This is a genomic window from Synergistaceae bacterium DZ-S4 (genome assembly GCA_025943965.1).
Lineage (GTDB): Bacteria > Synergistota > Synergistia > Synergistales > Synergistaceae > Caenicola > Caenicola nitritireducens.
The window spans coordinates 1-213,207 of the sequence record JAPCWD010000003.1; the positions used below are offsets into that span (position 1 = coordinate 1).

Genomic DNA, 213,207 nt, shown 5'->3' on the forward strand with positions numbered 1-213,207 from the left:
TGCTCATCTTTTCCCGCTTTGCTTCACGTTCCGGATCACGATTTCTTCTCGCCATAATAAAACCTCCTGATCAGTGCTCTCTATTTTGCACCTTTCAGGAGGTTTACACAATTTGTGGGATGGTCTCATTGGCCATTGTAGTTATTGGCAACTGCCAGCAAGGCCTTTTATATGCCCCGCTCACAACTGCGTCTACGTTCTTTTCAAACTCGGCTTGTATTTGAGACTGGATATTTGCCGGCAATGCCTGATAAAATATTTGTCTTCCGTTTTTTACTCTTAAGAAATTCATAAAGCTCAATAGCATTTTCTTCTGCGCTGTCTTCAAAAGATAGATTAAGGTCATTGCCGCCATGCATATCTTCATGATCCGAAAAACGTACCTTATAAACCTTATCCTCGTCAATTAGGTCTCCATACTCATCGATGTTATGCGTGTGAGTCATTGATAAGTACTGACTGTTAGATAACCTGCTCTCCTCTTCGTCAATGACTGCAAACCCCTGTGATTCCGCTATCTCCTCAAAGAGTTTCATCTTGTCAGCAATATATTCATTGACAGCATTATTCATTATTTTCCATGCTTCATCTATGATACTTTCTTCATTGGGGTCGCATTGTTTACGGCTTTCAAAGCTGATTCGCGGGTCACATACATATCTGCGAGCATCATCTGTTTTGATCCATTCGTCTACCGGCATATCTCCAGCCAGCTCTTCGATATCATCAAGCCATTCTATATATTCCCTGAGCTTTAATTCATCCGACAAAAGCAAATCATGCTCTGCCTGAATTTCTTCCATCAAAATTGAATCATAAATCTCGCTGATCAAAGCCCACCCGTTCATCCTTACATCAACGCCATAATCTTTTTTGTCTATCTGTTTAGCCTTTTCAATGACATTATCAAGATAACCGGCATCTGCTTCTCCTCTCGCCTGAGAATACATTCCCATGGATTCGTTGTCGTTCTGCGTGAAGGATATAGGGAGCATTTCAGCGACGTCCTCCGGAGTGATCGTCTCCGTGCTTGTGCGCTTCTCGTTCCACATCCTGGCCATAGGTATGTACATCCGGCCCACATCCTGTCCATAGGTATGTACATCCGACTGGCAGCCCAGGCAGTATTGGCCGCGATCTCAGGAACACAGATGAAGAATAATTTTTTTCCTCGTATTCGATAATTTCAAACCATTTGCCGTGTATATCATTTTTCCCCAATCCTTTGTCAGGGTAAAACCAGTTGTCCTTTATGACACCACATTCTTCAATTTCCTGTCTACGAGGATAATTCCTGCTCCCCCACCACTCTGTGTATCGAACTTTGGCCCTGCGCTCTGTCTGTGCTATTTTTTCTGGAAGTCTCCAGTCTTCTATATCCGATTCAGTGATCTCACTTGCGTCTACAGAATAGAAAGAGGTTTCATTAAAATAACCTGACGTGTGGTGCCATGACGACTCATACAAGGCCAGATCCATCAGCGCTTCAAGAGGCATCTTCTCAATGACGGACAGCGATACATTTAACTCAACCTCTTCTTCTTCTAGCTGTCGTTTGATTTCCTCAATGATTTCCCTTTTTGTCCACTTTGATTTCGGTTTTTCCCCAGATTCGTATGCCTCAACGGCATTGTTACTCATAGAAAACCCGTAATATCCTGCCATATTTTTCATCCTCCTTGAAATTATCATTAAACCCCTCAAAAAAAATGTCGAGGTACCAGATAAGGATTAAATGGAATATAAAAAAATTATGATTTTCGATGGAAACTGTAAAGGGGCAGAGGGCTACTTCTCTGCCCCTTTGAAGTACTTAAATATCGTATTCGTAGCCAGTGGCGACAGGCTTTCTCCTATCCGCACTGTTGATAGTCTCTTCTGTCAGCAACCGCTGAATGTGGTGGTTAAATTTGTCATAGGCTTCAGGATGATAAGTTTTCAAAATATCAAGGTAACTGTTGATATAACCAATGTGTCTATTAATTATTTCTGCGTTTTTAAAAAAGTCGATCAAAATATCTGCATGACCCTTAAAAAACAATATATTAAGGGCTGTGACACCACGGGAGTATCTTTTGGTAAGGTCATATCCCTTACTCAATAATACTTTAATGATTCTTTGGTTACCTTTATGAGCGGCCAAATACAACAGCTTATACCTATTTTTATATGGAATATATTCATCTGCACCGATTCCAAGGAGATATCCAGTCAACTTTTCCCTGCTGTTTTCGATTGCTAAATGCAGCGGGGTCTTACCTTCCTTATCTTTGATACTAGGATCTGCGCCGTTTTGTACGAGCAGTTTCGCAAGTTTGCACTGACCGCTTTCTGCCGCCATATGCAGCGGAGTCATGCCAACCCAATTTTTCTTTTTTAAATTTGCTTTCGCATCGACAAGCAATTTCGCTATAGCAAGATTCCTGTTTTTTACAGCCGCATGCAGTGGTGTGTTTCCTTCTAAACCACCCAGTTTGTTCACTTTGGCTCCTTTCTCTAAAAGCACTTTCGTTATAGCTTTCTTGTTTAAATCAACGGCTATGAATAGTGGTGTACAGTTAAATCCTGATGCAATCTCTATTTTTGCTCGGTTCTTTACAAGCAGTTTAACTATCGCCTTATTATTGTTACAAACTGCGGTGAGCAACGGGTTATAACAATAGTAGTCCTTGATATCCGCTTTGGCTTTAGATTTTAGCAACAGTTTTACCATACGGACATCGTTATTCTTTACAGCAAGATGTAAAGGGGTATCACGATCAATTCTATCTTGTGTATTTAAATCGGCTCCGTTTTTTATTAACTGTTTAGCTATCTTTATGTTTCGCATTTTTACTGCAACATAAAGCGCTGTGCAGCCTGTCTGACTCTGTAGATTAACATCAGCACCAGCATCAAGAATCTGTTTCACAAAAGCTCCGTTTCCAGTCTCCACGGCATAGAATAATGATGGCTCACCTATACAGTTAGTGGTGTTTACTTGAAAGCCTGCTTTAATGATCATCTTAACTACTCTCTCCATTAGTCTTGAAGGAGAAATATCCTTAGAAACTGCACAATGAAGCAAAGAGGTTCCATATTCGTTGCCATAGGCGTTAACATCTGCGCCTTTCTCAATGAGATCTTTTATTTCTTCTACATCGCTCTCTTGTACCGTTTTCTCCTCACGAATCTTAAAAATCTTATCTGCCAGTTCTTCGCTTACGTTTTTCTTAGTCATAGTAGATTCCTCCACAGATTTAATTTTAGGTTCTGTTGCCATTAAGTTGAATATTTTTCATAGCATGTCAATATTTAAGTTACTTTCGTCGGTATAATTTGATATATTTTAAATAAGCTTTTATATTATTTTTATTCATCATCTCTTCACTTTTTATTATACAAAATTTAAAAACAATTAAACAAGTCCTATTAACAAATCAACTAGAATAATATTTTTAAAATCACTTTAAATAAACATATATATCATTCAATAGACTTTTAATGCATCATAGTCATATTATATAGAATTTTAAAACTGCTAAACAAGTACCCTCTATATTATTTTTTATTTATTTATTCATTTCTGTTGATTTATCTATCCAATGTCATTGTATTAAAAAATATTGCTAAACAACAAGAAATATAGCGGTTTTCAAATTCAGTTATAAATTATAAATATTCAGGCTTTTACTTTGTTTTATACTGCTATATTGCCACAAAAGCATCAAGATAAAACTATAAAACTCATACAGACAATAATAGGGATATGTCACTGAGCACCTTGCATAAGCCAGTCGTCAAGTTCATCCGCTCTGTAAAAGATCTTTCCACCTCTGCGATAATATGGCGGTGGAGTTTCTGTACCTCTTTTTGTGATTATTTTTCCCAACCGCCTCCAGCCCCTTAGTGTCCATACGCTTAATGACAAATGTTCTGCTGCCTTTTTCTCATCAAGCCATATCAATTTCTTTGCGTTTTCGTCTTTTTTTAGGTTCATTATTATTCCCCCAATTGTCTCCAAGAGCCATTCAGTACTTTTCAACATCTAGTATACGAAAACGAATATTGTTAAACAACAAAAAAACTCAAGAAAAACATGATTTTCATACAAAATACGTATTTTTACTGAGGCTTTTTTGTGAAGTTATGATTTTTGGAGTGTCAGTATGATGTGAGGTGAGTAAAATATGAGTAAAATAAAAAACGGCCCGTAGGTGAAAACCTACGAACCGTTGATATCTCTGGAGCGGAAGACGGGATTCGGACCCGCGACCCCAACCTTGGCAAGGTTGTGCTCTACCACTGAGCTACTTCCGCAATATGGTTTTGTAAGTTACTGGTGGCGGGACCCAGAATTGAACTGGGGACACACGGATTTTCAGTCCGTTGCTCTACCTACTGAGCTATCCCGCCATCTCAGTGGCGTTGAAAAAGTGGCGGAGCTGACGGGACTTGAACCCGCGACCTCCGGCGTGACAGGCCGGCGCTCTGACCAATTGAGCTACAGCTCCACTTTTTAGGTTGTATGGTGGGCGGAATAGGTTTCGAACCTACGACCCCCTGCGTGTAAGGCAGGTGCTCTCCCGCTGAGCTATCCGCCCGCACCGCGTAGTCGTACCGCATCTGCAACAACGTTAGCTATTATACCGATTTCGCCTGACATGTCAACAGGTTTGGGAATCATTTTCGCTTTCCGGTCACCTTCTGATGAAGAGTGCTTTTCCCCAGTCGGCTCCTAAACCGACCCAAATAACGGGTATCCCGGCCTCTTCCTCTATGAATTTTATAAACTCCTTCACCTGGATCGGAAGGTTCCTGAGGTCACTGCATCCCGAGAGATCTTCCCTCCATCCCTCAAATGTTCTGTATACGGGACGTGCGTTCCACATATCCCTGCCTGCCATGTCAGGGACATCTTTTTTTTCACCGCCGACATTATATGCGGTACAGACCTTAAGTTCATCTATACCCGTCAGGACATCGAGCTTAGTCAGGGCAAGGGCGTGAACTCCGTTTTCCTTTATCGCATATTTTAAGGCAGGTATGTCAAGCCAGCCCACCCGCCTCGGTTCCATCGAAACTCCGGAGAACTCCTTTCCCCTGTTCCTCATGAAGGCTGCGACAGCACTTGATTCTTCCGTTACAAAGGGGCCGCTGTCGTTTCTTGTAGAATATGCCTTGGCAACTCCTATTATCCTCATCGGCGAGTTCCACCTGAGGCCGGTACCGGCCAGTGCTGCCGCCGACAGGGAAGATATGGGCATTACGTATGGATAGGATCCTCTTTCAACATCATTTAGCGCTCCGTCGCATGCCTCGAAGAGGATGCCAAGGTTCTTTGAGACTGAGCTCGCGACTATCTCTTCAGGATCCCCAATGTATGGTATCAGCCACTCTCCGAGCCTGAGGCATTTTTTGTACAGCTCATCCGGATCAATGGGTTTTTCTCCGTAAATTTTAGTGAAGTATTCGTTCTTGACGGCGAGGACCTCTTTGATCTTGTCATGGAGGATATCCGGACGGAGAAGGTCGACAGCCCTTATTCCCATCCTCCTGTACTTGTCGGAACAGCAGTGTCCGAATCCCTGTTCCGTCATGGTCATGTTCCTGTCATGCCCGAAGATGCGGCCGTCGAGTACGTCAAGCTTCTTATGGTAGTCCAGGATGAGGTGACATGATTTGCTGATGGTCAGTCTGGCCTTAAGCACACCCGCTTCCTTGAGCATCGCTATTTCGTCCGAGACCTTTTCAAGGTCAAGCGTCACTCCACCGCATATAAGACAGTTTTTGCCGTCGTGGTGTATGCCGGTGGGGAGATAGCCGATCCTGTACTTTTCGCCGCAGGCCAGTATCGTCCGTCCGCCGTTTGATGAGCCCTGAAAACGGACGACCACGTCAGACCTGTTGGCGATGAAGTCAGCTATCCTGCCCTTGCCCTCATTGCCCCACTGCGTTCCTATGATCATGTTGGTCTCAGAACCTGTCATCATTCTTCTTCGTCCTTTTGAGCCTTTGAAAGTATTTCTGCCATTTCCGGCAGCGTGACCAGACGGACGGGAAGATCACGGTATTCCCGGTCCAGCCCTTCAAGAAAGAGGAGGGTAGCCGGCCTGAAATGACAGATCACGATCATGTCCCCTCTCTTGACCGCAGTTTTTACGATCTGGTCAAACCTCGCCCTGATCGAGTCCTTGTCCGGAGTCCCGTCGAGGAATCCCCTGTTTCTGAAAGCGGTGATCCCTGCTGCTTTGGCAGCCTCATAGGCAACGCTCTTTCCCGAAGTCCTGCTGTCCAGGAAACATAGATCCCTCTCTCTGAGGATGTCTATCACAGGGACCATTGTGTCCCAATCAGAAGTGGCAAGTGAACCTCTGTGGTTGTTTATGCCTATCGGGAAGGGGAGCGAGTCAAGTGCTTTGGACGTAACTTCCCTTATCATCTGTCGATCCATATTCTTTCCGACCAGATATTCTTTGGGGTCCTTGTCTATCTCCGCCTGCATAGGCAGGTGGAGGAGGTAGGGTATATCCGAGTCTTTTGCCACGGAAGCGGTTTCGGTCGCATACCTTGAGTAGGGAAGTATGGCCCATGTCATGGGCATGTCAAAAGATGCAATCTTTTTCGCCATGACAAGGTCGTTTCCTCCGTCATCGACCACTATTGCGAGTATGCCCCGCTTTTCGGGCTTTTCAGGTTTAGCTTTCTCTTCACGGACAGCCACATCTTCGCTTATGGCCCGGGGGACTTCTTTCTTTTCTTCCCTGATGACTGTCCCCGGTATTTCCTTAGAAACTTCCCGGTCCAGTGAAAACATCTCGGCGACTCTCGATCTCAGTTTTTCGGCAGCAACTGTGACCCTCTCTGCCCTGCTGACGACAGAGGGCGAAAATTTATCAGGATAAAGCAGACATGCCGCAAAGAGAAGCGCAAAAGAGAGGACTGCCAGCAATGCCAGTTTGAGCAGGCCTCTCATTAAGCTGTCTTTGCTTCTGTAGTGGCGACCCATTCGATCCACCTTTTCTATCTGGTGCTTTTTTTATGTGATGCAACTTCCTTACGGAGTAATGCCAGCCCTTTCTGGAGCTGCCTGTCATTTTGCTTTTCCTTCGTTATCTCCCCTTCGACCCTGACGTTGGGTTCCAGGCCCTTGTGGTCGATAACTAATCCTGAAGGAGTGGTGTAGCGCGCTATAGTTATGTATATGCCCGAATTGTCAGGCAGATTGAAGAGAGACTGCACCGATCCCTTGCCGAATGTCTTTGTCCCGACTATTGCCGCCCTTTTGTGGTCCTTGAGCGCTCCCGCGAGTATCTCTGCAGCGCTTGCACTTCCTTCGTTGACCAGTGCCACGACCGGCAGCTTTGTTGCCCTGCCTTCGGCTGCATAGAGGGTATCGTTCGCCTTGTCGAAACGTCCCTTCATCCCGACCACCACTCCTCCGTTAATAAACTGGGACGTGACGTCCACACATACGTTGAGAAGGCCTCCGGGATTGTTTCTGAGATCAAGCAAAATTCCAGCTGCCTTTTTTCTTTTTGCATACTTTATCATTGCTTCAAGCTCAATGTCGGTTTTCAGATTGAACTGGTTTATCTTTATGTATGCGATCCTGCCGCCGAGCATCTCGAGCCTGACGGTCTTTATTTTTATTATCTCCCTTATTATTTTGAACTCCAGCATCTTGTCTTGATTTTTTCGCCTTACTCCGATTTTGACAGGTTCACCAGCAGGGCCTCGCAGAAGTTTGACGACCTCATCACTTGTCATTCCTATGACGTTCTTTTCGTCGACCTTTACTATCTCATCAAGAGGCTTAAGGCCGACCCTGTCTGCTGGGGTATTCTCGATCGGCGCTATGACGATCGTCCTGCCGTCACGCGAAGTAATATATATTCCGAGCCCGCCGTATTCGCCCTCCATCTCAAGGTTCTCTTCCTCCAGTTCCTTGGGCTCGACAAAACGGGTGAACGGGTCGCCGACTGAACTTACGATCCCTTTCATAGCTCCGTAATACATTTTCGTGTCATCTATGGTACCTTTTTTATCCCCGTCGACCTGGTATGTTTCAAGGGCCAGCTTGGTCTGCTTGATTATCGCAAGCTGCTGTGGCGAGAACGGAAGACCTTTGGGCCAGTCGGCACTTATTGCCTGCGGAGTCATATATATTCCTGAGGCCACAAGAAGTCCCAATATGATGCCTAGGGCAATGTCCCTGTATTTTTTAAACATAAGACCACAAACCTTTCTTTTTGCTTTTCTTTATCCGTTACTGGAGATACCTCATCGGATTGACCGCGTCTCCGTTGACTCTGGTCTCGAAATGCAGGTGGTTGCCTGTTGCCACTCCTGTAGCCCCGACCCTGCCTATCATGCTGCCCCTGTTGACCTTTGCTCCCTCTGCACATTCTATCCTTGATAAGTGGGCGTATACGGTAGTGAGGTTCCCACCGTGGTCCAGGATCACTACATTCCCGTATCCGGACAGCCATCCGGTAAAGAGCACTTCTCCTGTATCCGCGGCCTTGACCGGGGTCCCGTTCGGCGCAGTGATATCAAGACCTGTGTGGGTAATTTTGGTTTTGAATATAGGGTGGATCCTTGTGCCGAATGTGCTGGATATAGTACCCTGGACCGGCCAGGCCAATCTTCCCCCGCGGTAGTATACTGTCTGGGGTTTTCCTGGATGCTTCTCCGCTGCAAGTTTTCTCTTCTCAGTGAGCAGACGCTTTATTGTCGCCTGAAGCTCCTTTGAGGCTCTCAGAAGTTCATTCTGCTGAGCCATGTAGAGGTCTTTGTCCTTACGCACCTTAACAAGGATGGCATTTCTCTCGTTTGCCGCGCCTTTGAGTTCCTTTGTCTGCGTCTTAAGCTCCTTGCCGTGAGATTCCAGGCTTATCTTTTGGATCTTTAACTGTTCCTGTGTTTCATTTAATTTCTGTTTTTGGAACTTAAGTTCATTTATCAGCTGCTGATCCTGCTCGGCTATCTTTCCGAGGAGATAAGAGTTTGCAAGCGCATCTTCCGCGCCCTGGGACGACAGCAGGAGGTTGAAATCAGTTATGCCCCCATACTTGTATATTGAGACTAGGCGATGTTTCAGGAGATCTTCCACCTCTGAGATCTTCTTGTTTTTGACCGATATTTCGTTCGAAAGATTCACGATATTCTGATGGACTTTTCTTATTTTAAGGGAGACAACGTTTACCTTCTGCTGGGTTATGGTTATCTTCTGGCTCAGCACCTCTATCTGCTGGGTGACCGTCTTTTCCTTTTTGGTAGTTTCTGTCAGTTTTTGCTTAGTGGAAGAGATCTGTCTTTGGATCCTCTGGTACTCTTCTTCCTGTTTCTTTATCTGCCTGTCAAGATCATCTGCCTTTTTTTCGGCTGCGTAAATCAGTCCGCCTGTAAAAAAGAGGAGGAGAGAGACAGTCATTATAAAAAAGATGATCAATGCGTTGGCGATACTTTTACAGTACGAATTCATTTTTGCCTCCCCACAGCAGGTTAAAGGGGCCTGGACGCTTTTCTTATGAATTTTTCCACGGCCATAAGGCTCGATATAAGGCTGACAGTTGCTCCGCAGCATACAAGCATAAATGCCAGTTTTCCCGTAAGCCTTGTAGATTCTATGAAAGGTATGAACGGAAGCATCTCCTTAAGTCTGGTCACGGCTGCATAGTATGTCCCGCCGAGCAGCAGGGAGGCAAAAAACGCTCCGGTAAGGCCAAGGATAAAACCCTGTATCACAAACGGCAGGGTAACATATGTGGAGGTGGCGCCTACCATCATCATTACACCTATTTCTTCCTCTCTCGAATAGACCGATATCCTTATTGTGTTAAAAAGGACCACTCCGCTTGCAGCGATGGCGACCAACAGCATTACGATCGAAAATTTTTCGACGAAACCTGATACCCTCGTAAGCTTTTCCGCAACACGGCCGGCATAAACGATATCTTCCACTTCGGGCACAGCGACCAGAATGCGTGCCGTCTCTGCTACTTCCGATGCTTTCCTTACCTTTATCTCAATGCTTTCGGGCAATGGGTTCTCGCCCAGCAGCATAACTGCCTTTGCCTGTTCTCCTATTCTGGAGCGGAGGCGCTCAAGCGCCATGTCCTTTGTGACCACCCTGGTCTCTTTGACATGAGGAAGAGCCTTCACAGCTTTTTCCACTGCATTTATATCCGCTTTTGGCTTCAGATAGGCCTGGATCGTCAGCTGATTTTCAAGCGAGCTGACGATATTCCTGACATTCAGCACAAAAAGGGTACTGGCTCCGATTATGAAAAATACGGACATAGCCGTGAATACTGTCAGCAGGCTCATGCCCCAATGACGGACAATAAGCCTCCATCCGTCCCTGCACGCATATCTAACAGCCGCCATGAAGTTCGTACCTCCCCTGCTCTTCGTCCCTGACTATCCTGCCCCTGTGTATTTCGATCACCCTGTGGCGGTACGTGTCGACGAGATATTGGTTGTGCGTCGCCATCATAACTGTCGTACCTGCCGCATTGATCCCGAGTATCAGCTGCATGATCTCATCAGCCGTATGAGTGTCAAGATTCCCTGTAGGTTCGTCAGCTATCAGGAGAGACGGCCCGTTGACGATCGCCCTCGCTATTGCAAGACGCTGCTGCTCTCCTCCCGAAAGCTGGGGAGGGTAAAGATTCCTTCTTCGCCATATACCAACAAGTTTCAGCACCTCGGAGACCCTCTCGTTGATCTCTCTCGGCGGGAGTCCCATCACTTCGAGAACGAAGGCGACGTTTTCGAATGCCGTAAGATTGGGAAGGAGAAGGAAGCTCTGGAAGACGACACCGATATCCCTCCTGAAAAGTGCCAGGTCAAACCGGTTGATCTTCCTAAGCAGGTTGCCCCCTACGCTTATCTGTCCTCTGGTGGGGACTACTTCGCGCGTAATACAACGCATGAGGGTCGTTTTACCTGACCCTGTCTCCCCTACAAGATATACAAACTCTCCCTTTTCCACCTGCAGATATATGTCTTCCAAAGCTATTATGTCCGGTTCGAAGATCTTTGTTACCCCGGAAAATTTTATTTCCATAAATTGACTACCTCCTGCGGAGCGCCCACGCCTGCGCAGCCGCGTTTACGATTTCTTTCCACGTCAGCCCGAAATATTCCCTCAGTTCTTCGGGAGCACCGCTGTGGACAAACCGGTCCTCTATCGCGACGAACTTGACCGGTACGGGGTATGTGCCCGAAAGGCACTCCGCAGTCGCGCTGCAGAGCCCTCCTATGTAGCTGTGCTCTTCAGCAACAACACAGCAGCCTGTTCTCCTCACCGATGCAAGAAGCGTCTGTTCAGGGAACGGTTTCAGACTGTAACAGTCGACTATTTCAATATCTATCCCCTGCTGGTCCAGTATGTCAGCGGCTTTAAGGGCCTGATGGCCCATTATCCCGCATGTGCATACTGTGACTGATGTTCCCTCACGCAAAAGCCTTGCCCCTCCCAGACTGAAGTCTCCGTCCCGGTCATGATCCAGCTGAGAGAGCGGGGTCTGGCCGAGTCTTATATATACGGGACCCTCTGCTTTGCGGGCCGCATCTGTTATACCTTTAACAGAATTGCTGTCAGAGGGCACTACCACACTCATGTTGGGCATCCCTCTCATAAGAGAGAGGTCCTCTGTCATGGTCCTCGAAGCGCCCTCCTCGCCGCATGAAAGACCGCCGTCAGCCACTGCTATCCTCACAGGCAGAAATGGTATGGCCAAAGACTCCCTGATCTGGGAATAACTCCTGCTGATCATTTTTGAGGAACGGCCCGCGATCCAGGGCCTCTTTCCGCTGAGGGCTATGCCGGCGGCATTGAGTATCATGTTTGGGTCCGACGGCGATGATACGAATATTTTGTCCTCGGGAAGATCGTTCAGCAGACCCAGGTCGATACCCATATCCTGGACGACAAGGGCAAAATCTTCATCCCCGGCATAAGATGCCAGATGTTCACAAAAAACATCCCACGTACAGGATCTTGTTCTGTCATCCATTTGTCTTGCCCTCCAGTTCTTCCAAAGCTCTGTCCATCGCTTCCATGCTCATTATAATTTTTGTTTTTGCGGCATCTTCGCCGGCAAAGGACAGTCCTCTGCCATTACTGACTTTCGCATAGACAGCCGCTGGTTTTCCCCTCTCGCAGCCTGCCTCTGCAAAGACTTTTTCCATCGATGCGAAGTCATTGCCGTCTGCGTCGAAAATGTCCCATCCGCATTTTTTGAGTGGATCCCTGCTCTCCCGGGGTGATCCGGAACAGCCTGATCCCCTTTTATCTTTGCAGACAGCGATGACCGTTATATTGTCAAGGCCGCATTTCGCACACATCTCAGCTTCAAGCATGAAATCAGGCCCCAGACACTCCTTTTCTTCCAAAAAACAGAAGACCCTGGATCTCAGCCCCTCTTTGCGGAGCGAGTACGCGAGTCCGGAAGCGATCGACAATTCTGTGCCGGATGTTACAAGCGGAGCATCTACACCCGGGGTCCTTCTGAAATCAGGCAGCGCCTGCAGCATGGAGCCAAGCCTCATGTAGTGCCATAGCTGTTCGCGCTCGTAATATCCCCGTCTTGCAAGGACCGCATAAAGTGCCGGAACTCCATCTTCCATGCCCAGGACGAACCTGTCCCTGTCGCCCCTTGCAGGACTCCCGGCAAGCAGGAGCATCTCTTCCCAGTAAAGATAGACAAGGATATCGGATATCAGAAGCGGCAGTTCTATCGGACCGGATCTGGCCAGTCCTGCCATCCTCACTATGTCTTTCCTTACTTCGGCGGCTATCTTTTCAAGTTCATTTATCCTTGTTCTCTCCATAGCTCTCTCCCAAAACGGCAGCAAGTCCCTCTCTGAATGATGTTGCCACTTTGTCTGCTGTCTCTTCCAGTATACATGCTTCAGGCGGCGACGAAAACTCTGCGCCGGCGGAACCGGTCATAGGTATCTCCCATTCTTTGCAGAACGAAACCACTTTGGGATCATAGGGCGCACCGCGCAGTGGGAGCCCGGCCAGAAGCGCCAGGACCAGGAAATGCAGCCTCATGCCGATCGCACAGCAACTTCTGCTGAGGATATCTTCGAATTGGGACAGTGATCTCACAACAGTAATTTGATCCAATTTTAAAGTGCCGTTGCATGCATATTTTTCGAACTCTTTAATATCTTCATCTGCAAAAGCAACTGCGGATATGCTCAGGCCTTTTTGCTCTGCAGCCTTTACAGCTGAGCTTACGGCTGACCTGGACACTTTCTCATATCCCGTGCGGAGGTTGAGCAGAAGTCTGTCGCCTCTTTCAAAATCCCTCTTTACCTTGAGTGACATAACAAGGTCCGGAGACTGTGTGCCGAAAAATCCCCAGTTGTTCAGCATCCCCAGGGAACTTCTGTTCCTTACGTTTCTGTAGAGGCACTTTCCAAATGCTTTTTTTGCAAAATAGGGACCCATCGCCGTGTTAAACGGTCCCAATGAGTGTCCGACGGCCCAGCTCTTTACAGAACAGATCCGGGCTATCTGGACCAGAGACCAGTAATAAAAGCAGGATCTGAGGCTCGTCTGGTCCTGGAACAGGCCTCCGCCGCCCAAAAGCATGGTGTTGGAATCCTTCATCGCACTGCGGATCTCGTTCAGCTTCCATCTGTCATAAGAAGCTGTCCCAAGTGTTTTTTTGGTCCCGTCGGGATCCGCGGAGAGCACAGCGATCCTCTCCCTTGGGATCCCGTTTTTTTCAAGGAGCTTTACACAGGCATCCACAAGGAGTTCGTCACCGAGGTTCCCGAAGCCGTAGTATCCGGCCAGCAGGACATCGTATTTGCGGGTCAATTCGGTATATCTCCGGACAGTTTTTTATGCAGCGGTATCATCACATAATTTAATATTGCCACTGCGGTTCCCCCCAGCAGGATACCCAGCCACCATCCGTTGAGGGTCCTGATGATGCTCAGCGAAAGCAGTGTGTGGAAGTGGCAGAAAGTGTTTACGGCCGAACTGAAAGCGAGCACCGAAACGATCCTGACGGCTTCACGGTAGCCAGGCATGTAACCTTTTCTCACTACATACCAGTAGAGCGCAAGTGCCGGATAGCCTATCAGGAACTCCTTGGTACGCGGCCTGACAAGGAGTGCCCTTTCCATGAACTCCCTGAAGGCCACTTCCCATGCAGGCACATTGGAGACATTATCGCTCCTCAGTGCCATTATCAGCATCGCAAGCATCATTATGCCGATCAGGAAGAGTTCTCCCCATATCGCGGGCCTGCCTATTATCTCAGGCAGGGATTCGGGGTGCACCTTACGCCTCAGGTCATGGACAAGGACGAGCAGAGGAGGCAGAAGAAGTGTCAGCTTCACGCCGGAAAACGGTGTAAGCCTCAGCGCCGCCATTGTCGTTCCGTAGAAAGCCGCGATAGCCAAACCTCCGGCTGTTACTATGAAAAGTCCTTTTACAGCTCCGAGCAGGGGTCTTTTGTGGCTCTCAAGTGCAGAAAGAGCCGCCTCAGCAGCGGCAGCGGCACCGCAGAGACCTCCGCATATACGGGCCATGACAGGGAATTTAAAGATACCCGCAGACACGAGCAAAGAGGCAAAGATCAAAAAAGAAAGGGTCCTGATGCTTACATTTCCCTCCCCCCCCGTATTCAGGCGCACCATGTAGAACCAGCTGCAGAAGACCAGGACTATGCCGCATGCCAGTGCTCCCGGCATGCTCTCTGCCCATACGTTCAGGTTTGAGGGCCAGCCGAAATCGTAACCGCGGGCCTTTATTGACTCTCCGGTGAACTCCAGGTCTTCCCTGAAAATTTCCATTCTGTTTCCCATGTTCAGATCATAAGGCCTGACCATGATAAGCCTCACCGAACGCTCGTGGATGGCCCTGACAAAACGCTCGGCGATCTGGAGCCTTGATATGCTCCTGGATATGACTTCATCCCGTGTGAGGCTGTGAAGCGGGATCACCATAGGGTACATCATCTTTGCAAACCCTGCAGATCCGACCTGCTTGACAAACTCCGTCTGTGAAAAGGTGATGCCCTTGCGCTTCATTACATCAGCCAGCGGCTTGTAGTCAGGATAGCCGGCCATTATCATGCCGGATGCCGTAACATTTTTTATGTCAGTATACATCGAGGTGAGATGATCAAAGGCTGCTGCAGTGGCTGAGCCGTCAGAGACCGGACAGGGACCCGGCCTGAAGAGCACGGGGATGTTGTTTTCACGGCAAAAATCAAGCCCGTAAAAATCGGGTAAAAAAGATGAAACTTTGAAGTCGGATGTGCTGCCCGGAAGTATGATCGCCGCTTCCTCAGCTCTGTATGTAATTTCAGCAGCGGGCATCTTCAGTTTGATGTAACGGTAGAGAGGCTCTAAGTATTTTGAAGATCTTTCCGTCAGGATCACTGCCCTGTCAGGAAGAATTTTTCCTGAACTGAGCCCGAACTGCTCCGCAGTCCCGTACTTGAGAGGAAGCGGGCTCATCAGCAATATCTCTTCACCGGTGAATTCAGGGACAGACAGCCCGATCACACCAAGCCCGTTTATTTCTTTCCATATCGTGTCAGCAGACCTGTCAGACTGTACCGCAAGCGTCATCAGGTCTCTGAACTCCATCACAAAAGCAACTGTCTTGTTCGACTGCTCCTCCCTAACTCTGGGGATCATCCCCAGAGTGGCCAGGAGCATTGACGCAGCCATTGCTGCGATGACTATATTCCGTGCCTTCAGATCGAACATTGACTTATCCTCCATTGCTCGGCGAGAGGCCATCCCAGGTCCCCGAACATTCTGCTCAGCCTTTGGACAGGAAGGCCTACAACATTAAAATAACAGCCCTCGATACTTTCAACGAGCAGCATACCCTTGCCCTGTATAGCGTATGCTCCTGCTTTGTCAAAACTCTCTCCGCTTTCGACGTATGAAGAGATCTCCTTATCGTCCAGCGCCCTGAAGCGCACATAGGTCTTTTCCGCTTCCACAAGTCTGCGTCCGTCCGGTGCGAAGAGCGCGACACCCGTGACCACGGCATGTATCTTTCCCTGCAGTTTTTGGATCATGCACAGGGCATCATCGCGTCCCGACGGTTTGCCCAATATCTCACCCGCCGACGTAACGACTGTGTCAGCGCCTATGACCCAGCTGTCCGGGCAACCGCCATGAACAGAAAGCGCCTTTTCATAAGCGAGCCGGCAGACCATTTCTTCGGGACTTTCTTTCGGCATTTGCGATTCTTCCGTATCAGGCACCATTACCTTTATGTTCCAGCCGAGCTCCCTGAGGAGCATTTGCCTCCTGGGGCTTCCGGAAGCCAGTATTATATCCATAGTCACCTTGAGGCGATGATGCCTGCAATAGCTCCTATAAGTGTGCCCAGGTTCATTTTGAGGGCGAAGTGGAAACCGAAGCGCAGCATTATCAGGTCTACCTGTCTGACATCGACTGAAAAATCGATGACGTTCGCAAACAGCGCAGCAGAAGCGTTAAAACGCTGAAGAAAGATCCCCAGCCAGGTACCCAGTATGAGAAACAGAAGCATTATTCCCCATCTAAGGCCGCCCGATCTTACAAGAGCCATCACCACACCCCCAAAAAAGAAATAATTACGGACAATGATCCAAGAGCAAGGCAATATATGCCGAAAAACCACCATTTTGAGGCTATGACAAGTTTTTTCAGGACAAACAGCGACACCAGACCGCTTGCAAACGCAGCCGCCGCCCCTATGTACCATCCCTGCGGAAGGGACGCATGAAAGGCATCGAGCCCCCCGACCTCTTTTGCCTGCAGAAGAGTCGCGCCAAGTATCGCAGGTATCGAAAGCAGGAACGAGAATCTGAAAACTTCTTCCCTGCTGATGCCTGCAGCGGTGCCTGCCATCATGGTCATTCCCGAACGTGAGACTCCAGGCATTACAGCAATGCCCTGGGCCAAACCCACCATCAATCCGTCAAAGGGCGACACCCTGCCAAACCCTTTTCTTATGAAACGGCTTGAGATCAGGACCAGACCGGTAAACACCAGCCCGAGGCCAACCATCAGAGAGTTCATCATCGCTTCCTCAGCAAAATCCTTTATGGCCATGCCTATTGCGCCCGTTACAATGGTGCCGATAAAGACGGCCCAGCCGACATGCCACCCGGTCCGGCCCCTCTTATCTTTGTAAAAGAGCCCCGAGACCCATTCACCAAGCAGTTTAATGATATCATTAAAAAAGAAGAGTATGGTCGCCGCCATTGTCGCGCCATGGAGGACCAGGTCGTAAGAGAGCGGAGGCATCTCAAGCCCCAGGAATATCTGGGCAAGAGCAAGATGTCCGGAGCTACTTACCGGGAGAAATTCCGTGAGGCCCTGGACCAGGCCCAAAAATACCAATCTGTAGTCCATACGGAGATACACCTCTTTGATTAGATAACTTCAAAAATTCATTAAAACCGTAAATAAGGGCATACAACTACACTCTCATACCTGCCGGGACTTATATGATCATGCCCCGCGGCTGTGCATGCTTTCAATGTCGAAGACGACCATGGCTATGTTGTGCGCGTGATCGCCCACACGTTCAAGGTTGCTTAGGATATCAATAAAGATCACACCGGCATCAGGACTGCAGCCCCCGGCATTGAGCCTGGCGATGTGCCTTGCCCGGAGCGTCTTCTCCATGTAATCTATCCTGTCTTCGAGATCAAGCACTTCCTGGGCGATCTTAGGATTTTCATCCTCCAAAGCCTGTACGCTTTTTGCGACAGCCGAGATAACGAGATCGAACATCTCCTTGCACTCTTCGAGAGCCTTGGGGGAGAACTTAAGCTTATGGTCCTGAAGGAACTGATACATTTCGACAAGGTTGGTGGCGTGGTCACCGATCCTTTCGATGTCTCCCACACCGCTGATGCATGAGTTCAGTATCATCGAAAGGTCGGGCGACAGACCAGCCTGACCAACTTCAGTTCCATACCTTACGATGTCGTGAGTTATCTCATTCACGTTTCTTTCCATCCTGTCGATCTCAGCCACAAGCTTTTCGTTGTCAGTAAGGAACATCGTTCTGCAGGACTCGATCATCCTGAGCGAGGATATGCCGAGACGTATCATCTCTTTGCGTACGGCATCCACCGCCGCAGCCCTCGAAGCCGTAATAAGCGTCGGATTGAGGAACATGGCGCCGAGCACCTTATCATTTTTATCATCAGGGATAAACTTTCTGATAAATGTAGCATACTGTGTAACAAAAGGAAGGAACATCAATGCGATTATCACGTTGAAGATGGTATGTGCGTTTGCTACCTGACGCGAAATATCGGTGGCAGTATGCTCTATCAGTGAGGTGTAGAAAGGCAGCATAGTCATTATTACCATTGTACCAAGCACTTTGATCATGACATGGGCCGCCGCTGCCTGCTTCGCGGACCTGTTGGCGCCGAGGGAGGCAAGAACGGCCGTAATTGTTGTGCCTATGTTGTCTCCAAGTATAATGGCTATCGCTGTCTGAAGAGGTACTACCCCCTGCGCAGCTATCGCCATGGTAAGACCGACTGTTGCTGAACTTGACTGAACAAGCAGTGTGATGGCGAGGCCTGAGAGGAAGGCAAGGAAGAGGTGGTCTCCAAAAATAGTGACCATCTCCGGTCTTTGCTTGAGGAATGACAGAGGTTCCTGCATCATCTCCATACCTATAAAGAGGAGACCGAACCCCACAAGCCCCACTCCGATCTGTTTATGCCTTTTCTTCTGGCAGAGGATGCAAAGCGCAGCTCCTATCATCGCACAGACATACGCCACATCGGTGATCTTGAATGCCATCAGCTGAGCGGTCACTGTGGTACCGATATTTGCCCCGAGGATGACCCCTATTGCCTGTACAAGCGTCATAAAACCAACGTCTACAAAGCTTACCACCATTACCGTCGTTGCGCTGCTGCTTTGAAGTATGCTTGTAACTGCCGTTCCGAGAAGCAGTCCCTTAAGCGGAGTCCCAGTGAGTGATCCTATAAGTTTCCTAAGCCTGTCGCCCGCAATTATCTGGAGCGATTCTCCCATGATTATTATTCCGTAGATCAGGATCCCTACCCCTGCAAAGATCTGCAGCAATGAAGTAAATGACATCATATCTCTCCTCGGATTTCAGCGGCAGGTCAAACCCGTCTGACTCTGTTATTCAACATAAGTTATAAGCGGTACTATTACCGGATAGTTGCGGGATACCTTTCCAAACACATCCCTGATCCTCTTCCGTATTTCTGCCGGCAGCATCTCGGGCTTCGCTCCCGGTGTTCTTGCAAACTGTTCCAGTCCAAGCTTTACGGCATTCTCAAGTTCTCTGAAGGTGCTCCCGTCCTCTGTGGAGAAGACGCTTCCCCTCGTTTGTATCTGTATGGGAGCCGTCGTACGGAATTTAGAGTCAAGCGTTACCGAAACCGCCACGATCCCATTTTCAGAGAGTTCCCTTCTCTCCCTGAGAATGCTGCCTTCAAATTCTCCGAGCGCTATGCCGTCGACCAGCACAGCGCCTGACTGTACCCTGCCGTCAACAGAAGCGCTTGTTCTGTTCTTGAACCTGAGCACGTCGCCGTTTTGCATAACAAATATATTCTTAGGCGCCACTCCCATGTCACGTGCCAGCTGCGCATGGCGCGCAAGATGCCTGTACTCTCCGTGCACGGGGACGAAAAACCTCGGCTTAAGCATGCTCAGCATTATCGTGAGCTCATCACGCGCAGCGTGCCCCGACACATGGATCTTATCCGCGCGTTCATATATTACCTCGCATCCGCATGCAAAGAGTCTGTTGACCGTGTGGCTGACCAGTTTTTCATTTCCCGGGATGGGTGTAGCGGATATTATGACAAGGTCTTTGGGGCCCAGCCTGACCATCCTGTGGATCCCCCTGCTCATCAGGACAAGTCCCGAGAAAGGCTCTCCCTGACTTCCTGTTGTGAGCACCACCAACCTGTTTTCAGGCATGTGGTCTGCCTCCTGCGAGGAGATGATAAGTCCTTCCGGAACATCGATATAGCCAAGGTCCATTGCAAGTTCGACGTTATTGATCATGCTCCTGCCTACAAGGACCACCTTGCGGTTGAACCTTCCGGCGGCGCTGAATACCTGCTGGGCGCGGTGAAGGTTGCTGGCGAATGTTGCTATCACTATCCGCCTGTCCTTATAGAGGCGGAAAAGACGCTCAAATGTCTGTCCCACTGTCTTCTCAGACGGGGTGATCCCCTCTTTTTCGATGTTGGTAGAGTCGGAGAGCATCAGAAGGACCCCTTCTTTGCCGAGAGAGGCGAAAGAGCTGTAATCTGTTCCGATGCCGTCTATGGGCGTAGGGTCAAGCTTGAAATCTCCGGTGTGGACTATCATCCCCATCGGTGTGTGGATGGAGAGAGCAAGTGAATCGGGTATCGAGTGGCATACGGGTATGAACTCAACTGAAAAAGCGCCGGCCTCTATTATGTCGCCCGGGCATATCTCCCTGTACTTAGGCCTGTAGTTTGTCCTCGCGTCCTGCATCTTATTCTCTATAAGGCCGGCTGTAAGCCTGGAACAGTAAAGCGGCGCATCAAGCCTCGGCAGGATGAACGGAAGTGCTCCGATGTGGTCTTCGTGCCCGTGGGTTATGAAGATACCCATAATTTTCTCTTTGTTCTCTGTAAGATACTGCACATCCGGGATAACGAAATCTATACCTAGCATGTCCTCCTCAGGAAATTTGAGGCCGCAGTCCACTACTATGATGTCGTCATTGTATCTGAAAACTGTAAGGTTCTTACCGATCTCCCCGAGTCCTCCGAGCGGGATAACGCTAAGCTCACCTCTTCCGCTGACATTCTTATTTGGTCTTTTGGTTCTTTTTTTATCAATGGGCATATAAAAACAACTCCCCCTCAGCTTACAATCGTACCACTTAATAGGACTTCGGGCTATAGGGCTTTAAATATTCTAAACACTTCAGATCGGAAGGAGAAGACCATCGACATAATACTTCGCAGCGGTACGCATCTTCACGGTGCGCATCATACAGGTGCGCATCTTCGGGTTGACAATGGGCAAATATCCGATATAATTTTCACTTGTCATGTCAATGACAGAGATTGACAGACCGGGCCATTTTGGGGTATGGTGCAACGGCAGCACGCCTGACTCTGGATCAGGTAATCTAGGTTCAAATCCTGGTACCCCAGCCATATCATAAGTGATGTGGTCCCTTCGTCTAGGGGCCTAGGACGGCGGGTTCTCAGCCCGTTAACAGGGGTTCGAATCCCCTAGGGACTGCCAAATTTAGAAGCTTGCAAAAGCAGCGAAACAGACCGGCTAATGCCGCTCTGTTTCGTTTTCATGGGCGGATTCTTCAGGCGCAGTCTGCAGCTTTTTTCTACCAAATCCGATCAATTACATACTGGACATCCCGGACATTTTAAGTATAATTCTTAAAGTAGAAACATTATAATTTACAAATGAATTAATTACTAAATTTCTGTTCTTTTTCGCAATACAAACCCGGCAGATAGACAGGTGGATCATTATGGAGAAATTCAACAACGCAGCAGGTGTCAAATGCAATGAAAACTTCAGTTACTCAAACTTTTTGAATTTTTTCCACATGATCAAAGAGTTCCTATTCATCCTCAACATGGATGGCAAAATCCTTCAGGTCAACAGAACTGTTTTGGAGAGACTGGGATACTCCGAAGAGGAGCTTTACGGAAGCTCTGTACTTCTGGTACATCCCGAAGAGAGAAGGGAAGAGGCGAGAAGATATGTAGAGGAAATGCTTGAGGGCAAACGCGAGTTCTGCCCTATTTCCCTTCTTGGCAGGGACGGAAGCAGAGTACCCGTCGAAACACGCGTCAGCCGGGGAGAATGGGACGGCAAACCTGTCCTTTTTGGCGTCTCAAAAGACATGTCGGATCTTAAGCTTTCAGAGGAAAAGTTTTCAAAGGCGTTTGAAGCAAGCGGAGCCCTGATGGCGATATCAGATGAAAAGGAAGGTGTATATATCGATGTCAACAGAACTTTTTGCGAGACCCTCGGCTATGCGAAAGAGGAAGTCATAGGAAAGTCTTCAAAGGATCTGAATCTTTTCGTTGACTACTCCGACAGAGGAAGGGTCCTTGACAACCTTGCCCGGAACGGACATGTCGGATACGCAGAAGTTTCTGTAAGGTGCAGGGACGGGAGGATACTCACAGGCTGCTTCAATGTTGAGAAGATCTATATTGCTGACAGGGCGTGTATTCTTACAACGATGAATGACCTGACTGAAATCAAAAAGATGGAGGAAGAGATACGTAAATACAATGAACAACTGGAAATACTTGTCCGTGAGGAGGTGCGTCAAAGGGATCTCGTTGACCATGAACTAAAAAATCAGGAGCACCTTACTGATCTCCTTTTTGAGCAGCCCTCTGTCGGTATCTTTTTCATGATGCTTGATAAACCTGTCTTCTGGAATGATTCCGTCGATAAGGAAAAGGTTCTTGACTATGTTTTCGAACATCAAAAAATAACGCGGGTAAATAAGGCTATGCTCGAGCAGTACCGGACGACCACCAGTGATTTTATCGGGAAAACGCCAAATTTGCTTTTTGCGCATAACATAGAGCACGGCAGGAATGTGTGGAAAGATTTTTTTGATAAGGGCTACCATGAATATGAAACAGACGAAAAACGTTTTGACGGAAGCAATATGACAGTCAAAGGTCAATATGTCTGCATTTACGACAAAAATGGCAGGATAATCGGACATTTCGGCATACAGTCCGACATAACAGAATCTAAGCAGACAGAAGAAAACCTGATCAAATACCGTAACGAACTTGTAAGAATCTCCGGACTTTACAAGATAGTCTCAGAGAACATAGGCGATATTATTTTTGTTTACAACGTAGACAAATTTAAATTTACATACATCAGCCCATCCATCTACAGTGTCTTAGGTCATTCATCCGATGATTATCTTGTAATCAGAATTGAAGATATTGTCAGCCCTGCGTATAGGAATACTGTTTATGAGTCAATCAAATCCTCTGTAAAAAAATTGGGAGAGGATCCGGAATCAGTCAAGAATCAATATTTTCAGATCAAATATATGCATAAAGACGGGCATGACGTCTGGTGTGAGACGGTCGTAAGTTTCAGGCGCAACGATGAACACGAAGTTGAAGTGCTCGGACGGATAAGGGATATCACAGAGAGTAAAAAAAATGAGGAAGAGATCGACTTTATAAGCTTCCACGACATGGAGACCGGTCTTATGAACCGTGCCGCATTGCGCAAGATGGAAATCGAATCAGATACTCAGGGCTTAGACAGCCTCTATTCGGTAATTCACCTTGATATAGATAATTTCAGTTCTGTGAAATATTACTACAACGATAAAACCCTCAACATGATCCTCAAAGAGTTTGCGAATTTGATCCAAAGCGAAACAGAGGGGAAATGCCTCCTTTTCCGTTACGGAGGAGATGAATTTATATTGTTGGTACCCTCACGTGATATTAATGTTCTGGAATCAATATCGGAAAAACTGTTTAATAAAATTTCAAAAAGAATAAAAATCGGCGATGAGGTTGTTGTCCTTTCCGTAAGCATTGGAGCGGCGGCGGCTGAAGAAAACATGCTCCTGAGCCAGACCATTAAAAATGCCTCTGCTGCCCTTTATATTTCGAAAAAAACGAAGAATACGGTAACATTTTATGAGCCTGAGATGGAACAGATCAAGAGCAGAGAGGTCATACTCCAAAACGATCTTAAACAGGCCATTGGAAGGGACCAGTTTGAACTATACTACCAACCGATCGTTAATATTGGCTCGCCCCTTATAGATCAGGCAGAGGCACTGATCAGATGGAAACACCACCGTTACGGCATGATATCTCCGCTGGATTTCATTCCCATGGCAGAGAGAAGCGGGATGATAGTACCGATCACTGAGTGGGTGGTTAATGAGGCATGCAGGCAGGCTGCTCAGTGGAGAGCAAAAGGCATCATAGATTTTACAGTTAGCATCAACATGTCGCTGGTCTACCTTGAAAAAAGAAGAGAGAGCCTTGTTGATTTTATGACGAAAACTGTAAAAGAACATGACATTTTGCCGTCAAACATCAAGATAGAGATAACGGAGAGCTCTCTGACTAATCAGCCTGATGAAGTGATCAGAACATTCGAGGAGCTTAAAAAAGAAGGATTCGAACTTGCGCTCGATGACTTCGGAACAGGTTACTCCACATTTTCTACGATGCTGGATCTGCCTCTGGACGTTGTAAAACTTGACCGTTCATTTACACTGGGCATTGAAAAGGACGAAAAGAAGCAGCGGGTCGCCGAGTCTATGATCAATATATTCAACGAAATGGGACTGGAGGTCATAGCCGAAGGTGTTGAAACAGAGGCTCAGCTAAGTTATATGAGAAAGTATGGCTGCAGGCTTATCCAAGGTTATATCTTCAGCAAACCTCTCCCGGCAGATAAGTTCTTTGACTACTTGAAGTCCGTTAAAGAGAACGGCATAGACATTTTGCAGGACAAAGATTTTGAGGTACCTGCAGAGATCAAAATAGAATGGAGATCCGGCTGCAGAAGCGGAGACCACCAGATCGACCGTCAGCACAGGGCTCTGATCTCTTCGGCAAACAGTATAATCAACCTTTTACTCAAGGATGGAAGCAGGGATACCATTCTCACTCTGCTGGAAAACCTTAACGCAGAAATATCGGATCATTTCAGATATGAAGAAGATGTGATGCTGAAAGTCGGTTTCCCTGAAAGGGAAAGGATAGCAGAAGAGCATAAGGAAATTTTAAAAAAATTTGACGCATATCTGAACGGATACAAGTGCCCCGATGAAAAGGACCGGTCATATTATTTCCTTGTTTTGTTTGAGGATATTCTCGGTCACATGATCAAATGGGACAGGAAATTCTTTTCATATACAGGAAAAACGATATAACAGGAATTAAGTAAAGCGATCCAAGGTGAATTCAGAGACATAGGGGGGATCCAATTATCAGGACTCCCCCGTTTTGATCGCCTATCTCTCTATTGAGATGTACTCCTTATCCAGGTATTCGGATACCGTTTCGATCAGTTCCTCTTCCTGCTCGGGCAGGAAGGTGAAGGGCCAGAGCGGCTGATCACCGTGGAAAATGGCGTAGATCTTTTTTCCCTTATTAAGGATGATGCGCGCATCGCTTATTTCATCCCATGAGGCCCTCTGAAGCTTCCTCTGCCCCCAGAATGAAGTTTCTTTCGTGACACCGTTCTCGTCTATGTACATCCTGCGTTCGTAGCCTGATACATATATCATCACGGCGCCTACAAAGATGGGGATGAATACGGTCTTCATCGAACCTCCGGAGATGAAGCTGCTCATTCCCATCCCTGTAAAAAGGATACCTGCCCCTGTAGAGACCAGCTTCATCCACAGAGGAAGCTTTGTTCCCGGAACGCCCTGTAAGGTTTTGGGCATGGATCTACTTGGCGGCTGCGGGAGCCGGTACTCCTCCGAGGTTTTTTAGTGCCTCTTCGTCTATGTTGACACTGAACTTTGCCTGAAGCTCCTTAAGCTCATTTTCAAGATACTGCTTCTGAAGTCCCTGGACAGCTCTTTCGGCCGATTCCTCAAAGGATAGCTGTTTTCCCGGGCGGCGTTCCGTTACCTCAATGATGTGCCATCCGTAGTCGCTCTTGACAGGTCCGACGAGTGAACCGACCGATGCTCCTTCGATCGCGGCTTCCACAGGTGCGACCATCATGCCCTTTTCTACCCAGCCGAGGTCTCCGCCGTTCTTTGCGCTGTTGGGGTCACGGCTGTATTCCGAGGCCACTTTTGCAAAATCCTTGGTCTTGTAGACTTCCAGTGCCGCATTCAGGGCGTCTCCCTCTGTCTGTGACAGGATGTGCCTTGTATGCGCACCCGGTTTCTGATAGAACTCCTCTTTATGTGTGTCATAGTAATTCCTGACGGCCTTTTCGCTCATGTCCCATTTTGATGCGTTCTGTTCAAAGTATCCCTGCATCAGTATCTGCATCGTCTGCCATTTGATCTGGAATGCGATGTCGGGGCGTGCTTCAAGTCCCTTACTCCTGGCCGCCTCCGCGAAGAGGAGTGCGTGAGCCATCTGGTTGACCAGGTCCACTCTCTCCGGAAGTGTCGACTGCGCAAGCATGAGGCCCACCATCATCTGGTTGCCTCCTGTCGTCGTGGCCATGAGATTCAGTACTTCTTTTTCGTCGAGAGTCGACGTTCCGACTGTAAGTACCGGTTTGTCGGCAGCCATGGCAGCCGAAGCGGCAACTAAGACAACAAATGAAAAGAGTGCGATCAACTTTGTGACTTTCTTGAAAGACATAACAAAAACCCCTCCTGCGATCTTCCCTGATATTTTAAAAACAGAACAAATGCTATCACAAAAAACAAAAACCCGAGAGGATAAAATTACATATCATCCTCCCGGGCTTTTTTATCTTCTCAGGTCACTTTTTTTCCGTCTCAAATTTCAGCTCACCGTCAGTGACAGAGACAGAAACTTTTTCTCCTGCTCTTACAGTCCCTTCCAGCATCAGGTTGGAAAGTGAGTCCTCCACCATTTTCTGGATAGCCCTGCGAAGCGGCCTGGCTCCGTACTGCGGGTCATACCCCTTCTCCAGCAGCAGTTTTTTGGCGTCTTCGTCCGCTTCCAGAGTTATGCCGCACTCAGAGGTCCTTGATTTCACCTCGTCGAGCATTATGTCCACTATTTTCAGGAGCTCTTCCCTGCCCAGCAGATCAAACACTATGATCTCATCCACCCTGTTCATGAACTCGGGCCTGAAGGCACTCTTCGCAGCTTCCAGAACTGTTGATTTCATCCTGGCTGTATCCATGCCCCCGGCAGAGCCTTCGGTCTCTGCGAATCCCATGCTTCTCCCCTTCATTGCCTCGCTTATTCCGATATTGCTCGTCATGATGATCACAGCGTTCCTGAAATCAGTCAGGTGTCCCTGTCCGTCGGTCAGCCTTCCGTCTTCAAGGAGCTGGAGAAGCATGTTGAATACATCGGGGTGAGCCTTTTCGATCTCGTCGAAAAGGACGACGGAGTAGGGACGGCGTCTTATCGCCTCAGTAAGTTTGCCGCCTTCCTCGTAACCTATGTATCCGGGGGGCGCTCCGATAAGCTTGGCAGCTTCGTGCCTCTCCATAAATTCACTCATGTCAAGCCTTATCATCGCATCCTCGCTTCCGAACATGAACTCGGCGAGAGACCTGGCCATCTCAGTCTTTCCTACTCCTGTCGGACCAAGGAACATAAAGCTCCCCACGGGCCGTTTGGGGTCTTTCATGCCGCTCCGTGACCTTCTGATAGCACGGGCTACCGCGTGGATCGCCTCGTCCTGACCTACCAGCCTCTGCTTTATCTCATCTTCCATCCTGAGAAGCCTGCGGCTCTCCTCTTCGGTGAGCTGGGTTACAGGGATGCCGGTCCATTCAGAGACGATCTTCGCGATGTCCTCAGCCTTAACGTCAGGGGTGAACTGGTTCCGGGACTCGGTCCAGCTCTTCCGCCATTCCGCTATGCGTGCGATCAGTTCCTTTTCCTGGTCCCTGAGATCAGCCGCCTTTTCAAACTCCTGAGAACCGACAGCCGCCTCTTTTTCCCTGCGGATATCCCCTACGCTCCTCTCCAGCGCCTTGAGGTCATCGGGGACTTCGAGCGTCAGTATCCTCGCCCTTGCGGATGCTTCGTCGATGAGGTCTATAGCCTTGTCAGGCAGGAACCTGTCTGTTATATACCTCTGAGAAAGCTTTGCGGCGGCTTCGAGCGCATCATCCGTTATCTTGACTCTGTGATGTGCCTCGTAGTTGTCCCTCAGCCCTTTCAATATCCTTACCGTGTCCTCTTCCGACGGTTCTTCCACCTGAACGGGCTGAAAACGTCTTTCAAGGGCTGCGTCCTTTTCTATGTACTTTCTGTACTCGGTTATCGTAGTCGCGCCTATCACCTGGAATTCTCCCCTTGAAAGGCTCGGCTTGATTATGTTCGCCGCGTCAACAGCTCCTTCGGCCCCTCCGGCTCCGACAAGGGTATGTATCTCGTCAATGAAGAGAATGACCTTTTTGGCTTCCCTTACCTCTTTTACGATCTTGCGCATGCGCTCTTCAAATTCGCCCCTGTACTTTGTACCGGCAACAAGATTTGCTACGTTGAGCTGCATTACCCGTTTGTCTTTCAATATCTCCGGGATCTCCCCCGAGACTATCCTCTGGGCAAGCCCCTCCGCTATGGCGGTCTTTCCCACTCCGGGCTCGCCTATCAGCACAGGGTTGTTCTTTGTCCGGCGCGAAAGTATCTGGACAACTCTCTGTATCTCTTTGTCCCTTCCTATGACCGGGTCAAGTTCCCTGTTCCTGGCCATCCCGGTGAGGTCTATCCCTATCTGGTCAAGGGTGGGAGTCCTGCTCTGCGTCCGGCCTTCAGCCCTTTGAGGCGCATCGTCGGTCTTCAGAGGGTCAAGGTCGGGGTCTGACTGGTTTCCGCTTAATATGTTCCTGATCATCATCCGGGTCCTGGGCAGATCCATGCCGTGGGATGCCAGAAGCTGTGCAGCCATCCCCTCTCCTTCCGCAAGGATGCCCAGAAGGATATGTTCGGTCCCTATGTAATTGACGCTCATCTTCCTGGCTTCCCTCATGGAAAGATCGATCACAAGCTTCGCTCTCGGGCTTGACGGAAGGTCAACAGGCTGACTTCTCGGCCTGCCGGTCCCTATCAGGCTCTCTATTTCAGCTTTCAGCACTTCGGGATGCAGGCCGTAGTTTGAAAGGATCTGTGTCACTATACCGTCAGCATCATCAAGAAGTCCCAGAAGTATATGCTCTGTTCCGACCACCTCGTGTCCAAGGCGCAAAGCCTCACTATGGGCAAGCTGGAATACTCTCTTGCCCCTTTCAGTAAAATTCTGCCACATCCGGGTCACGCATCCTTTTCTTTTTCTGTCTTGTCTTCCATATCTTTTATCTGATCTCTGATCTGTGCGGCGAGTTCGTAGTTCTCGACCCTGACCGCAGCGCACATCTCATCCTTCAGAACGGACAGCCTGTCTCTTTGCACAGCAGGGGCAACGGCCGAAGCGTTTTCGGCACGCGGGACCTTTTCTGCACATTTATTATCTTTGCGGGCAAACATTGACATTGAAATGGGTCCCCCGCAGTGAGGGCAGGCAAGTTCCGTCTCATCGTCGGAGCTGCCTCCGGCGATCGCAGGGAATATCAGATCTTTCAAAGCTTCCTGAAGATCCAGGATCCCTTCAAGCGAGAATGTCATTTTCATCATCTTTGTGGCCTCGTCAAACGGTATGACCTCTTTGGCGCACTCTCTGCAAAGACAGTCCACCACACGTCTTCCGTTTACGATCCTCATAAGATGTATCTCGGCTTTATTTACACCGCAGCGTTCGCACAGCATTTGGATCACCTCATCCGAGCGCAAGGCTCGTAAGTATTTTTTTCAGCAGCTCGGCTCTCATGAGATCCCGTCTGTAAGGCGAGACATCGAAGAGCGACCTTCCGTTTTCCTCCTGACTTCTCAGCGCTACCTCGATGATAAGGCGTTCCCTTGGGGATATGACGTCTCTGTTCTGCAGATTTACCAGGAGCTTTCTTGATTCCTGTTCTGTGATCGCATTCCCGACAAGGTCAGCGAGATGCACCACCTCTTCATCACAGTTGTTGAATGTCAGCTGGATAACTTTAATATAACCATGTCCGCCTCTCTGGCTTTCCACAAGAAACCCGTTCTCAGGGGCGAACCGGCTTCTCAGCACATAATTGATCTGACTGGGAACACACCCGAACCTTTCGGCCAGATCCTTTCTCCTGAGAGATACCTCGCCTTCTTCGTTTTCATCCAGAAGCTGAGCGATGTATTCCTCGATGATCTTTGTAAGGCTTGATGACGGCAGGGACATTCGAGTCACTCCATTTCTTTGAACTGCAGTGATTATATAATTTTGGTCAGTATAAGTCAAGAATAATGGAACAAAAGAGGCATTTTGCGCAGGGGCGATGATGTAGGGGGATCATAAAAAAAGCCCGACTGAGGCGGGCTGAAGGGGATCAAAGGAAACCTGCTCCGGTGTTTGGACAGTGAAACTCTATTTTATGCTTTCTCCGACCCTGTCTTCTTTGCCTTCGATCAGTCTCTGTATATTGCTCTTGTGCCGCCAGGCTGAAAGGGCAGCAAGAAAGAGTCCCGCCAAATAAAATGGACGCGGCATCCCGAACAGAGGCATGAGAAGGGCGGAAGTGAAGAGAGCAGCAATGGAGGCTACGCAGACATATCTTGTCGTCTTCATCACGGCATACCATACAGCTCCTCCGATCAGGGCAGGCAGAGGATCAAAGAAATCATAAAAAGCCAAAACGCCGAATGTTGTTGCTACGCCTTTGCCGCCCCTCCAGCCAAGCCACACAGGATAGTTATGGCCAAGCACGGAGCAGACGCCAGTCAGCGCGAGTATGGTATCATTATCTGTAAAGAACGAAGCCAGCAATACAGCCAAGCCGCCCTTGAGCATGTCAAAGACCGCAACAGCTATGGCCCACTTCTTCCCCAGCACCCTGCCTGTGTTGGTAGCCCCGATGTTTCCTGACCCCAGGTCGCGGATGTCCTGCCCCTTAAGCATTTTTACCGCAAGGTAGCCCGTAGGGCACGAACCTGCAAGATATCCGAAAATAAGCCAGAATACCGGCATCCGATCACCTCCCGTCAAAGCCTGTTCAAAGAGACTAAAAAAGCGCCATCCCGAATAAACGGAACGGCGCCCGACATTTTCAGAGAGCTATCTCTTGAGGGCAGTCACCACATCGTTTGTGATATCGATGCCGCCGTAGTAAACAAGGCCCTTGTTGAGCACTATTGTGATCCCCTTTGTCTTTGCGACCTTCGCTATGGTCTCGTTGATCTCCTTGAGGATCGGGTTCATCAGCTTGGCTTCTTCTTCCCTCATTTCGAGCTGGAGAGACTGTACGATGTTGGCCTTTTTCTTTTCGTCCGTTTCCTTGTCGAATGCAGCCTTCGCCGCTTCAGACTTTTTCTTTCCTATTGCGTCGATCTGCTGCTGAGCCTGCTTGAATTTAGGGAACTGCTGAAGGACTGCCATCTCATCAACGAACCCCACCTTCTCCTCTGCTGCTGAAGCGGCGGTGTATACGGAGAATATGGCAAGGACTGCAACCAATAGCACTGTCAATTTTTTCATTCGGTGAAACCTCCTGTAATTTCCTGTCTGAACACAGGGAGAATTTTATATCCTGATGCAGGTATTGTCCATAGCTTATTTTACCATTCTCCGGACGGCAGCACGTTCCCTGACAAGACATTTTTGGCCGCTTCCGATAAGATCCGGACGTCCCGCTTTCAGCAGGGCCTTTCTGACGGTCTCCGCATTTTCAGCCACCCAGTACTGCAGCAGAGCCCTCTGCATCTTCCGTTCCTCATGATCTTTCGGAACATAGACATCTTCACCGGTCAGGGGATCTGTACCCGTCCAGTACATGCATGTCGAAACCGAGCCCGGGGTGGGTGTGAAATCCTGGACCTGCTCGGGCCGCATTCCGCTGTCACGGATATACTCCGCCAGCTCCACAGCTTCATTCAGCCCGGATCCGGGATGGGAAGACATGAAGTAAGGTACCAGAAACTGCTTCATGCCAAGTTCCCTGTTTTTCTGCCTGTATGCGTCAATGAACTTTACCGTCACATTGCGGGGGACTTTCTTCATAGCCCTCAGCACAGATGGGCTCACATGCTCCGGCGCTATCTTGAGCTGTCCGCTGATGTGGTATCTGCAAAGCTCATCAAGAAAATCCGTGGTGCTGTCCTCGAGGATATAGTCGTACCTGAGGCCTGAGCGGATGAAGACCTTTTTTATTCCTGGGATCTCCCTCATCTTCCTCAGAAGGCCGATATAACGGGAATGGTCCGCCCTGAGTCTTTTGCACGGTCCGGGATAAAGACATGACTTGCCCGCACATGTACCCTTCTTTTCCTGATCGGGGCATGAGGGGATGACAAAGTTGGCTGTAGGTCCGCCGACATCATGGATATAACCTTTGAAATCCTTCATCTTTTTAAATGACCGGGCCTCTTCGATCACCGAATTATCGCTCCTGGTCTGTATGATCCTCCCCTGGTGCATCGCTATCGCACAGAAAGAGCATTCTCCGAAGCACCCCCTGTGGCTTGTGATGCTGAAACGGACTTCCTCAAGCGCCGGCACACCGCCTGCTTCATCATAGGAGGGATGGGCAGCTCTTGCATAGGGAAGGCTGTAGACCTTATCCATCTCTTTCTCGGTCATAGGCCTCGCAGGCCTGTTCTGGACAACATGCCATGCTCCCTGATCCTGTATCAGCCTGCTTCCCCTTGCGTGGTTCTGCTCGATATAGAACGTCTTGAAAGCCTTCGCGAAAACTTTCTTATCGGCCCTTACTTCTTCATATGAGGGAAGTACCAGGGCATCAGCGGCATTTGACGGATCGTGTGTCTTCCAGCATGTCCCGGGAACATCTTTTATCTCGCCCGGGTCGCGCCCCTCGGAAAGATGTCTTGCTATCTCCGTGACGGGAATTTCTCCCATTCCGAAGACCAGCAGGTCTGCCCTGCTGTCGGTCAGTATCGATCTCCTCACGTCGTCGGCCCAGCAGTCATAGTGGGCCATCCTGCGAAGGCTGGCTTCGATCCCACCGATCACCAGGGGGATATCCTTCCATTGTTCCCTTATCCTGTTGCAGTAAACTATCGTTGCCCTGTCAGGACGCATGCCGCCCCTTCCTCCGGGAGAGTAAGGGTCGGTTTTTCTCTTCTTGCCCGAAGCTGTGTAATGGTTCAGCATCGAATCAAGATTGCCCGCGGTGACCATGACGCCCAGTCGGGGACGCCCCATTTTGCTGAAATCTTCGGTGCTTCTCCAGTCAGGCTGGGCAGCTATGCCTACCCTGAACCCCATCCTTTCGAGCCATCTTGAGATGATCGCGTGGCCGAAGCTTGGGTGGTCAACGTATGCATCACCCGATACGACAAGAAAATCAAGGCTGTCCCAGCCCCGTCTTTCCATGTCCTCCCTGTTCACAGGCAAAAAACTGTCCCTGGCCTCTTTTACTTTCGGTTTATCTTTTTCCAATCTCATCTCTCCACACGTTGCAGCTTGCGGTCCCGCTGACAATTCTGATCCTCTTTGGCACTGTCCGCCTCAGTAATAGTGCCCCTTTTGGCGCGTTCCTGCTATAGTATACACTTAGGACTGCGGGAGATGAACGATATGGTGGAGGGTCTCAGCATAAATTCAACGGACTTCGAAGTCAGGCGCAGCATAAGGCGCAGGAGGATATCCATGGGATTCGACGCTGAAGCAGGAACTTTTTTTATTGCCGCCCCGGCAAAGCTCCCTCAGGCTGACATCGTCCGTACCATAATGCCGCAGTTCGGCCGCCTGATGAGCAGCTTAATTTCCGCCGCAAAACGGACCGCTCTTCCTCATAAGTATGAAGATGGTGAAAAATTTTACTACAAAGGGGTAGAATATCCTCTGAAACGCGTTCACCCGGAAAAGGAGGCATCCCTCTCTTTTCGGGAAGGTATCTTTTTCATCTCTGAAAGCACGTCGGGAAATGAGAGAAAAACATTTGAAGCATGGTACAAAAGGGCTCTTTATGACGAGATCCGCAAAATCCTTCCCGAATGGACCAGAAGGATAAAGGTCAACCCTGCAGTGGTAAACATAAAGACTGTCAGGTCTGTCTGGGGAAGCTGTTCAGCAAAGGGGAACCTGACTTTCTCAACAAGGCTGGCGCTTGTTCCTTCCGATCTCCTTGAATACGTCACTGCGCATGAACTGTGCCATCTGAGGCATATGGACCATTCGGCCTCATTCTGGGAAGAACTGTCGGTGCATATGTCAGACTGCAAAGAGAGAAGAAAAAAACTTAGAGATCAGGAATATCTGTACAAATGGTGGTAAGGGGAAAAAACAACATGACCGGGAGATGCATCGCTGAATGAAAGGACCTTTTTGCTATCCTGATAATTTCCTGCGCCTGCTTGGAACGGGGGGCGCAAGGTTCACCATGCTCAAACAGCTCAGAAAGACCGGAGGGATATGGTTCACATACGGAGGGCTCAACGGAGTCATAGATCCGGGACCGGGGTCTCTCTACCATATGTGCAGTGCGGTGCCTCCGCTCGATCCGCATGAGCTCAGGGCGATAATGCTCACCCACAGGCACCTGGACCACAGCACTGACTTGAACGTGGCCGCAGAAGCGATGACGGGAGGGGGCTTTGAAAAGCAGGGACTGGTGATACTTCCCGATGATTCTGCAGGGGGACCTAACCCCGTTCTCCTCAAATACATCGTGCAGAAGGTAGGCGGCGTCGTAATAGCTGAAGACGGGAAAAGGATCGGCCTCGGGATGGGAGTCTCGGCCGAACCTGTTATCCATATACACCACGGGGTCGACTGCTTCGGCTATATATTCCGCAAAAAGGGGCTAAGGACATGGGGCGTCATCAGCGATACGAGACCGCTCGACCATCTCGCGGAAAGATACTCCGAGTGTTCCCTGGTGACCCTGAATGTCACATTCCCGAACAAAAAACCCAGGCTCGACCACATGTCTGCCGAAGACGCGGGCGAACTGCTGCAGAAGCTCCATCCGGAAGTGGCCCTCATAACTCACATGGGGGTGATCATGATCGAAGCAGGTCCCGAGAAGTATGCGAAAATGATATCAACAGAGAAGACCAGGGTAATAGCCGGACGTGACGGAATGGTGATAGACCTGGACACGCTGAAGGCTTATGCTGAAGCGGCAGGGGCAGTGTCGTGCGATACTTTTATGCCTATAGAAGAGTGATGTAGAGCCTGCCTGATATCAGGACCGTCACCAGGAGGTTCATGCGGATGGAATATATCTCCTCCGACCACGCCCTTTCACGGTCAAAAGGCTGGGAATGCGGCGAGCTGTCAGGCAAACCCTTTCTGGGATAAGGAAAGAGAGATGGCACCCTTTCCCTGTATGCAAGGTACTGCGGCCCAAATTTGGAAGCAAGGAACTCCTCTTCGGCCGGTATGACGATAAGGCAGTAAAGCAGCAGAAAGGCCGCAGTAAAAGCCGCGACCCACATCCAGCCAAGCATAAGGGCCCAGCCAAGCCCCATTATGAAATTGCCGGCGTACAGCGGATTCCTTACCCATCTGTAAGGCCCCCAGGTAACGAGGATGGGCGCACCTATCTTTTCCGTCCTGTATTTGGGGATATAGCCGGCCGCCCAGTATCTTAGAAGCTGTCCCGAGACGACTATCAGCATTCCTCCTGCATAGCGGGCCGGTCCGAAGCTTCCGGGGAAAAAAAGCGCGGCAGCGGCAAAGAGGGCCCAGAAGAGTCCTCTGCATTTGAAGGCAATATTGCTCAATTTCTTATTTACCGGCATCTTCTAATCTCTCTGCCTCTTCCTTCATGACCTTATCGGCTCCGCCCCAGCCAAGCGACCTGATCGCCACGGCGGTACCGAGAGCTATGCCTGTATACTCCGAGATGAGCCTCCATGCCACAGCCATTACTCCCGCAAGGTTCCACGGCACGAAAAGTCCGAAGACGGCAGCTGCGCCGCCCTCCGCAGCTCCGCTGCCCCCAAGTGTCGGGACAAAGTACAGAAGGAAAAGGAGAAGCGATTCGGCAAGCATGCACTGCATGTACTCAACATGGAAACCGGCCGCCATGATCAGGCAGGGCATTATCGAAAGATAGACCCACAAATGGGCGGCTGCCGTCAGCACCGAAAGCATAAACCAGTATTTGCCGGTCGACTGGAAGAGCCTCATGTTGATGCTGTAGTTGTCTATCTCTCTGCTGGTCCAGCGGGCGGCTCCCAGAAGGAGCTTGGGTTTGAGGATCCCCAGGCGCTTCATCCTTACAAGGAAGCCGTTGCTCCATCTTTTGATCCAATGCGGCCTGAATATGCTTGCCCCTAGAAGGAAAGATGAGACCACAATAAATACCAGCACATAACCGACGAACCATTTGAGCATTGCGTGCTTCTCAATGAAATCCGCCTCTGAGAATATAGAAAACGGGATTATCAGACAAAGGAGGAAAATTACCTGAAGCGTCCTGACAAGTGTGATCGCAACTGACTTACCCACGGAGACGCCGTTCTTGTAAAGGAGATATATCTGGAAAGGACCCCCGCCGCTCTGCATTGGCGTTATCGCACTTCCGAAATAATTGATCCATACGACAGGGATCGTCTGTCTGAAAGACAGATACTCTCCTGCCGCCCTGGCAAGAAAAATAAATTTGCAGGCATCAAGGCACCAGCCCAACACTACCAAAACCACTGCAAGTGCGAGCAGGAGCGGATTTGTATTTTCAAGCACATCAAATGTGGCTGAATCGATACTGAAAAACAGGACGCCGACTATCGAAACAACTACTATAGAGATAAAGATCGAGAAACTTTTCCTTACTGTCACTGTCCATCCTCCTTTAAGAACAACGGATGAGGGATGGGAAATGCAGAACAAAAATGTTTAAAGGATACTACCACAAGTGAACTCCTTTGTCCTGCACGATGAAACGTTCAATTCATCTTAAGCTGTGTGAAAAAATCTTCAGGAAGAAGAGGCAGTCCTTCCTCCCACGCAAAGGCCGCCGCTTTGGTACGGTCATCCAGATCAAGTTTTCTCAGGATGTTGCTGACATGGTTTTTGATGGTCTTCTCCGAGAGGTACATCCTTTCCGAGATCTCTTTGTTGTTCAGTCCGTGCGAGACCCAGTAAAGCACTTCTCTTTCCCTGTGCGTAATGTCGTTCAGCGGGTCATCGTCATTATAATCATCATCAGAAGAAGCGGATTTGAGATGTTCAATGACTCCGGCGCTTATATAACGTTCTCCCCTTGCGACGCTTCGGAGTGCCGTCAGAAACTCAGCAATGTCGCAGTTCTGGCTGACAGCGCCGACAGAATCCATGCTGGCCAGAAGAGAGAGCATATCCGCGCTTCCGTCCCTCATCATAAAGACGAATCTAATATTCCTTACGTTGCGCCTTATTTCCTTCGCGGCTTCGACCATCGAAAGGTCGGGGAGGAGCTCTCCTACAACAGCAATGTCCGGCTGGATCTCAATACAGCTCCGCAGTGCATCGACACCGCTGTTCGCACCGGAAATAACGGCTGTGTCCATCTCTTTTTCGAGGATCTGCTGCAGCGATTCCACGAAAAGCCTGTTGCCGTCAGCAAGGACCAATTTGATTTTTTTCATAAAAAATCTGCTCCGTCTGTGTTAGGATAAACTGCACACCTACAATATATCCGGGGAGGTATCTCCGCTGAAAGAAGATTTTACAGAAAAATATCCCATATCGCAAAAAATCATGCGCTTTGTCGGTGAAGCCATTCGTGATTATAGCATGATAGGCCCGGGAGACAGAATAATGATCGGACTGTCCGGAGGAAAAGACAGCCTGATCCTCTCCCTCGCACTCGCGGTCCTCCGGCGAAGGAGCCCGGTAAAATTCGGCCTCAGCGCAAGTCTGATCGACCAGACAGGGGGGACGATGGAAACTGCTAAGGTGGAAGAGTTCATGGGGGAGCTTGAGATCCCGCTGACCATATTCAGCCACCCCACCTTCAGCATTATGGAAGAGAGGGACGAAAGGTCACCCTGCAGCCTCTGCGCGAACCTGCGAAGGGGAATACTTGCCGGGCAGGCGAAGGAAGCCGGCGCGAACGTGCTCGCGCTAGGACACCACAAAGACGACGCAGTCGAGACTGTGCTGCTCAACCTCTTCTACGGAGGGCGCTTCAAGTGCTGGCAGCCCAGCATGTTCATGAGCAGGACAGAGATCAGGGTGATAAGGCCCCTTGCCTATACCGAAGAGAGAAGGATAGCGCTCGAAGCGGCAAGGCTTGGACTTCCCGTGACAAGCGCCTGCTGTCCTTACAGTGAAGACTCGAAAAGGCTGTCAGCAAAAAATATTCTCAAGGAAATGGAAAAAGAGATGCCGGAGATAAAGAGCAACGTCATCCATGCACTCAAAAACGTGCTGGAAAGGGATGTATGGTGAGTCAATAAACCTGCCGCTACGCTTTTTGTTTTCTTGCCAGCCCTTTTATATCCACGAGCCTCGAACATGAGTACCGGCTGACATACTTTTCAAGTCCTCCGCTTATATCCTTCCCGGCATCGAGGTCCCTGAAGAAGGCCGTTCCGACCTCTAGGGCGGAAGCGCCCGCCAGGATCATCGCTGCGGCGTCTGACGCGGTCGTCACTCCCCCGCAGCCTATCACCGGTATGCTTACCGCTCCGCAGACCTGCCAGACAAGGCGAAGCGCCAGAGGGAAGACCGCCGGTCCCGAAAGTCCCGCGACCACACGGTCAAAGGCGGGCTTTCCGCTCTGCATGTCCATTCCCATCCCAAGCCAGGTGTTGGCAGCAACTATCGCATCCGCTCCCTCTCGCTCTATCGCACGGGCGACATCTTCAGGGCAGGGTGTCTGCGGAGTCATTTTCACCCACAGCTCCCCTTTCCAGGCCTTCCTTGCCGCACGGACGGCGATCGCCGCGCTTGAGGGGTCTATCCCCCATGCCATGCCGTCTCCGTCGACATTGGGGCATGAGATGTTCAGCTCAGCCGCCGCGATCAGACCGGTATCCTGAAGGATGCTTAACGTTTCAGCCGTCTCTTCCGCACTTTCCATCACCACATTGGCGATCACAGGCACGGGACAGTCCACTGCCAGTCCCGAATATTTCTCGACAAAGCCCTTCGCGCCGACGTTCTGGAGCCCGATGCTGTTGAGGACTCCTGCCGGAGTTTCCCAAAGCCTTATTCCCCTGTTCCCGCTTCTGGGTCTCAGGCTTATCGCCTTTGTACAGACCGCGCCTATCCCTGCAAGCCTTTCCGCCCTCCAGAAATCCTCTTCATACGGCCAGACTCCCGATGCCGGGATAACTGGGTGATCAAGCACCATCTTTCCTATATCCATCCGCAGGTCAACACTCATCGTCTGTCACCTCGTCCGCCCTGAAGAGTGACTGGTCTGCGCAAAGCCTCTTGAGTCCGTTCACCGTCTCCACCACACAGCCCATACATCCGCCGTAGCCGCATGCCATTCTCTTGTCCAGGGAAAAGAAGAGCTTATCCGGTTCGTCTGCGTAATAACTCCGCAGGGCCCTGAGGAATCCGGGAGGTCCGCATGACCATACCCTTTCGTCCTCCCCAAGCCTCTTCGGCAGGACTCTGAACATGCTCTCCCCCTCACCGAAGGAACCGTCGTCTGTAAATATCCGGACATCAGGCAATAGCTCAGACACCTTTGCCGCATATTTTTCATATCCTCTTCCCGGTATCCCAAGATAGATCCCTGCGACCATCTTAGGATGTTTTTTTGCATAATGGATAAATGTAGCTATCCCTACGCCTCCCGCTGCGATATTCACCTTACCGCCCGCCGTCGGGAGCGGGATGCCGAACAGGCCTCTCAGCCTGACTTCCCTGCCGGGATCCATCCTGAGCATCATCTCTGTCCCACGGCCTGTGACCATGTAGCAGACTGAGAGTTCGCCCTTGACGACATCAACATCCGCCACAGCGAAAGGCCTTCCGAGGAGGGGATCATTGCTCTCCGAAGGAAAGACCATCACGCCCGTTCCCGGTAATACCCTTTCCGCCAGTTCGCGGCATCTGACCGTGAGCCAACCGATCCTCTCCGAGAGCGCTTCGGATGATGCAACGGTACATTTAAAATCATCTATCTTATTGGCATGACAGGAATGATCAGGCATATGGCTTCCTCCGCAAAAATAAGTGTCGCTGATCTTTGGACAAATAAAAACTTTACCCGGTCAATTCTAACATTCTGCAAAACAATACGCCATCCCGCCTTGCGGCCATTCGTTCATTAAGGTTATAATCTGGTTTGGCATGAGTCAACAGATAATTGAACACATTTCAAAAGTGAAAGGGGTAATATGAATGGCTTATTCAGAACCTTACGAAAAGATGGACAGCAAGACACTCGATATCTCAAAAGCTATAACCAGCCTTCGCGAAGAGCTGGAAGCGGTGGACTGGTACAATCAGAGAGTCGCAACGGCTTCAAACGAAGAACTCAAACGCATAATGGCCCACAACAGGGACGAAGAGAAAGAACACGCGGCCATGCTTATAGAGTGGATCCGCCGCAACATGGATGAATGGGACAAGGAACTGAATGACTACCTCTTCACCTCGGCCCCGCTCGGAGCACACGAGGACGGCGGCGAAGCCGGTGCGGCGTCAGGCGGTCTCTCCGATCTCGGCATAGGCAAACTTTAATACATCGATCAATACATAAAGGAGGATCAATATATGGACATTCTTAAAAGATCACTGGCTCCAATTGTACCCGCTGCATGGGAAGAGATAGACGAACAGGCGGCACTTGCCCTTAAGGGAGTCCTTGCCGGAAGGAAAGCGGTAGACGTAAAGGGCCCGCTCGGCTGGAACATCGATGCGGTATCAGAGGGCACACTGTCTCTGGTAGAGGAAACACCGGTCGAAGACGTAAGCTACGGCATCCGCGAATCCCTCCCGATGGTCGAGATCAGAGTCCCCTTCACAATGTCCATGTGGGACCTTGACGACATCAGCAGGAATTCAAAGACTGTAGATTTCACCCCTGTCATCGAAGCGGCCCGCAAGGCAGCTCTTTTTGAAGACACAGCAGTATTCCAGGGACTGGAAGAGGCAGGCATCCTCGGCCTGGAACTTGAAGCCGACAATGAACCCGTTGAACTCAGGCTTGAGGACGAATGCATAGTTGCTTCAATAGTTCAGGCGATAACGACCCTCGGCAGCCGTTCGATGGCAGGCCCCTATGCACTGGTCTGCTCACTCCCGCTATGGACAAAGATCAAGACCTCCGCCAAAGGCTACCCCCTTTTCAAGAGGGTCAAGGACATTCTCGGCGAAGACGGACGCATAGTCCTCTCCCCCCAGTACGATACATGCATGCTCGTATCGATGAAGGAAGGCAACAGCGAACTGATCATCGGCCAGGACTTCTCCATCGGCTACCAGTCACACACCAACACCGATGTCACCTTCTTCATCACCGAGACCTTCACCTTCAGGGTCATCGCCCCCGAGTCGATAGTACCCTTCAAAATAGCCGAATAGCAATAACTGTAAAACATAAAAAAGGTCGGTGGGGAGATTCCGTTCCCACTGACCTTTTTTATGTACCGCAGCTTCCCGCGGATGGTTTATCCGCCTTCCCCACGATTTAAATGCTCAAGCAGTTCTCTAAGCATTGCCACAAACTCATCCTTATCTCCTGCTATCATTTCCTCGTTTTTATCCATGAGAGCCCTCTGGAGAGTGACTGCTCTCTTGTAGACCTCTGTGGCGCCTATGCTTCCGGTGCTGCTTTTCAGCTTGTGCAGCATTTCCGCAGCCTCTTCATATCTCTTTTCATCGATCGCCCTCAGGAGCTTTTTGTGAGTTTCAAGGTTTTCATTCAGGTATTCCTTAAGGACGGCCTTATAGAGTTCTTCGTTGTTGCCTAAAAGGATGAGGGCCTTTTCCCTGTCAAGAAGTGCGGGAGGGCTGACGGCCTCTGCCGCAGCACCCTTGCCGATCATTTCCTTCAGCGTATCAGAGAATTTTTCAGGGTCGAAGGGCTTGCTTATATATTGGTATATCCCGTGCTTCATGCACTCTTCCTTTACTCCCATAACAACATCCGCTGTCATTGCGACTATCGGAATATCCTTTGAGATCTCCCTGATCGCTGATGCAGCTTCATAGCCGTTCATTACGGGCATGTGGAGATCCATCAGTATCAGGTCTATCTTATCTTTGTTCTCTTTGAAGGACTCTACTCCCTCTTTTCCGTTGTCAGCGATTATCACGGTAAATCCGGCATCTTCCAGCAGGGACTTTGCTATCATCTGGTTTGTCGTGTTATCCTCCACAAGGAGTACAGTGTGAGAACTTTCTCCCGTCCATTTCGATCTCTCTTCCTCTGTCTCAGTATCCGTATCATCCCCGACCACCTTGTTTGCCACGAAAGCCCTTTCCTTGAAAATATCAAGGATACCATTGAAGAGTATCGACGGTATCACGGGCTTTCCTATTCCCAGGTCGATCCCGTTTGCGTCAAGGGCGTTAAAGAGGTCCTCCCTCATTGACGGCAGCAGCATAATTATGCGCGGCATTTTCGTTATCCTGTTCCCCTGGCGCAGCGTTTCCACAAAGCTGAACCCTTTTTTTTCTGGCGTATCGTAGTCGAGGATAAACAGGTCAAAGGGGCTTGAGTAGGGCTTATTCGCTGTCTCAAGCATTATCCCGGCACTCTCTTCCGAGGTGGTCAGTTCGCAGTGCATCCCGAGGGAGCGGAGGTAACTGTCGATAATGTTCATGTTGGAACCCGTTTTCTCAAGCACCAGAGTCTTGATGTTCCTGAAGTAGAAGGCGGACATCTCACGGGTGTGCAGCTCCTCTTTCTCCCGGTCGACCTTGAGGCTGATATTCGCAAGGAAGGTCGAACCGACTCCCTCCGTGCTGTATATCTTTATATCTCCGTCCATGCTTTCGACCAGGTTTTTGACGATCGAAAGACCCAGCCCCGTCCCTCCGAAGCGCCTGTTGATAGTCGCGTCAGCCTGTGAAAAGGGAGTAAATAGGTTGCTCATCTGTTCTTCCGACATTCCTATGCCTGTATCCGTAATGGAAAACATAAGGTGACAATCATCTTTGTCCCTGGCCGTAAGCTTGATCTCGAATGATACCTTTCCCTCTTCGGTAAATTTCGCAGCATTATTGATTAGATTGATCAGTATCTGTTCAATACGCTTGGGATCGCCGTAAAACCATGTCGGGATCCTGGGATCCTTTGATAGTTCAAAGCCTATCCCACGCTCGTCTATCTTGTACGAAACTATGTCCACAACGCTCTTCAGCAGATCGTCCATGTTGAAGGAGATGTTCTCCATCTCCATTTTGCCTGCCTCGATCTTCGAATAGTCCAGTATGTCGTTGATTATGCTCAGCATGTTGTTGGAGGCCTGAATTATCTTTTCTATATACATCTTTTTTGTAAGGGAAGTCTCGGATTTCTTCATCAGATATGCGATGCCGGTAATGGCGTTCAGCGGGGTCCTTATCTCATGCGACATCCTGGCCATGAAGCTTGACTTCACGTTGTTCGCTGACTCCGCCTCCTGCTTTGCGATCTCAAGGTCTGCCTGGATCTTTTTGCGTTTTTCGATCTCCCTTTTCAGCCTCAGTATCCAGAAGAGTGAGACCGCCCATATTGCAATGACAAAGAATGACGCCCAGAAGAGCTTTCTTAATATAGGACCATAATCAACACCGCTTTCAACGTTGATCCATTTGTCGTTGATGGCGATCCTCTGTTCCTGAGTTATAGTCGCAAGCCCCTTGTTTATTATCGAGACCAGCTCAGGCCAGTCCTTCCTTACCGCAAAGAATAGCGGCTGCTGTTTATCTGACTCAAAGGCAATGAACTTCAGGTTTGTCAGCCCTGTGGAATTGATCAGGTAGTGTGTCGTTGCCAGGTTGCCCAGAAATGCTGTTTCAGTTCCGTTTGCGACAGAAGTCAGTGCTGCTTCGACAGAGTCATAGAGGCTGAGGTTTATTTTCGGGTATGACAAAAGATATGTATGGTGTGAGCTGTGTTTCTGGACAGCAACAGTCTTGCCGTACAGGTCTTCTATGGTTTTGATGCCTTTTTCCGTATTCCTTATTACGATGACTCTTTTGAAGTGATAATACGGTTCGGAGAAGAGAAAATGCTTTTCTCTTTCGGGAGTCTTGCCTATTGCAGGAAGGACATCTATCTTCCGATCAAGGGCCATGTCATATGCCTCGGTCCATGTCAGTCCCATGGCCACTGTCATTTTGATCCCGGCAGCTTGTGAAATGAGTCCTATGTAGTCTGCCGCTATCCCCTTGTATTTGCCGTCCGAGTCAATAAATTCAAAGGGGACAAATCTGGGGTCAACGCCCAGCCGGACCTCCGGGTGTATCTTTATGAAACTGATCTCTTCAGGAGTCAGATTTAATGGAGAAGCCGCAGCGGCTCCACAAGAAAAACACGCAATGAAAATAAGGACTAAGAGCCAAAAAATCTTTTTCATTTACTGACCCTCTTTACGCGTCATATTTGACTGATATTCCGTGTATCTCTTCCAGCCTTTCCATGAAAGCGTCAACGATATCGGGATCAAAATGCCTGCCTCTCTCCTCCCTGATGCACTCCACGACCTTTGGGAAGGGCCATGCCTCTTTATATACCCGCTTAGTCATGAGAGCGTCGTAAACATCTATTATCGCCATCAGTCTGCCGGGCAGAGGAATATCCTCTCCCGAGATGCCGAGGGGGTAGCCGCTGCCATCGTATTTTTCATGGTGTGCACCGATTATCTCAAGTGCGATCTTAACAAAATAGGGAAGATCTTCTTCCTTGCAGTGTTGTTCTTTCTTCAACGCTTCAGTTCCAAAATTGACATGCTTCTTCATGATCTCAAATTCTTCCGGCGTCAGTTTGCCCGGCTTCAACAAAATATTGTCCGGTATCCCCACCTTGCCTATGTCGTGAAGGGGGGTCGTTCTGATTAGTTCAAATATATAGCCGCCTGTGAGGATATCCTTGTATTTGTCGTTTGACCTTAAGCTCTCGCAGAGGGTATTCATGATCATCTGTGTCCTTGTTGTATGCCGGAAGGATTCAATGTCCCTGGTCTCAAGCAGGCCGACCAGGGCGCGGATAGTTATGTCCGTAGCAGCTTCAGCCTCTTTTGTCCTCTCCGCGACCAGCTGATCCAGATGATGATTGTGCTTCTCTACCACTTTTTGTGCTTCCTTCAGTTTGGCATGGATGTCTATCCTTGCCCTCAGGGATTCCATGTTCACCGGTTTTCTGATGTAATCAACAGCACCCATTTTGAGCCCCTTGATCTCGTTTTCGATCTCATCGGCGTTAGTCAGGACGATAACGCGTACCCTGCTGTATTTGTCATCAGAATTTAACCGCACAAGCAGTTCAAAACCATTCATTTCGGGCATGAACAGATCAAGGATCACAAGGTCAATATCGGGGTCTTCATCTATCAGGCTAAGGGCTTCGATACCGTTGGAGGCTTCCAATACATCAAAATCAAGCAGCATATTGCTGATGATCATCCTGTCGACCGCAGAGTCGTCAACTACAAGTATCCTGGTCTTCATACAAGGCCTCCCCTTCATTGCAAAAGAATTAAAAAAAGGCTGAGCTTTACTGCTTTATAATGATAAACATATTACTCTATATTTAGGTAAAGTTAAACTATTTTTTATACTGGGAGCAAAGTTTTTTAACATTGAAAGCTGGCGGAGATAGCATCCGCGGCGAGCAATAGGCAAGCGTGGGCAAGTGTTGACGACCCAAGCGAGCAAATTCTCCAGAGACGATCCTCGCGAATTCTCCGCAGCCCAGAGGCTGCATTTCCCATAGACCCTTGATAGCCACTGCCATATCGCAATTGGGATTTAGAGCGAATGATAACGACGCAATGCGCAGTGGAGTCTTTCGAAGGCGTATATCAATACGTCGAAGGAAGGCTCCGCAAGCTTTGCTAAGTCAGCGCCGCTCTAAATCACAATTGCTCAAGCAGCTCGCGAAGCATTGTAAAGCCACAGGTCCACCTAGAAAGGGCTATTTATTAGGTATCCCCAGATACTTCTGAAACCACTTTATGTGCTTTATGATCTTTGGGGACTTATATGTCCTGCCGAGCTCATACATGCTTGTGAGGTCCAGACTTTCTAAAGCATCTTTGTCGATCCGGAGGTCTTCAAGGATGAAAGCTTGCCAGAGACTGTAGCTCTGCGGGGTGTACCTGATTATGTAGAGCTGGTCCAGCAGTGCCTTTTCGGTCGTTGCCCTGATATATCCCGGGGGGTCTTTTACAGCGTATGTGCCAATAAATACAGACGACCGGGGAACTGTGAGCCAATGGATATTTCCGTAGGGTGTCTTTAGGCTTCGGCTTCTCTTTGGCGTGACAGCTGTGACTGAAGCAACGGCATCGGGGATCAGTCCCGCTTCAAAGAGGACAAGGTTTCCCGAAACTGCGGCGGGGCCGTAGACATTGCACGCAAGATACCTAAGGGAGGGCTGCCTCGTTCGAAGAAGGGGGCCGAGACAGTACCAGCCGCGCATTACCCTTTCGATCAAGCCATCCGACATAAGTCCCTCTATCTTCTGCCATATATTTGTATAGCCCCTCTCGGCCAGCCTGCTCTGCAGCACCCATCCGGGAATCTCCGTATCCAGCCCCTTAAGCAGCTCGATATCGGTCATGCGACATCACCTCGCTCAAATAAATTCTATTTTATGTACAATAACATCTAATTATTAGAGTTTACTATACATAAAAAATATATTCAAGCGTGATGAATTACAGGAATCAAAAATTAGGATCTGTGCGCAAGGAGGTATCTTTTTGCAGAATCGACAAGCTTATCTTTTTGGAGAAGGAATAATTCCGGGGTCCACGAAGCAGAGCTCATTTTTTCAATCTCTTCAGTCATAAAGCCCTGTACGTCTCGCAGTATTTCACCCACATCAACTGATGCAGCCCTCTTTTCATACATCTCTCCCAGAAGTTCGGGCGTAAGTTTCTTGTCAGGGTCAAGGGTCCCCTTCTCCTTCAAGCGTGCCTCGAGCCAATATATGTCGAGTTCCGTATCCTTCCTCATGTACCAGAGAAAATCGTACCAGTCGCGCCCCTTGACTCGCTTGCTGCCCCATTTGCGATGAATTATCGCGTCCATTTTTCCGGCAAAGGATGAAGGCAGGGTACATAAACGTGCGGAGTAATTATATGGATAGGAACCGTAAAGGGTCTCCGTTTGTGGCATGACATCGGTCGACGGTTTTTCGACGTCTATTTTTACTCTCAGGCTCACGGACCTCTTAATTGAAAGAACAAAGCTTCCTCTTAAAACGTCTTCTCCCTCTTCCTTTATGTTTATCTTTACTTCATCAAGGCCCATATCCCCAAAAAAATGGGACATCGGTTCTTTATAGGAAGCAAGGGAAAAATCAGCACCGTGTGAGATCACAGTAAAATCAAGGTCTTCGGAAAACCTTGGCAAATTATGGAATATCCGAAGCGCTGTCCCTCCGAACATTGCGGTTTGCCTGAAAAAATCTGTCTGAACAGAAAGTCCCAACAGAATAAGGTTCTGGAACTTCTCCAGAACATCAAGCTTCTTGCCAGCTTCAATACCCTTTCTTAATTCCTCAAAAATCCTCGTCACCCCCATACCGATACATTATAAACCTATGGAGGAAGTGCGTCTTGGTCTGAAGAGGGATTGCAGCAAGGATCACACTGCGGAGAATTCGCGAGGATCGTCGCTGGAGAATTTGCCCGCTTCCCATCGCGGAGAATTGCGGCCAAAGGCCGCGAAGGTTCAAAATTCCCGTCATCCCCGTATGCCCGACCTCATCGTCATCCCGGTATGTCCGTGAGCCGGGATCCGGGTCCTGATTTTGACCTTTTCCCTCACCGTCGTCCCCCGACTCATTCACGATCGTCATTCCGGTATGGGGTTGTCGGGAGAGCCCTCGAGGGAGACGATAAAAAGACAAAAAACAATGGATCCAGGCTCGAAGGCATACCGGAAAGACGGAGGGTGGTGCATACCGGGAAGACGATGAGGTGAGGCATACGGGAATGACGGAGAGGGAACCTAGGTTCTCAGGGTCTGCGACTACTTCTCGCCGGCTATGCCGGCCCTTCTCGGCGATGAGGATCGCCACTTCGCGCGGCATCTTCATGCCGCACTTCGCCATCGTAGTAGCATTCGGAGACGACGGTGCTTTGCGTTCTTACAACCGTTTGACTACTGTTTGACAATGTTTGACGATCGTTTGACCGAATTATATATAAGAAGGAATAAAGGAAGGGGTTTTTCTAAAAGGTTTTGATCATTGTCAAAGGTTTTACCGATCTTCTAAGGTTGCCCGATTTTACAACTGCTTGCCTACTGCTTGCCCATTGCTTGCCTATTGCTTGCCGCCGGTGCTCTCCCCGGCTGCCCTTGCCCATTGCTTGCCAATTTTTTGGGGGGTTGCAGCCCTTACAACCGCTTCACTACCGCTTCACCATTGCTTCACGCGACCGTATTTGTCGCAGTTTCACCATTGTTATAAGCTGCTTGCCGCCGGAAGGATCTCCGGCATACTTCTAACTTCTATCTAAAAAAACCGGTTCCAGCTTTGCTCGGATCTTTTTTAACCTCGCGCAGACTGCCTGCTGGGTGATGTTGTTTTTTCCTGCAAGATCGCTCTGTGTCCAGCCATCCATTGCATCTCGCGCCAAAATGAATTCACCGGGTCTGAGTTTCCTTCTCAGTATCTCCAAAATTTCAAAAAGCAGCCTTCTCTCTATCTCTGAAGGATCTATGACATGATCGGCTGCGGTATCGAAATCCGCGAAATTTGTCTTTCTTCTCAGCCCCCTGAGTCTCTGGGCGGCTGTCCTGACATATCCGGGAAGTCGACTTGCTATAAAGGCCGTAAGCCAGTTTTTGTCTGTACATTTCTCATTCAGGATCAAGAGGGCAAGATAACCTTCCTGGACAAGATCTTCATATTCTGCGCCTCTGCCGGCGTAGCGTTTTGCGGTTGCCTTTACCAATGGTTCATACTTTGCGATCAACTCTTCTTTCATCATCTCGGTATTAGTATTCAACGTATTTACTTATCCTCCTATTTCTATATGAATGAAATGCCTGTTCCCGTAGCTTATCGCACGGCTGAAACCGCAGCTCAAAGCCAGATCACGAAACCTTTCCTGTTCCGATGCGGGAACCCTCACGTCCGCCGCCTGCCCGACTTTATGCAGGCTCCGCTTAACACCCCCCACTTCCCTGTTGTGAATTTCACATCTGTAACCGCTGTTTATGATCAACGGTCGCCCCCATTCATCCCTTAATTTCTGCAGTTTCAAAACGAGCAGCGGGTGCAGCAGGACAGTGTGACAGCAGGGACACTCAAACTCTTTCAGGTTGAAGTTCTCCGTAAGCTGAAAATCGTTCAACCTCATCTTTTTGACCTTTTATTATCGAAAAACTTTAAATTGAACAACACAAAAACTAGGATACTCCTGATTTTAAATAAAAGCGAATCTTTCACCTTCGGTCAATCCCCTTTCCCCTCAATAACGCTCCCAAGCCTGACTACTGCCCTTGTCAGCTCTTCAAGCCTATGATCCATCCTTATCAGCAGATAAGAGGCGACAGCGACCGAAAAACCGCTCTGGAGCACGTTTGCCATGAACTCTTCCATTTTTTTCGTTTACCCTCCTTTATTTGCTATTTGTAAATAGTCTTGCTAGTAAAAATCTTGGGAATATTCGCAATAAGTTCAGAAAAAGGCGCGCATTTCAGCGCGCCTCCCCGCCGCTTATATGATATCCACGACTGTACGGTCGATCAGCTCTGCGCCGTCAGCAGCTGCCAAAGTAACGCCAAAAGGCTGCTGAAGCATAAGTGCGTCCATTGCAGACTGCACCAGGGCTGCTCCCCCCTCCTCGGCAAGTGCCGGATCCGCGTAGTTCATGCTCACGCTGAAAGCCTTCCCTGCATCCGTAAGGAACTTAAGTTTGATAGTCTTCAAAATACCACCCTCCTTCCTCAAATCAATTTTTCATTCAGCCCTACTCTACGATAAGGCCGGTCTCATACTGCTTTGTCTCTATTACGGGATATTCGAGAAGAGACTCAAGCGCGGTTACAACTGCGTCAACGGCATCCGGAGTAATTTCATTGTCCAGAGTGTTGATGCTGACAGTCTTCTCGACCGCTTTGCCATCGACCATTCCCAGATTAAGGGACATACGGATCGACGTGGAAATAGGATTGATACTTGCCATTTTTTTTCCTCCTTTCGTGCCTGATACTATTAATAGTGCACAGGAGGGTCGAAAATAACAAACGGCATGGACAAATCTCTCAAAAAAAGTTTTTTCGGGGCCTATTTTAATGAAGAAATAGCATTTCAAGGAAGGAGGCAAATGTCCCGGGGATGAGCTTCACAACAGCATCCGCAGGACTTTATGACCGAAGAAATATCAACTTATCCAAAATCATTGTTAACCAATAACGAAATAATAAGATACAATAATACATAGAAGTGAGAACCCTGTGACTATTTATACTTATCGATATACGCTTTCGCATTAAAATTAACCCAAGTTCCAATTATTTTTTCCCCAAAAAACAATTTATCAATGGTCGCAGCACCCGAAAAACATAAAATTTCTTGACAATCAAAAATCATGGCCGAAAAGAACAAACAGCAGATGCAAATTTCTGAAAAAAGTTTTTATCTCTATAGTTCAGATTATAAATCCGTGAAAAAAGTTATGATTAACTGTATAAAGTGAACTATTGATATCGATATGGGGTAGAATTGAACGCAGAAACGATTGCTTTTTCTTATGACAAATTTCATTACAGCTTCCTTACAATATTAACTTTGCCTGTGTTTTTAATTTTGCTAAATGATACTTCTGCCTCGTTGCTAATAATCAGGCATTGGCCTGTAATAATTAAATTTAAATCAATTAATTTTAATTTGAGGTAGTCATATGGAGATATTCAACAACATTACTAAGACTGTAAAAGATGACCTCCAAGTCACGATTTCCCCTAATAGCCGCGTATCTATCGCAGCTGCTTTCTTTTCAATTTATGCTTTTCAAGAATTGAAAGAACAACTTGAAGATATTCAAGAGCTCCGTTTCATTTTCACTTCTCCAACATTTGTTACAGAAAAGGCTCCAAAAGAAAAAAGGGAATTTTACATCCCTCGCTTGGAGCGTGAAAAAAGCCTCCATGGAACTCAGTTTGAGGTAAAACTACGCAATGAGCTCACCCAGAAAGCAGTTGCAAAAGAATGCGCTGAGTGGGTTCGGAAAAAAGTTACCTTCAAATCAAACATTACAAACGAAAACATGGGCGGGTTTATGAATATTGAGCATCAAGAAAATGCAACGACCTACATGCCAATGAACGGCTTTACGACAGTTGATATTGGGTGTGAAAGAGGCAATAACACTTACAACATGGTCACAAAGCTAGAGTCCCCTCATAGCAAAGAATTTATTACACTATTTGACAGCGTTTGGAATGACAAGACAAAGTTGCAAGGGGTAACTGAAGAAGTAATCAACAACATCACAACAGCTTACAACGAAAATCCTCCCGAATTTATATATTTTGTGACACTCTACAATATTTTCAACGAATTTCTTGAAGACATATCGGAAGATGTCCTTCCCAATGAAGCAACCGGGTTCAAAGAAAGCAAGATTTGGGATATGCTCTATGATTTCCAAAAAGATGCGGCTTTAGCCATTATAAACAAACTCGAAAAATACAATGGCTGTATCCTCGCGGACAGTGTAGGACTTGGAAAAACTTTCACAGCCCTGGCGGTAATTAAATACTATGAAAACAGGAATAAATCTGTTCTTGTATTATGTCCCAAAAAACTAACAGACAATTGGAATACATTCAAAGCTAATTATGTTAATAACCCTATTGCCAAAGATAGGCTTCGTTATGATGTCCTTTATCACACAGATCTTTCAAGAAACTCCGGAAAATCTAACGGACTTGATTTAGACAGGCTAAATTGGGGAAACTACGACCTCCTTGTCATTGATGAATCACATAATTTCCGTAATGGTGGGGAGTTATCCGGAGAAGCGGGAGACAAAGAAAATCGTTATCTGCGTCTGCTTAATAAAGTAATTCGGGCAGGTGTTAAAACTAAGGTTCTAATGCTCTCCGCAACGCCGGTGAACAATCGCTTTATTGACTTAAAAAATCAGCTTGCCCTGGCATACGAAGGCAACGCTGAAATAATTAACACAAAGCTGAATACAACAAAGTCGATAGACGAAATATTCCGAACGTCACAGAAGGCTTTTAACGAGTGGAGCAAACTTTCACCCTTAGATAGAACAACTGATACGTTGCTTAAAAAATTGGACTTTGATTTTTTTGAGCTACTGGATAGTGTAACAATAGCAAGATCGAGAAAACATATTGAAAAATACTACAACATGGCTGAAGTTGGAGAATTCCCCGAACGGCTGAGGCCTATCTCTTTAAGGCCGAGCTTGACCCACCTTAATGACGCAATAAACTACAACCAAATATATGGCCAGCTAATGCTGCTGAATCTCTCAATATACACTCCTTCAAACTTTATCCACGAGAGCAAGAAACACAAATATCTGAGCGCCGCTGACATTGAGGATTCGAACCTGACACAGACAGGCCGCGAACAGGGTATAAGACGGCTAATGAGTATTAATCTTCTAAAACGTCTTGAAAGCTCTGTCCATTCATTCCAGTTAACTTTGACAAGGGTTCTAGCCTTTATCAGTCAAACAATAGATACAATAAATGAATTCGAAGAAACAGGTCATGCAAATCTGGACCTTATTGATATTAGCAACATGAGTGAGCTAGATTATGAAGAACAAAACACAGATATTTTTACAATAGGCAAGAAAATCAAGATTGATTTAGTTGACATGGATTATTTATCTTGGCGTGCTGACCTTATCAAAGACAGAGATACATTGTCTCTGCTTATTTTGATGATTAAAGAGATAACTCCGGAACACGATGAAAAACTACAGACTCTTTTCAGTACAATAATGGACAAGTTAAACAATCCGATCAATGACAACAACAGGAAAATCTTGATATTTACAGCTTTCGCGGACACTGCGATATATTTATTTGAGCATGTAAGTGCATTCGTCAAAAACAATTTTGGGTTAGATTCTGCAATGGTGACAGGTTCGATTGAAAGCAGGACTACTGTCCCTAAATTAAAAGCAGATTTCAATACTGTGCTGACATGCTTTTCTCCGATATCAAAAGAGAAGAATCTATTGATGCCCAATAGCAAAACTGAATTTGACGTTTTAATAGCGACAGACTGTATATCTGAGGGACAAAATCTGCAGGATTGCGATTATCTAATTAACTATGACATCCATTGGAACCCAGTTCGCATAATACAAAGATTTGGAAGAATTGACCGAATAGGCAGCCGAAATGATTCTATCCAGCTTGTTAACTTCTGGCCGGATCTAACTTTGGATGAGTATATAAACCTTAAGGCAAGAGTTGAAACAAGGATGAAAATATCTGTTCTCACTTCAACCGGTGACGATAACCTTTTAAGTGCCGAAGAAAAAGGCGATTTGGAATATCGCAAACAGCAACTTAAACGGTTGCAAGAAGAAGTTGTCGACATCGAAGATATGTCCGGTGGGATATCGATAATGGATCTTGGACTAAATGAATTTCGTATGGATCTTCTTGAATATATAAAGAATAACCCAGAGATTGAACGAGCGCCTTTTGGAATGCACGCTCTTGTCGGTGCTAATGAAGATACTCCGCCGGGTGTAATTTATGTGCTGAAAAATATTAACAGCGAAGTGAATATCGACAGCCAAAACCGTCTCCACCCCTTCTATATGACCTATATCACAAATGATGGAAAGGTTGTCTGTGATCATACAGAACCAAAGAAAATGCTGGATATAATGAGATTACTCTGTAAGAATAAGCAAGAACCCGAAAAGGATCTATGCATTGCCTTCAACAAAGAAACAAAAGACGGCAAGGATATGCGCCGTTTATCCGAATTGCTCAGTAAGGCAATAAACTCAATTGTAGAAGTCAAGGAAGAAAAAGACATCGACAGCTTTTTCAAAAATGGGGCACAATCATTCCTTTCCAATGAAATAAACGGATTAGATGATTTCGAACTGATCTGCTTCCTAGTGGTTAAATAACATGATACAGATACCGCTTGGGAAAACATTAAACAAAACGATACCGAAAGAAGCGTTCTTTCGAAATTTAGACATTACACCTGATATCAAAAACAAATTTGTCACTGATATCAAGAAAATAACTCTTGCTAAAAGCATTTCACCGCTAACCTGTAATCTTAGCGCAGGCGAAGAAGTTAAAGAGATCAACATCATAAATATTGAGCTGAAAAAGCAAGAAGCCGACTTAAGAGTTCTTGAAAAAATAGCAAAACAAATGCCATTTAAGATAATCTTCTCTCTGAATTACGAGGGAGAAAAGCAGGTTGTAATATTCCATAACAAACTCTTCAAAACGGGTTGGAGCAGCAATAGAACTATCCAACCGGAATTTCATGGCTTAAATCTTGATGATCTATGGAAATATCTTGTCTCTGAGGTCGGGGAATTTGAAATAAAAATAGAAGAAGAGCTTGATGAAGTCATTGAACAGAACAATCAAATAGAAAAAATCAAGAAACAAATAGCAATCCTCGAAAATAAGATCCAGCGCGAGAAGCAGTTCAACCGACAATTTGAGTTAAGTAGAGAACTTAAACGACTGAAAAAACAATTGGAGGTAATATAAAATGAGTTTAGTCATCAAAAATATGATTTTACATAATCATGCCCCTTTTGAGCATATCGAGCTAGACTTTTTTGAAAAAGGGATTTCAGTCTTAAGTGCAGTTAATGGTGGCGGTAAGACAACTATACTATCTCATATCGCTGATGCTTGGTATGAAATGGCTCGTGAGTCGTGTCCTAACGAATTTGAAGGTAAAGAAAACAAATATTATCGTATTTCTTCACCAACGTACAGTATCGAGAGTAACAAACCCCAATTAGTTTTTATCCGATTTTTTGCGGATAATAAGACCATCGACTATGTCAGCTTGCGTGGAAAAACCAACAAAAAGGATTTCGAGAGTATCGTTCCTGATGATTGCACAATAAAGTTTGATTCTCTACAAAGTGAATTAGATAAGTCAAACAATATTAAATATTGTTCTGAATCTGATAAAAAATCCATAGAACAATTATTTAAAGATAATATAATTACTTATTTGCCATCCTATAGACATGAACAGCCAGGCTATCTTAATGATCCATATAAAATATCAATTAACTATGGATTAGAACCTAATTTTTCAGGTCATTTGGTAAATTCAATAGAAATTATAAGTGATCTGCCAGGATTGGCCAATTGGTTAATGGATGTAGTATTAGACATGCGACTGTATAGCAATAATTCAAACATTCAAACTTTATTTAATAACATTAACTTAATATTTTCAAATGCTTTATCCATCAAGTCAGAAAAGGAACTATCTATCGGCATAGGTCAAAGAAATGCCGGAGCAACGCGCATTCAAGTAGTAGAACGAGATGCATCAGGGAATTGGTCTAAAACAATATATCCTTCAATTTTCAATATGTCCGCTGGTGAGAGTGCCTTAATATGCCTGTTCTGCGAAATTGTAAAGCAATTTGATAAGATACACCCAAACCAGCTTATACATCAAGCAACTGGAATTGTGCTTATTGATGAGATTGATAAGCATCTGCACATTCGTTTGCAAAAAGATGTGCTTCCTAATCTGATGCAACTTTTCCCAAATGTACAGTTCATTGTTAGCTCTCATTCGCCTTTTATTGCAATGGGCTTGACACAAAACCAGGTCACAAATCATAGAACTCGTGTAATCGATTTAGATAAGAACGGCGTTGTTGCGGACTTAGAAACAACGGATGTATTCGCCGAAGGGTATAACGCGATGATTGAGAAAAACGCGCAATACAAAGCCATGTTCGATTCCTTACAAAAACAAGTAGGATCAGCAAAATTTCAAATTGTTTCAGAGGGGCATAATTGCAGACATATAAAAAAGGCGATTAGCATATTGGATAGTTCGCTATTGGGAAAATTAGATTTCCCTTACAGCGATAAAACTGGAAAAGAACAGCTAAAACAGGCATATGAAGCGATGTTCAATTCTAATCCTATGGCAAAATATCTTTTCGTTTGGGATTGTGATTTTACAAATACTAACTTGCCAGAGAACGAACACTTTTACAAGTTCATTATAACTAAAAATGCTGAAAACACTAAGGCTACGGTGGGGATAGAGAATTTATATCCAATGGAACTCTTTACAGATAAATTTTATCCAAAAAAGAAAAAAACCAACGGATATGGTGCAATAACTGAATATGAGGAGTTTGACAAAAAAGCTTTTTTAGAAGATATCGAGGAGAATTATGAACCATCAGTTTTTCAAAAATTTAAGCCATTGATTGATAAAATCAAAGAGATTGTTACATCACAACAAGAGCCACAAGAAACTGGGGAGGAAATTACTAATGGATAAATTAAGAATGGAATCTACTGATATGACAGAGCAAAACATAGAAAAGATCGGTAGATTGTTCCCCAATGTCATCACAGAATCTAGGGGTAAGGACGGCAAACTCAAGAAGGCAATCAACTTTGATTTGCTTATGCAGTTATTATCTGCTGATGTGTTGGAAGGTGATGAGGCATACGATTTCACTTGGGTTGGAAAGAAAGCTTCGATCATTAAGGCCAACGAACCTATCCGGGAGACTCTCCGTCCATGTAAAGAGGAAAGCAAAAATTGGGACTCGACTGGCAATCTTTACATCGAGGGTGACAACCTTGATGTTTTAAAGCTTTTGCAAGAGAGCTATCTTGGAAAGATCAAGATGATTTATATCGACCCTCCTTATAACACAGGCAACGATTTTGTTTACCGAGACAATTTTACGCAAGACAAGGACGAGTACGATGAAGAGGCCGGTGTTTATGACGAGAGCGGCGATCGTTTGTTCCGAAACACTGAAAGCAATGGGAGATTTCATTCTGATTGGTGTTCTATGATGTTGCCACGCATACAACTAGCTAGAAATTTGTTAAGGGACGATGGGGCAATCTTTATAAGTATTGATGATAATGAAGTTGCTAATTTGAAAAAAATTTGTGACGAAGTATTTTCCGAAAGTAATTTTATTGGACAAATTACGGTGGTTGCTAACCCCAGAGGACGAGATTACGGTGGTGTTGCAAGAATGCACGACTATGTGATCGTATATAGAAAATCACCATCAACAGGAATTAACCTTATTGAAGATTCAAATAACGAATTTACGATGAATGATGATTTAGGTGGATTTGAATTAAGAGAATTGAGAAATAGAAATATAAAATTCAATAAAGAGAACCGTCCGAATTTATATTATCCATTTTACATTAACCCTTATGAAGAAGATAAATATAGTTTGCATCCGATATCTTTAAAAAAACAAAATGGATGGATTGAGTTGTATCCCCTGGCTTCCCAGGGTATTAATACCGTTTGGCGGTGGGGCAAACAAAAATCTGAAGCCAATTTGAATATTAATATTTGCGCTAAGCCAATGAGAAATGGCAGCTATATGATTGTTGAAAAGTATAGAGAATCAAAAATGATGGCACGCTCTGTTTGGTGGGATAAAGATACCAATACAGAAAAAGGAACTTTATTAGTAAAAGAGATAATGGACGGTAAAGTCTTTGACTATCCCAAGCCAGTTGAGATGTTGATGAGAATATGTGAAATGGGAACAAATAGTGAGGATGACGATATCGTTCTAGACTTTTTTTCAGGATCGGGAACAATGGCTCATGCAGTACTAAAACTGAATGCCAACGATGGCGGAAACAGAAAATTCGTTATGGTACAACTACAAGAAGAGTGTACAAAAGACAGCGAAGCATACAGGTCTGGTTATAAAAATATATGTGAAATAGGAAAAGAAAGAATACGTCGGGCAGGAGAAAAAATTAAAACTGATGCCGTGATATTGGAACAAGATCTTGATATTGGTTTCCGTGTATTTAAACTGGACAGTACCAACATGAAAGATGTCTATTATGCAGCAAAAGATTACTCTCAGGCGCAACTTAACGATTTAATTTCCAACATAAAAGAAGACAGAACGGACATGGATCTACTCTTTGCCTGTCTTCTTGAATGGGGATTGCCTCTCTCGTTAGCTCACAAAACAGAAAAAATAGATGGTTTTGATGTACATACAATTAATGACGGAGATCTTATGGCTTGCTTTGCTGACGAGGTAAGCGAATCAGTCATTCGTGAGATTGCCAAACGTCAACCTCTTAGAGCTGTATTCCGTGACAGTTCATTTGGAACAAGTCCAGAAAAAATTAACGTAGAAGAAATTTTCAAACTGATGTCACCCAAGACAAAAGTGAAAGTTATATAAAAACCGCAATAATTCTTGTATTTCAATATTTTTCTTAGGAGATATTATGGTATGAAATTACAGTTTAAACATCAGAAATTTCAGGCTGAAGCGGCCAAAGCTGTATGCGATGTTTTTGCGGGACAGCCGTATTCTGTCCCAAGCTATATGATCGATAAGGGGCTTATTAAAGATAAAAATGACTCCGCTCAAAAACAGGCTGACATTGGGTTTGACTTCACTGGATGGCGAAATGAACCGATTGTGCCGCAGCTTACAGATGAAATTATCCTTGAAAACATAAATAGAATTCAGCGTAAATTTCAAATTGAACCATCTCAAAAACTGGAAGGAAGATATAACCTTACAGTCGAGATGGAAACCGGTGTGGGCAAAACATATACCTATATAAAGACAATGTACGAACTTAATAAAAATTATGGTTGGAGCAAGTATATTGTAGTTGTGCCAAGTGTTGCAATACGTGAGGGCGTGTACAAGTCATTTCAGATAACACAGGAACATTTTGCGGAAGAGTATGGAAAAAAGATACGTTTCTTTATCTATAACTCTGCTCAGTTAACAGAAATTGACAGATTTGCCAGCGATAATGCAATTAACGTAATGATAATCAACTCTCAGGCTTTTAATGCAAGGGGCAAGGATGCCAGGCGCATTGACATGAGGCTGGACGAATTCAGAAGCCGCAGGCCTATAGATATTATTGCAAAGACAAATCCCATACTGATTATTGATGAACCTCAATCTGTTGAAGGCCCGGCAACGAAAGACCGCCTAACAAAGTTTATGCCACTTTTTACACTTCGTTATTCTGCTACCCATAGAAAAGACAGTGTTTACAACATGATTTACCGTCTTGATGCAATCGAGGCCTATAACAAAAAGCTTGTCAAAAAAATTGCTGTTAAAGGAATCTCGCTATCTGGCAATACTGCAAATGAGGGATATCTATATCTGGAAAGCATTAACCTGTACAAAGACAAAGGCCCCAGTGCTAATCTTGAATTTGACATAAAACATAAGAACGGAATTAACCCAAAAGTAAGAATTGTGACACCCGGATATAATCTTTTCGATCAGTCCGGAGGATTGGAAGAATATAAAGAAGGATACACGGTAACAAACATTGATGGCAGGGATAACTCTGTGTCGTTTAAAAACGGCATAAAAATCTATGCAGGAGATGTTCTTGGTAAAGTTTCAGAAAAACACCTCCGACGCATACAGATACGAGAGACTATTTTGACTCACATTGAGAGAGAACGCCAACTGTTCTACAAAGGCATAAAAGTGCTCTCCTTGTTCTTCATTGATGAGGTCGCAAAGTATAAGCAGTATGATAAGAGCAATAGTGCATATAACGGTGTTTACGCTGACGTATTCGAAGAAGAATACCGTAATATTTTGGATAATTTGCAGGTCAAACTGGGAGAAGATGAATATATCAAGTATCTAAACTCAATTCAGCCACAAGAAACACATGCAGGATATTTTTCAATAGACAAAAAGAGCAATCGGCTTGTAGACAGTAAAATCTCTGACAGAAAAGAATCAACCTCAGACGATATCGATGCCTATGACCTGATCATGAAAAATAAAGAAAGATTGCTAGATAGAAAAGAGCCTGTAAGGTTTATCTTTTCGCATTCTGCCCTTCGTGAGGGATGGGACAATCCAAATGTATTCCAGATCTGTACACTAAAACAAAGTAACGCACAAGTCCGCAAACGCCAGGAAGTTGGCCGGGGGCTACGGCTTAGTGTCAATCAGGATGGAGAACGAATGGATGCGAACTTTATTGGTGAAGATGTTCATCAAATAAATGTTCTTACCGTAGTAGCAAGCGAAAGCTATGATAATTTTGCAAAAGCACTTCAGTCAGAGCTGGCCGAGGTAGTATCTGACCGCCCAAAAATTATCAATTCTGACTTGTTTAATGGAAAAGTTATCAGGGATTTTAACGGAATTGAGCAAACAATAGATTATGCCCTGGCTCAAACCATCTACGAGGGATTAATCATAAATGGCTATGCCCGAAAGGGCATACTAACTGAAAAATATTATGACGATAAAAAATCTGGGACGTTAAGTTTTGCTGAAGAAGTCAAAGGCTTTGAAAACTCAATAATATCCATCATTGATATTATTTACGATGCAAAGGCTTGTGAGGCCGAGAATGCACGCAGCGTAAACGTTGAGTTAAAAATTGACAAAGACAAACTTGGATGTCGTGAATTTAACGAGTTGTGGAAACGCATAAACGTTAAGTCTGCGTATATTGTTGATTTTGAAACAGAAGAGCTTGTTAAAAAAGCTATTGCAGCACTTGATGAATACCTGAGAGTCTCTCAGATTTACTTTAATGTTGAAAGCGGTTCAATGGAAGAAATTAAATCTAAAGAGGAGTTAGAAGCCGGGGCGTCTTTTGTAAGACAAAAGGGCCGAAAAGAAACCTTGCATATAACAGCAAGCAGCACAATAACCTACGATCTGATTGGAAAGATTGTTGAGGGAACAGGCCTCACTAGGGCAACCGTAGCTAAAATTCTTGCCGGAATAAACACTACAGTATTTGATCAGTTCAAAAACAATCCTGAAGAATTCATCATTAAAGCATCAGATCTAATAAACGAACAAAAAGCCACCGTAATTATTCAACACATCACATACAACAAGCTTGAATCATCTTATGACATGTCTGTTTTCACAGAACCAAGCCTAAAGGGAAAGTTAGGCTACAATGCCATGCCTGCCCAAAAGCACCTTTATGATCATATTTTGTACGACTCTACCAACGAAAGAAATTTTGCAGAAAAACTGGACACTTGTGATGAAGTATCAGTTTACGTGAAGCTCCCAAGTGGTTTTTACATACAAACACCTGTTGGCAAATATAACCCTGACTGGGCTATAGCATTCCATGATGGTCATGTTAAGCATATATATTTTGTTGCCGAGACCAAAGGATCACTGTCTTCAATGGAACTAAGGAAAATTGAAGAAGCAAAGATTCAATGCGCCAAAGAACATTTCAAGGCAATAAGTACAGATAAAGTTAAGTACGAAGTCGTAGACAATTATGAAACGCTGATGAAATTGGTAATGTAGTTGATGCTGCTGTGTTTCTACTGAGTACGATGGGACAATAAGAGCCCCAATTGAAAGGAAGGATGAATATGTCTATTCCTGATTACCAATCTATTTTGCTGCCATTGCTCAAGTTAGCACAAGACGGGAAAGAGCACTCTAAGGAGTGTTTATAAATGGCACAACACATTTCAATTCGTATACCATGGAAAGATAATGGCTACAATGGTTTAGTATGTAACAAGCCTTGCTATAACAATGCTTGCTTGAGGCTTGCCAACATCGCTGAGAACCGTGACGATGAGCTAGAGCAAAAACTTTCAGGTTGTCCTATGAGTGGCCATGAACAGGAATTACCGTGCATAGCAGAGGGCGGAGCGTTTATGTCATCTCTTAGCCACAAAAAAATTAACGTTCATCCATACAAGAAAAGCAACCCCCAATCACATGGTCATTTTCTTGAAACAGAACTCATCTATCCACCTTTTTCGTTGCCAGCACGTCCATTTGGTTGGACTATGCTAAAGAAGGGCAACGAATTTAGCAATATCGTTCGTCTAACCGAAATGTAGTTGTACAATACATAAAGGATTTTTATTTAAGGAGGCGCCCCCTTTGAACGATACCATTGAAGCCTTGAACATAAAAAAATTGATTCAAGACAACAACTACGATGAAGCCCTGCGCAATGCGGAAAAAGCTTTGGACACAGCCCAAAGAGAACTTGGCGAAAATCATCCGGATCTGGTTCAATACTTGGACCTTTTAGCCGAAATTTATAAGGCGAACGGTAACCTAAGGGGCGCGAAAAAGGTTTACAAAAAAGCTCTAAGGCTTTGGATGAATGCCTTCCTTCCCAAGGATAACTATAAGTATTTCCTGGCCGATCTTTTTCCCATGTTTTTTAAATCGCCAGCTCTGCAACCGCGGTTTAAACCTGACAAGATAATAACGCTAAGGCCTGAGCTTTTGATCCACAGCGGCAGTAAAAGAGAGGCTTACGTGCATCCAGGGGACCCAAATTTATGCATAAAAGTTGACAGGCTTTGGAAAGAAGGTTACCACATTTCTCCGAGAAAGCGACTTAAAAGACTCCTAATGCCCTGGCTCATAGATTTTTGGTCTAACCGAGAAGAAGCAAGAGTCTACCGCTCTGTGGCCCTTAAAATAGGCGAAGAATTTTTCGAACACGCGCCCAGATGTTATGGCATCGTGATGACCAACCTGGGACCCGGGCTGGTCGTCGAGCGCGTTCGCGACGAGGATGGCTCATTTTCACGACCCATCGACGTTTACGTGAAAAATAACCCAGACAAGTTGAAGCACGCCCTGGACCTTTTGGAAGACCTTCACGATTTTCTAATCGAACACGACCTTGTGATATATGACTGGGCCAATCCTGCTAATTTCCTGGTGCGCAAACATTCTACCAGGGGTGATAAATTAGTCGTCGTGGATTGGAAGACAGAAGGAACAGCTGATAAAGACCTGCCATGGCGCGACATCTTTCCGGCGTTGGCCAGAAAAAAAATGACCTTTGAGTACAATTGCCTGCGCGAAGATATAACGCGTTTAGGCTCCATTGCTTAACTTTTTAAGCGCTCTCTATTGATGCCATCGCAGCGGCCTCGTTTATAAAAAGGGTGACGAACCTCATGGTTAATGAGAATAAGATGTTAAAGCTGAACGAAGCAGAAAAGACGTGGCTTGAAGAGCTTGCTTCTGCGTGGGGAGTAAAGCTCATTTTTAGGGAGTATCTGGGCGCCGATATGTTCGCCCGAATCACCATAACTTCCGAGGGAGAAGCCTGGGTGGAGATTCTTCAAAGCTTCGACCCCGAAGACTACTACGGCCAATGGGGAAACGATGACATCACGCCATCTGAACTTTTCAGGTTCCTGCTCCTTCACGAAATCGCTCACCTACAGTTAGAACACGAAAAAGAAAAGATCCCGAAACATGTGCGCACCAAAGAGGATTGGCAAGAGGTCATCCGAAAGCGGGAGACAAGAGCCGATCTATGGGCCAAAAGGCGACTCAGGGACCCTTGGCCCAGGGAAGACGAAAAAGGAAAGTGCCTAATCGGCTGCAGCGGGTGGTCTTACGAATCGTGGAACGGAAACTACTATCCACCTGACTTAAGGACTGGCGATAGGCTTTCTTATTACGCCCAAGATTTCCAAACCGTTGAAATAAACATGTCCTTTTACCGAACCCCTTTTGAAAACATGCTTCGGTCTTGGGCTAAAAAGGTTCCCCCCCGTTTTTATTTTGCCGCCAAAGGTTCAAGGAGGATAACCCATTACCGGCGCCTCAAAGGTTGCGAGGAAGAAGTGAAAAATTTCTTCGACAGATTTGCCTTGCTTCCCCAGCTTTCCTGCGTTTTGTGGCAGCTTCCGCCTTCGCTTAAATATGACGCTTCATTGCTGGACGAATTTTGCCACCTTTTGCCAAAACACAGAAGGCAAGCCATTGAATTCAGGCACCTTTCCTGGTGGGATAAGTTAGACGAGACCGCGGAAATTTTATCCAAACACGAGGTCGCCTTCGTTGGGATAAGCCGCAGGGGTTTTCCCGATGAAGCACCCGTGACGGCAGAGTCCAGCTATTTTCGCTTTCACGGATTGGGCAAAAATACTTACCTGTGGGACTACAGCGAAGAAGAACTCCTGCCTTGGGCGCAGCGCGTAAAGACGTTACTTGAAAAAGGCATCGACGTCTACGCTTACTTCAACAACGACTTCGAAGCCCTGGCGGTCAAAAATGCCAAGAAACTTTCAGAAATGGTGAAATTGCTTTAATCGGGCTAAATGGGCAAGGTCACAACTTGCCAATTAAGGGGCCAAGACGTTGCGGGAAATCAAAAAGGACAAAACGGCCCCGAACTCCTGCCAAAAGGACATTGATCCTCATTTTGGATCCTTCAATTTACCGCGACGATGAACTTATCCGTGATTTTTTCAGGGCTTACCCTTAAAAGCTCAAACATGAGCCTTATGTCAGGATCTATGAGTATGGTGCCGTGCTTAAGATTGACTATGATCAAAACAGAGAGCCTGATTTGAGGTTTAATACAAATTGGGTCCAGGATGCAAGTAACCAACGGGCTATATTTGAGAAGTTTTACAAGAAAGTGTTGCCCCAGAAGTCTCTTATCATTACTTATGCCAAGCAGGTGCCATTCATTGAGGATTCAAAACGGGTTGTAATGGGCATCGGGTTTGTAGAAAGCGTTATTCCACCGCCTGAACACAATCACAGTAATGAAGGTAACCTACGCTCTATTCTCTGGGAAACCATGATAGGCCACAGTATTCGTGACGAACGAAAAAATGGTTTCCTGCTGCCATATCGTGAAATGATGCTTTATGCTGCAGAACACCCAGATTTCGATATTCGCTCCGTGACGGTCTTTGCTGAGGAGGAATACTTTAACGAATTCTCATATGCCACTGAACACCTTTCCTATGACGCTGTTATTAGCGTTCTCCTCCAAACAATAAAGGCCCTAGGAATAGTCAAGCAATGTATTGATGGTAATTGGGATGAGTGTATAGCTTGGGCAAACGCTCGCCTTGCAGAAGTCTGGAAAGACCGAGGTGCTTTCCCCGGAGCAGGTATTATGCTTTACGTGATGGGCTTTAAGCATGGAATAATAATTGCGGAAGAAATCAAAAGTTCGTTGACAGAGGACGAGAGCTACATTGCAAAGCTCGAAAAAGCGATTCAAGAACCGAGAATGCATCTGTCTGCTGATGTTGCCGCCGGAGTTGGTAAAACTGAAAAAAACGCGTTTCTAGGATTAGATGGCGAGCGCAAATCATTGTTCTGGCTCCTTTCGCGCTTTTCGTTGACACTTGAACAGGCTCATGTCTTGTTCAACAGGGAACACGAATGTTGTGACTACAAAGGGAGAAGAAAACATAAGGATGTTCTTCTCGAATGTAGCGATTCTGAAATGCTTGTTAATCCATATGCCATCTACGAAAAAACACGGCTTATGCAACGCCAATTCCAAGTCCCATTCCGTAACGTAGACATGGCAGTATTCCCACCGCGGGAACTACGGAAACAAGATCCTCTTGGAGAACCTACAGCAGTTTCAGGTGAGAACGACGAACGAAGAATACGGGCAGTTGCCGTAAGTATTTTGGAGTTGCAAAGGCAGAACGGACATACCCTCTATCCACAGAACAAGATGATTGCTGATATAAACGAATTACCACTCGATCCAATCTGTTTCGTCACCAGCGATATTTTAAACAGCTTGACGGGGTTTTTTGAGAAAGAGTTTGTCCCAATAGAAACGGAAGATGGAAGCAAGGCGTACCAATTGAATAGCATGCTGGAGTTTGATAATGTTATACGCTCTGCAGTAAATAAACGGGTAGATTCTCCTAAAAGACATTATGTGACGGAAGATTGGGAGAAAATTGTTAACGAGGCATTCCAGGCATCTGAGCTTACCGATTCCGAGAAGCAGGCGCGGGAAGAGAAAACTGCCATACTGAAAGAACTTTCAGAAGCCCGTTTGTCTGTTCTAATAGGAGGGGCAGGTACGGGCAAAACAACCCTGCTCGCATTGCTGTGCAAATCATCACAGATTCAAGACGGCGGAGTCTTGCTCCTTGCTCCAACAGGAAAGGCCCGTGTACGAATGAGCCAAGCCATGCGCTTGCAGGGGGTTCATTTTGAAGCAAGGACAGTTGCCCAATTCCTTAACCAAAACGACCGTTTCGACTCTGTGACTATGCTATATAAGCTCTCCGATACAGACTCAAAGGATGTACCTAATACCGTCATCATTGACGAATCCTCCATGCTCACAGAGGAAATGTTCGGGGCATTGCTACAAGCATTACGAAAAAATGCTGAGCGAATCATTTTTGTTGGTGACCCCAAGCAGTTGCCGCCTATTGGCGCAGGACGACCATTTGTAGATCTTGTTAACCATCTAAGACAAAATATCCCTGTATTCCCTCGTGTTGGCAAAAGCTATGGTGAATTAACGGTCACTCGCAGACAACAAAATGCCGATGGCAGCCCGCGCTTTGATACATCGCTTGCAGAATGGTATTCGGACTCGGACATAGAGCTTGACAGCGAGATATTCGCAAAGCTGCAAGCTAACCAATGCGGGGATAACATATCTTTCAGAGAATGGGAAACAACGGAAGAACTGAAAGATCTGATCCTTCAAACCGTTGCAGAGGAAACCGGGATGGATGGTATTGATGACATAGACGGGTTTGATTTCTCATTGGGTGGTGTTGTAAACGGCGAATGGATGAACTTTGGTGCCAAACCACAGATGATTGAGGATTGGCAAATACTGTCAGCATTACGTAACGACCCAAAAATCGGCACGGCGACTATCAACCGATATATACACCAGAAATACCGCGTTGAGCCTCAGGTGAAAAGTGCTTATCGTAAGCAAATTACTAAGAACATACTTGGTACCGACGGTATTATCTATGGGGAAAAGATCATTAATACTCGCAATCAAATACTAAAGGGATACCCAGTTATAGAATGTCATAACTATGTTGCTAATGGCGAAGTAGGCATTGTTGAGAGGGTTTGGCAGAAACCAAAAGCAAAGAATAACTCACATCAAGTGAAGTTCAGCTCACAGCCAGAACATAGCTACCAATGGGCATCAAAGGTTACAGACGAAGGCAACAGTGATTTGGAGCTTGCATATGCACTTACTGTGCATAAGGCACAAGGCAGCGAGTTTGGTAAGGTTATACTAATATTAACCGAACCGTGTCGCTTGCTTTCAAAGGAATTGCTATATACGGCAATTACTCGGCAAAAAGAAAAACTCGTTGTCCTCTATAACACCAAAGCTTACCACTTGCGTAACTATTCTTTGATGGAGTTCTCCGACATCGCCCGGAGATTTACTAACCTTTTCAAAAAACCAAAAATCGTTGAATACAAGAAAAATTTCTACGAAGCTGGATTGATTCACAAGACTGCTCGTGGTGAACTTGTCCGTTCGAAATCAGAAGTCATTATTGCTGATGCTCTATTCGATAACGATATTGATTATGCCTATGAAAAAGATCTTAACCTTGGTGCAGATGGCATAAAAAGTCCAGACTTCACGATTGAGGACGCGGAGAGTGGCATCCTGTTTTATTGGGAGCATTGCGGCATGATGACGGAAGATAATTATCGCCGTCGTTGGGAGGCAAAGCGCGAAATATATGCTAAGCACGGCATTGTTGAGGGCGAAAACCTTATCGTTTCTTACGATGATGAAAACGGCGGAATAGATTCTCATGTAATTAGAAAGATCATTGATAAATATTTAAAGTAATAAATCATAAATATTGGTTGACCAATAATTAATCAGGGAGATAAATTGAGAATGGCAAAGTTTAATAAAGGGGATCATGTACAGGATATCAACGATTCAACAAAATACGGTACAGTAGAAAAGGTCTTTCCCCTTGAGGGGGGAGAGCAATATTATCAAGTCCTTTGGCCATATCCTTGCGGACTCACAAGTGTCTGGGAAGAAGATATTTCGCTATTTAACCCCGGCAGAAGCCCTGATTCCGATTTCATTTCGTCCAGTTTCTCAGGGCACGAAGATTTTTTGCGGTATATTACTGTCAACCGTCTTTCAAAAGGTCAACCAATTAAAAATACCTTATATGCCTTTAACGCTTCAAGGACCCGATTTTACCCTTATCAATTCAAACCATTAGTTAAATTTCTTGATTCAGAAAGATATAGGGTTCTTATCTGCGATGAGGTCGGACTTGGAAAAACCATAGAGGCCGGGCTCATTCTTGTCGAATTCAAAGCACGTTTTACAGCTAAAAAAATACTTATCACTTGTCCTTCTGGTCTGAGAAAAAAATGGAAAGACGAAATGAAGAACAGGTTCGATGAGGAGTTCACAATTTATAAAGCATCCGAATTTATGGAAAAGTTGGAAGAATACGAAAAGCAGCCTGAAAAAGTTAGCCTTAACGGGATTGTTTCTTTTGAAACCATAAGGTCAGATAGGATTGTTAACAGGTTAAAAGAAGTGTCAGCAGATTTTGATCTGGTTATTGTAGATGAAGCGCACCATATGCGTAATGTCGGAAGAAAACAATGGAAAGCCGGAACAGTCCTATCTCAAAATGCAACGGCGATGGTCATGTTGACAGCAACACCTGTTCAATTAGGAAGAGAAAACTTGTTTGTCTTACTTCAAATTTTGGACAATCAAGAATTCAGAGAGCAACATGCTGCTGAAGAAAGATTTAGCATAAACGAAAACATTGTAATGGCACAGAATGTCATATCACATTCCCCGCATAACGCTTTAAAAGCCTTGGATTATTTAAAGACTGCACAAGAATTCGATGTAATAAGGGAAAATCCATATTTTTCAAGAGCGCAAAAAGCTCTTGAATGTTTGAATAAAGCTGTTCTAGATAATGTAGAAATCAATAAAATTAATAAAGAGCAAATCAATGTACAAAGAGAATTGGCATCGCTCAACTTGATAAGTCATATATACACAAGGACACGTAAAAGGGATGTAAACGAGGATTTTACTAGAAGAGAGGCACACCCAATCATAATTGAATTTACCCCTATTGAAAGTGCCTTTTATTATGCTGTCACGAATTATGTTCGTTCTCTCTCTGCACGCAAGGGACAATCTCCTTTAATTGAGAAATGGGTACTTAATACACCTCAAAGAAGAATGGCATCGTCAATTCCAGCAATGGTTGAATATTACAAAAAAGAATTATTTGGCAGCGAACAAAAAGAATTCTACAGCGATATGCAAGATGACATTGATGTCGAGTTTTCTGAATTGATAAGCGAGAATGATGAGAATAATGAAGAGCCGGAAGAAATACCAACGGTTGAAGAAGCGAGAGAAAATCTTAAAAATATTCTTATGAAATGGCCTAAGAATTCGACTGATTCAAAATATGAAGCATTATCAAATGCGATAAAAACTATCAGGGACAAAGAAAAACAGGTCAAAATCGTATTGTTTTCTTTTTTCAAAGGAACATTGCACTACCTATACAGAAAGCTTTCAGAAGAAGGCATCAATTCAGTGCTGATCACCGGAGATGTCAAGGGTGAAGATCGTGTTCAAAAGATAGAAGAATTCAAAACAAATCCTAAAATAGAGGTAATGCTTTCTTCAAAAGTTGGTACGGAAGGGCTCGACTTTCAGTTCTGCCACATTCTATTTAATTATGATTTGCCCTGGAATCCAATGGAGGTTGAACAAAGGATTGGCCGACTGGATAGGATCGGTCAGGAATCAGATTTTATTGCTGTCTATCATTTTTGGATAAAGGGAACAATTGAAGAAAGAATACTAAAAAAATTATATGAACGGATTGGAATATTTGAGAAATCAATAGGAGAACTTGAGCTAATTCTTGGTGAAATTTCAAGTGACTTGGAGTATGAACTTTTCGCACGGGAATTATCTCCTGAAGAAGAGCAATCCGCACTTGACCGAAAATTGAAGGTCATAGAAGCCAGGCAGCAGGAACTTCAAGAGATTGAAAAAGATGCGGCTAGATTTATTGGAACAGATGCATTCTTCGAACAGGAAGTTGAGAAATTTAGAAGGAACAGATTGTTCATAACACCGGAACAAGTAAGGAGTTTGGTGGATCACTTCATTAGAAATGTTGTACCCCAAACAAGAATAAATTATGACAAACAGGCAGACATTGGCCGAATTTTTCCTGGCCAGGACCTAATAAAAATATTAGCAAATGAAGATTGTTTGAAGGAGATGCGCGGGTTAACTTCTACTGCAAATGGGAGAGAAATTACATTTAATAGTGAAGTTGCATTTAAATACCCGAAAATTGAATTTGTTAATTTATTACACCCTCTAATAAAAGCAATTGTTGGTTTTTACTCTAAAAATTCATTTAACTCAAGCCAATCGCATTTTATTTGTCTAACCTCAGATGAATTAGAAGAAGGATATTATTTCTTTTTTACACACATTGTCGAAGTTAGGGCAGCCCGTGATAACAACTTGTTGCAGGCTGTAATTATTAATGATTACGGAGAAGAAGCCTGTGATGCAGGTAAAGCAGAATATATTTTCGGTGAAATGCTGGAAAATGGAAAAAGCTCAATAACACCACCCCCGAGGTTTGATGCAAAAGATATGGGGTCAATATACAAAGAAGCAGAATCAATTATTCGAAAAAGAATAAGCGATATGAAAGAAAATATGCAAATAGCAAATGATGTTTTTGTTGACAGAAGGATTCAAGTAATAAATTCATTTTATACTAGAATTTTAGAGCAAAAAAATGAAAGATTAGTAAATTATGAGCAAACTCATAATCAAAATATGCAATACCTTAGGATGTTAAAGGGCGATATTAGAAACAGGGAACTTGAAAGAGAGAATGAAATCGCAAAAACAGAAAAAAGAAGAAGGGTTAGTCTTAGCTTTAAACCGTTATGTTTCGGTTGTTTGAGAATAAATAAAAATTAATGTATTGGGGGGAATAATATGGTAGTACTTATTATAAGTATAGTGCTTATTGTTATTGTTTGTACAATGGCAATGTCAATTGATAATTCTCAAAACAAAAAAATTAAGGAAACAATAGAAAAGACAGATTTTTATATTAATCCAAAAAATAATAAAGTTCAAACAAAAAGCAAATCAGAAAAAATGAAAGTAATTATTCCCAATAACAGACAAGAAGAAACAATAAAAAATGAAAATAGATCAATTAATAATGATGCAGGAGATTATTCATGGGTTGACGAACTTAAAAATGAAGATGTTCTTGTAGAATCAATAAACAAAAAAGATAATAATGATGATTATATGGAAAATTATTCTTGGATAAATGAATTAAATAATAATAAGAATAATACTCAAAATACCGGCGTTTCCGCAAAATCAATAAAGAACACGGGAGAAGAATCTGTTTTAAAAGAAAAAAAGACTATTCATGCTATTCCAAGTACCGAAAATGATTTTTTTATTAATAATGAAGAAAAAGGTAAGATAGCAGAAAAACCGGGGCAAGTGCCAGAGAAGAGACGAATATCACCCGTTGATGAAAAACCATACACAATTTATGTAGGACTTGATTTTGGAACAAGTTCGACCAAAGTTGCCTACAGGATCTCCGGAGGTGTAGAAAAAGTAATTCCTATGGAGATAAGTACAATGCCCAATATGCATTATGCTCAGCCTTCTCTAATTGCTTTTAAAAATAATAAAATATTGTTTGGTGAAGAGGCATATAAGTATTTAGAAAACAGAAATTGGGATCTTGGGATAAGGTGTGTCAAGATGCTTTTTGCTGGCTCAATCGATCCAGACTATAAGAACGTGGAATTATACGACAGATTCGTTCAGTATTGTGAGTCAAACAACATTAGTCCTCATTATATAAATCCTGCTTATTGGGTTATTGCATATCTAGTTTGGATAATAAGAATCATCAGATCTAAACTGGATAGTCAGTACAAACGTTCAATTAACCTTAATATAAATATTTGTATTCCTTTAGATACTTATGAAAAAGAAAATTTAAGGAAAGGATTTCAAAAAGCTATAAATGTGGTTGAAAAGATCGGCAGTTTGTGGAATGGAAATAATGATATTACATTAATTGAAAACATTGCTGAGCTTTGGAAAAGTACTGAAGCTGATGAAATAGAAAATTCAAAAATACATATTGTGCCTGAGGCAGTAGCTCAAATGGTATGTTACTTAAATTCCCTCGCTGCAGAAAATAAAATGCATGGAGTTATAGATTTCGGATCTGGAACAACTGATTTTTCAATTTTTAATTTACGTAGAGATTCAGACGGGGAGAGATGTGCGTACTGGCTGAATGCGGTTACTTATCCAATAGGTATGTATGATGTGGAGAAATTGATAGCAAATAATATCGATGAAAATATAGATTATAAAAATCTTAAATATGCGATCGAGCACTCGTATAGTCAAAGTAAATCAGTTCAAGAAAAAATAAAAAATTTTTTGTCAGAACTATGGAAACAATCTAGGTACGAAGTTTGGGGAGAAGCGTATGATCAAAACCCAAGGCAGGCGGATTGGGAGAAGAACAACGTAAAAATTTTTGTATGTGGGGGCGGAAGCGGACTAGAAGGTGTTAAAGATGTATTTAAAGAATCATGGTATCAGGACAAATACACTAACTGGGGGCCTTATTCAGTTGAAAGATTGACTGTGCCTGATGATTTGGTCTTTGAAGGAATTAATCATTACGACTTTCCGCGTATTGCAGTTGCATATGGATTAACTACTCCAAGACCGAAGCTACACAAATATAAACTACCTAAAGATCATGTAGTAGAAAAAAATAAGGATGACAAAAAAAATTATGATGAAGGTTATTGGGGGACTGTTTACATAGACACACATTAGTTGATAGAGCTGGGTTCCAACAAAAATCCTTTGTGTGAGGCTTAGTGTCTGTAATTGCGAGCAGATCGTAAAAGTACACAGCAGTGAGAAGAACAGAAGCGATTTGAGAGTTAAGCTCATTGTCTTTGGCACAATCTATCATTTCGCCGGTTTTGTGCATTAAGCCGGGCGAGGTACGGTGAATTCAAACATTTGCTATATAGGGAGGAAACAACATGAGTTTCAAACCAGACTACGGTTTACGCCAGTTGAATGACGGAATATCACGAAATGTCGACCAATACTTTTATGCCTTCAAGCTGTACAGCCTTACTGTCCTTGGTCGCAACCAATTCTCAACCATGGTAGAGATGCCAATTGCCGGGGAGCTGCATGCTCTTTCACTCGATTTCAATCAAAGCCAACTGAATCAGATCCTTTCCAATGCTTCGCCTCAAATCGCGTCGATCATAAGTAAAGAGTTAAAGCGCGACCCATTCACCCCACGGACAATTGACTTTGATGGAGAGGTAGTTTTTGATGTCAGAGCAAGACTTGGACAACTGCAGAAAGCTCAATATGAGAGTTTTGTTCCGCTTGTTATACAAGAAATCATCTAACTGCAGGTACCAGCGAACAAGCGGATTAATTCCTGATTGTTTGTTATAAGCTAAAAATCCCCGAAATTGCAAAAGCCTATTTTTCGTACCCCCGCTGGGAACGAAATATTTGGGGTCAGACCTACACATTTGACATAATGTCCTGTCTCCATAAAAATTGAGTCTGTTTATTGTTTGAAAAAACAGCGGTCAGGGAGGCGAAAACATGGCGAGGCCTTTAAATGCGATTGGGGGCAGACCTACATATTTGACATAGGCTACAGGCTAAAAATCCCCGAAATTACAAAAGCGCTGTCTTGTTTTAATCCTTCGAACTGCTTTCGAAAGACAGGGAAATGCTTTTGCCGGGAAATATGGGAGAGCAGGCGAGCGATTGGCAAGCGTAGGCAAGCAGTTTGTTTCTTGTAAGCTAAAAATCCCCAGAATTGCAAAATGAAAATCCCCAGTTTTGCAAACTGGAAATCCCCAGTTTTGCAAAACGGCCATTGAAAGCACGACCGAAACCCAATACCCTTTTAGTTTACATACGCTGCATAAAACTGAACACGCGATTGCGTATGATGGACACCATTCCCGGTAATAACAGCGCGCATTTTTTTGTATGGCGTTATTGTATTTATAATATTATTTGCTATACTTGTATAACAACAATAAGGAGGGATTTCTATGCTTGCAGTGAGACTGGATAAACCACTGGAGGAGCGACTTGAAAAACTTGCCAATAAAACCGGCAGGACTAAGACTTGGTATGCGCGGAAGGCAATTGAGACATATCTTGATGATATTGAAGATGCTGCGCTTGCGGCAGCTGCATATGAAGAATACATCCTTGACGGAGAGGCTTCATCTTCCCTTGAGGAAGTGAGGTCGCGCCTTGGCTTGGCAGATTGAATTTTCAAGAAAGGCAGCGAACACCATTGGGGTCAGACCTACACATTTGACAAAATGTGGATAATTGACAGAAGTTTGCTAACCTTGGAAAAATATGATTTGAATATTCTGAGGAAAACTATTAAATCAACCTCAGTGCCCGAACCATTTCGAATGCGCTTTGAGATCAGGGGGCCCGTGGCTTTGATTTTAGACTATTAGCGTATTTACAAGATCTTAAACAGAAGTCGATGGATCCCGGATTTAAGCATTCGGGGACGACGGAGAGAGGGCTTAGAACAAGACCGGACCTGGATTCCCGCTCGACGGCATACGGGCATGACGGGGATGGGTCCGGGTCTCAGGTTCTACAAATGCACCAGGGAACACCAGAGGGGTCAGACCTACACAATTGACAGATTGGCTAACTCTCTGTGATTGCAATTGGGGTCAGACCTACACATTTGACATAATGCCCTGTTTCCATATAGAGCCAGTGGGGGTCAGACCTACACAATTGACAGATTGGCTAACTCTCTGTGATTGCAATTGGGGTCAGACCTACACATTTGACATAATGCCCTGTTTCCATATAGAGCCAGTGGGGGTCAGACCTACACAATTGACAGATTGGCTAACTCTCTGGATTGCAATTGGGGTCAGACCTACACATTTGACATAATGCCCTGTTTCCATATAGAGCCAGTGGGGGTCAGACCTACACAATTGACAGATTGGCTAACTCTCTGAAAAATAGGGATTGCAATTGGGGTCAGACCTACACATTTGGGTCAAATTGGGGTCAGACCTACACATTTGACATAATAGCCTGTTTCAATAAAAATTGAGTGATTGAGTGTGTTTATTGTTTTAATGGGTCAAATTGGGGTCAGACCTACACATTTGACATAATAGCCTGTTTCAATAAAAATTGAGTGATTGAGTGTGTTTATTGTTTTAAAAAAACAGCGATCAAGGAGGCAAAAACATGGCGAGGCCTTTGCGGATAGAATATCCCGGAGCTTTTTATCATGTTACCTCAAGGGGAAATGAGCGGAAGGATATTTTCAAAAGTAACACCGATCGTGAAATGTTCCTTTCTTACCTTGCATCCGCTCAAGAAAAATACGAAGCTGTCGTTCACGCCTATTGCCTTATGTCGAACCATTATCACTTGATGATCGAGACCCCGCAGGGTAATCTCTCTCTCATAATGAAATACATCAACAGTTCCTACACCAACTTTTTTAATATCAAAAGAAAACGAACGGGACACCTTTTGCAGGGACGCTACAAAGCTATTCTGGTTGAAGCCGATGCCTACGCTACAGAGCTTTCACGCTACATCCATCTGAATCCGGCCAGAGCGGGAATGGTCAGGTCTCCGGAAGAGTATCGCTGGTCAAGTTACAGTTATTACACAGAGAGAAGTTCTCCGTCCTGGCTCAAAACAGGATTCATTCTCGGATATTTTGGCACGGACCCCACACAGTCTCGCAGGGACTACAGAAATTATGTAATAGAAAAGGTCAACGGAGGCTACATTGACCCGCTTGCAGGAGTAGTAGCTTCGACCATATTGGGGAGCGAAGATTTTGTTCGCCGCATCAAAGAGAACGAGCTTGATGGAAGGACTTTGGACAGGGATCTTCCTGCGTTGACGGAACTTAAAGAAAAAACGGATCCGAAAATGATCCAAGAGGCAGCCCTGGAAATCTTTCCGGATGACAAAAGAACTGCGCGATTTGCCGGAATATATTTATGCCACCGTTACAGCGCGGCAAAGCTGAGGGAGATCGGATGCCTTTACCGGTTGTCTGATTCCGGCGTGACTCAGGCGAGAAGAAGATTTGAAGCAGCCATGAAGGTGGACGCCCCATTGAGAAAAAAGATAGAAGAAGTCCTGGTGATCCTTGGTCTGTGAGTGTATAAGCCTTTCGATCCAGTCAGCCGTATTTTGAACCTTACAGGAGTTTTAGGAAGGTGGCTCTATGCAGCGCGCAGGCCGGCTCTATTGGATCGCGCGAGTAGCTCTAAGCCTTAGCGCCGTCGGCTCTGTCTTGCCGTGTTTCAGCAGATAAAGTATGGATAAGTATGGATAATTTTGTAATTGCTGCAGAAAATTTATCCAAAACGTATTGTCTGCAAAAATCAAGAAATCAGTCATAGGCAGGAATTACTATTGGATAAATTGTTTGTCACAAGCTAAAAATCCCCGGAATTTCAAAAGGCTTTTTTGATCCTTGGAACTGCTTTCGAAAAACAGGAAAGGCTTTTGCCGGGAAAGAATAACAGGGGCCGATGGAAGAGATCGGTCCCTGTCGTTGCAAAGGGGATCATTTGCGTATTGTCCCAAAGTCCCAATGGTAGTAAAAGCGGCCGGGGAGAGCACCGGCGGCGAGCAATAGGCAAGCGTAGGCAAGCAGTTGGCAAGCAGTAGTTAAAGGCAGGCGGAAAGTGCATCCGCGGGGGATTGCAGCCTTTGGGCTGCGGAGAAGCAGATCGCGACGTATCTCAGCAACGATGCCTTCCATTAACTTGCTTTTTCGTGTTGATTATCATTTATTTAACTTGCTTTTTCGTGCTGATTATTCTCTATCGAACTTGCCTTTTCGTGACAAAGGTGATATGGTGCGTTTATGCCAAGTAAATTCTCTGCGAGGAGTGAGACCTGTCATGACCGAGGAAAAGGATACTGTCGTCCTCAAACGAAAACTGTATGACCGTTTGTTGGAGTGGAAGAATAAGAGCAGAGGGACCAGCGCACTGATGATCAACGGTGCGAGACGAGTTGGAAAAAGCTTCCTCTGCCGGCAATTCGCTGAGAACGAGTACGAGAGTTATATAATGATCGACTTTGGGAACGCACCGGTGGAGATCCTTGATTTGTTTAAATATGACAGCTCGAATCTGGACCTCTTTTTCGCGAAGCTTTCCGCCTTCTACTCGACATTGCTCCACAAAAGGTCGTCGGTCATTATATTTGACGAGGTGCAGCAGTATCCACGAGCAAGGCAGTTGATAAAATATCTCGTGGAGGATGGAAGATATGACTATATTGAAACAGGTTCTCTTATTCGCATCAGAAAGAATGTTCAGGACATTATAATACCGTCTGAGGAGGAACATGTTGAGATGTTTCCTCTGGATCTTGAGGAGTTCCTGTGGGCGCTGGGCGACTTTGCCACGATGCCGCTTGTCAGAAGCTGCTTCAATAACAGGACTCCTTTGGGGCAGGCCCTTCATCGCAAGGTGATGAACGATTTTCGCCAATACGTTATTGTCGGAGGAATGCCGCAGGCAGTGCTGGCATATCTCCGGAACAAGGAATTTGAGTCTGTTGACGCGGTAAAGAGACAAATAATAACTTTATACCGGAATGATGTTTCAAAGTTTGCCGCCGGGTATGAGAATAAAGTCATCGCTGTTTTTGACGGTATCCCGGGACAGCTTTCAAAGAAGGAGAAAAAGTACAGGCTTTCGTCTATTTCCAAGGAGGCCCGCTTCAGGAATTTCGAGGATTCTTTCATATGGCTGCACGAGGCGATGATAGTAAATACCTCCCTGAACGCGACAGATCCGCATGTCGGCCTGGCGCTCAGCGCAGATAAAGCAACACAGAAGTGCTATATGGCCGATACCGGGCTTTTGATCACACTCGCGTTTATGGATAAGCCATTCGTGGAGAACGAGCTGTACAGGGCCGTTCTTTTTGACAGGCTGGAAATCAACGAGGGCATGATAATGGAGAACGTGGTCGCTCAAATGCTGCGAACTCGAGGCCACAAGCTCTATTTTTATTCGCGGAACGATCCAAATAACAGGGAGAACCACATGGAGATAGATTTTCTGATAACCGAAGAGAGAAAGATAGCGCCGATAGAGGTCAAATCAGGCAAATACCGCTCTCACTCCTCGCTGGACAAGTTTAGGAAAAAATTTTCCAAAAGCCTTGGCAGTTCCTATATCCTTTATACCAATGACGTAATGGTAAAGGACGGCATAGTCCATCTGCCGTTATATATGGCAATGCTGCTGTAAAGGACAGACTGCTAAGCATTTTTTAGAGGCGGCTGATCTGTAGTAGGGATCAAGGGGCAGGTTCGGGGAATTTGCATCGCTTCGCATCGCGGTGAACTCAAGATTTATGACCCAATTCAACTCGACTTGCCTTGTCGCAAATTTTCCGGGGCGGTTTGTTGCACGTTGCTGACAGCAGCGTGCATATTTTTTGTATGGCGTTATTGTATTTTTAATATTATTCGCTATACTTGTATAGCAATAATAAGGAGGGATTTCTATGCTTGCAGTGAGACTGGATAAACCACTGGAGGAGCGACTTGAAAAACTTGCCGATAAAACCGGCAGAACTAAGACTTGGTATGCGCGGAAGGCAATTGAGACATATCTTGATGATATTGAAGATGCTGCACTTGCGGCAGCTGCATATGAAGAATACATCCTTGACGGAGAGGCTTCATCTTCCCTTGAGGAAGTGAGGTCGCGCCTTGGCTTGGCAGATTGAATTTTCAAGAAAGGCAGAAAAGGAACTCTCTTCGCTTGATAAGCCTCAGGCTCTGAGGATATTAAACTATCTTGATGAACTGGCCGGCCTTGATGACCCCAGAAGAAGAGGAAAAGCCCTTGTCGCAGATCTCTCCGGGCTATGGCGCTACCGAGTAGGCGCATGGCGTATTCTATGCAGGATAGAAGACAGCCGCTTCCTTGTTTTGGTAGTGAAACTCGGACACCGAAGCTCCGTTTATGACCAAGATTAGTTTAAAGCGGAGAGTACATCCGCTGGGGAATTCAAGCTTTATGATTTGAGGGCATGGCCAATTCACCGCTGAATGGTTCTTTCAGCAAATTCTCCCGCGACTATCCTCGCGAATTCCCCGCGACCGGAGTTGTTGCAAATTTTCCGGCGGAGGAAGTTTCCGCCGGCCTTTACAACTGCTTCACCTCACCTTTGCAATAATTTCAATCGCCCACAGTGGGATATTGGTCAGCCAATCTTCCTTTTTGTAATCGGACATGGAGGTGCGAATCGCAGTTTTAGGCTTGAATTTCTCGCAATAGGTTTTCAGACTCTTGGCCTTCAAATTCTTCTCGGCCTTAACTTCAACGGGGATAACTTCTGTGCCTGTATCCAGCAAAAAGTCTATCTCAGCACTGCCGCGGTCATTCGTCCAATAGTATGTTCCAAGTTCCTTGACTGTCTTTAGCTGCTGAAGAACATACTGTTCCGTCAGAGCACCTTTGAACTCATTGAACAGCCTGTCTCCGTCAAGGAGGACTGTCTGCCCCAACCGCACCAGACAGGAGAGGAGCCCTACATCGACAAGGAAAAGTTTGAAGGCTTTCAAGTCCTCATATGCTTTTAAAGGCAGGTTAGGTTTTGTTGCACGCTGAACTTTATGGACAAGCCCGCAATCTGTCAGCCATAACATTGACATTTCGTAATCTTTTGCGCGCGCACCTTCTTTAATGAGACCATAAATAAACTTTTTGTTTTCCTTTGTAAGCTGTGACGGAATGCTGTTCCAGAGCATACGGATACGAGGCACTTCGGCGTTAGGCGCATGTTTGGAAAAGTCCTGCTCATAAGCAGTCAGGATACGCTGCTGTATATCCCGCACGCTGTTGAAATCACGATTTTCGGCAAAATTCTGTACAGCCTCCGGCATACCTCCGACATAGTAATAATGTTTGAGTAAATCTACATACTCCTGCTTAAAAGTGGTAGCCATGTCTAAGTCACCATTCTTAAGCAGATCTGCAAATTGTCCCTTCTGCATTGCCAGCATGAACTCAGTCAATGAGAGGGGGTAAAGGTCAAGGAACTCCACCTTGCCCACCGGGAACGATGTCCCGGGATGCAGTGCGACTCCAAGCAGGGAGCCGGCGCATACGATCTGATACTGTGGTGCGTTTTCGTTAAAATATTTAAGCGATGTCAGAGCTGCCGGCACTTCCTGTATTTCATCAAAAATAAGCAATGTATTTTGGGGGTCAATTTTACGTCCGTTATAAATTTCAATGCCGGTAATTATCCGGTCAATTTTCATATCTGCTGCGAACAAACCTGCCATCTGCGGGTTATTTTCAAAGTTAATGTAGACTGTATCTGTATAAGCGATATTTCCAAATTCTTTCATTAACCAGGTTTTCCCTACTTGACGTGCCCCACGTATGATGAGAGGTTTTTTGTTTTCCTTATTCTTCCATTTATGAAGATCTTCAATTGCTTTACGGTACATTTGTGATCACCTCAAAAGAGATTATAAACCATATTTACATAAATTACGACGAAAAAGTGATCAACTATTACACTTTTTACGACGATAATTTGCAGATTTGCAGTGGTGGGGTTGCCGGGGAGAGCACCGGCGGCGAGCAATTGGCAAGCGGCATTTACAATTGTGAAACTGCGACAAATATGGTCGCGTGAAGCTGTGGTGAAGCGATGGTGAAGCAATCGTAAAGGCAGGACATTTTGTCAATTGTGTGGGTCTGCCCCCCTCTGTGTTTCCCCCACCAGTTCAAATATATAGCCTAGAAATTCAAATATTATCTTGATTCGATTTATTTTGGTGTGTTTTATGACATTAGTAGTGGTTTAAGGGAAGCTGATAGTAACTAAGTCAATGCAGTGAGGCATGAATTAAAAATATTCCATGAAATATTAAATCTGTTGACAGTACTGATTTATAGGACTATTTTAAGCTGAATTCAAAGGAGGCTAAAAATATGTCCAATTTTTCTAAAAATGTGTTTTTATGTTTATGCATGTTAAGTTTTCTTTCTTTTGTTTTTGTATTTTTAGCGTACAGCCCTGCCTCAGCCTGCAGCCGTGTACTTTCGGCCAATAACGGACAGGCTGTTCTCGTGGGCCGGAATATGGACTGGCCTGAAAATATCGACAGCGCGTTCTGGTTTCTGCCGAGAGGTATCAAGCGCAGCGGGCTTGCAGGAGGGAATGCGATGGTATGGGCTGCTAAATACAGCAGTATCGTGACTGCTTCGACTGTGAAAGGCCAGTCTTTTGTTTCCGACGGACTTAACGAAAAGGGCCTTGAAGCAAACCTGCTCTGGCTCACTGAAAGTGATTACGGTGCGCGGAATGAAACTAAACCGGGCCTGTCAATAGCTTTATGGGCCCAGTATGTGCTTGACAATTATTCGACAGTCGCAGATGCTGTCCGGGATATTCAGTCCGGGCTGTACCAGATCGTTGACGTCAATATACCTATGTATATTCCGACTGTGGGGGTGACAGAAGCGCGCGCTTCTCTACACCTCGCGCTGGCTGATAGGACAGGAGATTCAGCTGTTATAGAATATTTAAACGGAAAACCAGTCATTTATCATGACCGTAAATATACGATCATGACCAACTCTCCTACATTTGATAAACAGCAGGAGAACCTCAAAAAATACAAAGGTTTCGGCGGGAAAAAACCTCTGCCCGGTACGTCCGATGCCGCTGACCGCTTCGTAAGGGCATCGTTTTATATGAAAAATACACCGCAGCCCAATAACATTCGTGAGGCAATAGCTTATATGCTGAGCGTTACAAGAAATGCGTCCCAGCCTTTTATAGTGACTTTGGACCCGAAGCATCCGTACACTGCAGCCACGATCTGGCGTACGGTAGGCGATTTGACCAACGGATATTACTATTATGAATCGACGATCAGCCCTTATCTTGTATGGGCGGATTTTGCCGAATTTGATTCCGGCGCAGGATCTCAGGCCATGAAGCTTGAACTGAGCAAAAATCCTGATTATTACGGCAATGTTTCAAAGTTTTTCCAGAAGGCGGATCCTGCGGAATTAAAAGTTCCCAAATTTTTTGACTGATAAAACACAATAGAAAAAATAATTGGGGTCAGACCTGCACAATTGACAGAAAGGTATCCATTCGAATCATTGGTATATCGGGGCTGAGCCAATGGAGACAGAGGATCTGTTTCTTCTGTCGGATCCGGTGTTATCCGGGCAAGCAGAAGGTTTAAAGAGGATGCAGAAGCCAAAGTTCAACCGAAGAAAAACTTCGAAGATATCCCTAAATTTTTGGTTTTCTTAATTATGCAGGCCTGACACCCGCTGAGCAGCTTTTAGATATTTGGGAACAGCTCAATAATCCAACTTATAAACCCCTCGAATTCGAGGATGAGTACAAGGGGGACAGTCAGACCTCCACAATTGACAGAGGTAACAGCCTGGCGGGCTCAGACGGAGAATTAATGATTATGGACCAATTCGCCGTGGCTTGAAAAACCACAGTTACCGGCGTAGCGTTTATTTGCGGCGGATAGATCGGCAGTTGGGAGCATGGCGTTGAAAAGGTCAAAAATTTAACGGGGATAGCCGGTGTTGTTTGATGCTTGGTGCTAAAGTATAATAACGATAAAGAGGTGGTTCTAATGAACACAATTTATACGATTGGATACCAAGGTGTAAATATAGATGAATTTGTAAAGTGCTTAAAGAATAACGGGATAGAGATCCTTGCCGATGTTCGCCAACGGCCATATTCACGTAAGGCCGGATTTTCTAAACAGGCTCTCAGCAGCAGGCTGTCGGAAGTTGGTATTGCATATAAGCATTTCGAAGCTTTGGGCTGCCCGGTTCAGATAAGAGATCAATATAAAGTTGATGGAGACTGGTTTGCTTACTGTAGAAGCTATAAGAAATTCTTAGACAACGAATCTGTTGCACTGGAATCACTGTCTTCATATATCAAAAGCTTTCCCTGCTCGCTCTTTTGCTTTGAAGCAGATGCAAATTTCTGTCACCGTTCATTGATAGCGAAATCGATTACCCTAAAGCACCCTGAGCTTACGGTCAGCAACTTATCTTTTGAAAAACCCACTAAAAGAGAGACCCCTGTACAGCTTCGCCTGTGCTGGTCTTAGGAGGGTAGATCAAACTCACTGCCATCCATTGATTATGGAACCGATGTTGATTGCCAAGTAGAAGATGGAGGTTTTTACTGTTCATTTCACTCTCGATCCTGTTTTTAAATTTATCTGTCCAATTAGACCCATAGTCTCGTACGCACTTACGGTATAATGCACAGACCTCCCAATCAATAAGTTTTAGTTTTACTTGTTTTTCCAGTCCATCTTCTGTCTTTACCTGCATCGAATAATAAAAATCGTATGGAATTTTTTCTAAAATTTTGATTGGTAGATTTCCCCCTTCATCAGAGAATAATGAATTGTCTGCTTGTTCAACTTGCCGCAGATTTGACAACTCTTTCTCACTCCAATGTTCCTGAGAAGCCTTCATTATTTCTAGTTTGACAGGCAATGCAGGCTTATATAAAGCCAGGCTGATCCCGGAGTCTAAGTAAGGTTCATTCCCTGTTTCTTTTTTAAAACGGTCAATCTGGGGGATACCGCCTGCCCAGGACATCCTTTCTTTCCACTTATTTTTCGTGTTAATGACATTATGAAGATTTATCCTATCAAAATATATTTTTCGGCTTTCTTTTCTGATGTCTTGTGTATTTGGATAGGTTTCCACTTCGACCCACTGCCACTTGGAAAATTGGTATTTGCCTTCGAGTCGTCTATATGGAACCGGGTATATCCTCCTCATTTCTGCACGATCTGTAATGCCTGCGATACATGAAGTTTCCCCGTATTTTGCACTTGGACTGGGGTAGGTTTTAGCAAGGATAAGAATTTTTTCTGTTCTATTTAATGAGTTTCCAGACATCGGAAGACCTTCCTTCATCAATTAGTCACTCACTCTCGCCATACAATTAAGCATACCATTAGATCCTAATACTTAAAGAAAGTTTCTGTTGGATATTGTTATAAGTGAGCTGCGATACTCAGCGCCAGAAGTGTGCTTTCTGCAAGCCTAAAATCCCCAAATTGGGGGTGCGGACAAAAACTTGGACTGGTTTAAGCTACCAAACCCAATTTTTGCCTATATTCCAGCGGGTTCATTGCGCCCAATGACATTTTAATTCTCTTTTCATTGTACCAATATAGATATTTATCCAATATATTTATAAAACCATCAAGTACTAACTCCTGACCAGTTCATATGATAAAACATTTCATTTTTGAGTCGACCAGAAAAGCAGTGGGGTCAGACCTGCACAATTGACATAAAATAATATGTTCATTCTTTTTACAGCGGGGTGAAGCTTAAGTTATTATACGACCCGTTCCTTACGCTGGATTCTGGTGTTAAACAGGCGATCAGGATATCTGAAGCGGAAATGGACGCCGAAAGTCAACTCCTAAAAATTTCTTTTAAATTTTGTCCGGGATTATAATTACGAAGAGGCAAATAAGGGTCAACCCCCAACTTCTAAAGTTGATTTATACTCTGCGTATCCGGGCAAAATAAGGAGAAGATGCTGTGAATATAAATATCAGATCTATTCTCGTTTATTTCAGGCAAATAGCGCTCATGTCGCTGTTTTTAGTTTTTTCTGCCCTTTCTTTTAGCGGAACTGCGGCCGGCAGTGTTTCATCCACGCCTGAATATGTGGCTCCGGTGGCTGAAGATTTCAGCTCTCTTCCCTGGAGTGAGTCTTTTGATAAGCTCCATTTGAAATTTTCCAGGGAGTACGGGTTTACAGAATGGAAGAAAATTGACTGGACTGCTCTTTATAAGAGGATCAAGCCGCTGGTGGAGAGGGCTGAGGCTTCCAATGATTTTACAGCTTATTATTTAGCCATGAGGGAGTATGTGAATTCTATTCCGGACGGGCATGTACGCATGTCTTCTATTCGTGATATTGATGATAAATATATCGGCGGCGGGTTTGGCTTTTCAGCCACAAAACTATCAGATGGCAGGGTGATTGCCAGCTGGGTGGATGAAACAAGCGCCGTTTATGCTCAGGGAATGCGCGCCGGTGCAGAGTTGATCGAATGGAACGGACGTCCTGTAAAAGATGTTTTAAATGAGGTCTCGACTATTTTTGGTCCAAACTCAGCTACGGCAGAGGTCTTAGCCAACCAGCAGGTGCATTATCTTACCCGCGCTCCCGTCAATACACGGCTGTCGCTCCTGTTTTCGAATATTACCGGAGGTACGGCGAAAGCGTCGGTGTCTGCTTATGACGACAAAGGGAAGTCGTTGGTCAAAACTTATCCTTCGACCGTGGTTTCGGATGGATTAAGAGACTGGATACTTGAAGTTGAAAACCCGGGAAAAAAGCCTGAGTCAATGGTTGAAAAGAGATTGCTGGAGGGGAACATCGGTTATATAAAAATCTGGGGCGAAATTGATGTTGACCTTAAAGAAACCGGGACCGCCCCTTCAACGCTTGGTCTGTTCAAATCAGCACTGGCTGAATTCAACAAATTAAAGGTCAGGGGACTGATTTTGGATATCAGGAACAATGTCGGTGGGCTGGATTCAATGTCGGCGGAAATTCTAGGCTTGTTCAGCAGGAAAAAGGTCTTATATGAATACGCGAGCTTTTATAACTTGGCCACCGGGACCTTCCAAATACTCCCTGATGATCTCTCGGATCTCAATAATCCTGACTATGCTTTATATATTGAACCGGATGAGCCGTTTTTCGGCGGTCCTGTCGCAGCACTTATCAATTCAAAGTGTGTAAGTTCGGGAGAAGGACTGGCTATGGGGATAAAGGACCTGCCAAGAGGTGAAACGGTCGGGTTTTACGGGACAAACGGTTCGTTCGGAATGGCCGGAGGAGGAGCAAAGATCCCGGGAAATATTGTTGTCCATTGGCCCTACGGGCAGTCTCTGGATAAGGACAAAGAGGTCCAGATAGACAGCCGTGACGGCATTGGAGGGGTATCTCCTTCTATCCGCACGCCGATGACATTGGAAAATGCTCTGCGGGCTGCAAGGGGAGAAGATGTTGAGTTGGAGCACGCAATAAAAGTGATCAATTCCTGCGCTGCAGAGTAAAAATTGGTGTCTGGCCTACACAATTGAAATTTGTTACAAGTTAAAAATCTCCAGAATTGCAACAGGGCTGTTTTGTTTTTTGAAACTGTTTTCGAAAGATAAGGGAAATGCTTTTGCCGGAAAAGAATAACAGGGGCCGATGGAAGAGATCGGTCCCTGTTATCAGAAAGGGGATCATTTGCGTATTATCGCAAAGTCCCAATGGTAGTAAGAGCAGCCGGGGAGAGCACCGGCGGCAAGCAATTGGCAAGCGTAGGCAAGTGGTTGGCAAGCAGTTGTTAAAGGCAGGCGGAAAGTGCATCCGCGGGGGATTGCAGCCTTTGGGCTGCGGAGAAGCAGATCGCGACGTATCTCAGCAACGATGCCTTCCATTAACTTGCTTTTTCGTGTTGATTATCATTTATTTAACTTGCTTTTTCGTGCTGATTATTCTCTATCGAACTTGCCTTTTCGTGACAAAGGTGATATGGTGCGTTTATGCCAAGTAAATTCTCTGCGAGGAGTGAGACCTGTCATGACCGAGGAAAAGGATACTGTCGTCCTCAAACGAAAACTGTATGACCGTTTGTTGGAGTGGAAGAATAAGAGCAGAGGGACCAGCGCACTGATGATCAACGGTGCGAGACGAGTTGGAAAAAGCTTCCTCTGCCGGCAATTCGCTGAGAACGAGTACGAGAGTTATATAATGATCGACTTTGGGAACGCACCGGTGGAGATCCTTGATTTGTTTAAATATGACAGCTCGAATCTGGACCTCTTTTTCGCGAAGCTTTCCGCCTTCTACTCGACATTGCTCCACAAAAGGTCGTCGGTCATTATATTTGACGAGGTGCAGCAGTATCCACGAGCAAGGCAGTTGATAAAATATCTCGTGGAGGATGGAAGATATGACTATATTGAAACAGGTTCTCTTATTCGCATCAGAAAGAATGTTCAGGACATTATAATACCGTCTGAGGAGGAACATGTTGAGATGTTTCCTCTGGATCTTGAGGAGTTCCTGTGGGCGCTGGGCGACTTTGCCACGATGCCGCTTGTCAGAAGCTGCTTCAATAACAGGACTCCTTTGGGGCAGGCCCTTCATCGCAAGGTGATGAACGATTTTCGCCAATACGTTATTGTCGGAGGAATGCCGCAGGCAGTGCTGGCATATCTCCGGAACAAGGAATTTGAGTCTGTTGACGCGGTAAAGAGACAAATAATAACTTTATACCGGAATGATGTTTCAAAGTTTGCCGCCGGGTATGAGAATAAAGTCATCGCTGTTTTTGACGGTATCCCGGGACAGCTTTCAAAGAAGGAGAAAAAGTACAGGCTTTCGTCTATTTCCAAGGAGGCCCGCTTCAGGAATTTCGAGGATTCTTTCATATGGCTGCACGAGGCGATGATAGTAAATACCTCCCTGAACGCGACAGATCCGCATGTCGGCCTGGCGCTCAGCGCAGATAAAGCAACACAGAAGTGCTATATGGCCGATACCGGGCTTTTGATCACACTCGCGTTTATGGATAAGCCATTCGTGGAGAACGAGCTGTACAGGGCCGTTCTTTTTGACAGGCTGGAAATCAACGAGGGCATGATAATGGAGAACGTGGTCGCTCAAATGCTGCGAACTCGAGGCCACAAGCTCTATTTTTATTCGCGGAACGATCCAAATAACAGGGAGAACCACATGGAGATAGATTTTCTGATAACCGAAGAGAGAAAGATAGCGCCGATAGAGGTCAAATCAGGCAAATACCGCTCTCACTCCTCGCTGGACAAGTTTAGGAAAAAATTTTCCAAGAGCCTCGGCAGTTCATATATCCTTTATACCAATGACGTAATGGTCAAGGACGGGATAGTCCATCTGCCGTTATATATGGCAATGCTGCTGTAAATGACAGGTTGGCTACTGTTTGTAGATATTTTGTTCGTGTTTTAATACAACTGTTGAGCCCATTGCTCAGCAGCCTTTAAAACTCATACCCTCTTCAGGACCGGAAGATTGATATCAAAATAGACTGAAATAATGCGTATAGAGAAGATCATTACAAGGGCCGCCTTCATTGCCGCTCTCTCTCCGATGATCGGATGCATGAACCACATGGATATTACTCCGGCAAACGCGGCCAATGCATATATGTCCCTCCGAAAAATGACAGGGACTCTCTGAGCCAGGATATCTCTCAATATTCCTCCTCCGACAGCCGTGATCACAGCGACAAAAACAAACTGGACAAAAGTATAATTCTGATTGATCGCCTTAATTCCAGCGTCAACGGCAAAAAAGCTCAGGCCGATGGCATCGAGCACAACGAGGACCCAGCTGAAATAAAAGAGTCCTGGCAATATAAAGACGAATAGAACCGACAGCATCACAAGAGCGATAGTCGTGTAACTTGAAAAAAAGACTGGCACACCGACATCCATGATGACATCCCTCAGTATCCCGCCTCCGCATGCAGCAGTGAAGGCAAGAACGGATACTCCGAAGAGATCCATCTTTTTCTGCATTGCCGTGAATGCACCGATAATGGCGAAGCTGATGACCCCGATATATTCGAGGATGCTTATTATTCCGATCTGGAAAGAGAACAACAAAAGGGCCTCCTTTTTTAAGGGCAGCCGGAAGAACACCGGCGGCGAGCAATCGGCGAGCATTTGTAAAATCAAAACCTTTAAGAAAAAACCTCTTAGGATCCCTTTATGAAAAATAACTCTGGCCAAACGCTGCGGGGACGGAAGGATATCCGTCCCCGCAGATATTTATTACTTACTTGCTGTACTGAGCGGCCTGGCTCTTCAGATAAACATCGGGCTCTGAAGGGATCTTGAAGAGCGGAATGTATCTGTCAAATCCTGTAAAGGTAAGCAGCAGCATAGATCCAACCGCGATCCATGAGAAATAGTTATGGCTGATTATGTCTCCGGCCGTCAGACCTGCCGCGAGCGGGTATACGGAAGCGCTTATGCCGAGGAAGAATCCCATATAGCAGTGCCAAGGAATGAGCTGTGAACCAAGCACTCCCATTGCATCCGAATATGTAGCATTTCTCAGTGCAAGCGTGTACATGTCCTCTTTGCTTCCCTCTACGCTTGATTCTGTCATGTTCTTGATGATGGGGCCGATAGTGACTATCTGCGCCATCTCGTCTGCAAGCGCGGCATTTCCGATAAGACATATCACGGCGTTGGAGAACATAAGGTGTCTCACCTTGCGGACCATTTTTAGGACAACGACCGCGATCGGATCGAACGCATCCATCTTTCTCATAACGCCGCCAAAAGCTCCGACCCAAAGCATCATCGCTATCGACCAGCTTCCCGCATCTGAGAAACCTGTATAGACAAGGTCAAGGAATTCAGTAACACTGGTAACTGTTCCTGCCGCAAGTCCGAAGATAAGGCAGGAGATGATCCCCGAGCCAAGACAGGTAAGTGTGCTGTAGCCCTTTACAGCCGTGCCTATGACTATTATGAGCGGTATTACCATATAAGTGGGAACTCCGCTCTGGACAAGTTTGAGCAATGTTACGGCCGACGGACGCTCTTCTTCAAGCACGGTCCAGACTTCTGACGGTATCTGTGCTATTGCGTCAGCTGCCTGGGCAGTTGTGTTCGGAAGTCCCATAAATGAGCTGACTGCATAAAAGACGACGGCTCCGACAGTAAGGCAGAGCAGGGACCATACACCCTGGTGACGCACCCTCTTGATGATCTCAACTTCCTGTATACCCGAACTGACTATCGTTGTGTCCGAGATAAGGCCGATATTGTCGCCAAAACATGAACCGCCGGCAATTGCTCCTATGGTAAGCGCAATGTTGCCCCCGACTATATGGTTAAGCCAGAGGAAGATCGGAGCGCATGCTGCGAATGTTCCCCATGACGTACCTGTAGCGGTTGAAAGGACTGCTGTAAGGAGAAGCGCAACAACAGCGATCGTCTTCGCGCTGAGTCCCGCTGCCAGCGACATGTTGATGACAGAAGCAGCTACTCCCGTACCCATAAAGCATTCCGCTACGGCATAGGCAGCCTGGAGTATCAGGAAGACAATAAGGAAGTGTTTCAGGTTGTCCAGAGCAGCGTCAAGAAGTTCGTTGAACTTGTAGCGGTCAACTGCCATCGCAACGATCACTGCGTACATGAAGGAGAGGGGAGCGGCAAGCAGGATATCCATCCCGGAAAGCATCAGTCCGGCTATTACGGCTATCGGCGTTAATTTTATCAAAGCTTTCATTTTAATTTGCCTCCTTTTTAATGAATAAAGAAATATCAGAATACACTGTATACTACACAAGAATTGCACAATACGGACTTGCAGCAGAAAGATATGTTTTTTTCTATCTCTGAGGCATCATCCTCTTTCTTGAATGTTTTGAAGAACCGTGCCTGGGGCGGTGATCATCAATAAAGTCCGGCCGTCTCTCCCCCATCGATCCTGATATCAGCGCCGGTTATGTATTTCGCGTCGTCGGAAGCAAGGAATGCATAGAGAGCTCCTATCTCTTCCGGTTCCGCATGACGCTTCATCGGGATGTCCTCGTTCACCTTTGCGAGCATCTCGGCTGTATACTCGGCCCTCTGCATCGGAGTCAGGACATATCCGGGGCAGACGCAGTTGACCCTCACGTCGGGGGCAAGCTCGAGAGCCATGCTCTTTGTGAGCAGGATGACCCCGGCCTTGGAGGCGTTGTAGTCCGTGTACCAGCGGTGCCCCTCCGTCCCGTTGGTAGAGGCGGTCATAAGGATGACCCCGCTCTTCTGCGCCTTCATCCTTCTGGCCGCTTCACGCGAACAGAGGAACATGCCGTTCAGGTTGATGTTGATGACCTTCTGCCACTGTTCATAGGAGATGTCAACGAAATCTTTCCTGATGCTTATGCCGGCATTGGATACAAGGACATCGATGCCGCCAAGCTCGCTGTCCATCTTATTAAAAACTGAGAGGACATCCTCTTCCCTGCTAACATCGCATACGCCGGAACCCGCAAATAAAGGGTTGTCTCCCATCGCTTTTGCAAGAGCATCCCTGTTGCAGTCAATAATAAAGACCTTCGCGCCTTCAGCGGCGAACCTTTGTGCCGTGGCCAGGCCGATCCCGCTCGCGGCGCCTGTCACCATTACCCTCTTGCCTTTCAGTTCATAGTACTTTCCCATCAAACGACCCCCTTTTACATTATATTTAACTTCATATATCTTGAGAAATCGGATCTTATTCCACTCTTGCCATAATCTTTTTGCCGAAGCCTGTAATTACAGGGAAGTAGCCCTTCAGTTCCTCGTCCAGTACGGGATCTCCCGTATCTGCTATAAGGGACTTTCCGAAAAGGGCAGACATCTTTGAAGCGTTGGCGATGACCATTATGTTTTCTCTTGGGATCATCCTTATTACGTCAGGGCTGAGCTGCTGGTTGCCCCTTCCGAATATATGGCCCTGTCCCCCGATGACTGTTATTACAAGATGGCGTTTTTCTTTTTCAAAACCTGAAAGTGCGCCTCTGATCTCCTTCTCTGTCATGTCTTTTCCTGCAATTGCCCTGTTTACTGCAGCATCCACTCCAAGCAGCGTGCCCTCTGCGTTAAGGTTCTCTTTTATCGAGTATGTAGTGCTTCCCGACCCTATCAGATATATTTCATCTTCGCGCATGTTTTTGATCACATAGGCTGCGATATCAAGCCTTTCCGAATCATCAGAGGACAGGCTTCCTGATTTCCTGTCCTGCATGAACTCCCTGTCATCCGGGACTTTCATATATCCATAAAGCTGTGCTCTGACTATGTTGTTTCGGAAAGCATCCTCATCAAGGTCCATTACCTCCGCAAGAACGAATCTGTTGACCTTGCCCTGAAGAATATTCTTTACCATCATGCCGGCATCCTTCGGCCTTTTGGCGTAGACGGCCGAATGTATCTTCACTCCTGCAGGTATGCCTATCACCGGAACGGTCTCTCCGACCACAGAGCATATGTCACGTGCAGTTCCGTCACCGCCTGCAAAAACTATTACTTCGGCCCCTGCTTCAAGCATGAGGGATACTGCTCTTTTAGTATCATCAGCGGTCGTTTTTTGTATGGGATCAAATACTATCTCAGGTTTTAAACCGTTTTCAGAGAGAATCTTTCCCCCCATCTCGCCCGCAGGAGCATATAAATGATGATCTGAAGCGGCTTCCCTGAATATGGCAAGAGCGGACCAAGCACGCTTTTCAGCCTCCGGGACCGCACCAAGCTCAATGGCCCGACGGAGAATATCTTCTCCGTCGATGCCTTTGAGAGCAACTTTTCCTCCCATTCCTGCAACAGGGTTGATGAGGAAGCCGATCTTCATCTTACTTGGGCTCGAAGTAACCCTTGAACTTCCTGTTGTAAGAGCGCCAGGTTATTGAATATTTCGCCGGATCGTCGAAGTAGTCGTGGTCAATGTGGTGTACCGTGCTGTCTGACGGCGCGTGTCTGACCGCTTCGGGTTCCTCGTAACACATCCTGGATATCTCTTCAAGGACTGCGCAGTAGTCGTCGATGTCCTTTTTGGAATAGGATTCGCTTGGCTCGATCGTGAAGGGTTCCGGGATGACGAACGGCTCATGGCTGGACCAGTAGTGGGTCCCGAAATCCGCTATGCAGCGCTGTACGTCCGCGGTCCCGAAACCCGTATCCTCCTTGAGTTTCTCCCAGCTGTAACGGACCTGCTCTATGCGGGAGGGATGGTTCGGGAAGCTCATCGAAGCCCCCTTTATGGCAAGGATCTTCTTCATGCAGTAGTTGTTGTTCAGGATCGCGACCCGTGAGACTTCCTCAAGGCCTTTGGCACCAAGGGTCATTATCCACGAATAGGCCTTCAGCACGACAGGAATGACGCCCCAGAAGGATTTTATCTTCCCGCATGATTTGGGCAGATCGAAGTCGAGGTAGTATCCCTTTTCAGGAGAGTACTCAACAAGCGGGACGGGCATGTAGGGACGGAGCTCTTTCCTGGCCGCCACCATCCCGGTCGCAGGGCCGCCGCATCCGTGGGGGGCCGAGAAGGTCTTGTGGAGATTGAAGAACGACATGTCAAAGTCTGCTTCCGCAGTCCTTGTGATCCCCAGCAGACCGTTCGCGTTGGCCTGGTCATAACAGCAGAGGACTCCCTTTTCATGGGCAAGTCTTGTGAACTCTTTTATCCTGACGTTGAAAATGCCGGTGTCTTCGGGGTTGGTGAAGAAGATAGCGGCCGTCCTGTCCGAAAGGGCTGCTTTGAAGGCCTCGATATCGGGATATCCATTAGAATCGGGCTGTATGATAGTCACCTTGTATCCCTTGACTATCGGTACAGCTGCGTCTGCCGGGTGTGAAAAGAGGGTAGTTATCACTTCATCGCGTTTCGCCTCTTCACCCCTGTCACGCCAGTATGCCCTAACGACCGAAGCAAGAGCCAGCACTCCGTGGGACCCGCCGCCGGGCTGGACACTGAATACGTCAAGTCCGGAGATCGACTTAAAAAGCTCTCCCGTTTTGTACATGATCTCAAGTATGCCCTGAGCTGTCTTTGCAGGCTGAAGCGGATGCATGTGCAGCATCTTGGGTGATCCGGCAAGACGTTCGTGTACCTTGGGGCTGTACTTCATCGTGCACGTTCCCTGGCCTATGTCGATGTTTCCGTCAACTCCGATATTCCCCTGCGATAGGTGGTTATAGTGCCTAACAAGCTGAAGCTGGGCGATCTCGGGAAGATTTGCCATATCCTCCCTTACCATTCCTTTGGGAAGCGTCCCAAGGACATCTTCTTTTGAAACGCAGTCGCAGCACGGCCCCGGAACAAGAACTGCACGCTGTCCGGGTTCGCTGAGTTCGTATATTATCGGTTCGTTCCACCTTGCCTGGCGGAATCTTTTCATTCTGGTCAAGCTGTCCATCAGTGGTCCCTCCTTATTCCAGTATCCCGTTCAGCGCATCCGCGACGGCCCTGATGTCTTCCATCGAAGTCTGCTCCGTAACGCAGAGAAGAGCGCATCCTTCAAGTTCCGGGAAGGACCTGCCGAGGTCATAACCGCCAAGGATGCCCTTTTCAAGAAGTTTTTCGTTTATCTCGCAAACTTTCCTGCCGGTGCCGCTGAAATCAACGACTACCTCCTGGAAGGGTGTTCCCGAGAAGCGGTCGAGTTTTATACCCCTGACCTTTCCAAGAACTTTTTTCAGGCATATCTGGCGCTGCAATACGGCCTCCCCCAGCTCTTTCATGCCCTGAGGGCCCATAGAAGCAAGATAGACGCCGGCTGCTATGCCCCAGAGGGCTGAGTGTGTGCCGACAAATTCCTTGGCGCTGTCCCTGTTTGCAAAGGAGGTACGCTCCCAAAGGACATCGCCGAAACCCCACTCGCCTTCGCTCGTGGGTGCTATCCCAAAGAGCCTCGAGGGATATTCCTCTATGATCTCGGGTTTTTCGTTCGTTGCGACAAAACCTGCGACTCCGCCCCCGTAGTTCATGTGGATGCCGAGAGGCTGGATATCACCGCAGGCTATGTCTGCCCCGTAGCGGCTCGGAGGTGTGAGCACACCGAGTGTGGAGGGCTCCACATATGCGATCATCATTGCTCCCGCCTTATGCGCCATATCAGCGATCTCCTGGGCCTTTTCCTCTATGATCCCAAAGAAATTGGGGTTCATGATGAGTACTGCCGCTGCCTTGTCCGTAAGCTTCGCCTTCAGGCTGTCGAGGCAGATGCGTCCTGTTTTCGCGTTGTAGTCAACATAGGAGATCTTCACATCCGGCTGCAGATAAGTCTCGACTACCTTAAGCACATCTGGGTTGAGGTTCCTCGGGATGAGTACCTCTTTTCTCTTAGTTATCCTTGTTGCCATCCTGAGTGCTGTGCCACATGCCTGGCTTCCGTCGTAGTTCGGGACGTTGCAGACGTCAAAATCAAGCAGCTCAGCCATCATTGACTGATATTCAAAGAGTGCGTGGAAACGGCCGTGATCCTCATAAGGCTCACCGGCATAAGCCGTCAGGAACTCGGACCTGTTGATGACCTCATCGACGACTGCCGGCACATAACGGTTGTAGCAGCCTGCTCCAAGGAAACAGCGAAGCTCTTCCGCCGTCTTGTTTTTGTTCATGATCCCGCTCACATGCCTGTAAAGACCAGCTTCGTCACCGTAAGGCTCAGGAAGCTCCATCGGCTCCTTCATCCGGACCTCTTCCGGAATATCCGCGATAAGATCCTCGATCGCTCCGACCCCGATAAACTTCAGCATCTCCTCCTGTACCTCAGGCAAAGAGTTCGGAATATACGGGTAAACCCTCTTCCCCATAAAAATTACCCCCCAAATCAAAAATATTTAAAAAATCTTCCCAATTTTTAATATTTTTTATGTTTCCCCAACCCCGCCGGTAAAACGGCGATTAGATGGGGCAGATGCGATGTGGCTGGTTGGCGCCCATACCGGAGGCGTATATCTGATACGTCGAGGATCGAACGCCAGCCTGCCACGAAGTAGATGCCCCATATATTCGCCGTTTAACCAAAACGGCGATTAGACGTGCCAGATACGAAGTGATTGGTCGGCGTTCGCACCGGAGGCGTATATCTGATACGTCGAGGATCGAACGCCGGCCGGTCACAAAGTAGATGGCGCGTATAATCGCCGTTTTAAGCTATGCCCCCGCCATCGACGACTAAGCTGGAGCCAGTCACCCATGGTGCCATATCGCTGCAAAGGAAGAAAACACACATCGCCACGTCCAAGGGTGCGCCCAGCCTGGCCATAGGCCGCTGCGCGCAATCTTCCTTATACTTTTCGTCATACACCCCGCCAAGCTGCTCGCACTCGCTCTTCAGCATCGGCGTATCTATATCCCCCGGGCAGACGCAGTTTACATTAATATTGTCGGGACCATGGTCGATAGCCATTGCCCTTGTCATGTTCCAGACTCCGCCCTTCGCAGCGCAGTAGGAGACGGCGTGGTCTCCGCCTTTGAGGGCCCATCCCGAACCGATATTTACGATCTTTCCTCCGCCGGCTTTTTTCATGTAGGGTACGACATGTTTGCTCATCAGGAATACACTCTTGAGAGTAACATTCAGCGCGAGGTCCCAGTCCGCCTCGGAAAGTGTTTCCACTGTGTGGCGGCGGGCAACACCCGCGCAGTTGACAAGTATGTCGATCCTTCCGAATTTCTCAACAACGGCGTCAACCAGAGTTTTGCAGTCGGATTCTTTTGTGACGTCGCATTTTATGAAAACGGCATTGTTGCCGGCAGAGGCTATTTCACTTTGGACACATTTTGCAAGCTCTTCGTTGATGTCAGCCATCACCACGGTTATGCCCGCATCCGCAAAAAACTTTGAGATGCCGGCGCCTATACCTGATGCAGCACCTGTGACGACTGCGGTCTTACCCTTCATATTACAGAGTTTATTGAGATCCAGCACAGAGACCACTCCTCTAATATATGAAATTTTCCTGTTATGGTATACAATGCATACATGCTTTAATTCTTTATATATGATACTCTTTTTTATGTCAAGTATTTTGCTTGCACAATAAGGTACAACTGTATATATTTGTTACCATACGGAAATCAAGTGGGGATGATCAGATGGCGAGAAGCAACACTCCCGGAAAAACATCGGCGGATCATGTGTACGAAGGCATCCGCAGGGGCATTTTTGACAAGACTCTGAGAAGCGGACAGAGGCTTCCCGAGATATCGATAGCCAAGGATTATAACGTCAGCAGGACGCCCGTCAGGGAAGCGCTGCGAAGGCTGGAGAACGAGGGGCTTGTCCAGATCGTCCCGGGATGGGGCGCTTGCCTGGCGTCCCCTACAAAACAGGAGATAATAGACACCTACGAAGTCAGGGGCAACCTTGAGGTAATGGCCATCAGAAAGGCAGCACGCCTCATCACCCCCCTTCAGATTTGTATGCTCCAGGAACAGATAGACAACGAAAGAAAAGCCTTTGAGAAAAAAGACCTTGAGCTGTACATGAACGTTAATGATGCATTCCACCTGATCATTGCCGAGTCTTCCGGCAACAGCACGCTGGCCGGATATGTAAAGAACATCCTCTCAAGGACCTATGTCCAGACGATATTCTTCGAATCATTCTTCAACTTCGCAGACAATCCAAGCCTCGAAGAGCACATCAGGCTCATGGAAGCCCTGAAGGAGCATGACGAAGCCAAATGTGTGAAATTGATGCAGGAACACATACGACTTGCGATGGAGGCGCTGAGACAGTAGGTGCGGCGGGGACATACCGCGCTGAGTAATTGCTGAGCGGTTGTAAAAGCAGCCGGCAAGGGCACCGGCGGTGAAATTGCAGTGTCTACTCTGCGGTGAATTTGCTCGCTTCGCATCGCGGAGAATTTGCCTGACTTCGTCAGGCGGAGAATTCAAGATTTATGATCTAAGGGCCAATTCACCACTGAATGGTCCATTCAGCAAATTCTCCGGCGGACGACCTCGCCGCCAGCTTTGCTAAGTTAGCGCCACGAGATGCCCCAATTGCAGTAATTGGGATCTAGAGCAAGTGATAACGACGCAACGCGCAGCGGAGCCTTCCGAAGGCGTATTGGACATACGTCGAAGGAAGGCTCCGCAAGCTTTGCTAAGTTAGCGCTGCTATAGATCCCAATTACTAGAAGGCGTCTTTACCTTTGGCAGTAATAAACGCATCGATGGGGTTGACGTTCTTCTCCTTGTGCGTCTGTCTCCATGTCTTTATCGGCATTCCCCAGATCTTGATGAATCCTACAGAGGCTGACTGGTCAAATATGTCGCCGGACGAATATGTGGCAAGGGCTTTATTGTAGACGGAGCTCTCGGACTTCATTCCGTTGACAATGCCGTTGCCCTTGTAGAACTTCATCCTCACTGTCCCGTTGACGGCCTTCTGAGTGCTGTCCATGAATGCCTGGACGGCTTCCATCAGGGGGGAGAACCAGTAGCCTTCGTATGCCATCTCCGCGAACCTCACCTCAAGTTCTTTTTTGGTCTTGAGGGTGTCCTTTGAGAGGGTGATAGTCTCGAGCTTCTTGTGGGCTTCCATCAGTGCCAGGGCCCCGGGGCACTCGTAAACTTCGCGGCTCTTGAATCCGACGAGCCTGTCTTCGACCATGTCGATCCTTCCAAACCCGGCTTTTCCGGCGGTCTTGTTCATGATGTCTATCAATTCTATGCTTCCCATCTTCTGACCGTTTATTGCTACCGGGACTCCGGCTTCGAAGGTTATCTCCACTGTTACCTCTTCGTCGGGAGCTTCCTTGGGATCTGCCGTTAGAGCGTATGCATCCTTGGGAGGTTCGTTCCAGGGATCTTCGAGAATGCCGCACTCGATCGAACGGCCCCAGAGGTTGTCATCGAGGCTGTAGGGGCTCTGACGGGTCGTCGGTACGGGTACGTTGTGCGCTTCGGCATAGTCCATCTCTTCCTCACGTGTGAAACCCCAGTCACGAACGGGGGCAAGGACTTCGATATCAGGATTGAGCGCGTTGCAGCAGACTTCTATACGGACCTGGTCCTGGCCTTTTCCTGTGCAGCCGTGAGCCACTGCGACGGCTCCCTCTTTCTCGGCACACCAGATAAGTGCCTGAGCTATCATCGGGCGCGAAAGCGCGGAGTTGAGGGGATAGACTCCCTGGTATACCGCGTTTGCCTTAAGGGCCGGCCATACGAAGGTGTCGATAAAGGCCTCACGCAGGTCGACTACATAGGCTTTCACAGCTCCCGCGGCATAGGCCTTTGCCTTTATCTCCTCAAGATTGTCAGCCTGCTGGCCAACGTTCATTGTGAGGGTCACTACGTCATAGCCCTGATCGTGGAGCCAGGGTATCGCCACTGAGGTATCAAGTCCTCCGCTGTACGCCAATACTACCTTGCCTTTTTTTTCTGCTGTCATCATTTTGAATTCCTCCCAAATATTTTACAAATTTATTTTTTGAGCACCTGTCCGCTCAAATAGACAAAAAAACTCGTCCCTCTTCCGGTTAAGGAAGAGGGACGAGTATACTTTACCCGCGGTGCCACCCTCGTTGACGCTTTGCGCCCACTTGGTTCGTTTGTTTTCGGAAAACTGCCGGACCCCTACTTGATCGTTATGATCTTTCTTCGGGCTCTGCTCTGGGGTGCGGGAACTTCGATACTACCTGCGAAAAGTGCTTTCAGCCGATGGCACTTTATCTCTGTCGCCGAGCGATCGAATCCATGGCCCCGTCATCGCATTTGTTATGCGTGATAAGGTCGATTCGTCGGGTACGTCGTGCTCGTTCGACAGCGGTATAATGCAAAGTTCCAGCCTCCTTTTCAGGATATTTTCTAAAAACTGTGTGGTATTTTATCACTTATTACCTAAATGTCAACAAAAACTATCGTTTATTTTTTATGTGTTATCGAATCATTGTTGATTTTAGTCTCTATATAAGCTTCCAGACCGGCTTCCTTGCAATCTCTCTGCGTTTCAAAACTTGTCATTTCCATGTGCACAGGTGTGACAGAAACATAATTGTTAGCCACCGCCCATACGTCGGTGCCGTCTGACATGTCGTCCTCAATGTTCCCGCCTATCCAGTAGGCCTCCCCGCCGGAAGGTGTCTTTACTGTCCTTATCTTGTCAACGTAGCGTCGGATGCCTTTCCTTGTCACGAAAACGCCCTTGATCTCCGAGAGAGGGATATTGGGAACGTTGACGTTGTACAAGATCCCCTCCGGGACAGGAGACTCTTTTGTCCAGTCAAGAAGCGCCATCAGTATCTCAGCCGCCGTTTCATTGTGCAGTTCCTTGTCTTTAGAGCTCATGACGAGCGATACGGCTATAGAGGGATAGCCGAAGATCACGCCCTCCATAGCAGCGCATACGGTACCGGAGTAGGTGAGATCGTCACCCAGGTTGGGTCCCTGGTTTATGCCTGATATGACCATGTCGGGTTCAAATCCCATTGCGTCTATGGCCATTATTACGCAGTCAGTAGGTGTTCCGTCGCAGGCCTTGGCTGTGAAATCAGCAGAGAGGAAGAGTCTGTTCACGTTCCTTATGTGCACAGGCCTGTCCATAGTCATGGCATGGCCGCAGCCGCTCCTCTCCCTGTCCGGAGCTACAAGAAGAACGTTGTGCCCCGCTTCTGTCAGGCTCTTCGCCAGCGTCTGTATTCCGATCGAATATACTCCGTCATCATTTGTAAGCAGGATATTCATTTACTTGATACCGCCTATAGTATGACATTGAGGATAAGTCTCATCAAAGGATTCATCAGGACAGGGATCACTCCAAGTATCATCAGCGCAACAATGACGAACATCCCGTACCTTTCCAATGTGTAATAGATATGCATATATTTGTAGGGAAGCATCACGTAAAGAACGCGCGACCCGTCAAGCGGGGGGATGGGCAGAAGGTTGAAGGCGGCAAGTCCCACGTTCATGTAGATCATTATCAGGATAAACTGCTGTGCGGCATAGGTCTGGAAAAGCGCAGGAAAAAGCTTTACAAGCTGTGCGCATACAAAAGCCGTAAGTATGTTTCCCGCGGCGCCCGCCAAACTCACCAGAGCCATATCCCTTCTCGGGTTCTTGAAATATCCGGGGTTGATCGGGACCGGCTTCGCCCACCCGAACCTGAAAAGCAGAAGGCAGAGCGCGCCTATGGGGTCAAGGTGATGGAGCGGGTTCAGGCTTAGCCTGCCGTCCATCTTAGCTGTCGGATCCCCGAGTTTCATAGCGGCATAGCCGTGACAAAATTCGTGAAAAGTTATAGCCCAAAGCACCGCAGGCAGGCTTAGAAGAAGTTCAGCCAGACGCGCCGTCATATTTCCGCCACCCAAAAACACCAATGATCACATCCCTATCGATCAGAAATCTCACAAAATGTATTTTATCACGACTGACAAGAGGCACTTACCGGCAAATTGCCCATATCTTCATACTTCCCAGACCCAATATACTCCTACTGTCCCGCACCCTACCGAGACTTCGGCCTCTCTGCCGTCAGCAAGCCTGTTGCTTACGCTGTACGGCTCTCCATATTTAAGTACGACGTCCTCAAGAGGCCATTTTACCCCCTTGATCGATACGCCCCTGCTTTCGCCGGTGAAGGATATCAGGGATATCGCGCCGGGGGTCCTGCTGAAACTGATCTTCAAACCTTCAGGTCCGTGCAGAAAGATCATGCCCTCTCTCTCATCGGCCATTCCAAGAGGCCTGATGTTGCCGCAGCAGTTTAGGAAAGAGACGACTGTAGACCAGAGGTGGTCAAACCTTCCGGCAAATCCCCCTGTTACAAAGAGAGCCTTTTCGCACGCCTTGTCTTTTTGGGAGAGGAGATCAAGTGCGAGCTGAAAGTCTGTAAGATCCTTGTCTTTCTCGAACTTCGAGACATCAACCCCGTTGTCGACAGCCCACTTCCACGCCTCCGGGGATGCGCTGTCTCCGTCCCCGACCAGCTTGTCCGGCAGGATACCCGCATCGAAACAGGGATCCACGCCGCTGTCCACCGCCCAAAGGTTCCCGTGGAAATCAACGGACCTCATCCACTCTGCAGCCGGCCTTCTTCCGCCAAGCACCATCATGGTGATATCCGTTCCGCACTCTGTCTCTATCATCAAGTCAGGCAGAACTATAGTTTTCAATAAAAACAACTCCCAAAAGAAGTATGACTATCCGGCAATTATACATTAACCCGTAAAAGCACAGCTGAAAATATTCTCATCACCGCTCATTCTTTGATAGAATATCATAGCCGGAGGAAACCGCAGTCAGACATAGGCTGCATGAAAGAAGAGAGAACGGATCCCCGGAATAATGATCACTGACTGAAGAGGTGTTTGGGATGAACAAAAACGAAGCATTCAATAAGACTTTTTTCAAGAAGGCACTGGCTGCGGGAATTCTTGCAGGCACAGGAGTCGCACTCTCCTTTGTCTCGATCCCTGCCGGACCTGTAAGGTGCTTCCCATTCCAGCACTCGATAAATGTGATAGCAGGAATTCTTTTGGGCCCATTTTGGGCCCTGGGCGCAGCATTCACTACGAGCCTGATCAGAAATATGATGGGGACGGGAAGCCTCTTCGCCTTCCCCGGCAGTATGTTCGGAGCTCTTGCTGTCGGTATCGCCGCCCGTTTTCTGCATGGGAGGCATAAACTGTATTCGGCAGCGGCCGAACCCTTCGGAACGGGGATCATCGGCGCGTGGGTCAGCGCAATGGTGGCGGCTCCGATAACAGGAGCGTCGGCAAGCTTTGCCTTCTTTGCCTTCTAATTTCTGGTCAGCAGCCTGCCGGGCGCCGCTATAGGCGCGGCACTGCTCTACTCGCTTGAAAAGAGGTCTGTGCTCAGGAGTTTCGAGGATATTATGATTTAGCGGACCTCTCCCTTTCGAGAAAGATATTTCCCAGTTCGCGGGCCTTGACCTCCCATTCCTCCTTCGAACCTATGTTCTCGAGGACCCAGTCCGACATCGCCATCTTTTCATCCCTTGGCATCAGCCTCCTCTCGCGCCTTTTTATCTCACCGGCATCCCATCCCCTTGATGCGTTGCGTTCAGCGCGCTTTTCCGGCGACGCCGAAACAAATACCACAAGATCCATCCATTCGGGGCGCCCGCATTCGAAAAGCAAGGGGATCTCGACAACGATCCATCCTTCGGCACCTTTTACAAACTTTTCGATCGCGGAGATAGTCGCAGGGTGCAGGAGATCTGAGACAAACTCATATTCTTCCTCTTCAGAAAATATTTTCGCAGCAATTTTTGCATTAACAGACTTCTGATCTCCGTCAAAAAAATCGCTGCCCCATCTTTCAGCTGCCTTTCTCTGAACATCAGGGTCCTTCCACATATCCCGCGCGACCCTGTCAGCATCGATGACCGTTGCCCCCATCTCTTCCCACACCCTGGCCAGGGTACTCTTACCAGCGCCAACGTCTCCTGTCAGTCCTACTGTCAGCAAAATAACCGCCTCCGGCCGTATCGTCTTTTATCTCAGTTGAGCTCGTCGGGATCTCACCGATGAACCTCGATGTCCTGTTTCTCTGCACACCTCCGAAGAGAAGTCTCGAAGCGGAACCGCTCATGAAGAGCCGTTCCATTGCCCTGGTCATGCCTACGTAACAGAGCCTCCGCTCCTCTGAGAGGTCGCTCTCCCCCTCGACCGCACGTGCGCTGGGAAAGATGCCCTCTTCCATCCCCATTATGAATACGACAGGAAACTCTAGTCCCTTTGCTGCATGAAGCGTGAGAAGGTTGACCCTGTCCTCCATATCGTCCCCTGTGTCCTGATCAGTGAAGAGGGGTATCTCTGTGAGGACCTGGACAATATCGCCGTCCTCGGGAACCAGGGAGAGTATTTCAAGAACGTTCTCCACCCTCTCCTCCCAGTCTTCAGCGTGGTTGGCCTTCAGGTACTCCTCGTAGCCCTGGGAGTAGAGCACGGTCCTTACAGCCTCGTGGACATCGGAAGAGAGTTCGAGGATCTGAAGCATATTCTTCGCCAGTTCCCGGATCCCGTTACCCGATTTCCCCTTCAGGCCCCCTCCGGTTTCTGCAATTTCCTTCCAGACAGCAGCCGCATCGATGCCGGCAGTCTTCTGAAGCTGTTCAGAGAGCAATTCGACGCTCTTCTTTCCAACGCCGCGGACCGGAACGTTAGCCACCCGGGCGAGGGATATGCTGTCTCTGGGGTTGACGGCGAGACGAAGCATCGAAAGGACATCCTTGACTTCAAGCCTTTCATAGAATGCAAGCCCCCTTATGACCCTGTACGGAATGCCCTTTTCAAGGAGTTCCTGCTCTATTGCCCGGCTGAGCGCATTCATCCTGTAAAGGACTGCCATCTCACAATACCTGTAGCCCTCGTCTCTCAGCCTCTCAATGCGGTTTGATATCCATTCGGATTCATCCCTGTCTGTACGCGACCTGTATATGTTTATTAACTCTCCCACCGGCGCTGCGGTCCACAGGTCCTTGGGATGCCTATCCGAGTTCTTCCTGATGACGCCGTTCGCGCCCTCCAGTATCTTTGCTGTGGACCTGTAGTTCTGGTCAAGGACAACGATCTTTGCTCCCCTGAAGTCATTGGCAAAGTTCATTATCATGCTCATGTCGGCCCCCCGCCACCCATATATGGACTGGTCCGGATCCCCGACCACCATTATCTTTCTTCCGGAATCGACAAGACAGCGCAAAAGGAGGTACTGGGGCCTGTTCACATCCTGGTATTCGTCGACCAGTATCCAGTCCAGACGGGAACGTTCCCGCTCGCGGACCTCCTTGTCAGTGGCGAGGATATGGAGAGGCAGGGTCATCAGGTCGTCAAAGTCCAGTGCTCCCTGCGAAAGCAAATGCTGTCTATACTTTTCATACAAAGGAAGCCATCTGGTCTGGATCGCCGGTCCCATGGTCACTGGATTCGATTCAGTCTTGACCCTTGAGATAAGTTCGATGGCCGCCCCTGCGTCCATTATTCGGGGATCTATATCAAGCTGGGTCAGTATCTTCTTTATGACGTTCCTCGTGTCTCCCCTGTCGAAGATAACAAATCTTTTCGGATAGCCCAGTTTCATAAGCGCGTCCGGATATCTGTGGAGAAAACGGAGTCCATACGCATGAAAGGTGGACACCTCCATGCCCCTGAGATCAGACCCGAGGAGTTTCTCGACCCTTGTCTTCATTTCCTTGGCGGCCTTGTTCGTAAAGGTAAGTGCAAGGATCCTCCATGGCGCGACCTTCTTTGCGCCTATCAGATAAGCTATCTTTGAAGTAAGGACGCGGGTCTTGCCGCTGCCCGCTCCGGCAAGGACAAGTTCATGTCCGTCACAGTAAACAACAGCTTCTTTTTGTTTGGGATTTAAAGAATCAATGATTTTATCAGACATATGTCTATGATCACCTTTTGTCTCTATTTACGGTTTATAAAAAAAGGGGCCTTTCGGCCCCTCTATATTACAACTAATCGCCCCTGCTGCAAAAACCTTGAACTCTGCTACAGGGTCCGCGCTGCAGTCAGCCGGAGATCACTTGGGCTCCAACAGGCCATATCCGCCTTCTTCCCTGCGGTAGACGACATTTATTCCACCGGACTGATCGTTTTTGAAAATGAAGAAACTATGTCCGAGAAGGTCCATCTGCATTGTCGCCTCAATAGGAGTCATAACTTCGACGTTGAACTTCTTCGTCTTTACTATCTCGCGCGGCATCTCTTCCTTATCAGCATATGCAGGCAAAAGTTCGGGATCTATATCAAACGAGAAATCCTGGACTTTCATCCTTGCCTTGTCTGTAAGATATCCCTTATGCCTCTTCACCTGACGTTCGATGTTCTTAAGCGCCTTGTCAAAGGCTTTCCTGAGGTCAGGCGCGTAATCCTCGCCCCTCATTACCACCCCGTTAACATTGGAGGTTATCTCGACGACATTCATCCCGCGCTTGAAGTTCAACGCAACCTGCGTGTCAATGATCCTGTCAAAGAATTTTTCGATCTTCCCGACCTTCTTTTCCATATATTCTTTGACCTCTGCCGGCAGTTCCACATTGCGCGTAAGAAAACGTACCTCCATAGCAACTCCTCCATTCGTACTGATGTGGATAAACTAATTGCTGGTGTGTCAATTGTATCACCATATCCTGCCGCCCTCAAACGACTAAATTATGTATATTTGCCTATTCGAAAATAGGCTTCATTGACTCAAAAAAAGCCTAAGGTATAATCTCAAATAAGCAGGACTATGAAAGAGGGGGAAATGTCATGAAAATGTCAAAAAGGATACTTGAGATCCAGCCGTCAGCTACTTTAAGCATCTCCGCCAAGGCAAAAACAATGAAAGCGGAAGGCAAACCCATGATATCATTCAGTCTCGGTGAACCTGACTTCAACTCTCCCGAATGTGCATCAAAGGCAGCGATCGAAGCCATCGAACGCGGTGAATCGCATTACACTCTAAACTCAGGAATACTTGAACTCCGCAAGGAGGTCTGCAACTACTACAAGAGGCGTTTCGGACTTGAATACGCCCCGGATGAAGTCCTTATCGCGCCGGGAGCAAAGCCGCTCCTCTACCAGGCCCTCCAGATGTTTGTCGATCCGGGCGACGAAGTCCTTCTTTTCTCGCCTGCCTGGGTAAGTTATGTTGAGCAGATACACCTTGCGGGAGGAAAGGAAGTAATAGTCGATACCCTCAAGACAGATCTGATCCCGACAAAGGAAGCAGTCGAAGCTGTCCTCAGCAACAAAACGGTGGGTATGATAATCAACTCCCCCTCAAACCCTTCAGGGGCGATATACAACGAAGAGACTCTGAAAATGATCGCTGACATAGCAAGAGAAAAGGATCTCTGGATCATTTTCGACGAAATTTATGAGAGGCTCGTCTACGCGTCCGCAAAACACGTCAATATACTGAACGTTGCTCCCGACCTCAGGGACAAGGTCATCCTGATCAACGGCGCAAGCAAGGCCTATGCGATGACAGGCTGGAGGATCGGCTACGCGCTCGGCCCCAAACCGCTGATAGCTAAGATGAACACACTTCAGACACACCTGACGTCAAACGCATCCTCAATAGCCCAGTGGGCAGCATGGGGAGCCGTGAAGGACGCAGATCCCGACGTTGAGAGGATGCGCGAGGCTTTCGAAGAGCGCCGCGGAGTCATCCTCGGCCTGGTCAGAGATATGCCCTATGTTAAGGTCAGGGACCCCGAGGGCGCCTTCTACATCTTTATCGATGTACGGGAGAGCCCTATCCCCGACGACATGAAGTTCTGTGAAAAGCTGCTCGAAGAGAAGTTTGTCGCCGCAGTCCCCGGAGCAGCCTTCTACGCCCCCGGTTTTGTGAGGTTCTCCTATGCCTGCTCGATGGATAATATACGCGAGGGGATGGGGCGGTTGAAAGAATTCCTACAATCTTTGTAGGCGGGCAGCAATTGCGGCATCTCGCGGCGCTGACTTAGCAACACTTGCGGACCCTCGCTTCGACGTATTGGTATACGCCTTCGCGAGGGCCCGCTGCATGTTGCGTCGTCATCATCCACGATCTGCCCCAATTGCGATATTGGGCAGGGCTATCAAGGGTCTGTGACTTTTCAAGCCCGGAGAATTTGCGAGAAATACGCTCGCGGTAAATTTACGAGAAAAACGCTCGTGGAGAATTTGTTGAATGAACCATTCAGCGGTGAATTGGCCCCTAAATCATAAATCTTGAATTCACCGCCTGACGGAGTCAGACAAATTCTCCGCGATGCGAAGCGAGCAAATTCTCCGCAGCGCAGACGCTGCAAATTCTCCGCGGTGGCAACACCGCAAATTCCCCGACCCAACAACTGCTTCACCATTGCTTCACTACAGTTTCACGCGACCGTATTTGTCGCAGTTTCACAATAGTAACTTTGAGACTGCCTCGATTTGCCGTTCCCTTATCCATTCTGCCCTGGCCTTTCCCTCTATGGCCAACGGGAGTTCGGCACGGGCCTTCTTCATCGTTTCAAGATATAACTCGCTGTTCGCGAGGAAGGGATAAGAGTCAATGGTGCCCTCGGCTTTTGTTATGGCGGCACATCCGTCTATTCCTATGGGGTGATTTTGGAGAACGGCAAGAGTGTCCACGGTAACGGCGGGGTCTTTTCCCTTTGAGGGATCGGGCAGATGCATTACGGCGAATTCAGAGCATCTGCTCCACAGGACCGGCAGCCTTACAGTCCTGTTGATCTCTTCCAAAACGCAGACGGCAGACTTCTCCGGCAGGAAGGATGAGACTGACCTGGCAAGAGAGGCAAACCTTATTTCAGCTCTTTCGCTTGCCCCTGCAGTTTTGTCCAAAATGTACATTGCTTTTTTGAATGCCTTGCCGCCATCCGGGGATCCACTTTCCCATATATGTTCAAGCGGAGGAATGACCGTCTCTATGATATCGGCTTTGGCAAGCATCAGAAAGAATACCGAGGGTTTTCCCGAATTCATCACCCTCTTCAATTCACCAAATATCCTCTCCCTCGGCTCCCTAGAAAGCTCGTGCCTGCAGCGGCGCATCCTCTCAAGGGTATGTGTCTCTATCGTGAAATCAAACTCGGCAGCCTGCCTGGCTGCCCTCAGCGCCCTTACAGGGTCTTCGCAGAAGTGTGAGGAAGTTGCCCTTATCAACCTGGCTTTAATGTCAGCCTGCCCTCCGAAGGGGTCTGTCAGCTTATCCTCTTCCGGCGACCATGCCATACTGTTTATTGTGGTATCACGCCTGAAAAGGTCCTCTTCTATGGTCACATCCGGTCCGTATTCCACAGCAAAGCCCCTGTAGCCGCTGCCTTCTTTTCTTTCAGTCCTTGCAAGGGCGACGTCGCATGAGGTTCCGTCTATGGTGAGAATAAATACGGGGAAGGAACTTCCGGTCTTTACTGCCCGGGGAAATGCTTCTGCAAACGTCCCTTCGTCAAGTCCGCAGATCACATAGTCCCTGTCGTGAGGACACGCCCCCATCAGCCTGTCGCGCACCCAGCCTCCGACGACATAGGCCTTTCCGCCGATCTCTCTGACTTTCCTGAGGAACTCCGTCTCTCTCATCATTTGAATAATATAACACAGGGAGGCATCGCCTAAGCGATGCCTCCCTGAAATATGCCAATATGCGGTTTTCTATTTTTCCATTATCTCTTTTTCTTTTTCGGCCAGCATTTCATCGACCTTTTTAATAAATGCGTCTGTCTGATCCTGGGCTTCCTTCTGGTACTTCTTCAGGTCGTCTTCCGTTATCTTGCTTTCCTTCTCCATCTTCTTAAGTGAGTCGATAACATCCCTGCGGACGTTGCGGATAGCGATCCTTGCCTCTTCAGCCGATTTATTGACTATCTTGGTCAGTTCTATTCGGCGGGCCTGAGTAAGTTCGGGCAGGTTCAGGCGTATCGTCTCACCGTCGTTCTGAGGGTTTATACCCAAAGGAGATGCCTGTATGGCTTTTTCGATGGCTTTCATCGCTGTCTTGTCCCATGGGTTGATCATGATCTGACGTGCTTCCGGAACGCTCACGGTCCCCATGTTTTTTATCGGTGTCGGATTACCGAAGTAGTCGACCCTTATGTCTTCTACAAGGGCGGGGTGTGCCCTTCCTGTCCGTATGCCCTGAAGTGTTCCCTTGAGAAACTCAAGCGTCTTTTCACTGCGGGTCTTTAGGTCCTTGATCATATTTTGAGGCACGCAGATCACTCCTTATAAGAATAATATGCCGCTTATGCAGGCATTCGATCAGTTTTAAAAACCTTCGGCACGAGACTTGCCAGGCTGAGGTCATCTGACCTGCACAATAGTATATACCAAATCTCTCTTAAATGTGTGATTTTATTGGGCGCAGCAACCATTTTTGACAGCTCAGTCTTTGGTGCCGCCGGATCAGATACCCGCTAAGACTGATCGCTTACTACAGATCCGATCTCCTGTCCCTCAATAAGGAGTTTACGCAGATTGCCTTTTTTGTTCACGTCGAATACTATTATGGGTATCCTGTTTTCCTGGCAAAGCGAGAATGCCGCTGCATCCATTACCTTGAGCTGCATCCTCAGAGCATCCATGTATGTGAGTTTGGGAAGACGCTTTGCATCTGGATACTTTTCCGGGTCCTTGTCGTATATCCCGTCAACTTTTGTAGCCTTAATAAGACATTCGGCTCCTATCTCCGAAGCCCTCAATGCAGCTGTTGTATCTGTTGAAAAGTAGGGTGAACCTGTTCCTGCGGCGAATATGACTATTCTTCCCTTTTCGAGGTGCCTTATGGCTCTCCTGCGAATAACTGTCTCTGCTACCTGCTTCATTTCTATGGCTGACTGTACCCTGGTCGGCTGTCCAAGGCGCTCAAGCGCATCCTGAAGCGCGAGCGCGTTTATGACAGTGCCAAGCATACCCATATAATCGGCCTGTGCCCTCTCGACGCTTACGGTCTGCGAGCCGCGGATTATGTTCCCGCCCCCCACTACCATGGAGATGGCGACTCCCTCCCTCGCGACCTCGACTATTTCCTCGCAAATCCCCCTGATCGCCTCGTAATCAAGTCCAAAATGCGCGTCTCCCGCAAGAATCTCTCCAGAGAGCTTAAGCAAAACACGGTTATATTTACGATCCATCAGGGCACACTCCTTATATAAATTTTTAATAATATTTCTGTTCAATGCTATAAAGTCCGGTAAAATGAAAAATGACTGCTAATATATTTGATATCTTTTGTGTTAATTCCAATTATCTGTCAAAGTTTAAAAAAAGAGCGAGGGGTTCTCCCTCGCTCTTTTATAATTGCTTAGCCTTCGATGATGAAACGGGAGAAACGGCCTACTTTAATGTTTTCTCCGATTTTGGCTATATTTTCGATAACCAGATCCTTGATCTTTCTGTCCGGATCGCGAATATATTTTTGTTCCATCAGACAGTTCTCTTCGTAATACTTATTGATGCGGCCTTCGGCAATCTTGTCGAGCATTTTTTCGGGCTTGCCCTCTTCACGGGCCTGAGCCTTGATGACTTCGGTCTCGTGCTCAACTACGCACTGAGGCACATCTTCCGGCACGATGTATGCCGGATTTGCCGCTGCGATCTGCATTGCTATCTCGTGGCCCAGGTGCTGAAATTCTTCGGTACGGGCAACAAAGTCTGTCTCACAGTTGAGTTCGACAAGCACGCCAAGCTTGGCATTGCTGTGAATGTAGCTGAAGATCATACCCTGAGCCGCACTGCGGTCAGCCTTTTTTGCCGCTTTGGCAAGCCCCTTCTCGCGAAGGTAGTCAACTGCCTTATCTATATCGCCGCAGCACTCAACGAGTGCCTTTTTACAGTCCATCATACCGACTGATGTACGTCCGCGAAGTTCAGATACAAGTCCTGCTGTAATGTCTGCCATTGTCAGTTAGCCTCCTTCCAACCTTTCTGCTCTTCGATAGCCTTTACCGCCACCTTGTCGATCTCATCGACAACGGGGTCGAGCTCTTCGGGCATTACAGGCACAACGTTTTCCTCTGCTGTCTCTTCTTCATCGTTTACTCTTTCGACCCTTGAATCCTGCCCCTGACGGCCTTCAATGAAGGCATTGGCCATAAGTCCTACTACCAGTTCTATCGCGCGGATAGCGTCGTCATTTCCGGGGATCGGATAGTCAATGACATCGGGATCGCAGTTTGTGTCTACGATAGAAATAACGGGGATGCCAAGCTTGTGGGCTTCAAGCACCGCGATCGTTTCACGGCGCGGGTCGATTACAAAGAGGGCATCGGGAATATCCTTCATATCCTTGATACCGGAAAGATATTTCTCGAGTTTGTCTTTTTCCTTACGGAGCTGGATGATCTCCTTCTTGGGGTACTTGTTGATCCTTCCGGTGTCTTCCATTTCCTGAAGCTCTACCATGCGGGTCACCCTGCGGCGTATGGTCGCAAAGTTTGTGAGAAGTCCTCCCAGCCAGCGCTGGTTGATATAGTACTGTCCTGCTTTCAGTGCCTCTTCCCTGATAGGATCCTGCGCCTGGCGCTTTGTCCCTACGAAAAGGATGCTTCCGCCAGACTTGGAGACTTCGCGAACAAAGTCGTATGCCCTCTCAAGTCCCTTGACTGTCTTCTGCAGGTCGATGATGTAGATGCCGTTGCGCTCCGTGAAGATGTATGGCTTCATCTTCGGGTTCCAGCGCCTGGTCTGATGTCCGAAATGAACACCGCACTCAAGCAGCTGTTTCATGCTTACTACTCCCATGTGTATCCCTCCTGTTTTTTCCTCCAGACGCTTCCTCCCGCAAAAAAACCCTTTTGGGCAACATTTCTGCGATCCGCGCCTGTGTGTTTTGCACCGCTCCCAAGTATATCATGGAGGCATTTATTTATGCAAGCTTCCAAAGCTTTTTAAATGTTTTTTGAGCGGTCTTCCCATGCTCCTTAACAAAGACTGCCTCGTCAGGTCAGCACTTACCCCATGGACAGGCACTGAGACAAAGACCACAGACTTTGTTTCCACAAGTCTCAAAGTTGTTTTTCAGAAGTTCCCTGCATGCTCTCCTGTCTACCCTTTCATCCACTGCCTGATCCATCTTCCATGCTATACCCCTGATAGCCCCGGCGGGACATGCCCTCTGACAGCAGGTGCAGTCCCCGCACTTCGATCTCATCGGCACTCCGCACTTAAGCGGAGCATTGCAGATAACTGTTGCAAGGCGCTGCATAGGTCCTCTGTCCGGTGTGATAAGGCAGCAACTCTTGCCTATCCAGCCAAGCCCTGCCAGATGCGCAGCGGCACGATGGCTAAAAATGCCGTGCATCCCCTCTTTTACGGCCTTGCTTGCCGGTATCGGAAAAGCTCTGAAACCTCTTGACTCAAGCCAGTCCGTTATCCTTATTGTCATTATGTCGAGGGCAATGTTCGCAACCTCGTAATACCGCGCATAAGTATCTGTCGGTCCCTTAAGGGATATTTCCCTTATCACTGAAGAAGGCATATTCAGAGCAATTGAAACGGCACAGGGGTAATCATCCAATGTTCTTCCGTAAGTTTTTCTGATCTCCTCCGCGTAGGGGCGCAGGTCGGCAAACCCAACCTTACCTGCTCCGATAGATAAGGAATATTCTCTGAGCTCGTGGCTAAGGCCATCGATATTGTCATGCATGTCGGACCCCTCCTTGATCAGCTTCATCTGTCAGACCGCATAAAAATGTTTTTTAGTTAAAGAGCATGCCTGCCAGGCCCGCAGACCGGATCGTTTCGCCTGTGAAAGTATCGATGATCTCTTTGTTTCTGACCGCATAGATCCGCCATGCCAGTTGTATCTTCGGCTCGTTTACAGATACGTTCCTGTTTCTTATGACCCTTTTCCAGCTTTGAAAGTCAGAAGGTACGGCCCCGCATTCTGCCAGTTCCTTTGCAAGGGCAGGGGATATTCTGAGTTCGAGACGCTCCTGCTCATCTGCCTCAGGAATAAAGTCCATGTCAAGGATAATTGTCTTTTCTCCGAACAAAGCAGTATTCCCGTTATAGCCGTCAATGATGACGACATGATAAAGATACCTGGGACCGCGCATGAGGCTTCTTTCCAGTATCTCGACCGGCGCAACATATACAGGTATAAATATAAGTTTATCCCCCGGCGCAGGTCTTTCTTTCATTGGCAGGTACCCGGAAGGTTGATTATCCATAGTTTTATCCTCCGTCTTTAAGCATCCAGCTTACGAAAAGAGTGCTTTCTGCAGGGGGCCCAGTGACCCCATGGCACCCAAAAGACACCGCTTACCGCTGCTTCCTTCCGGACCTGACGGGATTCACGGGCTTTCGCCGCATAGGACTGGACACCCTGCAAAAAACACTCGCTTTTCATTGTTATATGATAGCATAATCCTTGTAGATGGCGTGCCTGTCGGGATTCGAACCCGAGACCTTCAGCTCCGGAGGCTGACACTCTATCCAGCTGAGCTACAGGCACAGTTCCGGGAACAGAGGAAAGTATAGCACATAGAGAATGGAGCTGTCACGATGAATGACATTCATTATATGAGGGAAGCCCTCAAAGAAGCGGAGAAAGCCATGCAGAAGGGCGAGATCCCTGTCGGTGCTTTGTTGGTGAGGGACGGGAAGATCATCGGGCGCGGATCGAATTCAAGGTCACTTGAAGGCTCCCCGCTCGGACATGCGGAGCTGGCTGCAATGGAAGAGGCATCAGAGGCACTTAACAATTGGCGGCTCGATGACTGCACCCTCTATGTCACACTCGAACCATGTGTCATGTGCGCCGGTGCGATGGTACAGTCAAGGCTGGGGACCCTGGTCTACGGAGCTAAGGATCCTAAGGCCGGAGCTGTCGGTTCCCTTTACAACATCGTCGAAGATCCGAGAATGTACCACAGGTGTATTGTAAGGTCAGGAATATTGAAGGAGGAGTGCGCCGAATTGCTGCGCATTTTTTTCCAAATGAGGCGTTCTGAAGCACTCTGATCCATTTTGACATTCACTATGGAATAGGCTATAATGCGCTCCGTCAGTTTGTCACAGGCAATTGATACGATGCACGCGGAGAGGTGGCTGAGTGGTCGAAGGCGCTCGCCTGGAAAGTGAGTGAACGGCTTATCCCCGTTCCAAGGGTTCAAATCCCTTCCTCTCCGCCATTTTTACATCAATTTACACAGACTGTGTTTTTATCCGGAGGGGTGGCCGAGTGGTCGAAGGCGGGCGACTCGAAATCGTCTTGGCGGTGCTGAGCTGTCACGTGGGTTCAAATCCCACCCTCTCCGCCATATTTAGAATCCGTTTTCTGAAATATGGAATCATCCAATAAAAAATAAAGTTGGGAAGGCATATGATGCCGACCCAATTTTTTTTATATGATCCTTAATTTTTGCATTATCAGCTATTCTGGTCTTCCAGTTTTTTCCTGATCTGCAAGGAGGCTTCTGTTTTGCCGAGACCCCCGAATGTGCAGCGAAGTTCCAAAGGCAGTTTCAGGCCGATGTCGTACATCGCCTTTATGGTCTGATCCAACGGAATGACCTTATCGTACCCCGCCAATGCCATGTTCGCGCTGGATATGGCATTTGATCCTCCCATTATATTCTTTCCCAGGCAGGGGACCTCGACCCGATTGGCTACCGGATCACACGCAAGGCCCGTGACATTCTGCAGCGCAATGGAAGCTGCATTTATGCACTCTTCCACTGTTCCTCCCGCCATTTGGGCAACTCCTGCCGCAGCCATAGCCGAGCCTGCACCGCACTCGACCTGACAGCCGGCCACCTCTGCGGCAAAAGTTGCTGACTCAGCAATAAATATCCCTATCAGCCCTGCCGCCAGCATTCCTTTGGTGATTTCATCCTTTGAGGCTCCAATTGACCTGCCAACACCTATCAGCGTCCCGGGAAGGCATCCGCATGATCCTGCTGTCGGAGCAGCAACGATGACGCCCATGGAGCTTTTGACTTCCATAACAGCAGTTATGTATTTGATCACCGTATTGAGCAGATCACAAGGGACCAGCTTTTTCTTTCTTGCCCCCTCATCGATCTTGTACGACTGGTAACCCAGTATCCTGTCCTTATACTCAGTACCGCGAAGCCCCTCTTCAACAGCGTTCTCCATTATCGCTACCAGGTCCGACATCTTCTGAAAGACTTCTTCTTCGCTTGTATTACCTCTGTGGCTTTCATACAGCAGCGCAAATTCCCAAAGTTCCCTGCGGTCACTCTTTGACAGTTCTATCAGTTCATCGGAGGTCAGAAAGGGGACCTTGCATTCTGCACGGGAGTGAGTGGGAAGTATCGGTTCAATACAGATAATGTCAATGATGAGATCTTCTTTTTTAAGCAGCTCGATCTGATCCATAGAAGGTTTATCAGCAAATTTCAATTCAAACAAGGCACGATCATCCTTTGTGTCGATCAGTGCAAAGTCATGACCATATGCATAAGAATTGATGATCTCCATGATCTTCTCAGCACTTTTTTCAGAGCAGTCCGCGGTGATCAAAATTTCGTAAAAATCTCCTGCCATTTTTATTCCAAAACCGTCGAACTTTTGCATCTCGATCATGCCGCCGCCGACTGAGACCGCTTCCCATTCGTGGGAGTATCCGTCCCCGCTTTTTGCGGAGATCCTGTAATTGTTGGGGTGCACCGCTCCATAATCCAGGATCCGGAATTCTATCTCTATTCCTGAATTACGAGCGAGAGCTGCGTAATTTGAAACGTCAGGGTCCGTAACAGGCATACCGAGAATGCCGCTCACAAATCCCATGTCTGTCCCGTGTCCGTCATGAGATTCGGCCAATGATCCGTTCACATCAAAATCAACAACCACTTCTTTAACATCCTTATTCAGGGACTGTCTCACAATATCAGCGATCCGGGACGCCCCAGCAACATGAGAACTGGACGGGCCCCTCATTACCGGCCCGATAACATCATTGAATATGCTTGACGGAAGCTTTTCCATAAAAACCTTCCTTTCTACCAGCTGACAAAACCATTTTTCAATTTATCGTCATCTTCAACGATAAGATGGTTAAACCCGGTAATATGCACGTCACTGCACGAAACCCTCGGAATGATCGCCCTTGTACCGTTCAGATCGATCTCCTTTATAGCCGATGCCCTGAATACGCCGCCATATATACTTTTCTGATAGAAGGTTCCGCTCATGTCAATAAGTCCCCTGAAGTAACGTTGGGCCAGCCTGGTGGACGTTCCCGTCCCGCATGGAGATATGTCCGCCTGTGCGTCTCCAAAAATGCACTGACAGAGATACTCTCCCTTTTCGTTTGGTCTGTTCTGAACGAACAGCAATTGATCCATGTAATTTATTGATTTGTTGGCAGGATGCTGCACCTTTATTTTTTCATTCGCAGAAGCAAGTATTATTTTACTCAGTTTACGCAGCTCGTCCATCTTGTCCTTTGTAAGGTCCATCTTTATCGAATCGATGTCTACTATCGTAAAGAAATTTCCCCCAAACCCAACATCCACACTAATATTTCCTGCTCCGGGAACTTTTATTTCAAGATCCTTGCTATAGAGAAAAGCGGGAACGTTATCAAACGAAATGCGTTGAACATCGCCGTTTTTGATTTCAACATAAACAGTTACTATGCCACTCGGTGTTTCAAGCTTTATCACCGTTTCAGGCTCTGTCCGCTTTACCATGCCTGTCTCGACAAGCACCTTTGCCACAGATAAGGTACCTGCGCCGCACATAGGCTGATATGTGAGTGCATCAATGTAAAAGAGGCCGTAATCTGCATCTTTGGAACAAGGTTCTGTCAAAACGGCACCAACAAGGGAAAGAAATCCTCTCGGCTGGTGCATTGCACATGTCCTTATCCAGTCATAATTTGTCCTCATATATTCCATTTTATCTTCCATGGTATCCCCTTTAAGCGGAGGGATGCCGGATGTGATGACTCTTATTGGAGTACCCGTTGTGTGTGCGTCGACGGCGAAAATCGATTTTGTGTTACGCATCAAAATACCCCCACAGCCCTCTGTTTGAACGCAGGATCATATATATCGCCCTATTCCCGCTGCAACAGCTTTTTTGTAAACATTGTAAGCTATTACTATATCTAAAGTTGCAAAGCCGACCGTTTTCATAATGGTGATCTGCCGAGAGTCTGTCCTTCCTTCGACTCTCCCAAGAATGAGATCTCCAAGCTCTCCGGTTATTGATTCTTTGCTGAACTTGCCTTCAGAGATAGGTATAAGGAACTCACCTGCCTCGGACATTATAGCTTCCGTGTTGTCTATGAATATCTTGTCGGCATGAGTGACTGTATACTCATCCAGCTCACGCTTATGCGGCATAAAGACTCCAACAGCATTAATATGAGTCCCCTTTTTGATCTTTCGTCCGTCAAATACCGGATCAGAGCTTGTAGTAACAGTAGTGATTATGTCGGCGGAATCGATCGCCTCGTCTGAAGAAACCGCACCGACCAGCTTGGTATTGAACTTCTCAGCAAGAGCTGATGCTCTGTCGATAAATGATGCCGTCCATTCAGGATTGGAATCGTAAATGCGTACTTCTGATAATTTTCTCACTGTCAATAAGGCTTCAAGCTGTGACATGGCCTGACCTCCGGTCCCGAAGAGGGCGGCAGTTTCTGCGTCTTTATTTGCAAGGAGTTTTGTCGCCAGTCCTGAAACTGCTCCTGTTCGCATACGCGTAAGTTCTGTGCCGTCAAGAATTGCGTTGACTACCCCCGTTTCAGGGTCTGTCAGCAGTGTCGTTGCCGTTACGGCCGGCATCCTTTTTTGGGCGTTATCTGGGTAGGTCGATACGATCTTTATGCCTGCTGCAGGGAAGTCCTTGATAAGGGCAGGCATAAAAGATGTGATGCCATTTTTTTTAACTTCGAAATTTATACGTACGGGGACTTCCGTCCCTCCGTTGCTTTGAATAACAAAAGCCTCTTCATTTGAATTTATCGCATCTTCCATTGTGAAAACTTTTCTAATATCTTCAGCGTTTAAAACCAACATATGGAACACCTCTCTTGTTTTTAGATTTATCATAAAACATAGCTGGAGTACATCAAGATATATTATAAACATATCCCGTTTTCTAAATATATTTCCTATAGACCCCAAATCGCTCGTTTCGCAACAGAGGTCTCATTTTTCTAACACTTTTAAGAAACGCCATGTCTATCTCCACATCCATGACAGCTTCTTCAAAAAGCGGAAACTGCGCCACAATGTCGCCGTTCGGATCCACAACGTGGGAGCCTCCGAAGTAGATCGAAGCAGGCGAGGCTGCCTGATTGCAGCAGACAACATAACTTGTCTGGGAAAATGCGGTTCCCTGTGTCAGTTTTTTCCAGTTTGATAAGCATTGTTCCCCTTCTGCCCGGTCCAGAACTGTGGCTGCAGAGGGATAAAAGATAACTTCGGCCCCCAGCTTTGCTGCGAAGATCGCGTTCGTCATGTGCCACAGGTCCTCGCATACAAACATGCCTGCCTTACAGGCGGGAGCTTCAGCGACCGTCACCTCATCACCTTCGCTGAAGGTAAGGTGCTCCGTATACTGGGCGTAATTGCATAGGTTTATCTTCCTGTGCAGGCCAAGACTTCTGCCCCCGGAAAAGTATTCCAGGGCTATGTAAGGCCTCTTGCCGGGCTGCTCGAAAAGCGGATAGCTTATGAGGATATCGCACTTGCTATCTCTGGTTTTTTCCGCAATAAGAGGAAGTGCGGCGTTGACGTTCCTTTCGAGCCTTTCCGCTCCCGCCTCGGTCGATATTGCCTCTTTGATCTCATAACCGGAAAGGTAGAGCTCCGGAAGCACAAGGATCGAACTCCCTTGTTTCCCGCAATCGTCCAGCAGCGACAATGCCCTTTTCATGTTCTTTTCAACATCCAGTACAACAGGCGCGACCTGCGCCAAGGTTATCGTGAAACTCTCCATTTTTTATCACCTGATTTTTTAGAATAGGCCTATCTCACCCAAATTATACGTGCAAAATACTGATATAAAATAATGCAATATATCAGATAATTATAAGAGTGCTATATTTCATAAGTTTTTTATGATCCTCTGCAACAGCATTGCCAGAAACCCACCCATAACCATTGTTTTTTAGACGTTCATCATTGACGGATAACTCATTTTACCAAGACAAAACACAACAGGAGGAATGAAAAATGTTGAAAAACCTCTTTAGTCCTATCACCATCAAGGGGAAGACCATGAAAAACCGACTGGCGGTATCTCCGATGGTAACGAACTATTGCAACGAGGACGGAACATGTACCGAAATGTTTTCTGCATATCACGAAGCAAAAGCAAAAGGCGGCTTCGGAATGATAATCACGGAAGATTTTGCGGTCAGGCCCCGCGGGAAGGGATTCAAACACCTGCCCGGACTGTGGAATGATGAGCAGATCCCGGGATTTAAGGAATTTACGAAAAGGATCCACAAGCATGATACTGTTTTGATCGCGCAGATATACCACGCAGGCAGACAGTCAAGCAAAATGGTTCTCGGTCAGGTACCTGAGGCACCTTCGGCTATCCCATGCCCATTCAGCCCGGATATGCCGGAAGAGATGAGTATCGAGGAAATTAAGAAAATCATAACAGAATTCGGAGACTGTGCGCGAAGGGCTGAAGAAGCGGGCTTTGACGGAATAGAAGTACACGGAGCTCACGGGTATCTGATCTCCCAGTTCATGTCCTCCTATACCAACAAGCGTACCGATGAGTACGGGGGATCTCTCCAGAACCGCATCCGTTTCGCGGTGGAGGTAGTCAAAGATATCCGCTCAAAGGTCTCCAATGAGTTCATTGTCGGATACCGCATCTCTGCGGATGAATATGTTACCGGCGGCAGGAATATCGGAGACACTATGACAATAATTCCGTATCTTGAAGAAGCAGGCATTGACTATATCCATGTATCAGCAGGCGTTTACCGCTCATTTGACGACATAATCCCGTCGCAGTACCGCGGTCATTCTTGGAATACGACTGCTGCCGTAGAGGTAAAAAAGATAACCAAACTGCCTGTGATCTCTGTAGGAAGGATAAATGACCCAAGACTTGCAGAAACGATCATTGCCTCAGGGAAAGCAGATATAGTTGCGATGGGCCGTCAGTCACTTACAGATCCCGAAACACCCAATAAGGCAAAAGGGGGCCGTTTCGATGAGATCCGCAATTGTATCGCATGCCATCACGGATGCGTTAAAAACCTTCTTAACAACGTTCCGATCCAGTGCATCCTAAACCCGAACCTGGGCAGAGAAAGTGAAGTCTCTCTTGAAAAGACAGAGGCACCGAAAAATATAATGGTCATAGGCTCAGGTCCTGCCGGACTTGAGGCTGCTATCACAGCGGCCTCGCGCGGACACAGGGTAAAGGTTTTCGAGAAAAACCGCTGGGCCGGCGGCCAGTTCCGCATCGGTGCGGTGCCGCCCGGAAAGGGTGAGATGATCAACTATATCAACTGGCAGCTGAACGAACTCAGGAAACTTGGAGTCCCTGTCCTTATGGAGACGGAAGTCACGCCGGAACTTGTGAAGAAGGAAAAGCCTGATGTCATTTTCGCCGCCACGGGAGCAATACCCATCATCCCGAACATACCGGGGATAGACAGGCCAAACGTCGTAACTGCACATGATGTACTCTCAGGCAAAGTCAACACCGGGAGCCGCGTTGTTGTGGTAGGCGGAGGCTGCGTAGGAGCTGAAACAGCAAACCAGCTTGCTAATTACTTGAAGTGCGTGACCATCATCGAAATGCTGGACGCGATAGCAGGAGATGAAATAGTGGTACCTCGCTGGGATCTTCTTGAAGATCTTGATAGGAACAAGGTCAGGATCTGCACAAAGACCACGGTCGATGAGATAACAGATGCAGGAGTGAAGGTCTCAGGTGCCGTAAACGAAGTTATCCCCTGCGACACAGTAGTGCTTGCAGTAGGGGCTAAGCCTGTACTGGGCCTTGCAGATGCTCTTAAAAAAGAGGGTTATGATGTCCGCGTCATCGGGGACGCTGCAAAAGTCGGTCTGGGCGGAGAAGCTATAATGGAAGGCTTTGAGGTAGGAAGGACCATCTAAAAAATCATGTCTTTAGCTCCGAAAAGTATCACCCTTGGATCTATCAGCGTGAATTTAGCTTTCACTTTGATGCTGCCTCTCTCCGTCAGGGGGGAGACAGCATCATTATATTTAAAAAAAGATCTCAAAACGGAGGCTTCTCCTTTTGAGGTCGCAGATGTCTGATCTACAGGCTCGGGCCTATACGTGTTATGCCTGTCTCGGAATGGCCGAGGATCTCTGAAGCGGTCTGTTCGCCTGCAACTACTGAGATCAGCTTTTGGAAGAGCCTTTCACCCGCTCTTTCGAGGGATTCATCCCCCAGCGTTACCGGACTTGCGTCAAAATCAATGTTCTCCTTCATCCACGAAGCCACGTTTGGGTTGCCGGTTATCTTTATCACGGGGGCAAGGGGAGATCCCACCGGCGTTCCCCTGCCTGTGGTGAAGAGGACGACCTGAGAACCTCCGGCAACCATCCCCGTTACGGACTCGACATCGAAACCCGGAGTATCCATTATCACAAGTCCCTTCGACGACGGGATCTCGCCATAGCGTACCACCTCCGCGACTTTGGAAGTCCCGGCCTTTGCAAGGCAGCCCATTGATTTTTCTTCTATCGTGGAAAGTCCTCCCTCGATATTCCCGGGAGTAGGCTGCGTTCCCCTCAGATCAACATGCATCGAGTTCGCGCTCTCCTCCACATCCTTTACGATCTTTATCACCCTTTTCCCGACCTCGGGAGTTGCGGCACGGGCAGAGAGTATATGTTCAGCGCCTATCATTTCCGGAGTCTCGGACAATATGACCCTGGCACCGAGACTTATCAGCCTGTCTGAGACCCAGCCGACCAGGGGATTCGCGCTGATCCCGGAGGTAGCGTCGGACCCGCCACACTCAAGGGAGACTGACAGATCGCTGATGTCCGCCTCCTCTCTATCCTGTCGCATGCATTTCTCATGCATCTTTCGTACTATATCTATTCCAGCGTTAACTGCGGCCGTCGTCCCGCCGCATTCCTGTATCCTCACAAGCGCGGCGGGGCGGCCGGATGCCTGCATCTTCTCCACCATGCGTTCGGCGGATGACCCCTCGCACCCCAAGCTTACCACAAGCACTGCCGCAATATTGGGGTTCATTGCAATTCCGTCGAGAGTCCTCTGGGTCTGCTCCTTGTCTGCACCAAGCTGTCCGCACCCGCTGCTGTGGCAGAAGACCGCAGTCCCGGGAAGGGCATCGGCGATCTTCTGCGAGATATGGTTCGCACAGACAACAGATGAGAGGACAAGGACATGGTTCCGTACACCTACGCTGCCGTCAGGCCTTATGTATCCCAGGAACTTCATTTCAGATCCCCTCTCCCTCTTCCGCTGACGATATTATGGACATGCACGTGCTCACCGGGTTTTATAATTTGACTTGCATACCCGATCACTTCGCCGTACTTTATGACCTTTTCGCCCGGGCGTATCTCCTCGACCGCAGCCTTATGGCCCATTTGCAGCCCGGACGTTGTTTTGATGCCGGCAGAAACACCCTTCCCGACAAGCGCCTCGTCAGCCGTGACGTCCCTTATCACAGTGACGACATTGTCATTTATGTTCACTCTTATGCAGTTCATTTTCATCAATTTCCTCCGTTTGGCTTAAGCCGCGATCCATGCCTGAACATATTAGCATAAAGGCTGCGACATGCATCTTTAAAGCGTACATCAAATATGGCAGATATGACATTAAAGTGATAAAATCCAACTGATATCTCCAAATAGGATTTCAGCATGCTTCAGCTTTACTTGCGAGCATTTATCCGCGAAATAACAAGCGATAATAATGAGATGAGGGGATCCGGAAGATGAGATCTTTTACTGACAATTACGAAGATAATTCCACAGATGCGGGTTTTCAGTTTGTCTTTCATTGTGACAAGTGCGGGGATGGCTACAAAAGCGAATTCATAGAGTCGACTACATACCGGAAAGGCAGGGGCCTGCGAGGGCTGGTACAGGGCGTCAGCATGCTGGGCGGACTTATCGGGGGCGGCGCCGGAGATATCAGCTCTTCACTGGAGAGAGGCATCAATGCGTTGTCCGAAAGATTCGAGGGCATGTCGCCTGACTGGCATAAAGAACATCAGGCAGCTTTCGAAAAAGCAATGAACGAGGCAAGAGAACGTTTTCACCGCTGCGATTCGTGCAGCAGCTGGGTCTGTGATTCCTGTTTCAATGAAAATGAGCGTTTATGCACCGAATGTGCCCCACGGCAGGAGGTATATGCCGCAAAAGCCAGGTCGGACGCAATGAGAAGAAATATCGACGAGGCAGCCGGATCTGCCACAGTATGGAAGGACAAACTTGAGGGCAAAGCAAAAAAATGCCCGGCCTGCGGCAAACCTGCGGGAAACGGAAAATTCTGCGGACACTGCGGTGCTTCACTTGCAGAGAAAAAATGTCCTGACTGCGGCCGTGAAAATCCAAGCAGCGCCAAATTCTGCACTTACTGCGGCGCATCCATGTCCGCCGTTAAGAAGGATACTGTCTGCCCGGAATGCGGCGCAAAGACGGAACCCGGACTGCGGTTCTGCTCAGAGTGCGGACATAAACTATCATAGCTCTTGAAGCATCGATCGTCAGCTGGAAGAAAATATTAGGTGTCAGTGTATAACTTACTGCTGCTTTAAAAAGACCGCGTCTGATATCACCGGTATATTCGAAATGCCGGTTCCATACAAAAAAGAGGCTGTACGGGATCTGAAGATCCATTGCAGCCCCTTTTTAATTATCTCGCCTGAATATTCAAAAGACGACGATCATGGTCGGCGTTTTAAATTAACCAAGGGGATCAGGAAGAGTATCGCAAAAGATAATGATCCGACTGCACACCCTCCGCTTCCTCCGGTATCATAACTGACGCGGATCGGGCCGCAGAAACTGTTGAAGAGCAGGTCTCCATTTTTAAGATATTGAAGGATCGCGTAAGCGCCGTTTCCAAAGTTGGCATCTCCGAATATTGTCCGGTGGACAGTTTCACCCGTATCCCAGTCCATGCCCGTGATTTCCCAGCCGTTTTCATCGGTATAGCCGTTGACCATGGCCATTTTTCCCGCCTGGCTATGGACAGGGACCATGCTTGTGGAAGATACGTCAGACCGTGTCCATACGGATGACCATTTGTCCGTTGTCGGATCCCATTCAAATCTTTCAGCACCGTAAGATGTAGTGTAGGCGGGCCCCATAAGTGCGACCTGAAGTATCTTGTTTTTTCCGGGCAGGTCAGGATCCACGGTTTCCGGCATGTTGTTCACCACGAAGGCTCCGTATCCCGAGACCACTACTGACTGTTCGGTCTGTATCCAGTCAGGCAGCTCATCGAAACCGCAGGTGACAGGTATCTCCCCGGCAACGCGCTGACCCCCTACGGGTATCTCGTCGCGCCAGAAAGCAAGGAGCCTCATCTGCTTTCTCCCGTCAGTGATGACGACCAGCTTGTCCTCGTCGTCCCCGAATCCCATAAGAGTGGGTGTTGAACCTGACCCGTACCCAAACTTTATTATTGGAGGCAACTCAGAGGAAGCTTCATATTCGAATTCCCAGGCTCCGTCATCAGGGTCATCAGAGATCTCCGTCCCTGTCCAGACCAGTTTGCGCATTGTACCTTCGATAGGGGCGACGGTAGTAGCACTCGCGATATATATGCCGCCTTTATCGTCTACAGCCACAGAATTGCTTACGTAATCTTCATCGTCAAACCTGTAGAAATGCTTCGATGCCAGGTCAAGATCTCTGTCGATGACCGCTATCCCGTTGGAGAAAGCTACTATAAGGTGTCCGTCGTAGGTCATTGAAATACCGAAAAGACGCGTACCAACAGGGTAGTCGTCTCCCTGAATTTCTTCAATGACATTTTCGATCTCATAGCGCACCGTGATCCCCGCTGAAGGGTCATCGGGATCGGTAAGGGCAAAGCCGTAAAGATTGGCGTCATAGTGGGTATAAAGTACATTTTCGTTGTCTACGACTGAATAGGAGCCATGTCCGAACCTATCTGCGTAATCAGTTCCAAAAAGGTCAGCCAGGTATAGGTCCATCTCTTCAACGTCCATCCCAACGGCTGTGGACTTGCCAAACTCTTTGAAACTTTCACCCGGGACTGCAGGAAGACTTCCCCCTGAAGCATCTTCAAGGGCCTGGAAACTCGCAACCTCTGTCCATTTGCCATTTTTTTTATCAACATAGGCAACACGGTCGCTCCCTACCACCCACATGAAGTCCGGATCGGTCGACGCGAGTGTTATGATATTGACCGGTCCCCCATATGAGACAGGCTTGCCGGCCAGTTCCACATGATATGTTCCACGTGGTGGTCTATACAAAGTTGAATCGCTCTGTGATGAGTCAAAATGTGTAATGCTGTACAGTTCGGAAGAAAGAAACGGGTTGGGTATCGGATTGTTAAGAGATTCAGCCTTTACCGGCACCATAAGGAAAAACGAAAGCACAACAAATGTCATAATAAGAATAATGTTATATCTTTTACATTTGATAATGTTCATATTTTTACTCCCTTCTCTGAAAAATAAATAAACACGCCCCTTCCAACTTTTGACCGCAAAAACCAAGCTTTCTTGATCCAGGTGACAGCGACACATTAGATTCCTCAGGCCTTTAAAATAACCGATAAAAAGATAATCAGAAGGGCTTTTTCTTAATAAACTATCTAAATATCGGCATTAGAATTAAAAAAAGCCTTATCCCAAATTTGATTCTACATCAAACATTACAAAATTACGACCCCGGCATGTTATTTGCCGGGGTCTCAGGGGCAGGCGGGCGATAGGAAGGTATTTGCAAGGACAGCCGGAAAGAATACCGGCACATGTCAATAGGAGACCGATCAGCAGGCTAGGCGCCGGCTGTCCAGGCCAGGAATATCTCTACAGCGTCAGTGTAGGAATCAAATCCCTTGCCGGCAACGGTGGCTATGCAGGCGGAGGCCGTGAATGAGATTTTCCTGAAGTCTTCCCTGTTGTTGATATCCGAAAGGTGCACTTCTACGGCAGGCAGGTTGACAGACCTGATCGCGTCGGGGATGGCGATGCTGGTGTGTGTGTAGGCGGCCGGGTTTATTATTATCCCGTCGTACCTGCCAAGGGCTGCCTGGATGGTGTCAATGATATCACCTTCATGGTTTGACTGGAAAAAATCGACTTCGACATTCCTCGGTTTGCAGTAATCTCTCACATACTCCATCAGGTCCTCAAGGGTCTCATCACCGTAAATCTCAGGTTCCCTTATCCCCAGCATGTTAAGGTTAGGTCCGTTTATCACAAGGATCTTCATAGTTTGAGCACCTCCAGTATCTTCTTAGCCGTTTTGAGCATGTCTTTGTTCTCGACAGACATGTCGCTCCAGCTCTCGTAGAGACCCACACGCTCGCTGTATATCTGTTCCACGCCCTTGGCTTTTGTAACGGGTCTGCCTGATATTGCAAGGTCTTTAAGTTTTCTTTTTATAAATACTACTGTGCTGTTCTGCCTTATTATATCTTTATTCTCAGGCGTTGTGACGACTCCGCCCCCTGCGGCTATCACAAGCCCGCTCTCCCTGCAGAATTTCGCCAGTACCTCACTTTCCGTCTTCCTGAAATATTCCTCCCCGGAGTCAGCAAATATTTCAGGGATGCTTTTTTCCTCCCCGGCCTCTATCTCTTCGTCGATATCCACGAATCTTCTCTTCGTCAGGCCGTAAATGTACCTGCCCACGGCTGTCTTGCCGCAGCCGGGCATTCCGATCAGGACAATGTTCTTTGTCTCCCTCTCTATCTTCTCAGCTATCATGTATGAGGCCGTTTCAGGTGTATGATCCCCCGTGAAGAGTTCCGAAGCCCGCCTTGCCTGTTCTGTGAGCATGAGCAGACCTCCTCGGAACGGAATGCCAAGCCTCTCTGCCTGAAGCATAAGCGCCGTCTTCGCGGGATTGTATATCAGGTCGGCAACGAAAACGCACTCCGGGAACCGTTCAATATCTATAGGTGATATCCCATTTTTGGGATACATCCCAACAGGTGTTGCGTTTACTATGAGAGAAGCGTCTTTATGGTTTTCAAGATGGGCGTAAGTCACAGGCCCTTTGCGCGATACCGTTATAAGAGGGTCTGCTCCAAGATCGTGCAAGACTGCCTTTACGCTGCCTGATGCCCCTCCGGAACCGAGGATGAGGGCCTTTTTCCCGCGTATCTTATCCTTTATGGGTACCATCATCAAAAGGAAACCTTCGTAGTCAGTGTTATCCCCGCGGTACGACCCATCGGACATTTTGATCATCGTGTTGACGCTTCCTGTCGCCCGCGCCCTCTCAGAAAGCTCACTGCACCATTTGATGATCTCCTGCTTGTAAGGGATCGTCACGTTGAATCCGTCAAGGTCGTTGTCCCTCATGAAATCTTCCAGGGAACGGGGCGGGACTTCACAGAGCTCATATGAGTATGTGCCGAGCATCCAGTGGATAGAGGGCGAGAAGCTGTGTCCCAGTTTTTCTCCAAGAAGCCCGAACCTCTTCACTTTAAACCACCTCCGTATAGCTCCCAAGGTATTTGAGCATCTTGCTGCTCTCCTCGAACCTCACAAGCATCTGCATGAAGTTATCGGAGTATATGGATGTCGACAGGTCGAAATAGAACATGAACTCGAAGTCGCTGTTTGGCAGAGGTCTGCTCTCAAGTTTGTTTATGTTCACTCCAAGGGCGTAAAGGCCGGAAAGGGCATGGTAGAGAGAACCGGGCTTATGCGGCAGGACCGCCATTACGCTCGTTTTGTCAGCACCGGGATAGATCTCCATTTTTTTTGATATGCAGATAAACCTTGTATAGTTGCCCCCACGGTCCTGGACAGAGCTCTTCAAAGTATCAAGGCCGTAAAGTTCGGCGCAGGATGATGAAGAGAGTGCAGCAGCATCCTTTCTTCCCGACTCGGAAAGCATCTTAGCAGCAGCGGCGGTGTTGTCACATGCGGTAATTTTTACCCCGTTCATTGCTTTAAGGAAATCCGCGCACTGGGCCAGGGCCTGCTCATGTGAAAATATCTCCCTGATGTCCGCCATTGTTGTGCCTTTGTTGGCAAGAAGGCAGTGGTCCACCTTAATGCGGGTGCTCCTGACGATGCTGAAATCATACCTGATCATAAGGTCGTATATCGCGTTCACAGACCCTGCTGTGCTGTTTTCCAGCGGAAGGATGCCATAGCGGCATAGTCCCTGGTCGATCGCTGAGAATACACCGTCAAAGGTCGAAAAGTACATGATGTTAGGGGCACGGAACATCTTATCACAGGCGATTTGAGAGTAGGCTCCCTCCACACCCTGGCATGCTACCAGAGGGGCGTCCGGCAGGATCTTCGGCGTTTCAGCTATAGCGGCCGCGACCCTGTCTGACAGATCTGACCTGGTGGCACACAGCCTGTGCTGGTGTGCGCGGCCAAGTTCAAACAGGGTCAGGTAGAGTGTTCTCATGTAGGGCTGAAGTTCCGGGGACACCTCATCCATGATCGATGCCAGCTTCTCCCGCTCCCTCTCAGGGTCCCTTATCGGGAGCCCTCTTTCCTTCTTATATGCCGCAATATCAGCTGATACAGCCATGCGCTCCAGAAAAAGCGCGGTAAGTTTTTCGTCGATCTCATCTATCTTCTTCCTGTGATCCTTCAGATCCATATTTTACCCTCCCTAAAGATGTATTTTCGAACTGAGCAGTGAATCGTAGACCGCTATTGCGGCTGCGGCCTCTACGCAGGGGACTGCCCTGGGTACTATGCAGGGGTCGTGCCTGCCCTTGGTGCTCAGCCTCACGTTCTCCATTTTTGAGAAACTCACTGTATCCTGTTCCATGCTGATCGAGGGGGTCGGTTTTATCGCTGCCCGGAAAACGATCGGCATACCGCTGCTTATCCCTCCCAGTATCCCTCCGTGGTTGTTGGTGCGTGTCGTGATCTTGCCTCCACCGCAGATGAAAGGGTCGTTGTTCCTGCTTCCGGTGGACCTGCTTCCGGCGAATCCGCTCCCGAACTCAACTCCCTTGATCGCAGGAACCGCGAAGAGGACCGCGGCTATCATGTTTTCAAGACCTTCGAACATCGGTTCTCCGACCCCCGCCGGAAGACCCAGGACAGCACATTCCACAACGCCTCCGACTGAGTCTCCTGCCTGCCCTGCCGTCATTATCGCAGCCTTCATCAGATCTCCCGTTCCGCTGTCCATGACAGGGAAAGGGCCGTTCCTGACCCGTTCCAGATCCCTGGCAGATACCAATACGGGGTCAAAGGGCTCATCAAGGACCCCCGCGATCTCGGAAATGTGCGCACCAACATCTATCCCCTCCTGCCCGAGGAGCTGGATAATGATCCCCCCTGCGATACAGAGAGACGCAGTCAGCCTGCCTGAAAAATGGCCCCCTCCGGAGAAGTCGTGCGCCTCCCTGTGTTTCATGCGGGCCGTGAAGTCCGCATGCCCGGGCCTTGGTCTATCTGTAGTATCGGCATAGGCTGACGGATCTGTGTCGGTGTTCCTGATGACAGCGGCAAGGGGCGCACCGCACAGGAAGCCGTTCTTTATTCCCGAAAGTATCTCAGGAACGTCAGCTTCCCGCCTTGGAGTAGAGTATTCGTTCTGTCCCGGAGCCCTTCGGGCCATAAATTTTCCTAGCCTCTCAAGGTCTATCCTCTTTCCGGAGGGAAGCCCGTCTATCACTGTTCCTATCGCCGGAGAGTGAGACTGTCCGAATATTGAGATCCTTATGTTTTTTCCAAAGGCTGAGCTCATGGCTGCTCCTTTCTGACCTCTGCGCCCAAAGACGCGAAGTCTTCAAAAAATCCAGGGTATGATTTATTGACCGCCCCGGCCCCCTCAATCGTTATGCTGTCCTCTGACAGAAGAGAGGCAATTGCTGCCATCATCACGATACGATGATCCCCGTGGGAATCAACAGATCCTCCCGCAAGTCGCCTTCCTCCCGTGACGGAGAGGGAATCCTCCCCTTCCTCTATATCGGCACCGAGCTTCCTGAGTGTATCAGCTACGGTGAACAGCCTGTCGCTCTCCTTTACGCGAAGCCTTCCGGCGTTGGTTATCCTCGTAACTCCCTCTGCGGTACATGCCGCAAGCGCTATCGCAGGCACCAGGTCCGGGATATCACCGGCGTCGATCTCTATGCCCTTCAGTCCGGCAGCTTTCACTCTGACTGAACTGCCGCTGCATTCGACATCCGCTCCCATATCACGGAGGATCCCCGCTATAGCCGCGTCTCCCTGTGAAGAGTCCATGTTAAGCCCTCTGCATGTGACCTCCTGCCCGGAAGCCGCGGCCCCGCAGAGCCAGAAGGCTGAGTTTGACCAGTCCCCCTCGGTGACTGTCACGCCCGGCGAGGAAAATTTCTCTCCTTCAGACATCGTTATGGCATTTCCCTCTTTACGGACTTTTATCCCGAAGGACCGAAGCACATCTATCGTCATATTTATGTAGCCGGCCGACTCGACCTTATCCTTTATCTCTATTCTCTTCTCTCCCCTGATCAGCGGCATTGCCATCAGCAATCCGCTTATGAACTGTGAGCTTACGTCCCCCGGAAGGATGAATGATCCTCCTGAAAGCCTGCCGGAAAGTGTGACCTCGCTCTTTCCCATCCCCGATATCGACATGCCGTGTCCTTCCAGGTTCTCCCACATCGGCCACATCGGCCTTTCGGGAAGTCTTCCCCTCAGAAGGAAGCGTGCTCTTACACCAAGCGCCGCTGCAAGAGGGACAAGGAACCTGTAAGTCGAACCGCTCTCCCCGCAGTCCAGGAGTGCTTCAGGGGGGATCGATGCGATTGGCGTGACGATGACCGATCCGTCCAGATAATCAGCATACGCACCAAGAGAGACAAGGCAGCCCATCGTCGCCCTTATATCATCGGAAAGGTTGCTGCATACTATCTCTGTCTCCCTGTCAGCAAGTGAAGAACATATAAGCTGCCTGTGGGCGAATGACTTTGAAGCTATCGCCTGTATAGTACCGCTTATAGATGATGGAAGGAGGGTGACTTTCATTCTTTTGCGCTCCCTTTGAACGCGGCATCAAGGATCTTTTTTATATCAGCCAGGGGAAACTTCTCCAGTCTGCATCTCCCTATCTCTTCAGGAAAAACGAATGTTATCCCTTCCCCAGATCTCTTTTTGTCAGAGAGCACTACGTTTAGAAGTGCCTCTTTGCTGATATCGGTGCTGTCGGGGAGACCATGGTCCCTTACCATATCACTTATCTGTTCGGGACATTCAGGACCGCAGATCTCGAGTTCCGCCGCCGCACATGCCGCCATCACCATTCCTATTGCGACTGCTTTTCCGTGAGAGACCCCGTAGCCGCTGCATTTTTCCACCGCGTGGCCGAAGGTATGCCCGAAGTTGAGCAGCTGCCTTGGGCCGGTGTCGAATTCGTCCTCGAAGACAAGTCTGCACTTTATGTTAAGACAACGCGCAATGATTTCCTCTATCCGCTCTTTTACAGGTTTTCTGAGCATTTCAAAGAGAGGTCTGTCAGCGATCACTCCATACTTTATGATCTCCGCGCACCCTTCCCTGAAAGTATCCTCAGGCAAGGTGGACAGGAGGTCAGTATCGCAAATGACCATGTCAGGCTGATAAAATGTCCCGGCAAGGTTTTTGCCCATCTCAAGGTTGACCGCCGTCTTGCCTCCCACGGATGAGTCGACGGCTGCAAGGAGTGTCGTCGGTATATGGACAAGACCTGTTCCCCTGAGGTATGTGGCCGCGGCAAAACCTGCTATATCACCGACCAAGCCTCCGCCGAGGGCAAATACCGTGTCGGACCTTGAGAGCCTCTTTTCTGAGAGAAAACGCAGTATCCCAATATATTCGGAGGTATTTTTTGATTGTTCGCCCGCGGGGATCACGTGGGTCTGGGTCTCGAAACCTGCCCTTTCAAGGGAGGTCCTGATATGTTTTGAATGAAGCCTGTCTACGTTATGGTCAGTGATCAGGGCCGCTTTTCCGGGTTTTCTCTTCTCAGCGGCAAGTATCCCGGTATCGGCAGATATCCCGGATCCTATGTATATCGGGTACCTTTCGCTTTCTGTCTCTGCTGTGATAGTCCTCATGGCCCGTCCACCTCCTCCTTGGCTTTTTTGCCTTCCCTGAGAAGTTCCCGCAGGGCCGGGAAATCTTCAGCCTCAAGCGCATCCCTGTATTGGCCAAGGGATGCGATGATAGTGTCCAGTTCTCTCAGGAGGTTGTCCCTGTTGCAGATGAAGAGATCTGCCCACATGCCCGGATCGAGCCATGCTACACGTGTCAGGTCTTTGTAGCTTCCTGCCGATGCCCCCTTGTGTTCCCTTGCTGTAGGGCTTTTGATGTATGCGTTTGAGACTACGTGCGCAAGCTGCGATGTGAATGCTACGACAGAGTCATGCTTCTCTGCCGTCATCACATGCAGGAAACCGAAACCCAGAGGATCGAGCACTTTCTTGACCCTGTCCAGAAGCTGTATGTCATCGAACACCGGCGGAACAAGTACCATAGGAGCTCCGATGAACATGTCCCCGCTGCTGTTTGAAAAACCCGATTTATGGGTCCCCGCCATCGGATGCCCCCCCACAAATGTGAAGCCGTACTTCTCCGCAAGCCTGGACCCTTCAGCGCACACTGTGCGTTTTGTCCCGCAGCAGTCTATAACCAGAGTTTTCCTCGATATCATCTGGGCATGACTGTTGAGAAACTCGACGGTATCCTTAGGGTTTATCGCGATCAGCAGAGCATCGCACTCACCGATATTGTCTTCACCAAGCACTTCGTCCACCGCACCGTATATGCGTGCGAAGTCTACAACTGAGGGGTCCTTGTCAAAGCCCATTATAAAATGGTCTGAATTCTCTTTATAAGCCTTTGCAAGAGAGCCTCCTATAAGCCCCAGTCCGACTATGCCTATCTTCATGATCTGATCGCCTCCCTTACCCTGCTCACCTTTCTGACAAGTGAATCGAACTGGCCGGGAGTTAGAGACTGAGCCCCGTCGCAAAGCGCATGCTGCGGATCATTGTGGACTTCGATCATCAGCCCGTCCGCCCCTGCAGCAGCTGCCGCCATAGCCATCGGCTCCACAAGCCTTGAAAGCCCTGTCGCGTGGCTTGGATCTACCACCACCGGCAGATGGGTCAGTTCGTGAAGCGCCGGAACTGCCGACAGGTCCAGCGTATTTCTGGTGAAGGTCTCGTATGTCCTGATGCCACGTTCACAGAGTATTATGTTTTCATTTCCTCCTGACATTACATACTCAGCGCTCATGAGGAGTTCCTTGAGAGTGTTGGCGAGCCCCCTCTTGAGGAGGATCGGCTTCTTCGTTCTGCCCAACTCTTTCAACAGGTCAAAGTTCTGCATGTTTCGGGCACCTACCTGTATAACGTCTATATCCTCGAAGAGGTCGATATCCCTTACGTTCATTATTTCCGTGACGATCGGAAGGCCGGTTTTTTCGCGCGCCTCTAAGAGCAGATCCAGACCGTCTCCTTTAAGCCCCTGAAAGTCGTAGGGGGAGGTACGGGGTTTGAATGCGCCCCCCCTGAGCAGCGATGCGCCTGAAGCCTTCACGGACTCCGCCACCGAGAGTATCTGTTCGCGGGATTCGACCGAGCAGGGTCCGGCTATGATCTGAAAATTTCCCCCGCCGATCTTAATGCCACTGATATCCACTACTGAGTCATCGGTGTGGAATTTCCTGTTCGCATTTTTGTAGGGTTCTGTTATCCTTTTGACCGACTCGATCATATTGAGGCTTTCGACAAGGTTGATGTCAACTTTGCTCGTGTCACCGATCAGACCGATGATCGTCTTATACTGCCCCTCGGATAGGTGGACCTCCAGTCCCATCGACCTAAACCAGTCACAAAGACTGTCCCTCTGCTGGATAGTTGTTCCTTCTTTCAATATCGCGATCATTGACATCACTCCTTTTTGAAATAGAAAAGAGGCCCCCGGGTTGCGATCCCGTGCGGCCTCTTACTGTCTGTTGACTTATTATTTCAGTCCGGCGTCTCTATATGCCTTCAGTATGTGAGTTTATGCAGCACGAATCGCTTTTATTGCGTGTATAGCAATAAAAGTAATAAAAGCCTGCAAAATCAAACCCACTGAATTTAAGCATCTATTGCGCCCCTTTCACTGAAATTTCGTGTAGTTTGGCACGTTTTGTCAACTTTGTCAAGAAGCCGAAGGCGGGCGGGAAAAGCACCCGCCGGCTAGCAATTGGCAAGCAGTCGGCAAGATGGTTAAAGGCGGAGAAGTGCGGCGGAGAGATGCCGCGAGAAGTGGCGATCATATCGCCGAGAAGAGCCGGCATTGCCGGCGGGGAGGTTGTAGGACTATAAAAATCCATACCCCTAATCGTCATTCCGGTATGCACCTGAGCCGGGATCCATTGTTTATGGTTTTATGCTATTACTGTGTTTATGATCTCATCGAACCCAAGACGCTCTGGATTCCCGATTGAAGCATTCGGGAACGACGGGAGGGGGCAATTGGGGCAGATCGTGAGTGATGACGACGCAACTTGTGATGCTCCGAACCGAGGCGTATATCCATACGTTGAGGTGATGGAGCATCGCATGTTGCTAAGTCAGCGCCGCGATATGCCCCAATTGCGGCAATTGGAATTTAGAGCGAGTGATAACGACGCAACGCGCAGTGGAGCCTTCCGAAGGCGTATATTAATACGTCGAAGGAAGGCTCCGCAAGTGTTGCTAAGTTAGCGCCGCTATAAATCCCAATTGCACTATTTGCGGAAGCGGACGATGGTAACCCCATACCCTCCGTCATGAGGCCCACCTAGGTTATGCTCGATAACATACGGGGTTCTCTTACAGAGTTCCTGTACTTCTCTTCTCAATATCCCCTCGCCGCGGCCGTGGATGACCGCTACCGAATCATATCCTGCCCTGTAGGCCTGGTCAAGGTATTGCTCGACCAATGGTATCGCTTCGTCTATCGTCATGCCCCTTACCATTATCTCGCTTGGAACTCCGACCGGGCGGGAGACCTTGACCTGTACCGACGGAGCTGCCTGAGGGATCTCCTTCTCCGGAACAATGCTGAGTTTGGTCAGAGGGACCTCCACCTGTGCTGCGCCGGCCTGGACAAGGACCTTTTTGCCCCTGATCTCCAGAACAGAGGCAACGCCTTTTGTCCCGATTATCCTGACGGCATCTCCCGGTTTGAGGGTCTCCTTTTTGGCCGCCACAGACTGCTGGGTGATCTTTTTCTCTTCCCTTTCGACGACAGACTTCTCTATCTTGTGGAAGTGGCTTCTCTTCTTTTCGAGTTCGCGCCTTGCGGCCGACTCCGCCTCTGCGGATCCAAGGTTCTTGATGAGAGCCCTCGCCGATTCCTCTGCGTTTTTGACTATGCTGAGGGCTTTTTTGTCAGCCTTTGCTATAAGGGCATCCCGTTTTTCCTCGATCTCCCTGACCCTCTCCTCATAATCCTTTTTCAGTTTTTCAAGTTTCCTGAGCGAGTTCTCGACCTCGGTGCTCTCTTTTTCAAGCTTTGAACGTTTTCCGTGAAGCTCCGCAATGAGGTCTTCCATTGATATTTCCTTGCCGCTTATGGCCTGCTCAGCCCTTTTTATTACTTCACGGGGCATCCCGAGCTTGCCCGCTATGAGAAGGGCGTTGCTCCTTCCCGGGATGCCGGTGAGTATTTTGTAAGTCGGAGAGAGGGTCGCAATGTCAAACTCAACGCTCGCGGTCTCTATTGAGGCCGTTGCGAGTGCAAAGCGTTTTATCGGGTTGTGGTGGGTCGTGGCAAGGACAAGAGCTTTTTTCTCCCTTAGCCAGTCAAGGATCGCTATCCCCAGCGCGGCTCCCTCCTCCGGGTCAGTACCGGCTCCAAGTTCGTCAAGCAGGACAAGGGAATCGGATCCGACTCTGTCCAGTATCTCGGTCACATGCTTCACATGGGCGCTGAAGGTGGATAGACTCTGTTCAATGCTCTGTTCATCGCCAATATCCGCGAAGAGCTCACCGATCACACCAAGGACCGATCCCTCGGCAGCAGGTATCGGAAATCCCATCCATCCAAGGATCGCACATACACCGGCTGTCTTAAGGGCAACGGTCTTGCCGCCCGTGTTGGGTCCCGTGATAACAAGTATTCTGTATTTGTCGCCGCACCCGATGTCGATGGGCACTGCCTTATCAAAGAGAAGGGGGTGACGGGCCTTTTTGAAGCTGAATATGGCCTTCGAAGACAACTCAGGCATCGTCCACCTGTCCAGACGCTTTTTTTCCGAAAGCGCATAGAAGAGATCTATGGTGCCAATTATTTTTTCTGCATCCAGTATCCCTTTTGTCTTTTTTTGGATCCTTGAGGTCAGTTCGCGCAATATCCTCTGTTCCTCATATATCTCCGAGTTTCTGCAGGATGTGAATTCGTTGTTGAGCCTGATCATCGAGTTCGGCTCCATGTATACGCTGTTGCCGGACACAGAACGGTCTACCACGGAACCGGGGAAGATGCTAAGCGCATCGGGGCGGACAAGAAATGTATACCTCCCGTTCCTTATCGTCATGACCCTCTCCTGGAGCATCCCCGATATCGAAGGATCGTTGATAAGTGCGTGCCCTTTTCTTCGTATGGTCTCCCTAAGTTCCTTTATCTTCTCCCTGACTGTTTTGAGCTTTTCGGACGCAGAATCGTAAAGCCTTCCGTCGTCATCTATGACGGAGAGTCTTTCCAGTTCATCGGTGAAATCCCTTATATCCCTGGTCATCAATGAAAATACCGGGTATTTTTCCTTCTCCGAACCGAGTACATCTTTTAGCTTCATGGAAAGCTTGATCAGGTGACGTATCTTAAGGAGCTCTTCCCCTGTGAGGAGGCCTGTTTCGTCCGCTTCGGCAAGCATGGGTGAGACGGGGGCGAGCCCGTTCTGCCACGGCAGCTCACCCTTTCTCTCCCTGTAATCCTCTATTGACAGAAAAAGTTCGTGTCTCGTTTTGAGTTCATCGGGATTTTGGGCAGGCACCGCCGATAAGGCAGCTTCCTCGCCTATTTCGCTCCTGCAGTATTTTGATATCAGGGGGATTATCTTTTTTATCTCAAGGCTGCTGTATGATGAACTTTCTGCGATCATGAAGTTTGTTCCTGTTTCCGTAAGTTGGTTCCTATCGAAGTTCTGCCGCTGTTGGGGACATAGCCCTCAGGCCCTGATTCGCCGGTCCTGTATGGCCTAAGTATCTGCTCGAGCGTCCCCTCGGGCAGTGACCCTGCATTGGGGAGTATGTCAAAATCAAGAAGTATCTGCTTTACCTCAGGCCACTGTCTTCCCGCATAACGGATTATGTCGCTTTGGGTCATCCATGTCGGTTCGACTACGGGAGCAAGCAGAAGTCCCCCTATGAGTACGACATAGACTGCTATAAAGGTTTTGAGAAGGCCGGAGAATATGCCGAGCACCCTGTCAAAGCCGCTCAGGCTTATCGCAGAGAGAAGTCCCTTCATGACTTTGCGGATGAAGGCGACGACAAGAGCTATGATCAACCAAACAAGGATTATTGCTATGAGCTGGGACACCGATTCGTTTATGCCAAGAAAGGCATTAATGAAACCTCCAAATTTACCGGAGAACTTGAAGGAGACATAAAGAGAGCAGAAAAAACCTGCAAGGGTCAATATCTCCCCGACAAAACCCCTGAAGCAGCCGCGGATCACAAAATAGCAGCCAAGGATGATGAAAATGAAGTCTATCATGTGCCAGCCAACAAGGTTCAACTATCAGACCCGCTTTCTTTAAGCGTTTCGCTGATCGAATCGATCCTGCATTTAATGTCGTCAAGTTCATGAGAAAAAGACATAAGTGCAAGGAACAGCCTTTCCTCCTGCGAAAGCGTCGGGGGGAAGGAGCTCACCAGGTCCCGGATCGCGGTAACGATACGGACGAAGCGCTCCTCGTCGAGTGCGGTAGTAAGAGTATATCTCTGTCTCCCGACAAGGAAAGAGTATCTTCCTTCACCAAGGTTTCTGATCTCAGGCGCTTCGTCCATAGCAAAAAACTCCTTTATCCGGATTTGGCTCTATTGTGCTTCGCTCTTTCCCGCAGCCATGGAAGAGACCCTGCCAAGAAGTCCCTCCAGTTTGTGTTCGATTTCATTTTTTTCTGTATCGTATGCTGCTGATCTCTTTTGCAGGTCTTCCTGGAGCTGAAGTATCTCCAGATCTCTGTCGTCTATGACGCCTCTGAGCTCATGGGCTTCCTTTTTCAGCCTCTCGTTTTCTTTTTTCATTTCTTCTATGCCCGCTTCAAGGCCTGCTATTGCCGCTTCAAGCTTTTCAAACTGTTCTATCATACCGGCACCTCCCAATCGTTCTTCCCTTATTTTACCAGAGCTTTAGACTCCGCGGACCTCTCCGCCAAACTTCTTTGACATCTTCTTCATCATCTGCTTCGTTATCATGTCTATCTTTTCAGATGTCAGGGTACCTTCGTCAGAACCTATCCTTGTGCGGAACGATACTGATTTCTTCCCTTCTCCTGCCTGCGGGCCGCGATATTCGTCGACAAACCGCACTTCTTTCACCAGTTCGACCTTGACGGCTGTTTCGTAGATATCCGCCCATGTTACTTTTTCATCGAAAACTACCGAAAGGTCGAAATCTACGCACGGATATTCCGGAAGCCGCGAATACCTGTTCTGTCTTGATGCCAGCGGGACGAGACTTTCAACGTCGATCTCTGATATGACCGTCATGCTTCTCTTTATTCCGGCCTTGCGGGCAGATTTAAGCGAAAGAAGGCCTATGCAGCCTATCGGCTCGCCTTTATAAGTAACATTGAGCCAAAGCTTGTCGTCAGCCCACAGAGGCTTGCTTACCCTGGCAAAACCGAGAGGCTCCATATGGACCGCCCTGTGCATGTGTTCCAGTACACCTTTTGCCTCCCTGAAGAGAAGCCTGGGATCTGTTCCCACAAAGGCTCCGCCGAGATGCCTCGCTATCCCCGGAAGCTTCTCTGACGGATCGTTGATGCTGTGGTAGTCCTTATCGGCAAAGACCTGTGTAAGCTCAAAAATACGGAAACTTTCAAAATACCTGAGGTTCGTGAATACAGCCTTTATCATGCCCGGCACAAGAGTTGAACGAAGCCTGCTCTCATCGGGAGAGGGAGGTGTACTGAGACAGAGCATCTCTTCGGTATCAGCACATGATGCCTCAATATATTCGTCCTCTATCCAGGGATAGGTAAAGATCTCCTGCATGCTGCACCTGAATGCAAGGTATTCCCTGACCGCTCTCTCCATGTCGGCATTTCTCTGGTTTACCGGCTTTTCGAGAATGACCTTTGGAGGGATGAAATCAAAATTTTCGTAACCCATCAGCCTTGCGACCTCTTCAAGTATGTCGTCCGGAAGCGAGATGTCACCCGTAGACCTCCATGAGGGGGCCGTTACGTGGAGCATTCCGTCCTTCTCCTCTGTTTTGAAACCGAGGTTGTCCAGTATCCTTATAACTTCTTCCGCAGTCAGTTCCTTGCCGAGCCTTCTTGAAAGGAAGGAGAGCGGTACTTCAACTTCCGAGTTTTTAAGGGGCAGCGGATAAGAATCGACGAATCCAGCTATCTCCGAATCAGGGAAATATTCTTTGAACATATTCAAAGCTACTGATATAGCGCCATCAACACGCTGGGGTTCAACGCTCTTTTCAAAACGGGAGGAGGCTTCGGTCCGGATGTCAAATCTCTGAGCGGTACGCCTTACTCCCATTGCTGTAAAGTTGGCTATCTCCAGTATTATTTCAGTGGTATCTTCGAGGATCGAGTCCAGTTTACCTCCCATTATGCCTGCAAGGGCAACCGGATTTTTCTCATCGGCGATGACAAGGTCGGAGGTCGTCAGGTCGAGGGTCTCTCCGTCAAGCAGTTCGAGTTTCTCTCCTGCTTTTGCGGTCCTGATATGGATATTGCCCTTGATATGATTTTTGTCAAATCCGTGCGTAGGCTGTCCTGTGGCCAACATCACATAGTTCGTTATGTCAACAGGAAGGTTGATCGGTCTCATACCAACGCGCCAGATCATGCTTTTGAGTTCGAATGGGGACGGGACATTTTTGATCTTTTTGAATGTGACCGCCGCATAGCGGGGACACCTTTCAGGATCTTCTATAACTATCCCCAGATCGCCGAACTTCTCCGGCATGCCTCCGATTTCAAGGGGTTTGAGTTTTCGGTCGTAAATTGCGGCGAGTTCACGGGCCATGCCATAGTGTCCCCAAAGGTCGGGCCTGTTTGTCAGTGACTTGTTGTCTATCTCAAGTATGATGTCATTCAGCCCCAGAGCCTCCGCGACGGGACTTCCGGGTCCGGCGTCAAGAAAGGTAATGTCCATGATCTCCGCTTCGCGGAATGTCGGGAAGAGTTCTCCCAGGCCTATCTCTCCTGAGGAGCATATCATCCCGTAACTCATAATTCCCCTGAGCTTGGCCGGTTTTATCTCGACGGGATCGCCCACCCCGTGCCAGCGCACCATCGCACCAGGTTTTGCTACTACGGTAAGCTGTCCGGGTGCCAGGTTGATGCCTCCGCACACTATCGTGCTCGGCGCCATGTCCCCGACATCCACCGTGCATATCCTAAGCTTGTCAGCATCGGGGTGCGGTTCCACCGTAATTATCTTTCCAACGACAAGCCCTGCGAGGCTCTCCGAAAGGTCGGCCGCGTCCTCGACTTCAACGGTGCACATCGTAAGGTCGTAGGAGAGTTTCTCCATCGTGAGATCTTCGGGAAGGTCGACATATTTTTTTATCCAGTTTAGTGAAAGTTTCATCTTATTTATCTCCTATTTGAACTGATCGAGGAAGCGAAGGTCGGCGCTGTGGAAGAGGCGCACGTCGTCCACACCGTATCTCATCATTACGAGCCTGTCCAACCCAATGTTGATGTAAAAGCCGGACCAGACAGCCGGATCCAGGCCCGCAGCCTTCAGGACGTTCGGGTGCGGAGTGCCCCCCGGCATTACCTCGATCCACCCTACGTGCTTGCAGACTTTGCAGCCCTCTCCGCCGCATACGAGACAGCGCATATCTATTTCAAAACCAGGTTCAACAAAGGGGAAGAAGCCGACCCTCATCCTGACCTCAACGTCTCTGCCGAATATCTTGTCAAGGATAGTTTTGACAAGCACCTTGCCGGAAGCGAATGAGAAATCTTTGTCTACTATCAGAGCCTCATATTGGAAGAAGGCCCTTTCATGTCTTGCGTCGGTCGTTTCGTTCCTGTATACCCTTCCCGGATATACAAAGCGGGCAGGAGCCCCGTGTTCCTGCAGGTAGCGTACGCTGGCTCCCGTCAGGTGCGGCCTGAGGCATAGGCGCCTGGCGCCCCTCTCCTCGTCGTGCCCCTTCAGCCAGTATGTGTCCATGCTCTCACGGGCGGGGTGTTCGGGTGCAAAATTGAGGTTGTCAAAGGCATAAAGCTCACTGGTTATCTCAGGTTCCGAAAAGACCTCAAAACCCAGTGAGCGGAATGCGTCATTCAGGTCATAGCACATCTGTGTAATAGGATGAAGACCCCCGGCTGTAAAATTTACGCCGGGAAGCGTTATGTCCGCTTCACCCTCGAAACATGAGGCGCAGTTTATAAGTTCTTCGTTCCTCTGTTCGATCGCCTGGGTCAGTATCTCTTTGACCTCATTTGCCGCCTGTCCGAGAACTTTCCTCAGCTCAGGCGCAGCCTGCCCGACGCTTTTTAAGACCTCGGTCACTTCGCCCTTGCGTCCCAACAGGTTGGCCCGCACTGTCTGGAGATCCTGAGGCAGTGATGTCTCGGATATCTTATCCATACCTGCTTTCCTGAGCTTATCAAGCTTCTCAAGAAGTCCGGACTCAGCCAGCTTTTGCATTCCCTCTTCCTTCAGTTCCTCAAACACTTTCTTATTCCCCCATTGTATGCAGCTTTAAAGGATCCGGCATGTGCAATGATCATATCCCGTCCAAACTGCTTTTATTCAGTAGTCTGTCCATGTCCGACCTGTGCCCCATTACCCAAATACCGTCTGTTTCCAGGAAAGCCCTGGTCGGAGAAGGTGATTCCTGTTTGCCTTCATGTTCGATCAGTATCACGATAACTTTATAGCGCTGTGAAAATTTCAGCTCTGCGATCGTTCTCCCTATCATCTCGGGGAGCGGCCTCATCTTTCCGAAGCAGAAATCGCCTCCGTCTATCTTGGAAAATCCTGAGTACCATGGATAGACAAGATTTTCTGCTATTTTATGCCCCATATCCCACTCAGGAAATACTATCCTGTGAGCACCCACTCTGGCAAGTATCTTTGCGTGAAGCGCGGTGTTTGCTCTTGCCACTACGAGCGGAACCTGCAGGTCGACGAGGATGGATGTGCACAGTACGCTGTTCTCGAGACTCGAACCGATCGTTACTATGGCGATGTCTACCTCTTTCGCGCCGATCTTTGTCAGTGCGCTCTCGTCTGTTACATCAAGCTGCGCCGCCACATCGATCTTGTCAGACATCTCGGATACAGGTCCGGCCAGCTGATCAACGCCTATGACACTCTGCCCCAGCTCTACCAGCTTTTCGCACAGTGAACTCCCGAAACGTCCCAGTCCGACTATAAGAAAGCTCTTTTTCTCTTTGCTCATCTTTTTCCCTCCTCAGAAGGAACTTTATCCAATGGGGATGTTTACCTCAGTGTAGCGTATCTCCACTTTTTTTCCCTCTCTGATCAGTGTGGCAAAGAAAGAAAGTATACCCACCCTGCCCCAGAACATGAGGACCACGAGTACCATTTTACCAGCAACCGAGAGTTCCGGTGTAATGCCGAGGCTGAGTCCTACCGTACCTATTGCCGATACAGCTTCAAAGAGCAGTTCTTCAAACGGGAAGTCTTCGGTCATAGAAAGGATCACCGCGCCGACAAAGAAAGTAAGAACGTACAAAAATGCAAGAGCAAGAGCCCTTCTCACTGTCGAATAGCCGACCTTCCTGTGCCAGAAAACATTTTCATCTCTTCCGAGTATTTCGTTCCAAGCGGATACGGCAAGCACTCCAAGCGTGGTCGTCTTGATGCCGCCTCCCGTTGATGCCGGAGAAGCCCCTATCACCATCAGTGCTATCATCAGCACCTTGCCCAGTCCGGAAAATGAATACGGTTTGATCGTATCGAAACCGGCAGTCCTAGTGGTAACGCTTGCAAAGAAAGCGTTCAGTACCTTCGCCCGGTCCGGGAGCCCGGCAAAGCCGCGATCCCACTCTGAAACCATGAACATCAGCGCCCCAGCAGTTATCAGCCAGAAAGTAATAAATAGAACAAGTCTGGAATAATGCGATATTCTCCCTTTATTCTTAATTGCTTCAAGGCAGTTCATAAAAACGGGGAATCCGATACCTCCCAGTATTATGAGCACCATCACTGCCGATGGCACTATGACGGAAAGAGAAAAGCCGTTGAGTCCTCCCGGGACCGTTGAAAAACCGGCGTTGCAGAATGCGCTCACAGAATGGAAAACTGCATTATAGGCAGATCTCCCTGCAGGCAGCCCATGACGGGCAAATCCCCAGTAAAGGACGACTGCTCCCACAAATTCCGAAGCAAAGGTGAATTTTGCGACAGCTTTGAGAAGCCTGACAGCTCCGCTCACTCCCTCAAGACCGAAACCTCCCAGGAAGAAGATCCTGCTCTTGATGCCCATCCTTCTGCCTACCGCGATCCCAAGCATCATAACGGCAGTCATGAAGCCAAGACCTCCTGTCTGGATGAGCGCAAGCAATATAAGCTGCGATGCCATGCCCATCTGTGTGGCCGGATCAACAGTAGCGAGGCCGGTCACGCATACCGCAGACGCAGACATGAAAAGGGCGTCGGCTATCCCTATAGGCATGTTGCAGAGATACCTGCCGGAAGACCATAGCATAAGGGCTCCTGCCAGTATGACCAGCAGGAACCCTAAAACTATCACTTGCTCAACTTTATAGGAAGTATGTACCTTCAATTTACCGCACTGCGGAAACTTATGATTTCAGTGCTGACTGGGCCTTTTCAACAAGTTTCGAGAATGCAGGCATGTCGTTCACCGCAAGGTCAGCAAGCATCTTGCGGTTGATGTTGATCTCAGCCTTCTTCAGTCCGTTGATAAGCGCACTGTAGGCAATACCGTTCGCACGGGCAGCTGCGTTTATACGCATGATCCAGAGCTTCCTGAAATCACGCTTTTTGAGCTTACGCCCGGAAAAAGCGCTTGTAAGAGCATGCAGATAAGCTTCACGTGCCCTGCGGTATACGTTCTTTTTGCGTCCCCAGAATCCCTTTGTGATGCTGTATAGTTTTTTAAGTTTATTGCGGCTTGCGCTTGATCCCTTTACTCGCATTGAATGTCACTCCTCAGTATTATTTCTCGTTAAAAGAGCCCCGGCCTCATGCGTAGGGCATAACTTTCTTTATGTGAGCCTCTACCGCTGCCGGCAGGATACCCTTTTTCCTAAGTGAACGGAGCCGTTTTGAGTTCTTTGAAGAAAGAAGGTGTGAACGGCCGCTCTTCTTGAAGGTGACCTTGCCTGTACCGCTGATCTTAAAGCGCTTTTTTGTTGCGGAGTGGGTCTTCATCTTGGGCATTGCATAGTTCCTCCTCTTGCTTTTATATCTCTGTGACAGAGACGATCACGTATTGTTATTTACTGCTGCTTTCGGGCGCTGCCGGATAAATAAGCTTACTCGCCCTCAGTTGTTGCCTTAGGCTGCTTTTCCTCTTTTTTAGGGGCAGCTTCCGCTTTCTTAGGCGCGGATTCTTTCTTTGCCGGCTTATCCGCTGCGTTTTCCTTCGGAGCCGAAGGCTTCTTGACGGGTTCTGCCTGGACGGCAGGAGCTATCATTATTCTCATGTAAGCGCCTTCCATCCTCGGTTCCATCTCCATCTTCCCAAAGTCGGATATCGCATTCATGACCTTGTTAAGTACTTCTCTGCCGCGGTCAAGAAATGCCATTTCTCTTCCCCTGAAGAAGACAGAGACCTTAACACGATGACCGGCCAGAAGGAAGGTCTTTATCGCCTTTACCTTGAAATCATAGTCATGCTGGTCGATCTTGGGGCGCATCTTGATCTCTTTTACTACCTGATTTTTCTGTTTCTTGCGGGCATCCTTGTCGCGCTTCTGCTGCTGGAAACGATACTTTCCGTAATCCATTATCCTGCACACCGGCGGGGTCGCCTGGGGAGCTACCTCCACCAGGTCAAGTTCAGCCGCTTCAGCCATTGCGAGTGCTTCTTTCGTGCTTATTATGCCGCGCTTGGCGTTTTCTTCGTCGATGAGAAGAATTTCAGTTGCCCGAATGTCGGAATTCACGCGGGGCTCGTCGTCCCTGTTTGCTATGGCGTTACACCTCCTGAGTTAATATATTGCTCAAATTAAAATGAGCCCGGCACAGAACGCGCCAAGCCCATTGGAAATCTCTTCCCGGGTAGACCTGACAACTTGCAGCGTCGGCAGGCGAGAGGCGCACCCTCTGCTTGTAAACCCGTTGATATAAATCAACCTGTGTATGCTAGCACATATTCCTGCTTTTCGCAACAGTAACGATTTTTTAACGCCTTTTAACAGCTCCAAAGAAATATACTTCATGATGAAAATTGCGGATATAACTTTACTCTGTGCTTTGTATAGCCCGTTATTGTCACTATTTGATTATAATAGCAATCGACCTTATGTGTATAGCAGAAAGCAGATGACTTTCGGCCCGCTGTCTCAATATCGCATAGTGGCGGGCATGCACACTTAATAAGGAAAAAGGAGAAAATATCACATGAAAAAAGTATTTGTCCTGTTGCTTTTGACTATTATTTTATCAGTTTCACCCTCCCGCCCCGGATACGCTCCCGCTTATGGAGCAGATGCGAAAGAGGACGCTTCGTTTAAAGAAGTTTTCACACTTGGCAGCAGAGGCATTTCGGAAATTGATAATGAGCGCAAACTCATTATATTCATAAGTGATATTCATCTTGGAGCAGACGACAGCTATAGCGAAATCAATAAGAACAGGGAGCCTCTCGTAAAGTTCCTCGAACAGATCAGAAAAGCCCCAAATATCAAGGAACTGGTAATAGGGGGAGATTTGATAGATCTATGGTTTGTTCCAAGCTCAACGGAAACGTTCAAAGGAAAAACACAGAATGACTTTGTCCGCGTTGTTGCAAAAAACAATAAGTATGTGATCACCGCATTCAATAATATTATCCGCGACGGGAAGATCAAAGTGACATATATTCCGGGTAATCACGATTTAACTGTAACTGCAGAGGACATTGAGAGCATACTTCCCGGAATCCATCAACAGCGTGATGTGCAGGGACTGGGAAGCTATTCACCCGAGGGACATCCTGAAATTATAATGGAGCACGGACATCGCTATAATTTTTTCTGTGCACCTGACCCTATCTCAAACAGGGATATAGCTCCGGGTTCTATATTACCGCCCGGATATTTCTTTACAAGAATAGCCACGACCTCCGTTGTTGAAGGATTCCCAGAGGCTGCAGGCAAAATCCCGGAAGTGACCTTAATTTCCTACGGAGAAGAGCAGATATTTGCGTATATTTACTGGAAAGCCTGGTATGGATTAATGACAGATTTTCCGGTCAACGGCGGTTTTGATGAAAAGATCATAAAAACAAACATCGACGGCTTCACCGAAAACTATTCAATAAGCGATTTAATGCCCTACCAGCTGTCAGCCGGAGGATATATCAACATTAAGTTGTATAAAAAGATCCTTGGCACATGGGATGAACGACAGGCACTCAACCGGGTCTCCGTCAAAATACCGCTGAAAGAAGCCATTATGGAGGCAGGTTCCGGAACCGAAACTGATGCCCAGGCTGAAGTCCAATATTTTAAAAACCCAGATTCTGATAAGCGGATAGTTGTTTTCGGGCATACCCACGAGCCCAGGATCATTGCTTCTCAAAATCTCAGAGGACAAAAAACTATTTATGCCAATTCAGGAACATGGATCGATCAAAACCCCAAATTCCCCACGATGACTTTTGTGGTGATCACTCCGCAGGGGAACAGCTCTCTTCCTCTGTCTCTCTCCCTTTATCACTATTCACCCGACGGGACCATTACAAAAATAGATACTCGATCGCTGTAGCTGAAAAAGGTATATATTGAAACATAAAAATTGAGCCCAAAGAACAGATCCTTTGGGCTCAATTTTTATACAACAGTCGATCGGACTGGCAAATTGTCAAATCGCCGATCGAAAAAGATCTGTTTTTAAAGCGGATCGAACTCCGATTTGAGATGTTCCAGGAAGCCCTCAAAGGTCATGGATCCAAGGTCTCCCTTAGACCTTTCCCTTACCGCAACTGTGCCCTCTTCGGCCTCCCTGGCCCCTATGACCAGCATATACGGGATCTTCTGCATCTGCGCGTCGCGTATTTTCTTGCCCAGTTTCTCATCCCGCGCATCAGTCTCGACCCGGATGTCCGCATCCCTAAATTTCTTTGCAAGCTCATCGGTGTATCCGGCGAAATCCGAACTTACCTGAAGCAGCTTTACCTGCACAGGCGCCAGCCAGTAGGGGAATGCGCCGGCGTAGTTTTCTATCAGTATCCCCATGAACCTCTCGAGGCTCCCGAGGACCGTCCTGTGGAGCATGACAGGGCGGTGTTCCGCGCCGTCGCTGCCGATGTATGTCATGTCGAACTTCTCCGGCATCTGGAAGTCAAGCTGTATCGTCCCGCACTGCCAGGTTCGGCCGATGCAGTCCTCAAGGTGGAAGTCTATCTTGGGGCCGTAGAAGGCTCCGTCGCCCGGGTTCAGCTTGTAGGCAGTCCCGGTCTCTTCAAGAGCTTCCTTTAGCCTCTGCTCCGCTATATCCCAGAGATGGGGATCTCCCATGGAGTTTTCAGGCCTTGTCGAGAGCTCGACATAGTACTTGAAGCCGAAGACATCCTGATAGACATACCTGTCAAGCTCCATGATGGCCTTTATCTCATCCTTGATCTGCTCCGGGGTGCAGTAGATATGGGCGTCATCCTGGGTAAATGCCCTCACCCTCATCAGTCCGTGGAGGGCCCCCGACCTCTCATGGCGGTGTACAAAGCCCAGTTCCGCCATGCGCAGAGGAAGTTCCCTGTAACTGCGTATCGCGCTGTTGTAAACAAGTATTCCTCCGGGGCAGTTCATCGGTTTAACCGCAAACGGGGCTTCATCTATCTCTGTGAAATACATGTTCTCCTTGTAGTGATCCCAGTGGCCCGAACGCAGCCAGAGAGACCTGTCGAGGATCATCGGGGTCTTGATCTCGACATATCCGCGTTTGGTATGTTCCTTCCTCCAGAAAGAAATGAGGTTGTTCATAATGACCATTCCCTTTGGGTGGAAGAAGGGGAATCCGGGGCCTTCCGCGTGTACGCTGAAGAGGTCGAGCTCTTTTCCCAGTTTCCGGTGATCCCTCGCCTTGGCTTCTTCGACCCTGCGGAGATACTCCTTAAGCTCCTCCTCAGACCCGAATGCCGTTCCGTATATGCGGGTCAGCATTTCGTTCTTCTCATCACCGTGCCAGTACGCACCGGCAAGGGAGAGGAGTTTGAAGAACTTGCAGCATCCGGTATGCGGAACGTGGGGGCCGCGGCAGAAGTCAATGAAGTCACCCTCACGGTAGGTCGAAAGGATCTCACCCTCAAGGGCGTCGATCATTTCGACTTTCAGGTCTTCTCCAAGTTTCGAAAAAAGCTCCTTAGCCTGCTCTTTTGTGTGTTCTTCCCTGACCAGGGGGATCTTTTCCTGGGCGATCTTTCTCATTTCCGATTCGATTTTGGGAAGATCCTCGTCTGAGATGGGATCAGGGAACCTTATGTCATAGTAGAAACCGTCTTTGATCGCCGGTCCAATGCCAAACTTCGCCTCAGGCCAGAGCCGCAGGACAGCATGGGCCATTAGGTGCGCCGTTGAATGGCGCAGGAGGTCAAGTCCCTCTTCAGAATCCGGGAAGACCGGTTCCACTGCTGTATCTGAAGTGAACAGTACATCGCAGTCGACCATTTTCCCGCCGACCTTTCCTCCTATTGCTTTTTTAAGGTGCCAGACATCAAGAAGCTGACGTACAGAGGCGCTGTCTGCCTCATAAACTTTACCATCGGGTGTTGAAAAACGTGCCATTGTATCGCCTCCTAATTTGCCTGAACGGCAAATCCTGACAAAATATCTATTTTCTTCCGGTGCTCCCGAACCCTCCGGAGGACCGCTCTGTCTCATCAAGCTCCCCGGCCTTCTCAAGCTCGACCTGGGTCACTTGTGCAAATACGAGCTGAGCTATCCTGTCTCCGGGTTCTATCCTGAAATCCTCTTTGCCGTGGTTAATGAGGATCACCTTAATTTCACCGCGGTAGTCCGAGTCGATAGTTCCGGGTGAATTCAGGACCGTTACCCCATGCTTAAGAGCCAGGCCGCTCCTTGGCCTGACCTGGGCTTCGCACCCAGGCGGCATCTCAAAGTATAGCCCGGTGCCTACGCAGCCCCGCTCCCCGGCCGGTATCAGAGCAGCATCCGAAGCCCTCAGGTCCATGCCTGAAGAGCCCGGTGTGGCATAGCCTGGAAGTGTTATGCCTTCATCAGCTTTTATCCTGACTTTTACAGCTGACATTTTGAAGCCTACTTTTTACGTTCTCTTTCAAAGCGCCTGACAGGACGATGATCCGAGCCTCTGTCAGAACCGAAGTCCCTGCGCGGAGGCCTTCCGCCGTCATCGTGCCTCGGACCTCCCTCGCGCCTTGGGCCTCCCTCGCTCCTTGGGAAATGCGAGAAACGCTCTTCACGCTCTTTTTCTATTGCGGCCTGCTCTGCAAACTCGGGATCCTTCGCAAGATCATCAAGCTGATCAAGAATGCGCTTGCGGCTCAGGTTGACCCTGTGCATTTCATCAATTTCCTTGACTGTTACAAGGACCTTATCTCCTGTATTTATCGCATCCTCAAGCCTGGGGATATGATAGTTGCTGATCTCGCTTACGTGGAGGAGTCCCTCCTTGCCCGGGAGCACCTCTACAAAGACGCCGAAATTCATCATCCTTGTGGCTGTCCCGACAAATGTCTCCCCCGCCTTGACTTCGCGGACGAGATCGTTGATTATCCTGACCGCTGCCTGAGCTGAATCATCGTTGACGGCTGCAATGTATACGCGTCCGCTGTCATCCACATCTATCTTTGCTCCTGTACGCTGTACTATCGAACGGATCATCTTGCCGCCGGGGCCTATGACTTCACGGATCTTTTCCGGATCGATGTTTATCGTAATTATCTTAGGCGCTGTCGATGAAAGTTCAACGCGAGGCGCAGAGATCGTCCCATCCATGATATCGAGTATCTGGAGCCTGCCTTTTTTGGCCTGTCCCAGCGCCTGCGTCAGTATATCCCTCGTTATGCCTCCGGCCTTGTTGTCCATCTGGAGTGCAGTCACTCCGTCCCTTGTGCCTGCGACCTTGAAGTCCATGTCGCCGTAATGATCTTCCAGACCCTGTATGTCGGTCAGTATCCCGAACTTTCCGTTGTCTGCGATAAGTCCCATTGCGATCCCGGCAACTGCCTTCCTGATAGGGACGCCTGCTGCCATCATCGAGAGGCTGCCGCTGCATACGCTTGCCATCGAGCTTGAGCCGTTTGATTCAAGAATGTCGGATACCTGGCGGACCACATAGGGGAATTCCTCTTCGCTCGGGAATACGGCGCTAAGAGCTCTTTCTGCAAGTGCTCCGTGGCCGATCTCCCTGCGTCCGGGGCCGCGCATTGGTCTGACTTCACCCACAGAGTACGGCGGGAAATTGTAATGGAGGATAAACTTCTTGGGAGGCTCGTCAAGTTTCAGCCCGTCCAGGATCTGATCATCCGTGCCCATCATTCCGAGGGTCGTGACCCCCAGAGATTGTGTCTCGCCCCGTGTAAAGAGTGCCGATCCGTGGGTCATTGGGAGCACATCTGTCTCGCAGGTGATCTTCCTGAGTTCATCCATGCTCCTGCCGTCAGATCTGCGCCTGTCGTCAAGGAGGAGTTTCCTGACGCACTTCTTGACCATCTCGTCCATTTTTGCCGCTATGTAGTTCGCTGAATCCGGATGGGACTCGGAGAAATACTCTTCCGCCCTCTTCTGTGCCTCTCCTATAGCTGCGCCGCGCGGCTGCTTTTCATGGATCTGAACAGCTGCGTAAATGTCATCATAGATTTCCTTCTCCATCCATTCATCTATCTCTGTGATAACTTCAGGTGAGGGCAGCTCCGCCTTCGGCTTTCCGACCTTGGCACAGACAGCATCAATGAAGTCAACTATCTTTCTGATGGCCTCATTTGCCAGTTCCATGGCATCGACAAGAAGCTCTTCCGAAACTTCCTTCGCTCCGGCCTCTACCATAGTGACACCGCCCCTGTGTCCTGCGACTACAAGATCCATTGTGCTTCGCGGCATGTCTGTCTCATCGGGATTAACTACAAGTTCTCCATCAATGCAGCCGATGCGCACCGCCCCTATCGGACCGTCCCAGGGAATGTCTGACATGGAAAGGGCAAGCGAGGCTCCGTTTATGGCCAGGATGCTGGCCGGGTTGGCCTGGTCGACAGACATGACTGTTGCGACGACATGGACATCGTTTCGCATCCACTCAGGGAAAAGCGAGCGGATCGAGCGGTCTATCATCCTCCCGCTCAGTATAGCGGTATCGGAGGGGCGTCCCTCTCTTTTGATGAATCCTCCGGGCACTTTTCCCGCAGAATAGAACCTCTCTTCGTAGTCTACAAGGAGAGGGAAGAAGTCTAGCCCCTGCCTTGCTTTTTCCGCAAGCACTGCAGTGACCAGCACTGCAGTCCTGCCGTGCCCCGCAAGAACTGCGGCATTCGCCTGTTTTGCAAGACGCCCTGTTTCAAAGGACATGGTCTTGCCGTATAATTCCAACTCAAATATCTCTTTCATTTTTTCTTTTCCTCCCGTTTTCTGTCTTCAACTGTTGAAGAATAGCACAAAATAACAAAAATGGCGAAGGTATTCACCCTCCGCCATGCATAAGTTGCCTGTTTTTTCAGTAACTTTACCAACCTGTGATCAGTGACGCAGTCCGAGGCGCTGGATAAGCGACTGATAACGGTTGAAATCACGGTCCTTGAGATACTGAAGAAGCTTGCGGCGCTTCCCTACCATGATGAGAAGACCGCGGCGGGAGTGGAAATCCTTCTTATGGATCCTCATGTGGTCTGTAAGCTCACGGATACGCGTCGTGAGGATGGCCACCTGCACCTCTGTGGAACCGGTGTCTGCCCCGTGTACTTTGAATTCTTCGATCAGCTGCTGTTTCTTTTCCTTGTCGATCATGTCGATCACTCCTGTCTGAGCCTGTTGCGCCCGATATTCCCAAAACTCAGGCCAACGTCGCTGTGCGCCGGTCCGTGTGAAGGGCAATGGAAATAATAGCAGAGAGTATCAGATATGACAAGCCGTCCCCGAAAGATCATTATAGCCTTAAACGTTTTTGCCTATGAGTCTTTTTTGCTCTCCCGCGACTCTGCCCTCTTCTTCATCCTCTTGTTGACAGCAGAACAGTAGACTGCAGCAAGCGGATTGTGCCCCAGGACTCTGTCCTTCACAGCAAGAGGGACCACATAGGTGTGTGAGTGCTTAATGAAGAGGGCATCATGACCTACGCATAGTCCAACAACAAGGTTCAGGTCTGTATTCTTTTCTTCAAGCATCCTCGCCTGCTCTATAGGGTTGCAGCTGACCGGCCCCACCCTGTCGCTTGTCGGAGCTCCCATATCGGATTTCGGGATACCGCACACCTTGCAGCAAACTGCCTCGATATCAAAGAAATCGGAAAGGTAGTCGGCAATTTTTGCGGCCTCTTCCTGCAATCCCACACAAAAAGCTAAGCCGAGCTTTTTATATCCCATCCTTGCGGCAAACTCCACCACTTCTTCTATCCTGTTGAGGTCGCCGTAGAACTCTGACTCTACCACGGCTGCGGTCTGCATCATCATTTTTTCGTGAGGGTCCGAGTAGAGTTCGATGCTGTTTCTGACTACGCATGGCTCCTCATCCCTGCACCTTTTGTCGCCGCAAAGATCACATCTCATTAAAATATTCCTCCATATCCTTTGGCAGGGGAGCCGTGAATTCCCTGTTCTTGATGTTTTCCGGAAGTCCCTCATCGTCAGGGAATACCAGTGAATATGCGTGGAGCAGCGGCCTTTTCGCTTTTTTCACGTCACCGCCGTATTTTATGTCTCCGATTATAGGATGTCCGACTGCGGCAAAATGGACCCTCGCCTGATGGGACCTTCCTGTAACAAGTTCAGCTTCGACTCCGCTCCAGCCGTTGCCGTAGGATATGCTTCTGTATCTGGTAAGAGCCTTCTGTCCGTCCGGGTCTATCCTTACGGTGTTCGAAGAGGGATCTTTGAGGACCGGCAGGTCTATCTCTCCCGACTCCTCTGTCCTGCCCTGAACAACGGCCAGATAGATCTTCCTGATCCTTCTCTCCCTTATCAGCTCCGAGAGGTGTCTCAGAGAAAGGCCGGTAAGGGCAACTATTACGGCACCCGATGTATTCCTGTCAAGGCGCTGTACGGTGGAGGGGCGAAAGTCGCTCCTCGCCCAGGCAAGTTCTGTCAGCACCCTTGTAATGAGGGAATCGCCCCCTTTTGTGTCGGGTTGGGTGAGCAGTCCCGCAGGCTTGTTGATGATCCAGAGATATTCATCCCTGTATATCGTTTCCAAGCTGTTCCTGACCGGGATCCTGACATCCCGGTCCGCCGTCCTCTGATCGGGCATGGCGTCCTCCCATGGGACCTGGAGGAACTGTCCCTCTTCGACCCTTGTATCCGGTCTGACCTTCCGGGCATCCAGACGGACTTCCCCGGTCCGGATTGCCTTCATCACTGCCCCGAGGGGGACCCAGGGCCACATGCCCCTAAGGAGCCTGTCTATGCGTCTGCCGGACTGATCTGCCGTAACATAAAACTCTTTTGACATCGTTTTTCCTCTCTGTCGGAGTGTCCCCTGTACCTTGCCCGATCCGGAAACGGTACTGGCGCTACCTTTTCCAGAAACGGCGTCCCGTGGCTGCGTGCCACTGCGATATCGGCTGGTCGTCAGCAAGGTCTTTTACGGAGTCATTCCAGCAGAAGACCCTGAAATCGAGTTCGTCGGCCGCAGAAACTATCATGGCCTCGGGTGTGGCAGGGACAACAGGAGAACCGAACTCCCTCTGTCCGTGATGGCTCAGCAGAATATGAGCCAGCTGGAGCCTGATGGAGCTGTCAAGCTGTGCACTCTCTGCAAGTTCCACAAACATTGAATACCCTATCGCTATATGGTCAAGAACAGCCCCTTCAAGGGTCATCTCCGGGATCGAACCCATCTTGTAGGATCCGAGTTTGCCGAGGTCGTGAAGGAGTCCGCCAGCTGTTACTATGTCGACGTCTATGTCATAGCCCGATGTCCTGAATGAAAGTGCCATCGCCCTGGCACACTCGGTAACTGACAGCGTATGCTCAAGAAGTCCGTTCGCGTACGCGTGGTGGTGGCTCACAGCTGCGGGCCAGTCACGGAACTGCTTCCATGTCTCGCCTTTATATACATATCTGATGAATTCCGCCACTTCCGCACGGCAGGAGGATACGAGCTCCTCATATCTTTTCAGAAGTTCCTCCAGTGCTATCGGCGATCTCGGGAGATACTGCGAAGGGGGGAACTTCTCCTGGTCCAGCAGAGTCAGCTTGTTGAAGTTGAACTGTATCTGCCCCCTGAATTCAGTTGTTTTGCCCTCCACTCCCATCGTACAGCCGGCAACATTCCTAAGCTTCCCGTCATCCAGCCTTTTTGCCGGAGAAGAGGGGTCCAGTTCGGGATCAGACCTGTCAAACCAGACGGCATCCGACCATATCTTTGCCTCAAGCGTACCGGACTGGTCCGTCACAGCCATCTCGAAGTAGGGTTTTCCGTTTTTGTCATTTTTCTGAAAAAGCGAGGATACAACGAATATTGCCTTAAATGATGACCCAGAGGTCATTTTGCGGATATCTTGGCTGTTTTTCAGTGCAGATTGCGTTTCTGGCATATTTATCTTCCTTCCGGTGCATGTTTGCTTCGAAATTCCAATTTAATAATAGACGCTTAAGCCAACTATTGAAAGGGGCAATGCGTTGTTCGTACCGCTGATATATCATTTTTCTCAGTGACAATCTGCTTTTTTTGTGTATAATGACAATGCGGTCTCTTTCACAAGAAAGAGGCAATTATGTTATGTTAATATTTTTTGGAGGGATTTGCTATGAGTTCGGTAAACTGGAATGCAAGGCTTTCGGATATAGCCCTTAACGTCAAACCTTCACCCATCAGGGCTCTTATGAAATACACAAAGACCCCGGGCGTGATATCTTTTGCAGGAGGCAACCCCGACCCTGCTGTTTTCCCTGTTGCTGAGTTTTCTGAAGCTTCTGCGATACTGGCCCGGGAAGGCAGAGATGTCCTTCAGTACGGAGCTACAGACGGTTATGCGCCGCTTAAGGAATACATCGCAAAATGGATGGCTCCGAGGATGGGCCGTGAGACAAAACCGGAAGAGATGCTGATCACAACGGGATCACAGGAAGGGATGGACCTTCTCTGCAGCGTTCTTCTGAACGACGGTGACACAATAATAGTAGAGGGTCCCACATACCCGGGAGCGATCCATGCAATGAGAAACCGCGGAGCCCGTTTCATCTCCGTCCCGTGCGATAAAGACGGCATGTGCGTTGATCTTCTTCCCGGCATTATCGAACAGGGACGCAATGACGGACACAAAATCAAATTCATCTACACGATAGTGAACTTCCAGAACCCATCCGGATCCACCCTTTCTGAGGAGCGCAGGGCGAAGCTGCTTGATATCGCCGAGAAGTATGATCTTATAATCTTCGAGGACGACCCCTACGGACACCTGCGCTACACGGGAAACCACGTACCGACTATCTTCTCTATGGATAAAAAACAGAGCGGAAGAGTCGTCTACGCTTGCTCTTTCTCCAAGATACTGGCCCCGGGAACACGTGTGGCATGGATAGTCGGAGATCCCGAGCTTATGCAGAAACTCGTCATGATCAAGCAGGGTACGAACCTCTGCTCGAGCGTCGTAGCACAGGCACTGGTCTATGAATACTGCAGACTTGGACACCTTGACGGCTTCCTCCCCAAGATCATCGCCCACTATGCGAAGAAACGCGATGCCATGGAGGCCGGATTCAAGAAATACCTGCCGTCCAACACGATCTACAACACCCCGGAAGGCGGCTTCTTCTTCTGGCTGCAGGTCCCCGGAGTCGACTCGACAGCCCTCTTCATGAAGGCGATCGAGCATGGAGTCGCGTTCGTTACCGGTCCCTCCTTCTTCGTAGACGGTTCGGGACTTGATTTCATGCGCACCTGCTTCACATTCGCGCAGCCGGAAGAGCTCGAAGAGGGCGCAAAACGCCTCGGCGAAGCAATAAAGGCTCTTTAAATAAGCGTTCTGACAGCATAAACGGTGCGGCCTCTCTTAGGAGGCCGCTTTTTCCATGCACCGGCAATGTTAAAGCAAACGGCCGTTGATACAACGATCGAAGGAAGATTATAATGGAGAGGCAAAGGGAGGCGGGACCATGGAGGACATCATTACCGCGATGGCTACAGCGTGGGGGGAGGGCGGCATCGCCGTCGTCAGGCTTTCAGGGGAAGGTTCAGTAGATATAGCCGACAAAATATTCGCGGGAAAGAAGAGTCTGGCCGGCCTGCCTGCGCGTTTCCTGACACTGGGGAAACTTCGCTCGGCTGAAGGCGATTTTTTTGACGAGGTGCTCGCTGTAAGGTTTGACAAAGGCGCAAGCTACACGGCAGAGGAGTGCGTGGAGTTTCACTGCCACGGAGGACTCCTGCCCGCACAGAAGTGCATCGAACAACTGTGTTCTGCAGGTGCCAGGCTGGCACAGCCGGGGGAATTCACCCGCAGAGCCTTCGTAAACGGGAGGATAGATCTGCCCCAGGCTGAAGCGGTGCTCGGGATCATCCGTGCAGAGAGCGATGAAGCGCTTTACGCCTCATCAAGGACCCTTCAGGGGACCTTTGCAGAAAAGCTGAGTATACTGCTTGACAGAATGACCGGGCTTGCCGCATTTTTAGAGGTGGATCTGGATTTTCCCGAAGAGGACGATGGTTACATAGCAAGGGACGAATGCGAAAACCGCCTTGATGACCTGATCAGGGAAAGTGGGGCCATACTGGACGGCTGCCGTTCCGGACTGATCCTCCGAGAGGGCATAAGGACTGCCATAATAGGCCGGCCCAACGTTGGCAAGTCATCCTTGCTCAATGCGCTTTTAAAGGAAGAAAGGGCTATTGTCACCCCAGTTCCAGGGACTACCAGGGACAGGATCGAGGAGACCTTGATCCATAGGGGGATACCGATCAGGATCATAGACACCGCCGGCATTCGCGATACTGAAGATGAGGTAGAGTGCATCGGGGTGAACCAGTCGATAAGGTCAATGGCGGAGGCAGATCTCCGTGTCTGGGTAATAGACGCAGGCGACGATCTGACAGAGGAAGAGACGGAACTCGGCAGAAGGGTCTCTTCGATGAAACACATAATCGTACTAAACAAGAGCGACATACCACAAAAGATTTCAGCAGAACAATTAAAAAGAATTTTTCCTGACAGCAGGATCGTCTCTGTTTCGGCCCTCAGATCAGACGGCATCGAAGAGCTTAAGAACATCATAGTAAACGAAATAACCGGCGGCATAAAGGTGACGGGAGGCTACGGTGTTACCTCGAGGCAGATAGAATGCCTGTCGGCGGCCCTTTCGTCACTGAGGGAGACAAAAAAGGTCGTTGCAGAAGGGCTGGGGGACGATCTGGCAATAACATGTCTCTCGGATGCAAGATCCTCGATAGCGAAGCTTCTCGGGATCGATGTCACAGAAAACCTTCTTGACACGATATTTTCGAAGTTTTGCATTGGCAAATAGAGAGATGATATGCTTCTCTCAGGCAATAGAATAGATAAAATATTGAAGGGGGCCAATTTGCCCCCCTTCAATATTTTAAATGCTTAATTGCAGTTCAAGCGAAAACTAGTAGGCCTTCGCAAAAATGGCTTTACGGGCTCCCTCTTTTCCGGTGTAGAAGCATCTGCCTCTCTCGTCAGAGTACTCGAGCGGGTAGCATCTCGGTGTCGCGCCTGTCGCTTCCTTGATGGCCTTTTCATCCTCTTTGCTTCCCTCGAAGAATACCTCGACGAAGCCTCCCTTAGTCTCCAGGATCTCCTTGAACTCAGCCATGCCTGACGCATGGAATGTGTTCTCCTGCCTGAACTTCAGCGCCTTGTCAAAGAGGTTTTTCTGAATATCGTCAAGAAGTTCCGGGATGCGTTTTTCAAGATCTTCCCAAACAATATCGACCTTCTCTCCGGTGTCCCTGCGAACTACTTTGACCTTTCCGGCCGCATATTCCTTCTCTCCGAGCTCCAGGCGAAGCGGTACGCCCTTCTGGAGATGGAAGAAAAACCTGTCGCCCGGGCGAAGATGTTGCTGAGTGTCGACCCGGACAAAGCGTCCGCAAAGGATCTTGTTCAGCGCAGACTGGAGTTCTTTGGCCTTGGGTACTATGATCTCGTCGAATTTTGCCGCATCTGTAGAGATGGGTATAATGACAGCCTTGGTCGGAGCTACCCTCGGCGGCAGAACAAGACCGTCGTTGTCAGAGTGGGTCATGATCAGTGCGCCGATAAGGCGCATCGATACTCCCCAGCTGGTCGTATGTGCAAAGTCCATCTCTCCGTTTTTATTCTGGAACTTTATGTCGAATGCCTTCGCGAAATTCTGGCCCAGATAATGGCTCGTACCCGCCTGAAGCGCTTTTTTGTCGCTCATCATGGTCTCACATGTGTATGTGTTGTCCGCACCCGGGAACCGTTCACCCTCAGTCTTCTCTCCTGGTATGACCGGCAGTGCAAGCTCCTCCACCATTATCCTTCTGTAGACCTCGAGCATGAGCAGGGTCTCGTCTACCGCTTCTTCTTTTGTCGCATGAGCGGTATGGCCTTCCTGCCAGAGGAATTCGGAGGTCCGGAGGAAAAGCCGGGGCCTCTTCTCCCAGCGCATTACGTTGCACCACTGGTTGATCAATATTGGCAGATCACGCCAGGACTGGACCCATTTGCTGTACATATGTCCTATTACTGTTTCCGAAGTAGGCCGTATTATCAGAGGTTCTTCAAGCTCTTCTCCCCCTGCATGAGTAACGACCGCGCACTCGGGAGCAAAGCCTTCCACATGTTCCGCTTCTTTTTCCAGGAATGATTTAGGAATAAGGAGAGGGAAGGATGCATTAACATGACCGGTTTCTTTGAAAGCCTCGTCAAAATGCTTCTGGATGAGTTCCCATACTGAGTAACCGGTAGGTCGGACGACCATACAGCCGCGTACAGGCGCATAGTCAGCCAGCTCTGCGGCACGTATCACGTCAAGGTACCACTGTGAAAAATCCTGTTCTTTAGGTGTTATGTTCTTAGCCATCCGGTTACCTCCATTGTTGTTCCTTCCAGTATTATCGTCGCACAGCAGAACGCTGTGCAGGCTATTGTAACATTTATCTCTGCATTTAGAACAACTTGTCAGAAATATTTGTTTCCCTTGACAATTTACCATTTTATCGTATTCTTAAGGCGAATACTGCAGGTATTTAGCACATTACTATAGGGAGGTATTGTTCATGGCTTTAGAGTGGAAAGATGAGTTCACCGACCAGCTTTGCGACTCGATAGTGGCGATAACAGACAGAGAGGAAGCCTATCGTTTCCTGGAGGATGTGGCCACCTTTTCCGAGATAAGGGCTTTCGCACAGAGACTCCAGGTTGCAAGCCTGCTTCTGAAAGGGATGTCTTATCCCCAGATAGTACAGGCGACCGGAGCAAGCACTGCGACGATCAGCAGGGTCAAGAAGTTTGTTGAATACGGATCAGACGGATACAGGGACGTTCTCGCAAAGCTGGAAAAGACAAAAAAAGAAGAGGACAAGAAGAAGAAAAAATAACCCAAAGACCTGTTTCGGAAGTCAGCCCGCATTTTTTATCCCATTGACGTGGGAGAAAAATTGCGGGCATTATTTTATTATCGCCCATGCGGCAAGATCGTCGATATCCCTCGGAGGAGTCCTGAGTGAGGTCGGAATAAGTCTCCAAAGCCCTTTAGGGGGATGAAGCCTCCAGTATATCTCACGTCCCTTAAGCGTAGTACCGTATTCGTCGGCCGATTCGATATCACAGGCCCCATTTAGCAGCTTTATTAGGTCATCCGAAGATGTGCCGTTGCCTATATATATCTTCTCGACCGTCTTTCCCTCGACAGCCCCAAGGTCCCCTTCTTTTCTCCAACGCCCTAGCAGAGACCAGTTCCCCTCCCTCAAAGCACCTGAAAGGATGGCCTCTTGGGATTTTGGTACTATCGCAGAGAAGAGCAGCGTGCCTGATTCGGCGAAGGCCACCCCTATCTTATGACGGCCGGGATCTATACCGCACTTAATCGAAATCGCCCCTCTCAACAGATTCCCATCTGGGGTACATCCACATCCACTGGTCAGGATATTTTCTGATCCACCCGGATATAAGCTCATTGCAGTCATCTATGCTTTCCTGAAGGTCTTTCCCGTATGGTTTTCCTTCCCTGCCCTTAAGGGCGGGATTGAAATGAAGTTCGAGCTTTTCCGTCCCAAGCCACCGTACGCAATATGCAGGGACGACAGCGCAGCCAAGCTTATCTGCAAGCTTGGCCATTCCTACAGGTGTGCTTGCGGGATAACCGAGGAACGGGGAGACTATTCCTGCCTTTTTGGCATCCTGGTCGACCGGTATCGCGATGATCTCCCCTGCCTGGAGAGCTCTTATCATAGCCTTGAGATCAGAGGCCTTGCCCAGGGCCTTCATGCCCCCAGCATTTCTGAGTTCCATTATCAGATTTGTGATCCTCTCATCCCTCTGGTCTGTACCCAACCCGTTGATCTGATATCCGTTCTGAGCGCACCACGCTCCGGCATACTCCCAGTTCCCCAGGTGCGCTGTTACGATCAGCACGCCCTTGCCGGCATCATAGGCTTCGCGAAGATTTTCCTCACCGTAGACTGTCACTATCTTGTTCAGCTTTGATGGCATAACAGGCAGTCTGATGAACTCAGCCGTAGATTTCCCAAAGTTTCTGTAAGCTCCCCTTACAATGCGCATGGCCTCTTTCTCAGGGATGTTTAGTATCCTTGCGCAGCGTTTTGAGGCTTCCATTAGTTTTTTATGCGTAAAAAGCGGGATGAGCGCACCGACGCAACCGCCAAGCATGACCGCAGTTTTGTGCGGCAGGACAAGTATTGTCTTCCTGAATAAAGAAAGTACCGACCAGATAAAGGACTGCTTATTATTCATCTCTGTTACCTCTCCTGAGAAACTCTCTTTTTGTGGTTTTCTCTATATCATTATCAATATTTTACGATCAAATTGGCAATTATCGGGACAACGACAAGTATTGTGACGATCCTGCATATATTGAACAGTATCGATATAGTTGGGTCTGCGCCTATGTCTACAGCCACTATTGCAATGCCCGTCAGGCCGCCCGGGGTCGTCGCAAAGAGCGAAGTAAGGAAATCCATTTTACATATTTTGGAGAATATCCAGGCAAGACCAAGGGTAAAAGCAAGAAGCGAGAAACTGTACGCCATTGCTGCCGGAAGATATTTTGGCAGTTCGGCTATTGAGGAGAAGTCACTGCCCCTGACAAGCACATAGGCTACGAGCGCTTGTGAGATCCATGAAAGCCACTCGATCTTCTCATCAAGTCCCATGTGCATCACAGCTTTTATTATAAGCCCCACTATCAGGCCTCCGACAAGAGCCCCTGCGGGAAAACCCGATTTGTAGCCTACGGCACTGCCGCCTATTACAGCAAAAAATACCAGATAATTTGGATCCACAACCAGGCCCCCGTTCCTGCCGCCAAGTATACAATAAAAAAGCGCCCCCTAGAACAGGGAGCGCTATTCATTAAATAATTTAACTTAGTCTGCCAGAACAGCCTCTCCCTTTGTCTGTCTCAGGTAAAGGATAGCCAGGATTATTCCCGCCGTTCCGATAAGGCTCAGCATCATACTGTGATGGATGGCCGCAAGTGCACATATCGACATCACAAGGCGCTCATAAACTTTAAGCGTGCGGTAGAACCATCCTTCAAAAGCTCCCGCAAGCACTACAACACCCAGGGTCGCCGATACCACTAGTATCACCAGCTCGTAAAGGACTACGTTCTGGAGCAGTATCATTGGATTGTAGACAAACATGTAGGGCATAATGTACGAGCAGAGAGCGATCTTAGTGGCAGTGAAGCCTGTTTTTGAAGGGCTTGCTCCAGCTATGCCGGCTCCTGTGAATGCTGCAAGGCAGACCGGCGGTGTAAGGTCGGCCATGATCCCGAAATAGAAAACAAAAAGGTGCGCGGAAAGAGGAAGAACATTCATGCCAATAAGCGCTGGAGCGATTATTGTGCTGCAGACTATGTAGTTCGCTGTCGTTGGAAGTCCCATACCCAGCACAAGACATGCGACCATTGCCATTATCAAGGTAAGGAGAAGGTTGCCGCCGGAAATGTCTATTATGTTATTGGAGATGGTAAGTCCCAGTGAGGTCAGCGAAGATGTACCGACGACGAATCCAACCAGGGCACATGCAAGAGCAACGCCAAGCGCACCGCGAGCGCCTTCTTCAAGGGCTTTGATGAGGTCTTTCACTCCCATTCTGGTGTTCTGTTTTAACGAACTTACCAAAATGACAGAAACAACACCGATAAACCCTGCACGAAGGGGAGTATACTTCATCAGAAGCGTCACGATTATCACTATGACAGGAACCAGTAGATGCCCGTCGCGTCTCATTACTTCTCTGACTACCGGGAGCTGATCTGCAGGAAGTCCCTGGAAATTTTCTTTCCTCGCCCTTATGTGTACGTTAGTGAATATCGCGGTGTAATAAATAAAAGCAGGTATTATCGCAGCCGCTGCTATCGTAAGGTATGGGATGCCAAGGAATTCGCTCATTATGAACGCGCCCGCTCCCATTATAGGCGGCATGAGCTGTCCTCCGGTAGAAGCACATGCTTCGACTGCACCTGCATAGTGCGGTGGATATCCTACCCTTTTCATAAGTGGGATCGTAAATGTGCCTGTTGTTGCAACGTTCGCTACCGAAGAACCATTTATCGTACCAAGAAGTCCTGAAGCCACGACCGCAACCTTAGCGGGGCCTCCGGGGGTCCCTCCTGCTACAGCCAGAGCGAGTTCGTTGAAGAACCTTGCTCCGCCGCTCTGAGAGAGGAATGCGCCAAAGATTATGAAGACGATCACAAATGTAGCAGAGACTCCAAGGGCTAATCCAAAAATCCCTTCAGGAGTCAGGTACATGTGCTGGATGATCCTGCTCAGTGTATATCCTCTTATCTGGAACATTCCCGGAACCATATAGCCAAAATGGCAGTAAAGAAGGAACAAAATGCTCATGCATGGCAAAACGTTTCCTACTACCCTTCTGCCTGCTTCAAGGACCAATATTATTGCTGCAATGCCCAGCCATATTTCATAAGGAAGGGGCTCTGCTCCGCGCCTGGCGATATCGTTAAAAAAGAAGATTATGTATCCGATAACTCCTCCGGCTAAGGCTGCAAGTATCCAGTCGTATATCGGAGTCGATGTTTTCGATCCTTTTCTTCCTGCAGGAAAAAGAATGTAAACTGCAACGATAGCAAAGGTAAGGTGGATAGCACGCTGGATGGTGATAGGCATGGTTGCGATCCCCGCAGTGTAAAGATGGAAAAGGGACATGGCACAAAGCCATGCTGTAATGAATTTGCCCTGGAGACCTGTAAGTTTTCTGTATCTGCTTTCAGCGTCGTACTTTTCTATCAGTTCGTTTATCTTTGATTCATCCATTGACACTTCATCAAGGATACTGTGGTTTTGGCCATTTTTGGTAATATTTTCGTCGCTCATAAAGACTGCCTCCTGCTTATCAATGCTATGGGGGCACCGAAATGCCCCCACTTTATAATACTATTTTGCGCTTTGTCTACTTTACTGCTCCGATTTCCTTGTAGTACTTCAGTGATCCCTTGTGGAGGGGGACCTGGATATACTTCAGGTTCTCGGGAGACATGGAAGCAAGTCTTGTCGAAATGTTGAGGATATCCTGCTTGTGCTCGTAGAGTGCCTTCGTCATTTTGTAAGCATCTTCATCTCCGAGCTTTTCGGTTGTGATGAGGACGTTCCAGCTTGCGAGTGCCTTAACGGGCGTGGTCTGGCCTTTGTAGGTGTTTGCGGGGATATCGAATGGCAGGTAGTAGGGGAGTTCTTTTCCAAGTTTTGCAACTATGTCTGCTGGAATGTCGCGGAATTCTGCTGTGCCAAGTGTGGTGATCTCAACGACCCCGGCGATGCCAAGAGCTCCTACTGTGAGTGCTGCGTCGATGTTCTTATCGGCAAACGCTCCGGCTGTGTCGGAAAGTCCAAGGTTCTCCGGCTTGATGTCCTTGTCGGGGTCAAGTCCCGCTACCTTAAGAAGTGTGCGCACCGTTACTTCGGTTCCGCTTCCGACTGCTCCGACAGAGACCCTCTTGCCCTTAAGATCCTGGATCGATTTGATGTTGCTGCCCTTTGCGACGAGGAAGTGGATGGGTTCGGCATAAAGGGGAACAAGTCCACGGAGTTCCTTCATCGGCTTTCCTTCGAATGTGCCCTTGCCTTCATAGGCAAAGAAATAGAGGCCGTCCGCAAAAATTACTTCAGCTTCACCCTTACCAAGGAGAGCAAGGTTCTGTGCTGTTCCGCCGGTTGACTGTGCGTTTGCCTTCATTCCGGGGATCGCGCTGTTCCATACTTTTGCCATGCCTGCGCCGACCGGGTAATACGTTCCGCCTGTCGATCCTGTGCCGATGTTGATAAACGTTGCTGCTGATGCGGCTCCGGCGAATACAAGGATCATCGCCGTTACGATAAGGAATCTTGCTGTCTTTGTCATACACAAAGCACCTCCGTGATATTTTTCCGCACCTGATCATGAAATGATTTTATAAATAAAAAAAATTTTTCCCGTCAGGTACGGCTCCGCAATTCTACCAAAGAAAAATGGTTAACACAACGGCAAAAATTACATTCTCTTGTATTTCAGTGGTCCGTACCAGCAAAAACGTAATAATTGAATGTCATTATAGATTTTTCTTTGCAATCACCCCCATAAAAACCAGACAATTGAAATATTAGATTAAAACAATTCTTCAATCAAACCAGCAATAGAATTCAAATCATATTTGATAATGAAACAGGAGTTTACGACCGTGCCATGTAAAGCATATTACATACTGTCGGCAATGATAAGTTTAACGGCATCCTCAGGGCCGCTGCTGTACAAATCTCCTCCATGAGGGTCAGCCAGAACTACCAGAGGCATATCCCTTATCTCAAGCCTCCGGACAGATTCGGGACCAAGATCCTCATATGCGACCATTTCAACTGACACGACAGATCGGGCAAGGAGTACAGCTGTTCCGCCTGTCGCTCCGAAATAGACGGCCCGGTTTTTCCTTATAGCTTCGAGGACTTCCTGGTTCCTCTTCCCTTTCCCTATCATGCCTCTCAGTCCCCTTTCGAGAAGAAAGGGAGTATAAGGATCCATCCGGCCGCTTGTGGTAGGACCGATAGGTCCTATGACTTCTCCCGGGGGTGTAGGAGCCGGTCCGGCGTAAAAAATTATCTCGCCTCTGATGGGGAAAGGTTCTTTTTCTCCCGATGCGATGCTCTCGACGAGCCTTTTGTGGGCTGCGTCCCGTGCGATAAGGATGCTTCCTGAAAGGTATACGATATCTCCCGCCCTCAGTCCCATTACGTCATCTTCGGTCAGGGGTGTTTTCATGTATTTAGCATCCATTTATGAGCCTCCCCTCTATCTTTCCCTCCGCATGCCGGAGTGCATGGCAGCATATATTTACCGCTACTGGCATCCCAGCTATATGTGCAGGCAGTGTCTCAATATGTGCATCAAGGGCTGTTGTCATTCCGCCGTATCCGCCTGGACCTATGCCAAGTTCATTGACCCTCTTAAGGATCTCTTTTTCCATCTCAGCGTACTCAGGGATTTGGTGCCTGACACCTTCCGGTTTGAGCAGTGCGCGCTTCGATGCGAGTGCAACAGTTTCGAAATTGCCGCCGATGCCGATCCCAAGGACTATCGGGGGACACGGGTTGGGACCAGCGGTTTTTACAGCCTCTACCACTGACCTTATGACTCCTTCGGCGCCGTCCGCAGGCTTCAGCATATATATCCTACTCATGTTTTCGCTTCCCATACCCTTAGGACTGACTGTTATTTTAATATCCTTGCCGGATGTTATTTTCCAGTGGATGACGGCAGGTGTGTTGTCTCCGCTGTTTTCCCTTCTGAAGACAGGATCTTTGACCACGGACTTGCGAAGATATCCATCCCTGTATGCCCTGCGGATACCCTCATTTACCGCTTCCTCTATGTTTCCGTCCCTGACGCTGACGCTTTGGCCAATTTCAATAAAAACTACAGCCAGTCCGCAATCCTGACATATCGGCATATTTTTTTCTGCCGCCAGCTCCGCGTTTTCAAGGATATCCGTGAATGCCTGCCTTGCTATGGGCATCCTTTCCTTATTCAGGGCATCACGGATCAGCTTTTTTAGCCCGTCAGGAAGAAACATGTTTGCCTTGAGTGCCAGATCACTCACCAGATCAGTGACCTCACAAGCCTGCACCTCATATCTTTCGTTCATATAACTCCCCCTTTTGCAGCATCAGCACAAGACATCCCTTTACCCCGCAGAGCCAGCCTCATAAATGAGGTCATGGAATTGCGAAGTGAGTAGAAAGGCATCGGTGCTTTCAGTATTTATGAAATCCGGTTATATTATACGGCGTTTTTTCAATTCTAAATAAAGGTGTATCACAGCGGCAAGATTCAGGATAACTATCACAGCAAGGCTTGTCCTGTAGCCTTCCGGGGAAAATTGTCCATCGGCCACAGGATAAAAATCAAGAACGACCCCGATGAACCACTGGAATATGAAGGAAAAGAGAAAGATTGTAAAATTAAGAAGAGAAAGCACTCTGCCAACCTCATTGGCCTTGTAGAGTTTTCTCATTAAGGGGAAGGAGATCATCGTCATCGTTGAGAGGAACATCACGATCCCCCACAGAGCAGCAGATCCCCTTCCGTTTTCTACTGCGATGAAACCGAGTACCATAGTAAGGAGAGCTCCTGAATAGAGATACATTCTTTCCCATGAAAGGAATCCTCTCTTTTTAAAAAGATCCGCCAGTATTCCGTTAAGGAAGTATCCTGCAGCAGCACCAGTAAAGGCGTACATCATATATGTACCCGCTTCAGCCTCTCCCATCCCTGCAACGTCCCTCATCCAGGGCCCGACCCAAAGATACAAATATGCGAACATTACGCTCTGTGCTGCTGTCACCACAGGGGCTACGAACCAGAATCTGGGATCTGCAAAAAACGCGACCATCTGTCTTAGCTGTTCTGTAAATGTAGTTTTCTCACCTGATGCCTTATTTCCGTCCCTAGGGGTGACGAACCATATCGAAACAGCGGTAAGAAGTGTAAAAAGAGCAAGAAATGCAAATACGGTGCGCCACGGAAGTACACTGATCGCAAACCCGATGGGTTTAGTCGCCACCATACCTCCTATACCGCCTGTCAGGCATTCCAGGCTGTAGACAAGGGGAAGGCGTTCAGATGGCAGCCATTCTGAATATGCTTTAAAGGCAGCCATAAGGCAACCCGATAACCCTATGCCAGTAAGGGCCCTGGAAAGGATAAGTTGTCCGACGTTTTGGGAATATGCAAAGATCACGGCTCCTCCGACCGCGAAAAGCATAAAGGGCGCAAGTGTTTTTCGTGCGCCGTAACGGTCAAGCCACACTCCAAGTGGAAACTGTGCAATGCCGAAAGAGATAAGGTATACGGATGTCATAAATCCAAGATCTGAGGGAGAGAGGGAAAATGTATTCACCAATATTGGCGACATGATGGCATTGGCGCTGCCCAGCAGTACCGAGATAAAATACCCAAGCCCAAACGGGATAAAAAGTCTTAAGAAAAGCGGAGAGAGAAGAGACATTTCCTTATCCTGCAAAATCAACACTCCAGACAAAGTTCTGAAATCCTTAACATTATAACCAAAGATATCAGTATTTATCGAGTAAAGTTATGAATTTCATATATAAAATATCAAAATTATTTGATTATCGGTCACGGACGATATTCAGGCAGGTATCCTGACAGCAAGTATCCAATTACGCTGCTCGCAGAGAGAGTTCCCCGTGAGCGGAAAGCAGTTATGGGAACCCAAAAATGTTGTGAAGTCAGCGTTGCTTATTGCCATAAAATCCTGAGCGCCGGCAAGAGGCGGCGATAACGATGCAGCATGAAGAAAGAGACCGCTTGGCGTATTAAAATACGCTGAGCGGTCTCTTTCAAATGTTGTGAAGTCAGCGCTGCTTATTGCCGGCGCTCAGTTTACTTCGTAAGAAGGGTAAGCATAGCTCCTGCCGCAACTGCGGTACCAATGACTCCGGCAACGTTGGGGCCCATTGCATGCATCAGGACATAGCTTCCCGGGAATTCCTTGGATACGACCTTCTGGCATACACGTGCGGCCATCGGAACAGCAGAAACTCCCGCAGCACCTATTACCGGATTTATCTTTCCGCCGGAGACCACTTTCATGAGCTGGCCAAAGAGCACTCCACCGGCTGTACTGAAGATGAACGCAATAAGTCCCAATGCAATTATCTTAAGAGTAGCAACAGTAAGGAATGATTCAGCGCTCATTGTGGCTCCGACAGATATGCCGAGGAATATCGTAGTCGCATTGAGCACCTCGTTCTGGGCAGCAAGAGAGAGACGCTCGGTGCATCCGCATTCACGGAGCAGGTTGCCGAACATGAGCATCCCGACAAGGGGGACCGAAGCGGGAAGTACAAGTCCGCAGGAGATGGTCGAAACTATCGGGAAAAGGATGCGCTCTGTCTTTGTAACGGGACGGAGCTGTTCCATCTTAATGCCGCGATCCTTTTTCGTCGTCAGAAGCTTGATGACGGGAGGCTGGATAAGAGGCACCAGCGACATATAGCTGTATGCTGCCACAGCGACTGCTGGAAGTATGTGTTTTGCCAGCTTAGCACAGAGGTATATTGCCGTCGGGCCGTCAGCCCCGCCGATTATCCCTATGCCTGCGGCTTCCTGGATAGTAAAGCCCATGAACATGGCTCCGATGACTGCAAAGAAAACTCCGATCTGCGCAGCAGCCCCGAGCAGGAACGTTATGGGGTTCGCAAGAAGCGGTCCAAAGTCGGTCAGAGCACCTATACCCATGAATATGATGACCGGGTAGAGTTCGTGGTCAATGCCGAACTTTACGAAATAGAGGAATCCGCCCGGATCTACGATGCCGGAAAGCGGCAGGTTTACAAGCAGACATCCGAAAGCGATCGGCATAAGCAGAAGGGGTTCAAAACCCTTCGCGATAGCTAGATAGAGCAGCACAAACGACACTATAAGCATAACAAGTGTAGGCATATTAAGGGCGATAAACCCAGACTGCTCAATTACGCCTTTAAGCGCGGTCAAATAGAGATCCATTTAATTTCCCTCCCTGGAAAGTCCTGCCAAAGCAGACTAACCGATAACCAGGAGAGTATCGCCAGTATTGACAGAATCTCCTTCCTTACAGCCAAGCTGAGTGACTGTTCCTGCCGAGGGAGCATAAATTTCATTCTCCATCTTCATCGCTTCAAGGATAAGGACAAGCTGTCCTGCTGTTACGGGAGCGCCCTGGGAGACAAGGATCTTAAGCACCTTTCCGGGCATCGGTGCTTCGATCGCGCCGGCTCCGCCTGCTATCGGTGCGGGTGCTGCCGCGGGTGCAGGTACCGCAACCGGTGCGGGAGCTGCCACAGGCGCGGGTGCTGCCACGGGCGCTGCTGCGGGTACCTGAGCTGCTGCCGGTGCTCCTGCGCCCATTTCTTCTACATCTACGTCGTATGCCTTACCATTTACTGTAACCCTGTATTTGCGTGCCATCAGAGAAAAACCTCCTCAATAATTTTGTAAAAGTTATTTGTTAATCCTGAAAACCTTCTGTGTTCTGGATCCTGCCTACAAATTTCCAACCGGACCCGGCCGGAGCTTTTGCAGGAGCAAAAGAAACGACCCTCGCCGCGCTTCCGCACATAGCTGAAATAGCCGCAGATATGACTGCCAGCAGGACTCCGTCATCTTCTGCCGAAGGAGCGGCTACTGCCTGTACTGCAGCAGGAGGGGTCGGTGCCGACTGTGCTGCGGGGGCTGATGCAGTATCTTTTTTGCTTCTGTCTATAGCGTTGCATACATGCTTCATTCCCATCATTACCAGCATAAGGCCTATAATGACAATAAACACTATGCTGAAGGCAATAAAGGACATTACGAGACCGCCGCCTACACCTGTGAAATGGGAAGCAATTGAACTTTCAGTCATTCAATACGCCCCCTTAGTTGGGCAGGATGCCATGTTTGCGCTTCGGACGAAGCTCGCACTTGGATTCTGTCATAACAAGAGCCTGGTAGAGAGCGGGGCGTGTTTCCTCGGGGAGGATCACCCTGTCTACAAAACCGCGGGCTGCCGCACAGTAGGGGTTCGCAAATGCCTCTTTGTATTCCTCTATTTTCTGAGCTCTCATCGCTTCTTTATCTTCTGCCGCATCAATGTCCTTGCGGAAAATGATGTTCGCGGCGCCTTCTGCTCCCATGACCGCTATCTGAGCCTGTGGCCATGCCAGAACAACGTCTGCTCCGAGGTCTTTGCTGCACATGCCGAGGTATGATCCGCCGTAAGCCTTGCGGAGGACTATCGTGATCTTAGGGGCAGTGGCTTCGCTGTAAGCGTAAAGGAGTTTCGCTCCGTGACGGATTATGCCGCCCATTTCCTGGTTGAGTCCGGGCAGGTATCCTGGAACGTCCTCGAAGGTTACGATAGGAATGTTGAATGCATCGCAGATGCGGATATGGCGGCTTGCCTTGTCGGAAGCATCGATATCAAGGCATCCTGCCATAAACTTCGCCTGGTTTGCAATGATACCTATAGATCTTCCGCCGACCCTTGCAAAGCCTGTAACGATATTGCGCGCGTACATTTCCTGGACTTCACAGAAATCTCCGTTGTCAACGACCTTTCTGATGACGTCGCGGACATCGTATCCCTTGTTGGGATTGGTCGGGACCATCTCGCGGAGTGAGGGATCCATGCGTGCGGGATCATCGCCTGTTTCGATGAAGGGAGGTTCTTCCATGTTGTTGCTGGGCAGATAGCTGAGAACTTTCCTGGCCTGTGCGTAGCATTCAGCCTCGTCTTTGGCGAAGAAGTGAGCACACCCTGATGTGGCGTTGTGAGCCCTTGCTCCGCCGATCTGCTCCGATGTTACGTCCTCGCCGGTTACCGCCTTGATGACCTGGGGACCGGTTATGTGCATGATACCGATCTTGTCGACCATAAATACAAAGTCAGTGAGCGCCGGGCTGTAAACAGCTCCGCCTGCGCAGGGACCGGCAATTATGGAGAACTGGGGGATAACACCGCTTGCCTTTACGTTCTTGAAGAAAATGTTTCCGTATCCGGAGAGAGCATCTACCGCTTCCTGGATACGGGCTCCGCCTGAATCGTTGATGCCGATGCAGGGTGCTCCGTTGGTGAGGGCAAGATCGAGTACTTTACAGATCTTCTTTGCATGCATTTCACCAAGTGAACCGCCCATTACTGTGAAGTCCTGGCTGAATACATATACAATACGCCCGTCAATAGTACCGTACCCGGTAACTACACCGTCGCCGAGAAAGACTGTGTCCTGGAGCCCGAAGTTAACACAGCGGTGCTCTACAAACTCATCGATCTCAACAAAGCTTCCGGGGTCGAGAATTGCGTCGATCCGCTCACGTGCGGTCATCTTGCCCTTCTCGTGCTGTTTGGCAATGGCTTTTGCTCCACCGCCCTGTACGGCCTTTTCCCGCTTTTCAACGAGACTCGCGCACAGTTCGTCAATCGTCTTGTCCGCCATTACTACTAACCTCCTTGATGTTCTGAAACTTTCGGTACTTTTTAGCAAAGACTCCCGTGCTGCAGATACAGCACGGGGGTCCTTCTTAACTCAATATTAGCGTTCGCTCAGTTCGAGCAGGATGCCTCCGGTCGCCTTAGGATGGATAAAGGCGATCTTTGCACCGCCCGCGCCGAGGCGGGGCTTCTCATCGATAAGGCGAATACCTTTTTCCTTGAGCTCCGCAAGTGTTGCCTCGAGGTCATCGACCCTGATAGCCATATGGTGGATGCCTTCGCCCTTTGCTTCGATAAACTTCGCTACGGGACTTTCGGGGCTTGTGGCTTCAAGAAGTTCAACTTCAGTGTCCTTAAGGGGCAGGAATGCTGTTTTCACCTTCTGCTCAACAACTTCTTCCACTCCGTGACATTTGATGCCAAGTGTGGCTTCCCAAAGCTTGAGGGACTCATCAATGCTTTTGACCGCTATTCCTATGTGGTCGATAACTGTCGGTTTCATTTTCTACGCCTCTTTCGCTCTCTTCTCGGCGACTGCCTTTTCAAGCCAGGCGATCGTCTCTGTCGTTGGCGTGCCGGGTCCGAAGATCGCTCCGGCTCCGAATCCCAAAAGCGTGGGATAGTCTGTTTCGGGGATGACTCCGCCGCCAAAGACTATTATGTCGCTTGCGTTCTTTTCCTTGAGCAGGTCGATGATCGCCTTAAAGCAGTACTCATGGGCTCCTGAAAGTATGCTTATCCCTATTGCATCGGCATCTTCCTGGATCGCTGTGGCGACGATCTGCTCGGGTGTCTGACGAAGTCCTGTATATATTACTTCCATGCCTGCGTCCCTGAAGGCTCTGGCGACGACTTTTGCTCCGCGGTCATGGCCATCGAGTCCTGGTTTCGCAACAACTACGCGAATTTTACGGTCCATCTTTTTTTCCTCCTTATCAGCTCTTCAGAAAACCTAAAGAACCACGTTTTCCTTGTACTCGCCAAATACTTCGCGAAGAACACCGCAGATCTCGCCTTCTGTTGCATAATGGCGTACTGCATCAAGAATGAGGGGCATGAGGTTCTCTTCGCCCTGGGCGCCCTTGCGTACGGCTTCGAGGCAATCCCTGACTTTGACATTGTCCCGGTTTTCTTTCATTGCGCGAAGTTTCTTTATCTGGTTTACTCCAACGCTTGCGTCGACTTTAAGGAGTTTGCGCTCAGACATGTCTTCTTCTATCTGGAACTTGTTGACTCCGACGATGATGCGGTCTCCGGACTCGATAGACTTCTGGTACTGGTAGGCGGCATCCTGGATATTCTTCTGTGGATAGCCTTTTTCGATCGCGGTCATCATTCCGCCCATTTCGTCTATCTTGTTGATGTACTCCCAGGCTCCGTCTTCGATCTGCTTTGTGAGAGATTCGACAGCGTAGCTTCCTGCGAGAGGATCGACCGTGTTGGTTATTCCTGACTCGTATGCAACTATCTGCTGAGTACGGAGAGCGATGCGGACCGATTTGTCCGTCGGAAGGGCAAGAGCTTCGTCAAGGCTGTTGGTGTGGAGCGACTGGGTCCCTCCGCAAACCGCCGCCATCGTCTGGATACTGACGCGAACGATGTTGTTCTCAGCCTGCTGTGCCGTAAGTGTGCATCCCGCTGTTTGCGTATGGAAGCGGAGCATCTGGGCGCTCTTGTCAGTTACTCCGAAGCGTTCCTTCATGATCTTTGCCCATATCTTGCGTGCCGCGCGGAACTTGGCGACCTCTTCGAGGAAATCGTTATGCGAGTTGAAGAAGAAGGAGAGGCGTTTGCCGAACACGTTCGGATCCTGTCCCGATTTGATGGCTGCTTCAATGTATGCTATACCGTCTGCAAGGGTAAATGCGACTTCCTGTACCGCTGTTGATCCTGCTTCCCTGATGTGGTAGCCGGAAATCGAGATGGTGTTCCACTTGGGGATGTTGTTGCTGCAGAACTCAAAAATATCGGTGATCAGGCGCATCGAAGGCTTGGGAGGGAATATGTATGTTCCCCTGGCGATGTATTCCTTGAGGATGTCGTTCTGGATGGTGCCTGAAAGCTCGCACATCGGCACACCCTGCTTTTCAGCGACTGCGATGTACATAGCAAGCAGTACCGACGCAGGTGCATTGATCGTCATTGATGTTGAGACCTTGTCAAGCGGGATCTGGTCAAAGAGTATCTCTGCATCTGCAAGGCTGTCTATCGCAACTCCGACTTTGCCGCATTCTCCGACCGCCATGGGGTCGTCTGAGTCGTAACCGATCTGGGTGGGAAGGTCAAAGGCTACTGAAAGGCCTGTCGTCCCCTGGCCCAGAAGATAGCGGTAACGTCTGTTGGAATCTTCTGCTGTTGCAAAGCCGGCATACTGGCGCATCGTCCAAAAACGGCCGCGGTACATTGTTGGCTGAACTCCCCTTGTATAAGGATACTGTCCTGGAAAGCCAAGATCTTTTGAATAATCAAGGCCTTCAAGATCCTGAGGGGTATATGTCCTTTTGAGGGGGATACCTCCTCCTGTCGTGAAGTTGTCCTTCCTTTCAGGGTTTTTCGCCAATGTCTTAGCTACTGATCCTTCGTAGCACTTGCTTCCTTCTTCCACTTCCTGGAGCTGTTTTGGGTCAAACACTTACTCCGCCTCCTTATGAAACATTTCGTGACCGTTTTGGGAACTGATCACCTGCACACATGATTGGGTCGTAAAAAATCACACCGTACTATTATCAGCCAGGTTTGCGAAAATTGCAACATTTGACAGGTCATTTCAGACACATTCACCAAACCTGCAAAATATTCCTTTTCAAAAGCTTTTTTGCAAATAGACGTAATATACCTTGAAGCAAGTTCTTAAGTGAACTCTTTCACCTTCTTTTAGGCGTAAAAAAAATAATTGCACCTTCGTTTAAAAATGGCTAAATAGAAATATCAGAATAATCTTTCTTGTTTGAAAATTACTACACGGCATTTTTAGGAATTATTTTAATTAGATTTTTTTATACATTACCTTATCCTTTATGTTGCTGTATTATTAATGGACCTTAACAGACAGACAGAAAAGAAAGGCAGGTATAGAGATGCAGAAAGCGATAAAGATCACGGATAAGATATACTGGATAGGCGGCAATGACCGCGAGACAGACCTCTTTGAAGGACTGTGGACTTTGCCAAAGGGAGTTTCATACAACGCATATCTTATCAATGACGACAAGACCGCGATAATCGACACGATAAAAAGCGGCAACCTTTCGGATTACATCGAGAGGCTGACATCCGTGCTTCCCGAAGGCAGGGGAATAGACTACCTCATAGTCAACCACATGGAACCGGACCACTCAGGTTCCATAAGGATGCTTCGCCACCTCTACCCTGAGATGAAGATAGTGGGCAACAAAAAAACAGTTGAAATGATCGACGCCTTCTACAGGATAACGGAGAACATAATTGAGGTAAAGGAAGGTGACGTCCTCGACCTGGGGCACCATAAGGTGACCTTCGCAATGATACCCATGGTCCACTGGCCCGAGAGCATGGTAACCTATGACGCCACAGAGAAAGTGCTTTTTTCAACAGACGCTTTCGGAGGCTTCAGCGCACTCGAGGGCGGCATATTCGACGATGAGCTCGACATGGTCCATTATGAGTACGAGATCCTTAGATATTTCGCCAACATAGTCGGACGTTACGCCGCGCCGACTCAAAAGGCGATCGCCAAGGTCAGGGTGCTACAGCCAAAGATCATCTGTCCGGCACACGGTCCCATACACAGGACGAACCCATGGCATATAGTAGATCTTTACGACAAGTGGAGCAGGCATGAGACGGATGAGGGAGTTGTGGTCGTATACGGTTCAATGTACGGAAATACAAAATTCATGACCGATGCCATCGCACGTTCGATATCAGAAGCAGGCATAAAGGATGTCTTCGTACACGACGTTTCCAGGGACAATCTTTCATTCATGGTCGCGGACATATGGAGGTACAAGGGGCTGGTGCTCGGAAGCTGCACCTACAACACAGAGCTCTATCCGCCTATGGCGACACTTTGCAGATCACTTTCAAACAAGATGATGAAGAACAGGATACTCGGGATATGCGGTTCATACAGCTGGAGCAAGGGAGCTCTGGCAGAACTGCAGCTCTTCGCTGAACAGGGAGGGGACTGGACGCTCATTCAGCCGTCGGTGGAAGTAAAATCCTGCCCGACGGAAGAAGACCTTGACCAATGCAGGCTGCTTGGAAGGAACGTTGCTGAAGCGGTAAAAAAACAGTTCATAAAATAAAATTTTTTTAAAGGCAAAAATTAAAGGGAGCCCCCCCGAAACCTGAGTTTTGAGGGGGCTCCCTTTGTGTTTGAAACTACCGGTTCATCTCGTTGATCTCAATATCCGGTATATACTGCTTAAAAAATTTTTTGAGATCACTGACCTGGTCGCGCTCAAAAAGCACTTTCCATCCCAGCGTGTCCCTTTCCAGAAATACCATCGTTTCGCCACCCTTGTGCATCAAAGTGATGAACTTGATATCTTCCCATTTCATCACCTCTCTGTGGTGGGTGATCCAGGTGTGTGTCTCCTTGACCATCCCTATCGGGGATAAATATACAAGTTTCCGGTAATTGAGAGCAAAGAAACTCGCAAACCCCAGTATGATGTTGGGCAGGATCTTTTCTGTTACACCCTGAGAATAGTACCTCCAGAGAGTACCTCCTATTAGATAGATCCCTATTGCGGCAAAAGTCGCAGTCTTATAGTTGCTGGTGGTCCTTCCTGATCTTGAGACCAGGAGATTTTCAAGTTCCGGCAGTTTTCCCTGCAATTTAAACTGCTCTTATCTTGCTAAACCAGATCCGCAGGACCCGTTTTTCCGCCCTTGACGGGTTCTCCGTCCTTACCGCGCCAGAATATGCCTATGCCCATGTAGGTCATGATTATTGCTACGATAGGGTTAAGATAGTTGAGGAATGCGTAAGGGATATACTGAACGGTAGGAACTCCAAGAACTGTAGTATGGTATGCACCGCAAGTGTTCCATGGAATAAGAACAGAGAGAAGAGTACCAGCGTCTTCCAGCGAGCGGGACAGCATCCTTGGGTGGAGTCCTTTTTCTTCAAATGCTGAACGGAACATGGTTCCAGGCATTGCTATGGACAGATACTGGTCGCCAAGGAAGATGTCGCAGACAAAGCAGGACATTATAGTTGCTGTGATCATTCCGCCGACTGACCTGATGGGCTTCATAATAGCTTCAAGCATGACCTTGAGGAAACCGCATGTCTCCATGGCAAAACCGAATGTGAATGCGCAGATGATAAGGGAGATCGTCCAGTTCATAGACTGCAGACCGCCGCGCTCCATAAGCTTAACTATGTCGTTCGCTGCTTCCAAAGCAATATCCGGGGCGACAGTGATATTGCTCTCGGCAAGAACTTTAGCCAGAGCAGCAGCATCTTCACCAGCACCTGCTATAGAGGCTGAAACTGAGGGTGCGTAGCCGTACTGCATGATATTCAGGATTTCGCCAAATCCTGAACCATTGACCAAAGCAATGACAATAGCTACAAAGATACCAGCCCACAGGCTTGGGAGGGCGGGTTTACGCGTTGCAGAAAGCCCAATGACAACCAGGGGTGCCAGGAGGGTGATCGGGTTGATCCAGAACTCTGCTCTCATAAGTGCCTGGATAGCAGCTATCTTCGCAGTGTCAAGCTGTCCGCCTGAGTAACGGAAACCGATCACAAGCGTTATTGCAGCAACTATTATGTAAGTAGGCCCGGTGGTCCACACCATGGCTCTGATGTGCTGAAAAAGGTCAGTTCCCGCAACGGCCGGTGCCAGGTTCGTAGTATCAGAAAGCGGAGACATCTTGTCGCCGAAGTATGCTCCTGAAATGACTACGCCAGCCGTTAGAGGAGCCGGGACACCAAGACCAAGCGCGATCCCCATAAGAGCTATGCCGACAGTTCCGGACGTACCCCATGATGTACCGGTCGAGAGTGATACAACTGAGCAGATGAGCAGTGTGGCGAAAAGGAAAATTGACGGGCTTAGAATGGCCAGTCCATAATAGATCATTGTTGGGACTACTCCGCTTACGATCCAGGTCCCAATAAGCGGACCAACCGTATAAAGGATAAGACAAGCCTGCATACCTGTCATTATGCCGTCAATAATACCTTTTTCGATTGTGGCGTAATCATATTTAAGGACTACAACTCCAACCGCGATCGCAATCATTGCGCTAAGGATAAGCGCGATGTGAATATCAACTTCCCATACCAGGACACTGGCTCCAATCAGTGCAGCTGCCGACAAAAAAACTGCAAGAGTTAACGCCAGTGAAGGTTTACGAGGCTCCATAATAAGACAACTCCCCTTTCGATCATTCTGATAAGTTTAGAAACAAAAAAGCAGAAAAAAATAAAACTTGAAAAGTGATTTGATCAGCCGACCACCTCCGTCTTTTGAAATCAAAACCGTAAAAAGCGGCTTGGCATAAAGGTTAACGCAACATATGAAAAAAAGTGTTTTTGTTGCCTCTCTAAGTAATTTTACTACCTTTGCAAGTAATCTGTCTACTCTTGTATGTTCATTTAAGATATGCTTATAACATGTACGTACATATCATGCATCCTTCAGGATGCTGACGGTCTGCCGGCTTGCGCGAAAAGACAGCATGGGAGATCGTCTCATTTTTGACACTGAAGCACCTCCGAGTTCATAAAAATAAAAAGGTTACAATTATCTGCTTTTCTTGATAAGAGATGACGGCGGAGGGCTTTTGACAGTATACTTAGCAAGATGTATCATCTGCTCTTTCGCACTGAAAACATAGCATGGCCCGGAGGTCAGATCATGAAAGTCCCAATAAAGATCCTCGCAGAAGGATCGCTTTGCATAGCATTATCGGCCGCTCTTTCGTTCGTCAGGCTGTTTGCACTCCCTCAGGGAGGCTCTGTCAGCCTTGGCATGCTGCCGATACTTATATTTGCATTACGAAGAGGCGGATCCGCGGGAGTATCGGCAGGACTGGCCGTAGGGATGCTTAAGCTGTTCATGGGAGGATACGTGATACACCCGATCCAGGCATTGCTTGACTACCCTGTTGCAAATGCACTTATCGGAACCGCAGGCTTCTTCAGGGCAAACAGATATCTTGGAGCAGCCGCGGCATCGCTCATGAACCTTTTTGCTTCTGTACTGTCAGGGGTCGTCTTTTTCTCGGATTACGCACCCGAAGGGATGAATGTATGGCTCTACTCCTTTCTTTACAATGCGAGCGTTGTGATCCCGGAGGCTGTCATCTGCATAGCACTTATTTATTTGATATTGCCCAGGCTGGATAAGATAGGAAGATAGGCCTTTCCAAAATATAAAATACCGCTTTATTTCACAAAAAAGGTTGATGCTTTTCCCTTTTCAATATAGAATACGCGAATGCGGGGTATCGATTTTCCCCAAAAATTATTTTGAAACATAATTTAAGGAGGACTTCTTACAATGGCTAAAGCAGTAGTTGATCAGGATGCTTGTGTAGGTTGCGAGGCATGCGTAGGCGTTTGCCCGACATCGGCGATCAGTATGAATGACGGCAAAGCAAAGGTCGATCCGGATACATGTGTTGAGTGCGGAGCCTGTGTGGCGACCTGCCCTGTCAGCGCAATTTCCCAGTAGTAATTACATCTGAGCGGATAAAAAAACCGGAGGCGCCGGCCTCCGGTTTTTTTATTTCGCAACCTGCTTTCTAAGCCTGCAACAATGATCAAGAGGACCGCTTCCCCTGCCCAGATCAAGACCTGACTTCAACGCATCCGTAATATAATCTTTGGCTGCTCTTACGCTCTCCTCGACGCTAAGACCCTCGGCAAGCCCGCAAGCTATTGCAGATGATAAAGTGCATCCTGTTCCGTGGGTGTTTGGGTTATCTATCCTCGCCGCGAGAAACCACTTCTCTCTCTCGTCCCGCCTGACCAGCAGATCGTCAGCCTCCTCCGGGAAGTGCCCCCCCTTTATAAGGATATTCGTCCCTGTCGACCTTGTTATGATCCTGGCCGCCTCTTTCATTCCCTCCCGATCTCTTATCCTGATCCCGCTGAGGACTTCAGCCTCGGGGATGTTCGGTGTGATGATCTCTGCCAGAGGGAGAAGCATTTCTATGAGAGCATCGGCTGCATCCCGCTCAAGCAGCCTGCTTCCGCTGGTCGATACCATCACTGGGTCGACGACGATGTTTTGTGCGCCATACTCTTTCAGTTTCTCAGAGATCGTCCTTACCAGGAAAGAGTTTGAGACCATACCTATCTTGACGGCATCGGGACGTATGTCTGTAAAGACCGCGTCTATCTGCTGTGCCACAAAACCGCTCTCAACATCCGCGATCCCTGAGACCCCGGTCGTATTCTGGGCGGTAAGGGCCGTTATAACACTCATGCCGTACATACCAAACGCTGTCATTGTCTTTAGGTCTGCCTGGATGCCCGCCCCGCCGCTGCAGTCGGAACCGGCAATCGTCAATACCTTTCTGATCATCTCGATTTCTCCTTCCGCCTTATTTGTTCCCCAGCATTTTTTCAGCAAGGGCCAACAGTTTCGCTGCCGAGGCCGCGATATCATCTTTGGCAAATATGGCCGACACAACTGCTGCTCCAGCGATCCCGGAGCCCGAAAGTTCGATTATATTGTCTTCAGTAATGCCCCCTATTGCTACCACCGGTATGGAGACAGAACCGCAGATCCTTTTGAGTTCATCAAAGGACATTACTTTTGCATCTTCCTTTGTTGATGTTGAGAAGACAGCGCCCGCGCCGATGTAATCAGCTCCGCACCTTTCCGCTTCAAGAGCCGTTTCCGCTGTCGGGGCCGATACCCCGAGTATCATAGAGCTGCCGATCCTCTGTCTTGCCTCGTATGCGCCAATATCCTCCTGTCCGACATGTACGCCGTCGGCGCCTGATGCCAATGCGGCTTCGATGTCGTCGTTGATGATCAGGGGGACATTGTATTTATGAACAACAGTCCCAATTCTTTTTGCAAGGCTCACAAGCTCGTCAGATCCCATATGCTTTTCCCTGAGCTGGACCATTGTCACACCGGCCCTCACAGCCTTTTCTATTTCTTCTTCCAGGGAGCTTCCTTTGAGCCATTTTCTGTCAGTTACGGCATATAGTTTTAATGAATTTTTATCTAATCTCAATTTTTACAGCCTCCCTCATCTTTTCCGCGGTCATGTTGCTTACTTCGTCTATGATGTATGACCTGTATGTGGAAGTTCCTCCGCCTTTGCTGGTGAGCTGTTCAAAAGCCAACTCTCCGGCAACCCCGAACATCGCCGCCGCGGAAGCTGCCGCCAGTGCATGGTCTGAAGGGACTGCCGCGCAAAATGCACCTGTAACGGCAGAGAGCATGCAACCTGTGCCGCTGACTTTTGACATCATGGGATGACCGTTTTTGATCGTGTAAAGATATTTTTCCCCGGCAACTATATCTTTAGGGCCGGTAACCGTGATCACAGCGCCTGTCTTTTTTCTGAGCTTCATGATGAGGCAGATGACCTCTTTAGGCAGATGCCTGTCCAAAAGTCCCGGGTCGGACGCGTCAACTCCCCGGGTCCTTGACTCCCCTCCGGCTATAGCTGTTATCTCTGAAATATTTCCCCTGATAACGGCAAAATCTATTTCCTTTATCAGCTCCATTGCCGTTGCAGTACGCAGAGAGGAGGCACCCGCCCCGACAGGATCAAGGACCACCGGCAGTCCAAGTTCGTTTGCTCTTCTGCCCGCCTTGAACATGGAAGGTATAGTCCTGCTGTTAAGAGTGCCGATATTGATGACTAAAGCCGAGGCGATCGATACTATCTCTTCCGTCTCACGTTCATCGTCCGCCATAACAGGCGACGCCCCGCACGCCAGAAGCACATTGGCACAGTCATTTACTGTAACGTAGTTTGTTATGCAGTGTACAAGAGGAGATATCCTCCTTACCTCATCCAATATCCCTGCAAACATGCTTACCCCTCCTGTCCTTCTCTTTTAAAAAATATCGCTCTCGCTTTATCTGCCGCGAATGCCAGGGCGATAACGGCAGCCATTACGGGCAGGGTGTTTCCCAAGGGGGTCTCCATTGCCATAAACTTCCTGTATATAAGAAATCCGGACAGCCAGATCACAAAATTGGGAATACTGATGCTTTCGCTGAAATGATCTTTCTTCAGTATGAAAAAATCTGTTATCAGTATCGATATCATCGGTGCGAAGACAGATCCTATCAGGAAAAGGAAGTTTTCATACTGCTCTACCGGAGTCAGGACAGCCAGGGCAGTACCGGCTATGCAGGCGATCACAGCCGTTGTTTTGCTGCCGGGCCTGTCCGTTATGCTGCTAAAGCTCACTCCGGCTGAATAAACATCGAGGAAGGTCGTTGTCACAGTAGATATGACAATAATGAATACCGCCGCCAATCCCAGGCCCGCACCCAGCATGATCTTTGCAATATCGCTCTCTCCTGTGTATACAGAGGCCCCCAATCCTATCATATACATCCAGGTGCTGCCCGCAAAATAGACCAGAACGCTTACCAGTGAAGCCTTTCGTGGGTTCGATGCATTATGTGTGTAATCCGAGATAAGGGGCAGCCAGGAGAGAGGCATCGCTGCAGACAGCTCAACCGCACTCCCAAAATTCATTTCTCCCGTGACCGCAGCAGAAGAGTTTCCCCCGAACACAATAATGCTGAGAAGAAGGGTGAGTGAGAAAAGGCCTGCCATAGTAAATATGTTTATCTTTCCCAGGTTTTTTATTCCTATCTCTATCCATACTATTATCAGAAAGCCGATAACAACACTCCACAGGGAGGGGCTGTATGACCCTGTGTATTTTTCTGCTATCAGTGCTACAGCCCTTCCGCCTCCGATTATCATGACTGCGGTCCATCCGACAAGCTGGGTAACATTCAGCAGTGAAAAAAAGACCGAACCTCTCTGTCCGAAAGAAATTTTTACGGTCTCCATCGCGCTTTTTCCGGTTTCTGCACCTATGCGGCCTGCAAGATAGAGAGGTATGCAGCCAATAATATGCCCTATGACGACAGCCGCGGCGCCTCTCGAAAAACCAAGCGGAGCGATCAGACTCCCTGTAAGTATCTCCGCAATGGAGACCGCTGCGCCAAACCATATCAGCGCGCTTCCAAATACCGTTGCCCCTCCGTTATCCCTCATGATCTTTCCTCCCGTTCAAAAATAAAAGCGGGAAACGCCGGCTTCGCGTCTCCCGCTAAATTTTGCAATTTAGTGCGTTCCCTACGTTGGCATTATCCAAATCAGGTCCAGGGTCGAAGTCGATCACTTCCTCTCAGCCCGCCATGCAAGCTCCCCGAATATTCAGCTGTATGATGCAGGGCCATTATAGACCCTTAGGACGCCCCTATGTCAAGGGCACTCTCTCAAAGTCCTGTCATCTGCACTGTCCGTACCTCTTCCTGAGGTCCTCCGCTTCGCACCTCACCTGTTCGTCAGTGAGGACTATCCCCCCTCCTGCCGCCCTTGCAAGGATGAAAATTTTTGAAAAGACCTCAAGCATCTCGCAGCGCATCAGCGCTTCAGACAGGTCCTTGCCGGCACAGAGGGCACCGTGGTTTGAAAGAAAAACTCCCGTCCCGTCAGCAATTGCCCGTGATACGTTCTCGGCAAGCTCTTCAGTTCCTATCGGAGCATAGTCTGCAACAGGCACAGTTCCCCCGAAAAGTGCGACCTGGTTATCGGTTATCGGGAAAAGAGGCTGCCTTGAGGCCGCAATGGCGGTAGCGTAAAGAGAATGTGTATGTATGACTGCATTTATGTCTGTCCTTGACCTGTATATCCTCAGATGCAGTGATTTCTCTATCGACGGTTTCCTGGATCCTTCAAGGACCTTTCCTTCCGGGTCCAGCATCACTATATCTTCACACATCAGCCCCCGGTAATCCATCCCGCTTGGAGTGATCAGGATCCCTTTCTCTGTCCGGCAGCTGATATTCCCGCCGGTCCCCTGCACCAGACCTCTTTCAAGGATGAGGATCCCCGTTTTTATCATCTCTTTTCGAATATCTGCTTCATTTACCATACTCATCCCTCGCAAGTCTGCTCAGAACAGGAGTTATCATCAGGTTGACGACTCCCATTATAAGGAAAATGTTTATTACGGAAATATCAAGCATAAGCAGCATGGAGACAAATACCGCCGAAAGGACCATTCCGAAGGAATCTGTTATGTTAAGGCAGGCAACGACACGGGCCCTGTGTTCATCAGAGCTTCTTGACTGCATAAGCGCATACATCGGCACGCTGAATATGCCGCCCGATGCGGCAAGCATCAGAAAAGAAAATATGATCCCCCATGAACCGGGTTCTGCAATAAACTCCATGACTCCTGCCAGATGCCCCGTCTTTTGCACCGTAAGGCTGAAAAAATAGAGCAGGAGAGTTGCTGTCGTCATCCCGATACATCCGAACGGGACCAGCCTTGCGGAGATCTTTCCCTTCAGCAGTCTGTTGCAGAACGTCGAACCAAGCCCTACCCCCACCGAGAAGACAACAAGGAACAGTGTCGACACTTCTTCGTTCCCTCCCAGAATGTTCTTTGAAAATGTCGGAAACTGCGAGAGGAATACCGATCCGAGAAACCAGAACCAGCTGATGCCTAGAATGGATCTGAACACGGTCACATTCGGCCTTACATAGGATATTATTCCCATTGTCGATCTTAAAGGATTCCAGTCTATCTTCATGCATGCCACCGAGGGTCCGGCCTTTGGAATAAAAAGGCTCGAAATAAAACCGGCTACGGCAACACACACCACTCCTGCGGAAATCAACGCCCTTCCCTCGGGACGAAGTATCAGAAGCCCCCCGCAGAGAGTTCCGGTCAGGATCGCGATATAGGTCCCCGCACTCACCAGTCCGTTGCCTGCTACAAGTTCATCCTCATTAAGGTGCTGCGGAAGTATGCTGAATTTCAGAGGACCGAAAAATGCCGACTGCGCTCCCATGAAAAAGAGAAGCGCCACCAACCCCCACAGATTTAAAAATGTGAACGCAGCCGCCGTCATCACCATCAGAACGATCTCCACGAATTTGATGATCCTTATAAGGAATGATTTTTCATACTTGTCTGCCAGCTGTCCCGCTGTGGAAGAGAAGAGGAAGAAAGGGAGGATAAAGAGGCCTGCGATAGAGGTGATCAATATCTGTGCGTTCAGCCCGTATTCTTCTGCCAGCCTGAACGTGATCAGTATCACCAGGGCATTCTTGAACAGGTTGTCGTTGAATGCACCAAAAAACTGCGTGAGAAAAAGCGGCAGGAACCGTCTGACTATTAAGAGCTCAAACTGAGTCTTGATCCCGGCGTCCCCCTCAGTACATATTTTTGCTTACTGGACCTATTGTTTCTTCGCAACATCCTCAAGCGAGAGTCCCCTGGTATGTTCCGTCTTGACCCAGGTACCCTGATCCTTTGCAAGAAATGCGGCCTTGAAAATGATCGGTATCCAGGTCAGCCCGAACCAGAAGTAGGCAAATGTGTCCTTTACATACCTCAGCGTGAATTTTTTCTCATGCATCGAAGGGCCTACTATCACGCATATCAGGCAGAAGGCAATGATGAAGAATATGGGGAGCCCGAAAAAGAGCACCCAATCCACCATCGTCTGGGGCGTGCTCTCGGATACCGTGGGGAAGAGGACCATGTTGTTTATCAGGGTGTAGGCCATTCCTGCAAACATTATTATTATGCCGAGGCATGATTTGGCAGGTGCCAGCAGATAGAGGAAGAGGTCCAGGTACTGGAGCTTCCTCGTGACAAAGAAGGACCTGAGAGCATCCATCCCGTAGTGCCAGAACACCCAGTAATGTCCCTGCATCCACCTGGTGCGCTGCCTTTTTGATACCGCCATGCTCTGCGGCTTTTCGTCATATATTACCGCTGCGTCGTTCCAGTGCACCCTGCTTCCCGACAGGATGAGCCTTGTGGACATCTCAAGGTCCTCGGTCAGGCTTTCAAGGTTCCATCCTATCCTCTCAAGGGTCGCGGCCCTTATCACAAGTCCTGTTCCGCCAAGCGTGCATGAAAGGCCCCACAGTCCCCTGGCAAGCTGCCAGAACCTGTTGGAAAACCAGTAAGCCAGCGCATAAGACCTGGTAAGCCAGTTGTCGTCAGGGTTCTTAACGTCGAGTACTCCTTGTATCGCTTCAGCTTCAGGGTGCAGCTCCATATAGTTGTTCATGTTCATAAGAAAGTTGGCATCCACAAGGTTGTCCGCGTCAAACATTGCAAGAGCGTCCGCCTTTTCCATCGGCAGCTGTGTCAGGGCCCATCTTACATTCCAGGTCTTGCCGTTGCGCTCCTTGTCAAACCGCTCAAGTGCGACGGCTCCGTTGGTGCGGGCAAGATCGGCGGTATTGTCCTGACAGTTGTCGCATGAAACATAGACTGTGTAGCAGTTTTTGGGGTAATTCTGTTCGGCAAGGCTCTTGAGCAGGGGCGATATCACCTGTGCTTCGTTATGTGCTGGTATAAGCACGATGAATCTGCGATAACGCTTCGCACGCGGCATCTCTTTCTGATTCCAGAATCCTCTTATGCTTACTGCTATCTGGTATATCCCGTCGGACATCAAAAGAGCAAGGAGGGAGTACAGGACGAACTGCAGTATCCACCATCCCCACCATATAAACCAATAAATCAATTCCTGCGGATCTTCCATAAATTTCATTCCTCCTGCAAAAGAGCACAAAAAAAGGACCTCAAAGACCTGCGGTCTCTGGTGAAGGCATCAGAAACAGATACTTTACCGGTAAAGAATATCACTTATCAGATTTTTTTCCAGAATGATATCATTATAGCTCAGTCTGAGGTCTACTTCTTTAGTAATTTCATCATACTCTGAGGCATCGATCAGCTCATGTGTCCCTATCCTGGTCGCCCTTTTGACTGCGGGTTCCACAAAGACTCCGTTGATTATATAAGATCCGTTCCTGAATATTACAGGGTCAGGTCCGTTATCGAGAGAGAGATCCTTTCCAAAGCAAGTCTCGACCTTCACTCCCAATAAGCCTGCAGTCGTCGGGAATATGTCCATCTGCCCCGTGTCGGTATAGATGGTCCCCTTCATGGTTTTTTCCCCAGGGATTCGGAATATCAGCGGGACTCTGCGTGTCTCTTTCCATTCTATAGTCTCTTCGATCTTTTTACCGATCAGTTTTTCCATCTCTTCCTTGTAGGCAATGGGAACTGCAGGGTGGTCTCCATACAGTACTATGAGGCTTTTCTTATCCAGACCGGATGATCTCAGTCCGTCAAGGAACCTTCCAAGCTCCCTGTCAAAGTAGTTCATTGCTGTAATGTAATCTCCCAAAAGCGTCTTTTTCATCTCCTCAGGCAAGGGGAAAGAGCCGTCGTCGAGACCTTCAAAGTTATAGGGATGGTGTCCGCTCAGCGTTACTATAAAGCCGTAAAAGGGACCATTTGCCTTCTTAAAAATATTCAGGGCCTCCGTGAATATCGTCCTGTCGCTCAGACCGAGACCAATGACTTCGCCATCCGGAAATGTGTTGCGGCTGTATTGTCTGTCAAAGTACAGCTTGGGATGCATCCTGTGACAGTTCCAGAAAGCACTATATGTTCCCTGAATAACAAATGCATCGTACCCTCTCTTTTTCAGCGCTTTTGCAAGCGAGTTGTAGCTGTTGTTGGCAAATCTCGTGTATGCGGCACCTGAAGCAGACGGGAAAAAGCCCGTATTGGCCATAAATTCTGAATCTGAACTGAGACCGCCGGCAGTCTGATCCCAGGCATTTGGAAAATATAAAGAGTTTTCGGCAAAACGGTTTAGGTTCGGAGTCACCTCTGTCCCGTTGATCCGGAGTCCGACTACAAACTGCTGCAGGGCCTCGCATTGTATCATGATCAGATTTTTGCCCCTGGCCGGCGGAGTTTTGTTGGTCTTTATTCTTTTGTCAAACCAGCCGCGCAGTTCATCTATCTTACGCTGAGGAACGTTGTCGGGTTCAAATGCCTTAACGGTGAGGGATATAACGTCCCCCCAATGGAAAGAAGCGGTGCTGACCCAGGCGCATACCGAGAGCCTGTCATACATGGCGCTCATGATGTTGGGCCGTTCTTCCCTGAGTCTCCAGCCTGCGAAGACCTGAACAGAGACCGCAAGAAAAAGGATGAAAAGTGAGACCGATATCCTTTTCCGGGAAATTTTCTCAAAGCACAGTGCAATCCGTTCCCTTTTCAGCATCCACATAATGAGCGGGATGTCAGCGAAGATGAGTACATCCCGCAGCTTGAGCAGAGACCAGATGGACTTAGCTATCAGCCCGGTCTGGGGCAGGAGAAGTATATCATGGAATATGAAGATATCCGAATAATATCTTATGAAGAGAACATCAGTAAGGACAAGCACCGAAAATAGGATGTCGATCATCAGCAGGGCCCTGCTCCTGTATTTTGCCGGGACAATAGAGACCGGGATGATCACGGACAGGATGGCCGCAAGCGACGGGATCGCCACGGCGATGGCCCGAAGCGTATGCCTAACAGGATGCGCTTTCATGCTTCCGAAGGATGGCCAGTTCAGCACATCAGCCACCATGTAATCTACGACAAAAAATTTGATCCATACTATAAGTGCCAGCAGGATCAATATCCTAAGCTCTCTCTGACGGCATTCCATTTCTTTTGCAGGCAGGATGCGCATTTTTTCAGTCTTCTCCCGCTAACTCGGGGATCAGGTCATGTTCAAGTATCATGTCGCTGTACCCGAGACGTCTCTTTACCTTTCCCGCTGCCGCTGCATATTTGCGGTAATCCGCAGCCTTCCCTTCAGACATGTCCGTTGCCCTCTCTGAAGAGGGCTCGACAAACACATTGTTTATTATAAATGAACCGTTCCTGAATATTACCGGCTCACTTTCATCTTCTCCAAAAAGGTTTTTGCCAAAACCTGTCCTGAACTTCAGATCCATAAGATCCGCCAGCGTATCGGGCAAATCGATCAGGCCTGCAGGCCGGCTGATCTCACCGGAAGGCAGGATCCCTCCCGGGATCCTTATCAGGAGGGGTATCCTCTGCATACCCTTCCATTCCCATTCATCTTTCAGGCTTCTGTCCAGGAGCTTTTCGAGGCTTGACCTGTCCCAGGCCGGAATGGCTGTATGGTCCCCGTACACGGCTATAACAGACGAATCCAGAAGCCCCCTTTGCCTCAGGCCTTCGATGAACATTCCGAACTGGTCATCGAAATACTTCATCGACGTCAGGTAGTTTCCCATAAGAGTCCCTTTGAAGTATCCGGTATCCAGCCGGGCAGCTTTGAAGATACCCTCAAAGTTGTAAGGGTAATGGCTTGTCAAAGTTATCATAAAGGCATAGAAAGGTTTCTCGGTTTTATCAAGGATATCAAGCGACTGTCTGAAGAAACTCGCATCACTGAGACCCATTCCTATGTTTTCATCGGCAGTAAAGTCCATTTTGCTGAAAAATCTGTCGAATCCCATTGAAGGATACATCCTGTTCCTGTTCCAGAAACCGGGCCTGTCTCCGTGAAGTGCTATGGATCTGTATCCTTTTTCTCCCAGGATCTTGGGGAGTGCCTCGTACCTGTTCCCGGCAAACCTCGTATAGGCAACTCCCGTCACAGAGGGGTAAAGGCCTGTATTCACTATGAATTCTGCATCAGAGCTGTTGCCCAGTGAAGTCTGGTTGTAAATTTTACTGAAATATGCCGCTTCCCGGGCAAACCTGTTGATGTTTGGGGTAACTTCGGTCCCTTTTATCTTCAGGCCTATAACAAACTGCTGCAGGGACTCGACCTGGATGATTATCAGGTTCCTGCCCCTGGCTATTCCGGCGTATTTGCCGGGAAGACGGCTATTATACCTCGTCTCGTAAAATTTTTTAATTTCTGAGAGCTGTTCATCAGGCAGCCTCTCCTTGAAAAAGAAATGGCCGAATGCATTTTTCGCGTCAGCCAGATGATACGTCAGCGCACCGATGTTGTTGCAGACTGCCGGACGGTCCCACATCGAGCTTAATACTCCGGGCACCTTTTTCTGATAAGAATCAAACCTGTACCATACTGCCGATGCACCGACGATAATCAGCAGCATTGAAAAGAGAAGACGCTTGACCGTTATTTTTTTGAAAAAGGGATATGAAGTGAAACTGCGCGAAAGGTAAATGAAAAGTATGAAAAGCGGGATGTCGGCAAAATAGAGGAAATCTGCCGGGCGGATAAGTGCAGCAACGGAATCTGCTATCTCTCCGACCTGCGTTGAAAGTCCTATGTTCATGAATGTGAACATGTCAGAGTAATAACGGAGGTGGAGCAGGTCGGTCAACGCCAGGGCCGTCATCAGAAAATCAAGCACAAGAGCTGCAGATCCCCTCATCTTTCTCCAGAAGAGAGAGACCGTGACAGTGAGTATCAGAATTATGCCTGCGGATGAAGCGGCGGAGGCCAGATATCTCGCGGCATGACGTGAAACGGAATATTCCAGAAAGTAAAATTTAACGAACAGGGCTGCAAATAAAAGGATAAAAAATACCGGCTCTCTTCTGTCCCTGGTTTTTCCGGCAAAATAACTGTTCCCATACAGGCCCATATCTTAAAAACCCCTCTGCTATCTTCCGTATATCCGGTTCGATCTTTTAAATCGGGCCTTGATCCGCGAATCTTCCCCGGTCAATGACTGAAGCTGATCTGTGCTCATGCGCCACAGCCAATTGCCCGCGGCAACTCCAGGCACGTTCATCCGTGCGGATCCCCCAAGAGAAAGTATATCCTGCATCGGTATTACCGCAAGCCCGGATGTTGATGACAGCGCCATATTCACAAAAACTTCCGAGACATTCAGTGCACTTATCTCAAGACCTGTGTACTCAGATACAAGCGACCGCATGCGCTCATCGGATTCGTTCTCCCACCATCCGCGGACCGTATTGTTGTCATGGGTCCCCGTATATACTACAGAATCCGGCCTGTGGTTATGGGGTGCATACGGGTTCCGGCCGATCTCTCCGTCAAAGGCAAAGAGGAGGACCTTCATACCGGGGAGGACGAACTCTTCCATGAGTTCCCTTACATCCTCAGTAATGATGCCGAGATCCTCCGCCACGAGTCCTGATGCCTGCAGGCCCTCCTCCCGGATCATCCCTAATATCGCACTGAGCAGTTCCCTTCCCGGAGCGGCTGTCCATTCCCCGTTCTCAGCCGTATCTTCTTCGGCCGGTACAGCCCAGCATGCGGAGAAGCCCCTGAAATGATCTATCCTTACCAGGTCAAAGTTCTCCAGGGTTTTCCTTGTTCTGGCTCTCCACCATGCAAAGCCGTCTTTTTGCATGATTTTCCAGTTATAGAGCGGATTTCCCCATCTCTGTCCTGTAGCGCTGAAGTAATCCGGAGGGACCCCAGCCACTTTAATGGGCGATCCTTGAGGGTCAAGGTCGAAGAGTTCCCGGTTCGCCCACACGTCGGCACTGTCGTATGCGACAAACATCGGGATGTCCCCCATCAGGCTTATCCCCCTATCCCGGCAGTACCTGCGGAATGTCTTCCACTGCCTGTCGAAGACAAACTGCTCAAAGAAAAGCAGCTCTGCTTCCTCTTCCTTTCCGTTTTCTCTGATGTAATTTCCAATGGTGTCCCGGTCCCTCAAAGCAAAGGGTTCAGGCCACCTGTTCCATGGCAGGCCGTCGAATGTGTTTTTCAGAAGGGTAAAGAGGGCATGATCCTTGAGCCATAAAGACTCCCTCCTGATGAAATCACTGTAATCGCCTGCCAGAGATGAGTATCTCTGCCTGTCTTCTTTGAAACGCTGCCATGCGATCCGGATCAATTTACTGATCATCTGGTCTGTGTACCCGTAGTCTGCGGAGATTTCCGGTCCCTGGTGGTGACAGTCTGCGAGAATATCCGGATCCAAAAGACCATCTTCAGCGAGTTTTTCAGGGCTGATAAAAATGCGGTTCCCCGCAAAAGACGATCCGCTGCTGTAGGGTGAGTAGAATGAGGCCCCGTCAGTCGGTGTCACAGGCAGTACCTGCCAAAGCCTGAATCCCGAGTCATAAAGAAAATTTGCAAAAATCTCCGCATTGCTTCCAAGCCCCCCCGTCCCAAATGGTCCGGGCAGAGAGGACAAATGCATCAAAACGCCGCTTCTTCTGTCCAAAAAGCTTACCTCCGGCTTCCTGTATCTATTGGTCAGTCTCTTCAGGCAGAAGTACGAGGCAGGCAAGGGGCGGAAGAGTAAGTTCTATCGAGTAACGGCGCCCGTGGAAGGATATCTTTTCCGTCCTGACCTTACCCATATTCCCTGTATTCGACCCTCCGTAGAGGGACGAATCGCTGTTGAGCACCTCGCGCCAGACTGTGTCCCTCGGGACTCCGATCCTGTATCCCGTCCTTACTACGGGGGTGAAGTTGCCGATAAATATAACTTCCCTGCCATCTTTTGACCTGCGCAGGAAGGATACTATGCTTGACGATGAGTCCCCGCAGTCTATCCATTCGAAGCCTGCCGGGTCATTGTCCTGTTCCCACAGCTGCGGGTTATTTTTGTAAAAAGTATTTATGTCCCTGAACCATTGGAAAATCCCGCTATGGATTTCTTCTTTCAGTATATGCCAGTCAAGGCTGATGTTGTGGTCCCACTCCTTCTCCTGTCCATACTCCCCGCCCATAAAGAGAAGCTTTTTACCGGGGTGTCCCATCATCCATCCGAAGAGGAGCCTGAGGTTTGCCGCCTTCTGCCAGTCGTCTCCGGGCATTTTGCCCCAGAGCGATCCCTTTCCGTAGACCACCTCGTCATGAGAGAGCGGCAGGACAAAGTTTTCGGAATAGGCATACCACATTCCGAATGTAAGTTTGTTATGGTGGTACTGCCTGAAGACAGGATCTTTGGACATATACTGGAGTATATCGTTCATCCAGCCCATGTTCCACTTGAAGCCGAATCCGAGGCCCCCGAGCCACGTCGGCCTTGACACCATTGGCCATGATGTGGATTCCTCTGCGGTCACCTGAACATCGGGAAAATCCATGTATATCGTCTCATTCAGTTTTTTCAGGAAATCGATCGCCTCTATGTTTTCTTTCCCGCCGTAGGAGTTGGGGATCCATTCCCCTTCTTTTCTGGAATAGTCAAGGTAAAGCATCGAGGCCACCGCATCGACACGAAGGCCGTCGGCGTGGTATTTGTCCAGCCAGAAATGGGCGGATGAGAGGAGGAAACTCCTTACCTCGTTTCTTCCGTAATTGAATATGCAGCTCTTCCAGTCAGGATGGAAACCCTTTCTCGGGTCTTCGTGCTCGTAGAGGGCAGTCCCGTCAAATTTTGCCAGTCCGAAAGCGTCCGCGGGAAAATGAGAGGGGACCCAGTCAAGTATGACCCCTATCCCTGACCTGTGCAGAGAATCTATGAGGACCATAAAGTCTTCCGGTGACCCGTACCTTGAGGTAGGGGCAAAGTAGCCCGTAGTCTGATATCCCCAGGAGCCGTAAAAGGGGTGTTCCATAACAGGCAGGAACTCGACATGGGTAAATCCGTTCTCGACAAGGTAAGGAGGCAGTTCCTCAGCCAGATCCAGCCACGAAAGGTACCCGTCCTCCTCAGTCCTTCTCCATGAGCCCGCGTGGATCTCATATATGGACTGCGGAGATGAAGGAGAATTCCTTTCCTTTCTTGATGACATCCATACGCTGTCGTTCCATTTAAAGGGGATTTCATGGCACACTCTTGAGGCGGTGCCAGGGGGAGTCTCCCAATAAAATGCGAATGGATCGCCTTTATCAAGCTGCTCCCCAGTCTGCGTCGTTATCGAGTATTTATAGGAAGACCAGACATCAACTCCCGGTATAAATCCTTCCCATATCCCTGATGAGTCCCATCTCGGGGCAAGTTTGTGGCTCTCTCTGTTCCATGCGTTGAAGTCCCCCATGACAGAGACCTCCCGGGCATTGGGGGCCCAAACGGCAAAAAGGACTCCTGTCATCCCCTCATGGAGCATCCTGTGTGCGCCGAGGAATTTGTAAAGCCTGGAGTGGCTTCCTTCACGGAAAAGATAGATGTCGGTCTCCCCCGCAAGGCTCACTCCATTGATGACACCGCTTCCCGTCTCTTTTTTCACCGGGCGCACCTCCCTGCCTGTAATGATGCTATTATAGCTGATAAGGCAAGGATCTTTGCTGAGTCCGACAAAGAGATTCGGGGGTATATCAATGGGTTTGTCCTTTTCATACAACAGAGTCGACGAAGTGACAGTATCACTGCTTAAATCGACGATCGGAGAGAGGAATGTATCTTCCGACGAGGAAAAGCTGATCTCATATTCGCATGACGAGGTCCCTTCATCTGCATACAAAGGGATCCACAGGGCGGAAGTGCTGCTGTTTCCTGAAACTGCCGACCATGTCTCGGAGATCATGAAGATCGCTTCGGCAAAGAGGATACCCGTAACGCCCAGAGGTGCGGGGACAGGACTTTCGGGCGGTGCACTGCCCGCATTCGGCGGCATTGTGATGTCTTTTGAAAAGATGAACAGGATAACAGAGCTTGATGAAAAAAACCTGACAATAACGGTCGAACCGGGAGTGGTCACTTCTGAGATCAGCAAGCTGGCAGCCGCCCACGACCTTCTTTACGCGGGCGATCCGTGCAGCGGAGATGCCTCTTTCATAGGAGGAAACATAGCGGAAAACGCCGGAGGCAACAAGGTCATCAAATATGGCGCCACAGGTGCACAGGTACTGGCACTGGAAGTGGTACTGGCGGACGGTACCCTGACATGGTTCGGAGGAAAGAGACGCAAAGACGTAACAGGGCTGGACTTTACCCATTTGATGGCCGGGTCAGAGGGCACTCTGGCAATAATCACAAAGGCTGTACTGAGGCTCCTTCCTCTTCCCAAACATTCGGTAGACCTGCTGGCCGCCTTTCCCGACCCCGAGACCGCAATAGCTTTCGTTCCTCAGATCATCAAAAAAGGAGGGATCGTCCCCGCTTCGATAGAGTTTATGGACAAAAAGGCGCTCTCTCTGGCCGAGAGGTACCTCAACAACCCGGTCCCGGCAGGCAATGCTGGAGCTGCGCTGATAATCCAGCTCGAGGAGAACGACCCGGAAGTCCTTGAAAAGGAGTATGAGAGGATCGGAAATCTTTCAAAGGAAAACGGCGCGTTTGAAGTATACGTGGCAGATACCAGGAGCACAAAAGAACGCATATGGCAGGCACGAAAAGCAATACCGGAAGCGACCTCCTTCTTTTACAGCAGATACACCAAGGAAGATCTCGTGGTGCCGATCGACAGGGTCCCCGATCTTCTGGGAAGGATAAAAAACATCTGCACTGCGGCTGACCTTGAGTGGGTCGCATACGGGCATGCGGGAGACGGCAACATGCACTGCACCGTGATAGGGCCACCTGCCGACGACTGGCACGAAGTCCTTCGCGGGGTGCAGGAAAAGATATACTCGGCAGTCATCGAGATGGGGGGCACTCTTTCAGGGGAACATGGAATAGGGTTCAAAAGAAAAGCTGACATGAAGCTCTTTCTGGACAAAAAACAGCTTGAACTGATAAAAAGGGTCAAGCTTGCCTTTGATCCCGACAATATCCTTAACCCGGGGAAGATCGTCGAGTGGAATGAATAAAAGTTGAGGGGGCCGACTAAAGCAGAAAGCCCCCCAATATTATCTTTCCGTATCCATTTTCCTTAACTCCCTGCGAAGTATCTTGCCTGCCGCTGATATGGGGAATTCCTCCAGGAATCCTACCCTGCGCGGTACCTTGTAATGGGCAAGGTTTTTCTTGCAGTAGTCTATGAGTTCCTTTTCTGAAGCTTCCTTTCCCTCTTTCAAGATGACGAAGGCCTTGACTATCTCACCCGCGAGCTTGTTTTTCTCGCCGACAGCAGCTGCAGACTGTACCGAGGGATGCTGGCAGAGCAAATTCTCGACCTCCTGGGGATATACATTGAAACCACTGACGATTATTATGTCCGTCGCCCTGTCGACTATGGTGACATAACCGTCCCCGTCAACGCGTACCACGTCTCCGGTGTTGAACCATCCGTTCAGAAATCTCTCCCTCGTATTTTCTTCGTCCCTGAAATATCCTGAGACTACGGAGGGCCCCCTGACCCATAGGACTCCCTCTTCGTTCATGTCGAGGACATTTCCCTCCCTGTCCCTTATCTGTACTTCGTAGGTCTCGAAGAAATGGCCCACCGTCCCGAGCCTGCATTCATCGGCACTGTGTCCGACAGCCACGACGGGGGAACATTCAGTAAGCCCGTACCCTTCAAGTATGCCGGTACCCATATACTCCTTACATCTGGCGTTCAGCTGAACGTTCAGTCTGTCCCCGCCCGTTATCACAAATTTGATGCCCCCAAGCCGTTCTCCTATCTTCGCAAGGGCTCCGAGAAGGAATACCATTATCGTAGGGACGCCGATTATGCAGTTGGCTCCTGACTCCCTGATCGATTCTATCGTGCGCTCAACGGGGACAAAACCGGGGAGCACTGTTTGGCTCAGTCCGCTCATAAGGGCAAGCATGCCTGCCATGTTGAAGCCGAAGGAATGAAAATTGGGAAGGACGTTGAGGATCACCGAATCACTGTCGAGCAGTCCGGGGACATGTTTTTTTATTGGATCGATATTTGAGAGCACGTTCGTATGTGTACATGGCACAGCCTTCGGTGTGCCTGACGTGCCCGATGTTGAAAATATGACAGCGTGGTCCTCACTCTCCGGTATTCCTTTTGTGCATCTGAAAGGCTGAAGGGGCTCATCGGGAGGCGCTGTGAAAACCCCGGGGCCGTCGCAGTCGGCTGCATGATCTGCCGGTTCGCTCTCCGGGGCGACGAATATCACCGATGGATCCAGCATTTTAAGGGTGCTTTTGAGGTTACCCGCCGCGGCCCTTGAATTCATTGGAGCCACAGCACCGCCAAGCCTCCAGCATGCGATTGAGATCGCTATGACCATCGGGGAGTTAGGCATTATCAGAGCTATCCTCTGTCCCCGTTCAAAGCCCGCGTCCTCAAGTTTGTTCTCACAGTCAAGTGCCAGGGTGTTCAGCCTCTCCCATGACCACCAGCTTCCGTTCCACCAAATGCAGTCGGCGTTCTCTCTCCCCTTCCAGGCAGATACAAACCTCATCTCAAGCCTCTCTCGATTTGACCCTGATATCATAAATACCATCCCACCTGTACTTCTGAATGTAAAAAACAATTATAAGACTTTTCTGCGCTTTCTGCGGTCATTTATCTTTGAGTTAAAGAGTTACTGGTCAATATTCTTTGTCCTGATCCTTCTTTGGAAAATGCCTTTCTCGTTTGGACAGTAGATCACTGCCATGGCTTTGTTCAGGGGTCCGTGAGTCCTCGGATCCACAGTAACGGTGGCATGAGCCGCCGGGAAATTCCTGGTCGAAAGCAGTGCGTGCCGTATGGCTTCTCCTCTGTACCCCGATGCATTGTAGAGCGCATTTGCTATCCATCTGACCCCGTCGTAAGCTAAAATCGCTTCTTCAACATCGGAGGGAGGAAGGTTTTCGTTGTAGAGAGTCCTGTAGTCCTTCATTACTGAACGTATCTGGGGGTCAAGGTCTGAGACTTCATTTATCCACCAGCTGCCGGCAAAGGTCCTGTCGTTCCCGAAAGACATATTTTCGGTGTAGCCCTCCGACAGTATCGTTTTGCTGTAGCCTGCCTCTCTTGCGGACCTGAAGACCGACCTTATGTCGATCTCTTTTCCGGGGACTATAAGCACCTCTGCTCCGCTTTTTGCTATCGCTTCCATTGCGGCACGATGGTCGGAGTTTTCCTTCATCGGCATGCTGATGTCGGCTGTCACCCTCCCTCCGAAGATCTTTACCCACCTAAGTGCTGATTCGTGCAGCTTCAGGGATGTCTCGTCGCCGGAGTCGTACAGAAATGCTGTCTCTTTGCTTGAAAGGCCCTGTACAGCAAAATAGGCAAGCATTTTTGCCCTGGCATCCGTATCATTCGCAATGCGGAATGAGTAAAGGTATGGTTTTTCCCCCTTCAACACAGCTCCGTATGTCAGATCAGAGGCCGTGATCACAAGAGGAACGCTTATCTCGTCGGCTATGCCTGGGAGCAGGCTGGCCTTTTCCCCGGATGAGGGGGTCATCATTACAAGGATGCTCTTGTCCTTCATTACTTTTCTGACGCTCTCCTCCGCTTCAGCAGCCCTCTGTGGGAGGTCATAACCGACTATCTTTATTCTGTATCCCCTTATGCCTCCCTGTTTGTTTATCTGTTCAACGGCAAGCTGAGCCGCTCTGAGCTGGTTGTGGCTTGACTGAGCAATGCTTCCTTTCATAGGAGCAAAAAATGCTATCCTGAATTCATCGCCTACCGGGTTCCTCTGGCTGCCGATCTGGAAAAAGAGCACCACGATAGCAAGCAATGCAGCAATAAGGACTATGCCGTTGTAGAAAGACTTCTTCCTTATCCACATCGTCCTTGGCTTGTTTGAGATGCCTCCCGAGATCCTTCTCAGGTTTCCCGGCCTGGCGACCAGATCCTCAGCCGTCTGATCTTCGCCTTTGCATTCGGCCCTCTCTTCTCCTATGACTTGCTTCAGCGTCCTGAGAACGTCTTCGGCATCCCCGGGCGAAAACCCGAGGTTTTCCGACAGCTTCGTCCTGAAGTACATCTCATTTTTAGCGCTGAGCCTTGAATTGAGTTTCCATCCAGATTTGATCATGTAGCGCAGGGCAAATGTCAGCCTGAAATTTGCAGCGCTTTCCGAAGGGTTCCTCGCTTCAAGAAACTGAGAGAGCCTGTCAGGATCTTCCAGTATGCAGAGACCGTAATCTTCGGTCAGTTTTTCCAGTACTTTTTTTATACCCTCAGACAAAGACAACACTCCTCACCATTAAGAGTATAGCCTGCCCAGGGCAGGTCCGCAATAAATACGGATGACCCAATGACAAAATACGGAGGAAGCGACGGAAACCAAAAGCGCAGGGACATCCGCACCCCGCGCTCCCGGTTTTCGTTGAAACGATCTGCAACTTGCTCTAATTGTCTTTGAAGATCTCGTCCCTTAATCTTTTTTCCTTTTTTTCGTAGAAGGATAATATTAGAGCTTCCAAAGATACTTCAGCTTTCCATCTGTAAGGCCAGCGGTGCTCTCCGTACTTGTCTCTGCACAACAGGACCGGCTCCCCCCTCATCTCCGAACCGTAACATTCCACGGTGCATATCTTTCTCAGCTGTACCGGCACCATGGGTGTCCCGCATTCGGGACAGGGCATTGACTCCTCAAATAGCAGAAGGTCAGCCGTATCAGGCTCAAAATCCCTGCCCCAGCAGCAACCTGTTCTGTGGTAATCTGGCCTGTTTCCTCCCACTACAAAGTTTTTTCCACCGACCAGGGAATTGTCAGCCACCATATGGACCCCTTCGGGAACTCCTATCGGGCCGCAGAATCCGGCAACTTCACCGAATGATGATACTATCTCTTCGCTTTCAGCCTTCCTGAAGGCAGCCCCCCTGAATTTTGAATCTATATACGCCGCCAGCTTGTTTATGCTGATATTTTTGTCCCCCCTGATCATCGCAAAGAGGAGGGGCTTTTTTCCGCCGGGCAATATAATTGTGTAAAGCATCGCCTTAAGCGTCTGCGAAGGATCAAGTCCCAGCTGTTGACAGAGCAGCGGGATAGTGTGCGCTCCCGGAGTATGCACATCTCTGACATCTTCCATCTCACGGCCGGAGTTCACAGGTTCCGTTCCGTAAACATCGGCGGAATCCTGATGGAAGTAATTTCCACATCCCGGACATACCAGCCCTTCGATTTCGTGGAGGGATCCCTTACCCGCCGAACAGACACCCACCATCCTGTTGACCGTCCCCGGACTTACTTCCAGAAGGTAATCAAAATCCGGGATGTAGCGTTCGATGATCGAACGGATAGTGTCGGCGGCCATGGAAGCCCTCAGTTTGGCGTCCTCTTCATCCTTCGCCCATCCCCACAGCCTCAGCTTCCTTCCTGAGATCAGCATCCAGGAAAGGGCCTTTTCACCATGATCCCTTACGTAACGCTCGGCAAGGGAGTTGACTGACTCATCAGACTCGCTGCAGTCTATATGCTGGATCCCGTTTATCTCAAGCAGGGCTTCACCGAGGTCTTCCGCAATGCTGTTGAGCGTGCTCCTGCCGATCGGGAGCAGTATAAGTTCACCGCTCTTTGAGTTGTAGACACCTCCTCCTTCCATCACAAGGGCAATCAGCCCGGCATCCCTTACTTTTGCCGGAGGGTTCTTTGTTTCAGGAATGAAAAGTTCGCGCATCAAATTTCCTCCTATAATTATTTTCCATATATAATACTACATAGCTTACGATATATCCAATTGTATAAAAAAATACAATAATATTACCTTAGGATGACATATTTTAACGGAATACTACTCAAATGCTGTTTTGCTCGCGGAGGTCAGCCATGAAAAACATGTCACACTGCTTCTTTCTTCTGTTGTCACTGCCAATACTGTTTCTTACAGCTGCCGCAGGATGGCGTGTGGATGTCTTCCAACTGGAAGGGCCGGAAGGGAAACTAATCTTCCAGTCTCCGGTCTCCCTCGGGCACAGATTCACAACGCGATATATACATTCCGTCGAACTGACACCCGTGGAAGACGAATACAAAGTGGCAGGAGGCCTTCTCTGGACATGGGAGGAAAGGGTCAGATCGACCAATGCAGGACTTCCTTTTGACAGGCCAAGATACGGCAGGTTCATAGACACCGGTGAATGGATGATCTTCCAGGGCGGAAGGATGTCATGGAAGGAATATTACTACAGGATAGGCAACAATAAGATCGGCCGGAACCAGGTAATGCTTGAGCCTTTCGGCAGGAGAAATTTCTTTGAGCTGTTTGCAGGCGAACGTCTGGTCGTACGGATCCGAAAAATGCCCCTCATATCAGCCGAATTCTACAGGACAGATATACTTGAAAGCGCCCCGATGGGGGTACCGCCGATGGAGGGCGGCTCGAGGTGATCACATGTAAAGATCCAGCATATAAAAAATAATGCCTGAGGCGCCGATGATCATTTCAGGCAAGTGTCCCGGCCTTTCCGGTGACTTATCTCTTGCCTTGTTGAATAATTTTGCCGCCAAAGGTGCCAGAACGATCTGAACAAGCATTACCCTGAACCAGAATGAAACAAAGTCCACAAGGTACATTTTGAAACCTATAAGGCCCAAGGCAAGTCCAAGACGCGCCGGAAAAAAGAAAGACACTATCATTGCCGGAGCAAGGGTCGATCTTATAGCATCGAAGATCTCAGGTATCTGTACATTGTCCACTATCCTTGTCTTTGTTACCCCTCTGGACGGAGAGGCTGCAAAAAGAAGCAGCAAAAAAGCCGCCGAGCCCATTTTCCCCCACATACCCGTTACAGTCCAGATCGATGTTGCCGTGAAGGTTTCAAGGCTGAAAATGCTCCCCGGCATTCCCCTGTTCAGGGCATACCAGGAGAGCGTCCCTCCCACAGCTATCAGAGTGACTGCAAATTTTGAGAGAACGAAGAGTTCTTTGGTGTCGAAAGACTGGTATATCTCACCTGAAAAGACCTTCATTCCACGGATATATAGTCCCTGAGATGCCAGCAGAAGAAACACGATAACTATGAAGTCGCCATCTGTCTCTACAAACTGCGGGAAAGAGCCCATTGGTATAAAGAGGAAGATCATCAGAAGGCAAAGGCATGAAGCATAGAGCAATGGCGGAGGACACCTGTCAGAACACCTTCCGGCAAGGAACCTTCTGTAAGGGGCAAATAGAGATGCGTCCGTACCCTGTATGTCGTAGAGCACATTTTCCCCCCCTATGAGGAGCAGGGATACCGTCAATACCAAAATCATCAAGGAGATCCCTGAAACGAGCGTAAGAAAAAATGAAAAAATCATATCAGGCCTTTCTGTGCGACAGGTAAAATTTTAACACGGTTGAATTATACAACATCCAGGAGTCCCTTCTCCCTCAGTTTCATCAGGAGGGGAGACTCGATCAGCTTCAGTCTCCGTCTCATGTATATGGCCAGGAATATCGCCCCAAGACCGAAAATTAGCCCAGAAAACGTACCCCCGAATATGTCTGCTAAAATTCCGGCGGTAAGAGAGCCCAAGGGTCCTACTCCAACGCTGCCCACAGTATAAAGGCTCATCACGCGCCCCCTCTTGTCGTCCTCGATTATGCTCTGGATCAGAGTGTTGAAGCATACCGATCCGGTAGACATCCCGAAACCAAGTACCGTAAGGGCGGCGCAGGAGAGCTCAACAGACCTCGAGAGCGAGAATCCGGTAAGTCCGGCCCCAAATAGTCCTACGCTGTAAATTGCCCTTATATGGAGCTTGCTGAGCGGTACCAGGCTGGCCTGGTAGATCACACCTATTATCGCCCCGAGTCCGACAGAACCAAGAAAAAAACCAAGCGTTGACGCGTCGCTCTGAAAAACGTTTCTTGCAAAAAAAGGCAGGAGGGTCGCGTATGGATAGCAAAGGAAGAAAAAGGCTGCGGATGTGAGGATCATTCTTTTCAATGCGTTGAACCCCAACGTATATTCAAGACCTTCCCTGAAACCATGCCAGCCGCTCTTAGGAAGAGTCATATCAACTTTTTTGATCTTCAGGCGTGTAAGTGAAAATATTACCGCAAGGTATGCTACGCCGTTCAGAAAAAAACACATGGTTTCTCCCACTGCCTGTATTGCAAAGCCGGCAAAAGCCGGCCCTACAAGCCGTGCAAGATTAAAAACAGTGGAATTTATCGTTAAAGCGCTGTTCAGCTGATCGGGCCTGTCAAGCATCCTTACGACGCTTGCCTGACGTGCGGGGAGATCTATCGAAGATACCAGACCGAGCATGAAGCTGAGAAAGAGTACCTGTCCGTATCTTATTATTCCCGTGAAATCGAGAAATGCCAATGAAAGGGCCTGCAGCATACAGAGGATCTGCGTGATTATCAGGATCTTTTTCATGTCGTACCGGTCAAGGATCGAACCGGCAAAAAAACCGGTCACGAGTATCGGTGCCTGGTTCGAAAGCTCTACCAGCCCAAGCCCTGCGGCAGAACCGGTAAGCCTGAGCACCAGCCAGCTCATCGCAAGTCTCTGCATCCATGTGCCGATAAGAGAGACGGACTGACCAAATATAAAAATTCGAAAGTTTATAGCACTGAGAGCCATAAAAGCCTTCATGCTGTAGATACGGCTCAACATGCACTCTTCTCCGTAGATAAAGTATTTTAGCAAGTATAGCAGATGCCCGATATGCAGCATTATGCAAATAGGGAATAAAAAAGGACCCCGCATGGACGGGGCCCTTGCTGTTAAAACTGCGTACGAAAGGATTTTACTTAATAAGTCCCTTCTCTTTGTAGAACTTAGCTGCACCCGGGTGAAGAGGTGCTGTGAGTCCGTCGAGTGCGCCCTTCAGTGTGATCTCCTTACCCTTCGCGTGGACTGCCGCGATGTCGTCAAGGTTCTTGAACATCGAGCTTACGAAATCATAGATCTGCTGCTCGGGAACATCTTCGTGGGTGATGAGGATAGCCATGACCGCCGGTGTTACTGTATCTTTGTCGATACCCTTATATGTCTTGCCGGGGATCTTGCTTGCAACGAAGAAGGGATACTGCTTGTGCAGTTTGTCAAGGAAGGCCTTGTCAAAGTTGAGAAGACCTACGTCCTTGGTCGTTGTGAGGTCCATGATCGCTGCTGTCGGGAAACCGGCAACAACGAAGCCTGCGTCGATCTGGTTGTCCTTGAAACGGCTTGCAGTGGCTGCAAAGTCAAGGAAGTTGGCCTGCTTAAGATCTTTGTAGGTAAGGCCCGCAACTCCGAAGATGGCCTGTACGTCGCCTTCAACGCCTGAACCCGGTGCACCTACGCCTACGCGCTTGCCTTTGAGGTCATTGATGGATTTGATGCCGGCATCCTTCGCGATAACGACCTGAACGTGCTCAGGATAGAGGGAAGCAACCGCGCGTATGTTCTTAAGGGGTTTGCCCTGGAACATAAGCTGTCCGTTTACCGCCCAGTATGTGATGTCGTTCTGAACGAACGCGATCTCAATACCCTTTGTTGCAATTAGGTTTGCGTTGGCAACAGAGGCGTTTCCTGTTTCTGCCGTGCACTGGATCTTACCGTCTTTTGTGACCGCTGCCGCAAGTGCTCCGCCTACTGCGTAGTAGGTACCTGATGTTCCGCCTGTAGCAACGGACATATATGTGGCTGCCGAAGCTACTGCTGTAAATGAAAATGCTGCAAGAAGCGCTACAAGTGTTACGATGATGACTTTCTTCATTACTTGTTCCTCCTTAATGATGATTTATGTTTGTTGGACGAGCTGAGGCCAGTCCGGATACAGCCAAATTTTAGCTGAAAACGACACTGTAAGAATCAGTATTTAGTACAGATATTCGGTGATCACTGCATCTGGCCACCGGATGGTCCGGTATTCTCCTCCGCTTTCTTTTTTGCAAGGCTCTTCGCTTTCGCTGTCTGGATGAAGAATATCAATACCAGAACACCAAGTCCCGCAAGGTCTGAAACAGTTCCCGGGATGAGAAGTCCCAGTGCTCCGGCAAATGCCGTGATCCTCAGATACCAGGGCAGGTGAGCCTTATAGAAGCCTATCGTAGCCATGGCAAGGAGGAATACGCCGAGAAGGGCAGTAAAGATCGCCTGGATCATCTCTAAGGGCACCACGTCAATAAAGAGAAGCATCGGATTATAGACATATACATACGGCACCAGGAACCCCGCAAGCGCAAGCTTGAAAGCCGTGACCCCCGTCTTCATCGGGTCAGAGCCTGCAATGCCCGAACCTGCGTAAGCCGCAAGGGCGACAGGCGGAGTAAGGTCCGCAGCTATGCCGAAGTAGAAGACGAACATGTAAGCAGCCTTGGCCGGCACACCGAGCTTGAAGAGTGCAGGAGCCGCCATAGTGCTCGTGACTATGAAGTTTGCCGTAGTTGGAAGTCCTGTTCCGAGGACAATACTGGCAAGCATTGTGTAGAAGAGTGTGAGTATCTTGCTTCCGCCCGCAAGTGTGACTATTGCGTTAGCGATGCGGAGTGCAAGTCCTGTGAGCGTTCCCATCCCGACGACCATTCCAACAGTGGCGCATGCGCAGGCTACACCGATCGCTCCTCTTGCTCCTGTTTCAAAGGCCTCCATTATCCTTGGCGGGGTCAGCCGGGTCTCCTTGTTGAGCCATGAAAGCACGAAGCTTACAAGTATACCGTTGAACGCCGCTCTAAGGGGAGTAAAGCCCGCGAGCAGAAAGTAAATTATCGCAACAAGCGGGATAAGAAGGAAGCCCTTCGATCTCAGCAGCGGCCAGAGTGGGGGAAGCTGTGACCACGGGATCCCTTTAAGTCCGAGTCTTGTAGCTTCAAAATGTACCTGGACCATGACAGCGAAATAGTAGAGCAGTGCGGGAACAACAGCTGCGAGAGCGACTTCGATGTAAGGTACGCCAAGAAACTGGGCCATGATAAATGCGCCCGCCCCCATGACCGGAGGCATGATCTGTCCTCCTGTGGATGCGACGGCTTCAACGGCACCGGCAAAGTGGGGCTCGTATCCGACGCTTTTCATAAGCGGTATCGTGAACATACCGGTGGTACAGACGTTTGCGACTGATGATCCTGAAACTGTGCCCATAAGTCCAGAGCTGACGACGGCGACCTTTGCCGGTCCTCCTGTGGACCAGCCAGCGAGCGCCATCGAGAGGTCTATTATAAATTTTCCCAAACCTGTCTTTTCAAGGACTGCTCCAAAAAGGATGAACATGAAGACGAAGGTCGAAGATACTTCAAGCGGTGTTCCGAAAATTCCTTCTGTACCAAGATACATGTGGTTTACGATACGGGGGATCGAAAAACCCCTGTGAGCGATCATATCGGGGAGCGAACGGCCAACGTAGCAGTAGAGAAGTGCTACAATTGCCAGGCACGGCAGTACAGGGTTAGATATTCTTCTGGTCGCTTCAAGCAGTGTCACTATCAGCAGGAATCCCATGATCAGGTCGGTCTGTGTGGGAAGTCCCGCTCTTGTTGTCAGGTCGTTGAAAAATACCACCAGATACATTGCAGATGCAACGCCTACTGCTCCGAGAATAAAATCATAGAAGGGTATGCCGCTCGTCTTTGACTGTTTGGATGTTGCAGGATAGAGAAGGAAAACAAGGCAAAGAGTAAACGCAAGATGGACCGCACCCTGCTTCTGGGCAAGGAGAAGACCAAAACCTGAAGTATAAAAATGGAAGCAGGACATCGCAATTGCTATCAGGGATACAAGTTTTGCCTGCCATCCTTCGAGCGCCCTGAATCGCGCTTCTGTGTCATACTTGCGCATAAGATCGTCAAGGTCGATCTTCTGATCTCCTTCCTGCAGTACTTCTGCTGTCTTAATTTCTGTTTCACTCACTATAAATTCCTCCCTTGTGGAGACTTTGCATAAGCTATTCTTTAAGCAAAAACGACTTTAATAATCGTTCATTTTACTTCATATGTCAAGGCTTCTCTAAGAAAATTGAATATTTAAAAATCTGACTATTTCTGAATTATCCGTTATCCGCTGATCTGCATATCATTACCGACCGGGAAGTTCCAAGTCTGTCGGCACCTGCTTTTATCATCTCTTCTGCGCTGCCGCGGTCTTTGATCCCTCCGGAAGCCTTGACACCCATACTTTGAGGCAGGTTTTTTCTTATAAGTTCAACCACCCTGACTGTTGCTCCTCCGCAAGAAAATCCAGTCGATGTCTTTACAAAATGGGCTCCGGCCTCGCAGGCTGCCTTGCATGCCTCAATTATTTCAGAGTCTTCGAGCAGACAAGCCTCGATAATGACTTTGACTTTACACCTTGGAACAGCTTTTACAACTGCAGCTATGTCGTCTCTCAGAAGACAGAACGATCCATTTTTTGCATGAGATATGTTCATCACCATGTCGATCTCTTCCGCTCCGTCCTCATAAGCCCTCTCAGCTTCGTAAGCCTTGACCGGCGATATGCCAGCCCCAAGGGGAAATCCGACGACCGAGCAGACCTTAACGCCGCTACCCTTAAGTTTTTCCGAGACAAGGCGCACATAGCACGGGTTTACGCATACCGAAGCGAATCCCATTTCCAATGCCTCGTCGCAGAGTTTTAATATATCCTCCTTCCTGACCGCAGGATCAAGGTTAGTGTGGTCTATAAAAGGTGCAAGGTCCAATTGTATCACTCCGCTATTTAATATAATGATCCAAATCCGTGCCGTTGTACGATTTCGTCAAAAATCGCCAGCCCCGGAAGCGCGCTGGCCCTAGGGTATCTGTGTGTGATCCTGTAATAGAGGAGATCGGGCGGAGCCTCAGATATCCTTTGAAACACTATCCTGTCGTTACCCTGTTTCAGTTCTTCCATCGCAGAGCATGGGACCATGCACCACTGACCGGGCTTATCCATGAACGAACCTACCAGATTGACTGAGTCCAGCCGCATTTTCGCAGTTCTGATAGGATCCCAGATGTGGTCATGCCAAAGTCTGTAGCCGCTGCTCCACTCAATGTAATATTCCAGCTCCGGCATCAAACACTCCGGCTTTATCACATCTGATATATTCTCATCTTCATTTGGTATTCGGGCGACCACCAGGCTCTCTTTAAAAAATGGATCTATCTGAACATATCTGGTGGTCTCCTCATGAAGGACTATGGCAAGATCTATGGCCCTGCTCTCTACTGCCTGGTACATCTGGTCAGTGGGATCTGTCAGCAGCCTTAGGTAAACAGGTGGGTCATGTTCGAGAAGATCCTTGTACACCCTGGGCAGAAGCCTGTAATTTACTGTCTCGGACCCGCCTATCGCAAGGGAGAAAGCGGAGCCGGGGTTTCGGGCATTTGCTATCTCCCTGCTCACTTCCTGCCACTTAAGGGCAAGGGGAAGAAAACTTTCACCGGCAGGTGTAAGGCTGACAGATTTCATTCCTTTCTGCCGGTCTACGAGCATCATGCCCATTTCGCTTTCCAGTTCGCTCAGGTTATAGCTTACTGTCGACTGCGTCACATTCAACAGCTCGGCAGCCTTTCCGAGGGTCCTGGACATCGAAACAGCCAAAAAAGTTTCGATCCCTTTTTCATGCATATGCTGTCACCTCTACAAAAGGATCCTATCTTTTTTGACTATAATATTTATTCATAAATTATGCAAGTTCTTCGAGAAATAAAATTGATTTCTTCGATAATTTCACTAAGAACTTGCGTTTATCTACACGGCACAACTGGACAAGTCACTGGCTTGGGAGGCCATAGGAACTTGCCGCCATTAAGACACTGATCGGATCTACCCCTGCCTTTGTCCTTTTCTTTTAACCGGCTGTGTATGGACAGACCAGGCCGCATAAAAAAAGACCGCCATAGCTGCTGCTGAGCAGAGCATTATTTCCAGTATCTTCATATTAATGTCCGCTCTATTTCGAAAGGAGCGTCAGCATCGCTCCTGCTGCGACTGCAGTTCCGATAACTCCGGCAACGTTCGGCCCCATTGCGTGCATGAGTATATATGATCCCGGGAATTCCTTCTGGACCACTTTCTGACAGACACGCGCGGCCATCGGTACTGCTGAAACGCCAGCCGCCCCGATTATCGGATTGACTTTTCCCTTGGTCATTACTTTCATGACCTGTCCGAAGATAACTCCTCCTGCGGTGCTGAAGATGAATGCGACCAGACCGAGGCATATGATCATGATTGTCTCGACCCTCAGGAAGGAATCTGCGCTCATAGTCGCCCCTACAGAGATCCCCAGGAAGATCGTCGTCGCGTTAAGGACCTCGTTCTGAGCTGCGAGATTCAAACGTTCCGTACAGCCGCATTCACGAAGCAAATTGCCAAACATCAGCATGCCGATAAGCGGTACCGAAGGCGGCAGTATAAGTCCGCATGCTATGGTAGAGATTATTGGGAAAAGTATCCTTTCCCTCCTGGAGACCGGGCGGAGCTGTTCCATTTTTATCGCCCTGTCCTCTTTTGTGGTAAGGAGCTTGATCACAGGGGGCTGGATAAGGGGCACAAGCGACATATAGCTGTATGCCGCTACCGCCACTGCAGGGAGTATATGCTTTGCCAGCTTCGCACAAAGGTATATCGCAGTCGGACCGTCGGCTCCGCCTATGATGCCTATGCCGGCTGCTTCCTGGATAGTGAAGCCCATCATCATGGCTCCTATGACGGCAACAAAGACTCCGAGCTGTGCTGCTGCTCCGAGTAGAAATGTAACAGGGTTAGCAAGAAGCGGACCAAAGTCTGTCAGAGCACCTATGCCCATAAAGATTATTATGGGGTAGAGTTCGTGGTCTATTCCGAATTTTACAAAATAGAGAAAACCGCCTTCATCTATAATTCCGGAAAGGGGGAGATTGACCAGAAGGCAGCTAAACGCGATCGGAAGAAGCAGAAGAGGCTCAAAATCCTTTACTATCGCAAGATACAGAAGGATGAACGATACAAAGAGCATCAGCAAATTGCCTCCGCTGAGGGCGATGATCCCCGACTGATCTATGACCCCTTTAAGGGCGCTAAGGTAGAGATCCATTTCAGCGACCCTCCCCCGTCGGATCTTTCCGGGACCTGTTTGCCAAATAAGCTGTGACTATCATATTGGTTGCCTTCATAACAAACATCAATCCAATAATAACGAGAAATACTATACTCATGGAAATAAACGACATTACCAGCGCACCTGAGGGGCCGGTGAAATTAGAACTCATAGAAACAACTTCCGACATATTCATAACCTCCAAGTTTACATACAGATCGAAAGGACAGCATCCTGCACTCCGCCTGACCGACAGAGCACATAAGCAGATACCTTTTAAAATAATGGGAAAACCATGCGTCTCAGACCGAGATGGCATGATCATGTACAGGATCTGAAGGATCGCAGAGGGAAAGGTTTATTCCAGTTTTCGAATAGTCTTGATCGTATGAAAGGCTGACGGAAAGAGATCTTCTGATATCAAAAAATATGGTTTTCCAAGGATCCGGGGGAGGAAAAACATTGCCCCGACATTGAAAAGACGATCTGCGTTTGAAAAAAACGTCTTATTCCTAATCCTGAAGTTAATGAGGCTTGCAGGACCTGTCGGCTCGGTCAGATTTACCAGCTCCGCAGGAAGTCCGCCTGTTTCAGGGTCACTTGAAGAAAAAGGACCGTTCCCTGCCGTCAGGGTACCAATAGGAATAGGACGGGGCCCTTCCCGACAAAGGTCAAAGGGCACACCTGAATGACCCTGCGTGAGTAAAAAAGCGGAAGGGGATACGCAGCAGGAGACAATTACAATAAAAACTGTGACTAAAGGAATCAGCAACTTTTTCCCGGCATAGCCAAAAGAAACGCAGCGCATTGCCATTTGCCTCCAACTTTATCCGGCAGTATTATATCCCGGATCTGACAAGATACAAAGACACATCTGTATTAAACTACGATATCAGGGTGTCTGTGACGTTATACCACTTTGTGAAAAAGAATGCAAGGCTTCAGTCACCACTCATAAAAAGGAAGTGCCTTAATTTTTCCGTGAACATTTCCGAACCGGTGCTTGACCATGGATCTTGGAAATAATAATTGAAAAAAACCTCTTTGTTATTTCCCTTCATCAAAGCTGTCCATAAATTATTGTTATGATCCTAGACACCGTCAGATATTGCGAATGCCGCTACTTCGACATCCTGTTCCTCTGTACCGCCGCTTATTCCAAGCGCGCCGATGACCGACCCGTTTTCTAAAATTATTTTACCGCCTCCTATTAATGAAATAGATTCTTCGTAACGGATATCAGACAAAATACCGGTATTTTTAGTTACCAGATAAGAAAATTTATCTGTATCATTCATTAATTTTAAAGCAGTCAATGCTTTTGCCTGTGACAGTTTTACGCATAGGTCCGGAGTATTATCCATCTTTTGAAACAACACAAGATCATGCTCAGAATCAAAAATTGCAATTGCCACGTGCAAGTTAAGTTCCTCAGACTTTAATACAGCCTTCTTCAAAATAGATTCCGCTCTTTTCAAATTTATTGCCATTTGTCTTCCCTCCGCCTATTCAGTAAATTTAATATATTCCTGTGCATCTCGCCGGCAAGTGCGTAGTAGGATACCATCATAACTGTTACGGAGGCAAGGGTTTTCAGATCTCTTTCTGTCATCAATTTATTTGTGCTGCAACGAAAAAGGGGGCGGGAAGTCACATCCGCCCCCGGGTAGACACTGTCTGAATGTTTCTAAATGAACGCAGGCTCGAAGAAAAGATCGTTCTCGGCAAATCTGGAAAGGCGGAAACGGTAAAGGTCTACAAATGGCTTTTCCCCCATAAGGAGTTCCTTGCAGACTCGGCCGCCTGACGGTCCAAACTGAAGCCCGTGTCCGCTCCATCCGCAGTCGACCAGCAGGCCTTCGACCGGTGTCCAGTCGATAATAGCGTTATGGTCCGGTGTATTGTCGTAAGGACCTGACCACTGGCGTACCACCCTGACTCCGCTGAGTGCAGGGATCCTCTTCAGAACACTCTTGGTGACCCCTTCGAGGAACTTGGCGCTGTTTGAACACTCAGTTGTATGAGGTTCACCCGGGTCATCCCGGCCGAACATGAAGGTACCGTTCGGGCACTGCTTGAAGTACGCACCGTCGTCAAGACAGAGTACCATCGGGCAGTCAAATACTTCGACAGGTTCCGTTATAAGGAGATTATGACGCTCAGGATATACAGGAAGATCTACTCCCACAGTCGCTGCAAGGGGCGTTGACCACGGACCGGCAGAGAGAAGGACCCTAGGTGCATGCCACTCTTCTCCGTCTTCAGTCACTACGCCTTTGATCTTGCCGTTTTCTGCAAGAAGCTTAACTACAGGACAATATGTCTTTACCGTTGCACCGAGCCTGCGTGCTGCATGACCATATGAAAGGGTAAGCGTCTGCGGGTTGATGTGACCGTCATCACCGCAGAAGGCGACTCCGATAATGCCGTCCATGCAGAGATAGGGCCAACGGGCTTTTACTTCATCAGGCTTCATCATAACAGAGGGGATATCCAGACTTCTCTGGAGATCTACGTTTTTCTGAAGCTGTGCAAGAACGCTGTCTGCGTAGGCTACCCACATATATCCCCACTGAGTGAACTCAAGCGGCATGCCTGTGTCAAGCTCTTCCTCGAGTGTCGGGAAGACCTTGAGGTTGTACTTGGCCATATGAAGGTTGACCTCTGTTCCGAAATGCTGGCGCAGACCGGCTGCGGAACGGCCTGAGCCGCCTGAGCCAAGATATTCCTTCTCAAAAAGGACTACATTAACGCCGGCTTTTGCCAGTTCATACGTGGTGGATGCTCCGTGAACTCCTCCGCCTACAACAATTACATCAGCTGTTTTTACAGTCATAGCACCCTACCTCCTATTCGTTATCTTCGGCCAATAGTTTGGCTTTGACCGGTTTCACCGGAGGCCTGATAACTCCAGGCAGAAGTTCTGCTACTGGTTTGCCTGTTGCCTTGGAGAGCTCGCGAAGGATTATGTCCCGGCAGCCTCTGCCCTGGCAGGGTCCCATGCCTACGCGAAGGATCCTTTTAAGTTCTTCAAAATTTGTGTAGCCGGCGTTGATCCATTCGCGGATCTCGTCGATCTCTATCTCTTCGCAACGGCAGATGATATTCTTTTTCTCAGTCATGGCTAGCACACCACCTTGATGGCACGGATCTCTCCGACCAGTTTTTTAGGAATGACCACGCTCACTACCGTAGTCTGATC

The 213,207-nt window shown here is 48.4% G+C and carries 184 protein-coding genes, 9 tRNA genes, 1 other RNA gene, 1 pseudogene and 1 riboswitch; of the genes and pseudogenes, 48 read left to right on the plus strand and 147 right to left on the minus strand.

Annotated elements, in window-relative coordinates; genetic code table 11:
- Positions 1 to 203: 203 nt before the first annotated feature.
- The 23 genes from OLM33_02440 to OLM33_02550 all read right to left on the minus strand — a co-directional run bounded on the left by OLM33_02440 (position 204) and on the right by OLM33_02550 (position 20,859).
- On the minus strand, positions 204 to 1,073 hold the full coding sequence (locus OLM33_02440) for a hypothetical protein (protein ID MCW1712536.1): 870 nt from the start codon (positions 1,071 to 1,073) through the stop codon (positions 204 to 206).
- Complete coding sequence (locus tag OLM33_02445; protein MCW1712537.1) at positions 997 to 1,665, minus strand: hypothetical protein; 669 nt, start codon at positions 1,663 to 1,665, stop codon at positions 997 to 999. The genes OLM33_02440 and OLM33_02445 overlap by 77 nt, the downstream gene beginning before the upstream one ends.
- A gap of 148 nt (positions 1,666 to 1,813) precedes the next feature.
- Positions 1,814 to 3,220 (minus strand): ankyrin repeat domain-containing protein, encoded by a 1,407-nt coding sequence (locus OLM33_02450; GenBank protein MCW1712538.1) that lies wholly within the window; start codon positions 3,218 to 3,220, stop codon positions 1,814 to 1,816.
- A 531-nt stretch (positions 3,221 to 3,751) separates the two neighbouring features.
- Positions 3,752 to 4,027, minus strand: a complete 276-nt coding sequence (locus OLM33_02455; GenBank protein MCW1712539.1) for a helix-turn-helix domain-containing protein — start codon at positions 4,025 to 4,027, stop codon at positions 3,752 to 3,754.
- 197 nt (positions 4,028 to 4,224) lie between these two features.
- A tRNA-Gly gene (locus OLM33_02460) sits at positions 4,225 to 4,299 on the minus strand.
- A 20-nt stretch (positions 4,300 to 4,319) separates the two neighbouring features.
- Positions 4,320 to 4,395: transfer RNA gene (locus OLM33_02465), tRNA-Phe, on the minus strand.
- A gap of 21 nt (positions 4,396 to 4,416) precedes the next feature.
- A tRNA-Asp gene (locus tag OLM33_02470) sits at positions 4,417 to 4,493 on the minus strand.
- A 15-nt stretch (positions 4,494 to 4,508) separates the two neighbouring features.
- Positions 4,509 to 4,583: transfer RNA gene (locus OLM33_02475), tRNA-Val, on the minus strand.
- Positions 4,584 to 4,679: 96 nt separating this feature from the next.
- Complete coding sequence (locus OLM33_02480) at positions 4,680 to 5,972, minus strand: adenylosuccinate synthase (protein MCW1712540.1); 1,293 nt, start codon at positions 5,970 to 5,972, stop codon at positions 4,680 to 4,682.
- A complete protein-coding gene (locus OLM33_02485) occupies positions 5,969 to 6,988 on the minus strand; it encodes a divergent polysaccharide deacetylase family protein (GenBank protein ID MCW1712541.1) in 1,020 nt (339 codons plus the stop codon). Before OLM33_02485 ends, OLM33_02480 begins: the two co-directional genes overlap by 4 nt.
- A 14-nt stretch (positions 6,989 to 7,002) precedes the next feature.
- On the minus strand, positions 7,003 to 8,211 hold the full coding sequence (locus OLM33_02490; GenBank protein MCW1712542.1) for a S41 family peptidase: 1,209 nt from the start codon (positions 8,209 to 8,211) through the stop codon (positions 7,003 to 7,005).
- A gap of 37 nt (positions 8,212 to 8,248) precedes the next feature.
- Entirely contained in the window at positions 8,249 to 9,466 is a 1,218-nt protein-coding gene (locus OLM33_02495; protein ID MCW1712543.1) for a peptidoglycan DD-metalloendopeptidase family protein, read from the minus strand.
- Between the two features lie 20 nt (positions 9,467 to 9,486).
- Positions 9,487 to 10,371, minus strand: coding sequence for a permease-like cell division protein FtsX (locus OLM33_02500; protein ID MCW1712544.1), 885 nt, complete (start codon positions 10,369 to 10,371; stop codon positions 9,487 to 9,489).
- Complete coding sequence (locus tag OLM33_02505; GenBank protein MCW1712545.1) at positions 10,358 to 11,053, minus strand: ATP-binding cassette domain-containing protein; 696 nt, start codon at positions 11,051 to 11,053, stop codon at positions 10,358 to 10,360. The genes OLM33_02500 and OLM33_02505 overlap by 14 nt, the downstream gene beginning before the upstream one ends.
- Positions 11,054 to 11,060: 7 nt before the next feature.
- On the minus strand, positions 11,061 to 12,005 hold the full coding sequence (locus OLM33_02510; GenBank protein MCW1712546.1) for a transketolase: 945 nt from the start codon (positions 12,003 to 12,005) through the stop codon (positions 11,061 to 11,063).
- Positions 11,998 to 12,822, minus strand: coding sequence for a transketolase (locus OLM33_02515; protein MCW1712547.1), 825 nt, complete (start codon positions 12,820 to 12,822; stop codon positions 11,998 to 12,000). The genes OLM33_02510 and OLM33_02515 overlap by 8 nt, the downstream gene beginning before the upstream one ends.
- Positions 12,800 to 13,825, minus strand: coding sequence for a polysaccharide pyruvyl transferase family protein (locus tag OLM33_02520; GenBank protein ID MCW1712548.1), 1,026 nt, complete (start codon positions 13,823 to 13,825; stop codon positions 12,800 to 12,802). Before OLM33_02520 ends, OLM33_02515 begins: the two co-directional genes overlap by 23 nt.
- Positions 13,822 to 15,732 carry a DUF5693 family protein gene (locus OLM33_02525; protein ID MCW1712549.1) on the minus strand — a complete coding sequence of 637 codons (1,911 nt, stop codon included), beginning with the start codon at positions 15,730 to 15,732 and terminating at the stop codon, positions 13,822 to 13,824. The genes OLM33_02520 and OLM33_02525 overlap by 4 nt, the downstream gene beginning before the upstream one ends.
- The gene (locus tag OLM33_02530; GenBank protein ID MCW1712550.1) at positions 15,720 to 16,319 is read right to left on the minus strand and encodes a Maf family protein; all 600 of its coding nucleotides are present in this window, start codon (positions 16,317 to 16,319) and stop codon (positions 15,720 to 15,722) included. Before OLM33_02530 ends, OLM33_02525 begins: the two co-directional genes overlap by 13 nt.
- A 2-nt stretch (positions 16,320 to 16,321) precedes the next feature.
- Entirely contained in the window at positions 16,322 to 16,570 is a 249-nt protein-coding gene (locus tag OLM33_02535; protein MCW1712551.1) for a hypothetical protein, read from the minus strand.
- Positions 16,570 to 17,379: an undecaprenyl-diphosphate phosphatase gene (locus tag OLM33_02540; GenBank protein MCW1712552.1), complete on the minus strand. Its 810-nt coding sequence runs from the start codon at positions 17,377 to 17,379 to the stop codon at positions 16,570 to 16,572. Before OLM33_02540 ends, OLM33_02535 begins: the two co-directional genes overlap by 1 nt.
- Positions 17,380 to 17,478: 99 nt before the next feature.
- Positions 17,479 to 19,098: a Na/Pi cotransporter family protein gene (locus tag OLM33_02545; protein ID MCW1712553.1), complete on the minus strand. Its 1,620-nt coding sequence runs from the start codon at positions 19,096 to 19,098 to the stop codon at positions 17,479 to 17,481.
- Between the two features lie 48 nt (positions 19,099 to 19,146).
- Positions 19,147 to 20,859 carry a ribonuclease J gene (locus OLM33_02550; protein MCW1712554.1) on the minus strand — a complete coding sequence of 571 codons (1,713 nt, stop codon included), beginning with the start codon at positions 20,857 to 20,859 and terminating at the stop codon, positions 19,147 to 19,149.
- A gap of 243 nt (positions 20,860 to 21,102) precedes the next feature.
- Here OLM33_02550 and OLM33_02555 point away from each other — a divergent pair.
- The 3 genes from OLM33_02555 to OLM33_02565 all read left to right on the plus strand — a co-directional run bounded on the left by OLM33_02555 (position 21,103) and on the right by OLM33_02565 (position 24,940).
- Positions 21,103 to 21,176, plus strand: a tRNA-Gln gene (locus tag OLM33_02555).
- Between the two features lie 15 nt (positions 21,177 to 21,191).
- Positions 21,192 to 21,267: transfer RNA gene (locus OLM33_02560), tRNA-Glu, on the plus strand.
- 247 nt (positions 21,268 to 21,514) lie between these two features.
- Positions 21,515 to 24,940, plus strand: coding sequence for an EAL domain-containing protein (locus tag OLM33_02565; GenBank protein MCW1712555.1), 3,426 nt, complete (start codon positions 21,515 to 21,517; stop codon positions 24,938 to 24,940).
- Between the two features lie 81 nt (positions 24,941 to 25,021).
- Here the strand turns inward: OLM33_02565 and OLM33_02570 are convergent, their stop codons facing one another.
- From OLM33_02570 to OLM33_02605, 8 genes are all read right to left on the minus strand, one after another.
- A complete protein-coding gene (locus OLM33_02570; GenBank protein MCW1712556.1) occupies positions 25,022 to 25,459 on the minus strand; it encodes a hypothetical protein in 438 nt (145 codons plus the stop codon).
- 4 nt (positions 25,460 to 25,463) lie between these two features.
- The gene (locus tag OLM33_02575) at positions 25,464 to 26,342 is read right to left on the minus strand and encodes a peptidylprolyl isomerase (protein ID MCW1712557.1); all 879 of its coding nucleotides are present in this window, start codon (positions 26,340 to 26,342) and stop codon (positions 25,464 to 25,466) included.
- A gap of 124 nt (positions 26,343 to 26,466) precedes the next feature.
- The gene (locus OLM33_02580) at positions 26,467 to 28,938 is read right to left on the minus strand and encodes an ATP-dependent Clp protease ATP-binding subunit (protein MCW1712558.1); all 2,472 of its coding nucleotides are present in this window, start codon (positions 28,936 to 28,938) and stop codon (positions 26,467 to 26,469) included.
- A 5-nt stretch (positions 28,939 to 28,943) separates the two neighbouring features.
- Positions 28,944 to 29,435 carry a UvrB/UvrC motif-containing protein gene (locus OLM33_02585; protein ID MCW1712559.1) on the minus strand — a complete coding sequence of 164 codons (492 nt, stop codon included), beginning with the start codon at positions 29,433 to 29,435 and terminating at the stop codon, positions 28,944 to 28,946.
- 10 nt (positions 29,436 to 29,445) lie between these two features.
- On the minus strand, positions 29,446 to 29,937 hold the full coding sequence (locus OLM33_02590) for a CtsR family transcriptional regulator (protein ID MCW1712560.1): 492 nt from the start codon (positions 29,935 to 29,937) through the stop codon (positions 29,446 to 29,448).
- Between the two features lie 186 nt (positions 29,938 to 30,123).
- On the minus strand, positions 30,124 to 30,723 hold the full coding sequence (gene plsY, locus OLM33_02595) for a glycerol-3-phosphate 1-O-acyltransferase PlsY (protein ID MCW1712561.1): 600 nt from the start codon (positions 30,721 to 30,723) through the stop codon (positions 30,124 to 30,126).
- An 87-nt stretch (positions 30,724 to 30,810) separates the two neighbouring features.
- Complete coding sequence (locus tag OLM33_02600) at positions 30,811 to 31,230, minus strand: OmpH family outer membrane protein (GenBank protein MCW1712562.1); 420 nt, start codon at positions 31,228 to 31,230, stop codon at positions 30,811 to 30,813.
- A 75-nt stretch (positions 31,231 to 31,305) separates the two neighbouring features.
- Complete coding sequence (locus OLM33_02605) at positions 31,306 to 33,153, minus strand: YgiQ family radical SAM protein (protein ID MCW1712563.1); 1,848 nt, start codon at positions 33,151 to 33,153, stop codon at positions 31,306 to 31,308.
- A 129-nt stretch (positions 33,154 to 33,282) separates the two neighbouring features.
- Here OLM33_02605 and OLM33_02610 point away from each other — a divergent pair, with 129 nt between their 5' ends.
- On the plus strand, positions 33,283 to 33,990 hold the full coding sequence (locus tag OLM33_02610; GenBank protein ID MCW1712564.1) for a M48 family metallopeptidase: 708 nt from the start codon (positions 33,283 to 33,285) through the stop codon (positions 33,988 to 33,990).
- 37 nt (positions 33,991 to 34,027) lie between these two features.
- Entirely contained in the window at positions 34,028 to 34,885 is an 858-nt protein-coding gene (locus tag OLM33_02615) for an MBL fold metallo-hydrolase (GenBank protein MCW1712565.1), read from the plus strand.
- Here the strand turns inward: OLM33_02615 and OLM33_02620 are convergent.
- The 3 genes from OLM33_02620 to OLM33_02630 all read right to left on the minus strand — a co-directional run bounded on the left by OLM33_02620 (position 34,872) and on the right by OLM33_02630 (position 37,292).
- Entirely contained in the window at positions 34,872 to 35,462 is a 591-nt protein-coding gene (locus OLM33_02620) for an isoprenylcysteine carboxylmethyltransferase family protein (protein MCW1712566.1), read from the minus strand. The two genes, OLM33_02615 and OLM33_02620, sit on opposite strands and share 14 nt — an antisense overlap.
- Positions 35,449 to 36,504 (minus strand): flippase-like domain-containing protein, encoded by a 1,056-nt coding sequence (locus tag OLM33_02625; GenBank protein ID MCW1712567.1) that lies wholly within the window; start codon positions 36,502 to 36,504, stop codon positions 35,449 to 35,451. Before OLM33_02625 ends, OLM33_02620 begins: the two co-directional genes overlap by 14 nt.
- A 107-nt stretch (positions 36,505 to 36,611) precedes the next feature.
- Positions 36,612 to 37,292, minus strand: coding sequence for a response regulator transcription factor (locus OLM33_02630; GenBank protein MCW1712568.1), 681 nt, complete (start codon positions 37,290 to 37,292; stop codon positions 36,612 to 36,614).
- A 172-nt stretch (positions 37,293 to 37,464) separates the two neighbouring features.
- Here OLM33_02630 and OLM33_02635 point away from each other — a divergent pair, with 172 nt between their 5' ends.
- Entirely contained in the window at positions 37,465 to 38,097 is a 633-nt protein-coding gene (locus OLM33_02635) for a tRNA 2-thiocytidine(32) synthetase TtcA (GenBank protein ID MCW1712569.1), read from the plus strand.
- 16 nt (positions 38,098 to 38,113) lie between these two features.
- On the opposite strand, the gene OLM33_02640 is transcribed toward OLM33_02635, so the two are convergent.
- Positions 38,114 to 39,037: a dihydroorotate dehydrogenase gene (locus OLM33_02640; protein ID MCW1712570.1), complete on the minus strand. Its 924-nt coding sequence runs from the start codon at positions 39,035 to 39,037 to the stop codon at positions 38,114 to 38,116.
- A complete protein-coding gene (locus tag OLM33_02645; protein MCW1712571.1) occupies positions 39,027 to 39,818 on the minus strand; it encodes a hypothetical protein in 792 nt (263 codons plus the stop codon). Before OLM33_02645 ends, OLM33_02640 begins: the two co-directional genes overlap by 11 nt.
- A 190-nt stretch (positions 39,819 to 40,008) precedes the next feature.
- Between OLM33_02645 and OLM33_02650 the strand changes: the two genes are divergently transcribed.
- Complete coding sequence (locus tag OLM33_02650; protein ID MCW1712572.1) at positions 40,009 to 40,350, plus strand: hypothetical protein; 342 nt, start codon at positions 40,009 to 40,011, stop codon at positions 40,348 to 40,350.
- Between the two features lie 33 nt (positions 40,351 to 40,383).
- Positions 40,384 to 41,193 carry a family 1 encapsulin nanocompartment shell protein gene (locus tag OLM33_02655; protein ID MCW1712573.1) on the plus strand — a complete coding sequence of 270 codons (810 nt, stop codon included), beginning with the start codon at positions 40,384 to 40,386 and terminating at the stop codon, positions 41,191 to 41,193.
- A gap of 86 nt (positions 41,194 to 41,279) precedes the next feature.
- On the opposite strand, the gene OLM33_02660 is transcribed toward OLM33_02655, so the two are convergent.
- The 4 genes from OLM33_02660 to OLM33_02675 all read right to left on the minus strand — a co-directional run bounded on the left by OLM33_02660 (position 41,280) and on the right by OLM33_02675 (position 47,343).
- Positions 41,280 to 44,177 carry a transporter substrate-binding domain-containing protein gene (locus OLM33_02660; GenBank protein MCW1712574.1) on the minus strand — a complete coding sequence of 966 codons (2,898 nt, stop codon included), beginning with the start codon at positions 44,175 to 44,177 and terminating at the stop codon, positions 41,280 to 41,282.
- Between the two features lie 13 nt (positions 44,178 to 44,190).
- The gene (locus OLM33_02665) at positions 44,191 to 45,267 is read right to left on the minus strand and encodes a response regulator (GenBank protein MCW1712575.1); all 1,077 of its coding nucleotides are present in this window, start codon (positions 45,265 to 45,267) and stop codon (positions 44,191 to 44,193) included.
- A 466-nt stretch (positions 45,268 to 45,733) separates the two neighbouring features.
- The gene (locus OLM33_02670; GenBank protein MCW1712576.1) at positions 45,734 to 46,381 is read right to left on the minus strand and encodes a hypothetical protein; all 648 of its coding nucleotides are present in this window, start codon (positions 46,379 to 46,381) and stop codon (positions 45,734 to 45,736) included.
- A 113-nt stretch (positions 46,382 to 46,494) separates the two neighbouring features.
- Positions 46,495 to 47,343: a nucleotidyl transferase AbiEii/AbiGii toxin family protein gene (locus OLM33_02675; GenBank protein MCW1712577.1), complete on the minus strand. Its 849-nt coding sequence runs from the start codon at positions 47,341 to 47,343 to the stop codon at positions 46,495 to 46,497.
- 404 nt (positions 47,344 to 47,747) lie between these two features.
- On the opposite strand from OLM33_02675, the gene OLM33_02680 reads away from it, so the two are divergent.
- A complete protein-coding gene (locus OLM33_02680) occupies positions 47,748 to 47,942 on the plus strand; it encodes a hypothetical protein (protein MCW1712578.1) in 195 nt (64 codons plus the stop codon).
- 333 nt (positions 47,943 to 48,275) lie between these two features.
- Here OLM33_02680 and OLM33_02685 read toward each other — a convergent pair whose 3' ends face one another.
- The 5 genes from OLM33_02685 to OLM33_02705 form a co-directional block, all read right to left on the minus strand.
- A complete protein-coding gene (locus tag OLM33_02685) occupies positions 48,276 to 48,782 on the minus strand; it encodes a sigma-70 family RNA polymerase sigma factor (GenBank protein MCW1712579.1) in 507 nt (168 codons plus the stop codon).
- A gap of 9 nt (positions 48,783 to 48,791) precedes the next feature.
- Complete coding sequence (locus tag OLM33_02690; protein MCW1712580.1) at positions 48,792 to 49,136, minus strand: D-Ala-D-Ala carboxypeptidase family metallohydrolase; 345 nt, start codon at positions 49,134 to 49,136, stop codon at positions 48,792 to 48,794.
- Positions 49,137 to 49,231: 95 nt separating this feature from the next.
- Positions 49,232 to 49,378, minus strand: a complete 147-nt coding sequence (locus OLM33_02695; protein MCW1712581.1) for a YvrJ family protein — start codon at positions 49,376 to 49,378, stop codon at positions 49,232 to 49,234.
- 117 nt (positions 49,379 to 49,495) lie between these two features.
- On the minus strand, positions 49,496 to 49,708 hold the full coding sequence (locus OLM33_02700) for a DUF2922 domain-containing protein (protein ID MCW1712582.1): 213 nt from the start codon (positions 49,706 to 49,708) through the stop codon (positions 49,496 to 49,498).
- A 40-nt stretch (positions 49,709 to 49,748) separates the two neighbouring features.
- Entirely contained in the window at positions 49,749 to 49,964 is a 216-nt protein-coding gene (locus tag OLM33_02705; GenBank protein ID MCW1712583.1) for a hypothetical protein, read from the minus strand.
- 717 nt (positions 49,965 to 50,681) lie between these two features.
- Between OLM33_02705 and OLM33_02710 the strand changes: the two genes are divergently transcribed.
- From OLM33_02710 to OLM33_02790, 17 genes are all read left to right on the plus strand, one after another.
- The gene (locus OLM33_02710; GenBank protein MCW1712584.1) at positions 50,682 to 53,921 is read left to right on the plus strand and encodes a helicase-related protein; all 3,240 of its coding nucleotides are present in this window, start codon (positions 50,682 to 50,684) and stop codon (positions 53,919 to 53,921) included.
- Position 53,922: 1 nt separating this feature from the next.
- Complete coding sequence (locus OLM33_02715; protein ID MCW1712585.1) at positions 53,923 to 54,528, plus strand: DUF4391 domain-containing protein; 606 nt, start codon at positions 53,923 to 53,925, stop codon at positions 54,526 to 54,528.
- Between the two features lies 1 nt (position 54,529).
- On the plus strand, positions 54,530 to 56,311 hold the full coding sequence (locus OLM33_02720; protein ID MCW1712586.1) for an AAA family ATPase: 1,782 nt from the start codon (positions 54,530 to 54,532) through the stop codon (positions 56,309 to 56,311).
- Positions 56,304 to 58,226 (plus strand): site-specific DNA-methyltransferase, encoded by a 1,923-nt coding sequence (locus tag OLM33_02725; protein MCW1712587.1) that lies wholly within the window; start codon positions 56,304 to 56,306, stop codon positions 58,224 to 58,226. The genes OLM33_02720 and OLM33_02725 overlap by 8 nt, the downstream gene beginning before the upstream one ends.
- 51 nt (positions 58,227 to 58,277) lie before the next feature.
- Positions 58,278 to 61,334, plus strand: a complete 3,057-nt coding sequence (locus OLM33_02730) for a DEAD/DEAH box helicase family protein (GenBank protein MCW1712588.1) — start codon at positions 58,278 to 58,280, stop codon at positions 61,332 to 61,334.
- A 155-nt stretch (positions 61,335 to 61,489) separates the two neighbouring features.
- The gene (locus OLM33_02735; GenBank protein MCW1712589.1) at positions 61,490 to 61,885 is read left to right on the plus strand and encodes a hypothetical protein; all 396 of its coding nucleotides are present in this window, start codon (positions 61,490 to 61,492) and stop codon (positions 61,883 to 61,885) included.
- A 43-nt stretch (positions 61,886 to 61,928) separates the two neighbouring features.
- Positions 61,929 to 62,903, plus strand: a complete 975-nt coding sequence (locus OLM33_02740; GenBank protein ID MCW1712590.1) for a YrbL family protein — start codon at positions 61,929 to 61,931, stop codon at positions 62,901 to 62,903.
- A 65-nt stretch (positions 62,904 to 62,968) separates the two neighbouring features.
- Positions 62,969 to 64,114 (plus strand): DUF72 domain-containing protein, encoded by a 1,146-nt coding sequence (locus OLM33_02745; GenBank protein ID MCW1712591.1) that lies wholly within the window; start codon positions 62,969 to 62,971, stop codon positions 64,112 to 64,114.
- A 221-nt stretch (positions 64,115 to 64,335) separates the two neighbouring features.
- The gene (locus tag OLM33_02750) at positions 64,336 to 67,644 is read left to right on the plus strand and encodes an AAA family ATPase (GenBank protein MCW1712592.1); all 3,309 of its coding nucleotides are present in this window, start codon (positions 64,336 to 64,338) and stop codon (positions 67,642 to 67,644) included.
- Between the two features lie 51 nt (positions 67,645 to 67,695).
- Positions 67,696 to 70,821: an SNF2-related protein gene (locus OLM33_02755; GenBank protein ID MCW1712593.1), complete on the plus strand. Its 3,126-nt coding sequence runs from the start codon at positions 67,696 to 67,698 to the stop codon at positions 70,819 to 70,821.
- Between the two features lie 18 nt (positions 70,822 to 70,839).
- Positions 70,840 to 72,741 (plus strand): hypothetical protein, encoded by a 1,902-nt coding sequence (locus OLM33_02760; protein ID MCW1712594.1) that lies wholly within the window; start codon positions 70,840 to 70,842, stop codon positions 72,739 to 72,741.
- A gap of 215 nt (positions 72,742 to 72,956) precedes the next feature.
- Positions 72,957 to 73,340, plus strand: a complete 384-nt coding sequence (locus OLM33_02765) for a hypothetical protein (protein MCW1712595.1) — start codon at positions 72,957 to 72,959, stop codon at positions 73,338 to 73,340.
- Between the two features lie 666 nt (positions 73,341 to 74,006).
- Entirely contained in the window at positions 74,007 to 74,231 is a 225-nt protein-coding gene (locus tag OLM33_02770; GenBank protein ID MCW1712596.1) for a ribbon-helix-helix domain-containing protein, read from the plus strand.
- Between the two features lie 967 nt (positions 74,232 to 75,198).
- Positions 75,199 to 76,134: a transposase gene (locus OLM33_02775; protein MCW1712597.1), complete on the plus strand. Its 936-nt coding sequence runs from the start codon at positions 75,199 to 75,201 to the stop codon at positions 76,132 to 76,134.
- Between the two features lie 752 nt (positions 76,135 to 76,886).
- Complete coding sequence (locus OLM33_02780; GenBank protein MCW1712598.1) at positions 76,887 to 78,251, plus strand: AAA family ATPase; 1,365 nt, start codon at positions 76,887 to 76,889, stop codon at positions 78,249 to 78,251.
- A gap of 259 nt (positions 78,252 to 78,510) precedes the next feature.
- Positions 78,511 to 78,735, plus strand: coding sequence for a ribbon-helix-helix domain-containing protein (locus OLM33_02785; GenBank protein MCW1712599.1), 225 nt, complete (start codon positions 78,511 to 78,513; stop codon positions 78,733 to 78,735).
- Positions 78,719 to 78,988 carry a type II toxin-antitoxin system RelE/ParE family toxin gene (locus OLM33_02790; GenBank protein ID MCW1712600.1) on the plus strand — a complete coding sequence of 90 codons (270 nt, stop codon included), beginning with the start codon at positions 78,719 to 78,721 and terminating at the stop codon, positions 78,986 to 78,988. Before OLM33_02785 ends, OLM33_02790 begins: the two co-directional genes overlap by 17 nt.
- Positions 78,989 to 79,168: 180 nt before the next feature.
- Here the strand turns inward: OLM33_02790 and OLM33_02795 are convergent, their stop codons facing one another.
- Positions 79,169 to 80,470 (minus strand): ATP-binding protein, encoded by a 1,302-nt coding sequence (locus OLM33_02795; GenBank protein ID MCW1712601.1) that lies wholly within the window; start codon positions 80,468 to 80,470, stop codon positions 79,169 to 79,171.
- Positions 80,471 to 80,999: 529 nt separating this feature from the next.
- Between OLM33_02795 and OLM33_02800 the strand changes: the two genes are divergently transcribed.
- Together OLM33_02800 and OLM33_02805 are read left to right on the plus strand one after the other, a co-directional pair.
- A complete protein-coding gene (locus OLM33_02800; protein MCW1712602.1) occupies positions 81,000 to 82,073 on the plus strand; it encodes a linear amide C-N hydrolase in 1,074 nt (357 codons plus the stop codon).
- Between the two features lie 566 nt (positions 82,074 to 82,639).
- A complete protein-coding gene (locus OLM33_02805) occupies positions 82,640 to 83,131 on the plus strand; it encodes a DUF488 domain-containing protein (GenBank protein MCW1712603.1) in 492 nt (163 codons plus the stop codon).
- Here the strand turns inward: OLM33_02805 and OLM33_02810 are convergent.
- Positions 83,088 to 83,939 (minus strand): hypothetical protein, encoded by an 852-nt coding sequence (locus tag OLM33_02810; GenBank protein MCW1712604.1) that lies wholly within the window; start codon positions 83,937 to 83,939, stop codon positions 83,088 to 83,090. The genes OLM33_02805 and OLM33_02810 overlap by 44 nt on opposite strands.
- Positions 83,940 to 84,130: 191 nt before the next feature.
- A pseudogene (locus OLM33_02815) lies at positions 84,131 to 84,311 on the minus strand (IS3 family transposase).
- A gap of 285 nt (positions 84,312 to 84,596) precedes the next feature.
- On the opposite strand from OLM33_02815, the gene OLM33_02820 reads away from it, so the two are divergent.
- Together OLM33_02820 and OLM33_02825 are read left to right on the plus strand one after the other, a co-directional pair.
- Complete coding sequence (locus tag OLM33_02820; protein MCW1712605.1) at positions 84,597 to 86,129, plus strand: S41 family peptidase; 1,533 nt, start codon at positions 84,597 to 84,599, stop codon at positions 86,127 to 86,129.
- A 514-nt stretch (positions 86,130 to 86,643) separates the two neighbouring features.
- Entirely contained in the window at positions 86,644 to 88,008 is a 1,365-nt protein-coding gene (locus tag OLM33_02825; protein MCW1712606.1) for an AAA family ATPase, read from the plus strand.
- 83 nt (positions 88,009 to 88,091) lie between these two features.
- Here OLM33_02825 and OLM33_02830 read toward each other — a convergent pair whose 3' ends face one another.
- The 7 genes from OLM33_02830 to OLM33_02860 all read right to left on the minus strand — a co-directional run bounded on the left by OLM33_02830 (position 88,092) and on the right by OLM33_02860 (position 96,529).
- Positions 88,092 to 88,709 (minus strand): trimeric intracellular cation channel family protein, encoded by a 618-nt coding sequence (locus OLM33_02830; GenBank protein MCW1712607.1) that lies wholly within the window; start codon positions 88,707 to 88,709, stop codon positions 88,092 to 88,094.
- A 175-nt stretch (positions 88,710 to 88,884) separates the two neighbouring features.
- Entirely contained in the window at positions 88,885 to 90,351 is a 1,467-nt protein-coding gene (locus tag OLM33_02835; protein ID MCW1712608.1) for a Na+/H+ antiporter NhaC family protein, read from the minus strand.
- A 167-nt stretch (positions 90,352 to 90,518) separates the two neighbouring features.
- A complete protein-coding gene (locus OLM33_02840; protein MCW1712609.1) occupies positions 90,519 to 91,271 on the minus strand; it encodes an SDR family oxidoreductase in 753 nt (250 codons plus the stop codon).
- Between the two features lie 55 nt (positions 91,272 to 91,326).
- Positions 91,327 to 92,442 (minus strand): ATP-NAD kinase family protein, encoded by a 1,116-nt coding sequence (locus tag OLM33_02845; protein MCW1712610.1) that lies wholly within the window; start codon positions 92,440 to 92,442, stop codon positions 91,327 to 91,329.
- Position 92,443: 1 nt separating this feature from the next.
- Entirely contained in the window at positions 92,444 to 94,009 is a 1,566-nt protein-coding gene (gcvPB, locus tag OLM33_02850; protein ID MCW1712611.1) for an aminomethyl-transferring glycine dehydrogenase subunit GcvPB, read from the minus strand.
- A 13-nt stretch (positions 94,010 to 94,022) separates the two neighbouring features.
- Positions 94,023 to 95,408, minus strand: a complete 1,386-nt coding sequence (gcvPA, locus tag OLM33_02855) for an aminomethyl-transferring glycine dehydrogenase subunit GcvPA (protein ID MCW1712612.1) — start codon at positions 95,406 to 95,408, stop codon at positions 94,023 to 94,025.
- A 338-nt stretch (positions 95,409 to 95,746) separates the two neighbouring features.
- Positions 95,747 to 96,529, minus strand: coding sequence for an SDR family oxidoreductase (locus OLM33_02860; GenBank protein MCW1712613.1), 783 nt, complete (start codon positions 96,527 to 96,529; stop codon positions 95,747 to 95,749).
- A gap of 167 nt (positions 96,530 to 96,696) precedes the next feature.
- On the opposite strand from OLM33_02860, the gene OLM33_02865 reads away from it, so the two are divergent.
- A complete protein-coding gene (locus tag OLM33_02865; protein ID MCW1712614.1) occupies positions 96,697 to 97,344 on the plus strand; it encodes a GntR family transcriptional regulator in 648 nt (215 codons plus the stop codon).
- Between the two features lie 397 nt (positions 97,345 to 97,741).
- On the opposite strand, the gene OLM33_02870 is transcribed toward OLM33_02865, so the two are convergent.
- The 4 genes from OLM33_02870 to OLM33_02885 all read right to left on the minus strand — a co-directional run bounded on the left by OLM33_02870 (position 97,742) and on the right by OLM33_02885 (position 101,723).
- A complete protein-coding gene (locus tag OLM33_02870; protein MCW1712615.1) occupies positions 97,742 to 99,004 on the minus strand; it encodes an argininosuccinate synthase in 1,263 nt (420 codons plus the stop codon).
- A 470-nt stretch (positions 99,005 to 99,474) separates the two neighbouring features.
- Positions 99,475 to 100,293, minus strand: coding sequence for a 5'/3'-nucleotidase SurE (gene surE / locus OLM33_02875; protein MCW1712616.1), 819 nt, complete (start codon positions 100,291 to 100,293; stop codon positions 99,475 to 99,477).
- 14 nt (positions 100,294 to 100,307) lie between these two features.
- The gene (locus OLM33_02880) at positions 100,308 to 100,904 is read right to left on the minus strand and encodes a site-2 protease family protein (protein MCW1712617.1); all 597 of its coding nucleotides are present in this window, start codon (positions 100,902 to 100,904) and stop codon (positions 100,308 to 100,310) included.
- A 111-nt stretch (positions 100,905 to 101,015) separates the two neighbouring features.
- A complete protein-coding gene (locus tag OLM33_02885) occupies positions 101,016 to 101,723 on the minus strand; it encodes a thiamine diphosphokinase (GenBank protein ID MCW1712618.1) in 708 nt (235 codons plus the stop codon).
- 200 nt (positions 101,724 to 101,923) lie between these two features.
- On the opposite strand from OLM33_02885, the gene thiW reads away from it, so the two are divergent.
- Complete coding sequence (gene thiW, locus OLM33_02890) at positions 101,924 to 102,352, plus strand: energy coupling factor transporter S component ThiW (GenBank protein MCW1712619.1); 429 nt, start codon at positions 101,924 to 101,926, stop codon at positions 102,350 to 102,352.
- Positions 102,353 to 102,443: 91 nt separating this feature from the next.
- Here the strand turns inward: thiW and coaE are convergent, their stop codons facing one another.
- The 3 genes from coaE to raiA form a co-directional block, all read right to left on the minus strand.
- Complete coding sequence (gene coaE, locus OLM33_02895; GenBank protein MCW1712620.1) at positions 102,444 to 103,040, minus strand: dephospho-CoA kinase; 597 nt, start codon at positions 103,038 to 103,040, stop codon at positions 102,444 to 102,446.
- Positions 103,000 to 104,964, minus strand: coding sequence for a UvrD-helicase domain-containing protein (locus OLM33_02900; protein MCW1712621.1), 1,965 nt, complete (start codon positions 104,962 to 104,964; stop codon positions 103,000 to 103,002). Before OLM33_02900 ends, coaE begins: the two co-directional genes overlap by 41 nt.
- Positions 104,965 to 105,102: 138 nt before the next feature.
- Positions 105,103 to 105,645 carry a ribosome-associated translation inhibitor RaiA gene (gene raiA, locus OLM33_02905; GenBank protein ID MCW1712622.1) on the minus strand — a complete coding sequence of 181 codons (543 nt, stop codon included), beginning with the start codon at positions 105,643 to 105,645 and terminating at the stop codon, positions 105,103 to 105,105.
- Between the two features lie 188 nt (positions 105,646 to 105,833).
- Between raiA and OLM33_02910 the strand changes: the two genes are divergently transcribed.
- A complete protein-coding gene (locus OLM33_02910; GenBank protein MCW1712623.1) occupies positions 105,834 to 106,997 on the plus strand; it encodes a pyridoxal phosphate-dependent aminotransferase in 1,164 nt (387 codons plus the stop codon).
- A 459-nt stretch (positions 106,998 to 107,456) separates the two neighbouring features.
- Here OLM33_02910 and OLM33_02915 read toward each other — a convergent pair whose 3' ends face one another.
- The 9 genes from OLM33_02915 to OLM33_02955 form a co-directional block, all read right to left on the minus strand.
- Entirely contained in the window at positions 107,457 to 108,638 is a 1,182-nt protein-coding gene (locus OLM33_02915) for a hypothetical protein (GenBank protein ID MCW1712624.1), read from the minus strand.
- 69 nt (positions 108,639 to 108,707) lie between these two features.
- Complete coding sequence (gene frr / locus OLM33_02920) at positions 108,708 to 109,265, minus strand: ribosome recycling factor (protein MCW1712625.1); 558 nt, start codon at positions 109,263 to 109,265, stop codon at positions 108,708 to 108,710.
- A 203-nt stretch (positions 109,266 to 109,468) separates the two neighbouring features.
- On the minus strand, positions 109,469 to 110,185 hold the full coding sequence (pyrH, locus tag OLM33_02925; GenBank protein ID MCW1712626.1) for a UMP kinase: 717 nt from the start codon (positions 110,183 to 110,185) through the stop codon (positions 109,469 to 109,471).
- Between the two features lie 170 nt (positions 110,186 to 110,355).
- A complete protein-coding gene (gene tsf / locus OLM33_02930) occupies positions 110,356 to 110,952 on the minus strand; it encodes a translation elongation factor Ts (protein MCW1712627.1) in 597 nt (198 codons plus the stop codon).
- Between the two features lie 2 nt (positions 110,953 to 110,954).
- On the minus strand, positions 110,955 to 111,794 hold the full coding sequence (rpsB, locus tag OLM33_02935) for a 30S ribosomal protein S2 (GenBank protein ID MCW1712628.1): 840 nt from the start codon (positions 111,792 to 111,794) through the stop codon (positions 110,955 to 110,957).
- 202 nt (positions 111,795 to 111,996) lie between these two features.
- On the minus strand, positions 111,997 to 112,698 hold the full coding sequence (locus tag OLM33_02940) for a hypothetical protein (GenBank protein ID MCW1712629.1): 702 nt from the start codon (positions 112,696 to 112,698) through the stop codon (positions 111,997 to 111,999).
- A gap of 52 nt (positions 112,699 to 112,750) precedes the next feature.
- Positions 112,751 to 113,224 (minus strand): hypothetical protein, encoded by a 474-nt coding sequence (locus OLM33_02945; protein MCW1712630.1) that lies wholly within the window; start codon positions 113,222 to 113,224, stop codon positions 112,751 to 112,753.
- Positions 113,225 to 113,277: 53 nt separating this feature from the next.
- Positions 113,278 to 113,377: signal recognition particle sRNA small type (gene ffs / locus OLM33_02950), an RNA gene on the minus strand.
- A gap of 54 nt (positions 113,378 to 113,431) precedes the next feature.
- Positions 113,432 to 113,508, minus strand: a tRNA-Arg gene (locus OLM33_02955).
- Between the two features lie 50 nt (positions 113,509 to 113,558).
- Between OLM33_02955 and tadA the strand changes: the two genes are divergently transcribed.
- The 3 genes from tadA (at position 113,559) to OLM33_02970 (ending at position 114,316) form a co-directional block, all read left to right on the plus strand.
- Positions 113,559 to 114,017, plus strand: a complete 459-nt coding sequence (tadA, locus tag OLM33_02960; GenBank protein ID MCW1712631.1) for a tRNA adenosine(34) deaminase TadA — start codon at positions 113,559 to 113,561, stop codon at positions 114,015 to 114,017.
- Positions 114,018 to 114,094: 77 nt separating this feature from the next.
- A tRNA-Ser gene (locus OLM33_02965) sits at positions 114,095 to 114,187 on the plus strand.
- A gap of 36 nt (positions 114,188 to 114,223) precedes the next feature.
- A tRNA-Ser gene (locus OLM33_02970) sits at positions 114,224 to 114,316 on the plus strand.
- 109 nt (positions 114,317 to 114,425) lie between these two features.
- Here OLM33_02970 and OLM33_02975 read toward each other — a convergent pair.
- The 4 genes from OLM33_02975 to OLM33_02990 all read right to left on the minus strand — a co-directional run bounded on the left by OLM33_02975 (position 114,426) and on the right by OLM33_02990 (position 118,973).
- A complete protein-coding gene (locus OLM33_02975) occupies positions 114,426 to 116,006 on the minus strand; it encodes an L-serine ammonia-lyase, iron-sulfur-dependent, subunit alpha (protein MCW1712632.1) in 1,581 nt (526 codons plus the stop codon).
- Positions 116,007 to 116,020: 14 nt separating this feature from the next.
- The gene (locus OLM33_02980; GenBank protein MCW1712633.1) at positions 116,021 to 117,031 is read right to left on the minus strand and encodes a proline racemase family protein; all 1,011 of its coding nucleotides are present in this window, start codon (positions 117,029 to 117,031) and stop codon (positions 116,021 to 116,023) included.
- 36 nt (positions 117,032 to 117,067) lie between these two features.
- On the minus strand, positions 117,068 to 118,048 hold the full coding sequence (locus OLM33_02985; protein ID MCW1712634.1) for an ornithine cyclodeaminase family protein: 981 nt from the start codon (positions 118,046 to 118,048) through the stop codon (positions 117,068 to 117,070).
- Between the two features lie 82 nt (positions 118,049 to 118,130).
- Positions 118,131 to 118,973, minus strand: coding sequence for a hypothetical protein (locus tag OLM33_02990; GenBank protein ID MCW1712635.1), 843 nt, complete (start codon positions 118,971 to 118,973; stop codon positions 118,131 to 118,133).
- A 236-nt stretch (positions 118,974 to 119,209) separates the two neighbouring features.
- Between OLM33_02990 and OLM33_02995 the strand changes: the two genes are divergently transcribed.
- Positions 119,210 to 121,126, plus strand: a complete 1,917-nt coding sequence (locus OLM33_02995) for an FAD-dependent oxidoreductase (protein ID MCW1712636.1) — start codon at positions 119,210 to 119,212, stop codon at positions 121,124 to 121,126.
- Here the strand turns inward: OLM33_02995 and OLM33_03000 are convergent.
- Genes OLM33_03000 through OLM33_03010 form a run of 3 tightly spaced genes read right to left on the minus strand, consistent with a single transcriptional unit; the run spans position 121,123 to position 122,731 of the window.
- A complete protein-coding gene (locus tag OLM33_03000) occupies positions 121,123 to 121,254 on the minus strand; it encodes a hypothetical protein (GenBank protein ID MCW1712637.1) in 132 nt (43 codons plus the stop codon). The genes OLM33_02995 and OLM33_03000 overlap by 4 nt on opposite strands.
- 38 nt (positions 121,255 to 121,292) lie before the next feature.
- Positions 121,293 to 122,450 carry a UxaA family hydrolase gene (locus OLM33_03005; protein ID MCW1712638.1) on the minus strand — a complete coding sequence of 386 codons (1,158 nt, stop codon included), beginning with the start codon at positions 122,448 to 122,450 and terminating at the stop codon, positions 121,293 to 121,295.
- On the minus strand, positions 122,447 to 122,731 hold the full coding sequence (locus OLM33_03010) for a UxaA family hydrolase (GenBank protein MCW1712639.1): 285 nt from the start codon (positions 122,729 to 122,731) through the stop codon (positions 122,447 to 122,449). Before OLM33_03010 ends, OLM33_03005 begins: the two co-directional genes overlap by 4 nt.
- Positions 122,732 to 122,955: 224 nt before the next feature.
- Here OLM33_03010 and OLM33_03015 point away from each other — a divergent pair, with 224 nt between their 5' ends.
- Positions 122,956 to 123,711, plus strand: a complete 756-nt coding sequence (locus OLM33_03015; GenBank protein MCW1712640.1) for a zinc ribbon domain-containing protein — start codon at positions 122,956 to 122,958, stop codon at positions 123,709 to 123,711.
- Positions 123,712 to 123,909: 198 nt separating this feature from the next.
- On the opposite strand, the gene OLM33_03020 is transcribed toward OLM33_03015, so the two are convergent.
- The 20 genes from OLM33_03020 to infC all read right to left on the minus strand — a co-directional run bounded on the left by OLM33_03020 (position 123,910) and on the right by infC (position 145,504).
- Entirely contained in the window at positions 123,910 to 125,610 is a 1,701-nt protein-coding gene (locus tag OLM33_03020) for a hypothetical protein (protein MCW1712641.1), read from the minus strand.
- Positions 125,611 to 126,001: 391 nt separating this feature from the next.
- Positions 126,002 to 126,439: a type II 3-dehydroquinate dehydratase gene (gene aroQ / locus OLM33_03025; GenBank protein ID MCW1712642.1), complete on the minus strand. Its 438-nt coding sequence runs from the start codon at positions 126,437 to 126,439 to the stop codon at positions 126,002 to 126,004.
- Positions 126,436 to 127,659, minus strand: coding sequence for a hypothetical protein (locus tag OLM33_03030; protein MCW1712643.1), 1,224 nt, complete (start codon positions 127,657 to 127,659; stop codon positions 126,436 to 126,438). The genes aroQ and OLM33_03030 overlap by 4 nt, the downstream gene beginning before the upstream one ends.
- A 1-nt stretch (position 127,660) precedes the next feature.
- Entirely contained in the window at positions 127,661 to 128,803 is a 1,143-nt protein-coding gene (locus tag OLM33_03035; GenBank protein MCW1712644.1) for a chorismate mutase, read from the minus strand.
- A gap of 12 nt (positions 128,804 to 128,815) precedes the next feature.
- Positions 128,816 to 129,907, minus strand: a complete 1,092-nt coding sequence (aroC, locus tag OLM33_03040; GenBank protein MCW1712645.1) for a chorismate synthase — start codon at positions 129,905 to 129,907, stop codon at positions 128,816 to 128,818.
- Entirely contained in the window at positions 129,904 to 131,172 is a 1,269-nt protein-coding gene (aroA, locus tag OLM33_03045) for a 3-phosphoshikimate 1-carboxyvinyltransferase (protein MCW1712646.1), read from the minus strand. The genes aroC and aroA overlap by 4 nt, the downstream gene beginning before the upstream one ends.
- Entirely contained in the window at positions 131,169 to 132,239 is a 1,071-nt protein-coding gene (gene aroB, locus OLM33_03050) for a 3-dehydroquinate synthase (protein MCW1712647.1), read from the minus strand. The genes aroA and aroB overlap by 4 nt, the downstream gene beginning before the upstream one ends.
- Positions 132,236 to 133,072, minus strand: coding sequence for a prephenate dehydrogenase/arogenate dehydrogenase family protein (locus OLM33_03055; protein ID MCW1712648.1), 837 nt, complete (start codon positions 133,070 to 133,072; stop codon positions 132,236 to 132,238). The genes aroB and OLM33_03055 overlap by 4 nt, the downstream gene beginning before the upstream one ends.
- On the minus strand, positions 133,069 to 134,073 hold the full coding sequence (aroF, locus tag OLM33_03060; GenBank protein MCW1712649.1) for a 3-deoxy-7-phosphoheptulonate synthase: 1,005 nt from the start codon (positions 134,071 to 134,073) through the stop codon (positions 133,069 to 133,071). Before aroF ends, OLM33_03055 begins: the two co-directional genes overlap by 4 nt.
- 832 nt (positions 134,074 to 134,905) lie before the next feature.
- Complete coding sequence (locus tag OLM33_03065) at positions 134,906 to 137,263, minus strand: endonuclease MutS2 (protein ID MCW1712650.1); 2,358 nt, start codon at positions 137,261 to 137,263, stop codon at positions 134,906 to 134,908.
- Positions 137,260 to 137,901, minus strand: a complete 642-nt coding sequence (locus OLM33_03070; GenBank protein ID MCW1712651.1) for a CvpA family protein — start codon at positions 137,899 to 137,901, stop codon at positions 137,260 to 137,262. Before OLM33_03070 ends, OLM33_03065 begins: the two co-directional genes overlap by 4 nt.
- Positions 137,898 to 138,173 carry a hypothetical protein gene (locus tag OLM33_03075; GenBank protein ID MCW1712652.1) on the minus strand — a complete coding sequence of 92 codons (276 nt, stop codon included), beginning with the start codon at positions 138,171 to 138,173 and terminating at the stop codon, positions 137,898 to 137,900. The genes OLM33_03070 and OLM33_03075 overlap by 4 nt, the downstream gene beginning before the upstream one ends.
- A gap of 30 nt (positions 138,174 to 138,203) precedes the next feature.
- Positions 138,204 to 138,476, minus strand: a complete 273-nt coding sequence (locus OLM33_03080; GenBank protein ID MCW1712653.1) for a hypothetical protein — start codon at positions 138,474 to 138,476, stop codon at positions 138,204 to 138,206.
- Between the two features lie 42 nt (positions 138,477 to 138,518).
- Positions 138,519 to 140,948 carry a phenylalanine--tRNA ligase subunit beta gene (pheT, locus tag OLM33_03085; protein ID MCW1712654.1) on the minus strand — a complete coding sequence of 810 codons (2,430 nt, stop codon included), beginning with the start codon at positions 140,946 to 140,948 and terminating at the stop codon, positions 138,519 to 138,521.
- Positions 140,949 to 140,960: 12 nt separating this feature from the next.
- Positions 140,961 to 142,049, minus strand: a complete 1,089-nt coding sequence (locus OLM33_03090) for a phenylalanine--tRNA ligase subunit alpha (GenBank protein MCW1712655.1) — start codon at positions 142,047 to 142,049, stop codon at positions 140,961 to 140,963.
- Between the two features lie 52 nt (positions 142,050 to 142,101).
- Positions 142,102 to 142,779 carry a TrkA family potassium uptake protein gene (locus OLM33_03095; protein MCW1712656.1) on the minus strand — a complete coding sequence of 226 codons (678 nt, stop codon included), beginning with the start codon at positions 142,777 to 142,779 and terminating at the stop codon, positions 142,102 to 142,104.
- A gap of 24 nt (positions 142,780 to 142,803) precedes the next feature.
- Positions 142,804 to 144,129, minus strand: a complete 1,326-nt coding sequence (locus tag OLM33_03100; GenBank protein ID MCW1712657.1) for a potassium transporter Trk — start codon at positions 144,127 to 144,129, stop codon at positions 142,804 to 142,806.
- Between the two features lie 19 nt (positions 144,130 to 144,148).
- The gene (gene rplT, locus OLM33_03105) at positions 144,149 to 144,505 is read right to left on the minus strand and encodes a 50S ribosomal protein L20 (protein MCW1712658.1); all 357 of its coding nucleotides are present in this window, start codon (positions 144,503 to 144,505) and stop codon (positions 144,149 to 144,151) included.
- Positions 144,506 to 144,551: 46 nt separating this feature from the next.
- Positions 144,552 to 144,749: a 50S ribosomal protein L35 gene (gene rpmI, locus OLM33_03110; protein ID MCW1712659.1), complete on the minus strand. Its 198-nt coding sequence runs from the start codon at positions 144,747 to 144,749 to the stop codon at positions 144,552 to 144,554.
- A 95-nt stretch (positions 144,750 to 144,844) separates the two neighbouring features.
- Positions 144,845 to 145,504 (minus strand): translation initiation factor IF-3, encoded by a 660-nt coding sequence (infC, locus tag OLM33_03115; GenBank protein ID MCW1712660.1) that lies wholly within the window; start codon positions 145,502 to 145,504, stop codon positions 144,845 to 144,847.
- Between the two features lie 430 nt (positions 145,505 to 145,934).
- On the opposite strand from infC, the gene OLM33_03120 reads away from it, so the two are divergent.
- Positions 145,935 to 147,281 (plus strand): metallophosphoesterase, encoded by a 1,347-nt coding sequence (locus OLM33_03120; protein ID MCW1712661.1) that lies wholly within the window; start codon positions 145,935 to 145,937, stop codon positions 147,279 to 147,281.
- 125 nt (positions 147,282 to 147,406) lie between these two features.
- Here the strand turns inward: OLM33_03120 and thrS are convergent, their stop codons facing one another.
- The 7 genes from thrS to OLM33_03155 all read right to left on the minus strand — a co-directional run bounded on the left by thrS (position 147,407) and on the right by OLM33_03155 (position 155,183).
- The gene (gene thrS / locus OLM33_03125; protein MCW1712662.1) at positions 147,407 to 149,296 is read right to left on the minus strand and encodes a threonine--tRNA ligase; all 1,890 of its coding nucleotides are present in this window, start codon (positions 149,294 to 149,296) and stop codon (positions 147,407 to 147,409) included.
- Positions 149,297 to 149,342: 46 nt separating this feature from the next.
- Complete coding sequence (dut, locus tag OLM33_03130; protein ID MCW1712663.1) at positions 149,343 to 149,780, minus strand: dUTP diphosphatase; 438 nt, start codon at positions 149,778 to 149,780, stop codon at positions 149,343 to 149,345.
- Positions 149,781 to 149,788: 8 nt separating this feature from the next.
- Positions 149,789 to 152,092: a polyribonucleotide nucleotidyltransferase gene (locus OLM33_03135; GenBank protein ID MCW1712664.1), complete on the minus strand. Its 2,304-nt coding sequence runs from the start codon at positions 152,090 to 152,092 to the stop codon at positions 149,789 to 149,791.
- A gap of 129 nt (positions 152,093 to 152,221) precedes the next feature.
- Positions 152,222 to 152,488 carry a 30S ribosomal protein S15 gene (rpsO, locus tag OLM33_03140; GenBank protein ID MCW1712665.1) on the minus strand — a complete coding sequence of 89 codons (267 nt, stop codon included), beginning with the start codon at positions 152,486 to 152,488 and terminating at the stop codon, positions 152,222 to 152,224.
- A 161-nt stretch (positions 152,489 to 152,649) separates the two neighbouring features.
- Entirely contained in the window at positions 152,650 to 153,246 is a 597-nt protein-coding gene (locus OLM33_03145; protein ID MCW1712666.1) for a DUF1847 domain-containing protein, read from the minus strand.
- Positions 153,236 to 154,144 (minus strand): RluA family pseudouridine synthase, encoded by a 909-nt coding sequence (locus tag OLM33_03150; GenBank protein ID MCW1712667.1) that lies wholly within the window; start codon positions 154,142 to 154,144, stop codon positions 153,236 to 153,238. Before OLM33_03150 ends, OLM33_03145 begins: the two co-directional genes overlap by 11 nt.
- 61 nt (positions 154,145 to 154,205) lie before the next feature.
- Positions 154,206 to 155,183: an HD domain-containing protein gene (locus tag OLM33_03155; GenBank protein ID MCW1712668.1), complete on the minus strand. Its 978-nt coding sequence runs from the start codon at positions 155,181 to 155,183 to the stop codon at positions 154,206 to 154,208.
- 261 nt (positions 155,184 to 155,444) lie between these two features.
- On the opposite strand from OLM33_03155, the gene OLM33_03160 reads away from it, so the two are divergent.
- Together OLM33_03160 and mnmE are read left to right on the plus strand one after the other, a co-directional pair.
- Positions 155,445 to 156,653 carry a PLP-dependent aminotransferase family protein gene (locus OLM33_03160; GenBank protein MCW1712669.1) on the plus strand — a complete coding sequence of 403 codons (1,209 nt, stop codon included), beginning with the start codon at positions 155,445 to 155,447 and terminating at the stop codon, positions 156,651 to 156,653.
- A 139-nt stretch (positions 156,654 to 156,792) separates the two neighbouring features.
- On the plus strand, positions 156,793 to 158,157 hold the full coding sequence (gene mnmE, locus OLM33_03165; GenBank protein MCW1712670.1) for a tRNA uridine-5-carboxymethylaminomethyl(34) synthesis GTPase MnmE: 1,365 nt from the start codon (positions 156,793 to 156,795) through the stop codon (positions 158,155 to 158,157).
- 105 nt (positions 158,158 to 158,262) lie between these two features.
- Here mnmE and proS read toward each other — a convergent pair whose 3' ends face one another.
- Positions 158,263 to 159,705 (minus strand): proline--tRNA ligase, encoded by a 1,443-nt coding sequence (gene proS / locus OLM33_03170; protein ID MCW1712671.1) that lies wholly within the window; start codon positions 159,703 to 159,705, stop codon positions 158,263 to 158,265.
- A gap of 196 nt (positions 159,706 to 159,901) precedes the next feature.
- On the opposite strand from proS, the gene OLM33_03175 reads away from it, so the two are divergent.
- On the plus strand, positions 159,902 to 160,222 hold the full coding sequence (locus tag OLM33_03175) for a YerC/YecD family TrpR-related protein (protein MCW1712672.1): 321 nt from the start codon (positions 159,902 to 159,904) through the stop codon (positions 160,220 to 160,222).
- Between the two features lie 69 nt (positions 160,223 to 160,291).
- Here the strand turns inward: OLM33_03175 and OLM33_03180 are convergent, their stop codons facing one another.
- The 15 genes from OLM33_03180 to OLM33_03250 all read right to left on the minus strand — a co-directional run bounded on the left by OLM33_03180 (position 160,292) and on the right by OLM33_03250 (position 174,970).
- The gene (locus OLM33_03180; GenBank protein MCW1712673.1) at positions 160,292 to 160,729 is read right to left on the minus strand and encodes an endonuclease; all 438 of its coding nucleotides are present in this window, start codon (positions 160,727 to 160,729) and stop codon (positions 160,292 to 160,294) included.
- Positions 160,707 to 161,597, minus strand: coding sequence for a lysophospholipid acyltransferase family protein (locus OLM33_03185; protein ID MCW1712674.1), 891 nt, complete (start codon positions 161,595 to 161,597; stop codon positions 160,707 to 160,709). Before OLM33_03185 ends, OLM33_03180 begins: the two co-directional genes overlap by 23 nt.
- A 53-nt stretch (positions 161,598 to 161,650) precedes the next feature.
- Complete coding sequence (locus OLM33_03190; protein MCW1712675.1) at positions 161,651 to 162,145, minus strand: AbrB family transcriptional regulator; 495 nt, start codon at positions 162,143 to 162,145, stop codon at positions 161,651 to 161,653.
- 84 nt (positions 162,146 to 162,229) lie between these two features.
- Positions 162,230 to 164,209 carry a TRAP transporter permease gene (locus OLM33_03195; protein MCW1712676.1) on the minus strand — a complete coding sequence of 660 codons (1,980 nt, stop codon included), beginning with the start codon at positions 164,207 to 164,209 and terminating at the stop codon, positions 162,230 to 162,232.
- A 76-nt stretch (positions 164,210 to 164,285) separates the two neighbouring features.
- Positions 164,286 to 165,233, minus strand: coding sequence for a TAXI family TRAP transporter solute-binding subunit (locus tag OLM33_03200; protein MCW1712677.1), 948 nt, complete (start codon positions 165,231 to 165,233; stop codon positions 164,286 to 164,288).
- A 333-nt stretch (positions 165,234 to 165,566) separates the two neighbouring features.
- Positions 165,567 to 166,139 (minus strand): Fe-S-containing hydro-lyase, encoded by a 573-nt coding sequence (locus OLM33_03205; protein ID MCW1712678.1) that lies wholly within the window; start codon positions 166,137 to 166,139, stop codon positions 165,567 to 165,569.
- The gene (locus OLM33_03210) at positions 166,129 to 167,007 is read right to left on the minus strand and encodes a fumarate hydratase (GenBank protein ID MCW1712679.1); all 879 of its coding nucleotides are present in this window, start codon (positions 167,005 to 167,007) and stop codon (positions 166,129 to 166,131) included. The genes OLM33_03205 and OLM33_03210 overlap by 11 nt, the downstream gene beginning before the upstream one ends.
- 129 nt (positions 167,008 to 167,136) lie before the next feature.
- The gene (locus OLM33_03215) at positions 167,137 to 168,384 is read right to left on the minus strand and encodes an MFS transporter (protein ID MCW1712680.1); all 1,248 of its coding nucleotides are present in this window, start codon (positions 168,382 to 168,384) and stop codon (positions 167,137 to 167,139) included.
- A gap of 383 nt (positions 168,385 to 168,767) precedes the next feature.
- The gene (locus OLM33_03220) at positions 168,768 to 169,892 is read right to left on the minus strand and encodes a sodium ion-translocating decarboxylase subunit beta (GenBank protein MCW1712681.1); all 1,125 of its coding nucleotides are present in this window, start codon (positions 169,890 to 169,892) and stop codon (positions 168,768 to 168,770) included.
- 36 nt (positions 169,893 to 169,928) lie between these two features.
- Positions 169,929 to 170,333 (minus strand): biotin/lipoyl-binding protein, encoded by a 405-nt coding sequence (locus OLM33_03225; GenBank protein MCW1712682.1) that lies wholly within the window; start codon positions 170,331 to 170,333, stop codon positions 169,929 to 169,931.
- 40 nt (positions 170,334 to 170,373) lie between these two features.
- The gene (locus tag OLM33_03230; protein MCW1712683.1) at positions 170,374 to 170,769 is read right to left on the minus strand and encodes an OadG family protein; all 396 of its coding nucleotides are present in this window, start codon (positions 170,767 to 170,769) and stop codon (positions 170,374 to 170,376) included.
- A gap of 13 nt (positions 170,770 to 170,782) precedes the next feature.
- The gene (locus OLM33_03235; protein ID MCW1712684.1) at positions 170,783 to 172,342 is read right to left on the minus strand and encodes a methylmalonyl-CoA carboxyltransferase; all 1,560 of its coding nucleotides are present in this window, start codon (positions 172,340 to 172,342) and stop codon (positions 170,783 to 170,785) included.
- 96 nt (positions 172,343 to 172,438) lie between these two features.
- Positions 172,439 to 172,840: a methylmalonyl-CoA epimerase gene (gene mce / locus OLM33_03240; protein ID MCW1712685.1), complete on the minus strand. Its 402-nt coding sequence runs from the start codon at positions 172,838 to 172,840 to the stop codon at positions 172,439 to 172,441.
- Between the two features lie 3 nt (positions 172,841 to 172,843).
- On the minus strand, positions 172,844 to 173,257 hold the full coding sequence (locus tag OLM33_03245) for a cobalamin B12-binding domain-containing protein (GenBank protein ID MCW1712686.1): 414 nt from the start codon (positions 173,255 to 173,257) through the stop codon (positions 172,844 to 172,846).
- 33 nt (positions 173,258 to 173,290) lie between these two features.
- Positions 173,291 to 174,970, minus strand: coding sequence for a methylmalonyl-CoA mutase family protein (locus tag OLM33_03250; GenBank protein MCW1712687.1), 1,680 nt, complete (start codon positions 174,968 to 174,970; stop codon positions 173,291 to 173,293).
- A 445-nt stretch (positions 174,971 to 175,415) separates the two neighbouring features.
- On the opposite strand from OLM33_03250, the gene OLM33_03255 reads away from it, so the two are divergent.
- Positions 175,416 to 176,624: an FprA family A-type flavoprotein gene (locus tag OLM33_03255; GenBank protein MCW1712688.1), complete on the plus strand. Its 1,209-nt coding sequence runs from the start codon at positions 175,416 to 175,418 to the stop codon at positions 176,622 to 176,624.
- A 76-nt stretch (positions 176,625 to 176,700) separates the two neighbouring features.
- Here the strand turns inward: OLM33_03255 and OLM33_03260 are convergent, their stop codons facing one another.
- Together OLM33_03260 and nhaC are read right to left on the minus strand one after the other, a co-directional pair.
- Positions 176,701 to 177,159, minus strand: coding sequence for a hypothetical protein (locus OLM33_03260; protein MCW1712689.1), 459 nt, complete (start codon positions 177,157 to 177,159; stop codon positions 176,701 to 176,703).
- 20 nt (positions 177,160 to 177,179) lie between these two features.
- Positions 177,180 to 178,700, minus strand: coding sequence for a Na+/H+ antiporter NhaC (gene nhaC, locus OLM33_03265; protein ID MCW1712690.1), 1,521 nt, complete (start codon positions 178,698 to 178,700; stop codon positions 177,180 to 177,182).
- A gap of 495 nt (positions 178,701 to 179,195) precedes the next feature.
- Between nhaC and thiT the strand changes: the two genes are divergently transcribed.
- Entirely contained in the window at positions 179,196 to 179,699 is a 504-nt protein-coding gene (thiT, locus tag OLM33_03270; protein ID MCW1712691.1) for an energy-coupled thiamine transporter ThiT, read from the plus strand.
- Between the two features lie 141 nt (positions 179,700 to 179,840).
- Positions 179,841 to 180,014: a 4Fe-4S binding protein gene (locus OLM33_03275; protein ID MCW1712692.1), complete on the plus strand. Its 174-nt coding sequence runs from the start codon at positions 179,841 to 179,843 to the stop codon at positions 180,012 to 180,014.
- Between the two features lie 51 nt (positions 180,015 to 180,065).
- On the opposite strand, the gene thiD is transcribed toward OLM33_03275, so the two are convergent.
- The 11 genes from thiD to glgB form a co-directional block, all read right to left on the minus strand.
- On the minus strand, positions 180,066 to 180,869 hold the full coding sequence (gene thiD / locus OLM33_03280) for a bifunctional hydroxymethylpyrimidine kinase/phosphomethylpyrimidine kinase (GenBank protein ID MCW1712693.1): 804 nt from the start codon (positions 180,867 to 180,869) through the stop codon (positions 180,066 to 180,068).
- Between the two features lie 19 nt (positions 180,870 to 180,888).
- Positions 180,889 to 181,533, minus strand: coding sequence for a thiamine phosphate synthase (gene thiE / locus OLM33_03285; protein MCW1712694.1), 645 nt, complete (start codon positions 181,531 to 181,533; stop codon positions 180,889 to 180,891).
- Complete coding sequence (thiM, locus tag OLM33_03290) at positions 181,520 to 182,344, minus strand: hydroxyethylthiazole kinase (GenBank protein ID MCW1712695.1); 825 nt, start codon at positions 182,342 to 182,344, stop codon at positions 181,520 to 181,522. The genes thiE and thiM overlap by 14 nt, the downstream gene beginning before the upstream one ends.
- A gap of 2 nt (positions 182,345 to 182,346) precedes the next feature.
- Positions 182,347 to 183,552, minus strand: a complete 1,206-nt coding sequence (cytX, locus tag OLM33_03295) for a putative hydroxymethylpyrimidine transporter CytX (GenBank protein MCW1712696.1) — start codon at positions 183,550 to 183,552, stop codon at positions 182,347 to 182,349.
- A gap of 60 nt (positions 183,553 to 183,612) precedes the next feature.
- Positions 183,613 to 183,717: riboswitch (TPP riboswitch) on the minus strand.
- Between the two features lie 70 nt (positions 183,718 to 183,787).
- A complete protein-coding gene (locus OLM33_03300) occupies positions 183,788 to 184,435 on the minus strand; it encodes a class II aldolase/adducin family protein (GenBank protein MCW1712697.1) in 648 nt (215 codons plus the stop codon).
- A complete protein-coding gene (locus OLM33_03305; protein MCW1712698.1) occupies positions 184,425 to 185,672 on the minus strand; it encodes an MFS transporter in 1,248 nt (415 codons plus the stop codon). The genes OLM33_03300 and OLM33_03305 overlap by 11 nt, the downstream gene beginning before the upstream one ends.
- A gap of 78 nt (positions 185,673 to 185,750) precedes the next feature.
- Positions 185,751 to 187,073 (minus strand): glycosyltransferase, encoded by a 1,323-nt coding sequence (locus OLM33_03310; protein ID MCW1712699.1) that lies wholly within the window; start codon positions 187,071 to 187,073, stop codon positions 185,751 to 185,753.
- Positions 187,074 to 187,157: 84 nt separating this feature from the next.
- Complete coding sequence (locus tag OLM33_03315) at positions 187,158 to 189,050, minus strand: LTA synthase family protein (GenBank protein MCW1712700.1); 1,893 nt, start codon at positions 189,048 to 189,050, stop codon at positions 187,158 to 187,160.
- Between the two features lie 28 nt (positions 189,051 to 189,078).
- Complete coding sequence (locus OLM33_03320) at positions 189,079 to 190,980, minus strand: LTA synthase family protein (protein ID MCW1712701.1); 1,902 nt, start codon at positions 190,978 to 190,980, stop codon at positions 189,079 to 189,081.
- Between the two features lie 18 nt (positions 190,981 to 190,998).
- A complete protein-coding gene (malQ, locus tag OLM33_03325) occupies positions 190,999 to 192,546 on the minus strand; it encodes a 4-alpha-glucanotransferase (protein ID MCW1712702.1) in 1,548 nt (515 codons plus the stop codon).
- A gap of 25 nt (positions 192,547 to 192,571) precedes the next feature.
- Positions 192,572 to 194,503, minus strand: a complete 1,932-nt coding sequence (gene glgB / locus OLM33_03330; protein ID MCW1712703.1) for a 1,4-alpha-glucan branching protein GlgB — start codon at positions 194,501 to 194,503, stop codon at positions 192,572 to 192,574.
- Positions 194,504 to 194,594: 91 nt separating this feature from the next.
- Between glgB and OLM33_03335 the strand changes: the two genes are divergently transcribed.
- Complete coding sequence (locus OLM33_03335; protein MCW1712704.1) at positions 194,595 to 196,025, plus strand: FAD-binding oxidoreductase; 1,431 nt, start codon at positions 194,595 to 194,597, stop codon at positions 196,023 to 196,025.
- A 39-nt stretch (positions 196,026 to 196,064) separates the two neighbouring features.
- Here the strand turns inward: OLM33_03335 and OLM33_03340 are convergent, their stop codons facing one another.
- The 3 genes from OLM33_03340 to OLM33_03350 all read right to left on the minus strand — a co-directional run bounded on the left by OLM33_03340 (position 196,065) and on the right by OLM33_03350 (position 200,703).
- Positions 196,065 to 197,570: an AMP-binding protein gene (locus tag OLM33_03340; GenBank protein MCW1712705.1), complete on the minus strand. Its 1,506-nt coding sequence runs from the start codon at positions 197,568 to 197,570 to the stop codon at positions 196,065 to 196,067.
- A 90-nt stretch (positions 197,571 to 197,660) separates the two neighbouring features.
- Positions 197,661 to 199,265 (minus strand): ABC transporter substrate-binding protein, encoded by a 1,605-nt coding sequence (locus OLM33_03345; GenBank protein MCW1712706.1) that lies wholly within the window; start codon positions 199,263 to 199,265, stop codon positions 197,661 to 197,663.
- 163 nt (positions 199,266 to 199,428) lie between these two features.
- Positions 199,429 to 200,703, minus strand: a complete 1,275-nt coding sequence (locus tag OLM33_03350; GenBank protein ID MCW1712707.1) for a hypothetical protein — start codon at positions 200,701 to 200,703, stop codon at positions 199,429 to 199,431.
- 149 nt (positions 200,704 to 200,852) lie between these two features.
- On the opposite strand from OLM33_03350, the gene OLM33_03355 reads away from it, so the two are divergent.
- Positions 200,853 to 201,413, plus strand: coding sequence for a DUF1850 domain-containing protein (locus tag OLM33_03355; GenBank protein ID MCW1712708.1), 561 nt, complete (start codon positions 200,853 to 200,855; stop codon positions 201,411 to 201,413).
- On the opposite strand, the gene OLM33_03360 is transcribed toward OLM33_03355, so the two are convergent.
- The 7 genes from OLM33_03360 to OLM33_03390 all read right to left on the minus strand — a co-directional run bounded on the left by OLM33_03360 (position 201,414) and on the right by OLM33_03390 (position 210,002).
- Complete coding sequence (locus tag OLM33_03360) at positions 201,414 to 202,280, minus strand: hypothetical protein (protein MCW1712709.1); 867 nt, start codon at positions 202,278 to 202,280, stop codon at positions 201,414 to 201,416.
- An 89-nt stretch (positions 202,281 to 202,369) separates the two neighbouring features.
- Positions 202,370 to 203,635 carry an MFS transporter gene (locus OLM33_03365; protein MCW1712710.1) on the minus strand — a complete coding sequence of 422 codons (1,266 nt, stop codon included), beginning with the start codon at positions 203,633 to 203,635 and terminating at the stop codon, positions 202,370 to 202,372.
- A gap of 133 nt (positions 203,636 to 203,768) precedes the next feature.
- Positions 203,769 to 204,722, minus strand: coding sequence for a TAXI family TRAP transporter solute-binding subunit (locus OLM33_03370; GenBank protein ID MCW1712711.1), 954 nt, complete (start codon positions 204,720 to 204,722; stop codon positions 203,769 to 203,771).
- Between the two features lie 122 nt (positions 204,723 to 204,844).
- A complete protein-coding gene (locus tag OLM33_03375; protein ID MCW1712712.1) occupies positions 204,845 to 206,851 on the minus strand; it encodes a TRAP transporter permease in 2,007 nt (668 codons plus the stop codon).
- Positions 206,852 to 206,987: 136 nt separating this feature from the next.
- Positions 206,988 to 207,650, minus strand: coding sequence for a deoxyribose-phosphate aldolase (gene deoC, locus OLM33_03380; protein MCW1712713.1), 663 nt, complete (start codon positions 207,648 to 207,650; stop codon positions 206,988 to 206,990).
- Positions 207,651 to 207,658: 8 nt separating this feature from the next.
- On the minus strand, positions 207,659 to 208,552 hold the full coding sequence (locus tag OLM33_03385) for a LysR family transcriptional regulator (GenBank protein MCW1712714.1): 894 nt from the start codon (positions 208,550 to 208,552) through the stop codon (positions 207,659 to 207,661).
- A gap of 325 nt (positions 208,553 to 208,877) precedes the next feature.
- Positions 208,878 to 210,002: a sodium ion-translocating decarboxylase subunit beta gene (locus OLM33_03390; GenBank protein ID MCW1712715.1), complete on the minus strand. Its 1,125-nt coding sequence runs from the start codon at positions 210,000 to 210,002 to the stop codon at positions 208,878 to 208,880.
- A gap of 53 nt (positions 210,003 to 210,055) precedes the next feature.
- On the opposite strand from OLM33_03390, the gene OLM33_03395 reads away from it, so the two are divergent.
- Positions 210,056 to 210,343 carry a hypothetical protein gene (locus tag OLM33_03395; GenBank protein ID MCW1712716.1) on the plus strand — a complete coding sequence of 96 codons (288 nt, stop codon included), beginning with the start codon at positions 210,056 to 210,058 and terminating at the stop codon, positions 210,341 to 210,343.
- A gap of 753 nt (positions 210,344 to 211,096) precedes the next feature.
- Here OLM33_03395 and OLM33_03400 read toward each other — a convergent pair.
- From OLM33_03400 to OLM33_03410, 3 genes are all read right to left on the minus strand, one after another.
- On the minus strand, positions 211,097 to 211,495 hold the full coding sequence (locus OLM33_03400) for a heme-binding protein (protein MCW1712717.1): 399 nt from the start codon (positions 211,493 to 211,495) through the stop codon (positions 211,097 to 211,099).
- Between the two features lie 197 nt (positions 211,496 to 211,692).
- Positions 211,693 to 212,841 carry an FAD-binding oxidoreductase gene (locus OLM33_03405; GenBank protein ID MCW1712718.1) on the minus strand — a complete coding sequence of 383 codons (1,149 nt, stop codon included), beginning with the start codon at positions 212,839 to 212,841 and terminating at the stop codon, positions 211,693 to 211,695.
- Positions 212,842 to 212,854: 13 nt separating this feature from the next.
- Complete coding sequence (locus tag OLM33_03410; protein MCW1712719.1) at positions 212,855 to 213,127, minus strand: (2Fe-2S)-binding protein; 273 nt, start codon at positions 213,125 to 213,127, stop codon at positions 212,855 to 212,857.
- Positions 213,128 to 213,207 lie beyond the last annotated feature (80 nt).

Excerpts from the sequence above, each read along its gene's own strand:
- OLM33_02440 (MCW1712536.1), bottom strand. The coding sequence starts at position 1,073 with ATGTACATACCTATGGCCAGGATGTGGAACGAGAAGCGCACAAGCACG.
- OLM33_02445 (MCW1712537.1), bottom strand. The coding sequence starts at position 1,665 with ATGGCAGGATATTACGGGTTTTCTATGAGTAACAATGCCGTTGAGGCA.
- OLM33_02450 (MCW1712538.1), bottom strand. The coding sequence starts at position 3,220 with ATGACTAAGAAAAACGTAAGCGAAGAACTGGCAGATAAGATTTTTAAG.
- OLM33_02455 (MCW1712539.1), bottom strand. The coding sequence starts at position 4,027 with ATGTTGAAAAGTACTGAATGGCTCTTGGAGACAATTGGGGGAATAATA.
- OLM33_02480 (MCW1712540.1), bottom strand. The coding sequence starts at position 5,972 with ATGATGACAGGTTCTGAGACCAACATGATCATAGGAACGCAGTGGGGC.
- OLM33_02485 (MCW1712541.1), bottom strand. The coding sequence starts at position 6,988 with ATGGGTCGCCACTACAGAAGCAAAGACAGCTTAATGAGAGGCCTGCTC.
- OLM33_02490 (MCW1712542.1), bottom strand. The coding sequence starts at position 8,211 with ATGTTTAAAAAATACAGGGACATTGCCCTAGGCATCATATTGGGACTT.
- OLM33_02495 (MCW1712543.1), bottom strand. The coding sequence starts at position 9,466 with ATGAATTCGTACTGTAAAAGTATCGCCAACGCATTGATCATCTTTTTT.
- OLM33_02500 (MCW1712544.1), bottom strand. The coding sequence starts at position 10,371 with ATGGCGGCTGTTAGATATGCGTGCAGGGACGGATGGAGGCTTATTGTC.
- OLM33_02505 (MCW1712545.1), bottom strand. The coding sequence starts at position 11,053 with ATGGAAATAAAATTTTCCGGGGTAACAAAGATCTTCGAACCGGACATA.
- OLM33_02510 (MCW1712546.1), bottom strand. The coding sequence starts at position 12,005 with ATGGATGACAGAACAAGATCCTGTACGTGGGATGTTTTTTGTGAACAT.
- OLM33_02515 (MCW1712547.1), bottom strand. The coding sequence starts at position 12,822 with ATGGAGAGAACAAGGATAAATGAACTTGAAAAGATAGCCGCCGAAGTA.
- OLM33_02525 (MCW1712549.1), bottom strand. The coding sequence starts at position 15,732 with ATGTTCGATCTGAAGGCACGGAATATAGTCATCGCAGCAATGGCTGCG.
- OLM33_02530 (MCW1712550.1), bottom strand. The coding sequence starts at position 16,319 with ATGGATATAATACTGGCTTCCGGAAGCCCCAGGAGGCAAATGCTCCTC.
- OLM33_02535 (MCW1712551.1), bottom strand. The coding sequence starts at position 16,570 with ATGGCTCTTGTAAGATCGGGCGGCCTTAGATGGGGAATAATGCTTCTG.
- OLM33_02540 (MCW1712552.1), bottom strand. The coding sequence starts at position 17,379 with ATGGACTACAGATTGGTATTTTTGGGCCTGGTCCAGGGCCTCACGGAA.
- OLM33_02545 (MCW1712553.1), bottom strand. The coding sequence starts at position 19,098 with ATGTCATTTACTTCATTGCTGCAGATCTTTGCAGGGGTAGGGATCCTG.
- OLM33_02550 (MCW1712554.1), bottom strand. The coding sequence starts at position 20,859 with ATGCCCATTGATAAAAAAAGAACCAAAAGACCAAATAAGAATGTCAGC.
- OLM33_02565 (MCW1712555.1), top strand. The coding sequence starts at position 21,515 with ATGGAGAAATTCAACAACGCAGCAGGTGTCAAATGCAATGAAAACTTC.
- OLM33_02570 (MCW1712556.1), bottom strand. The coding sequence starts at position 25,459 with ATGCCCAAAACCTTACAGGGCGTTCCGGGAACAAAGCTTCCTCTGTGG.
- OLM33_02575 (MCW1712557.1), bottom strand. The coding sequence starts at position 26,342 with ATGTCTTTCAAGAAAGTCACAAAGTTGATCGCACTCTTTTCATTTGTT.
- OLM33_02580 (MCW1712558.1), bottom strand. The coding sequence starts at position 28,938 with ATGTGGCAGAATTTTACTGAAAGGGGCAAGAGAGTATTCCAGCTTGCC.
- OLM33_02585 (MCW1712559.1), bottom strand. The coding sequence starts at position 29,435 with ATGCTGTGCGAACGCTGCGGTGTAAATAAAGCCGAGATACATCTTATG.
- OLM33_02590 (MCW1712560.1), bottom strand. The coding sequence starts at position 29,937 with ATGTCCCTGCCGTCATCAAGCCTTACAAAGATCATCGAGGAATACATC.
- plsY (MCW1712561.1), bottom strand. The coding sequence starts at position 30,723 with ATGCCGGTATTCTGGCTTATTTTCGGATATCTTGCAGGTTCGTGCCCT.
- OLM33_02600 (MCW1712562.1), bottom strand. The coding sequence starts at position 31,230 with ATGAAAAAATTGACAGTGCTATTGGTTGCAGTCCTTGCCATATTCTCC.
- OLM33_02610 (MCW1712564.1), top strand. The coding sequence starts at position 33,283 with ATGAACGATATGGTGGAGGGTCTCAGCATAAATTCAACGGACTTCGAA.
- OLM33_02615 (MCW1712565.1), top strand. The coding sequence starts at position 34,028 with ATGAAAGGACCTTTTTGCTATCCTGATAATTTCCTGCGCCTGCTTGGA.
- OLM33_02620 (MCW1712566.1), bottom strand. The coding sequence starts at position 35,462 with ATGCCGGTAAATAAGAAATTGAGCAATATTGCCTTCAAATGCAGAGGA.
- OLM33_02630 (MCW1712568.1), bottom strand. The coding sequence starts at position 37,292 with ATGAAAAAAATCAAATTGGTCCTTGCTGACGGCAACAGGCTTTTCGTG.
- OLM33_02635 (MCW1712569.1), top strand. The coding sequence starts at position 37,465 with ATGATCGGACTGTCCGGAGGAAAAGACAGCCTGATCCTCTCCCTCGCA.
- OLM33_02640 (MCW1712570.1), bottom strand. The coding sequence starts at position 39,037 with ATGAGTGTTGACCTGCGGATGGATATAGGAAAGATGGTGCTTGATCAC.
- OLM33_02645 (MCW1712571.1), bottom strand. The coding sequence starts at position 39,818 with ATGCCTGATCATTCCTGTCATGCCAATAAGATAGATGATTTTAAATGT.
- OLM33_02650 (MCW1712572.1), top strand. The coding sequence starts at position 40,009 with ATGGCTTATTCAGAACCTTACGAAAAGATGGACAGCAAGACACTCGAT.
- OLM33_02655 (MCW1712573.1), top strand. The coding sequence starts at position 40,384 with ATGGACATTCTTAAAAGATCACTGGCTCCAATTGTACCCGCTGCATGG.
- OLM33_02660 (MCW1712574.1), bottom strand. The coding sequence starts at position 44,177 with ATGAAAAAGATTTTTTGGCTCTTAGTCCTTATTTTCATTGCGTGTTTT.
- OLM33_02665 (MCW1712575.1), bottom strand. The coding sequence starts at position 45,267 with ATGAAGACCAGGATACTTGTAGTTGACGACTCTGCGGTCGACAGGATG.
- OLM33_02670 (MCW1712576.1), bottom strand. The coding sequence starts at position 46,381 with ATGACCGATATCGAGCTGCTTAAGGGGCTGGATACGGAGATTCCCGGA.
- OLM33_02690 (MCW1712580.1), bottom strand. The coding sequence starts at position 49,136 with ATGAGGTTGAACGATTTTCAGCTTACGGAGAACTTCAACCTGAAAGAG.
- OLM33_02695 (MCW1712581.1), bottom strand. The coding sequence starts at position 49,378 with ATGGAAGAGTTCATGGCAAACGTGCTCCAGAGCGGTTTTTCGGTCGCT.
- OLM33_02705 (MCW1712583.1), bottom strand. The coding sequence starts at position 49,964 with ATGGCAAGTATCAATCCTATTTCCACGTCGATCCGTATGTCCCTTAAT.
- OLM33_02710 (MCW1712584.1), top strand. The coding sequence starts at position 50,682 with ATGGAGATATTCAACAACATTACTAAGACTGTAAAAGATGACCTCCAA.
- OLM33_02715 (MCW1712585.1), top strand. The coding sequence starts at position 53,923 with ATGATACAGATACCGCTTGGGAAAACATTAAACAAAACGATACCGAAA.
- OLM33_02720 (MCW1712586.1), top strand. The coding sequence starts at position 54,530 with ATGAGTTTAGTCATCAAAAATATGATTTTACATAATCATGCCCCTTTT.
- OLM33_02725 (MCW1712587.1), top strand. The coding sequence starts at position 56,304 with ATGGATAAATTAAGAATGGAATCTACTGATATGACAGAGCAAAACATA.
- OLM33_02730 (MCW1712588.1), top strand. The coding sequence starts at position 58,278 with ATGAAATTACAGTTTAAACATCAGAAATTTCAGGCTGAAGCGGCCAAA.
- OLM33_02735 (MCW1712589.1), top strand. The coding sequence starts at position 61,490 with ATGGCACAACACATTTCAATTCGTATACCATGGAAAGATAATGGCTAC.
- OLM33_02745 (MCW1712591.1), top strand. The coding sequence starts at position 62,969 with ATGGTTAATGAGAATAAGATGTTAAAGCTGAACGAAGCAGAAAAGACG.
- OLM33_02755 (MCW1712593.1), top strand. The coding sequence starts at position 67,696 with ATGGCAAAGTTTAATAAAGGGGATCATGTACAGGATATCAACGATTCA.
- OLM33_02760 (MCW1712594.1), top strand. The coding sequence starts at position 70,840 with ATGGTAGTACTTATTATAAGTATAGTGCTTATTGTTATTGTTTGTACA.
- OLM33_02765 (MCW1712595.1), top strand. The coding sequence starts at position 72,957 with ATGAGTTTCAAACCAGACTACGGTTTACGCCAGTTGAATGACGGAATA.
- OLM33_02770 (MCW1712596.1), top strand. The coding sequence starts at position 74,007 with ATGCTTGCAGTGAGACTGGATAAACCACTGGAGGAGCGACTTGAAAAA.
- OLM33_02775 (MCW1712597.1), top strand. The coding sequence starts at position 75,199 with ATGGCGAGGCCTTTGCGGATAGAATATCCCGGAGCTTTTTATCATGTT.
- OLM33_02780 (MCW1712598.1), top strand. The coding sequence starts at position 76,887 with ATGACCGAGGAAAAGGATACTGTCGTCCTCAAACGAAAACTGTATGAC.
- OLM33_02785 (MCW1712599.1), top strand. The coding sequence starts at position 78,511 with ATGCTTGCAGTGAGACTGGATAAACCACTGGAGGAGCGACTTGAAAAA.
- OLM33_02795 (MCW1712601.1), bottom strand. The coding sequence starts at position 80,470 with ATGTACCGTAAAGCAATTGAAGATCTTCATAAATGGAAGAATAAGGAA.
- OLM33_02800 (MCW1712602.1), top strand. The coding sequence starts at position 81,000 with ATGTTAAGTTTTCTTTCTTTTGTTTTTGTATTTTTAGCGTACAGCCCT.
- OLM33_02805 (MCW1712603.1), top strand. The coding sequence starts at position 82,640 with ATGAACACAATTTATACGATTGGATACCAAGGTGTAAATATAGATGAA.
- OLM33_02810 (MCW1712604.1), bottom strand. The coding sequence starts at position 83,939 with ATGTCTGGAAACTCATTAAATAGAACAGAAAAAATTCTTATCCTTGCT.
- OLM33_02825 (MCW1712606.1), top strand. The coding sequence starts at position 86,644 with ATGACCGAGGAAAAGGATACTGTCGTCCTCAAACGAAAACTGTATGAC.
- OLM33_02835 (MCW1712608.1), bottom strand. The coding sequence starts at position 90,351 with ATGAAAGCTTTGATAAAATTAACGCCGATAGCCGTAATAGCCGGACTG.
- OLM33_02840 (MCW1712609.1), bottom strand. The coding sequence starts at position 91,271 with ATGGGAAAGTACTATGAACTGAAAGGCAAGAGGGTAATGGTGACAGGC.
- OLM33_02845 (MCW1712610.1), bottom strand. The coding sequence starts at position 92,442 with ATGAAGATCGGCTTCCTCATCAACCCTGTTGCAGGAATGGGAGGAAAA.
- gcvPB (MCW1712611.1), bottom strand. The coding sequence starts at position 94,009 with ATGGACAGCTTGACCAGAATGAAAAGATTCCGCCAGGCAAGGTGGAAC.
- gcvPA (MCW1712612.1), bottom strand. The coding sequence starts at position 95,408 with ATGGGGAAGAGGGTTTACCCGTATATTCCGAACTCTTTGCCTGAGGTA.
- OLM33_02865 (MCW1712614.1), top strand. The coding sequence starts at position 96,697 with ATGGCGAGAAGCAACACTCCCGGAAAAACATCGGCGGATCATGTGTAC.
- OLM33_02870 (MCW1712615.1), bottom strand. The coding sequence starts at position 99,004 with ATGATGACAGCAGAAAAAAAAGGCAAGGTAGTATTGGCGTACAGCGGA.
- surE (MCW1712616.1), bottom strand. The coding sequence starts at position 100,293 with ATGAATATCCTGCTTACAAATGATGACGGAGTATATTCGATCGGAATA.
- OLM33_02880 (MCW1712617.1), bottom strand. The coding sequence starts at position 100,904 with ATGACGGCGCGTCTGGCTGAACTTCTTCTAAGCCTGCCTGCGGTGCTT.
- thiW (MCW1712619.1), top strand. The coding sequence starts at position 101,924 with ATGAACAAAAACGAAGCATTCAATAAGACTTTTTTCAAGAAGGCACTG.
- OLM33_02900 (MCW1712621.1), bottom strand. The coding sequence starts at position 104,964 with ATGTCTGATAAAATCATTGATTCTTTAAATCCCAAACAAAAAGAAGCT.
- raiA (MCW1712622.1), bottom strand. The coding sequence starts at position 105,645 with ATGGAGGTACGTTTTCTTACGCGCAATGTGGAACTGCCGGCAGAGGTC.
- OLM33_02910 (MCW1712623.1), top strand. The coding sequence starts at position 105,834 with ATGAAAATGTCAAAAAGGATACTTGAGATCCAGCCGTCAGCTACTTTA.
- OLM33_02915 (MCW1712624.1), bottom strand. The coding sequence starts at position 108,638 with ATGATGAGAGAGACGGAGTTCCTCAGGAAAGTCAGAGAGATCGGCGGA.
- pyrH (MCW1712626.1), bottom strand. The coding sequence starts at position 110,185 with ATGGATCGTAAATATAACCGTGTTTTGCTTAAGCTCTCTGGAGAGATT.
- tsf (MCW1712627.1), bottom strand. The coding sequence starts at position 110,952 with ATGGCAGACATTACAGCAGGACTTGTATCTGAACTTCGCGGACGTACA.
- rpsB (MCW1712628.1), bottom strand. The coding sequence starts at position 111,794 with ATGGGAGTAGTAAGCATGAAACAGCTGCTTGAGTGCGGTGTTCATTTC.
- OLM33_02940 (MCW1712629.1), bottom strand. The coding sequence starts at position 112,698 with ATGCATGACAATATCGATGGCCTTAGCCACGAGCTCAGAGAATATTCC.
- OLM33_02945 (MCW1712630.1), bottom strand. The coding sequence starts at position 113,224 with ATGGATAATCAACCTTCCGGGTACCTGCCAATGAAAGAAAGACCTGCG.
- tadA (MCW1712631.1), top strand. The coding sequence starts at position 113,559 with ATGAATGACATTCATTATATGAGGGAAGCCCTCAAAGAAGCGGAGAAA.
- OLM33_02975 (MCW1712632.1), bottom strand. The coding sequence starts at position 116,006 with ATGGAAAAGCTTCCGTCAAGCATATTCAATGATGTTATCGGGCCGGTA.
- OLM33_02980 (MCW1712633.1), bottom strand. The coding sequence starts at position 117,031 with ATGCGTAACACAAAATCGATTTTCGCCGTCGACGCACACACAACGGGT.
- OLM33_02985 (MCW1712634.1), bottom strand. The coding sequence starts at position 118,048 with ATGTTGGTTTTAAACGCTGAAGATATTAGAAAAGTTTTCACAATGGAA.
- OLM33_02990 (MCW1712635.1), bottom strand. The coding sequence starts at position 118,973 with ATGGAGAGTTTCACGATAACCTTGGCGCAGGTCGCGCCTGTTGTACTG.
- OLM33_02995 (MCW1712636.1), top strand. The coding sequence starts at position 119,210 with ATGTTGAAAAACCTCTTTAGTCCTATCACCATCAAGGGGAAGACCATG.
- OLM33_03005 (MCW1712638.1), bottom strand. The coding sequence starts at position 122,450 with ATGAAGTTCCTGGGATACATAAGGCCTGACGGCAGCGTAGGTGTACGG.
- OLM33_03010 (MCW1712639.1), bottom strand. The coding sequence starts at position 122,731 with ATGAAAATGAACTGCATAAGAGTGAACATAAATGACAATGTCGTCACT.
- OLM33_03015 (MCW1712640.1), top strand. The coding sequence starts at position 122,956 with ATGAGATCTTTTACTGACAATTACGAAGATAATTCCACAGATGCGGGT.
- OLM33_03020 (MCW1712641.1), bottom strand. The coding sequence starts at position 125,610 with ATGACATTTGTTGTGCTTTCGTTTTTCCTTATGGTGCCGGTAAAGGCT.
- aroQ (MCW1712642.1), bottom strand. The coding sequence starts at position 126,439 with ATGAAGATCCTTGTGATAAACGGACCTAACCTTAACATGCTGGGGATA.
- OLM33_03035 (MCW1712644.1), bottom strand. The coding sequence starts at position 128,803 with ATGGATCTGAAGGATCACAGGAAGAAGATAGATGAGATCGACGAAAAA.
- aroC (MCW1712645.1), bottom strand. The coding sequence starts at position 129,907 with ATGAGCTCAGCCTTTGGAAAAAACATAAGGATCTCAATATTCGGACAG.
- aroA (MCW1712646.1), bottom strand. The coding sequence starts at position 131,172 with ATGAAAGTCACCCTCCTTCCATCATCTATAAGCGGTACTATACAGGCG.
- aroB (MCW1712647.1), bottom strand. The coding sequence starts at position 132,239 with ATGAGGACTATCACAGCAGAGACAGAAAGCGAAAGGTACCCGATATAC.
- OLM33_03055 (MCW1712648.1), bottom strand. The coding sequence starts at position 133,072 with ATGAAGATAGGCATAGTCGGACTGGGGCTTATAGGAGGCTCTCTTGCA.
- aroF (MCW1712649.1), bottom strand. The coding sequence starts at position 134,073 with ATGATCGCGATATTGAAAGAAGGAACAACTATCCAGCAGAGGGACAGT.
- OLM33_03065 (MCW1712650.1), bottom strand. The coding sequence starts at position 137,263 with ATGATCGCAGAAAGTTCATCATACAGCAGCCTTGAGATAAAAAAGATA.
- OLM33_03075 (MCW1712652.1), bottom strand. The coding sequence starts at position 138,173 with ATGGACGAAGCGCCTGAGATCAGAAACCTTGGTGAAGGAAGATACTCT.
- OLM33_03080 (MCW1712653.1), bottom strand. The coding sequence starts at position 138,476 with ATGATAGAACAGTTTGAAAAGCTTGAAGCGGCAATAGCAGGCCTTGAA.
- pheT (MCW1712654.1), bottom strand. The coding sequence starts at position 140,948 with ATGAAACTTTCACTAAACTGGATAAAAAAATATGTCGACCTTCCCGAA.
- OLM33_03095 (MCW1712656.1), bottom strand. The coding sequence starts at position 142,779 with ATGAGCAAAGAGAAAAAGAGCTTTCTTATAGTCGGACTGGGACGTTTC.
- rplT (MCW1712658.1), bottom strand. The coding sequence starts at position 144,505 with ATGCGAGTAAAGGGATCAAGCGCAAGCCGCAATAAACTTAAAAAACTA.
- rpmI (MCW1712659.1), bottom strand. The coding sequence starts at position 144,749 with ATGCCCAAGATGAAGACCCACTCCGCAACAAAAAAGCGCTTTAAGATC.
- OLM33_03120 (MCW1712661.1), top strand. The coding sequence starts at position 145,935 with ATGAAAAAAGTATTTGTCCTGTTGCTTTTGACTATTATTTTATCAGTT.
- thrS (MCW1712662.1), bottom strand. The coding sequence starts at position 149,296 with ATGGCACGTTTTTCAACACCCGATGGTAAAGTTTATGAGGCAGACAGC.
- dut (MCW1712663.1), bottom strand. The coding sequence starts at position 149,780 with ATGTCAGCTGTAAAAGTCAGGATAAAAGCTGATGAAGGCATAACACTT.
- OLM33_03135 (MCW1712664.1), bottom strand. The coding sequence starts at position 152,092 with ATGAAAGAGATATTTGAGTTGGAATTATACGGCAAGACCATGTCCTTT.
- rpsO (MCW1712665.1), bottom strand. The coding sequence starts at position 152,488 with ATGATCGACAAGGAAAAGAAACAGCAGCTGATCGAAGAATTCAAAGTA.
- OLM33_03145 (MCW1712666.1), bottom strand. The coding sequence starts at position 153,246 with ATGAGATGTGATCTTTGCGGCGACAAAAGGTGCAGGGATGAGGAGCCA.
- OLM33_03150 (MCW1712667.1), bottom strand. The coding sequence starts at position 154,144 with ATGTCAAAAGAGTTTTATGTTACGGCAGATCAGTCCGGCAGACGCATA.
- OLM33_03155 (MCW1712668.1), bottom strand. The coding sequence starts at position 155,183 with ATGACCTCTGGGTCATCATTTAAGGCAATATTCGTTGTATCCTCGCTT.
- OLM33_03160 (MCW1712669.1), top strand. The coding sequence starts at position 155,445 with ATGAGTTCGGTAAACTGGAATGCAAGGCTTTCGGATATAGCCCTTAAC.
- mnmE (MCW1712670.1), top strand. The coding sequence starts at position 156,793 with ATGGAGGACATCATTACCGCGATGGCTACAGCGTGGGGGGAGGGCGGC.
- proS (MCW1712671.1), bottom strand. The coding sequence starts at position 159,705 with ATGGCTAAGAACATAACACCTAAAGAACAGGATTTTTCACAGTGGTAC.
- OLM33_03175 (MCW1712672.1), top strand. The coding sequence starts at position 159,902 with ATGGCTTTAGAGTGGAAAGATGAGTTCACCGACCAGCTTTGCGACTCG.
- OLM33_03185 (MCW1712674.1), bottom strand. The coding sequence starts at position 161,597 with ATGAATAATAAGCAGTCCTTTATCTGGTCGGTACTTTCTTTATTCAGG.
- OLM33_03195 (MCW1712676.1), bottom strand. The coding sequence starts at position 164,209 with ATGAGCGACGAAAATATTACCAAAAATGGCCAAAACCACAGTATCCTT.
- OLM33_03200 (MCW1712677.1), bottom strand. The coding sequence starts at position 165,233 with ATGACAAAGACAGCAAGATTCCTTATCGTAACGGCGATGATCCTTGTA.
- OLM33_03205 (MCW1712678.1), bottom strand. The coding sequence starts at position 166,139 with ATGGATGCTAAATACATGAAAACACCCCTGACCGAAGATGACGTAATG.
- OLM33_03210 (MCW1712679.1), bottom strand. The coding sequence starts at position 167,007 with ATGAACGAAAGATATGAGGTGCAGGCTTGTGAGGTCACTGATCTGGTG.
- OLM33_03220 (MCW1712681.1), bottom strand. The coding sequence starts at position 169,892 with ATGGATCTCTATTTGACCGCGCTTAAAGGCGTAATTGAGCAGTCTGGG.
- OLM33_03225 (MCW1712682.1), bottom strand. The coding sequence starts at position 170,333 with ATGGCACGCAAATACAGGGTTACAGTAAATGGTAAGGCATACGACGTA.
- OLM33_03230 (MCW1712683.1), bottom strand. The coding sequence starts at position 170,769 with ATGACTGAAAGTTCAATTGCTTCCCATTTCACAGGTGTAGGCGGCGGT.
- OLM33_03235 (MCW1712684.1), bottom strand. The coding sequence starts at position 172,342 with ATGGCGGACAAGACGATTGACGAACTGTGCGCGAGTCTCGTTGAAAAG.
- mce (MCW1712685.1), bottom strand. The coding sequence starts at position 172,840 with ATGAAACCGACAGTTATCGACCACATAGGAATAGCGGTCAAAAGCATT.
- OLM33_03245 (MCW1712686.1), bottom strand. The coding sequence starts at position 173,257 with ATGGACCGTAAAATTCGCGTAGTTGTTGCGAAACCAGGACTCGATGGC.
- OLM33_03255 (MCW1712688.1), top strand. The coding sequence starts at position 175,416 with ATGCAGAAAGCGATAAAGATCACGGATAAGATATACTGGATAGGCGGC.
- nhaC (MCW1712690.1), bottom strand. The coding sequence starts at position 178,700 with ATGGAGCCTCGTAAACCTTCACTGGCGTTAACTCTTGCAGTTTTTTTG.
- thiT (MCW1712691.1), top strand. The coding sequence starts at position 179,196 with ATGAAAGTCCCAATAAAGATCCTCGCAGAAGGATCGCTTTGCATAGCA.
- OLM33_03275 (MCW1712692.1), top strand. The coding sequence starts at position 179,841 with ATGGCTAAAGCAGTAGTTGATCAGGATGCTTGTGTAGGTTGCGAGGCA.
- thiD (MCW1712693.1), bottom strand. The coding sequence starts at position 180,869 with ATGATCAGAAAGGTATTGACGATTGCCGGTTCCGACTGCAGCGGCGGG.
- thiM (MCW1712695.1), bottom strand. The coding sequence starts at position 182,344 with ATGTTTGCAGGGATATTGGATGAGGTAAGGAGGATATCTCCTCTTGTA.
- cytX (MCW1712696.1), bottom strand. The coding sequence starts at position 183,552 with ATGAGGGATAACGGAGGGGCAACGGTATTTGGAAGCGCGCTGATATGG.
- OLM33_03300 (MCW1712697.1), bottom strand. The coding sequence starts at position 184,435 with ATGGTAAATGAAGCAGATATTCGAAAAGAGATGATAAAAACGGGGATC.
- OLM33_03310 (MCW1712699.1), bottom strand. The coding sequence starts at position 187,073 with ATGGAAGATCCGCAGGAATTGATTTATTGGTTTATATGGTGGGGATGG.
- OLM33_03315 (MCW1712700.1), bottom strand. The coding sequence starts at position 189,050 with ATGGAATGCCGTCAGAGAGAGCTTAGGATATTGATCCTGCTGGCACTT.
- OLM33_03320 (MCW1712701.1), bottom strand. The coding sequence starts at position 190,980 with ATGGGCCTGTATGGGAACAGTTATTTTGCCGGAAAAACCAGGGACAGA.
- OLM33_03335 (MCW1712704.1), top strand. The coding sequence starts at position 194,595 with ATGGGTTTGTCCTTTTCATACAACAGAGTCGACGAAGTGACAGTATCA.
- OLM33_03340 (MCW1712705.1), bottom strand. The coding sequence starts at position 197,570 with ATGATATCAGGGTCAAATCGAGAGAGGCTTGAGATGAGGTTTGTATCT.
- OLM33_03350 (MCW1712707.1), bottom strand. The coding sequence starts at position 200,703 with ATGCGCGAACTTTTCATTCCTGAAACAAAGAACCCTCCGGCAAAAGTA.
- OLM33_03355 (MCW1712708.1), top strand. The coding sequence starts at position 200,853 with ATGAAAAACATGTCACACTGCTTCTTTCTTCTGTTGTCACTGCCAATA.
- OLM33_03360 (MCW1712709.1), bottom strand. The coding sequence starts at position 202,280 with ATGATTTTGGTATTGACGGTATCCCTGCTCCTCATAGGGGGGGAAAAT.
- OLM33_03365 (MCW1712710.1), bottom strand. The coding sequence starts at position 203,635 with ATGTTGAGCCGTATCTACAGCATGAAGGCTTTTATGGCTCTCAGTGCT.
- OLM33_03370 (MCW1712711.1), bottom strand. The coding sequence starts at position 204,722 with ATGAAGAAAGTCATCATCGTAACACTTGTAGCGCTTCTTGCAGCATTT.
- OLM33_03385 (MCW1712714.1), bottom strand. The coding sequence starts at position 208,552 with ATGCATGAAAAAGGGATCGAAACTTTTTTGGCTGTTTCGATGTCCAGG.
- OLM33_03390 (MCW1712715.1), bottom strand. The coding sequence starts at position 210,002 with ATGGATCTCTACCTTAGCGCCCTTAAAGGGGTCATAGATCAGTCGGGG.
- OLM33_03400 (MCW1712717.1), bottom strand. The coding sequence starts at position 211,495 with ATGGCAATAAATTTGAAAAGAGCGGAATCTATTTTGAAGAAGGCTGTA.
- OLM33_03405 (MCW1712718.1), bottom strand. The coding sequence starts at position 212,841 with ATGACTGTAAAAACAGCTGATGTAATTGTTGTAGGCGGAGGAGTTCAC.
- OLM33_03410 (MCW1712719.1), bottom strand. The coding sequence starts at position 213,127 with ATGACTGAGAAAAAGAATATCATCTGCCGTTGCGAAGAGATAGAGATC.